This window comes from Amycolatopsis sp. lyj-346 (genome assembly GCF_046548975.1).
Lineage (GTDB): Bacteria > Actinomycetota > Actinomycetes > Mycobacteriales > Pseudonocardiaceae > Amycolatopsis.
The window spans coordinates 170,962-395,539 of record NZ_JAJPWT010000007.1 but is presented as its reverse complement, the minus strand read 5'-3'; the positions used below and the strand labels follow the sequence as shown (position 1 = coordinate 395,539).

214 protein-coding genes, 2 tRNA genes, 4 pseudogenes and 1 riboswitch (2 of these 221 running past the window's edge) are annotated in these 224,578 nt (G+C 71.3%); of the genes and pseudogenes, 99 read left to right on the top strand and 121 right to left on the bottom strand.

Features of this window, described 5'->3' with window-relative positions:
* Nucleotides 1-936 carry the 5' end (the start) of a translational GTPase TypA gene (typA, locus tag ACLJQE_RS23640; RefSeq protein WP_410641489.1) on the bottom strand. 990 nt of this gene lie to the left of the window's left edge, so the window shows 936 of its 1,926 coding nt (coding positions 1-936); its start codon is at nucleotides 934-936; its stop codon lies beyond the left edge, outside the window.
* Between the two features lie 193 nt (nucleotides 937-1,129).
* On the opposite strand from typA, the gene ACLJQE_RS23635 reads away from it, so the two are divergent.
* Complete coding sequence (locus tag ACLJQE_RS23635) at nucleotides 1,130-1,279, top strand: hypothetical protein (RefSeq protein ID WP_285458779.1); 150 nt, start codon at nucleotides 1,130-1,132, stop codon at nucleotides 1,277-1,279.
* Nucleotides 1,280-1,282: 3 nt separating this feature from the next.
* On the opposite strand, the gene ACLJQE_RS23630 is transcribed toward ACLJQE_RS23635, so the two are convergent.
* On the bottom strand, nucleotides 1,283-1,582 hold the full coding sequence (locus ACLJQE_RS23630) for a YciI family protein (RefSeq protein ID WP_410641488.1): 300 nt from the start codon (nucleotides 1,580-1,582) through the stop codon (nucleotides 1,283-1,285).
* Between the two features lie 213 nt (nucleotides 1,583-1,795).
* Here ACLJQE_RS23630 and trpS point away from each other — a divergent pair, with 213 nt between their 5' ends.
* Nucleotides 1,796-2,809, top strand: a complete 1,014-nt coding sequence (gene trpS / locus ACLJQE_RS23625; RefSeq protein ID WP_410641487.1) for a tryptophan--tRNA ligase — start codon at nucleotides 1,796-1,798, stop codon at nucleotides 2,807-2,809.
* Between the two features lie 30 nt (nucleotides 2,810-2,839).
* On the opposite strand, the gene ACLJQE_RS23620 is transcribed toward trpS, so the two are convergent.
* The 3 genes from ACLJQE_RS23620 to ACLJQE_RS23610 form a co-directional block, all read right to left on the bottom strand.
* Nucleotides 2,840-3,247, bottom strand: coding sequence for an NUDIX domain-containing protein (locus ACLJQE_RS23620; RefSeq protein ID WP_410641486.1), 408 nt, complete (start codon nucleotides 3,245-3,247; stop codon nucleotides 2,840-2,842).
* Between the two features lie 207 nt (nucleotides 3,248-3,454).
* Nucleotides 3,455-4,768, bottom strand: a complete 1,314-nt coding sequence (locus ACLJQE_RS23615; protein WP_410641485.1) for a sensor histidine kinase — start codon at nucleotides 4,766-4,768, stop codon at nucleotides 3,455-3,457.
* Complete coding sequence (locus ACLJQE_RS23610; protein ID WP_410641484.1) at nucleotides 4,765-5,481, bottom strand: response regulator transcription factor; 717 nt, start codon at nucleotides 5,479-5,481, stop codon at nucleotides 4,765-4,767. The genes ACLJQE_RS23615 and ACLJQE_RS23610 overlap by 4 nt, the downstream gene beginning before the upstream one ends.
* Before the next feature lie 148 nt (nucleotides 5,482-5,629).
* Between ACLJQE_RS23610 and ACLJQE_RS23605 the strand changes: the two genes are divergently transcribed.
* The 3 genes from ACLJQE_RS23605 to ACLJQE_RS23595 are packed head-to-tail and all read left to right on the top strand — an operon-like array spanning nucleotide 5,630 to nucleotide 8,582.
* Nucleotides 5,630-6,730: a LolA family protein gene (locus ACLJQE_RS23605; RefSeq protein WP_410641483.1), complete on the top strand. Its 1,101-nt coding sequence runs from the start codon at nucleotides 5,630-5,632 to the stop codon at nucleotides 6,728-6,730.
* On the top strand, nucleotides 6,727-7,704 hold the full coding sequence (locus tag ACLJQE_RS23600; RefSeq protein WP_410641482.1) for an ABC transporter ATP-binding protein: 978 nt from the start codon (nucleotides 6,727-6,729) through the stop codon (nucleotides 7,702-7,704). Before ACLJQE_RS23605 ends, ACLJQE_RS23600 begins: the two co-directional genes overlap by 4 nt.
* Complete coding sequence (locus tag ACLJQE_RS23595; RefSeq protein WP_410641481.1) at nucleotides 7,701-8,582, top strand: ABC transporter permease; 882 nt, start codon at nucleotides 7,701-7,703, stop codon at nucleotides 8,580-8,582. The genes ACLJQE_RS23600 and ACLJQE_RS23595 overlap by 4 nt, the downstream gene beginning before the upstream one ends.
* Before the next feature lie 132 nt (nucleotides 8,583-8,714).
* Here ACLJQE_RS23595 and ACLJQE_RS23590 read toward each other — a convergent pair whose 3' ends face one another.
* The 3 genes from ACLJQE_RS23590 to ACLJQE_RS23580 all read right to left on the bottom strand — a co-directional run bounded on the left by ACLJQE_RS23590 (nucleotide 8,715) and on the right by ACLJQE_RS23580 (nucleotide 12,414).
* The gene (locus ACLJQE_RS23590; protein WP_410641480.1) at nucleotides 8,715-9,722 is read right to left on the bottom strand and encodes an ABC transporter ATP-binding protein; all 1,008 of its coding nucleotides are present in this window, start codon (nucleotides 9,720-9,722) and stop codon (nucleotides 8,715-8,717) included.
* The gene (locus ACLJQE_RS23585; RefSeq protein ID WP_410641531.1) at nucleotides 9,722-11,278 is read right to left on the bottom strand and encodes an ABC transporter permease; all 1,557 of its coding nucleotides are present in this window, start codon (nucleotides 11,276-11,278) and stop codon (nucleotides 9,722-9,724) included. The genes ACLJQE_RS23590 and ACLJQE_RS23585 overlap by 1 nt, the downstream gene beginning before the upstream one ends.
* An 86-nt stretch (nucleotides 11,279-11,364) precedes the next feature.
* Nucleotides 11,365-12,414 carry a thiamine ABC transporter substrate binding subunit gene (locus ACLJQE_RS23580; protein ID WP_410641479.1) on the bottom strand — a complete coding sequence of 350 codons (1,050 nt, stop codon included), beginning with the start codon at nucleotides 12,412-12,414 and terminating at the stop codon, nucleotides 11,365-11,367.
* Between the two features lie 20 nt (nucleotides 12,415-12,434).
* Nucleotides 12,435-12,541, bottom strand: a riboswitch (TPP riboswitch).
* Between the two features lie 32 nt (nucleotides 12,542-12,573).
* On the opposite strand from ACLJQE_RS23580, the gene ACLJQE_RS23575 reads away from it, so the two are divergent.
* Nucleotides 12,574-12,858: a 4a-hydroxytetrahydrobiopterin dehydratase gene (locus tag ACLJQE_RS23575; protein ID WP_410641478.1), complete on the top strand. Its 285-nt coding sequence runs from the start codon at nucleotides 12,574-12,576 to the stop codon at nucleotides 12,856-12,858.
* Nucleotides 12,859-13,338: 480 nt separating this feature from the next.
* On the opposite strand, the gene ychF is transcribed toward ACLJQE_RS23575, so the two are convergent.
* On the bottom strand, nucleotides 13,339-14,421 hold the full coding sequence (gene ychF, locus ACLJQE_RS23570) for a redox-regulated ATPase YchF (RefSeq protein ID WP_410641477.1): 1,083 nt from the start codon (nucleotides 14,419-14,421) through the stop codon (nucleotides 13,339-13,341).
* Between the two features lie 102 nt (nucleotides 14,422-14,523).
* Between ychF and ACLJQE_RS23565 the strand changes: the two genes are divergently transcribed.
* Nucleotides 14,524-15,918 carry a DNA-3-methyladenine glycosylase 2 family protein gene (locus tag ACLJQE_RS23565; protein ID WP_410641476.1) on the top strand — a complete coding sequence of 465 codons (1,395 nt, stop codon included), beginning with the start codon at nucleotides 14,524-14,526 and terminating at the stop codon, nucleotides 15,916-15,918.
* 7 nt (nucleotides 15,919-15,925) lie between these two features.
* Here ACLJQE_RS23565 and ACLJQE_RS23560 read toward each other — a convergent pair whose 3' ends face one another.
* The 3 genes from ACLJQE_RS23560 to ACLJQE_RS23550 are packed head-to-tail and all read right to left on the bottom strand — an operon-like array spanning nucleotide 15,926 to nucleotide 20,238.
* Nucleotides 15,926-16,117 (bottom strand): DUF1737 domain-containing protein, encoded by a 192-nt coding sequence (locus ACLJQE_RS23560; RefSeq protein WP_410641475.1) that lies wholly within the window; start codon nucleotides 16,115-16,117, stop codon nucleotides 15,926-15,928.
* 21 nt (nucleotides 16,118-16,138) lie between these two features.
* Entirely contained in the window at nucleotides 16,139-19,090 is a 2,952-nt protein-coding gene (locus tag ACLJQE_RS23555) for an AAA family ATPase (protein WP_410641474.1), read from the bottom strand.
* Entirely contained in the window at nucleotides 19,087-20,238 is a 1,152-nt protein-coding gene (locus ACLJQE_RS23550) for an exonuclease SbcCD subunit D (protein ID WP_410641473.1), read from the bottom strand. The genes ACLJQE_RS23555 and ACLJQE_RS23550 overlap by 4 nt, the downstream gene beginning before the upstream one ends.
* Before the next feature lie 219 nt (nucleotides 20,239-20,457).
* Here ACLJQE_RS23550 and ACLJQE_RS23545 point away from each other — a divergent pair, with 219 nt between their 5' ends.
* Both ACLJQE_RS23545 and ACLJQE_RS23540 read left to right on the top strand, forming a co-directional pair.
* Nucleotides 20,458-21,372, top strand: a complete 915-nt coding sequence (locus tag ACLJQE_RS23545) for a DNA recombination protein RmuC (protein ID WP_410641472.1) — start codon at nucleotides 20,458-20,460, stop codon at nucleotides 21,370-21,372.
* A 704-nt stretch (nucleotides 21,373-22,076) separates the two neighbouring features.
* Complete coding sequence (locus ACLJQE_RS23540; RefSeq protein ID WP_410641471.1) at nucleotides 22,077-22,970, top strand: DUF6542 domain-containing protein; 894 nt, start codon at nucleotides 22,077-22,079, stop codon at nucleotides 22,968-22,970.
* Nucleotides 22,971-23,015: 45 nt separating this feature from the next.
* Here the strand turns inward: ACLJQE_RS23540 and ACLJQE_RS23535 are convergent, their stop codons facing one another.
* Complete coding sequence (locus tag ACLJQE_RS23535; RefSeq protein WP_410641470.1) at nucleotides 23,016-24,011, bottom strand: 4-hydroxy-3-methylbut-2-enyl diphosphate reductase; 996 nt, start codon at nucleotides 24,009-24,011, stop codon at nucleotides 23,016-23,018.
* A gap of 141 nt (nucleotides 24,012-24,152) precedes the next feature.
* Between ACLJQE_RS23535 and ACLJQE_RS23530 the strand changes: the two genes are divergently transcribed.
* From ACLJQE_RS23530 to ACLJQE_RS23505, 6 genes are all read left to right on the top strand, one after another.
* On the top strand, nucleotides 24,153-24,896 hold the full coding sequence (locus tag ACLJQE_RS23530) for a lipid droplet-associated protein (protein ID WP_410641469.1): 744 nt from the start codon (nucleotides 24,153-24,155) through the stop codon (nucleotides 24,894-24,896).
* The gene (gene xseA, locus ACLJQE_RS23525) at nucleotides 24,893-26,140 is read left to right on the top strand and encodes an exodeoxyribonuclease VII large subunit (RefSeq protein WP_410641468.1); all 1,248 of its coding nucleotides are present in this window, start codon (nucleotides 24,893-24,895) and stop codon (nucleotides 26,138-26,140) included. The genes ACLJQE_RS23530 and xseA overlap by 4 nt, the downstream gene beginning before the upstream one ends.
* Complete coding sequence (locus ACLJQE_RS23520) at nucleotides 26,137-26,535, top strand: hypothetical protein (RefSeq protein WP_410641467.1); 399 nt, start codon at nucleotides 26,137-26,139, stop codon at nucleotides 26,533-26,535. Before xseA ends, ACLJQE_RS23520 begins: the two co-directional genes overlap by 4 nt.
* Nucleotides 26,532-26,753: an exodeoxyribonuclease VII small subunit gene (locus ACLJQE_RS23515; protein ID WP_410641466.1), complete on the top strand. Its 222-nt coding sequence runs from the start codon at nucleotides 26,532-26,534 to the stop codon at nucleotides 26,751-26,753. Before ACLJQE_RS23520 ends, ACLJQE_RS23515 begins: the two co-directional genes overlap by 4 nt.
* An 85-nt stretch (nucleotides 26,754-26,838) precedes the next feature.
* Nucleotides 26,839-27,888: a class II fructose-bisphosphatase gene (glpX, locus tag ACLJQE_RS23510; protein WP_410641465.1), complete on the top strand. Its 1,050-nt coding sequence runs from the start codon at nucleotides 26,839-26,841 to the stop codon at nucleotides 27,886-27,888.
* A gap of 8 nt (nucleotides 27,889-27,896) precedes the next feature.
* Complete coding sequence (locus ACLJQE_RS23505; protein WP_410641464.1) at nucleotides 27,897-28,649, top strand: S1 family peptidase; 753 nt, start codon at nucleotides 27,897-27,899, stop codon at nucleotides 28,647-28,649.
* A 103-nt stretch (nucleotides 28,650-28,752) separates the two neighbouring features.
* Here the strand turns inward: ACLJQE_RS23505 and ACLJQE_RS23500 are convergent, their stop codons facing one another.
* Entirely contained in the window at nucleotides 28,753-29,742 is a 990-nt protein-coding gene (locus ACLJQE_RS23500; RefSeq protein WP_410641463.1) for an NAD(P)/FAD-dependent oxidoreductase, read from the bottom strand.
* Between the two features lie 122 nt (nucleotides 29,743-29,864).
* Between ACLJQE_RS23500 and ACLJQE_RS23495 the strand changes: the two genes are divergently transcribed.
* From ACLJQE_RS23495 to ACLJQE_RS23480, 4 genes are all read left to right on the top strand, one after another.
* On the top strand, nucleotides 29,865-31,262 hold the full coding sequence (locus tag ACLJQE_RS23495) for a class II fumarate hydratase (protein ID WP_410641462.1): 1,398 nt from the start codon (nucleotides 29,865-29,867) through the stop codon (nucleotides 31,260-31,262).
* A gap of 68 nt (nucleotides 31,263-31,330) precedes the next feature.
* The gene (locus ACLJQE_RS23490; RefSeq protein ID WP_410641461.1) at nucleotides 31,331-32,863 is read left to right on the top strand and encodes an ATP-dependent DNA ligase; all 1,533 of its coding nucleotides are present in this window, start codon (nucleotides 31,331-31,333) and stop codon (nucleotides 32,861-32,863) included.
* Between the two features lie 88 nt (nucleotides 32,864-32,951).
* Nucleotides 32,952-33,587 carry a Pr6Pr family membrane protein gene (locus ACLJQE_RS23485; protein ID WP_410641460.1) on the top strand — a complete coding sequence of 212 codons (636 nt, stop codon included), beginning with the start codon at nucleotides 32,952-32,954 and terminating at the stop codon, nucleotides 33,585-33,587.
* A gap of 40 nt (nucleotides 33,588-33,627) precedes the next feature.
* Nucleotides 33,628-34,251 (top strand): MBL fold metallo-hydrolase, encoded by a 624-nt coding sequence (locus ACLJQE_RS23480; RefSeq protein WP_410641459.1) that lies wholly within the window; start codon nucleotides 33,628-33,630, stop codon nucleotides 34,249-34,251.
* Nucleotides 34,252-34,284: 33 nt separating this feature from the next.
* On the opposite strand, the gene ACLJQE_RS23475 is transcribed toward ACLJQE_RS23480, so the two are convergent.
* Nucleotides 34,285-34,803, bottom strand: a complete 519-nt coding sequence (locus ACLJQE_RS23475) for a hypothetical protein (RefSeq protein WP_410641458.1) — start codon at nucleotides 34,801-34,803, stop codon at nucleotides 34,285-34,287.
* A complete protein-coding gene (locus ACLJQE_RS23470) occupies nucleotides 34,797-35,264 on the bottom strand; it encodes a DUF309 domain-containing protein (protein WP_410641457.1) in 468 nt (155 codons plus the stop codon). The genes ACLJQE_RS23475 and ACLJQE_RS23470 overlap by 7 nt, the downstream gene beginning before the upstream one ends.
* 44 nt (nucleotides 35,265-35,308) lie before the next feature.
* Here ACLJQE_RS23470 and ACLJQE_RS23465 point away from each other — a divergent pair, with 44 nt between their 5' ends.
* A complete protein-coding gene (locus ACLJQE_RS23465; RefSeq protein ID WP_410641456.1) occupies nucleotides 35,309-36,748 on the top strand; it encodes a GuaB1 family IMP dehydrogenase-related protein in 1,440 nt (479 codons plus the stop codon).
* Nucleotides 36,749-36,752: 4 nt separating this feature from the next.
* Here the strand turns inward: ACLJQE_RS23465 and ACLJQE_RS23460 are convergent, their stop codons facing one another.
* The 3 genes from ACLJQE_RS23460 to ACLJQE_RS23450 all read right to left on the bottom strand — a co-directional run bounded on the left by ACLJQE_RS23460 (nucleotide 36,753) and on the right by ACLJQE_RS23450 (nucleotide 42,477).
* On the bottom strand, nucleotides 36,753-39,836 hold the full coding sequence (locus ACLJQE_RS23460) for an amidohydrolase family protein (protein WP_410641455.1): 3,084 nt from the start codon (nucleotides 39,834-39,836) through the stop codon (nucleotides 36,753-36,755).
* Between the two features lie 122 nt (nucleotides 39,837-39,958).
* On the bottom strand, nucleotides 39,959-41,251 hold the full coding sequence (locus tag ACLJQE_RS23455; RefSeq protein WP_410641454.1) for a PhoH family protein: 1,293 nt from the start codon (nucleotides 41,249-41,251) through the stop codon (nucleotides 39,959-39,961).
* 449 nt (nucleotides 41,252-41,700) lie between these two features.
* On the bottom strand, nucleotides 41,701-42,477 hold the full coding sequence (locus tag ACLJQE_RS23450) for an isoprenyl transferase (RefSeq protein WP_410641453.1): 777 nt from the start codon (nucleotides 42,475-42,477) through the stop codon (nucleotides 41,701-41,703).
* 113 nt (nucleotides 42,478-42,590) lie between these two features.
* On the opposite strand from ACLJQE_RS23450, the gene trhA reads away from it, so the two are divergent.
* The gene (gene trhA, locus ACLJQE_RS23445; protein WP_410641530.1) at nucleotides 42,591-43,232 is read left to right on the top strand and encodes a PAQR family membrane homeostasis protein TrhA; all 642 of its coding nucleotides are present in this window, start codon (nucleotides 42,591-42,593) and stop codon (nucleotides 43,230-43,232) included.
* A 227-nt stretch (nucleotides 43,233-43,459) separates the two neighbouring features.
* Here trhA and ACLJQE_RS23440 read toward each other — a convergent pair whose 3' ends face one another.
* Together ACLJQE_RS23440 and ACLJQE_RS23435 are read right to left on the bottom strand one after the other, a co-directional pair.
* Nucleotides 43,460-43,852 carry a hypothetical protein gene (locus ACLJQE_RS23440; protein WP_410641452.1) on the bottom strand — a complete coding sequence of 131 codons (393 nt, stop codon included), beginning with the start codon at nucleotides 43,850-43,852 and terminating at the stop codon, nucleotides 43,460-43,462.
* A 152-nt stretch (nucleotides 43,853-44,004) separates the two neighbouring features.
* Nucleotides 44,005-44,478, bottom strand: coding sequence for a carboxymuconolactone decarboxylase family protein (locus ACLJQE_RS23435; protein ID WP_410641451.1), 474 nt, complete (start codon nucleotides 44,476-44,478; stop codon nucleotides 44,005-44,007).
* A 309-nt stretch (nucleotides 44,479-44,787) separates the two neighbouring features.
* Between ACLJQE_RS23435 and ACLJQE_RS23430 the strand changes: the two genes are divergently transcribed.
* Entirely contained in the window at nucleotides 44,788-45,546 is a 759-nt protein-coding gene (locus tag ACLJQE_RS23430) for a DUF2382 domain-containing protein (RefSeq protein ID WP_410641450.1), read from the top strand.
* Between the two features lie 69 nt (nucleotides 45,547-45,615).
* Here the strand turns inward: ACLJQE_RS23430 and ACLJQE_RS23425 are convergent, their stop codons facing one another.
* Nucleotides 45,616-47,505 (bottom strand): acyl-CoA dehydrogenase, encoded by a 1,890-nt coding sequence (locus ACLJQE_RS23425; protein ID WP_410641449.1) that lies wholly within the window; start codon nucleotides 47,503-47,505, stop codon nucleotides 45,616-45,618.
* A 282-nt stretch (nucleotides 47,506-47,787) separates the two neighbouring features.
* Here ACLJQE_RS23425 and ACLJQE_RS23420 point away from each other — a divergent pair, with 282 nt between their 5' ends.
* Both ACLJQE_RS23420 and ACLJQE_RS23415 read left to right on the top strand, forming a co-directional pair.
* Nucleotides 47,788-48,657 carry a DUF6745 domain-containing protein gene (locus ACLJQE_RS23420; protein WP_410641448.1) on the top strand — a complete coding sequence of 290 codons (870 nt, stop codon included), beginning with the start codon at nucleotides 47,788-47,790 and terminating at the stop codon, nucleotides 48,655-48,657.
* A 17-nt stretch (nucleotides 48,658-48,674) separates the two neighbouring features.
* Nucleotides 48,675-49,103, top strand: coding sequence for a hypothetical protein (locus tag ACLJQE_RS23415; protein ID WP_410641447.1), 429 nt, complete (start codon nucleotides 48,675-48,677; stop codon nucleotides 49,101-49,103).
* Between the two features lie 96 nt (nucleotides 49,104-49,199).
* Here ACLJQE_RS23415 and ACLJQE_RS23410 read toward each other — a convergent pair whose 3' ends face one another.
* Entirely contained in the window at nucleotides 49,200-49,757 is a 558-nt protein-coding gene (locus ACLJQE_RS23410) for a hypothetical protein (RefSeq protein WP_410641446.1), read from the bottom strand.
* 113 nt (nucleotides 49,758-49,870) lie between these two features.
* On the bottom strand, nucleotides 49,871-51,847 hold the full coding sequence (locus ACLJQE_RS23405; protein ID WP_410641445.1) for a thioredoxin domain-containing protein: 1,977 nt from the start codon (nucleotides 51,845-51,847) through the stop codon (nucleotides 49,871-49,873).
* Nucleotides 51,848-51,913: 66 nt separating this feature from the next.
* Here ACLJQE_RS23405 and ACLJQE_RS23400 point away from each other — a divergent pair, with 66 nt between their 5' ends.
* Together ACLJQE_RS23400 and ACLJQE_RS23395 are read left to right on the top strand one after the other, a co-directional pair.
* The gene (locus ACLJQE_RS23400) at nucleotides 51,914-53,281 is read left to right on the top strand and encodes a 3' terminal RNA ribose 2'-O-methyltransferase Hen1 (RefSeq protein WP_410641444.1); all 1,368 of its coding nucleotides are present in this window, start codon (nucleotides 51,914-51,916) and stop codon (nucleotides 53,279-53,281) included.
* The gene (locus tag ACLJQE_RS23395) at nucleotides 53,278-55,770 is read left to right on the top strand and encodes a polynucleotide kinase-phosphatase (RefSeq protein WP_410641443.1); all 2,493 of its coding nucleotides are present in this window, start codon (nucleotides 53,278-53,280) and stop codon (nucleotides 55,768-55,770) included. The genes ACLJQE_RS23400 and ACLJQE_RS23395 overlap by 4 nt, the downstream gene beginning before the upstream one ends.
* Nucleotides 55,771-55,897: 127 nt before the next feature.
* Here the strand turns inward: ACLJQE_RS23395 and ACLJQE_RS23390 are convergent, their stop codons facing one another.
* Together ACLJQE_RS23390 and mca are read right to left on the bottom strand one after the other, a co-directional pair.
* Nucleotides 55,898-56,233 (bottom strand): hypothetical protein, encoded by a 336-nt coding sequence (locus ACLJQE_RS23390; protein ID WP_410641442.1) that lies wholly within the window; start codon nucleotides 56,231-56,233, stop codon nucleotides 55,898-55,900.
* Complete coding sequence (gene mca, locus ACLJQE_RS23385; RefSeq protein WP_410641441.1) at nucleotides 56,230-57,150, bottom strand: mycothiol conjugate amidase Mca; 921 nt, start codon at nucleotides 57,148-57,150, stop codon at nucleotides 56,230-56,232. The genes ACLJQE_RS23390 and mca overlap by 4 nt, the downstream gene beginning before the upstream one ends.
* A gap of 135 nt (nucleotides 57,151-57,285) precedes the next feature.
* On the opposite strand from mca, the gene ACLJQE_RS23380 reads away from it, so the two are divergent.
* From ACLJQE_RS23380 to ACLJQE_RS23370, 3 genes are all read left to right on the top strand, one after another.
* Nucleotides 57,286-57,741, top strand: a complete 456-nt coding sequence (locus ACLJQE_RS23380) for a DUF4307 domain-containing protein (RefSeq protein WP_410641440.1) — start codon at nucleotides 57,286-57,288, stop codon at nucleotides 57,739-57,741.
* A 195-nt stretch (nucleotides 57,742-57,936) separates the two neighbouring features.
* The gene (greA, locus tag ACLJQE_RS23375) at nucleotides 57,937-58,440 is read left to right on the top strand and encodes a transcription elongation factor GreA (protein ID WP_206790023.1); all 504 of its coding nucleotides are present in this window, start codon (nucleotides 57,937-57,939) and stop codon (nucleotides 58,438-58,440) included.
* Between the two features lie 49 nt (nucleotides 58,441-58,489).
* Nucleotides 58,490-59,302 (top strand): MBL fold metallo-hydrolase, encoded by an 813-nt coding sequence (locus tag ACLJQE_RS23370; protein ID WP_410641439.1) that lies wholly within the window; start codon nucleotides 58,490-58,492, stop codon nucleotides 59,300-59,302.
* Nucleotides 59,303-59,318: 16 nt separating this feature from the next.
* On the opposite strand, the gene ACLJQE_RS23365 is transcribed toward ACLJQE_RS23370, so the two are convergent.
* Entirely contained in the window at nucleotides 59,319-59,792 is a 474-nt protein-coding gene (locus ACLJQE_RS23365; RefSeq protein WP_410641438.1) for an Lrp/AsnC family transcriptional regulator, read from the bottom strand.
* 109 nt (nucleotides 59,793-59,901) lie between these two features.
* Here ACLJQE_RS23365 and hppD point away from each other — a divergent pair, with 109 nt between their 5' ends.
* From hppD to ACLJQE_RS23335, 6 genes are all read left to right on the top strand, one after another.
* A complete protein-coding gene (hppD, locus tag ACLJQE_RS23360) occupies nucleotides 59,902-61,101 on the top strand; it encodes a 4-hydroxyphenylpyruvate dioxygenase (protein ID WP_410641437.1) in 1,200 nt (399 codons plus the stop codon).
* A 163-nt stretch (nucleotides 61,102-61,264) separates the two neighbouring features.
* Nucleotides 61,265-61,825, top strand: coding sequence for a YbaB/EbfC family nucleoid-associated protein (locus ACLJQE_RS23355; RefSeq protein WP_410641436.1), 561 nt, complete (start codon nucleotides 61,265-61,267; stop codon nucleotides 61,823-61,825).
* A gap of 10 nt (nucleotides 61,826-61,835) precedes the next feature.
* Nucleotides 61,836-62,144, top strand: a complete 309-nt coding sequence (locus ACLJQE_RS23350) for a type VII secretion target (RefSeq protein ID WP_410641435.1) — start codon at nucleotides 61,836-61,838, stop codon at nucleotides 62,142-62,144.
* Complete coding sequence (locus tag ACLJQE_RS23345) at nucleotides 62,144-65,821, top strand: hypothetical protein (protein WP_410641434.1); 3,678 nt, start codon at nucleotides 62,144-62,146, stop codon at nucleotides 65,819-65,821. The genes ACLJQE_RS23350 and ACLJQE_RS23345 overlap by 1 nt, the downstream gene beginning before the upstream one ends.
* Complete coding sequence (locus tag ACLJQE_RS23340) at nucleotides 65,818-66,372, top strand: hypothetical protein (protein ID WP_410641433.1); 555 nt, start codon at nucleotides 65,818-65,820, stop codon at nucleotides 66,370-66,372. Before ACLJQE_RS23345 ends, ACLJQE_RS23340 begins: the two co-directional genes overlap by 4 nt.
* Nucleotides 66,373-66,399: 27 nt before the next feature.
* Nucleotides 66,400-67,257 (top strand): ferredoxin, encoded by an 858-nt coding sequence (locus ACLJQE_RS23335; RefSeq protein ID WP_410641432.1) that lies wholly within the window; start codon nucleotides 66,400-66,402, stop codon nucleotides 67,255-67,257.
* On the opposite strand, the gene ilvA is transcribed toward ACLJQE_RS23335, so the two are convergent.
* Nucleotides 67,242-68,444 carry a threonine ammonia-lyase gene (ilvA, locus tag ACLJQE_RS23330; protein ID WP_410641431.1) on the bottom strand — a complete coding sequence of 401 codons (1,203 nt, stop codon included), beginning with the start codon at nucleotides 68,442-68,444 and terminating at the stop codon, nucleotides 67,242-67,244. The two genes, ACLJQE_RS23335 and ilvA, sit on opposite strands and share 16 nt — an antisense overlap.
* A 95-nt stretch (nucleotides 68,445-68,539) precedes the next feature.
* On the opposite strand from ilvA, the gene ACLJQE_RS23325 reads away from it, so the two are divergent.
* Nucleotides 68,540-68,812, top strand: a complete 273-nt coding sequence (locus tag ACLJQE_RS23325) for a hypothetical protein (RefSeq protein ID WP_410641430.1) — start codon at nucleotides 68,540-68,542, stop codon at nucleotides 68,810-68,812.
* 81 nt (nucleotides 68,813-68,893) lie between these two features.
* A complete protein-coding gene (locus tag ACLJQE_RS23320) occupies nucleotides 68,894-69,370 on the top strand; it encodes a TIGR03618 family F420-dependent PPOX class oxidoreductase (RefSeq protein ID WP_410641429.1) in 477 nt (158 codons plus the stop codon).
* Between the two features lie 98 nt (nucleotides 69,371-69,468).
* On the opposite strand, the gene ACLJQE_RS23315 is transcribed toward ACLJQE_RS23320, so the two are convergent.
* From ACLJQE_RS23315 to ACLJQE_RS23290, 6 genes are all read right to left on the bottom strand, one after another.
* Nucleotides 69,469-70,626 carry a cystathionine gamma-synthase gene (locus tag ACLJQE_RS23315; protein ID WP_410641428.1) on the bottom strand — a complete coding sequence of 386 codons (1,158 nt, stop codon included), beginning with the start codon at nucleotides 70,624-70,626 and terminating at the stop codon, nucleotides 69,469-69,471.
* A 119-nt stretch (nucleotides 70,627-70,745) separates the two neighbouring features.
* Nucleotides 70,746-71,138: a hypothetical protein gene (locus ACLJQE_RS23310; RefSeq protein WP_410641427.1), complete on the bottom strand. Its 393-nt coding sequence runs from the start codon at nucleotides 71,136-71,138 to the stop codon at nucleotides 70,746-70,748.
* Between the two features lie 402 nt (nucleotides 71,139-71,540).
* A complete protein-coding gene (locus ACLJQE_RS23305) occupies nucleotides 71,541-73,127 on the bottom strand; it encodes a hypothetical protein (RefSeq protein WP_410641426.1) in 1,587 nt (528 codons plus the stop codon).
* 126 nt (nucleotides 73,128-73,253) lie between these two features.
* Nucleotides 73,254-74,624 (bottom strand): cystathionine beta-synthase, encoded by a 1,371-nt coding sequence (locus ACLJQE_RS23300; protein ID WP_410641425.1) that lies wholly within the window; start codon nucleotides 74,622-74,624, stop codon nucleotides 73,254-73,256.
* Between the two features lie 331 nt (nucleotides 74,625-74,955).
* Nucleotides 74,956-75,726, bottom strand: coding sequence for an IclR family transcriptional regulator (locus ACLJQE_RS23295; protein ID WP_410641424.1), 771 nt, complete (start codon nucleotides 75,724-75,726; stop codon nucleotides 74,956-74,958).
* Nucleotides 75,727-75,740: 14 nt separating this feature from the next.
* Entirely contained in the window at nucleotides 75,741-77,066 is a 1,326-nt protein-coding gene (locus tag ACLJQE_RS23290; RefSeq protein WP_410641423.1) for an MFS transporter, read from the bottom strand.
* Nucleotides 77,067-77,289: 223 nt separating this feature from the next.
* On the opposite strand from ACLJQE_RS23290, the gene ACLJQE_RS23285 reads away from it, so the two are divergent.
* Nucleotides 77,290-78,510 carry an acetyl-CoA C-acetyltransferase gene (locus tag ACLJQE_RS23285; RefSeq protein ID WP_410641422.1) on the top strand — a complete coding sequence of 407 codons (1,221 nt, stop codon included), beginning with the start codon at nucleotides 77,290-77,292 and terminating at the stop codon, nucleotides 78,508-78,510.
* A 111-nt stretch (nucleotides 78,511-78,621) separates the two neighbouring features.
* Here the strand turns inward: ACLJQE_RS23285 and ACLJQE_RS23280 are convergent, their stop codons facing one another.
* The 3 genes from ACLJQE_RS23280 to ACLJQE_RS23270 form a co-directional block, all read right to left on the bottom strand.
* On the bottom strand, nucleotides 78,622-79,884 hold the full coding sequence (locus ACLJQE_RS23280) for a YeeE/YedE family protein (RefSeq protein WP_410641421.1): 1,263 nt from the start codon (nucleotides 79,882-79,884) through the stop codon (nucleotides 78,622-78,624).
* A 172-nt stretch (nucleotides 79,885-80,056) separates the two neighbouring features.
* Entirely contained in the window at nucleotides 80,057-80,752 is a 696-nt protein-coding gene (locus ACLJQE_RS23275) for a hypothetical protein (protein WP_410641529.1), read from the bottom strand.
* A gap of 194 nt (nucleotides 80,753-80,946) precedes the next feature.
* Entirely contained in the window at nucleotides 80,947-81,780 is an 834-nt protein-coding gene (locus ACLJQE_RS23270) for a Bax inhibitor-1/YccA family protein (protein ID WP_410641420.1), read from the bottom strand.
* A 316-nt stretch (nucleotides 81,781-82,096) separates the two neighbouring features.
* On the opposite strand from ACLJQE_RS23270, the gene ACLJQE_RS23265 reads away from it, so the two are divergent.
* From ACLJQE_RS23265 to ACLJQE_RS23250, 4 genes are all read left to right on the top strand, one after another.
* Nucleotides 82,097-83,557 carry a collagen binding domain-containing protein gene (locus ACLJQE_RS23265; protein WP_410641419.1) on the top strand — a complete coding sequence of 487 codons (1,461 nt, stop codon included), beginning with the start codon at nucleotides 82,097-82,099 and terminating at the stop codon, nucleotides 83,555-83,557.
* 4 nt (nucleotides 83,558-83,561) lie between these two features.
* A complete protein-coding gene (locus ACLJQE_RS23260; RefSeq protein WP_410641418.1) occupies nucleotides 83,562-84,374 on the top strand; it encodes a class F sortase in 813 nt (270 codons plus the stop codon).
* A 100-nt stretch (nucleotides 84,375-84,474) separates the two neighbouring features.
* Nucleotides 84,475-86,469, top strand: a complete 1,995-nt coding sequence (locus ACLJQE_RS23255) for an SDR family oxidoreductase (protein ID WP_410641417.1) — start codon at nucleotides 84,475-84,477, stop codon at nucleotides 86,467-86,469.
* Nucleotides 86,470-86,587: 118 nt separating this feature from the next.
* On the top strand, nucleotides 86,588-87,742 hold the full coding sequence (locus ACLJQE_RS23250; RefSeq protein WP_410641416.1) for a cell division protein DivIVA: 1,155 nt from the start codon (nucleotides 86,588-86,590) through the stop codon (nucleotides 87,740-87,742).
* A 215-nt stretch (nucleotides 87,743-87,957) separates the two neighbouring features.
* On the opposite strand, the gene ACLJQE_RS23245 is transcribed toward ACLJQE_RS23250, so the two are convergent.
* Genes ACLJQE_RS23245 through ACLJQE_RS23230 form a run of 4 tightly spaced genes read right to left on the bottom strand, consistent with a single transcriptional unit; the run spans nucleotide 87,958 to nucleotide 90,468 of the window.
* Complete coding sequence (locus ACLJQE_RS23245; protein ID WP_410641415.1) at nucleotides 87,958-89,283, bottom strand: amidase; 1,326 nt, start codon at nucleotides 89,281-89,283, stop codon at nucleotides 87,958-87,960.
* A gap of 48 nt (nucleotides 89,284-89,331) precedes the next feature.
* Nucleotides 89,332-89,934, bottom strand: coding sequence for a helix-turn-helix transcriptional regulator (locus tag ACLJQE_RS23240; protein ID WP_285986199.1), 603 nt, complete (start codon nucleotides 89,932-89,934; stop codon nucleotides 89,332-89,334).
* A 46-nt stretch (nucleotides 89,935-89,980) separates the two neighbouring features.
* Nucleotides 89,981-90,226 (bottom strand): WXG100 family type VII secretion target, encoded by a 246-nt coding sequence (locus ACLJQE_RS23235; protein ID WP_410641414.1) that lies wholly within the window; start codon nucleotides 90,224-90,226, stop codon nucleotides 89,981-89,983.
* Nucleotides 90,223-90,468: a WXG100 family type VII secretion target gene (locus ACLJQE_RS23230; RefSeq protein ID WP_410641413.1), complete on the bottom strand. Its 246-nt coding sequence runs from the start codon at nucleotides 90,466-90,468 to the stop codon at nucleotides 90,223-90,225. The genes ACLJQE_RS23235 and ACLJQE_RS23230 overlap by 4 nt, the downstream gene beginning before the upstream one ends.
* Before the next feature lie 172 nt (nucleotides 90,469-90,640).
* On the opposite strand from ACLJQE_RS23230, the gene ACLJQE_RS23225 reads away from it, so the two are divergent.
* Both ACLJQE_RS23225 and ACLJQE_RS23220 read left to right on the top strand, forming a co-directional pair.
* Nucleotides 90,641-93,886, top strand: coding sequence for a BTAD domain-containing putative transcriptional regulator (locus ACLJQE_RS23225; protein WP_410641412.1), 3,246 nt, complete (start codon nucleotides 90,641-90,643; stop codon nucleotides 93,884-93,886).
* 250 nt (nucleotides 93,887-94,136) lie between these two features.
* Nucleotides 94,137-97,772, top strand: a complete 3,636-nt coding sequence (locus tag ACLJQE_RS23220; RefSeq protein ID WP_410641411.1) for a BTAD domain-containing putative transcriptional regulator — start codon at nucleotides 94,137-94,139, stop codon at nucleotides 97,770-97,772.
* 90 nt (nucleotides 97,773-97,862) lie between these two features.
* Here the strand turns inward: ACLJQE_RS23220 and ACLJQE_RS23215 are convergent, their stop codons facing one another.
* The 6 genes from ACLJQE_RS23215 to ACLJQE_RS23190 form a co-directional block, all read right to left on the bottom strand.
* Nucleotides 97,863-98,312, bottom strand: a complete 450-nt coding sequence (locus ACLJQE_RS23215; protein WP_410641410.1) for a hypothetical protein — start codon at nucleotides 98,310-98,312, stop codon at nucleotides 97,863-97,865.
* Between the two features lie 99 nt (nucleotides 98,313-98,411).
* Nucleotides 98,412-99,761, bottom strand: coding sequence for a GH1 family beta-glucosidase (locus ACLJQE_RS23210; RefSeq protein ID WP_410641409.1), 1,350 nt, complete (start codon nucleotides 99,759-99,761; stop codon nucleotides 98,412-98,414).
* Complete coding sequence (locus tag ACLJQE_RS23205; protein ID WP_410641408.1) at nucleotides 99,758-100,582, bottom strand: carbohydrate ABC transporter permease; 825 nt, start codon at nucleotides 100,580-100,582, stop codon at nucleotides 99,758-99,760. The genes ACLJQE_RS23210 and ACLJQE_RS23205 overlap by 4 nt, the downstream gene beginning before the upstream one ends.
* Nucleotides 100,579-101,484: a carbohydrate ABC transporter permease gene (locus ACLJQE_RS23200; RefSeq protein WP_410641407.1), complete on the bottom strand. Its 906-nt coding sequence runs from the start codon at nucleotides 101,482-101,484 to the stop codon at nucleotides 100,579-100,581. The genes ACLJQE_RS23205 and ACLJQE_RS23200 overlap by 4 nt, the downstream gene beginning before the upstream one ends.
* 5 nt (nucleotides 101,485-101,489) lie before the next feature.
* Nucleotides 101,490-102,746, bottom strand: a complete 1,257-nt coding sequence (locus tag ACLJQE_RS23195; RefSeq protein WP_410641406.1) for an extracellular solute-binding protein — start codon at nucleotides 102,744-102,746, stop codon at nucleotides 101,490-101,492.
* A gap of 9 nt (nucleotides 102,747-102,755) precedes the next feature.
* Nucleotides 102,756-103,334: a response regulator transcription factor gene (locus ACLJQE_RS23190; protein ID WP_410641405.1), complete on the bottom strand. Its 579-nt coding sequence runs from the start codon at nucleotides 103,332-103,334 to the stop codon at nucleotides 102,756-102,758.
* Nucleotides 103,335-103,487: 153 nt separating this feature from the next.
* Here ACLJQE_RS23190 and ACLJQE_RS23185 point away from each other — a divergent pair, with 153 nt between their 5' ends.
* The 5 genes from ACLJQE_RS23185 to ACLJQE_RS23165 all read left to right on the top strand — a co-directional run bounded on the left by ACLJQE_RS23185 (nucleotide 103,488) and on the right by ACLJQE_RS23165 (nucleotide 108,463).
* Nucleotides 103,488-104,666, top strand: coding sequence for a glycoside hydrolase family 3 N-terminal domain-containing protein (locus ACLJQE_RS23185; RefSeq protein ID WP_410641404.1), 1,179 nt, complete (start codon nucleotides 103,488-103,490; stop codon nucleotides 104,664-104,666).
* Nucleotides 104,667-104,723: 57 nt separating this feature from the next.
* On the top strand, nucleotides 104,724-106,142 hold the full coding sequence (locus tag ACLJQE_RS23180) for a serine hydrolase domain-containing protein (protein WP_410641403.1): 1,419 nt from the start codon (nucleotides 104,724-104,726) through the stop codon (nucleotides 106,140-106,142).
* 24 nt (nucleotides 106,143-106,166) lie between these two features.
* Nucleotides 106,167-106,880: a MerR family transcriptional regulator gene (locus ACLJQE_RS23175; RefSeq protein ID WP_410641402.1), complete on the top strand. Its 714-nt coding sequence runs from the start codon at nucleotides 106,167-106,169 to the stop codon at nucleotides 106,878-106,880.
* 262 nt (nucleotides 106,881-107,142) lie between these two features.
* Complete coding sequence (locus tag ACLJQE_RS23170; protein ID WP_410641401.1) at nucleotides 107,143-108,012, top strand: oxidoreductase; 870 nt, start codon at nucleotides 107,143-107,145, stop codon at nucleotides 108,010-108,012.
* Nucleotides 108,013-108,055: 43 nt separating this feature from the next.
* A complete protein-coding gene (locus tag ACLJQE_RS23165; RefSeq protein ID WP_410641400.1) occupies nucleotides 108,056-108,463 on the top strand; it encodes a hypothetical protein in 408 nt (135 codons plus the stop codon).
* 50 nt (nucleotides 108,464-108,513) lie between these two features.
* On the opposite strand, the gene ACLJQE_RS23160 is transcribed toward ACLJQE_RS23165, so the two are convergent.
* The gene (locus ACLJQE_RS23160; protein WP_410641399.1) at nucleotides 108,514-109,869 is read right to left on the bottom strand and encodes an MFS transporter; all 1,356 of its coding nucleotides are present in this window, start codon (nucleotides 109,867-109,869) and stop codon (nucleotides 108,514-108,516) included.
* A gap of 108 nt (nucleotides 109,870-109,977) precedes the next feature.
* On the opposite strand from ACLJQE_RS23160, the pseudogene ACLJQE_RS23155 reads away from it, so the two are divergent.
* Nucleotides 109,978-110,924, top strand: a pseudogene (locus ACLJQE_RS23155) (Lrp/AsnC family transcriptional regulator).
* 69 nt (nucleotides 110,925-110,993) lie between these two features.
* On the opposite strand, the gene ACLJQE_RS23150 reads toward ACLJQE_RS23155, so the two are convergent.
* Nucleotides 110,994-111,170, bottom strand: a complete 177-nt coding sequence (locus ACLJQE_RS23150) for a zf-HC2 domain-containing protein (protein WP_410641398.1) — start codon at nucleotides 111,168-111,170, stop codon at nucleotides 110,994-110,996.
* Between the two features lie 312 nt (nucleotides 111,171-111,482).
* On the opposite strand from ACLJQE_RS23150, the gene ACLJQE_RS23145 reads away from it, so the two are divergent.
* Both ACLJQE_RS23145 and ACLJQE_RS23140 read left to right on the top strand, forming a co-directional pair.
* On the top strand, nucleotides 111,483-111,731 hold the full coding sequence (locus ACLJQE_RS23145; RefSeq protein ID WP_410641397.1) for a hypothetical protein: 249 nt from the start codon (nucleotides 111,483-111,485) through the stop codon (nucleotides 111,729-111,731).
* A gap of 230 nt (nucleotides 111,732-111,961) precedes the next feature.
* Nucleotides 111,962-112,864 (top strand): glycoside hydrolase family 19 protein, encoded by a 903-nt coding sequence (locus tag ACLJQE_RS23140; RefSeq protein ID WP_410641396.1) that lies wholly within the window; start codon nucleotides 111,962-111,964, stop codon nucleotides 112,862-112,864.
* Nucleotides 112,865-112,897: 33 nt separating this feature from the next.
* On the opposite strand, the gene ACLJQE_RS23135 is transcribed toward ACLJQE_RS23140, so the two are convergent.
* The 8 genes from ACLJQE_RS23135 to ACLJQE_RS23100 all read right to left on the bottom strand — a co-directional run bounded on the left by ACLJQE_RS23135 (nucleotide 112,898) and on the right by ACLJQE_RS23100 (nucleotide 121,878).
* Nucleotides 112,898-113,644: a thioesterase II family protein gene (locus ACLJQE_RS23135; protein WP_410641395.1), complete on the bottom strand. Its 747-nt coding sequence runs from the start codon at nucleotides 113,642-113,644 to the stop codon at nucleotides 112,898-112,900.
* Between the two features lie 77 nt (nucleotides 113,645-113,721).
* The gene (locus ACLJQE_RS23130) at nucleotides 113,722-114,540 is read right to left on the bottom strand and encodes a carbohydrate-binding protein (protein WP_410641394.1); all 819 of its coding nucleotides are present in this window, start codon (nucleotides 114,538-114,540) and stop codon (nucleotides 113,722-113,724) included.
* 80 nt (nucleotides 114,541-114,620) lie between these two features.
* Nucleotides 114,621-115,448 (bottom strand): AraC family transcriptional regulator, encoded by an 828-nt coding sequence (locus ACLJQE_RS23125; protein WP_410641528.1) that lies wholly within the window; start codon nucleotides 115,446-115,448, stop codon nucleotides 114,621-114,623.
* A gap of 201 nt (nucleotides 115,449-115,649) precedes the next feature.
* Entirely contained in the window at nucleotides 115,650-116,783 is a 1,134-nt protein-coding gene (locus ACLJQE_RS23120; protein ID WP_410641393.1) for a Cys-Gln thioester bond-forming surface protein, read from the bottom strand.
* Nucleotides 116,784-116,999: 216 nt separating this feature from the next.
* Entirely contained in the window at nucleotides 117,000-117,851 is an 852-nt protein-coding gene (locus ACLJQE_RS23115; RefSeq protein WP_410641392.1) for a serine hydrolase, read from the bottom strand.
* 302 nt (nucleotides 117,852-118,153) lie between these two features.
* Nucleotides 118,154-119,206 carry a cellulose binding domain-containing protein gene (locus ACLJQE_RS23110; RefSeq protein ID WP_410641391.1) on the bottom strand — a complete coding sequence of 351 codons (1,053 nt, stop codon included), beginning with the start codon at nucleotides 119,204-119,206 and terminating at the stop codon, nucleotides 118,154-118,156.
* Complete coding sequence (locus ACLJQE_RS23105) at nucleotides 119,206-120,708, bottom strand: cellulase family glycosylhydrolase (protein ID WP_410641390.1); 1,503 nt, start codon at nucleotides 120,706-120,708, stop codon at nucleotides 119,206-119,208. The genes ACLJQE_RS23110 and ACLJQE_RS23105 overlap by 1 nt, the downstream gene beginning before the upstream one ends.
* Nucleotides 120,709-120,969: 261 nt before the next feature.
* Nucleotides 120,970-121,878, bottom strand: coding sequence for an aminoglycoside phosphotransferase family protein (locus ACLJQE_RS23100; RefSeq protein ID WP_410641389.1), 909 nt, complete (start codon nucleotides 121,876-121,878; stop codon nucleotides 120,970-120,972).
* A 73-nt stretch (nucleotides 121,879-121,951) separates the two neighbouring features.
* Between ACLJQE_RS23100 and ACLJQE_RS23095 the strand changes: the two genes are divergently transcribed.
* Nucleotides 121,952-123,028 carry a sensor histidine kinase gene (locus ACLJQE_RS23095; protein ID WP_410641388.1) on the top strand — a complete coding sequence of 359 codons (1,077 nt, stop codon included), beginning with the start codon at nucleotides 121,952-121,954 and terminating at the stop codon, nucleotides 123,026-123,028.
* A gap of 118 nt (nucleotides 123,029-123,146) precedes the next feature.
* Nucleotides 123,147-124,280 (top strand): ABC transporter substrate-binding protein, encoded by a 1,134-nt coding sequence (locus ACLJQE_RS23090; RefSeq protein ID WP_410641387.1) that lies wholly within the window; start codon nucleotides 123,147-123,149, stop codon nucleotides 124,278-124,280.
* A 67-nt stretch (nucleotides 124,281-124,347) separates the two neighbouring features.
* On the opposite strand, the gene ACLJQE_RS23085 is transcribed toward ACLJQE_RS23090, so the two are convergent.
* The gene (locus ACLJQE_RS23085) at nucleotides 124,348-124,791 is read right to left on the bottom strand and encodes a S26 family signal peptidase (protein ID WP_410641386.1); all 444 of its coding nucleotides are present in this window, start codon (nucleotides 124,789-124,791) and stop codon (nucleotides 124,348-124,350) included.
* A gap of 177 nt (nucleotides 124,792-124,968) precedes the next feature.
* Entirely contained in the window at nucleotides 124,969-125,112 is a 144-nt protein-coding gene (locus ACLJQE_RS23080; RefSeq protein WP_410641385.1) for a hypothetical protein, read from the bottom strand.
* Here ACLJQE_RS23080 and ACLJQE_RS23075 point away from each other — a divergent pair.
* Nucleotides 125,060-125,452 carry a hypothetical protein gene (locus ACLJQE_RS23075; RefSeq protein WP_410641527.1) on the top strand — a complete coding sequence of 131 codons (393 nt, stop codon included), beginning with the start codon at nucleotides 125,060-125,062 and terminating at the stop codon, nucleotides 125,450-125,452. The two genes, ACLJQE_RS23080 and ACLJQE_RS23075, sit on opposite strands and share 53 nt — an antisense overlap.
* A gap of 21 nt (nucleotides 125,453-125,473) precedes the next feature.
* On the opposite strand, the gene ACLJQE_RS23070 is transcribed toward ACLJQE_RS23075, so the two are convergent.
* A complete protein-coding gene (locus ACLJQE_RS23070) occupies nucleotides 125,474-125,842 on the bottom strand; it encodes a VOC family protein (RefSeq protein WP_410641384.1) in 369 nt (122 codons plus the stop codon).
* 63 nt (nucleotides 125,843-125,905) lie between these two features.
* Between ACLJQE_RS23070 and ACLJQE_RS23065 the strand changes: the two genes are divergently transcribed.
* The gene (locus ACLJQE_RS23065) at nucleotides 125,906-126,370 is read left to right on the top strand and encodes a MarR family winged helix-turn-helix transcriptional regulator (RefSeq protein ID WP_410641383.1); all 465 of its coding nucleotides are present in this window, start codon (nucleotides 125,906-125,908) and stop codon (nucleotides 126,368-126,370) included.
* Between the two features lie 202 nt (nucleotides 126,371-126,572).
* Entirely contained in the window at nucleotides 126,573-128,012 is a 1,440-nt protein-coding gene (locus ACLJQE_RS23060) for a DUF1996 domain-containing protein (protein ID WP_410641382.1), read from the top strand.
* A gap of 119 nt (nucleotides 128,013-128,131) precedes the next feature.
* Here ACLJQE_RS23060 and ACLJQE_RS23055 read toward each other — a convergent pair whose 3' ends face one another.
* A complete protein-coding gene (locus tag ACLJQE_RS23055; protein WP_410641537.1) occupies nucleotides 128,132-128,434 on the bottom strand; it encodes a hypothetical protein in 303 nt (100 codons plus the stop codon).
* On the opposite strand from ACLJQE_RS23055, the gene ACLJQE_RS23050 reads away from it, so the two are divergent.
* The 5 genes from ACLJQE_RS23050 (at nucleotide 128,373) to ACLJQE_RS23030 (ending at nucleotide 131,927) form a co-directional block, all read left to right on the top strand.
* A complete protein-coding gene (locus ACLJQE_RS23050) occupies nucleotides 128,373-129,425 on the top strand; it encodes a C40 family peptidase (protein ID WP_410641381.1) in 1,053 nt (350 codons plus the stop codon). The two genes, ACLJQE_RS23055 and ACLJQE_RS23050, sit on opposite strands and share 62 nt — an antisense overlap.
* A gap of 96 nt (nucleotides 129,426-129,521) precedes the next feature.
* Complete coding sequence (locus ACLJQE_RS23045) at nucleotides 129,522-129,908, top strand: DUF6153 family protein (protein ID WP_410641380.1); 387 nt, start codon at nucleotides 129,522-129,524, stop codon at nucleotides 129,906-129,908.
* A 52-nt stretch (nucleotides 129,909-129,960) separates the two neighbouring features.
* Entirely contained in the window at nucleotides 129,961-130,572 is a 612-nt protein-coding gene (locus ACLJQE_RS23040; RefSeq protein ID WP_410641379.1) for a DUF305 domain-containing protein, read from the top strand.
* Nucleotides 130,573-130,635: 63 nt separating this feature from the next.
* Nucleotides 130,636-130,998 carry a BlaI/MecI/CopY family transcriptional regulator gene (locus ACLJQE_RS23035; protein ID WP_410641378.1) on the top strand — a complete coding sequence of 121 codons (363 nt, stop codon included), beginning with the start codon at nucleotides 130,636-130,638 and terminating at the stop codon, nucleotides 130,996-130,998.
* Nucleotides 130,995-131,927: a M56 family metallopeptidase gene (locus ACLJQE_RS23030; RefSeq protein ID WP_410641377.1), complete on the top strand. Its 933-nt coding sequence runs from the start codon at nucleotides 130,995-130,997 to the stop codon at nucleotides 131,925-131,927. The genes ACLJQE_RS23035 and ACLJQE_RS23030 overlap by 4 nt, the downstream gene beginning before the upstream one ends.
* Here the strand turns inward: ACLJQE_RS23030 and ACLJQE_RS23025 are convergent.
* Genes ACLJQE_RS23025 through ACLJQE_RS23015 form a run of 3 tightly spaced genes read right to left on the bottom strand, consistent with a single transcriptional unit; the run spans nucleotide 131,911 to nucleotide 135,360 of the window.
* Nucleotides 131,911-134,187: a heavy metal translocating P-type ATPase gene (locus tag ACLJQE_RS23025; RefSeq protein WP_410641376.1), complete on the bottom strand. Its 2,277-nt coding sequence runs from the start codon at nucleotides 134,185-134,187 to the stop codon at nucleotides 131,911-131,913. The two genes, ACLJQE_RS23030 and ACLJQE_RS23025, sit on opposite strands and share 17 nt — an antisense overlap.
* A gap of 19 nt (nucleotides 134,188-134,206) precedes the next feature.
* On the bottom strand, nucleotides 134,207-135,124 hold the full coding sequence (locus ACLJQE_RS23020; RefSeq protein WP_410641375.1) for a hypothetical protein: 918 nt from the start codon (nucleotides 135,122-135,124) through the stop codon (nucleotides 134,207-134,209).
* 29 nt (nucleotides 135,125-135,153) lie between these two features.
* A complete protein-coding gene (locus ACLJQE_RS23015; protein WP_410641374.1) occupies nucleotides 135,154-135,360 on the bottom strand; it encodes a heavy-metal-associated domain-containing protein in 207 nt (68 codons plus the stop codon).
* 196 nt (nucleotides 135,361-135,556) lie between these two features.
* On the opposite strand from ACLJQE_RS23015, the gene ACLJQE_RS23010 reads away from it, so the two are divergent.
* Entirely contained in the window at nucleotides 135,557-135,961 is a 405-nt protein-coding gene (locus ACLJQE_RS23010) for a four-helix bundle copper-binding protein (protein WP_410641373.1), read from the top strand.
* Between the two features lie 3 nt (nucleotides 135,962-135,964).
* Here ACLJQE_RS23010 and ACLJQE_RS23005 read toward each other — a convergent pair whose 3' ends face one another.
* Together ACLJQE_RS23005 and ACLJQE_RS23000 are read right to left on the bottom strand one after the other, a co-directional pair.
* A complete protein-coding gene (locus ACLJQE_RS23005) occupies nucleotides 135,965-136,114 on the bottom strand; it encodes a hypothetical protein (protein ID WP_410641372.1) in 150 nt (49 codons plus the stop codon).
* A gap of 68 nt (nucleotides 136,115-136,182) precedes the next feature.
* A pseudogene (locus ACLJQE_RS23000) lies at nucleotides 136,183-136,629 on the bottom strand (hypothetical protein); the annotation flags it as partial.
* A gap of 330 nt (nucleotides 136,630-136,959) precedes the next feature.
* Here ACLJQE_RS23000 and ACLJQE_RS22995 point away from each other — a divergent pair.
* The 3 genes and pseudogenes from ACLJQE_RS22995 to ACLJQE_RS22985 all read left to right on the top strand — a co-directional run.
* Nucleotides 136,960-137,124: a CsbD family protein gene (locus ACLJQE_RS22995; protein ID WP_410641371.1), complete on the top strand. Its 165-nt coding sequence runs from the start codon at nucleotides 136,960-136,962 to the stop codon at nucleotides 137,122-137,124.
* A 237-nt stretch (nucleotides 137,125-137,361) separates the two neighbouring features.
* Complete coding sequence (locus ACLJQE_RS22990) at nucleotides 137,362-138,195, top strand: GAF and ANTAR domain-containing protein (RefSeq protein ID WP_410641370.1); 834 nt, start codon at nucleotides 137,362-137,364, stop codon at nucleotides 138,193-138,195.
* A gap of 459 nt (nucleotides 138,196-138,654) precedes the next feature.
* Nucleotides 138,655-139,053: pseudogene (locus ACLJQE_RS22985) on the top strand (ANTAR domain-containing protein); the annotation flags it as partial.
* On the opposite strand, the gene ACLJQE_RS22980 reads toward ACLJQE_RS22985, so the two are convergent.
* On the bottom strand, nucleotides 139,011-139,202 hold the full coding sequence (locus ACLJQE_RS22980; protein WP_410641536.1) for a hypothetical protein: 192 nt from the start codon (nucleotides 139,200-139,202) through the stop codon (nucleotides 139,011-139,013). The pseudogene ACLJQE_RS22985 and the gene ACLJQE_RS22980 overlap by 43 nt on opposite strands.
* A gap of 188 nt (nucleotides 139,203-139,390) precedes the next feature.
* Here ACLJQE_RS22980 and ACLJQE_RS22975 point away from each other — a divergent pair, with 188 nt between their 5' ends.
* From ACLJQE_RS22975 to ACLJQE_RS22965, 3 genes are all read left to right on the top strand, one after another.
* Nucleotides 139,391-140,044 carry an ATP-binding protein gene (locus tag ACLJQE_RS22975; RefSeq protein WP_410641535.1) on the top strand — a complete coding sequence of 218 codons (654 nt, stop codon included), beginning with the start codon at nucleotides 139,391-139,393 and terminating at the stop codon, nucleotides 140,042-140,044.
* Between the two features lie 125 nt (nucleotides 140,045-140,169).
* Nucleotides 140,170-140,313 (top strand): hypothetical protein, encoded by a 144-nt coding sequence (locus ACLJQE_RS22970; RefSeq protein ID WP_410641369.1) that lies wholly within the window; start codon nucleotides 140,170-140,172, stop codon nucleotides 140,311-140,313.
* 5 nt (nucleotides 140,314-140,318) lie between these two features.
* A complete protein-coding gene (locus ACLJQE_RS22965; RefSeq protein ID WP_410641368.1) occupies nucleotides 140,319-140,495 on the top strand; it encodes a hypothetical protein in 177 nt (58 codons plus the stop codon).
* 78 nt (nucleotides 140,496-140,573) lie between these two features.
* Here the strand turns inward: ACLJQE_RS22965 and ACLJQE_RS22960 are convergent, their stop codons facing one another.
* Nucleotides 140,574-141,086 carry a YdcF family protein gene (locus tag ACLJQE_RS22960; RefSeq protein ID WP_410641526.1) on the bottom strand — a complete coding sequence of 171 codons (513 nt, stop codon included), beginning with the start codon at nucleotides 141,084-141,086 and terminating at the stop codon, nucleotides 140,574-140,576.
* 129 nt (nucleotides 141,087-141,215) lie between these two features.
* Between ACLJQE_RS22960 and ACLJQE_RS22955 the strand changes: the two genes are divergently transcribed.
* Nucleotides 141,216-142,355 (top strand): mechanosensitive ion channel family protein, encoded by a 1,140-nt coding sequence (locus tag ACLJQE_RS22955; protein WP_410641367.1) that lies wholly within the window; start codon nucleotides 141,216-141,218, stop codon nucleotides 142,353-142,355.
* Between the two features lie 49 nt (nucleotides 142,356-142,404).
* Here the strand turns inward: ACLJQE_RS22955 and ACLJQE_RS22950 are convergent, their stop codons facing one another.
* The 7 genes from ACLJQE_RS22950 to ACLJQE_RS22920 form a co-directional block, all read right to left on the bottom strand.
* Nucleotides 142,405-142,899, bottom strand: a complete 495-nt coding sequence (locus tag ACLJQE_RS22950) for a CAP family protein (protein ID WP_410641366.1) — start codon at nucleotides 142,897-142,899, stop codon at nucleotides 142,405-142,407.
* 19 nt (nucleotides 142,900-142,918) lie between these two features.
* Entirely contained in the window at nucleotides 142,919-143,593 is a 675-nt protein-coding gene (locus ACLJQE_RS22945; protein WP_410641365.1) for a hypothetical protein, read from the bottom strand.
* Nucleotides 143,594-143,624: 31 nt separating this feature from the next.
* On the bottom strand, nucleotides 143,625-145,166 hold the full coding sequence (locus ACLJQE_RS22940) for an adenosine deaminase family protein (RefSeq protein ID WP_410641364.1): 1,542 nt from the start codon (nucleotides 145,164-145,166) through the stop codon (nucleotides 143,625-143,627).
* A 177-nt stretch (nucleotides 145,167-145,343) separates the two neighbouring features.
* Complete coding sequence (locus tag ACLJQE_RS22935) at nucleotides 145,344-145,820, bottom strand: hypothetical protein (protein ID WP_410641363.1); 477 nt, start codon at nucleotides 145,818-145,820, stop codon at nucleotides 145,344-145,346.
* A 14-nt stretch (nucleotides 145,821-145,834) separates the two neighbouring features.
* Complete coding sequence (locus ACLJQE_RS22930) at nucleotides 145,835-147,562, bottom strand: hypothetical protein (RefSeq protein WP_410641362.1); 1,728 nt, start codon at nucleotides 147,560-147,562, stop codon at nucleotides 145,835-145,837.
* A 73-nt stretch (nucleotides 147,563-147,635) separates the two neighbouring features.
* Complete coding sequence (locus ACLJQE_RS22925; protein ID WP_410641361.1) at nucleotides 147,636-148,310, bottom strand: response regulator; 675 nt, start codon at nucleotides 148,308-148,310, stop codon at nucleotides 147,636-147,638.
* Nucleotides 148,307-149,857: an ATP-binding protein gene (locus tag ACLJQE_RS22920; RefSeq protein WP_410641360.1), complete on the bottom strand. Its 1,551-nt coding sequence runs from the start codon at nucleotides 149,855-149,857 to the stop codon at nucleotides 148,307-148,309. The genes ACLJQE_RS22925 and ACLJQE_RS22920 overlap by 4 nt, the downstream gene beginning before the upstream one ends.
* Before the next feature lie 131 nt (nucleotides 149,858-149,988).
* Here ACLJQE_RS22920 and ACLJQE_RS22915 point away from each other — a divergent pair, with 131 nt between their 5' ends.
* From ACLJQE_RS22915 to ACLJQE_RS22905, 3 genes are read left to right on the top strand one after another with little or no spacing between them, the layout of a single operon-like run.
* Complete coding sequence (locus ACLJQE_RS22915) at nucleotides 149,989-150,957, top strand: Bug family tripartite tricarboxylate transporter substrate binding protein (protein ID WP_410641525.1); 969 nt, start codon at nucleotides 149,989-149,991, stop codon at nucleotides 150,955-150,957.
* Entirely contained in the window at nucleotides 150,954-151,451 is a 498-nt protein-coding gene (locus ACLJQE_RS22910; RefSeq protein ID WP_410641359.1) for a tripartite tricarboxylate transporter TctB family protein, read from the top strand. The genes ACLJQE_RS22915 and ACLJQE_RS22910 overlap by 4 nt, the downstream gene beginning before the upstream one ends.
* Before the next feature lies 1 nt (nucleotide 151,452).
* Nucleotides 151,453-152,979 (top strand): tripartite tricarboxylate transporter permease, encoded by a 1,527-nt coding sequence (locus ACLJQE_RS22905; protein ID WP_410641358.1) that lies wholly within the window; start codon nucleotides 151,453-151,455, stop codon nucleotides 152,977-152,979.
* A 3-nt stretch (nucleotides 152,980-152,982) separates the two neighbouring features.
* Here the strand turns inward: ACLJQE_RS22905 and ACLJQE_RS22900 are convergent, their stop codons facing one another.
* Nucleotides 152,983-153,393 (bottom strand): hypothetical protein, encoded by a 411-nt coding sequence (locus ACLJQE_RS22900; RefSeq protein WP_410641357.1) that lies wholly within the window; start codon nucleotides 153,391-153,393, stop codon nucleotides 152,983-152,985.
* A 67-nt stretch (nucleotides 153,394-153,460) separates the two neighbouring features.
* A complete protein-coding gene (locus ACLJQE_RS22895) occupies nucleotides 153,461-157,414 on the bottom strand; it encodes a hypothetical protein (RefSeq protein WP_410641356.1) in 3,954 nt (1,317 codons plus the stop codon).
* A 255-nt stretch (nucleotides 157,415-157,669) separates the two neighbouring features.
* Here ACLJQE_RS22895 and ACLJQE_RS22890 point away from each other — a divergent pair, with 255 nt between their 5' ends.
* The gene (locus ACLJQE_RS22890; RefSeq protein WP_410641355.1) at nucleotides 157,670-157,819 is read left to right on the top strand and encodes a hypothetical protein; all 150 of its coding nucleotides are present in this window, start codon (nucleotides 157,670-157,672) and stop codon (nucleotides 157,817-157,819) included.
* Nucleotides 157,820-157,831: 12 nt separating this feature from the next.
* Here the strand turns inward: ACLJQE_RS22890 and ACLJQE_RS22885 are convergent.
* The 3 genes from ACLJQE_RS22885 to ACLJQE_RS22875 form a co-directional block, all read right to left on the bottom strand.
* Nucleotides 157,832-157,905, bottom strand: a tRNA-Leu gene (locus tag ACLJQE_RS22885).
* Nucleotides 157,906-157,953: 48 nt separating this feature from the next.
* Nucleotides 157,954-160,089, bottom strand: coding sequence for a hypothetical protein (locus tag ACLJQE_RS22880; protein WP_410641354.1), 2,136 nt, complete (start codon nucleotides 160,087-160,089; stop codon nucleotides 157,954-157,956).
* Nucleotides 160,086-160,949 (bottom strand): purine phosphorylase, encoded by an 864-nt coding sequence (locus ACLJQE_RS22875; protein ID WP_410641353.1) that lies wholly within the window; start codon nucleotides 160,947-160,949, stop codon nucleotides 160,086-160,088. Before ACLJQE_RS22875 ends, ACLJQE_RS22880 begins: the two co-directional genes overlap by 4 nt.
* Before the next feature lie 158 nt (nucleotides 160,950-161,107).
* Here ACLJQE_RS22875 and ACLJQE_RS22870 point away from each other — a divergent pair, with 158 nt between their 5' ends.
* Both ACLJQE_RS22870 and ACLJQE_RS22865 read left to right on the top strand, forming a co-directional pair.
* The gene (locus ACLJQE_RS22870) at nucleotides 161,108-161,818 is read left to right on the top strand and encodes an NUDIX hydrolase (protein ID WP_410641352.1); all 711 of its coding nucleotides are present in this window, start codon (nucleotides 161,108-161,110) and stop codon (nucleotides 161,816-161,818) included.
* 78 nt (nucleotides 161,819-161,896) lie between these two features.
* Nucleotides 161,897-162,079, top strand: coding sequence for a hypothetical protein (locus ACLJQE_RS22865; protein ID WP_410641351.1), 183 nt, complete (start codon nucleotides 161,897-161,899; stop codon nucleotides 162,077-162,079).
* A 50-nt stretch (nucleotides 162,080-162,129) separates the two neighbouring features.
* Here ACLJQE_RS22865 and ACLJQE_RS22860 read toward each other — a convergent pair whose 3' ends face one another.
* From ACLJQE_RS22860 to ACLJQE_RS22850, 3 genes are all read right to left on the bottom strand, one after another.
* The gene (locus tag ACLJQE_RS22860; protein ID WP_410641350.1) at nucleotides 162,130-163,464 is read right to left on the bottom strand and encodes an NAD(P)/FAD-dependent oxidoreductase; all 1,335 of its coding nucleotides are present in this window, start codon (nucleotides 163,462-163,464) and stop codon (nucleotides 162,130-162,132) included.
* An 84-nt stretch (nucleotides 163,465-163,548) separates the two neighbouring features.
* The gene (locus ACLJQE_RS22855) at nucleotides 163,549-164,232 is read right to left on the bottom strand and encodes a uracil-DNA glycosylase (RefSeq protein ID WP_410641349.1); all 684 of its coding nucleotides are present in this window, start codon (nucleotides 164,230-164,232) and stop codon (nucleotides 163,549-163,551) included.
* A complete protein-coding gene (locus ACLJQE_RS22850) occupies nucleotides 164,229-164,888 on the bottom strand; it encodes an endonuclease V (RefSeq protein WP_410641348.1) in 660 nt (219 codons plus the stop codon). Before ACLJQE_RS22850 ends, ACLJQE_RS22855 begins: the two co-directional genes overlap by 4 nt.
* A 31-nt stretch (nucleotides 164,889-164,919) precedes the next feature.
* Here ACLJQE_RS22850 and ACLJQE_RS22845 point away from each other — a divergent pair, with 31 nt between their 5' ends.
* Nucleotides 164,920-166,413 carry a S10 family peptidase gene (locus ACLJQE_RS22845; RefSeq protein ID WP_410641347.1) on the top strand — a complete coding sequence of 498 codons (1,494 nt, stop codon included), beginning with the start codon at nucleotides 164,920-164,922 and terminating at the stop codon, nucleotides 166,411-166,413.
* A 15-nt stretch (nucleotides 166,414-166,428) separates the two neighbouring features.
* Here the strand turns inward: ACLJQE_RS22845 and ACLJQE_RS22840 are convergent, their stop codons facing one another.
* The 14 genes from ACLJQE_RS22840 to ACLJQE_RS22775 all read right to left on the bottom strand — a co-directional run bounded on the left by ACLJQE_RS22840 (nucleotide 166,429) and on the right by ACLJQE_RS22775 (nucleotide 181,173).
* The gene (locus tag ACLJQE_RS22840; protein ID WP_410641346.1) at nucleotides 166,429-167,217 is read right to left on the bottom strand and encodes a hypothetical protein; all 789 of its coding nucleotides are present in this window, start codon (nucleotides 167,215-167,217) and stop codon (nucleotides 166,429-166,431) included.
* A 101-nt stretch (nucleotides 167,218-167,318) separates the two neighbouring features.
* Entirely contained in the window at nucleotides 167,319-168,155 is an 837-nt protein-coding gene (locus ACLJQE_RS22835) for a hypothetical protein (RefSeq protein WP_410641345.1), read from the bottom strand.
* 82 nt (nucleotides 168,156-168,237) lie between these two features.
* Nucleotides 168,238-169,932, bottom strand: a complete 1,695-nt coding sequence (locus ACLJQE_RS22830; protein ID WP_410641524.1) for a S8 family serine peptidase — start codon at nucleotides 169,930-169,932, stop codon at nucleotides 168,238-168,240.
* Between the two features lie 101 nt (nucleotides 169,933-170,033).
* Nucleotides 170,034-171,032 (bottom strand): ABC transporter ATP-binding protein, encoded by a 999-nt coding sequence (locus ACLJQE_RS22825; protein WP_410641344.1) that lies wholly within the window; start codon nucleotides 171,030-171,032, stop codon nucleotides 170,034-170,036.
* Entirely contained in the window at nucleotides 171,025-172,020 is a 996-nt protein-coding gene (locus ACLJQE_RS22820) for an ABC transporter ATP-binding protein (RefSeq protein ID WP_410641343.1), read from the bottom strand. Before ACLJQE_RS22820 ends, ACLJQE_RS22825 begins: the two co-directional genes overlap by 8 nt.
* A gap of 5 nt (nucleotides 172,021-172,025) precedes the next feature.
* Nucleotides 172,026-172,979 carry an ABC transporter permease gene (locus ACLJQE_RS22815; protein ID WP_410641342.1) on the bottom strand — a complete coding sequence of 318 codons (954 nt, stop codon included), beginning with the start codon at nucleotides 172,977-172,979 and terminating at the stop codon, nucleotides 172,026-172,028.
* A complete protein-coding gene (locus ACLJQE_RS22810; RefSeq protein WP_410641341.1) occupies nucleotides 172,972-173,901 on the bottom strand; it encodes an ABC transporter permease in 930 nt (309 codons plus the stop codon). Before ACLJQE_RS22810 ends, ACLJQE_RS22815 begins: the two co-directional genes overlap by 8 nt.
* A gap of 91 nt (nucleotides 173,902-173,992) precedes the next feature.
* Nucleotides 173,993-175,618, bottom strand: coding sequence for an ABC transporter substrate-binding protein (locus ACLJQE_RS22805; protein WP_410641340.1), 1,626 nt, complete (start codon nucleotides 175,616-175,618; stop codon nucleotides 173,993-173,995).
* 263 nt (nucleotides 175,619-175,881) lie between these two features.
* Nucleotides 175,882-176,835 carry an exopolyphosphatase gene (locus tag ACLJQE_RS22800; protein ID WP_410641339.1) on the bottom strand — a complete coding sequence of 318 codons (954 nt, stop codon included), beginning with the start codon at nucleotides 176,833-176,835 and terminating at the stop codon, nucleotides 175,882-175,884.
* 9 nt (nucleotides 176,836-176,844) lie between these two features.
* Entirely contained in the window at nucleotides 176,845-178,023 is a 1,179-nt protein-coding gene (locus ACLJQE_RS22795; protein ID WP_410641338.1) for a lytic transglycosylase domain-containing protein, read from the bottom strand.
* Between the two features lie 139 nt (nucleotides 178,024-178,162).
* The gene (locus ACLJQE_RS22790) at nucleotides 178,163-178,672 is read right to left on the bottom strand and encodes a DUF501 domain-containing protein (protein WP_410641337.1); all 510 of its coding nucleotides are present in this window, start codon (nucleotides 178,670-178,672) and stop codon (nucleotides 178,163-178,165) included.
* Between the two features lie 138 nt (nucleotides 178,673-178,810).
* Nucleotides 178,811-179,173 carry an FtsB family cell division protein gene (locus ACLJQE_RS22785; protein ID WP_410641336.1) on the bottom strand — a complete coding sequence of 121 codons (363 nt, stop codon included), beginning with the start codon at nucleotides 179,171-179,173 and terminating at the stop codon, nucleotides 178,811-178,813.
* Nucleotides 179,174-179,364: 191 nt separating this feature from the next.
* Nucleotides 179,365-180,651 (bottom strand): phosphopyruvate hydratase, encoded by a 1,287-nt coding sequence (gene eno, locus ACLJQE_RS22780; protein ID WP_086845187.1) that lies wholly within the window; start codon nucleotides 180,649-180,651, stop codon nucleotides 179,365-179,367.
* A gap of 60 nt (nucleotides 180,652-180,711) precedes the next feature.
* Nucleotides 180,712-181,173: a VOC family protein gene (locus tag ACLJQE_RS22775; RefSeq protein WP_410641335.1), complete on the bottom strand. Its 462-nt coding sequence runs from the start codon at nucleotides 181,171-181,173 to the stop codon at nucleotides 180,712-180,714.
* Nucleotides 181,174-181,245: 72 nt separating this feature from the next.
* On the opposite strand from ACLJQE_RS22775, the gene ACLJQE_RS22770 reads away from it, so the two are divergent.
* Nucleotides 181,246-181,650 carry a tetratricopeptide repeat protein gene (locus ACLJQE_RS22770; protein WP_410641334.1) on the top strand — a complete coding sequence of 135 codons (405 nt, stop codon included), beginning with the start codon at nucleotides 181,246-181,248 and terminating at the stop codon, nucleotides 181,648-181,650.
* 207 nt (nucleotides 181,651-181,857) lie between these two features.
* Here ACLJQE_RS22770 and ACLJQE_RS22765 read toward each other — a convergent pair whose 3' ends face one another.
* The gene (locus ACLJQE_RS22765; RefSeq protein ID WP_410641523.1) at nucleotides 181,858-182,604 is read right to left on the bottom strand and encodes a murein transglycosylase; all 747 of its coding nucleotides are present in this window, start codon (nucleotides 182,602-182,604) and stop codon (nucleotides 181,858-181,860) included.
* 369 nt (nucleotides 182,605-182,973) lie between these two features.
* Here ACLJQE_RS22765 and efeU point away from each other — a divergent pair, with 369 nt between their 5' ends.
* From efeU to ACLJQE_RS22735, 6 genes are all read left to right on the top strand, one after another.
* Nucleotides 182,974-183,819 (top strand): iron uptake transporter permease EfeU, encoded by an 846-nt coding sequence (gene efeU, locus ACLJQE_RS22760; protein ID WP_410641333.1) that lies wholly within the window; start codon nucleotides 182,974-182,976, stop codon nucleotides 183,817-183,819.
* Nucleotides 183,816-184,958, top strand: a complete 1,143-nt coding sequence (efeO, locus tag ACLJQE_RS22755; protein ID WP_410641332.1) for an iron uptake system protein EfeO — start codon at nucleotides 183,816-183,818, stop codon at nucleotides 184,956-184,958. Before efeU ends, efeO begins: the two co-directional genes overlap by 4 nt.
* Entirely contained in the window at nucleotides 184,955-186,214 is a 1,260-nt protein-coding gene (gene efeB / locus ACLJQE_RS22750; RefSeq protein ID WP_410641331.1) for an iron uptake transporter deferrochelatase/peroxidase subunit, read from the top strand. Before efeO ends, efeB begins: the two co-directional genes overlap by 4 nt.
* 62 nt (nucleotides 186,215-186,276) lie before the next feature.
* Nucleotides 186,277-186,846 (top strand): TetR/AcrR family transcriptional regulator, encoded by a 570-nt coding sequence (locus ACLJQE_RS22745; protein WP_410641330.1) that lies wholly within the window; start codon nucleotides 186,277-186,279, stop codon nucleotides 186,844-186,846.
* Nucleotides 186,843-187,985, top strand: a complete 1,143-nt coding sequence (locus ACLJQE_RS22740) for a GDSL-type esterase/lipase family protein (protein WP_410641329.1) — start codon at nucleotides 186,843-186,845, stop codon at nucleotides 187,983-187,985. Before ACLJQE_RS22745 ends, ACLJQE_RS22740 begins: the two co-directional genes overlap by 4 nt.
* Before the next feature lie 17 nt (nucleotides 187,986-188,002).
* On the top strand, nucleotides 188,003-188,413 hold the full coding sequence (locus ACLJQE_RS22735; RefSeq protein WP_410641328.1) for a PPOX class F420-dependent oxidoreductase: 411 nt from the start codon (nucleotides 188,003-188,005) through the stop codon (nucleotides 188,411-188,413).
* 189 nt (nucleotides 188,414-188,602) lie between these two features.
* Here ACLJQE_RS22735 and ACLJQE_RS22730 read toward each other — a convergent pair whose 3' ends face one another.
* From ACLJQE_RS22730 to ACLJQE_RS22680, 11 genes are all read right to left on the bottom strand, one after another.
* Entirely contained in the window at nucleotides 188,603-189,166 is a 564-nt protein-coding gene (locus tag ACLJQE_RS22730) for a hypothetical protein (protein WP_410641327.1), read from the bottom strand.
* Complete coding sequence (locus tag ACLJQE_RS22725) at nucleotides 189,163-190,521, bottom strand: hypothetical protein (protein WP_410641326.1); 1,359 nt, start codon at nucleotides 190,519-190,521, stop codon at nucleotides 189,163-189,165. The genes ACLJQE_RS22730 and ACLJQE_RS22725 overlap by 4 nt, the downstream gene beginning before the upstream one ends.
* Nucleotides 190,521-191,324 (bottom strand): ABC transporter ATP-binding protein, encoded by an 804-nt coding sequence (locus ACLJQE_RS22720; protein ID WP_410641325.1) that lies wholly within the window; start codon nucleotides 191,322-191,324, stop codon nucleotides 190,521-190,523. The genes ACLJQE_RS22725 and ACLJQE_RS22720 overlap by 1 nt, the downstream gene beginning before the upstream one ends.
* Nucleotides 191,325-191,336: 12 nt before the next feature.
* A complete protein-coding gene (locus tag ACLJQE_RS22715; protein WP_410641324.1) occupies nucleotides 191,337-192,137 on the bottom strand; it encodes a zf-HC2 domain-containing protein in 801 nt (266 codons plus the stop codon).
* Nucleotides 192,134-192,691 (bottom strand): RNA polymerase sigma factor, encoded by a 558-nt coding sequence (locus ACLJQE_RS22710; protein ID WP_410641323.1) that lies wholly within the window; start codon nucleotides 192,689-192,691, stop codon nucleotides 192,134-192,136. Before ACLJQE_RS22710 ends, ACLJQE_RS22715 begins: the two co-directional genes overlap by 4 nt.
* 54 nt (nucleotides 192,692-192,745) lie before the next feature.
* Nucleotides 192,746-193,678 (bottom strand): MazG family protein, encoded by a 933-nt coding sequence (locus ACLJQE_RS22705; protein WP_410641322.1) that lies wholly within the window; start codon nucleotides 193,676-193,678, stop codon nucleotides 192,746-192,748.
* Entirely contained in the window at nucleotides 193,675-194,736 is a 1,062-nt protein-coding gene (locus ACLJQE_RS22700) for a SurA N-terminal domain-containing protein (RefSeq protein WP_410641321.1), read from the bottom strand. The genes ACLJQE_RS22705 and ACLJQE_RS22700 overlap by 4 nt, the downstream gene beginning before the upstream one ends.
* Before the next feature lie 76 nt (nucleotides 194,737-194,812).
* The gene (locus ACLJQE_RS22695; RefSeq protein ID WP_410641320.1) at nucleotides 194,813-194,977 is read right to left on the bottom strand and encodes a DUF397 domain-containing protein; all 165 of its coding nucleotides are present in this window, start codon (nucleotides 194,975-194,977) and stop codon (nucleotides 194,813-194,815) included.
* Nucleotides 194,958-195,836 (bottom strand): helix-turn-helix domain-containing protein, encoded by an 879-nt coding sequence (locus ACLJQE_RS22690; RefSeq protein WP_410641319.1) that lies wholly within the window; start codon nucleotides 195,834-195,836, stop codon nucleotides 194,958-194,960. Before ACLJQE_RS22690 ends, ACLJQE_RS22695 begins: the two co-directional genes overlap by 20 nt.
* Nucleotides 195,837-195,920: 84 nt before the next feature.
* Nucleotides 195,921-199,475 (bottom strand): transcription-repair coupling factor, encoded by a 3,555-nt coding sequence (gene mfd, locus ACLJQE_RS22685; RefSeq protein WP_410641522.1) that lies wholly within the window; start codon nucleotides 199,473-199,475, stop codon nucleotides 195,921-195,923.
* Between the two features lie 227 nt (nucleotides 199,476-199,702).
* Nucleotides 199,703-200,620: an LLM class flavin-dependent oxidoreductase gene (locus tag ACLJQE_RS22680; RefSeq protein WP_410641318.1), complete on the bottom strand. Its 918-nt coding sequence runs from the start codon at nucleotides 200,618-200,620 to the stop codon at nucleotides 199,703-199,705.
* Nucleotides 200,621-200,695: 75 nt separating this feature from the next.
* Between ACLJQE_RS22680 and ACLJQE_RS22675 the strand changes: the two genes are divergently transcribed.
* A complete protein-coding gene (locus ACLJQE_RS22675; protein ID WP_410641317.1) occupies nucleotides 200,696-201,469 on the top strand; it encodes a helix-turn-helix domain-containing protein in 774 nt (257 codons plus the stop codon).
* Here the strand turns inward: ACLJQE_RS22675 and ACLJQE_RS22670 are convergent.
* A pseudogene (locus ACLJQE_RS22670) lies at nucleotides 201,445-201,965 on the bottom strand (class I SAM-dependent methyltransferase). The gene ACLJQE_RS22675 and the pseudogene ACLJQE_RS22670 sit on opposite strands and share 25 nt — an antisense overlap.
* 132 nt (nucleotides 201,966-202,097) lie before the next feature.
* Between ACLJQE_RS22670 and ACLJQE_RS22665 the strand changes: the two are divergent.
* The 4 genes from ACLJQE_RS22665 to ACLJQE_RS22650 are packed head-to-tail and all read left to right on the top strand — an operon-like array spanning nucleotide 202,098 to nucleotide 205,959.
* On the top strand, nucleotides 202,098-203,216 hold the full coding sequence (locus ACLJQE_RS22665) for a sensor histidine kinase (RefSeq protein WP_410641316.1): 1,119 nt from the start codon (nucleotides 202,098-202,100) through the stop codon (nucleotides 203,214-203,216).
* The gene (locus tag ACLJQE_RS22660; protein WP_410641315.1) at nucleotides 203,213-203,869 is read left to right on the top strand and encodes a response regulator; all 657 of its coding nucleotides are present in this window, start codon (nucleotides 203,213-203,215) and stop codon (nucleotides 203,867-203,869) included. The genes ACLJQE_RS22665 and ACLJQE_RS22660 overlap by 4 nt, the downstream gene beginning before the upstream one ends.
* Before the next feature lie 46 nt (nucleotides 203,870-203,915).
* Nucleotides 203,916-204,761: an alpha/beta fold hydrolase gene (locus ACLJQE_RS22655; RefSeq protein WP_410641314.1), complete on the top strand. Its 846-nt coding sequence runs from the start codon at nucleotides 203,916-203,918 to the stop codon at nucleotides 204,759-204,761.
* Between the two features lie 16 nt (nucleotides 204,762-204,777).
* Nucleotides 204,778-205,959, top strand: a complete 1,182-nt coding sequence (locus tag ACLJQE_RS22650; protein WP_410641313.1) for a PQQ-dependent sugar dehydrogenase — start codon at nucleotides 204,778-204,780, stop codon at nucleotides 205,957-205,959.
* A 202-nt stretch (nucleotides 205,960-206,161) separates the two neighbouring features.
* Here the strand turns inward: ACLJQE_RS22650 and ACLJQE_RS22645 are convergent, their stop codons facing one another.
* Together ACLJQE_RS22645 and ACLJQE_RS22640 are read right to left on the bottom strand one after the other, a co-directional pair.
* The gene (locus tag ACLJQE_RS22645) at nucleotides 206,162-207,046 is read right to left on the bottom strand and encodes a hypothetical protein (RefSeq protein WP_410641312.1); all 885 of its coding nucleotides are present in this window, start codon (nucleotides 207,044-207,046) and stop codon (nucleotides 206,162-206,164) included.
* 150 nt (nucleotides 207,047-207,196) lie between these two features.
* Nucleotides 207,197-207,925, bottom strand: a complete 729-nt coding sequence (locus ACLJQE_RS22640; protein WP_410641311.1) for an SDR family NAD(P)-dependent oxidoreductase — start codon at nucleotides 207,923-207,925, stop codon at nucleotides 207,197-207,199.
* Between the two features lie 30 nt (nucleotides 207,926-207,955).
* On the opposite strand from ACLJQE_RS22640, the gene ACLJQE_RS22635 reads away from it, so the two are divergent.
* Both ACLJQE_RS22635 and ACLJQE_RS22630 read left to right on the top strand, forming a co-directional pair.
* The gene (locus tag ACLJQE_RS22635) at nucleotides 207,956-208,459 is read left to right on the top strand and encodes an isochorismatase family protein (protein WP_410641310.1); all 504 of its coding nucleotides are present in this window, start codon (nucleotides 207,956-207,958) and stop codon (nucleotides 208,457-208,459) included.
* Entirely contained in the window at nucleotides 208,456-208,848 is a 393-nt protein-coding gene (locus tag ACLJQE_RS22630; RefSeq protein WP_410641309.1) for an NUDIX hydrolase, read from the top strand. The genes ACLJQE_RS22635 and ACLJQE_RS22630 overlap by 4 nt, the downstream gene beginning before the upstream one ends.
* On the opposite strand, the gene ACLJQE_RS22625 is transcribed toward ACLJQE_RS22630, so the two are convergent.
* The 3 genes from ACLJQE_RS22625 to ACLJQE_RS22615 form a co-directional block, all read right to left on the bottom strand.
* Complete coding sequence (locus tag ACLJQE_RS22625) at nucleotides 208,841-209,752, bottom strand: GNAT family N-acetyltransferase (protein ID WP_410641308.1); 912 nt, start codon at nucleotides 209,750-209,752, stop codon at nucleotides 208,841-208,843. The two genes, ACLJQE_RS22630 and ACLJQE_RS22625, sit on opposite strands and share 8 nt — an antisense overlap.
* On the bottom strand, nucleotides 209,749-210,345 hold the full coding sequence (locus ACLJQE_RS22620) for a TetR family transcriptional regulator (RefSeq protein ID WP_410641521.1): 597 nt from the start codon (nucleotides 210,343-210,345) through the stop codon (nucleotides 209,749-209,751). Before ACLJQE_RS22620 ends, ACLJQE_RS22625 begins: the two co-directional genes overlap by 4 nt.
* Nucleotides 210,346-210,440: 95 nt before the next feature.
* On the bottom strand, nucleotides 210,441-211,406 hold the full coding sequence (locus ACLJQE_RS22615) for an acyl-CoA desaturase (RefSeq protein WP_410641307.1): 966 nt from the start codon (nucleotides 211,404-211,406) through the stop codon (nucleotides 210,441-210,443).
* Between the two features lie 203 nt (nucleotides 211,407-211,609).
* On the opposite strand from ACLJQE_RS22615, the gene ACLJQE_RS22610 reads away from it, so the two are divergent.
* The 4 genes from ACLJQE_RS22610 to ACLJQE_RS22595 all read left to right on the top strand — a co-directional run bounded on the left by ACLJQE_RS22610 (nucleotide 211,610) and on the right by ACLJQE_RS22595 (nucleotide 216,026).
* A tRNA-Gln gene (locus ACLJQE_RS22610) sits at nucleotides 211,610-211,681 on the top strand.
* Between the two features lie 35 nt (nucleotides 211,682-211,716).
* Nucleotides 211,717-213,465, top strand: coding sequence for a diguanylate cyclase domain-containing protein (locus ACLJQE_RS22605; RefSeq protein WP_410641306.1), 1,749 nt, complete (start codon nucleotides 211,717-211,719; stop codon nucleotides 213,463-213,465).
* A 111-nt stretch (nucleotides 213,466-213,576) separates the two neighbouring features.
* Nucleotides 213,577-215,049: a bifunctional UDP-N-acetylglucosamine diphosphorylase/glucosamine-1-phosphate N-acetyltransferase GlmU gene (glmU, locus tag ACLJQE_RS22600; RefSeq protein WP_410641305.1), complete on the top strand. Its 1,473-nt coding sequence runs from the start codon at nucleotides 213,577-213,579 to the stop codon at nucleotides 215,047-215,049.
* Entirely contained in the window at nucleotides 215,046-216,026 is a 981-nt protein-coding gene (locus ACLJQE_RS22595; protein WP_410641304.1) for a ribose-phosphate diphosphokinase, read from the top strand. The genes glmU and ACLJQE_RS22595 overlap by 4 nt, the downstream gene beginning before the upstream one ends.
* Nucleotides 216,027-216,131: 105 nt before the next feature.
* Here ACLJQE_RS22595 and ACLJQE_RS22590 read toward each other — a convergent pair whose 3' ends face one another.
* Together ACLJQE_RS22590 and ACLJQE_RS22585 are read right to left on the bottom strand one after the other, a co-directional pair.
* Nucleotides 216,132-216,773, bottom strand: coding sequence for an NAD(P)-dependent oxidoreductase (locus tag ACLJQE_RS22590; RefSeq protein ID WP_410641303.1), 642 nt, complete (start codon nucleotides 216,771-216,773; stop codon nucleotides 216,132-216,134).
* A gap of 100 nt (nucleotides 216,774-216,873) precedes the next feature.
* The gene (locus ACLJQE_RS22585) at nucleotides 216,874-217,968 is read right to left on the bottom strand and encodes a hypothetical protein (RefSeq protein WP_410641302.1); all 1,095 of its coding nucleotides are present in this window, start codon (nucleotides 217,966-217,968) and stop codon (nucleotides 216,874-216,876) included.
* A 351-nt stretch (nucleotides 217,969-218,319) separates the two neighbouring features.
* Here ACLJQE_RS22585 and ACLJQE_RS22580 point away from each other — a divergent pair, with 351 nt between their 5' ends.
* The 4 genes from ACLJQE_RS22580 (at nucleotide 218,320) to ACLJQE_RS22565 (ending at nucleotide 220,413) form a co-directional block, all read left to right on the top strand.
* On the top strand, nucleotides 218,320-218,919 hold the full coding sequence (locus tag ACLJQE_RS22580; RefSeq protein WP_410641301.1) for a 50S ribosomal protein L25/general stress protein Ctc: 600 nt from the start codon (nucleotides 218,320-218,322) through the stop codon (nucleotides 218,917-218,919).
* Nucleotides 218,920-218,928: 9 nt separating this feature from the next.
* Nucleotides 218,929-219,522: an aminoacyl-tRNA hydrolase gene (gene pth, locus ACLJQE_RS22575; protein WP_410641300.1), complete on the top strand. Its 594-nt coding sequence runs from the start codon at nucleotides 218,929-218,931 to the stop codon at nucleotides 219,520-219,522.
* 21 nt (nucleotides 219,523-219,543) lie between these two features.
* Nucleotides 219,544-219,864 (top strand): DivIVA domain-containing protein, encoded by a 321-nt coding sequence (locus tag ACLJQE_RS22570; RefSeq protein WP_410641299.1) that lies wholly within the window; start codon nucleotides 219,544-219,546, stop codon nucleotides 219,862-219,864.
* 192 nt (nucleotides 219,865-220,056) lie between these two features.
* A complete protein-coding gene (locus tag ACLJQE_RS22565) occupies nucleotides 220,057-220,413 on the top strand; it encodes a DivIVA domain-containing protein (RefSeq protein WP_410641298.1) in 357 nt (118 codons plus the stop codon).
* A 100-nt stretch (nucleotides 220,414-220,513) separates the two neighbouring features.
* Here ACLJQE_RS22565 and ACLJQE_RS22560 read toward each other — a convergent pair whose 3' ends face one another.
* The 4 genes in view from ACLJQE_RS22560 to ACLJQE_RS22545 are tightly spaced (at most 54 nt apart) and all read right to left on the bottom strand, a layout consistent with a single transcriptional unit that may run on beyond the window.
* Nucleotides 220,514-222,202: a fatty acyl-AMP ligase gene (locus ACLJQE_RS22560; protein ID WP_410641297.1), complete on the bottom strand. Its 1,689-nt coding sequence runs from the start codon at nucleotides 222,200-222,202 to the stop codon at nucleotides 220,514-220,516.
* A 54-nt stretch (nucleotides 222,203-222,256) separates the two neighbouring features.
* Nucleotides 222,257-224,023 carry an ABC-F family ATP-binding cassette domain-containing protein gene (locus ACLJQE_RS22555; RefSeq protein ID WP_410641296.1) on the bottom strand — a complete coding sequence of 589 codons (1,767 nt, stop codon included), beginning with the start codon at nucleotides 224,021-224,023 and terminating at the stop codon, nucleotides 222,257-222,259.
* Nucleotides 224,024-224,027: 4 nt separating this feature from the next.
* Nucleotides 224,028-224,450, bottom strand: coding sequence for an ASCH domain-containing protein (locus ACLJQE_RS22550; protein WP_410641295.1), 423 nt, complete (start codon nucleotides 224,448-224,450; stop codon nucleotides 224,028-224,030).
* On the bottom strand, nucleotides 224,447-224,578 hold the 3' portion of the coding sequence (locus tag ACLJQE_RS22545; RefSeq protein WP_410641294.1) for a 4-(cytidine 5'-diphospho)-2-C-methyl-D-erythritol kinase. The gene runs 831 nt beyond the window's last position; 132 of the gene's 963 nt are visible here — the last part of the coding sequence; its start codon lies off the right edge, out of view — the gene reads right to left on this strand; its stop codon occupies nucleotides 224,447-224,449. The genes ACLJQE_RS22550 and ACLJQE_RS22545 overlap by 4 nt, the downstream gene beginning before the upstream one ends.

Genomic DNA, 224,578 nt, shown 5'->3' with positions numbered 1-224,578 from the left:
GTCCGGGATGCCGGCGATGGCGACGAGCTCGCCCGCGCTGGCCTCGGTCGCCGGGACGCGGGTCAGCGCCTCGGTGACCAGCAGCTCGGAGATGCGCACGTTCTGCACCGTGCCGTCTTCGCGCATCCACGCCACGGTCTGGCCCTTGCGGAGCTTGCCGGCGTGGATGCGGATCAGCGCGATGCGGCCGAGGAAGTTCGACGCGTCGAGGTTGGTGACCAGCGCCTGCAGCGGCGCGTCGAGGTCGGCGGCCGGCGGCGGCACGTGCCGGAGCAGCGTGTCGAACAGCGGGTCGAGGTTCTCGCTCTCGGGGATCTCACCGTCGGCGGGCTGCTCCAGGCTCGCCTTGCCGGCACGCGCGGAGGCGTAGACGACCGGGAGGTCGAGGATCGCGTCGTGGTCGGCGTCCTCGATGTCGCTGGCCAGCTCGAGCAGCAGGTCGTGGGTCTCCTCGACGACCTCGGCGATCCGGGCGTCCGGGCGGTCGGTCTTGTTGACCAGCAGGATCACCGGCAGGCCGGCCTCGAGGGTCTTGCGCAGCACGAAGCGGGTCTGCGGGAGCGGGCCCTCGCTGGCGTCGACCAGCAGGACGACGCCGTCGACCATGGCCAGGCCGCGCTCGACCTCGCCGCCGAAGTCGGCGTGGCCGGGGGTGTCGATGACGTTGATCGTCACCTGGCCCTCGGGCGTCTGGCGGTGGATCGAGGTGTTCTTCGCGAGGATCGTGATGCCCTTTTCGCGCTCCAGCTCCCCCGAGTCCATCACGCGGTCGACGAGCTCGGCGCGCTCGGCGAAGGCGCCGGACTGGCGCAGCATCGCGTCCACGAGCGTGGTCTTGCCGTGGTCGACGTGGGCGACGATCGCGACGTTGCGCAGGTCGGGCCGGGTCTTACCGGTCGGCCGGCCGGTTTCGACGGTAGCGCTGGCTGCGGGCACGCGAGAACTCCTGAACTTCAAGGGTTGGATGGCCGCGCAAGCCGTTCAGGCATCCGTGACCGGCTCTGGTCACACGCGGACCTCACCCAGGATACCTGCCACCCCATTGTGAGCGGCCCCACGCCCCCCTGTCGGTTAGGCTGACCTAACGTGGAAACCCGGTGAAGGTCGCCGATCCGGAAGGTGCGTGCGCGTGGGCAAGAAGGCGAAAGACCCGCGAAAGGTCGTGCGCAAGCTGATGAAGGCCGGCAAGGTCAAGAAGAAGTGCTGCCGGTCGAAGCCGCGCTGCAAGAAGTGCCCGGTATTGGCGCTGAAGAAGGCGAAGCTGGATCTGGCCGCGTAGGCCTCAGTGAGGTACGGCCTCGTTGAGCAGCCGCAGCTCGGGTGCGGTCTTGGTCGGCGAGAACTCGATCACCTCGTACTGGGCGAGGTGCTTCACGCAGAACGGGTCGGACGCCAGGATGGCGTCGAGCTTCCCCCGGTTCATCGGCCGCGTGATGATCACGCCGCCGGTGCGCGGGTTCCGCCGCCCGGACGCCAGGAAGTGGCCGTGTTCGTACTGCTTGTTCAGCCACTCGGCGTGGTCCGGGAGCGCGTAGTCGATTTCCTCGATCGGGGCCGTGTAGTTCAGCAGGACGACATACATGGACAAGACCGTAACTCCGCCGGTGCGCTTCCGCGCCGGTCGATGCGAAGTGGTGACGGATCGGGCTATAGTCGGTGCCATGCACGCGCAGACCAGCTGGTGGCCGCCCTCGGCGGCCGTCTAGTCCTGCGCTGATCACCAGCGGCCGCCCCGGACGGGCGGCCTTTTTTTCGTGCCTTCTCCGGGGTGGCCCCACCTCGGAAGGAACCCACGATGAGCAAGCTGTCCGGCATCACGCCCTCCGGTCACGTCCACCTCGGCAACCACCTGGGGGCGGTCCGCCGCTGGGCCGTCGAGGGCGGCGCGGACGACCTGTACTTCGTCGCCGACCTGCACGGCATGACGACCCCGCACAACCCGGCGAAACTCCGATCTCTGGCGCGCGAGCAGCTCGCCGTGCTGATCGCCGCCGGCATCGATCCCGAGCGGGTGTTCGTCCAGTCCGACCTGGCCCGCGAGCTGGGCGCGCTGACCTGGGTCCTGGAGTGCACCTGCAACTACGGCGAGGCCGCGCGGATGATCCAGTTCAAGGAGAAGTCGAAGGGCCAGGCGGGGGTGCGGCTGTCGCTGCTGACCTACCCGGCGCTGATGGCCGCGGACATCCTGCTCCAGGGCGCGGAGGAGGTACCGGTCGGCGAGGACCAGCGGCAGCACGTCGAGCTGACGCGGACCTTGGCCAAGCGGTTCAACAGCGCGTACGGCGAGGTCTTCACCATCCCGCGCGCGGTGCTGCCGCCGTCCGGTGCGCGGGTCAAGGACCTCACCGACCCGACGCGCAAGATGTCGAAGTCGGCGCGGGACGAAGCGGGTGTGGTGTTCGTGCTGGACGAGCCGGACCAGATCCGCCGCAAGATCCGCCGCGCGGTCACCGACGGCGGTTCGGTGCCCGTCCACGCCCCGGAGACCCGGCCGGGGATGGCGAACCTGCTGGAAATCCTGGCCGCCTGCCGGGGTGGATCGCCGTCGGACCTGGCTTCGGAGTTCTCCTCGTACGGAGCGGTGAAGGACGCCGTCGCCGACGCGGTGATCGAGGAGCTGCGGCCACTGCGCTCGCGGGCGATGGCCCTGCTCGACGACGTCGCCGAGCTGGACCGGGTGCGGAAGGCGGGCGCCGAGCGCGCCCGCGAACGCGGCTCGCACCGGCTCGACGCGGCGCTGCGGATGATCGGCGCTGCTGCGCCGATCGGTTACCAGTCCGGCCACAGTCACGGCCGCATGACTTCGTAGCAACGGTCACGTGCCGAGGCGCGGGGCGGCCTACTTTTGGCCGGACTGGTAACTGAGCAGCGCGCGGAAGGCCGGCAGCAGGATCCGGTCGGCGGGCAGCCAGTCGACGTCGTCGAGGTCGTCGGGCCCGAGCCACCGCACGGCTCGGTGCTCGACGGCCCGCGGCTCTTCACCGGGCGAGACCAGCTTCGCGGCGTAGATGCGCAGCACCCGCCGGCCGGGCAGCGGGATGTCGTCCCCGACCCGCCCGCCGACCTCGACGACGACGTCGAGTTCCTCGCTGCACTCACGAGCCAGCGCGAACGCCTCGGACTCCCCTTCCTCGACCCGGCCACCGGGCAGTTCCCACTGCCCCGCGTGCTTCGGTGGCCAGGCCCGCTGCTGGGCGAGCAGCTTCCCGTCCCGCACCAGGGCGGCTCCCACGATCACAGCGTTCACAGTCCCGGAACTTACCCGGAAGCCCCGCCCCCGGCCGCGCACCAAGCGCCCCAATGTGGCCTTGGGTGCGCTCAACGCACCGAAGGCCACATTGGGTGCGTCCAACGCACCGAAGGCCACATTGGGTGCGCTCAACGCACCGAAGGCCACATTGGGTGCGTTGAACGCACCGAAGGCCACATTGGGGCGCTTGGGCCGGGGCCGTCGTCAGCCGGCCGGGACCGCGCGCCAGGCGACCACGAAGCGGGCGCCGCCGTCCGGGGATTCGCCCACCTGGACCCGGCCACCTCGCCGCCGGACCGTCTCCGCCACCATGGCCAGCCCCAAGCCCGTGCCTCCCGAGGACCGGGCCCGGTCGTCGGCGATCCGGTAGAACCGGTCGAACACCTTTTCGCGGTGCTCCGCGGCGATCCCCGGGCCGTCGTCGTCGACCACCACCCGCACCGACGACCGCGACGCCAGCACCGACACGACGATCTGGCCGCGTGCGTAGCGGCACGCGTTGCGCAGCAGGTTGTCCAGCACGAGCTCCACCTCCGCGTGCGCCGCCGACGCCCACGCCTGGGCCACCGCGCTGCTCACCCGCGTCTCCGGCGCCCCGGCCGGCAGGCGCGCCACCGCCGCGCGGACCTCGCTCACCAGCTCGACCGGCGAAGCGGGCGGCACCTCCCCCGCGTCGGAGCGGGCCAGCGACAACAGCCCGTCCAGCAGCGACGACAGCCGCTCGGCCTCGGTGAGGATGTCCGACAGCGTCTCCTGCGCCAGCTCCGGATCGGGGTTGGTGACGGCCACCTCGGCCTGCACCCGGATCGACGCGACCGGCGAACGCAGTTCGTGCGCGGCGTCGCCGGTGAAGCGCCGGAGCCGGTCGCTGGCCTGCTCCTGCCGCTCCAGCAGCGCGTTGAACTCCTCCGCCAGCGCGCGCAGCTCGTCGTGCGAGTCCGGCAGCGCCAGCCGCGCCCCCGGGGGCAGCGACCGCACCGAGCCCCGCATGCGGGCGACCGGCCGCAGCGACAGGCGCACCACCAGCCACGTCGCGAAGCCCGCCACCAGCGCGCCGATCGCCGCGACGACCACCAGCCACACCCCGCCGTAGTGCACCGCGGCGGCGAACCCGACCAGGCCGGCCCCGGCGACGACCAGCCGTTGTGCCCCGTCCGGCGCGCTGACGACCGTGCCGAGGTACCGCGCGCCGTCGCGCTGCACCGGCTGTCCGGCCTTGAGCGTCGAGACGTCCGCGGGAGCGAGCCCGGCCGGGGTGCCGCCGTCCACCGGGGTGCCCGCGATGTCCAGCACCCGCAGCGTCACCGGCGCCGCGCCGGACAGCGCCCGTCCGGCGCTCACCTCGGCGCCCGCCGGGCCCAGCGCTCCGGAAAGCTCGCGGTCGACCGAACCGATGAGCAGCGGCGAGAGGTTCGACGCGGCCAGCGTGGCCAGCCCGAGCAGGCAGGCCAGGGTGATCGTCGCGGCCAGCAGGGTGATCCGGACCTGCAGGGACCGGCCCCGCCACCAGGAGATCACGGGGTGATGACCTCGTCGAGCTGCGCGTCGGACGCGAGGTAGCCGTGCCCGCGCACGGTCCGCAGCAGTGCGCCGGCGCCGACCGCGTCGAGCTTGCGGCGCACGTACCCGACGTAGACCTCGACGAGGTTGCGCGTCACCGCCTGCTCCTCGCCCCAGACCGCGCGCAGCAGCTCGTCCTTCGTGACGACCGTGCCCGCCCGGCCGACCAGGACCTCCAGCAGCGCGAACTCCCGCGGGCTCAGCGCGACTTCTTCGTCGTGCCAGTGCACCTGCCGCAGCCCGCGGTCGACGGCCAGCGCGCCGAGCCGCAGCGTGCCGCGGCCGGCCTCCGGTCCCGCCCGGCGCAGCACCGCGCGGACCTGCGCGACCAGCACCACGAACGAGAACGGCTTGACGAGGTAGCCGTCGGCACCGAGGTCGAGGCCGTCGGCCTGGTCGACCTCGCCGTCCTTGGCCGAGACGAGCAGCACCGGCGTGGTGACGCCGTCCTTGCGCAGCCGTTCCAGCACGCGGTAGCCGGACAGGCCCGGCAGCATGATGTCGAGCAGGACGACGTCGAACGTGCCCGTGCCCGCCAGCTGCAGGCCGGTGGGCCCGTCCGCGGCGGTGACCACGTCCATGCCCTCCGCGCGCAGCCCGCGCTGCAGGGCCTTGCGCACGCCCGGTTCGTCGTCGACCACCAGCACCCGAGGTTTCACGAGACTCATCATGGCCGGTTTGCGCAGGTCGTGCGTCGGTTCTCAGCGCGATCTCAGCGTGGGAGGGAGAACCTTCAGGGGTATCTCAGCCTCGAGAGGGAAGCGTCGGTGCCAGGGAGCCGGGCACACTCGAGTCCGGGAACACCACAGGGAGAGACGCATGAAACCGAAGACGAAGGGCATCACCGCCGCGGTCCTCGGCACCGCGCTCGGTGCCGGCGGCCTCGCGTTCGTCGCGATGCCGGCCAGTGCCGACGACAAGCCGGCGCTGCCGCAGGTGAGTGCCGAGGACCTGGTGCAGTCGGTGGTCAAGGCGAAGCCGGGTGCGTTCGACGGCACGCTGAAGGTGAGCAACGACCTGGGCCTGCCCGCGATCGGGAACGCGGTACCGGGCGCGTCGGCGCTGAACATGGACTCCGCGCACATCTTCACCGACGGCGCCGGCAAGAGCCGCCTGGCCGTCACGCAGGGCGCGAGCCAGGAGACCGTGGTCCACGACGGCACCACCGTCTGGGACTACAGCTCCAAGACGAACACCGCGACGAAGGTCACCATCCCGGCCGACGTGGCCCAGCAGAAGGGCGCGGGCAGCGAGAAGACGGCCGACCCGCTGGCGGCTTCGACGGAACTGCTCGCAAAGGTCCGCGAGAGCAGCACGGTGTCGGTCGACGGCACCGCGACCGTCGCCGGCCGCCCGGCCTACGAGCTGGTCCTGACGCCGAAGCCGACCGAGCGGACACTGCTGCGCGAGATCCGCGTCGCGGTCGACTCGCAGACGCGGCTGCCGCTGCGGGTCGCGGTGCTGAGCAACGGGACGGCGACGCCGGCGCTCGAGGTGGCGTTCACCGAGATCGAGTTCACCCAGCAGCCGGCCGACCTCTTCACCTTCACCCCGCCGAAGGGCGCCAAGGTGCAGGAGAAGACGCCGTCCATCGGCCAGGAACACAACGACCTGGCCGAGCAGGCCAAGCAGGACGTCAAGGTCGTCGGCGACGGCTGGGACACCGTCGTCACCGGCAAGGTCCCGGCGGACGCGCTGAACGCGGCGCCGAAGCAGCAGTCCGGGCGTGAAGGCCGTGAGGGCCGCAACGCCGACCCGAAGGCGCTGCTCGAGCGGTTCGCCGAGAAGGTCGACGGCGCCTGGGGCAGCGGCTACCTCGTCACCACGAAGGTCGGCAGCGCGGTGCTGACCGACGACGGCCGGTTCGCCGCCGGCGCGGTGCCGGAGCAGGTCCTGTACGAAGCGCTGGGACAGAAGTGACCAGCACCACCTCGGTCCAGTCCGGGGCGGAGGTTTCTTCGGAGACCTCCGCCCCGGCGGTCCCGCTGGCCGCGCGGACCCGGGGACTGCGCAAGGTCTACGGCAGCACCGTCGCGGTGGACCACGTCGACCTCGACATCCCGCAGGGCGCGGTCGTCGGGATGCTCGGGCCGAACGGCTCGGGCAAGACGACCACCATCCGGATGCTGCTCGGCCTGGTCCGGCCGACCGAGGGCGAGGTCGAGCTGCTCGGCCGTCCGATGCCCGACGCCGCCGCGCACGCGCTGCCGGACGTCGGCGCGCTGGTCGAGGGGCCGGGCTTCCACCCGTTCCTGTCCGGGCGCGACAACCTGCTGCGGTTCGCCGCGGCGGAACCGCGGCTTTCGTCGGCCGGGATCCCGTTCGCGGTGGACTCGGCGCTGGAGCGCGTCGGGCTGACGGGAGCGGCGCGACGGCGGTACAAGGGGTATTCGCTCGGCATGAAGCAGCGGCTCGGGCTCGCTTCGGCGTTGCTGGTGCCGCGGAAGATGGTCGTGCTCGACGAGCCGACCAACGGCCTCGACCCTGCTGGTACCAGGGAGATCCGCAGGATCGTCGCCGAGCTGCACGCCGAGGGCGTCACCGTGCTGGTGTCGTCGCACCTGCTGGCCGAGGTCGAAGCGACCTGCACGCACGTGGCCGTGCTGCAGTCCGGGAACGTCGTCGCGCAGGGCGAGCTGGCGGAGCTGCTGGAGTCCGGGAACGCGGCCCTGCTGGTCCGCACGCCGGACGCGGACCTGGCGGTGGAAGTGCTGCGGGAGCACCGGATCGGCGCGCGGCTCACGCCCGACGGCATCCGGGCCGACCTCACCGCGGCGGAGGCGCCGCGGGTGCTGCAGGTCCTGGTGGGCGCGGGGGTCGCGGTCCACGAGGCGACACGGGCCCGCACCGGGCTGGAAGACTTGTTCGCGCGGCTCACCGAGGGGGCGGAATGACCACGGCGGTTCTCGAAGCACCGGCGGCCCGCACGGGCCACGACACGGTGCCGTTGCCGCGGTTGCTGGCCGCGGAGCTGCGCTGGATCTTCCGCCGGCCGCGGACGCTGGCCGTGCTCGGGCTCCTGGCGCTGATCCCGGTGGTGATCGGCATCGGCCTGACCCTGGTGGACGAAAACCCGTCGAGCGGCGGCGGCCCGGACGACGGCGGCGAAGCACTGCTGTCGTCGGCGGTCAACAACGCGTTCGTCCTGCCGATCGCGGCGATCGTGCTGTCCTTGGCCCTGTTGCTGCCCTTGGCCTCGGCGATGGCGGGCGCGGACGCGATCGCGGGCGAGACGTCCCACGGCACGCTGCGCGGCTGGCTGATCGCCCCGGTCGGCCGGGGTCGCCTGCTGACGGTCAAGGCGTTCGGCGTCGCGACGGTGTCGGTGGTTTCGGTGCTGGCGATGTGCGTGACGGGCGTGGTGACGGGCCTGATCATCAACGGCACGGATTCCCTGTTCACACTCTCGGGCACGACGTTGTCCCTGGGCGGCGCCATGGCGCGGCTCCTGCTGGTGGCGGCCTGGGTGGTGCTGCAGCTGTGGGCGATCGGCGCGGTGGCGCTGGCGATCTCCAGCTGGACGGAGCACCCGATGCTGGTGGTGGCCTCGGTCCTGGCGGCGGACATCGTGTTCACCATCCTCGGCTTCTTGACGTCGCTGGACTGGCTGCACCCGTTCCTGCTGACGCAGAACTGGTCGATGGCCCCGGCCGAGGTCCTGCAGGACCCGATGGGCACCCAGATGCTGACCGAGGGCGCCCTGCGAGCGGCGTGCTACATCGTGATCGGGCTTTCACTGGCGTACGCAAGGCTTTCCACCCGCGACGGCTGAGGTTTGTCAAGTCAGCCATCCACAGGTGCCGGGTTGTCCACAGATCTGCGAGTGGTCGTTGTTCCCCGGGCCGGGTCGGTAGACTTGGCCTGGGGACGTCCCCCGGGAAGGGTGGGGGCTGCTTTCTGGCGGCTAGCCCACCAGGGCCACACCGTCCGGGTCGAGGACGAGGTGCACCGCGTCCCCCGCACGCAGGTCCGACGCCGCCGGGGCGACCGCGTCCACAGTGGACTCTGCCAGCTTCACCACCAGCCGCACGTGCTCGCGCCGGTGGACCGCCGCCACCACTTCGCCGTCCACTCCGGACTCTGCCACGCGCAGCGCGTGCGGCCGCAACCCCAGCCGGACCGGGCCGTCGGCGGCGTCCGGCAACGCGATTTCACCCAGCGACGTGTGGACGTGCCCGGCCGCGGCCACGCCGTCGACGAACGTCGTCACGCCGAGGAACCGGGCCACGTCGTCGTCCGCCGGGTTGCGCCAGACCCGCCGGACCGCGCCCTCCTGGCGGACCTCGCCCGCGTCGAGCACCGCCACCCGGTCGGCGAGGGTGAACGCCTCCTCTTGATCGTGCGTCACCAGCAGCGCGGTGATCTTGCTGCGCCGCAACAGGTCCGCCAGGTCGATCGCCAGCTGCTCGCGCAAGCCCGCGTCCAAACCGGACAGTGGCTCGTCGAGCAGCAGCAACCGCGGCTTCGGTGCCAGCGCCCTGGCCAGCGCCACCCGCTGCGCCTGCCCGCCGGACAGCTCCGTCACCCGCCGCCGCTCGAAGCCGGAGAGCCCCACCAGCTCCAGCAGCTCGGCGACCCGCGGCGCCCAGGCCGACCGCGGCACCCCGTGCATCCGCAGGCCGAACGCGATGTTCGCGGCGACGTCGCGGTGGGCGAACAGCTGGCCGTCCTGGAACACCAGGCCGAAGCCGCGCCGGTGGACCGGGACCGTGCCGAGGTCCTCGCCGTCCCAGCTCACCGAGCCGCGGGCCGACGGCTCGAGCCCGGTGATCGCGCGCAGCAGCGTCGACTTGCCCGAGCCCGACGGGCCCAGCAGCGCCAGCACCTCGCCGTCGGCGATGTCCAGCCGGGCGTCGCGCACCGCCGCGAACGTTCCGTAGTGGACAGTCAGGTCCCGCACCGACAACGCCATCAGAACTCTCCCACCCCGCCGCGCCCGAGCCGGTCGATCAGCGCGACCGCCAGCACCGTCACGAGCATCAGCAACGCGCACGCCGCGTACGCCATCTGGTTGTTCAGCTCCCCCGGGCGCCCCATCAGCGTCGCGACCGCGACCGGCAGCGTCGGCGCGGTCGGCCGGGCGAGGAAGCTCGTCGCGCCGAATTCGCCGAGTGCCACGACGAAGCCGAAGCCGGCCGCCGCGACCAGCGGCCGCAGCGTCAGCGGCAGGTCGATCTCCCGCCACACCCGCAGCGGGCTCGCCCCGAGCGTCGAGGCGGCCTGCCGCAGCCGGACGTCGACCGAGCGCAGCACCGGCAGCACCATCCGCACGACCAGCGGGATGATCACCAGCGCCTGGGCCAGCGGCACCAGGTACGGCGACGTCCGGAGGTCGCCGGGCAGCGCGTCGAGCGTCACCAGGTAGCCGAACCCGACGGTCACCGCGGACACCCCGAGCGGCAGCATCAGGACGGCGTCCATCGTCTCGCCCAGCCCGCGCGCGGCCTTGGCGGGTGACCGCCGCAGCGCCACCAGCACCACGGACGCGAGCACGCCGACGACCATCGCGAGCAGCGTCGCGTCGATGGCCACCTTGAGCGAGTTCAGCGCGGCGTCCCAGCCGGACACCTGGAGCGCGCCCTTCTCACCGGTGCTCGTCAGCGCCCGGTACCCGGCGAGGCTCCAGCCGTCCTCAGTGGACACCGATTCGGCGAGGAGCGCGGCGATCGGCGTCACCAGCAAGGCCAGCACGCCCGCCGCGGCGCCGACGACCCACCATTCGCCGCCGCGGGGGCGCCGCGCTTGGCCGGCCCCGATCCGGGCCCCTTCCTTGCGCCGCCGCGCCAGCCCGCCGAGCACCAGCGCCGCGACCACGGCCGTGAACTGAATCAGCGAAAGCGCCGCGGCGCCCGAGAGGTCGAGGAGGTCGACCGTCCGCAGGTAGATCTCGGTTTCCAGGGTCCGGTAGCGGGCGCCGCCGAGGATCAGCACCACGCCGAAGCTGGTGGCGCAGAACAGGAACACCACGGCCGCCGCGGACGCGATCGCCGGCGCCAGTGCGGGCAGCGTCACCGACCGGAAGGCCCGCCACGGCGACGCGCCGAGCGCCCGGGCCGCGTCGGTGGTCCGCGAGTCCAGCCGCGCCCACAGCCCGGCGACGGTCCGCGCGACGACGGCGACGTTGAAGAAGGCGTTGGCCAGCACGATCGGCAGCACGCCGCCGTCCGGCCACAGCGCCCGGAACGCCAGCCCGACGACCACGGTCGGGAGCACGAACGGCACCAGCACCAGCGTCCGCGCCAGGCCGACGCCGGGCAGCCGCACCCGGGCCAGCAGGAACGCCACCGGCAGCCCGGCCAGCACCGCGACCACCGTCGACGCGGCCGCGCTCGCGACCGTGAACCCGGCCAGCTGCCAGGTCCGCGGGTCGCCGAGCACGACGTCGAGGCCGCCCGCGGCGAACCCGCGGCCGACGATCGCCAGCACCGGCCAGGCGAAGAACACCACCAGGAACCCGATCGGGGCCAGCCCGAGCAGTGCCAGGCCGAGGCCGCGAGCGGTCCGCGGCGAGGCTGTTCGGGGATTCCGGGTGGCCGAGCCGCCGACCACGGAGGTCACTGCACGAGCGCGCGCCATTCGCCGATCCACTTCTCGCGTCCGGCCTGCACCTGGTCCGCGGGCAGGGCCTGCGGCCTCTGCGGCAGCGGCGCGACCTGTGCCCAGCCCGCGGGCAGGTCGACGCCCTGGCGCGCCGGGTAGACGTACATGTTGGCCGCGACCGTCGCCTGGAACTGCTGGGACAGCAGGAAGTCGACGACCTTGCGCGCGTTCTCGACCTGCTTGCCGTTCGCCAGCACGCCGGCGTACTCGACCTGCCGGTAGCAGGTGTCGAGCAGCGCCTTGGTGCGCGGCTTGCCGTCGTCGCCGATCTCGGCGGCCGGCGACGACGCGTACGAGACGACGATCGGCCGCGGTCCCTTGCCGGACGAGCCGGAGAACTGCTTGGTGTAGGCCTCTTCCCAGCCGCTGACCACCTTGAGGCCGTTGGCCTTCAGCTTCGCCCAGTAGTCCTTCCAGCCGGCCTCGCCGTACTTGGCGATGGTGCCGAGGAGGAACGCCAGCCCGGGGGACGCCGTCGCCGGGTCCTCGGCGACCAGCAGGTCCTTGTACTTCGGGTCGGCGAGGTCGTCGTAGGTCGACGGCGCCGGGATCCCCTTGGTGGTGAAGTAGCCGGTGTCGACGTTGACGCACACGTCGCCGACGTCGACCGCGGACAGCCGGTGCTCGGGGTCGACGGCGTAGCGCTGCGGCCCGCGGTCGGCCTCGGGGCTGGTGTAGGGCTCGAAGACGCCTTCGCTGAGCGCGCGCGAGGCGAAGGTGGAGTCGACGCCGAAGGCGACGTCGCCGATCGGGTTGGCCTTCGTCAGCACAAGCTTGTTGGTCAGCGATCCGGCGTCACCCTGCTTGAGCACGGAGACCTTGATGCCCGACTGCTTCTGGAAGGCGTCGAGCACTTCCTGCGGCGCGAGGAAGGAATCGTGCGTCACGAGGGTGACGGTGGGCGTCTGCTGCGTACCACCGTCACCGTCCGACAGCGAGCACGCCGCGGCGACGGCGCTGACGGCGGCAATGGCGGTCGCGGCGCGAACAGCCCTGCGTTTCATCTACCCTCCTGCACTTCGCCGGACGCGGAGGGAAGCCCTCCCGTCGCCGGCATGATCCGGTCAGGTGCGAACGGTCGCGGGTGACCCGCCTCTCAGCCCGGCTCACCGGACTCCCGTGGCAAGCGTGCAGCGTAGTCCAGGACGGACGACCATGGAGACATGACGGAAATCTTGAGCGACTCCGAGGCCGACGGACGGTTGGGCACGGGCTGGACGCGGTCCGGCGCGGTGATCTCGCGCGAGGTGGAGCTGGCGAGCTTCCCCCAGGCGATCGAGGTGGTGAACCGGGTGGCGGACCTCGCCGAGGCCGCCGACCACCACCCGGACATCGACATCCGCTGGCGCACGCTGACGTTCCGGCTCTCGACGCATTCGGCGGGCGGTCTGACGGCGAAGGACTTCGACCTGGCCGCGCAGATCGATTCGGTGCTGGCCGGGCTGTGATCTCGGTAACGCTGAGTGCACCTTGACCGCGGTTTGGCGTCTCTCGGTTACCGCAACCTTCGGGAGGGAGACGAGATGACCCAGGCAATCGTGGTCGGTACGGCAGCGTTCGCGACGATGGTGGCGGCGGCCGGTGGGGTGCTCTGGTTCACCGCCCGCAACCGCCGTCACCTCGACGGCTGAGAGTTCGATCACAGCTGTTAACGCAAGACATGATCGGCGCGCTGTTCGGAGCGGAAGCATCGGTTTTCGGCCCTAGGAAACGCCATGAACAGCACCGCCGCCCTCACCCCCGCCCAGCGCGCCTGGATCAACGCCCTCGCCCCCGCGGTGGTGCTGATCGCGATCGCACTGCTGGGCCTGCTCGGCTGATCGAGCCTGCCGGATCACCGGGTCCGGCAGGCCACCGGGTGATCTGCCCCGGCGGCGGGAACTCGGCCGGGGTCTCGTCCGCCGTCGTTGATGGTCGCGAACAGCGAGTCAGACGTTGAAGCGGAACTCGACCACGTCGCCGTCGGTCATGACGTAGTCCTTGCCCTCCATGCGAACCTTGCCCGCCGCCCTCGCGGCCGCCATCGAGCCCGCCTCCATCAGGTCGGCGTAGGAGACGATCTCCGCCTTGATGAAGCCGCGCTCGAAGTCCGTGTGGATGACGCCCGCCGCCTGGGGGGCCGTTGCGCCCTGGGGGATCGTCCAGGCGCGGGACTCCTTCGGGCCCGCCGTCAGGTACGTCTGCAGGCCGAGGGTGTGGAAGCCCGCGCGGGCCAGGGAGTACAGGCCCGGCTCCGGCTGGCCGACCGACTCGAGCAGCTCGCGCACGGACTCCTCGTCGTCCAGCTCCAGCAGCTCCGCCTCGACCTTCGCGTCGAGGAACACCGCGTCCGCGGGCGCGACCAGCTTGGTCAGCTCCTCGCGGCGGGCTTCGTCGGTCAGCACCGACTCGTCGGCGTTGAAGACGTACAGGAACGGCTTCGTCGTCAGCAGGCTCAGTTCGCGCAGGGCGTCGAAGTCGACTTCCTTCTGCGCCTGGAAGAGCGTGCGCCCGGCGTCGAGGATTTCCTTCGCCTTCTGGGCGTTGTCCAGCGCGGGCTTGTTCTCCTTCTTCGTCCGCGCTTCCTTCTCCAGCCGCGGCAGCGCCTTGTCGAGGGTCTGCAGGTCGGCGAGGATCAGCTCGGTGTTGATCGTCTCGATGTCGCTCGACGGGTCGATCCGGCCGTCGACGTGCACCACGTCGGGGTCGTCGAACACGCGGATGACCTGGCAGATCGCGTTGGCCTCACGGATGTTCGCCAGGAACTTATTGCCCAGCCCGGCACCCTCGGACGCGCCCTTCACGATGCCCGCGATGTCCACAAAGGACACGACGGCCGGGACGGTCTTCTCCGACTTGAACAGCTCGGCCAGCTTGTCCAGCCGGGGGTCCGGCAGCGGCACGACACCGACGTTCGGCTCGATCGTCGCGAACGGGTAGTTCGCGGCGAGCACGTCGTTGCGGGTCAGCGCGTTGAACAGGGTGGACTTGCCGACGTTGGGCAGGCCGACGATACCGAGGGTGAGGCTCACGACCCCGCAGTCTACGGGTCCGCCCCGGTCGCGCCCCACGCACCCAACGCCGTGGCGGATTTCCGCCAGCGACGGCGCTGACCTGCTGGCATGCTCGGATCCATGGCCACGATCACCGAATCGCCCGCGCTCTGGCGCGATGCCGAACGCTGCTACCGCGTGGTCACCGCCCGCGACTCGCGCTTCGACGGCCAGTTCATCATGGCGGTGCGCACCACCGGGATCTACTGCCGCCCGTCGTGCCCGGCGTCGACGCCGAAGGAGCAGAACGTCCGCTTCTTCCCGACGTCGGCGGCCGCGCAGGCCAACGGCTTCCGCGCCTGCCGCCGCTGCCTGCCCGACGCGGTGCCCGGCTCACCGGACTGGAACGTCCGCGCCGACCTGGCCGCGCGGGCGATGCGCCTGATCTCCGACGGGACCGTCGAGCGCGAAGGCGTCCCCGGCCTCGCCCGGCGGCTCGGCTACTCGGAACGCCAGCTCGGCCGGGTGCTCACCGCCGAACTGGGGGCCGGCCCGCTCGCGCTGGCCCGTGCCCACCGCGCGCACTCGGCGCGGCTGCTCATCGAGCTGTCCGAGCTGCCGCTGACGGACGTCGCGTTCGCGGCGGGCTTCTCCAGCGTGCGGCAGTTCAACGAGACGATCCGCGAGGTGTTCGCGACGACGCCTTCGCAGCTTCGCGCCTTCGCGGCTTCACGACGTGGGCGGCAGAGCGACGTGACCGGGACCCGGCTCAGCCTGCGGTTGCCGTTCCGGCCGCCTTTCGACGCTCCGGGATTGCTTCGCTTCTTCGCCGACCACGCCGTGCCGGGCGTGGAAGAACTGACTTCGGAGGCCTACGCACGCACGCTGCGGCTCGCCCACGGCACCGGCGTCGTGCGGCTGACGCCGTCGTCCGACCACGTGCGCTGCGAGCTGGTGCTCACCGACCTGCGCGACCTCGGGAGCGCGGTCAGCCGGGTGCGCCGGCTGCTCGACCTCGACGCCGACCCGGCGGCGGTCACCCGCGTCCTCGGCGCGGACCCGGCGCTGGCGCCGGTGGTCGCGGCCGTGCCGGGGATCCGGGTCCCCGGCACCGTCGACGGCGAGGAACTGCTGCTCCGCGCCCTGGTGAGCGAGGTGCCGCTCGGTGAGGAGGTGCCGGGCGAGTGGGGCGTGACGCGGTTGTTCCCGACGGCGGCCCGGATCGCGGCCACCACTGGCCACCCCGTCGCGGCCGCTCTGGCCGAGGGACGGCTGGACGTGCACGTCGGCCGGGACGCGGCGGAGCTGCGGGCGGAGCTGCTGACGTGCGTCGACCCGCCGACCGCGGACTACGTGGTGATGCGGGTCCTCGGCGCCCCGGACGTTCTGCTCGCCGACGACCCCGCCGTCGGCCGCGGCGCCGAGGTGCTGGGGATCTCACCGGATTCGCTCGGCGAGCGAGCCCGCGCGTGGACGCCGTGGTGTTCCTACGCCAGGATGTACCTCCGGCGTGCGGCGACGGGCCCGCTCGGCTGAGCCGGCGTCAGCCCTGTTCGCCCTGCCACAGCACCGCTTGGGCGACGATGACCTGCGCGCCGTCGAAAGTCATCGCCGGCGAGCCGTACAGGCGGTAGCCGAGTTCCAGCGCCTCGCTGACCCGGTGGCAGAACTTCGCGTCATCCGGGCCGGTGAGCATGCGGTAGCGGGGCAGGCCGTTCGGCGGCTGGTCGGTCATGCCTTCATCTTGGCCGGGTGATCAGCCCGCGCGCACCTCCAATGTCGAGCCCGTGCGGGACTTGCGGACGCGCAGCCGGGTCGGGATGCGCTGCCGCAGTTCCTCGACGTGCGACACGAGCCCGACCACCCGGCCGCCGGCCCGCAGCTCGTCGAGGATGTTCATCACGACGTCGAGGGTTTCGGCGTCCAGCGTGCCGAACCCCTCGTCGACGAACAGCGTGTCCAGGAGCGCGCCACCGGTCTCCCCCGCAACGACGTCGGCCAGCCCCAGTGCAAGGGCCAGCGACGCGAGGAACGACTCGCCGCCGGACAGCGTCTTCGCCGGGCGGATGGTGCCCGAGTAGTCGTCCAGCACGTCGATGCCGAGCCCGCCGCGGGTGCCGCGGGCCCCGGCCGCGTCCGAGTGCACGAACGAGTACCGGCCCTGGCTCATGGTGCGCAGCCGGTGCGTGGCGGCGACGGCGACTTCTTCGAGCCGCGCCGCCAGCACGTACGACCGCAGCGACATCTTGCGGCTGTTCTGCCCGCGCCCGTTGACGACCTCGGCGAGGGCCCGCAGCTCGGCGTACTCCGCTTCGGCCGGGCCGAGCCCGGCCAGTGCCTCACGCAGGAGCCCGGCCAGCCGGGTCAGCTGCTCGTGCTGCGCGGTGGCCACCCGCAGCGCCGCGTACGCGGAATCGGCGCGGGCCCGGGCCAGCTGGGCCGCGTCGGCCGCGCGGCCGACGTCCGCGACGTCGTCCGGTGAGATCCCGAACAAGTCCGGCTCGGCCAGCAGCGCCCGTGCCCCCGCCGCGGCCGCCTCGGCCTCGGCGATGCCCTGTTCCAGCTTCTCGATCTGCTCGTCCGGCAGCATCGCGGCCCGCGCCTTCTTCAGCGACGTGAAGCCCTTCGCCTTCACCGCCGCCTCGACCAGCGCACGCTGCTGGGTGACCCGTTCCCGGGCGCCGACGACGGCCGTACGCGCCTCCGCGACGGCCTCCAGGGCCTCGGCCAGGCCGAGGAGGTGGCGCCGCCGCGCGCCGACGTCCGCGAACTCGCCCCGCCCGGCGATCAGGCGGCGCTCCCGCTCGGCCAGCCGTTCCTCCAGGGCGCGGACGTCGGTCGTGGCTTCGGTCGCCGCCTGGTCGGCCCGGCGCAGGCGTTCGGCCCGGGCTTCCAGATCGCGCTCCAGCAGGACGACCTGCTGCCCCAGCTTGGCCTTGGCCGCGGCCTGCTCGGTCAGCGCGGTGACCGTGGCGCGCGCTTCGGCCAGCTCGGCGGTGATCGACTCGGCCGTGCGCCCGGCCAGCCGTTCGATCAGCCCGGCCAGCCGCGCCTTCGCCTCTTCCAGCGCGACGACGACCCGCTGCCGCATCGCGTCCGCCACCTGCTCGGCTTCCTCGGCCGCGCGTTCCTCGGCCGGGTCGACCAGCTCGACGTTCCGGTTCGCCTTCGCCGGGTGTTCGGCCGCCCCGCACACCGGGCAGGGCGCGCCGTCCGGCAGCGCGGCGGCCAGCTCGGCCGCCATCCCGTCGAGCCGTCGCTCGCGCAGGTCGAGCCGGCGCTGCCGGGCCGCCTGGTGCGTGTCGACGACTTCGCGCAGCTTCGCCTCGCCCCGTTGGACCTTCGCCTGCGCCTCGGGCAGTTCGGCGGCGTCGCGGGCGAAGGCCCTCAGCTCGTCGACCTTCGCCTTGGCGCCGTCGAGCTTCGCCTCGGCTTCGGCCGCGGTCAGGGCGTCCGCGCGGAGTTTCGCCAACTGGCCGGGAAGCACGGCCAGTTCGGCGGTCAGCTCTTCGACCTGCTGCCGGGCCGTGACGGCGGCCAGCTTCCGGTCGTCCCGCCGCATGACGTCGAGCTCCTGCTGCTCCGCCTCGGCGACCAGCTCCGCGACCGCACCCGCCTCTTCGCGCGCGACGGCCGCCCGCGCCTTCAGCTCGCCGGTCGCCCGGGTGCCGAACTCCCGCAGGCGGGCGCCGCGGGCCTTCTCCGCCTGCTCGGCTTCGGTCAGTTCGGCGGCCCGCCGGTCCAGCAGGTCGGCCTCCACGGCGACACCGGCCGCCCGCCGCGCGGCCGCGACCTCCTGCGCCCACTCGGCGCGCTGCGGCGCCTGCTCGGTGATCTCGAGGAGCCGCAGGTGCGCGTTGCGGACCCGGCGGATCTTCTCCGCGCCCGCGCGTTCTTCCTGCAGGTGGGCGTCCGCGCGCTGGGCGGCCGACCGGGCCTGTTCCTCCTCGGCGGTGGCCCGGGCGACGCGTCCGGCGGACTCCGTGAGCACGGTGCGGACCCACTCGGGCACGTCCGCCTCCGGCGGCTCCTGCTGTGCTTCCTGCGCGTACCGGGCCAGGAGTTCCCGCATGTTCTGCTGGCGTTCGGCCAGTTCCCGGCCGCGCTCGGCACGCAGGTCGGCGAACCAGCGTTCGACGTCGGCGAAGCGCTCGGTGCCGAACAGCCGCTCCAGCAGCTTCTCGCGCTCGGCGGTGTCCGAACGCAGGAAGCGGGCGAACTCGCCCTGGGGCAGCAGGACCACCTGGAAGAACTGGGCCGCGGTCATCCCGAGCAGCCGCTCGACGGTGCGCGCGACCTCTTCGATCCGGATCAGGCCCTCCGGCGCCAGGCCGGCGGGCGCGGTGCCGATCCAGCTCAGCGACACCCTCGCCTGCTGGGTGGTCGTGCCCGCGCCGCGCCGCTTCGGCCGCTGGTACTCCGGGTTGCGCACGATCTTCAGCCGGTGCCCCTGCACGGTGAGCTCCAGCGCGACCTCGGTGACCTGGTCGGGCTCGGCGAGGTCGCAGCGCAGCCGCTTGGCCTCGTTGCGGGCGCCGGGAACCACGCCGAACAGGGCGAACGCGATGGCGTCGAGCAGCGTTGTCTTGCCTGCGCCCGTTTCGCCGTGCAGGAGGAAGAGACCGTCGGCGCCGAGCACGTCGAAGTCGACCACCTCGCGTGCGCAGTACGGCCCGAAGGCTTCCACTTCCAGCCTGTGCAGCCTCATTTCGCGAGGGCCCCCCGGTCGGCCGCTTCCAGTGCCTGGAACAGGAGCTGTTCTTCGCTCTCGGTCGGCGGGGCACCGCGGCAGTCGTCGAGGAAGCTGCGCGAGACCTCGATGTCGGACCGGCCGCGGACGGCGTCGGAGTAGCGCAGCGGGCCGCCGGCGTGCCCGCCGGCGGGCTCCCACTCCAGGTGCACCGCGTACGGGAACCGCTCGCGCAGCCGCCGCATCGCGTCGACCGGGCGCACCCGGTCGGTGACCGTGACCGACAGGAAGTGGTCGAGGAAGGCATCGTGCGCCGGGTCTTGCAGGAGGTCTTCGAGCTCGCCGGTGAGCGTCGCGAGCGCCCTGGGCACGGGCAGTTCGTGGCGCCGGACTTCGGCGAGGCCGTTCCGGTCGACGTCGACCAGCCAGACCGATTTGCGTTGGCGCGCTTCGGAAAACGAGTACGCCAGCGGGCTGCCGGAGTAGCGCAGGTGCTCGGCGAGCGTCTGCGGGCCGTGGAGGTGGCCGAGCGCCACGTAGTCGACGCCGTCGAAGACCGAGCCGGGCACCTGCTCGACGCCGCCGACCGCGATCGTCCGCTCGGAGTCGGTGGGTTCGCCGCCGGTGACGAACGCGTGCGCGAGCACGACCGACCGGACGCCGGGCCGGGTGCCGAAATCCGCGCGGATCCGGCGCATGGCCTCGGTGAGCACGCCGGTGTGGCCGCGCGCGTCCGGCACGCCCAGCGCGTGGCGCGCCGGTTCCGGCTCCAGGTAAGGGATGCCGTAGACGGCGACCGGGCCGTCGGCGTCGCCCAGCAGCACCGGCTCGGCCAGCCCGGCGACGGTGGTGCGCAGGTGGAGGCCGCCGGCCGCGGCGAACTCCGCGAAGGCGCCGAGGCGGGGCGCCGAGTCGTGGTTTCCGGGCGTGACGACCAGTTGCGCGCCGGCCGCGCGGATCCGGGCGACGGCCGCGGTGGCCACCCGCACGGCCTCCGCCGAGGGGACCGCGCGGTCGTAGATGTCGCCTGCCACCAGGACGGCGTCGATCGCCTCGGCGGCCACGAGGTCGGCGAGGTGCCCGAGCACCGCTTCCTGTTCCGCGAGCAGGTCGGCGCCGTGGAACGTGCGGCCGATGTGCCAGTCGGAGGTGTGCAGGAATCTCACGGGGGCCAACGGTACGACCACCCTCCGACGAAATCGCGCAGGCACGCCGCCACCTCACTCGAACGTGTGTACTAACACGAGCGTGCAAGATCGGACACGCCCTGCGCGGAATTCATGTGTTCGCAGGTCAGCTACCCAGAGCGACGGTTCGGGTGCGGTTTTTGTCGGTGCGGTCCGCCATGATGTCTGCGAGCCCGGAGCCTGGACGGAGGAGACGAAGTGGCGACAGTGCTGACCACCGCGGCGATCGTGCTGGCGGTCCTGCTGCTGTTCGCCGTCGCGCTGCTGTGGCGGCTGTACCAGGACGGGATGCGCCGGGCGGACGCGGCGGCCCGGCTGGTGGCGGCCGAGCGGGCCAAGGCCGACCAGCAGCAGCTGGCGCTGCGGCGCTACGAGGTCGCGTTCGCTTCGATCAGCGGCCGCGGCGAGCTGGGCGAGCAGGTGCTGGTCGAGACGGCGCGGGCGCTGGGACTGCGCGAAGACCTGCACTTCACCCTGCAGACGGACCTGGGCGGCGGCGGCTCGGCCAAGCCGGACATGGTGCTGCGCGTGGGCGGCGACCGCACGGTCCCGGTGGACGCGAAGGCCAGCATGGCGACGTGGTCGGAGGCGGTGGAGACGGACGACCCGGACGAGCGGCTGGACGCGTTGCGCGCGCACGTGCGGCAGATCCGGTCCCGGGCGGCGGACCTGGCGGGCAAGGGCTACCAGCGCTGGGCGGACGCGATCTACGGCACGATCATGTTCGTGCCGTCGGACGCGGCGGTGGTCGCGGCGCTGGACACGGACCCGGAGCTGCTGCGCTGGCTGATCGACCGCCGCGTGTTCCTGTGCGGCCCGACGGGCTTCGGGGTGCTGGCCTCGGCGGCGTTGTTCGCGGCAAGCGACCGCACCCTGGAGGCGGACGTGGAGCAGGTCCGCACCGGAGCGGCGGCCGCCCACCGCGCGGCGGGCAGCGCGGTGGAGGCGCTGAACCTGTCGAGCACCCACTTGCAGCGGTTCCTGTCGGCGCGCCGACGGGAACTGGAGGCTCTGGAGACGTTCCGCGCGACGGTGGCACCACTCAGCGAGGCATCGGGCAGCCCGGCGGCCGTGCCAACGGTGCGGAAGGGAGACGAGCTGGCAGCCAGTTGAGCGGCTGAGACCGGGGTTCCCGGTCCGGCCAGGGCCGGGCATGCGGAGGGCTCGGCAGGAGCCGGCCGGAGGATCACCGGGCAGGTTCCGGCCAGGGGCAGGTTCGGCCGGAGTCCGAGGCAGGTTCCGGCCAGATGCTCCCGAAGCGGGATCCGGCCGGTGGCTCCGAGGTGGTCCGACCGGGTGAGCTGGACGCGTACCCAGCAGGTCGGGTCGCGTACCTGGATGGTCGGACCGTGTACCCAAGGAGTCGGTCGGCGTATCCGGGAGGCCAACTCACCTGGCACGCAAGCCGACCGCCCAGGCACGCAAGCCGACCTACTGGGTACGCAAGCCGACCATCCAGGTACACGGGCTGAGCGTGCGGGTGCCCGCGAGCCGCGGGAGGGAGCGGGGGTTGGCGGCGGCCGGGCGCGGGGCGAGTGCGTTGAGCCGTCTGACCAGCGGTGACTGGCTGCCGAGCCGCGTGACCGCCCGCAGTCGGGCCGCTTCCGCAGGAGCCTCCGCCGGCCGCCTGTGCCTGGCCTGTCCGACCTCGGGTTGTCCTCGGCGGCCCCTGCGGAGGACCCTTGCTTCAGCGGGCCAAAAACTCGGGGTGGTGGTCGCTACCCGGTGCCACCGGTTCGTGCCCGCGGGTGGCTGTCGGCGCACGTCGGCGGCGGTGCTGGCAAGATCTTCACAACCACGAGATACGGTGTTGCCCTGTGACCGCGATTCGCGATCGCCAGAGCGATCCAGATGCCGACGACGTCCCCGTTGCGTGGGATGAGCGTCCTGTCGTCGGTTCGAGGCGGGGACTGCCCTGGTGGGCGGCGGTCCTGATCGGCCTCGGCCTGGCGGTCGTTGGTGCCCTCCTCGGCAAGCCGAGCCAGACGAACATCCCGTTGGTCTTCACCGTCTGCTACATCGGCGGGGCCGTGATCGCGGTCTGCGCCGTGCGGCGGCGCGGCCTGTTCGGGCCCATGGTGATGCCGCCGCTCGTGCTGGCCGTGACCGTGCCCAGCGTGATCCTGCTGACCTCCGGGTCTCAGGGTGACGACACGCTGTCGAAGGCCCTCAACATCGGCAGCCCGCTGATCAACAGCTTCCCCATGATGGCCATCACCACCGGCGTCACGTTGCTGATCGGCATCGTCCGGATCGTGCGCGAGCGTGACCCGGACGCCCCGAAGAAGGCCAAAAAGGCCGACCGCCGGGCGGACGAACCCGACGAGAAGCCGGCGGCAGGCGGGCGTCCGCGGCCGGCCGGTTCGAACCGGACCGGGCAGACGCCCCTCCCTTCGGGCGCCCGGCGTGGCCGGGAAGGCGAACCGCCGCGGCGTCCGCGGCCGCCCGCCGATGGCGAACGTCGTGCGCCTCGTGCCGGCGCTCCCGCCGAACGCGACCCGGGCACTCGTGGCACGCGCAAGCCACCGCCGCCGAACCGCCGGACGCCACGTCCGGAAGACGCCGACCCGCGACGGCGCGGGGACGCGCCGCGGCGGCGTCCGCGGCCGCCCGAGGACGGCCGCGACAGCCCGCCTCCCCGCCGGCCGTCCGGTGGTGGGCGGAACGCCCCGCCGCCCCGGAACCGGCCCTGGGACGACGAAGAACGCTGACGAACGGGGAACGGCGGTCACCTCCGCGGAGGTGACCGCCGTTCGTCACACCTTCCGCAGTTCCTTCGGCGGCGCGAAAGTGATCTTCTCGTTGGCCGTCGTGACCTCGTCGACGTCGCCGTAGCCGCGCTCGGCCAGCCAGCCCAGCAGCTCCATGACCAGCTCGTCCGGCACCGACGCGCCCGAAGTCACCCCGACGGTCGTCACCCCGGAAAGCCACGCCTCGTCGACCTCGTGCGCGAAGTCGACCAAGTACGAAGCGCGAGCCCCCGCCTTCAGGGCCACCTCGACCAGGCGCTTCGAGTTCGACGAGTTCGTCGACCCGACCACCAGCACCAGGTCGCACTCGGCGGCCATCGCCTTGACCGCGACCTGGCGGTTCGTCGTCGCGTAACAGATGTCGTCGCTCGGCGGGTCCAGCAGGTTCGGGAACCGCTCGCGGAGCTGGTCGACGCGCTCCATCGTCTCGTCGACCGACAGCGTCGTCTGGGACAGCCAGATCACCTTCGACGGGTCGCGCACCTCGACCTTGTCGACGTCCTCGGCCTTGTCGACCAGCTGGACCTTGTCCGGCGCCTCGCCGGCCGTGCCCTCGACCTCTTCGTGGCCTTCGTGGCCGATCAGCAGGATGTCGTAGTCGTCGTTCGCGAAGCGGTTGACCTCCTTGTGCACCTTCGTCACCAGGGGGCAGGTCGCGTCGATCGTGCGCAGGTTCCGCTCGGCCGCCTCCGCGTGCACCATCGGCGAGACGCCGTGGGCGGAGAACACCACCAGCGCGCCCTCGGGCACCTCGGAGGTCTCGTCGACGAAGATCGCGCCGCGCTCGCGCAGCGTGTCGACCACGTGCCGGTTGTGCACGATCTCCTTGCGGACGTACACCGGGGCGCCGTAGACCTCGAGGGCCTTCTCGACGGCGATCACCGCGCGGTCGACGCCGGCGCAGTAACCACGGGGTTTGGCGAGCAGCACCCGCTTGCCGGAAGCGGTTCCGGTGATCGTGGGGGTACCCGCGGGCTCGATTCCGGGACTCGCTGAACTCATGCCCCCAGGGTACGGGCAGCCCCGAGACGGACTCGAAGTCCCTTTCGGGTGACCTTCGTCCCCCTGCCGTGCTGTGCTCGCCGTCACGCAACGCACCCTTTCGGTTGGGCAGGAGGGCCGGTCATGCGGCAGGCTGGACCCATGAAGCCATTCCCGCTCCCCCTCCGGGTCGCCGCGGGCCTCGCCGTCTCCACCGCCGAGCGGGTTCGCGAACTTCCCCGGCAGCTGGCCGGGCTCCCGGTCACCGTGGTCAGCCAGGTGCTGCAGGCCTCCATGCGGGTGCAGCAGCACGTCACCGAGCTGGCGATCAAGGGCGACAACGCCCTGTCGAGCCTGCGCCCGATCGAGGACACCCCGAGCTGGGCGACGTTCGACGAAGACACCGAGCCCGACGCCCCGTCCGCACGGCAGGCCCCCGCGCCGGTGGCCGACGTGCCCGAACCGCGTTCGGAGATCAACGGCCGCGTCCCGTCGGCGGCCGAGCTCGAAGCGGAGCTCGGCGATCCGTGGGCCGCCGAGGAGCGCGCGCTCGCCGAGGACCACCCCGACGGCGAGCACGACAGCGAAGCCGGCGAGGACGAAGCGCCGCGCAAGCCCAAGCCCGGCACGCCCAAGGTCGACAAGAAGACCAAGAGCGAGACGCCCCGGACCAGCGCCGCGGGGTACGAGGGTCCGGCCGGGCTGACCGGCTACGACCAGCTCACCCTCCCGCAGCTGCGGGCCCGGCTGCGCCAGCTCTCGATCGACCAGCTCGAGACCATCCTCGAGTACGAGCGCGCCCACGCCGACCGCTCGTCGTTCACCGGCATGCTGTCGCGCCGGATCGCCAACGCCCGCAAGGCCGAACGGGACCGCGAGAACGGCGACGGCGCGGAAGGCCGGTGAGCACCGAGTCCGCCCAAGCCTCCGCGAGCACCGCGGAATCGCCGTGGCCGGTCCGGACCGTCGCACGCAAGATCGGCGACTGGATCCACCGGCTCGGCACCGTCTGGGTCGAGGGCCAGGTCACCCAGGTCAGCTCGCGCCCGAACACACAGACCGCGTTCCTGACGCTGCGCGACCCGTCGGCGGACGTCTCGATGTCCGTCACCTGCCCGAACTGGCTGATCCGCGAGATGGAGCCGCCGCTGCGGGAGGGCGCGAGCGTCGTCGTGCACGCGAAGCCGTCGTACTTCTTCGGCCGCGGCACGATCAGCCTGCGCGCCGACCAGATCCGCGCCGTCGGCATCGGTGAGCTGCTGGCCCGGATCGAACGGCTGCGGAAGCTGCTGGCCGCCGAGGGCCTGTTCTCGCCGCAGCGCAAGCGGCCGATCCCGTTCCTGCCGAAGGGGGTCGGGCTGATCACCGGCCGCGCGTCGGCGGCCGAACGGGACGTGCTGGCCAACGCCCAGCGCCGGTGGCCGCACGTGCGGATCAAGGTGCTCAACACGGCCGTCCAGGGCTCGCAGGCCGTCCCGCAGGTGATGCGCGCGCTGCGGATCCTGGACGCCGATCCCGAGATCGACGTCATCGTCGTCGCCCGCGGCGGCGGCAGCGTCGAGGACCTGCTGCCGTTTTCCGACGAAGCGCTCTGCCGCGCGGTGTCGGCCGCCGGCACGCCGGTGGTCAGCGCGATCGGGCACGAGCCGGACACCCCGCTGCTCGACTACGTCGCGGACCTGCGCTGCTCGACGCCGACCGACGCCGGCAAGCGCATCGTCCCGGACGTCCGTGAAGAGTCCGAGCGGGTCCGCCAGATGCGCGACCGCGGGCGCCGGGCACTGCACGGCTGGGTCGACACCCAGGCGCGGCTGCTCACCCAGCTCCGCAGCCGCCCGTCGCTGGCCGACCCGCTGGGCCCGGTCCAGCGGCGGCAGGACGACGTCGACGTCCACCGCGAACGCGCCCGCCGCGCCATGCTGAGCCTGCTCGCCAAGGACCAGGCCGAGGTCGCGAACGCGCGGGCGCGGCTCACCGCGCTCGGTCCGGCGGCGACGCTGGCCCGCGGGTACGCGGTCGTGCAGTTCGTCGACGCCGAAGGCAACCTCCAGGTACTCCGCTCCGTCTCCGAAGTCGAGGCCGGTGCCCAGCTGCGCGTGCGCGTGGGTGACGGTGCGATCGGCGCGGTGGCGGAAGGAGAGCAGGGGTGAAGGCGACGTTCCTCCCGCTCACCATGGACGCGGCCAGGAGGCTCGGCGCGCGTCCGCTGCTGGACCAGGCGGTGCGCACCGACCGGGCGGCCGCCGAGTGCTGGACGGCCCTGCTCGCCGGCTGCGGCACCGCCGCCCGCCGCGACCTGGGGCCGCAGCTGCGACGGCTGTCCGAGGCGACGTCCATGCAGGTCGGCTCGCGCTGGTGGTTCGCCGAGGGCGCGGGACACCGGCGGCGGGTGGCCGGCGCGCAGGAGAACCTCGAAGAGGCGATCGCGGAGGGTGACGGGCAGGAGTTCGCGCTGGCGTTCGTCGGGTACGACCACGCGATGGCCAGCGCGGTAGTGTGCGCGAACAGCGTGCAGGCCCGGAAGGTCGGAGAACACCGAGCGTGAGTGAAACACCCAGCGAGGAACTCGGCTACGAGCAGGCTCGCGACCGCCTCGTCGAGGTCGTCCGCGAGCTCGAAGCCGGCGGACTCTCCCTCGAGCAGTCGCTCGCGTTGTGGGAGAAGGGCGAGAAGCTCGCGAAGGTCTGTGAGCGCCATCTCGAAGGCGCCCGCGAGCGGATCGAAGCCGCGCTGGCCTCGGTGGAGGACGACTCCGAGCAGTGAGGTAGGCCATGCCGACGGTATCTGGAAACACGGCGGGTATCTGACAAACTGACTACCCGCCAGTTCCACAATCCGGGAGGCAATGATGTCCACCGCAGAGAGTCGTCGTGAAGCGCCCGACCGCAACCTCGCGATGGAGCTGGTCCGGGTCACCGAAGCCGCCGCGATGGCGGCCGGCCGCTGGGTCGGCCGCGGCGACAAGATCGGCGGGGACGGCGCGGCCGTCGACGCGATGCGCCAGCTCGTCTCGACGGTGTCGATGCGCGGGGTCGTGGTGATCGGCGAGGGCGAGAAGGACGAAGCCCCGATGCTGTTCAACGGCGAAGAGGTCGGCAACGGCGACGGGCCGGACTGCGACGTCGCGGTCGACCCGGTCGACGGCACCACGCTGATGGCCAAGGGCATGCCGAACGCCCTCGCCGTGCTCGCGGTCGCCGAGCGCGGCGCGATGTTCGACCCCTCCGCGGTGTTCTACATGGAGAAGCTGGCCGTCGGGCCGGAGGCGGCGGGCAAGGTCGAGCTCGGCGCGCCGATCGCGGAGAACATCCGCCGGGTCGCCAAGGCGAAGCACAGCAGCGTCGGCGACGTCACCGTGTGCATCCTCGACCGCCCGCGCCACGAGCAGATCATCAAGGAGGTCCGCGAGGCGGGCGCGCGGATCCGGTTCATCTCCGACGGCGACGTCGCGGGCGCGATCGCCGCGGCCCGCCCGACCACCGGCGTCGACATGCTGATCGGCATCGGCGGCACCCCCGAGGGCATCATCGCGGCCTGCGCGATGAAGTGCCTCGGCGGCGAGCTGCAGGGCCGGCTGTGGCCGAAGGACGACGCCGAGCGCGAGAAGGCCATCGCCGCCGGGCACGACCTCGACCGCGTCCTGCTCAACGACGACCTCGTGCGCGGCGACAACGTCTTCTTCTGCGCCACCGGCGTCACCGACGGCGACCTGCTGCGCGGCGTCCACTACCGCGAGGGCGGGGCGACGACCCAGTCCATCGTGATGCGGTCCAAGTCCGGGACCGTCAGAATGATCGACGGCTACCACCGGCTGAACAAGCTGCGGGCGTACTCCTCGGTCAACTTCGACGGCCACCTGGACGCGCCCGACGACGACGTCGTGCCCCCGCTGCCGTAAGGAGATCCGTGACCAGGCGCCTGCTGCTGGTTCTGCTGGCCTTGCTGTCCGTCCTGGTCCCGGGCACCGCCGCGGCCGCCCCTGCCATCGTCGGGGGCGCGAACGCGGACCAGCCGTACCCGTTCGCGGTGTCCCTGCACTCCACGTCGGGGAAGCTGTTCTGCGCCGGTGCGCTGATCGCGCCCACCTGGGTGGTCACGGCCGCGCACTGCGTGTTCGACAAGACCCCGGCCACCGTGTCGGTGCGCGCGGGCACGAACGACGCCGGCCAGGGCGGCGAGGTCGCCCAGGTCGCCGGGGTCGTCGTGAACCCGGCGTTCAACACCCAGAGCCCGGCGGGCGACATCGCGCTGCTGCGGCTGACGGCACCCGCCGCGGCGGCGCCGATCGGGCTCGCGACGGCCGCGTCGCCGGGCACCGCGACCCGGATCCTCGGCTGGGGCCAGACGTGCCCGAAGGTGAACTGCGGCACGATCCCCACGACGCTGCAGCAGCTCGACACGCAGATCGTCGAAGGCACGAAGTGCACGTCGGTGTTCGACGGCACGGCCGAGCTGTGCACCGACAACCCGGGCGGCAAGTCCGGGGCGTGCTTCGGCGACTCCGGCGGCCCGCAGGTCGTGCGCGACGGCGATCATTGGCTGCTCGTCGGCGTCACCAGCCGTCCGGGCAACAACGACCCGGAATGCGCGACGGCGCCGTCGATCTACACGTCCGTCGTCGCCTACGCGCCGTGGATCGCCGAGAAGACGAAGGCCTGACCTACTGTGCTGATCGGTAGCAATCCGACCACAGTCACGGCCGAATGACTTCGTAGCAACGGTTACGTGCCGCGTGGGGGGCGGCCTGCTTTTGGCCGGATTACTACTCGGCGTTGCTGGAGTGGCCCGGGAACAGGTGGGCGTCCGGGTCGAGCGCGACGGCGATGTTGTTGACGGCCGTCGCGGCCTCGCCGAAGCCGGTCGCGATCAGCTTCACCTTCCCCGGGTACGCGGCGACGTCGCCCGCGGCGTAGACGCGCTCGCGCGCGGTCGCCATCGTCGAGTCGACCGCGATGGCGCGGTGGTGGATCTCCAGGCCCCAGCTCTCGATCGGGCCGAGGTCCGCGGTGAACCCCAGCGCCGCGACGACGGCGTTGGCCGGCAGCCGCTCTTCCCCGGCACCTTTGATCGAGACGTCGACGGCTTCCAGCGTGCCGTCCGGTGCTTCGACGAACCGCGTGACCTCGGCGTCGGTGATGATCCGGGTGCCGAGCTCGCGCGCCTGCCGGACGATCGACTCGGCGGCGCGGAACTTCGCGCGCCGGTGCACCAGCGTCACGCTCGCCGCCACCGGGTGCAGCGCGAGCACCCAGTCGAACGCCGAGTCGCCGCCACCGACGATCACGACGTGCTGGCCCGCGTGCGCCTGGAACGACGGGACGAAGTGGACCATGCCGCGGCCCAGCCAGCCGTCGCCGGCCGGCAGCGGGCGCGGGGTGAACTCGCCGATGCCCGCGGTGATCAGCACGGCACGGGCCCGCAGCGTCTCGCCGCCGTCGAGGGTCAGCTCGAGGCCGTCTCCGGCCGGCTCCAGCTTCTCGGCCTTGCGTCCCAGCAGGTACTTCGGCTTCCACGGCGCGGCCTGCTTCACCAGGCCGTCGACCAGATCGCGGCCCCGGACCTCGGCGAACCCGCCGACGTCGTAGATCATCTTCTCCGGGTACATCGCGGTCACCTGGCCGCCGGGCTCGGGCAGCGAGTCGACCACCGCCATCGAGAGGCCGCGGAATCCGGCGTAGTAGGCGGCGAACAGGCCCGTCGGGCCCGCGCCGATGATCACGAGGTCGTAGGAATCCCCAGCAACGTCAGTCATGCTCGCTCCAGCCAGTGGTGGATGGCGGTGATCGAGAACACACCCGATCCTAGCGTCGCGCGGCGCCGAGGGTGGGCGACGCCACCACGCGGGACGGCGCGAACAGGGCCAGAATCGGTGTCATGGCTGATCAGGAATACCGGATCGAACACGACACGATGGGCGAGGTCCGCGTGCCTGCCGACGCGCTCTACCGCGCGCAGACCCAGCGGGCCGTGGAGAACTTCCCCATCTCCGGCCGGGGCCTGGAGCGTGCCCAGATCCGCGCGCTCGGCCTGCTCAAGGCCGCCGCCGCGCGCGTCAACCACAAGCTGGGCGTGCTCGACGCCGACGTCGCCGAGGCCATCGCGGCCGCCGCCGACGAGGTCGCCGCCGGTGCCCACGACGCGCACTTCCCGATCGACGTCTTCCAGACCGGGTCGGGGACGTCGTCGAACATGAACGCCAACGAGGTCATCGCGACGCTCGCTTCGCGCGCCCTCGGGCGGGACGTCCACCCGAACGACCACGTCAACGCGTCGCAGTCGTCGAACGACACCTTCCCGACGACCATCCACGTCGCCGCCACCGAAGCCGTCACCAAGGACGTCATCCCGGCGCTGGAGTACCTGGCCGGCGCGATCGAGGTCCGCGCCGCGGAGTGGGCGGGCGTGGTGAAGTCCGGCCGCACGCACCTGATGGACGCGGTGCCGATCACGCTCGGCCAGGAAGCGGGCGCGTGGGCGTCGCAGATCCGCTTCGGCGTCGAACGGCTGAAGTCGGGCCTGCCGCGGCTGGGCGAGCTGCCGATCGGCGGCACGGCCGTCGGGTCGGGCCTGAACGCGCCGGACGGCTTCGGCTCGTCGGTCGCCACGGAACTCGCCACGGTGACCGGGCTGCCGCTGACCGAGGCCCGCGACCACTTCGAGGCGCAGGCGACGCAGGACAGCGTCGTCGAGACGTCCGGGCACCTGCGCACGGTCGCCGTGTCGCTCAACAAGATCGCCAATGACCTGCGCTGGCTGGGTTCCGGCCCGCGCACCGGCCTGGCCGAGCTGGCGCTGCCGGACCTGCAGCCGGGCTCGTCGATCATGCCGGGCAAGGTGAACCCGGTGATCCCGGAGGCCACGCTGCAGGTGGTCGCGCAGGTGATCGGCAACGACGCGGCCGTCGCTTTCGCGGGCGCGGCGGGCAACTTCCAGCTGAACGTCAACCTGCCGGTGATCGCCCGGAACGTCCTCGAGTCGGCGCGGTTGCTGGCGGCCGTTTCCCGGCTGCTGGCGGACAAGGTGTTCGCGGGCATCACCGTGAACACCGAACGCACGAGGACCTACGCCGAGGGTTCGCCGTCGATCGTGACGCCGCTGAACAAGTACATCGGCTATGAAGAAGCGGCCGCGGTCGCGAAGCAGGCGTTGAAGGAGCTGAAGACGATCCGCGAAGTCGTCATCGAGCGCGGGTACGTCAAGGACGGGAAGCTCACCGAGGAGCAGCTGGACGAAGCTCTCGACGTGCTTCGGATGGCGCGCGGCGGGAAGTGATGCGGCCCTGACCAGGACAAACGGGCCGCCGACCTGAAATTGTCGGTGGTCCGGGTCATGATGTCCGGGTGTTGCTGAGCGAGTTGGTCAACGCGTCCGCCGAGCTGGCGGCGACCAGGTCCAGGAAGGCGAAGATCGCCGTCCTGGCCGCGGTGCTGCGCGCGGCGGAGGTCGCCGAGCTGCCCGCGGTGGTCGCGTACCTGACCGGGCAGACGGCGCAGGACAGGCTGGGCGCGGGCTGGCGCACCCTGGCCGGGCTGGGCGCCGATCCCGCTCCGGAGCCGGCGGTCCCGGTGCTCGAGGTGGACGCGGCCCTCACCGCGGCCGCGGGCGTGGCGGCCGGCACGGGGTCGAACACGCGGCGGCAGGAGGTGCTGCGCGCGCTGTTCACCCGGCTGACGAAGGACGAGCAGCAGTTCCTCTTCCGGCTGGTCACCGGCGAGCTGCGGCAGGGCGCGCTGGAGGGGGTGATGGTCGACGCCATCGCGGCCGCGGCCGAGGTGCCCGCCGAGGACGTGCGGCGGGCCTTCATGCTGTCCGGGAAGCTCGGCGTCACCGCGGTCGCGGCGCTGACCGGCGGGCAGGCGGCGCTGGCGGAGTTCCGGCTCACGCTCGGCACGCCGATCAAGCCGATGCTGGCGTCACCGGCGGAGTCGCTGGACGAAGCCGTGGCCGAGCACGCCGAGGCGATCGTCGAGTACAAAATGGACGGTGCGCGGATCCAGGTGCACCGCCAGGGCGACGAAGTGCACGTCTGGACGCGGACGTTGCGCGAGATCACCGGGAGCGTGCACGAACTGGTGGAACTCGTGCGGGCAATGCCGTGCGAGTCGGTGGTGCTCGACGGCGAGACGCTGGCCCTGACCGACGCCGGGCGGCCACGGCCGTTCCAGGACACGATGAGCCGGTTCGGCAGCACCCGCGAGGAACAGGTCAAGGCACTGCTGCTGCGGCCGTACTTCTTCGACTGCCTGCACCTCGACGGCGTCGACCTGCTGGACGCACCGCTGTCGGAGCGCAACGCGGCGCTGCGCAAGGTCGCCGGGGCGCACGTGATCCCCGGCGAGGTGGGCACTTCGGGAGCAGCCGCCGTGCTGGAGGCGGCGATGGACGCGGGCCACGAAGGGGTGATGGTCAAGGACCTGGCGTCGCCGTACGCGGCCGGGCGGCGCGGGCGGGCGTGGCTGAAGGTCAAGCCGGTGCACACGATCGACCTGGTGGTCCTCGCGGCGGAGTGGGGCCACGGCCGGCGCACCGGCACGCTGTCGAACCTGCACCTGGGCGCCCGTGACCCGGACGGCGGCCCGCCGATCATGGTGGGCAAGACGTTCAAGGGCATGACCGACGAGCTGCTGGCGTGGCAGACGAGGACGTTCCAGGAGATCGAGACCCACCGCGACGACTGGACGGTGTACGTCCGGCCGGAGATCGTGGTGGAGATCGAACTGGACAGCGCCCAGGTGAGCACCCGCTATCCGGGCGGCCTGGCCCTGCGGTTCGCCCGGGTGGTCCGCTACCGGCCGGACAAGGACCCGGCCGAGGCGGACACGATCGACACGGTCCGCGGCCTGCTCCACGGCGACCGTTCGGAAGGGAGCTGACCAAGGACAGCCGAAAGCCGCTGGTGGTTGGCGGACGTCCACCGTTCGAGGGGTCCACTGTGGAGTTACCGGCGGGTACGCTCCGGGGATGCACGGCTCGAAGCTCACCCGCGCCTGGTTCGCGGTCACCGGTCTGGTCGCGCTGACCGGCCTCGTCGTCCAGGTGATCGCCACCGCGGGCGACACCGGCGGCCGCTTCACCACGGTCGCCGGCCGGGTGGCGAACCTGTTCTGCTTCTTCACGATCGACTCGAACCTGCTCGTCATCGTGACCTCGGCACTGGTGGCCTTCGGCGCGGCGCGCGGCACGGTGTTCCGCGTGCTCTGGCTCGACGCGCTGGCCGGCATCATCGTGACGGGCATCGTCTACCAGGTCGCCCTCGCCGGCCTGTACGACCAGCACGGTCTCGCGTTCTTCGCGGACACGATGCTGCACAAGGTGACACCGATCCTGTTCGTGTTCGGCTGGCTCCTGGCCGGCCCGCGCGGTGCCCTCACGTGGCGCCCGGTCTGGTGGTCGCTGCTCTACCCGCTGACCTGGCTCGCGTTCACGCTCCCCCGTGGCGCGCTCACCGGCTTCTACCCGTACCCGTTCGTCGACGCGGGCACCCTCGGCTACGGCCAGGTGGCGCTGAACTGCGTCTTCATCGGGCTCTTCTTCACCGCGCTCGCCGCGGGCGCGTTCCTCTACGACCGCCGGTTCACGCGGCTCCAACCCGCCTAGTCACGGACGCGGCGGAACGTTCACCACTAGGGTCGGGCTCATGACGGCGATTGTGCAGAACCTGGTGACTTCCGGTGTCTTCCGGCTCGACGGGGGCAGCTGGGACGTCGACAACAACGTGTGGCTCGTGGGCGACGACGCGGAAGTGATCGTGATCGACGCGGCGCACGACGCGAAGGCGATCGAAAACGTCGTGGGCGAGCGGAAGCTGGCCGCGATCGTCTGCACTCACGCGCACAACGACCACGTCAACGCCGCCCCGGAGCTCGCCGCCGCGACCGGCGCGCCGATCCTGCTGCACCCGGACGACCGGGTCGTCTGGGACCTCACGCACCCGGACCGCGCCCCGGACGGCGAACTGGCCGACGGCCAGGCGATCACCATCGCGGGCACCGAGCTCCGCGTCCTCCACACGCCGGGACACGCACCCGGCGCGGTCTGCCTGTACGCGGCGGAACTCGGCGTGCTCTTCACCGGTGACACCCTGTTCCACGGCGGCCCCGGCGCCACCGGACGGTCCTACTCGGACTACCCGACGATCGTGCGGTCCATCCGCGAGAAGCTCTTCGCGCTCCCGGAGGCGACGAAGGTGCACACCGGACACGGCGAAGGCACGACGATCGGCGCCGAGAAGGCAGCGGCGGACGGCTGGAACCAGCCTTAGGAGGAGGGGGCACTTTCACGTGAAAGTGCCCCCTCAGGAGGTGTGCTTCCGGGCGACGAGGGCGAACTCCTCGATCGCGCGGTCGAACGCGGCGCTCGCCGCACGCACCGGCCCGGGCAGGTTCATCCGTTCGAACCGGCGATCGGCATCGAGTTCGAACCGGGTGTGGTGGAGGTCCATCTCGGCTTTCCGGAGCACTTTCGCCTGCTCGATCAGCTCGTCCGGACCGCTCATCACCAGCAGCCCGTAGAACGCGCGCATGTCGGTGCGCGCGGTGTAGTACCCGTCTTCGAACTCGATTTCCCGCTGCGCGTCGGTCTCGACCGGCTCTTTCACGAGTGTCCGGCGGCGGTGGATCACATTGAGGTCGATGATGTGCTTCCGCGCCCGGGTGGCCGCCTCGATCAGCCCGGCACAGCGGTCGGCGCGGTCCTGCCGCAGTTTCGCCCGCCGGGCGGCGTTGAGCTTCAGCGGCTCGACCAGCGCGCCCAGCGTCACGCCGGCCAGTGAGGCCACCGCCGCGATGACCGCGGCACCGACCGCCGTCAGCACGTCAGCCGCGGTGCACTCGGCGACACCCGGACGCGCTGCTTCGCCTCTTCGGCCAGGCTTCGCGCCCACTCCTGCAGCCCGGCGACGTCGATCCCGTGCGGCGGCTCACGCCGGAACGGCTCGATGTTCGCCGCCCCGCGTTCCAGCAACGACACCGCGCCGACGTTGTTCCCGCGCGCCGCGTGCGTCAGCCCGACGGCGAGCTGGGCGAGGCCGCGCCAGAGCTCGCGGTCCGGCCCGTCAGTGGTCTTCCAGGCGTCCTCGAAGACCTCGTGCGCGTGGAACGGCTTGCCGTCGTCGAGCAGCTGCTGGGCCTCCGCAAGCGTTTGCGCCGGAGTGCGTTCGACGCCTTCCGGCTGGCGCTCGACCCCGTCCGCGCCGTACGGCAGCGGCCGGCCGAGGCCGTCGCGCGGCCGTGCGTTGCGTGCCCGTCCCTCGGTGTCCCGGTCGCGGCGGCTCATACCCTGAGATCCTGCCACGAGCCCGGCAGGTAGTCTGGTGACTCGTGCGTTTCCTCGACGGCCACCGGCCCGCCCACGACCTGACCTACGACGACGTGTTCCTGCTGCCGAACCGTTCGGACGTGGAGTCCCGCTTCGACGTCGACCTCGCCACCGCGGACGGCACCGGCGCGACCATCCCGATCGTGGTCGCGAACATGACCGCGGTCGCCGGCCGCCGGATGGCCGAGACCGTCGCCCGCCGCGGCGGCCTGGTGGTGCTGCCCCAGGATGTGGACAGCTCCGCCGTCGCCGAGATCGTCGGCTGGGTGAAGAGCCGCCACACGGTCTGGGACACGCCACTGGTGCTCACCGGCGGCGACGCGGTCGCCGACGCCCTCAACCTGGTGCACAAGCGCGCACACGGCGCTGTCGTCGTCGTGGACGGCGAAGGCCGCCCGGTCGGCATCGTCGACGAAGCGGCCTGCGCGGGCGTCGACCGCTTCGCGCGTCTCGCCGACGTCGCCCAGCCGCCGACCGTCACCGTCCCGCTCACCACGCCGCCACGGGAGGTCTTCGAGCAGCTCCACGGCAGCGGCGCCCACCTCGCCCTCGGCCTCGACGCCGAGGGACGGCTCGCGGGCGTCCTGACCGCCGTCGGCGCCCTGCGCGCGGAGATCTACACCCCGGCCGTCGACGACGCGGGCAAGCTGCGCGTCGCCGCCGCGGTCGGCGTCAACGGCGACGTCGCGGCGAAGGCCGAAGCCGTGCTCCGCTCGGGCGTCGACGTCCTGGTCGTCGACACCGCGCACGGGCACCAGGAGAAGATGATCGCCGCGCTGAAGGCCGTCCGGTCGGTGTCGCCGGAGGTCCCGGTGGTCGCCGGGAACGTGGTCACCGCCGAGGGCACGCGCGACCTGATCCAGGCCGGCGCCGACGTCGTCAAGGTCGGCGTCGGACCGGGCGCGATGTGCACGACCCGGATGATGACCGGCGTGGGCCGCCCGCAGTTCTCCGCGGTCGCCGACTGCGCGGCCGCCGCGCGCGAGCTGGGCAAGCACGTCTGGGCCGACGGCGGGGTCCGCCACCCGCGTGACGTCGCGCTGGCGCTGGCCGCCGGCGCGTCCGCGGCGATGGTCGGCTCGTGGTTCGCCGGCACCTACGAATCCCCCGGCGACCTGCGGTTCGACGAGCAGGGGCGGCCCTACAAGGAGTCCTTCGGGATGGCGTCGAAGCGCGCGGTCGGTGCGCGGACGCGGACGGACAACTCGTTCGACCGCGCACGGAAGGCGCTGTTCGAGGAGGGCATCTCGTCGTCGCGGATGTCCCTCGACCCGCAGCGCCCGGGTGTCGAGGACCTGCTGGACTCCATCGGCTCCGGCGTGCGCTCTTCCTGCACCTACGCGGGTGCGCGGACCCTCGAGGAGTTCCACGAGCGCGCGCTGCTGGGCGTCCAGTCGGCCGCCGGCTTCGCCGAAGGCCGCCCTCTCCCAGCCGGCTGGTAAAAGCTCAGCTCGCGCAGCACACGTGTTCAGACCACTCCGGGACGTGCCACCAGTGCTGTTTCTCCGCCGATCGGGCCGCGGGCACCACCTCGGTGGCCGCCCGCGGCTCCGGCTGGCTGCGGTAGGGCGCCAGCAACTCGCCGACCGCGTGCAGCACCCCGCCGACCAGCACGGTGCGGACGTTCGCGGCCGCCTTGATGTCCTGCAACGGGTTGCCGCTGACGAGCGACAGATCGGCGTAGGCGCCTCGCTTGAGCACGCCGATCCGGTCCTCGAGCCCCAGCCACCGCGCCGGATTGCGGGTGGCGGTGGTGAGCGCCTCGTACGGCGTGAACCCGAACGCGACCATGGCCCGCAGGTTCTGGTGGGTGGAGATGGCCACGTTGTCCAGCGGGGAGTCCGTGCCGGTGACCACGAACCCGCCCGCCCGGTGGATCCGCAGCAGCAGGTCGACGTTCCCGGCGAGGGTCCGGCGAAGGTAGGAGTTCTCCGGGTTGCCCGCGGTGTCCGCCGTGGTCTTGAGCTGCTGGTATTCCCACGGCGGGAACAGGACCTCGGTGCGCTCGTCGGTCACCAGCGACTTGTCGTCCGCGTACAACGCCCTGGAGGTGAACAACGTCGGCGTGATCGACATCCCCGAGCGGGTGAACAAGGCGACCGCGTCCTGGTACGACCGGCCGAGCCGGCTGACGGTGTGCGAGTACCCGAGCCGGTTGGTGGCACCGGTGTGCTCCATCGCGTCCATGCCGATGTTCGCCGCCGGGTACAGGTAGTGCGACGACAGCGGGATGCCCGCCCGGTGCGCGGCCCGGACGACGGCCTGCTGGTCGGCCACGGGAAGCCGGACGTAGGTCTTGATCAGGTCGTACTCCAGCTCGACCGCGCGGGACAGCTCCAGGTCCAGCTGCCCTGTCGAAAGGGTCGGCCGCATGAAGTTGTAGTAGATCCGGGAACCGTCGATGGCTTCCCCGGTGCCGAAGTACCTTGGCCCGACCCGGTTTCCGGACTCCAGCGCCTCGCGCGTCTCCAGCATCTGGTACACCGGATCACCGGGCGAGCGGGTCGTGGTGATGCCGTAGGACAGCCACAGCCTGCCCTGCCGGTCACCCCACTGCCTGCCGCGCAGGTGCCAGTGGTTGTGGAGGTCGACGAGCCCGGGCATCGCGGTCAGGTCGTGCGCGTCGACGGTGCCCGGTGCGTCCCGATGCGGCCGGACGTCGGCGATCCGGCCACCGTCGACGACGATGTCGACGTCCCGCCGCAGCGTCCGGGCGACGCCGTCCCACGCCGCGCCGACGTGGATGACGGTCGGCCGCGGCGGGCGCGGCCGGGCCCAGGTGAAGTCGAGCCGGATCGTGCGCGGCTCGCCACCGGTGATCTTCTGGGCCTTGAGCCGGCCCTTCGACAGGTACACGAGCGTGTCGTTCCCCTGCCAGGCCAGTGAGTCGGTGACCTCGTGGGTGACCTGCCTCGGCGCGCCGAGGAGCCGCCCGGTGCCGTCGACCGGGGCGATCCAGGCCACGCTTTCCACGGTGAACGCGAGATACCGGCCGTCGGGTGACCACAAGGGACCGTCGTCGCCGCGGGTGGCGAGCGAGCGGAACGGCATCGGCTCGGCGTAGCGGAGTTCGTGGGTCTTCAGGTCGACCGTGAGGATCTGGCTCGTGCCCTCGCGGAACCGCCGCGAGTACGGCTTGACCGCGGCCAGCGCGAGGACCGACCCGTCGGGCGACCAGGTGGGCCTGCCCGGCATGAACAGCGGCGGCGTCACCTGCTGGGCCCTGCCCAAGGCCACGTCGTGGATCCAGGTGGCGCCGTCCTGGTCGGCGTAGGCCACCCGGCCGCCGTCCGGCGACCACCGCGGCGCGACCTGGGCGCCCGCCAGCCGGGTGAGGACGGTGTCCTGGCCGGTGCCGAGGTCACGCAGCCACAGGTCGGCGGTGCCGAGCCGGTCGCTCGTGTAGAGCAGCTTCGTCCCGTCCGGGTGGAAGTCCGGGTCGGAGTTGAAGTAGCCGTCGCCGATCAGCCGCTGTGGCCTGCCCCCGCCCGCCGAGACGACGTAGATCGCGTTGAGGGCCCGGAACGCGATCCGCTTGCCGTCCCGGGACACCACCGGACCGGCGATGCCCCGGACGGGCTTCGGCGCGGCCGAGTCCAGGTCCCGGACGCGCCTTCGGTAGTCGCGCGTTGCCGTGGAGACGCTCGCTTCGAACGGGATGTCCTTGACGGCGCCGGACTCCTCGCGCCGCCGGATGCGCCCGTCGGCGGTGTAGAGCACGGCGGACCCGGACCAGTTCGCGGCGAAGCCGAAGACGTCCTCGCCCTTGGTCAGCTGCCGGTCGCCGAGCATGAGGTCCGCTTCGGCGCCACGCAGCCGCAGGTAGCTGGGCTGCCCGCCGGGACCGAACGCGGGGCCGTAGAACCTGTCGGTGCCGGTCGCGGTGACCAGGCGCGTGCGGGCGCCGGTCGCCGGGGTGATGACGTCGATGGCGGTGTCGTTCACGGTGAAGACGATCTTCGTGCCGTCGGCCGACCAGCGCGGCGACGCCTCTTCGTCGGTGGTGGACACCACCGTGCTGATCGCTCCGGTGGCGACGTCCAGCAGGTGGATGCCGTAGCTGCCGTCCCGGTCGCTGCTGCAGGCGATCTTGGTGCCGTCCGGCGAGAACACGGGCTCCCGGTGGTCGAACGGCCCGCTGGTGAGCTTGCGCGGCGTACCGCCTGCGACATCGATGACGTACAGGTGGAAGTTGCCGTCGCGGTACGACTGGAACGCGATCCGGCGGCCGTCCGGCGACCAGCTGGGGAGCGTCGCGTCCTGCAGGTCGTCGGTGAGCCGCCGGGCGCGACCGCCGCCGGCGGGCAGCACCCAGATCCCGGTGACCAGGTCGACCGCGATCCACCGGCCGTCCGGCGACAGCGCGGCGGACATGTTCGTGCCCTCTCGGAGCACCACGCCGTCCCGTCCGGCAGCCGGCCGGCCGTCCGGTTCGGCCTCGGCGACCCCCGGCCCGGCCACGGCCAGCGCGGCGGCGGCGGCGCCACCACGTACGAGAACTTCACGACGGGACAGGCTTTCCGGCGCCATCTGGCCAACTATGCCCATCCCCGGGCCCGGCCGTCCAGCGGCCGAGCGGGTTTTTCACCGGATCTCCGGCAAAGGCGGGAAGAGCTGCCGGGGGCGGCGCGAGCGCCGCCCCCGGCGCCTCCTCAGCCGTGGTCCTCCAGCATCTCGGTGACCAGGGCGGCGATCGGCGACCGCTCCGAGCGCGTCAGCGTGACGTGCGCGAACAGCGGGTGGCCCTTGAGCTTCTCGATCACCGCCGAGACGCCGTCGTGCCGTCCGACGCGCAGGTTGTCACGCTGGGCGACGTCGTGCGTGAGCACCACCCGTGACGCCGTGCCGAGCCGCGAGAGCACCGTGAGCAGGACGTTGCGCTCCAGCGACTGCGCCTCGTCGACGATGACGAACGTGTCGTGCAGCGAGCGGCCGCGGATGTGCGTCAGCGGGAGCACCTCGAGCATGCCGCGGTCGAAGACCTCGTCGAGGACGTCCTGGCTGACCAGCGCGCCGAGGGTGTCGAACACCGCCTGCGCCCACGGCTGCATCTTCTCGCTCTCGGACCCGGGCAGGTAGCCGAGGTCCTGGCCGCCGACCGCGTAGACCGGCCGGAACACCACGACCTTGCGGTGCTGGCGGCGTTCCATGACCGCCTCCAGGCCCGCGCACAGCGCGAGTGCCGACTTGCCGGTGCCGGCCCGGCCGCCCAGCGACACGATGCCGACGTCGGAGTCGAGCAGCAGGTCGAGCGCGACGCGCTGCTCGGCGCTGCGGCCGTGCAGGCCGAACGCCTCGCGATCGCCGCGCACCAGCCGGATGCGCTTGTCCGCCGTGATCCGCCCCAGCGCGCTGGAGCTGCCCGCGAGCAGCCGCAGCCCGGTGTGGCAGGGCAGCTCGGCGAGCTCGTCCATGCCCCATTCGACGGGATCGACGGTGCTGCCGCCGAACAGCGCGTCCAGCACTTCCTGCTGGACGTCGACGTCCGCCATGCCGGTCCAGCCCGACGGCGTCACTTCCTGCGCGCGGTATTCGTCCGCCTCGAGACCGACGGCCCCGGCCTTGACCCGCAGCGGGATGTCCTTCGTCACCAGCGTGACCGCCGCGTTCTCCGCCGCCAGGTTCAGCGCGCAGGCGAGGATGCGGTGGTCGTTGGAGTCGGTCCGGAACCCGGACGGGAGCACCGACGGGTCCGAGTGGTTCAGCTCCACCTGCAGCGTGCCGCCGTGGTCCCCGATGGGGAGCGGCGCGTCGAGCCTGCCGTACTGCCGGCGCAGGTCGTCGAGCATGCGCAGGGATTCCCGGGCGAACCAGCCCAGCTCCGGGTGGTGGCGCTTGGCCTCCAGTTCACTGATGACGACCAGCGGAAGCACGACGGCGTGCTCGGCGAACCGAGTGACGGCCCACGGGTCCGAAAGGAGGACCGACGTGTCGAGCACGTACATGTGCTGCTGGGGTACGGGCGCTTTCTCCGGGCCGGAAACGGCACCGGTCGAAGAGTGGCCAGAGGCCTTACGGGGCAAACGCTGCGCAGTCACGACGGCATCTCCCTCGAGGGCGTGTGCACCTCACGCCCGCACTCGCTGGGCCGGGCACCTCCCTGGCTGGACCACTCCTCCTGACCTGGGTCAGGTGACGCGGCCACGAGGGCCGGGTGCCGGCCCCCTCGAGCGTCTCGTGGGCGGCTGAGCCGCCCCCTCGATCACCGCCACGACCAGGGCCTCCCGCGAGGACCCGCACGGAACGCGCGCCCTCACTCCGGAAGGTACCCACGAATGGGGCGTCGCGCAGCGAGCCAACACGGTGATTCGCCAGATCGTCATCTCACCGTCGGTCGTCCGAAATCAACTCTGGGTGCGCTCCAGGGTCCGTGACCAGCGGTTTTTGCCGGGCGCTAGGAGCCGAACCGGCGGTGCCGCCAGGCGTAGTCGCGGATGGCGCGCAGGAAGTCGACACGACGGAAGGCGGGCCAGTAGGCCTCGGTGAACCAGAACTCCGAGTGCGCGGACTGCCACAGCAGGAACCCGGAAAGCCGTTGCTCGCCCGACGTGCGGATGATGAGGTCCGGGTCCGGCTGGCCCGAGGTGTAGAGGTGTTCGGAGATGTGGTCGACGTCGAGGATCTTCGCCAGCTCGTGAATGGACGTTCCCTCGTCGGCGTGCTGGCGCAGCAGCTTGCGCACGGCGTCCGCGATTTCCTGGCGCCCGCCGTAGCCGACCGCGACGTTGACCTCCATCCCGGTCCGCCCCTCGGTCCGGACGGCGGCCTCGCTGAGCCGCTTCGCGACATCGGCGGGCAGCAGGTCGAGCGCACCGACGATCCGCAGCCGCCACGGCGTCCCGGGCGCGGCGAGTTCGTCGGTGACGTCGGTGATGATCTTCAGCAGCGGCGTGAGCTCGTCCGGGTCGCGGTTGAGGTTGTCGGTGGACAGCAGCCACATGGTGACGACCTCGACGTCGGCCTCCTGGCACCAGCTCAGGAAGTCCGCGATCTTCTTCGCCCCGGCGCGATGACCGTCCGAAACGTCCGTAAAGCCCGCTTCCCTCGCCCAGCGGCGGTTGCCGTCGAGCATGATGGCGATGTGCCGGGGATGCCGCCCGGCGGCCTGCTGGATGAGGCGCCTGCCGTAGGCGCTGTACACGACGTCGGACAAGAAGGAGCGAACACTCACGTCGAGTCAGCGTACGCACCCGGTGTGAGGCGTGTGACTTGAGCACTACTGGAGAACCGACGCTGTCGTAACCTGGATGTGTGAGCCTGTCGACGGAACCACCCGAACCCGTAGTGGACCTCCGCCCCCGGCTGCGCGGGCACATCCACTTCTGGACGTTCTTCGGCGCCCTCGCGGCGGCGGCCACGCTGATCAGCCTGGCGGCGTCCACAGTGTCCCCGATCGCCACCCTGGCAACGTCGGTGTACGGCCTGACGGTGCTCGGCCTGTTCGGCGTGAGCGCGCTGTACCACCGCCGGTTCTGGAGCCCCCGCGCGTACAAGTGGATGAAGCGCGCGGACCACTCGATGATCTTCCTGTTCATCGCGGGTACGTACACCCCGTTCACGCTGTTGGCGATGTCAAAGCCGACGGGCTACGTGATCCTGTCGATCGTCTGGGGCGGCGCGATCGCCGGTGTGGCCCTGAAGATGCTGTGGCCGAACGCGCCTCGGTGGCTCGGGGTGCCGATCTACATCGCGTTGGGCTGGGTCGCGGTGTTCGTGTTCCCGGAGCTGGCAACCCACGCCGGAGTGGGCGCACTGGTACTGCTGTGCGTCGGCGGGCTGTTCTACACGCTGGGCGCGGTGTTTTACGCCGTGAAGTGGCCGAACCACTGGCCGGAGACGTTCGGGTACCACGAGTTCTTCCACGCGTGCACGGTGCTGGCGGCGGTGTCGCACTACATCGCGATCTGGCTGGCCATGTACGCCTGACGGCTGGCCATGTACGCCTGAGTCCCCGCGCCGGTCAGTGTCCGTGGTACCTGTTGCTGGCCTTCGTCGACACGCGCCAGCCCCAGCGGCGCGGATGAATCGCGCCGTCGAATCAATGCGTAAAAGCGCGACCACTCACTCAAGGATCGAGTGAATGGCCGCGCTTTGAAAGGGATGAGCCGGTGGGTGGTTGATGCACACTCAAGCAACCACCCCACGACTACCGATCAGCCTGCCGAGTTGCCGTTGCAGGCGACGTACGACGGGTTGTGGTTGACCGTCAGCAGCTCCAGCGGGCCGTTCCACTGCCAGGGCAGCAGGCACGCGTTGTTGAGGATGCTGATGCCACCGTGACCGGCACCGGTGGAGTTGTTGTTGCAAGCCGCGTACGAGGGCGCGTGGCCCGCGTGCAGCGCCTCGATGGGACCGTTCCACTGCCACGGAGCCGCGCACAGGTTGTCGCCGATGCTGATGCCGCCGCCGCCCGGGTGGTGACCCTCGCCGGCGGAAGCCGGCGCGGCAACAGCGAGCATGGCGCCACCGATCAGTGCGGCTGCGAAGAGCGTCTTTTTCATCATGATAAAATCATCGGACAGTCCGCCGCCGTCCTTTATCGACATCACTCGATGGTTTGGACAACATCACCCGTCCCGGCACTCAACCACCTTACGCCGGGCGGTGGGCGCGGAACTGTGCCACGGTTGGGGGTTCCACCGCCGTGCGGGTGTCACCGTCCCAGCTGGACAGACGCCGCACGGCGGGTGAAACGTCCTCAGCCGAACATCCCCGGCTGGTACTCCCCCGCGGGGTTGCGGACGATCACGTTCAGCCGGTTCCACGCGTTGATCGTCGCCACCAGCGCGATCAGCGCCCCGATCTGCTCGTCGTCGTAGTGCTTGCGCACCGCGTCCCACGTCTCGTCGCTGACGCCGGTGTGCGCGTCCGCCAGGCGCGTGCCCTCCTCCGCCAGCGCCAGGGCCGCGCGCTCCGCCTCGGTGAACACCACCGCTTCGCGCCACGCCGCCACCATCGCCAGGCGGACCGCCGTCTCGCCGGCGGCCGCCGCGTCCTTCGTGTGCATGTCGAGGCACATCCCGCAGCCGTTGATCTGGCTGGCGCGGATCTTCACCAGCTCCTGCGTCGCCTTCGGCAGGGACGACTCCTCGAACGGGCGGCTCGCGGCGATCAGGCGCTTGGCGAACTTGGCGGTGACCTCGTTCTCGAACATGTTGATCCGGGCTTCCATGGTCGTTCCCCTTCCATCGTCTGCTTCACCCCCTTGACGACCCGGGCGACGGCGTTGTGACAGCCCCGTGAGTGACGCCCGTCACGCCGAATTCAGGTCCACACCTTCGCGGCCCCGTGACGGCGGCCGGTCACGCCGGCGGCACCGCGCTCCACCTGCGGACGCCGCCGCACCTGGCCCGCCGGAGACGCTTCAAACGCTCACGTTCAGGGGTCACCCACGGGAACACCACGACGGTTGCCGTGCTCGCCGGCACGGCCGACGGTTGGCCCGTCCAAGGAAGCGAAGAGCGGAAGGAGCACGACCGCGATGGCCAGGACCCTGCAGCCCGAAGAACTCATCGACAGCGCCGTGGTCGACCCGGAGGGCAACAAGCTCGGGAAGGTCGGCAACGTCTACCTCGCCGACGCGACGCACCAGCCCGAGTGGATCACCGTCAAGACCGGCCTGTTCGGCACCAAGGAAAGCTTCGTCCCGCTTTCGGGCGCGCACACGGACAAGGACGGCGTCCACGTCCGGGTCGACAAGGACCGCGTCTCCGACGCGCCCCGCATCGACGCCGACGGGCACCTTTCGCCCGAAGAAAGCACGCAGCTCTACCAGCACTACGGCCTGCCGGTGCCGCGCACGTCGCCGGACGGGCGGATGGACCGCGGCACGGACCGTGGCAAGGCCGCCATGGGCGGGCGCGACAAGCGCGACGACCGGGCCATGACGCGCTCCGAGGAGCGGCTGAACGTCGGGACCGAGCAGGTCGAGACCGGGCACGTGCGGTTGCGCAAGTACGTCGTCACCGAAGAGCAGCAGGTCACGGTACCGGTGCGGCACGAAGAGGTGCGTGTCGAACGCGAGCCGGTCACCCGCGGCGACGGCACGGCGGAGATCGGCGAGGCCGAGCAGGACATGGTGCTGCACGCCGAGAAGCCCGTGGTGCGCAAGGAAACCGTGCCGGTCGAGCGGGCGCGGCTGCGTAAGGAGACGGTCAGCGACGAGCAGACCGTGTCCGGCAAGGTCCGCAAGGAACAGTTCGAGGTCACCGACGACGACCGCGGGCGCCGCCGGTCGTGAAAGGCTCCCGGGCGGGTGGCCGGGCCCCGATACCGGCCACCCGTCTGGGGCACCACTACGGGTGAACGGTCAGGACGTCAGCATCGGCGCCGCGAGGAACTGCTCCGGGATCGCGAACGCGTCCACCAGCGTGCGCGCGTGCGGACGCAGCTCCGAGCACAGCCGGTTCACCGCCGACGTGACGGCCTTCGCGCGCGACGCCGTCAGGCGGCCGTGGCCGAGGAACCACGCCAGGTCCTCTTCGATCGCCGACAACGCGTACAGGTCGCAGACGCGCTCCAGCAGTGAACGGGCGTCGGGGTCCGAGCAGCGCTCCACCGCCGCCGCGAACGCTTCCAGGACCAGCCGTTCGACGTGGACGCGGCCCGCGCGCAGCACGTGGTCCTGCGCCGAATTGAACACCCTGAACGGGTCGGACGCCGCTTTGCGCAGGCGCTTCGCCACGCCTTCGACGACGTGGTCTTCGCGGTCCTCGAACAGCCGCAGCTGCCACTCGCGGCGGAAGAAGACCTCCGAGTCGGAGCCCACCGTGAGCGACTCGACCGCCTTGCGGGCCGACGTCCGCTCCAGCACCGCGCTGACCACCTGCTCGGCGACGAACCGGGCCGTCGCCAGCGGTGAAAGATCCTCGAAATCCTGTTTGTAGCTGGTCAGCAGACCCTTCGCGACCAGCTGCAGCAGCACCGTGTTGTCGCCTTCGAACGTCGTGAAGACGTCGGTGTCGGCCTTCAGCCCGGGCAGCACGTTCTCCGCGAGGTAGCCCGCCCCGCCGCACGCCTCGCGTGCGGTCTGGATCGCCGACGTCGCGTGCCACGTCGCGAGGACCTTCAGCCCGGCGGCGCGCGACTCCAGCTCGCGCTGCTCCTCCTCCGGCGCCGACGCGTCGATGTCGTGCAGCTTCCAGACCAGCTCTTCCTGCGCGAAGTGCAGCGCGTACGTCCTCGCCAACGCCGGCAGCAGTTTCCGCTGGTGGGCCAGGTAGTCCAGGACGACGACCTCGTCGCCGTCCGGCTTCGCGAACTGGCGGCGGACCTCGCCGTAGCGGATGGCCAGCGTCAGGGCGCGTTTCGTGGCGCTGCCCGCGCTGCCCGCGACGCTCACCCGGCCGCGGATCAGCGTGCCCAGCATCGTGAAGAACCGGCGGCTGTCGCTTTCGATCGGGCTCGAGTACGTCCCGTCTTCGGCGACGTCACCGAAGCGGTTCAGCAGGGCTTCGCGCGGCACCCGCACGTTGTCGAAGCCCAATCGTCCGTTGTCGACGCCGTTGAGGCCGGCCTTCGGCCCGCAGTCCTCAATGGACACGCCCGGCAGCGGCGCGCCGTCGTCGTCGCGGATCGGCACGAGGAACGCGTGCACACCCCGTGATTCGCCGCCGGTCACCAGCTGGGCGAAGACCACCGCGAGCCGGCCGTCGCGGGCCGCGTTGCCGATGTATTCCTTGCGCGCCATGGCATCCGGCGTGTTGACGACGAAGCCGCCGTCCGCGAACGTCGCCGTGGTGCGCAGGTGCTGGACGTCGGAGCCGTGGCCGTGCTCGGTCATCGCGAAGCAGCCCAGCACGTCGAGGTCCATGATCGCGCGCAGGTACCGCTCGTGGTGGCGCTCGGTGCCGAGCAGCTGGACGGCGCCGCCGAACAGGCCCCATTGGACGCCGGCCTTCACCATCAGCGACAGGTCGCCGTAGCCGAGCATCTCGAACGACGTCACCGAGCCGCCGACGTCGCCACCGCCGCCGTACACCGGGTCGAAGCCCAGGCCGGGCCGGTCGGTGGCGGCGAGCGCACGCAGCTGGTCGAGCACCTGGGCGCGGTGCGCCTCGATGCCGAGGTCAACCGGGTCCCGGAACTCCGCATCGGCCATCTGCGCCCGCACCCCGCGGCGCAGTTCGGCCCAGCGCCCGTCGAGGACGGCGGTCAGTGCGTCCGGATCCACCTTCGAGGGCATTTCGGGAACGTCCACGGCTACCTCCGGAAAGGACGAACGGCCAGCTTTCCTACTCGTTGGTAGTAAGCCTGCCGCAGCGTCGGCGATCCCGCAGGTTCAGAAAACTCCAGGCGCGCGAGTGCCGTCAGGTCCAGGCTTGCGCGATCGACGAAAAGGCTGTCATGATCGCAGCATGTCGATTCGAAAGGGCGTGCGCGCCCTCGCGCGTTGAGCGCCTCGCGGCGGCCGGACCGCCGAATTTCCGATATCTCGCAATGGCTGAGCCACGCCTTCTGCACGTACTCCGCTGATCGGCCCGTGGCCGAAGACGCCATCACCCGGCTCTACGCGCTGCTCGGCGAACCACCGCCCGAGTTCGTCTGGGTGCTTTCCCCGAACGCGGCCGTGCCGCGGCTGCGACCGTCGGCGACGCCCGAGCCGGTGGAAGCCCGCATGGCGACGCGGGTGGCCGCGCTGCGGAAACGCCGGGGTGACGTCTCACCCGAGGCGCGGCAGCACGTCAAGGAATCCGTGGCCGGCCTGATCCGGGCCGCCATTCCGGATTCGCTGGGCCTGCACTGGTACGGGCAGCAGGACGCCTACTGGGTACCGCCCGGTTCGGCCGACCCGGAGCTGGAACCGTGGGCGGCCCTCGTGCGCTCGTGTGGCTGGTGGTGGCCGCGCGACGGCGTTTGCGTCGTCGCGGAACGACCCCTGGCGATCCACACCGACGACGAACACCGGCTGCACAGCGAGACCGGGCCCGCGGTGGTCTACCCCGACGGCTGGGGCGTACACGCCTGGCACGGCACGCGGGTGCCGTCCTGGGTGATCGAAGACCCCACCGCGGACCGGATCAACCGCGAGTTCAACGTCGAAGTGCGCCGCTGCGCCGTCGAACACCTCGGCTGGACGGCCTACATCGAGCAGGCCGGGCTGCGGATCCTGAGCCGGGCGCCCGATCCCGGCAACCCCGGCTGCGAACTGCAGCTCTACGACCTGCCGCCGCAGAAGTGGCACGCGCCTTCGCGGCTGCTCCTGGCGGTGAACGGCTCCGTGGAGCGCGACGGCACCCGCCGTCGCTACGGGCTGCGCGTGCCCGCCGAATTCGACCATCCCCTCGACGCGGCCGGCTGGTCGTACGGGCTCACCGGAGCCCAGTACGCGCGCCTGCAGCGCCGGACCTGACTTCCCGAGGTGATCACATGTTCCTTGCCGAACTGCTCGACCGGACCGGACTCGACGTCCTCGGCCACCTGGACCGCCAGGTCACCGTCCCGGTGATCGACGGGCTCCAGGCCCAGGGCGACCTGCTCGTGCTGCCGCTGGCGTTGCTGGGCTCGGTGCCCTCGCGCCGCGACTGGTGGCCACTGCCCGCGGAAGGCCGCGAACTCGTCCGCGGCGAAGCGGGCAACAACCCGCACACACTCGTCGCCGACCGTGGGACGTGCCGGCTGACGACCTGGCTCGGCGATCCCGAGCGGCTCGCGATCGCGGCGTTCGAGAACACCGCACCGGCGTGGTTGATCCACCCGGAGCACGGGGAGACCGGGATCGCACCCGGGGCGTGGTTCGTCCGGCGGCAGCGGGAGCTGGGGGCCGGGTTCCGGAAGCCGGTGCTGATCGCGGACTGAGGGCCAGGCCGGGCGCCACGCGAGGGGGGTGGCGCCCGGCCGTCGTGAACGACCCGTTCCGTACGCCGGACGTCATGAACGGGTCGTTCATGACGTTCAGCCCAGGTCGGGGCCCTTCGAGCGCAGGTCGTCGACCTTGGTCATCGCTTCCCGCAACTCGCCCAGCCAGCTGTCCGCGTGCTGGCCGACCAGGCGGACCGCCCACGCCAGCGCGTCCGAACGCGACCGGGCCACGCCCGCGTCCACCAGCGTGTCCAGCACCAGGCGTTCCGGCTGGCGCAGCCGCGTCATCACCGGCGCCGAGTGCGTTGTGAACAGCGCCGTCGTGCCACCCAGGCGGGCACCCCAGGACACCTTGCGCTGGTAACGGTGCTCCGCCTGGCGGGCGATCTCGATGCGCTCGTCGCGCGTCTCCTCGCGGTACCGGCTGATCCGGCCCTCTTCGGCCGCCGCGCGGGCCGCGTCGTCCGCGTGCTCCTCCGCCAGGGCCGGGAGCTCGCCGACCACGATGATCTCTTCGCGGTCGACCGTGACCTCCGGTGCGCCCGTGAACCAGCCGTCGGGCAGGCGGCCGCCGAACCAGGCCGCCGCGTCGTCCGCCGGCGGTACCTCGGCCTGCTGCCAGCCTCGGCCTCCACGCCATCCGCGTCCCATGTCGTACCTCCGATTACATGATTACATCGCTACCGAAGGTACGTCGAAAACACGGTGATCGGCACGGCGTTCACCCAGAGCGCAATGCGCCACTTTCCCGGTGAAAGTGATGCTCAGAGCCGGGCGGTCAGCTCCTCCACGGAGGTCACCGGGCGGTCGCAGACGTACCCCCGGCACACGTACGCCGCCGGGGCGCCGTCGACCAGGGGGCGGTCGGCCAGCAACGGCACGCCCGGCGCGTCCGGCTCGCCGGCCAGCACGATGCCGCCGCCGTGCACCCCGCGGGCCGCCGCCAGGCGCAGCGCGGCGTCCGCACCCACCACCGCGACCTGCACCGGGCCGGCCTGCAGGGCCTCGGCGACCGACAGCCAGTGCCCGGCGAACCGCGGCACCCGCCCGGCCAGCACTCCGGCCCGGCGCAGCGCCTGCTCGGCCGCCTCGCGGTACCGGGCCGAATCGGCGTGGCCCGCGAGTGCGGACGCCGTCAGCAGCGCCCCGGCCAGCGCGGACGCCCCAGACGGGCTCGCGTTGTCGCCCGGGTCGGCCGGGCGCTGGACCAGCGTCTCGGCGTCGTCGGCCGTGTCGAAGTACGCGCCGGGGACGTCCGGGGACGCGAAGCGGGCCAGCGCCACGTCGAGCAGCCGGGTGGCTTCGGTGAGCCACTTCGCCTCGCCCGTCGCCTGGTGCAGGGCCAGGAACCCGTCGGCGACACAGGCGTAGTCCTCCAGCACGCCGGCGGATTCGCCGGCGACGCCGTCGCGCGAGCTGCGCCGCAGCCGTCCGTCGACGACGTGCACCCGCAGCAGCAGCTCGGCCGCCTCCCGCGCCCGGTCGATCCACTGTGGACGATCCAGGGCGGCACCCGCCTCGGCCAGCGCCGTGATCGCCAGCCCGTTCCAGGACGCGATCACCTTGTCGTCGCGGCCCGGCTGCGGCCGCTTCGCCCGCGCCTCCAGCAGCTTGACGCGCATCGGCTCCGGCAGCTCGCCGAACAGGCGCAACGTCGACGCGCCGTCCTCGAACGTCCCCTCGTCGGTGACGCCGAACAGCTCGGCCGCCGACGCGCCATCTTCCTCGCCGAGGACGTCACGCAGCTGCGACGGCGTCCAGACGTACGTCAGGCCTTCGACGCCTTCGGTGTCCGCGTCCAGCGAAGACGCGAAGCCGCCTTCAGGCGTTCGCAAGCTCTCGAAGAGGAATTCCGCCGTTCCGGTGGCCACCCGCAACGCCGTGGCGGAGCCGGTGCGCCGCCAGAGGTGAGCGTAGAACCGAAGGAGCAACGCGTTGTCGTACAACATCTTTTCGAAGTGCGGCACGATCCACTCGGCGTCGACGGAGTAGCGGGCGAAGCCGCCGGCCAGCTGGTCGTACAGGCCACCGCGGGCCATCGCCTCGGCCGTCGAGTCCACAAGGGACAACGCGACCGCCGATCCGGTGCGCTCGTGGTGGCGCAGCAGGAACTCCAGGACCATCGACGGCGGGAACTTCGGAGCGCGGCCGAACCCGCCGTTGACGCTGTCGGCCTCCTGCTGGAGCTTCCCGACCGCGCCGGCGAGCACCGCTTCGTCCACGACGGACTCCTGGAGCGGCCCGGTCTGCTCGGCGAGGTGGGCGACGATCTGCTTGGCGCCGTCGAGCAGCTCGTCCGGCCGCTCCTGCCACGCCTCGGTGACGGCGGCGAGCAGCTGCCGGAACGACGGCATGCCCGGCCGCGGCGACGGCGGGTAGTAGGTGCCGCAGTGGAACGGCTCGCCGTCCGGGGTGAGGAAGCAGGTCATCGGCCAGCCGCCCTGGCCGGTCATCGCCTGGGTGGCAGCCATGTACACCGCGTCGATGTCGGGCCGCTCCTCGCGGTCGACCTTGATGTTGACGAAGTTGCCGTTCATCAGGGCCGCGGTGCCGGCGTCCTCGAACGACTCGTGCGCCATGACGTGGCACCAGTGGCAGGCGGCGTACCCGACCGAAAGCAGGATCGGCACGTTCCGCCGTTTCGCTTCGGCGAGCGCGTCGGGCCCCCACGGCCACCAGCCGACCGGGTTGTCCGCGTGCTGGAGCAGGTACGGGCTGGTCGCGCTGGCGAGGCGGTTCATGTGTCCAGGGTGGCACCCGGGGAAAACCGGGCGCGCGGTCACCGGCTCCTCGGCCACACTGTGCCGGTGCTGCTGACCATCACGACAACCCGGAACCCCGCCACCGACCTGGGCTTTCTCCTGCACAAGCATCCGGAGAAGGCGCAATCGGTCGCGCTGTCCGCCGGCACCGCGCACGTCTTCTACCCGGAGGCGGCGCCCGGACGCTGCACCGCCGCGTTGTTCGTCGAGATCGACCCGGTCGGGCTCGTCCGCGGGGGCGGGACGTCGCTGACCCAGTACGTCAACGACCGGCCGTACGCCGGGGGCTCGTACCTCGCGGTCGCGCTGCGGGCCGCGTTCACGACGGCGCTCGCGGGCCGGTGCACCGCGCGTCCGGAACTGGTCGACGAGGCCTTCGACCTGGAGATCCACCTGCCGTCGCTGTCCGCCCGCGGTGGGGCCGAGGTCGTGCACAAGCTGTTCGAGCCGCTCGGCTGGCGTGTTTCGGCCCGGCCGATCCCGCTCGACCCGCAGTTCCCGCAGTGGGGCGAGAGTCACTATGTCGACTTGCGGCTCACCGGTACCCAGCGGGTCGTCGACGCGCTGCGCCACCTCTACGTGCTGCTGCCGGCGCTCGACGGCGACAAGCACTACTGGGTCGGCCAGGACGAGGCCGACAAGCTGCTGCGCGCCGGCGACGGCTGGCTCGCCGGGCACCCCGAGCGGACGCTCATCACGAACCGCTACCTCGAGCGGCGCCGCCCGGTCGTCACGTACGCGCTTTCGCGGCTGGCGGAGGCGGACGACGTCCCGGCGGAAGCCGAAGCGCTGGTCACGGAGGTCCCGGACAAGCCGGAAAGCCTCGCGTCGCAGCGCCACGGCAGCGTGCTCGCCGCGCTGCGGGCCGCGGGCGCCCGGCGCGTGCTGGACCTCGGCTGCGGCTCCGGCGCGCTGCTGCGCGTCCTCGAAAAGGAGCGGTCGTTCACCGAGATCGTCGGCGTCGACGTCTCGAGCGGCGCGTTGAACATCGCGGAGAAGCGGCTGAAGGACGGTTCCCGCGTCACGCTGCGGCAGTCCGCGCTGACCTACGCCGACCCGGCGCTGGCCGGGTTCGACGCCGCCGTGCTGATGGAGGTCGTCGAGCACGTCGACGAGGAGCGGCTGCCGGCGCTGGAGCACGCGGTGTTCGGCGTCGCGGCGCCGCGCACCGTGCTCGTCACGACACCCAACGCGGAGTACAACCGGCTGTTCGAGTTCCTGCCGATGGGGCATTTCCGGCACGCCGACCACCGGTTCGAATGGACCCGAGCCGAGTTCCGCGCCTGGGCGGACGGCGTCGCGACCCGGCGCGGCTACGACGTCCGGTACCTGCCGATCGGACCGGAGGACCAGGAATCGGGACCGCCGACCCAAATGGCGGTCTTCACCACCCACGAGGAGGTGGCCGCGTGAAGCTGACCGTTCCCGACATGTCGCTCGTCGTGCTCGTCGGCGCTTCCGGCTCCGGCAAGTCGACGTTCGCGCGCACGCACTTCGCACCGACGCAGGTGCTCTCCAGCGACTTCTTCCGCGGGCTCGTCGCCGACGACGAGAACGACCAGTCGGCCTCGGCCGACGCCTTCGACGCGCTGCACTACGTCGCGGCGAAGCGGCTGGCGGCCGGGCGGACGACCGTCATCGACGCGACGAACGTCCAACGTGCTTCGCGGGCGAGCCTGGTGAAGCTCGCGAAGGAGCACGACGTGCTGCCGACGGCGATCGTGCTGGACCTGCCGGTCGCCGTCTGCGCCGCGCGCAACGCCGCACGGCCCGACCGCGACTTCGGCGACCACGTGATCCGGCGGCAGCGCGGTGAGCTGCAGCGATCGCTGAAGTCGCTGGAGCGCGAGGGTTTCCGGCGCGTGCACGTGCTGCGGTCCGAAGCCGAGGTGGCCGAGGCGGAGATCGTCGTCGAGCCGCTGCGCAACGACAAGCGTGACCTGACCGGGCCGTTCGACGTGATCGGCGACGTCCACGGCTGCGCGGCCGAACTCGAGGAACTGCTGGCCGAGCTGGGGTACGCCGACGGCGTGCACCCGGACGGGCGGACCGCGGTGTTCGTCGGCGACCTCGTCGACCGCGGCCCGGACACCCCGGGCGTGCTGCGGCGCGTGATGGGGATGGCTTCGACCGGGAACGCGCTCGTCGTGTGCGGGAACCACGAGCAGAAGCTGGTGCGCGCGCTGCACGGGCGGAAGGTCAACGTCGCGCACGGGCTCGCCGAGTCGCTGGAGCAGCTCGGCGCGGAGAGCGAGGAGTTCCGCCGTCGCGTCCACGAGTTCTGCGACGGGCTCATCGCGCACTACGTCCTCGACGGCGGGAAGCTCGTCGTCGCGCACGCCGGGCTGCCCGAGCGGTACCACGGACGCGCGTCCGGGCGGGTGCGCAGCATGGCGCTCTACGGCGACACGACCGGCGAGACCGACGAGTACGGCCTGCCGGTGCGGCTGCCGTGGGCGCGCGACTACCGCGGAGCCGCGATGGTCCTCTACGGGCACACGCCGACGCTGGAGCCGGAGTGGGTCAACAACACCATGTGCCTCGACACCGGCGCCGTGTTCGGCGGGAAGCTGACCGCGCTGCGCTACCCGGAGCGCGAAGTCGTCTCGGTGCAGGCGCACAAGGTCTGGTACGAGCCGTCCCGCCCGCTCGACGCGTCCCGGCCGCTCGCCGGGCGCGAGCCGGCGGTGCTGGAGCTGGGCGACGTCACCGGGAAGCGGATCGTGCAGACCGCGCACCACGGCCGGGTCGGCGTCTCGGCGGAGCAGTCGGCGGCGGCGCTGGAGGTGATGAGCCGGTTCGCGGTCGACCCGCGGTGGCTGGCGTACCTGCCGCCGACGATGGCGCCGTGTTCGACGTCGGCTCGCTCGGACTACCTGGAGCACCCCGAGGAGGCGTTCGCCGAGTACCGGGCGGCCGGGGTCGAAGCCGTGCTGTGCGAAGAGAAGCACATGGGCTCACGGGCCGTCGTGCTGGTCTGCCGGGACGACGAGGTGGCGTACCGCCGCTTCGGGATCCGCGGCGGCGGCGCGGTGTACACGCGGACCGGACGCCCGTTCTTCCCGGCCGCGCAGAACGCTGAGCTGCTGGCAGACGTGCGCACGGCGGCGGCCGGGCTGTTCGAGGAGCTCGGCTCGGGCTGGCTGCTGCTCGACGCCGAGCTGCTGCCGTGGAGCGCGAAGGCCGGTTCGCTGATCGCTTCTCAATATGCGTCGGTGGGCGCGGCCGCCCAGGCGGTGCTGCCTTCGGCGGTCTCGGCGATGGCGACCGCGGCCGCGCGGGGCATCGACGTCGGCGACCTGATGGCCCGGACCGCATCACGATCCTCCACAGTGGACTCCTACCGGACGGCGTACCGGCGCTACTGCTGGCCGACGTCGGGCCTGGACGGCGTCCGGCTGGCGCCGTTCCAGCTGCTGGCGTCCGAGGGGAAGGCCTACCACGACCGGCCGCACGCCTGGCACCTCTCGCGGCTGGACCTGCTGACCGGGCCGCGGTTCCAGCGCACCCGGACGCTCGAGGTCGACCTGCTGGACGACGCATCGGTCGCCCGGGGCGTCTCGTGGTGGGAGGAACTGACGACGGCGGGCGGCGAGGGCATGGTCGTCAAGCCGGCGGCGAACCTGACCCGCGGGACGCGCGGGCTGGTCCAGCCCGGGGTGAAGGTGCGCGGCCGCGAGTACCTGCGGATCATCTACGGGCCGGATTACACGCTGCCGGAGAACCTGGAGCGGCTGCGCAAGCGGGGGCTGAACCGCAAGCGCATGCTGGCGCTGCGCGAATACGCCCTGGGCCTGGAGTCGCTGGAGCGCGTGGCGCGGGGCGAGCCGCTGTGGCGGGTGCACGAGTGCGTGTTCGCGGTGCTCGCGCTGGAATCGGACCCGGTGGACCCGCGGCTCTGACTGCGCCCCAATGTGGCCTTGGGTGCGCTCAACGCACCGAAGGCCACCTTGGGTGCGTCCAACGCACCGAAGGCCACCTTGGGTGCGTCCAACGCACCGAAGGCCACATTGGGGCGCTTGGGGCCGGCTAGTCGGACTTGGCCGAGGAGGAGGCGCCGTTCGGCTGCTTCTTCTCCGGCTCGGCCGAAGCCGGGGCCTCGGACGGCGGCTCGACGGAGGAGGCCGGGTCCTCGGCCGGGGGGTCGTCGAAGCTGGCCGGGACGCGCTTGAGGTGCTTGGTCATCGAACGGACCAGGAAGGCCACCGCGATGAGGAAGAGGATCAGCACCAGGAAGCCGACCGGGGAGGACTTGCCGAAGTCCTCCCCCTGCCCGCCGTTGTCGCCGTTGCCCGGCTGCTGCGTCAGCACCAGGGCCGACGCGGTCACCGGAAGCGCCACGCCGGCCGGCAGCGTCAGACTCATGTGTTCACCTTCTCCTCGGCGCCGGCGATGCCGGCGAACAGGTCGTCCTCCGGCAACGTGCTGTCGACCAGCGACTTCACCAGCTCGTACTCCTCGGTCGGCCAGACCTCGCGCTGCATCTCCCGCGGCACGGCGAACCAGCGGCTGGTCGGGTCGATCTGCGTGGCGTGCGCCTTGAGCGCCTCGTCCCGCACCTCGAAGTATTCACTGCACTCGACGCGGGTCGTCACCCGCTCCATCACATCGCCGCGGTTCGGGTCCCAGTTCGCCAGCCACTCGGTGTACGGCGACTCGAGCCCGGCCTTCTTCAGCGCCTCGTCGAACAGCACCATCCGGGCGCGAGAGAAGCCGTGCATGTAGTACAGCTTCAGCGGCTGCCACGGCTCGCCGGCGTCGGGGAAGCGATCCGGGTCCGGCGCCGCGTCCCACGCCGCCATCGACACCTCGTGGGTGCGGATGTGGTCGGGGTGCGGGTAGCCGCCGTTTTCGTCGTAGGTCGTGATCACGTGCGGGCGGAACTCCCGGATCACGCGCACCAGCGCCTCGGTGGCCTCCTCCAGCGGCACGACGGCGAACGAGCCCTCCGGCACCGGCGGCAGCGGGTCGCCCTCCGGCAGGCCGGAGTCGACGAAGCCCAGCCAGCGCTGGCTCACGCCGAGGATCTTGGCCGCGCGGGCCATCTCCTCCCGGCGGATCTCGGTCATGTTGGCCAGCACCTCGGGCCGGTCCATGGCCGGGTTCAGGATGCTGCCGGCCTCGCCCCCGGTGCACGTGACGACCAGCACCTCGTGCCCCTCGGCGGCGTAGCGCGCCATCGTGGCCGCACCCTTGCTCGACTCGTCGTCCGGGTGCGCGTGCACGGCCATCATGCGCAGGCGCGGGTTGGCGGTGTTCCTCAGCTCGTCGGCGTCCACCATGCTCCGAACGACTCCCCTTCTACCCTTATTCCGCGACCCACGTGCGGGCCGCCCACCCAGCGGGCGGATACTCGAACTCGTACCCGCGTCACCATTGTCCCCACGGGTACGACAAGAACGAGCAGGAGGCCCGGGTTGGCAGGCGGACCGGCGGAAACGGCCGTCGGCAGCAGCGCGGCCGCGCTGCCCGAGGGCCGGTACGGCACCGGGCGCGCGAAGACGTCCCGGCGCTGGCGCCGCTGGCTCTTCCTGGCCATCGCCCTGCTGGTCAGCGGCCTGATCGCCTGGGTCGCGTACGTCAACCTCGGCTCGGCGCCGATCGACGCCGAGCGCATCGCGTTCAGCGCGAAACCGGGCAACGCGATGGAAATCACCATCAACGTCACCCGGGACGACAACAACCGGCCGGGCGTGTGCGTCGTCCGCGTCCGCGACAAGACCGGCGCCGAGAGCGGCCGCAAAGAGCTCCTGATCCCCGCCGGCGTGAAGTACAGCAGGATGACCACGACGATCAAGAGCATCGGGGAACCGGTGACCGCCGACGTGTTCGGCTGCTCGTACGACATACCACGCTACCTGTCAACCCCATAGCGGCCAACGGGGTGAACCGCGCGCTCAACGCCCAGGGTGCGGGGAAATAACGGGCGTCGACCTCTCGCGCCGTGATACTCTGACCCCTCAGCACGGTCCGCGACGGGCCGTGTTTTTCCTTTATCTCAGCCACGCGGGCAACTGCGCCCGCGTGGGCCGGCTTGAACACGCAAGCCTGGCAGGCCCGACGAGGAGATGGTGACCGTGAGCGACACCAAGGTGACCTGGCTCACCCAGGATGCCTACGACCGGCTCAAGCACGAGCTCGACGAAATGATCGAGAATCGGCCGGTCATCGCCGCGCGCATCAACGACAGCCGTGAAGAAGGTGACCTCAAGGAAAACGGCGGTTACCACGCGGCTCGCGAGGAGCAGGGCCAGGCCGAAGCGCGCATCCGGCACCTGCAGGAGCTGCTGCGCTCGGCCAAGGTCGGTGAAGCGCCCGCGAACGACGGCACCGCCGGCCCCGGCAAGGTGCTCACCGTCCGGTACGAGGGCGACGACGAGGACGAGAAGTTCCTGCTCGCCACCCGCGAGGAGGGCGCCGAGGGCGAACTCGACGTGTACTCCCCGGAGTCGCCGCTGGGCAAGGCCCTGCTCGGCGCCAAGGAGGGCGAGTCCCGCGAGTACGAGCTGCCCAACGGCAAGGTGCAGAAGGTGACGCTCGTCAAGGCGGTTCCGTACACCGACGCCAAATAGGCACCGCTAGCGTGTCCTCCCAGGATCCACATTCTGGGAGGACACGGCTGTGAGCACCGAACCGATGTGCCAGGCGTGTGGCATGCAGTACGCCACGGCCCGCGACGACTGCCCGATCTGCGAGGACGAACGCCAGTACGTCCCGCAGTCCGGGCAGCAGTGGACGAACCTGGCCACGCTGCGCTCGAGTGGCACGTACACCGCGAGGATCGAGGAACAGGGCCCCGGCATCATCGGCGTCGGCTCGAACCCCGGGTTCGCGATCGGCCAGCGCGCGCTGCTGGTGCGGGCCGGCTCGGGGAACTTCCTCTGGGACTGCGCGGCGTACCTGGACGACGCGCTGGTGGCGCGGATCCGCGAGCTGGGCGGGATCACCGGCATCGCGATCAGCCACCCGCACTACTACACGACGATGGTGGAGTGGGCGCGGGCCTTCGACGTGCCGGTTTACGTCCACGAAGCGGACCAGCGGTGGATCGGCCGCCCCGACCCGGCGGTGAAGCTGTGGTCCGGCACCACCCTCGACGTCGCTCCGGACCTGCGGCTGATCAATCTGGGCGTGCACTTCGACGGCGGCACGGTGCTGCACTGGCCGGGCGGCGAGGACGGCCGCGGCGCGCTGCTGTCCGGCGACATCGTGCAGGTGATCGGCGACCGCACCCACGTCGGCTTCATGTACAGCTACCCGAACCTGATCCCGGAGCGCCCGCAGGTCGTCCGCCGGGCCGCGGAACTGCTGGCGGGTTACCGCTTCGAGGCGATCTACGGCGCCTGGTGGGACGCGATCGTCCGCACCGACGGCTTCGAGGTCGTCCAGCGCTCCGCGAAGCGCTACCTGGCCCAGGTGGCCGACGAGGCCTAACACGAGCTCCGCTTGGTCAGGTCCGCGCGGTCCGCTCCAGCAAGGGGCGGACCCGCGGGCGCACCGGAGTCGACAGCGCGATCGACGTCGAGGTCCGCAGCACGTCCGGGACGCCGACCACCTCGTCGATCACCCGCTGCAGGTCGTCGTTGCCCCGGGCCACCATGCGGACGAACAGGTCGCCCTGGCCGGTCGTCGCGTGGACCTCGCAGACCTCGTCGATGGCCGCCAGGGCCTTCGCGACCTCCGCCCGGCGGCCCTGCGCGATCTCCAGCACAGCGAACGCCGTCAGGCCGTAGCCCATCGCCGCCAGGTCGAGCTCCGGGGGGAAGCCCCCGAGGATGCCGCGCTCGGTGAGGCGGTCGAGGCGGGCCTGGACCGTTCCGCGCGCCACCCCGAGGCGGCGGGCGCACTCCAGCACGCCCAGGCGCGGCGAGTCGGTGAGCAACAGCAGCAGTCGCGCATCCAGCGCATCCAGGTTCTCCGGCATGCACAGATTGTCCATGATGACGATCAGACTCGGGCGATCACCAGGCAGATTGCCCACTGAAAACTGAGACCATTGCTCATTTTGCCTCGCAGGGCTGATCCTTCGGGGTATGACCCAGACTGCCGACCCCCAGGGTGCCCTCGACGACGTCAGCTACGACCAGCTGCGTCAGCTGGTCGGGCTCGTCGACCACGACGCCTCGACCGACCCGTTCCCGGTCAAGGCCATGGACGCGGTGGTGTTCATCGCCGGCAACGCCACCCAGACCGCCTGGTACTACCAGATCGCGTTCGGGATGCAGCTCGTCGCGTACTCCGGTCCGGAGACCGGGAACTACGAGCGCAAGTCCTACGTGCTGAAGTCCGGCTCGGCCCGGTTCGTCATCACCGGCGGGGTGAAGCCGGACTCGCCGCTGCTCGACCACCACCGCAAGCACGGCGACGGCGTCATCGACCTGGCGCTGGAGACCACCGACGTCGACAAGTGCATCGAGCACGCCCGCGCGCAGGGCGCGACCGTCCTCGAAGAGCCGCACGACGTTTCCGACGAACACGGCACCGTGCGCGTCGCCGCGATCGCGACCTACGGCGAGACCCGCCATTCGCTGGTCGACCGGTCGCGCTACAACGGCGTCTACCTGCCCGGCTACGAGCCGCGCGAGAGCACGATCAAGCGACCCGCGGGCGCGCCGAAGCGGCTTTTCCAGGCCGTCGACCACTGCGTCGGCAACGTCGAGCTCGGCAAGATGGACTACTGGGTCGACTGGTACCACCGCGTCATGGGCTTCGTGAACATGGCGGAGTTCGTCGGCGACGACATCGCGACCGAGTACTCGGCGCTGATGAGCAAGGTCGTCTCGAACGGCAACCACCGGGTCAAGTTCCCGCTGAACGAGCCCGCGGTGGCGAAGAAGAAGTCGCAGATCGACGAGTACCTCGAGTTCTACGGCGGCGCCGGCTGCCAGCACATCGCGCTGGCCACCAACGACATCATCGCCACGGTGACGGCGATGCGCGCCGCCGGCGTCGAGTTCCTCGACACACCGGACTCCTACTACGACGACCCCGAGCTGCGCGTCCGGATCGGCAACGTCCGCGTGCCGATCGAGGTGCTCAAGGAACACCGCATCCTGGTCGACCGCGACGAGGACGGCTACCTGCTGCAGATCTTCACCAAGCCGATCGGGGACCGCCCGACCGTGTTCTACGAGTTGATCGAGCGCCACGGCTCGCTGGGCTTCGGCAAGGGCAACTTCAAGGCGCTGTTCGAGGCGATCGAGCGTGAACAGGAGCGCCGAGGCAATCTTTGACGCCGAGGCGCCATCAGGCGCAGCCGAGGCAACCTCTGACAGATAACCCTCAGAAGGCCACCGTAAGGGACTCCCGGGTCCCCTATGGTGGCTTTCTGCGTGTTTCGGGAACCGGCCGGACCCGGGATCCGTCAGTGTGGAGACGCAGAGAGAAGGGGCCGTGATGCCGGACAGCATCGACGCCAGCGACGCGATGATCGACAACTGGACCAAGCGGCTCGAGGAGAACGCCGCCCGGTACCAGGCGCTGGCCGATCGCATGCAGGGCCAGACGGTCACCGAGCGGTCGAAGGACGGCACCGTCCAGGTGACGATCGATTCACGCGGGTTGCTGAAGAACCTGGTCATCGCGGAAACCGCGGCCGGCAAGCGGATGGCCGAGGTGTCGGCGCAGGTGATGCAGCTGGTGCAGCGGGCGCAGGCGCGGATCCCGGAACTGCTGCAGCAGGCCATGTCCGAGACCACCGGCACCGGCGACCAGGCCGCGGCCGAGATCGTCCGCGAGGCGCAGAGCACCTTCCCGGCGCCGCCACCCGAGGCCGAGCCGGCGTTCCCGGAACCCGACCGCGTCCGCCGGTTCCTGCCGGAGGACACCGAGGAGCCGCCACCCGCGGCGCCGCGGACCCCGCCGCCACCGGCTTCGCCACCGCCGCAGCCGCCGCGTCGACGCCGAGCGGCCGGCAACGACGATGAAGACGACTTCGGCGGACCGATTCTTTCCTGAGGGGGATCCGATGGCGGATGTGGAACTCAGCACCGATCTCACGGCGCACGCGAAGCAGCTCGACGCCATCGGTGACGGGCTGCAGCAGGCCGTCGACGCGGCGAACCAGGTGAGCATGCCGACCGACGCGTACGGCATCCTCTGCCAGCCGTTCCGGATGCTGCTCGACCCGGTCGAGCGGTACGGGATCGAGGCGCTCAAGGACGCCGTGCAGGCGACGACCGCCGTCTCCGGCAAGGTGCGCGAGGCCGCGGCGGCCTACCGCCGGTACGAAACCGGCGTCGCCGACGATCTGGGCAAATCCGCGGGCGGTGCGTGATGCCGGAAGGCAACCCGCTCGTCGCGGACGCCAAGCAGGACCCGGACGGGCCGGGCGCGTTCACGGCGGGCAACGGCGACTACGGCTGGGCCGGCGGCATCGGCATCGCCGAGTCGTCGATGGACGCGTTCAACGGGATCAAGGACGGCGACTGGGTTTCCGGCGGGCTGGGCATGCTCTCGCTGGCCGGGGAGGTCGCCGGGGCGGCCATCGACCCGTTCGGGTACCTGATGTCGTCGGTGGCGTCGTTCCTGATGGAGCACGTGCAGCCGTTGAAGGACATGCTGGACTCCGTCGCGGGCAACCCGCCGGTGATCCAGTCCTATGCGGACACCTGGGGCAACGTCTCGAAGGCGCTCGGCGAGCGCAAGACCGACTTCGACAACGCGGTCAAGAACGGGACGACGGGCTGGACCGGCGCGGGTGCGGACGCGTACCGGAAGTTCGCGGCCGAACACAGCGACGCACTGTCGGGCGCGGCGACGGTGGCGGGCGCGATCGGCACGGTGACGATGATCATGGGCCAGGTCGTCTCGTTCGTGCGGGAGATGGTGCGGCAGCTGATCGCCGACCTGGTCGGCAAGCTGATCGCGTGGGTGATGGAGACGGTCTTCAGCCTCGGCTTCGGCACCCCGGTGGTGGTGGCGCAGGCTTCGGTGGCCATTGCCAAGTGGGGCAAGAAGATCGGTGAGCTGCTCAAGAAGCTGACCGACACGATCCGGAAAGTGTCGCCGCTGCTGTCGAAGCTGGTGGACCTGTTCGAGAAGATCGCGAAGGTCTTCGGGAAGGTACTGGGCAAGGTCAGCGGGCTGGACGGGCTGAAGGTCAAGGAAGGCGGCTTCGTCCGGAAGATCCCGAAGGAGGGCGGGGCCGGCCCCCGGGCTCACGGCGGCGGTTCGGCCGACGGCGACGGTCCCCACGGGGATTCCAGCCGCGCGGATGGGGATTCGCCGAGTTCCGATCCGGTGAACACGGACCCGGGCTCCCGCCGGAGTTCGAGCCGGGACGGATCCGGATCGCCCGACGGGGAGAGTCCGCCACCACGCACCGGCGACGGTTCGCCGGACGGGGACGGTACCCCGCGCTCGGCTTCCCACACCGGGGACGGTTCTCCCGCACGCACCGGCGACGGCTCGCCATCGCGCGCGGGCGACTCGAGCGCTTCGCCGACTCGCTCGCCTTCGGGCGACAGCAGCCCATCGCCGACGCGAGGCAGCGACGGCACGCCCTCGCACGCCGGGGACAACACACCGTCGCGGGCAAGCGACAGCAGCCCCTCGCCGACGCGGGGCAGTGACAGCACGCCGTCGCACACCGGCGACAGCAGCCCGTCGCCCACCCGGGGAGCCGACGGCACGCCGTCGCACACCGGCGACACCAGCCCCTCGCCCACCCGAGGCAGCGACAGCACGCCCCCGCACACCGGAGACAACACACCGTCGCGCACAAGCGACAACAACCCCTCATCTACCCGGGGAGCCGACAGCACGCCGTCGCACACCGGCGACACCAGCCCCTCGCCCACCCGAGGCAGCGACAGCACGCCCCCGCACACCGCGGACAACACACCGTCGCGGACGAGCGACAGCAACCCGTCCCCGGGCCGGGGAGGCGACAGCACGCCGTCGCAGGGTGGGGGCTCGGCGGGTCGGGGTGGGGACAGCAGCCCGTCCGGTTCGCATTCCGGGGGCGATTCGCCGAGTAGTGCCGCGCCGCCGCGGGTTGAGGGGAACACTTCCGCCAGCGGGACCGCTCCCGCCGCTCCGCGGACCGGTGAACCCGGTGCCGTCCCGGCGCCTCGGGGTGGAGACGGCTCCGCTGTCCCGCCGCAAGGTGGCGCGCCGATGATGGGCGGCGGTGGCATGCCGCCCGGTGGCGGGCCCGGCTCTCCCGGCCTCGGCGGGGGCTCCCCGCGGACCGGTGGTGGTGGCTGGACCGGCACCCCGGGCTCGCACAGCCCGCACGTCGACGCCCCCGGCAGGCCCCGCGCCGGCGGGGATCTGCCCGGCAGCGGCCGTCCGCGCACTCCGGACGCGCCCGCCGCCCGCGGCTCCGGCCCCGGCACGCACGCCCCCGACACCCGGCCCGGCGGGCACGCGCCGGGCACCCGGCCACACGAAACCGGGCCTGGCGCCCACCAAAACGGCCCGCACCAAAGCAGCCCCCACCAGAACGGCCCACACCAAAAGGGGCCCCATCAGAACGGCCCACACGAAAACGGCCCGCACCAGAACGGCCCGCACGAAAACGGCCCACACGAAAACGCACCCCACGAGAACGGGCACCACGACCCGGACGGCGGCACCCCGCACCACAACGATCCGCTCACCCCGGACGAGGTCAACGCGCGGCACGCGGAAAGCACGCCGTCGGGCACCTCGTACCACGCCGGCGACCCGGACATGGGCGATCTGCCGCACCGCGTGCGGCCCGATCCGGACGGCCGCTACACCGTCGACGTGCACGTCACGCCGGATGGCCACGCCCGCATCGGCGACCGGCTCTACACGCCGGAGGAGTTCGCGGACGTCCTGCGCCGCAACGGCGACTACGACGGACGTCCGATCCGGCTGATCGGCTGCGACGCCGGTTCGAACGACTTCGCGCACCGGCTGTCGCGCGAACTCGACACCGAGGTCATGGCCCCGACGAGGCCGGCGTGGACCGACTCGCAGGGGCGGGTCTTCTCGTCCGACTACGAAATCGGCCCGGACGGCCGGATGCGCCCCCGCATCCCGCCGGACGGCGAGTGGAACACCCACCACCCGGACGGTTCGACGCACCGGGCGGGCGACGACGGCTTCGCGCCCGACACCCACCGCGGCGACCAGCACGACGTCGACGCCGACAGCGCGATCGACCGCGGACAGCGGCCGTACGACCCGGCGGAACGCGACCAGGACATGCGTGATCTCCGCCGGGAGAACCGGGACCTGCGCGAAGAAGGGCTCGAGTCGGTCCGGCACCACGACGGCCGGAACGTCAACCCGACGACGGACGACCTGCGGCGGCCGCAGGACCGCGCCCTGACCACCTCGAGGTACCGCAGCCTCGAAGGCGGGGTGGAGGACATCCACAGCTTCAGCGGGAAGACCCACGACTGGGCACCCGCGAGCGAGGGTCCGAGCTACCCGAAGCACGAGCGCCTGTTCGAGACCAAGGAAGCCGGCACCTACCGGCCCGAACTCGGGGAGCCGGACCCGAACAACAAGTTCGGGCGGACGCACGACTCCGAGCCCAAGCTCATGGAGGAACTGGTCCGCCGCGACTTCGCCGAGCGGTCCGGGCTTCCCCGCGAAGAGGTCGACGACATCGTCAAGAAGCAGATCGAACGCATGCGGCGTGAAGAAGCGGCCGGTGCCCGGACCTACGACAACGGGCTCAAGGGCGACATCGCACGCGCACAGGACCGGATGGACGGCGCGCTCGACGAGATCAACCGGCGGGCCGCCGAACGGGCGGCCGCGCGCGGCGAAACCCACACGCCGATCACGCGGGAAGGCATGGACGGCGACCTGCGGATGGTCGTCGACCTGCCTTCCACGAAACGCGACAACATCCCGGTGGACTACCAGATCTGCGACTCGTGCCAGGATGTCATCATGCAGTTCGAGAAACTGTTCCCGAATGTCCGCGTCGAGGTCGTCAACCTCAAGGGTGAGGAGCTGATCTGGTGACCGCGCCGAATACCGGCCCCGCCGAGCGGGTCCGGGAAATCTTCGCCGGGGCCGTGTCGGACGGCCTGCGCGCGGATTCCGTGCGAGGAGCGTCCGACGCGGAAATCGACGGCTGGGCCGCCGGGCAGGGTGCACGCGCCGTCCCGGCCGCCGTTCGCGAGGTCCTCAGGCTGATCGGTCAGGATCACGGGTTGTGGCTGGCCGGGAGCTCACTCGGGGTCGGCGCGGTAAAGCGGGAGGCCAAGAACCACCTCCTGGCCACCCTGACGACGATGAACGTTCCGCTGGAAGACGCCGAGGGCGCGCTGGTGCTGGTGGAGCACCAGTCGTACACCTTCCACGTCGTCGACGGCGCGAAAATCGACCTCCCCGACCCGCCGGTCTGGCTCGTCACCGAAGGCGAAGGAGCCGAAGAACAATGGGAAACCGTTTCTTTGTGGTTCCGCGCCATAACGCCCGATGTCGCGCGTTACCGCGAACGGCTGGAAGTGATGCAGGAAATCGGTCGCCGTCGAATCCCGGATTGGGCGCAGTACATTGAACCCCGGTGAAGCGGCGACGAAGCGGAGTTCCGCGCCATGAGCCGCCCACCGGGGCCGCTGCGCCCCGAGCAGCAGCAGCAGGAGCTCGTCCGCCAGATCGGGGCGGTGCTGACCGCGCAGGCGCCGCCCGGGTGGCGGCAGCTGCGCGTGGAGTACCGCGCCGCCGGGCGGCACGTCGAAACCGACCTGCTGGTGACCGGGCCGGACGGCGTGCCCCGGCCCGGACAGCCGCACCCGGAAGCCGTGCGGCTGCTCGGGGTGCTGCGATCGGGCATGTACCGGCCCGGCTTCGGCACCTGGCTGGGCGCGATCTTCGTGTTCGAGCCGGCGCAGCCGCCCGACGTCGACTTCGTGCGGCCCGACCTCGAACCGCCGTTCCGGCAGCAGCCGCCGCCGATCGGGTTCCAGGACGAGCTGCGGTTCTTCCCGCGCGCGGACGAGCACGTCCCGGCGTGGCTGCGGGAGCGCGCCGGGCTGACCCCGCCCGCCGCCGGCGGCGAGGTGCGCACGCCCCGGATCCACGACGGCGTCGACGCGTCGGGCAAGCCGCTGGTGCGGCGCCGTCCGCTCGTCCCGGCGGAGGCCGAGCGGGTGCTCGCGTACCTCGACGCGGCGCCGGTCATCCTGGCTTCGCGCAGCAACGGCCCGGACGTCTTCGCGCCGGACCGCACGGACGCGGTGCCGATGAACTTCCGCACCGACGGAGCCTGGGCCTGGCCCGGCGCGGTCGCGTACTACCTGCGCGAGCACGGGGTACCGCCGGACCCGGACCTGGTCGCCCACATCCGGGCCCGCGGCTTCACCGCGCCGTCGGAAGTCCCCGAGCCCGCCAAGAACCTGGCCCTGGCGGCCATCACCGGGGAAACCCCCGAACAGGTTCAGACGACGGTGTAGCCCGCGTTCGTCAGCGCGACCTCGACCTCCTTGCAGTGCTCCGGGCCGCGGGTTTCCAGTGCGAGCACGACGTCGGCCTCGCCGAGGTCGAGGCTGCCGGAGATGCGTGAATGCTCGACGTCGAGCACGTTCGCGCCCAGTTCGCTGACGCACGACAGCACGCCGACCAGCGAGCCGGGGCGGTCCGGGACGCGCAGCCGCAGCCGCAGGTAGCGGCCGCCGCCGGTCATGCCGTGCTGGATGATCTGCAGCAGGAGCACCGGATCGACGTTGCCGCCGGAGAGGATGGCCACGACCGGGGGCTCGAACACGCCGGGGTGCTGCAGCAGCGCGGCGACCGTCGCCGCGCCGGCCGGCTCGACCACCAGCTTCCGGCGCTCCAGGCACAGCAGCACGGCGCGGGACAGGAACTGCTCGGACACCGTCACGACGTCGTCGACCAGCGACTGGACGTGGGCGAAGCTGACCAGGCCGGGTTCGCCGACGGCGATCCCGTCGGCCATGGTCGAAGTCGTGCTCAGCCGCACCGGCGCGCCCGCGGCCAGTGACGGCGGGTAAGCCGCGGCTTCCTCGGCCTGGACGCCGACGACGCGGACGTCCGGGCGCAGCGCCTTCACCGCCGACGCCACCCCGCCGGCCAGCCCGCCGCCGCCGGTGGCGACCAGGATGGTCTTCACGCCCGGCACCTGCTCGAGGATCTCCAGGCCGACGGTGCCCTGGCCGGCGATGACGTCCGGGTGGTCGAAGGGGTGGATGAACACCGCCCCGGTCCGCTCGCCGAACTCGATCGCAGCCCTGAGCGTCTCTTCCAGGAGCGCGCCGTGCAGGTGGACGTCGGCGCCGTAGCCGCGGGTGGCGGCGAGCTTCGGCAGCGGGGCCCGCAGCGGCATGAAGACGGTGGACGTGGCGCCGAGCAGCGACGACGCCAGCGCGACGCCCTGCGCGTGGTTGCCGGCACTGGCCGCGACGACGCCCCGTTCGCGTTCGGCCCCGGTCAGGCCGTGGATCCGGGTGTAGGCGCCGCGGATCTTGAACGACCCCGTCCGCTGCAGGTTTTCGCACTTCAGGTACACCGGACCGCCGTGGAGCCGGCGCAGGTCGCGCGCGTGCTCCATCGGCGTCACCCGGGTCACTCCTTTGAGGAGTTCCCGGGCGGCCTGGATCCGCTCGAGGGTGACGAGTTCCATGGGCCGGACTATGCCACTCAGGAACTCCACAGGTTGACCGGACCGTGAGCCGGGTACCCTGGGACCCGTCAACACGCGGTAAACAAGGAGCAAGCATGGCAGCGGGGAACGACGCGGACACGGCCCGACGGGCACGCGCCACCCGCTCCGCCGGCCTGCTGCCGCTCGTGATCGGGCTGGCTTCGGCCGCCGCGCTCACCGGCGCCGCGTACATCACGGTGGACCACGCCTCGTGCGGCTCCCCGGCCCAGTACATCCGCCACGACAGCCACGTCGAGCTGGTCGGCGGCTGCGTCGACGGCGCCAAGCTGCCGTCCACCGGCACGCCGGCCACCGGCGGCGTCGCGCACGGCAACTACAACCCCTGACCTGCCGGGTTACCCCGATGTGCCCGGGGAACACGAAAGTGCCTTCTTCCGCGAGGTGCACCCGTCCCCGATGATCATCGGGTGACCACCACTGTTTACGAGCCGGGCCGCGGTCCCGGACCCGCCAAGCCCACCGAAGAAGCTTCGAGCCGGCTGCTGGGGGCCCACAGCCTGGGCGCGCTGGCCACGGTCAACCGCGGCGGCTTCCCGCACCTGTCCACGGTCGCCTACGCCTGGGATCCGGACGAGCGCGTGGTGCGGATCGGGTCCACGGCGGGCCGCGCGAAGGTCCGCCAGCTCACCCGTGACCCGCACGCGTCGCTCTACGTCAGCAGCGACGACCACCTGGCCTTCGCCGTCGCGGAGGGCGTGGCCGAGGTGTCGCCGGTGAGCGCGGTGCCGGGGGACGAGACCGGCCGGGAGCTGCTCGCGATGCAGGCGCCGTTCGGCGACCCCGAGGACGAGGCCGCGTTCCTGCGGAACATGGTCGAGGACCGCCGCGTGGTCATCCGGCTGCGGGTGGACCGCCTCTACGGCGGCGGCCTCGACGTGGGCTGACCCCGAGCGCCCCAATGTGGCCTTGGGTGCGCTCAACGCACCGAAGGCCACATTGGGTGCGTTCAACGCACCGAAGGCCACATTGGGGCGCTGGAGACTCAGCCGAGGGCGGTCAGCAGGTCGGCGACCAGGTCGCGGCCGTCCTCGATGCCGACCGACAGGCGGAGCAGGTCGGCCGGGACCTGGAGGGTCGAGCCCGCGGTGCTCGCGTGGGTCATCTTGCCCGGGTGCTCGATCAGCGACTCGATGCCGCCGAGCGACTCGGCGAGGATGAACAGCTTCGTGCGCGAAGCCACCTCGAGCGCGGCCTGTTCGCCGTCCACGTGACTGAAGGACACCATGCCGCCGAAGCGGCGCATCTGCTTCGCCGCCGTCTCGTGGCCAGGGTGCTCCGGCAGGCCCGGGTAGTAGACCTTCGCCACCTTCGGGTGCCTGACCAGCGCCTGGACGATCTTCTCGGCGTTGTCGCTGTGCCGCTCCATGCGCAGGGCGAGGGTCTTGATGCCGCGCAGGGTCAGCCACGCGTCGAACGGGCCCGGCACCGCGCCCGCGGCGTTGCGCAGGTAGAAGAACTGCTCGCGCAGCTCGTCCTCGTTCGTGATGATCGCGCCGCCGACGACGTCGGAGTGCCCGCCGAGGTACTTCGTCGTCGAGTGCAGGACGATGTCCGCGCCCAGCGACAGCGGGTTCTGCAGGTACGGCGTCGCGAAGGTGTTGTCGACCACCAGGCGGGCGCCGGCATCGTGCGCGACCCCGGCCAGCGCGGCGATGTCGGCGATGCCGAGCATCGGGTTGGTCGGCGACTCGCACCAGATCAGCTTGGTCTCGGGCCGGATGGCCGCGCGCACCTCGTCGAGGTTCCCCAGGTCGGCGACGGTGTGCTCGACGCCCCACAGGCTGAGCACCTTGTCGATCAGGCGGAACGTGCCGCCGTAGGCGTCGTTGCCGAGCACGAGGTGGTCACCGGGGCGGAGGGTACTGCGCAGCACCACGTCGGAGGCGGCCATGCCGGACGCGAAGGCCAGCGCGTGCCGGCCGTCTTCCAGCGAGGCCAGCGCCTCCTCCAGCGCCGAACGGGTCGGGTTCGCGGTGCGCGAGTACTCGTAGTCGCCCTCGCGGGTCCCGCCCACGCCGTCCTGCGCGTAGGTCGAGGTCTGGTAGATCGGCACGATCACCGCGCCGGTGCGGGGGTCGGGCTTCTGACCGGCGTGGATCGCGCGTGTCTCGAAGCCCAGTACGGAGTAGTCGTCCACCATTGGTTCAGCGTACGGGCCACCGCTGACATTCCCGCCAGGTGGGATGGATCTCATCCCGGTGAGTTCTCCGCGCCGCCACTTTCCCCATGAAAGTGCACCGGAGGCTCCGCGACCTCCACTCACCAGCTCCGGGACGAATAGGCGCCCTGGCCGGACAGCACCGGGACCACCGATGCGCGGTAGCGCAGGTAGCGGAACGTCGGCGGCAGGAACGCCAGCACCAGCACGAGCACCGCCAGCACGGCGAGACCGACCCGGTCGACCATGGCAAACCCGCCGTGGGTGAACATCGCGTCGGCGAAGCGGGCCGGGGGGACGCCCACCGACATCGGCTCCATCAGCAGCGCGCCGATGGCCAGCAACGCGCCGAGGCCGAGGAGGACCGCGCCCGCCGTCGCGCGGAACAGCGTCGACAGGGAACCGAGGAGCAGCACCAGTCCCGCCACGAGGTAGGCGGCGAGGTCCACCAGCACCCAGCCCGGCAGCGCGCCGAGGCTGAATTCGGCAGGCATGTCGAGGAAGGTCTTCACCGGCACGAATCCCGCGGCCACCGCGGCCGGAAAACCGAGGACGCCGGCAAGAACCGCCGTTACTCCGGATGGCCGAGTCGATGAATACGAATGCGAATGCGACACCGGGTATCCGTGCGGACCGGTCACAACTCCCCCATCAGCCGAACGCGAGACGACGGCGCTCACCCTAGTCGGAAACGGGGGAATCAGTCCGGAATGAGAACGGAATTCGGCCGGACGGCGGAACCCAAGATCATTTCTGTGCGGTAGTGGCAGAAATGTGTCACGCGATCACTGGCAGTGGCACTGCCCGGCACAATTGTCCTCTTCGGACAATTGTGCCGGTAAATGCAGCGTGCCCCGGAGCCGAATCGGCTCCGGGGCACGAAGAGGTGCGCTAGCTCACCATTGCTGCTGCTGCGGGGGCTGACCCGGCTGGCCGAACCCGCCGCTCGGCGGGCCCTGCTGCCCCGGCTGCTGGCCCCAGCCCTGCGGCGGCTGACCAGGCTGACCCGGCTGACCAGGGTGTCCGTGCTGACCAGGCTGCCCCTGCTGGCCGTACCCACCGGGCTGGCCGTACCCGCCCGGCTGGCCCGGCTGCGGGAAACCGCCGCTCGACGGCTGCGGGAACCCGCCGCTGGCCGGGTTGGGCCCGCCCGGCTGGCCGTAACCACCCGGCTGGCCGTAACCCTGCGGCGGCTGACCCGGCTGGCCGTAGCCACCCGGCTGCTGCCCACCGAACCCGCCCGGCTGACCGTGTTGGCCCGGCTGACCGAACCCACCCGGCTGGCCGGGCTGGCCGAACCCGCCCTGCTGCTGGGGGCCACCGAAGCCCGGCGGCGGCCCGCCGAAGCCCTGCGGCCCGCCCGGCGCGGCACCGCCGTCGCCGAGGCCGACGAACTGCCGCGTTGCCGGGATGAGCCCGAGAACGCCGACGATGAGGATGAGGACGCCGAAGATCAGCGGCGGCAGCCCGAGGCCGAACGTGTCCCGCTCGGACGCCGACGCCTGCGCGAGCGTCTCGGCGTTCGGCGTCATCCCGATCTTGAGCAGCAGGGCGAAGAGCGTGAGCACCGCGCCACCCGCGACGATCGCGATCGGGACGAACTTCCGGAGCCCGCCCAGCTTGCCCACCAGCGCCAGCCCGACACCGCCGGCCAGCGAGATCAGCGAGCCCAGCAGGATCATGATCACGTAGAACCAGACCAGGCCCGGCCCGATGAGCCCGGCCGCGTCCAGCACCTTTTCGATCGCCGCCTGGTCGGGCGCGCGGTCGAAAATCGCCGAATAGTCGCTCGCGTCGCCCATGTAGGCGAACGAGATGACCAGCGCGACCAGCGCGAACAGGGCGACCAGGCCGCCGGCGATGTAGCCGAACAGGCCGTTGCCGCCCGCGGACGGCCCGCCGAACTGCGGCGGCTGACCACCGAAGCCGGGCTGCTGACCGAAACCGGGAGCACCGAAGCCCTGCGGCGGCTGACCAGGCTGACCGTGCTGGCCGGGCTGCCCCGGCTGGCCGAAGCCCGGCTGCTGCCCGTACCCACCTTGCTGCTGCCCGAACCCACCCGGCTGCTGGCCGTAACCGCCGGGCTGCTGACCGAAGGCCGCGGCCGGGTTGTCGGCCGCGCTCGGCGGCGGGGTGTACGGGATCGCCGGCGGCTGGGAGCCCGGGGGCACCAGCTGCGTCGAGTCCGCGACCGGGGCGTCGCCGCCGCCGACCGGGTTCACCATCTGGGTCGCGTTCGCGTCGACCGGCGACATCGCCTGGGTCGCGCCCGCCCCGCCGTCACCCGGCTGGACCGGCTGGACGACCTGGGTCGGCTCCGGCGTCTCCCCGAACGGGGAACCGCCCTGGTGCTGGGCGGGCTGGACGACCTGGGTCGGTTCCGGGCTGCCGAACGGGTCCTGCTGCGGCTGGGGGCCACTCGGCGGGCCCTGAGGTGGCTGGCCGCCACCCCACGGCTGGTTCGGTGGCTGCGGTGCACTCATGTGGGTCTTGAACCCCCTTGACGAGGACGCGAAAGTGTTCTATTCACGCCCACGCTATCGGATCGCCCGGCAGGGCGCTCGTAACGCCCCTGCCGGGTCCGCCGATCAATACTCTTCGGCCTCCGGTCAGCGACCGGCCAGGAAGCCGAGGAGGTCGTGCCGGGTAACGACCCCGGCCGGCTTGCCGTCGACCAGCACGAGCGCGCCGTCGGCACCTTCGAGCGCGGTCATCGCCGCACCCACCTGCTCGCCGCCGCCGATCGTCGGCAGCGGCGGGGACATGTGCTGCTCGAGCCGGTCGGCCAGCTGCGCCTTGCCGGTGAACAGCGCGTCGAGCAGGTCACGCTCGTTGACCGCGCCGACGACCTCGGCGGCCATCACCGGCGGCTCCGCGCTGACCACGGGCATCTGGCTGACGCCGAATTCGGACAGGATCGCGATGGCCTCGGCGACGGTCTCGTTCGGGTGCGAGTGCACCAGGTCGGGCAGCGAGCCGCTCTTCTTCGTGAGCACGTCGGCGACCGTCGCGCCCGAGGAGTCCGGCGGCAGGAAGCCGTAGGAGGACATCCAGGTGTCGTTGAACACCTTCGTCAGGTAGCCGCGGCCGCCGTCGGGCAGCAGCACGACCACGACGTCGTCCTCGGTGAGCCGCTCGGCGAGCTTCAGCGCGGCGGCGACGGCCATCCCGCAGGAGCCGCCGACCAGCAGGCCCTCCTCCAGCGCGAGGCGCCGGGTGACCTGGAAGGAGTCGGCGTCGGAGACCGGGATGATCTCGTCGGCGATGTTCCGGTCGTAGGTGTCCGGCCAGAAGTCCTCGCCGACGCCCTCCACCAGGTACGGGCGCCCGCTGCCGCCGGAGTAGACCGAGCCCTCCGGGTCGGCGCCGACCACCTGCACGTGGCCGTCGCTGACCTCCTTGAGGTACCTGCCGGTGCCGGAGATCGTGCCGCCGGTGCCGACACCCGCGACGAAGTGGGTGATCTTCCCGTCGGTCTGCTTCCACAGCTCCGGGCCGGTGGAGAGGTAGTGGCTCTCCGGGTTCTGCGGGTTGGCGTACTGGTTGGGCTTCCAGGCGCCGTCGATCTCGCGGACCAGGCGGTCGGAGACGTTGTAGTAGGAGTCCGGGTGCTCGGGCGCGACCGCCGTCGGGCAGACCACGACGCGGGCGCCGTACGCCTTGAGCACGTTGCGCTTGTCTTCGCTGACCTTGTCAGGGCAGACGAACACGCACTGGTAGCCCTTGCGCTGGGCGACCATGGCCAGCCCGACGCCGGTGTTGCCGGACGTCGGCTCCACGATCGTGCCGCCCGGGCGCAGCTCGCCGGATGCTTCGGCGGCTTCGACCATGCGCAGCGCGATCCGGTCCTTGACCGAGCCACCCGGGTTCAGGTACTCGACCTTGGCCAGCACGAGCGGCTTGAGCCCCTTGGTCAACGAGTTCAGCTTGACCAGCGGGGTGTTGCCCACGAGGTCTGCGATGTGCTCTGCGTACTCCACGACCGCCAGCCTAAACGGCCGCCCCATGGCGTTGTCCACTCAGCGCGCCCAGCCCGGGTGCGCGCCGGGGGTGCTGGGCGGCGAGTGGGGCGATCCTACCGAGCCACCGGTGGCCCCCGGCTCGTCCTTTCGTGTCAATTCCGCCCGGCGGAGGACTTCGTGCCGAAATCGGCCGGGCCTGCGAAAACGGCGCCGTTGAACTTCGCGTTCGCCACCGAAGGCGGTTCCGCGAAAATCGGCGCGATCCGCGAAGTGGGCTTGGTGCGGAATTCGGTGTCGCGGAAGGAGGCCGGTTCGAGAAACTTCGCTTCGTAGCCGACGATCGAACGGATCAGAAAACCGCCGGGGTGCTGCCGAACGCGGCGCGCTCGACGGCCTCGCGGGCCCCCGCCAGCGCGCCGACGATCCGGCGTTCGGCCTCCGGCGTCAGCCGCGCGACGGGGACCGAGCAGCTGATCGCGTCGGTCACCGGCGAGCCGTAGCGCAGCGCCACGCCGAAACACCGCACGCCGAGCGTGCCTTCTTCGTCGTCGACGGCGTAGCCGCGCGCCCGCACGAGCGCGAGGTCGGCGAGCAGGCCCGGCCGGTCGAGGGTGTGCTCGGTCAGCCGCGGAACGTCGGCGGGGACCAGCTTTTCCACTTCGGCGTCCGGCCGCTCGGCCAGGATCGCTTTGCCGAGCGAGGTCGCGTACGCCGGCAGCCGACGGCCGACCCGGCTGAACGGGCGCAGGTAGTGCTGGGACTCGCAGGTGGCCAGGTACACCACGTCCGCGCCGTCGAGCCGGGCGAAGTGGACCGTCTCGCCGAGTTCGGCCGCCAGCGCGTCCAGGTGGGGCTTGGCGAGGCCCAGCCGGGGATCACCGTCGATGTAGGCGGTCCCGACGAGCAGCGCGCGCACTCCGATCGCGTAGCGGGAGCCGGTCGCGTCCGTGCGCACCCAGCCGCGGTTGACCAGCGTCTGCAGCAGGGCGTAGAGACTGCTGCGCGGCACGTCCGTCCGCTCGGCGAGCTCGCGCAGGCTGATCGCCTGCCCCTCGAGGGCGCCGAGCACCTCCAGCACGTCGACCGTGCGCGCCGCCGACTTCACATCCCGCACGCCCATGCCGCCATTGTGGCTCACCGGACCGCGGGATCGGTGATCGGCGACCCGGCTGTCGCGTGCCGGGCGCGGACCAGCAGGACGGTGACCGCGCCGAGGAGCGAGGCGGCGGAAAGGCCGTAGAGCCCGCCGGTCGTGCTGCCGGTGGCGTCCTGGAAGTAGCCCAGCACCGTAGGGCCGACGAACCCGCCGAGGTTGCCCAGCGAGTTGACCAGCGCGATCCCGGCCGCGGCGATCTTGAGGTCCAGCGTGTGCTGGGCCATCGGCCAGAACGCGGAGGCCGCGCACTTGAACCCGGTCGCCCCGATGCACATCGCGACCAGGCCGAACCACGGCGTGCCGAGCGTGGCCAGGAACGTGCCGAGCGCGCCGACGACCAGGCCGGCCGCCACCCACGGCCGCCGCACCTGCGTCCGGTCGGTGTGCCAGGCGAGCGTGTACATCGCGGCGATCGCGCAGACCCACGGGATCGCCGACAGCAGGCCGACCTCGAACTCGGAGAGCCCGCCGATCTTCTTGACCGTGCTGGGCAGCCAGAAGGTGATGGCGTAGCCGGTCATCGACATCGCGAAGAACAGCCAGCACAGGAGCAGGACCTGCGGGTTGGCCAGCAGCTTCCAGCGCGAGACCTGCTGCTTGGCGGCTTCCTTGCGGGCGAGTTCGTCCCGTTCGACGGCCGCGCTCAGCGCCGCCTTTTCCTCCTCGGACAACCACTTCGCGTCGCCGATCCGCGACACCAGGAAGAACCCGGCGAGGATCCCGACGAGCACCGAGAAGCCGCCCTCCAGCAGGAACATCCACTTCCAGCCCGCGATCCCGGCCAGGCCGTGCATCTCCAGCAGCGCGCCGCTGATCGGGCCGGTGACGATGTAGGCCGACGCCGACCCGCCGAGGAAGATCGCCGTCGCCCGGCCACGCTCGGAGTTCGGGAGCCACTTCGTGAAGTAGTAGAGGACACCGGGGAAGAAGCCGGCTTCGGCCACGCCGAGCAGGAACCGGAAGAGGTAGAACGTCGTGGTGTTCGTCGTGAAGGCGGTCGCGGCGACCACCACGCCCCAGCTGATCATGATCCGGGTGAGCCAAACCCGGGCCCCGACGCGCTCCAGCAGCATGTTGCTGGGCACCTCGAAGATGGCGTAGCCGACGAAGAACAGGCCCGCGCCGAGGCCGTAGGCGGCCGCCCCGATCCCGAGGTCGGTCTTGAGGTGCGACTGCACGAACCCGATGTTCGTGCGGTCCATCTGGTTGATCACCAGCATGAACACGACCAGCGGCAGCATCCGCCGGAAGAACTTGCCGACCGCGCTGCGGTAGGCGGGAGTTTCGGAAGCCACGGTTGACATCGTTGTCTCCGTCCGGCGAAGGGACCGTTGTCTTCATATGTAGACGACAACTCAGGATGGAGACACAGTAGGAACCGGCCACGAACGCTGTCAACGGTTGGTTCGTTATTTGCCACCCGCCCGCACCCGGAGAACCTCACAGCCACTTCGGCTTTCCCCCACGTGCGGCAGACGGCAGTATGTGAGCAACCGCTTAGTTCGCGATACGAGGATGTGTCCCGTCATGCCTGAAGCCGTCATCGTCTCCACCGCGCGCTCCCCGATCGGGCGCGCCAACAAGGGCTCGCTGGTCAGCATGCGGCCCGACGACCTGACCGTGCAGATGGTCCGGGCGGCGCTGGCCAAGGTGCCGCAGCTCGACCCCGCCGACATCGACGACCTGATGCTGGGCTGCGGCCTGCCGGGCGGCGAGTCCGGGTTCAACATGGGCCGCGCGGTCGCCGTCGAACTGGGCTACGACCACCTGCCCGGCTGCACGGTCACGCGGTACTGCTCCTCCAGCCTGCAGACCACCCGGATGGCGTTCCACGCGATCAAGGCCGGCGAGGGCGACGTCTTCATCTCGGCCGGCGTCGAGACCGTGTCACGGTTCGGCAAGGGCAGCTCCGACTCCTGGCCCGACACGCACAACCCGCTGTTCGCCGACGCCGAGGCCCGCACCAAGGCGACCGCCGAGTCCGGTGCGGACAGCTGGACCGACCCGCGCACCGAGGGGAACGTCCCCGACGTCTACATCGCGATGGGCCAGACCGCGGAGAACCTGGCCCGGCTGAAGGGCGTCACCCGCGAAGAGATGGACGAATTCGGCGTCCGCTCGCAGAACCTGGCCGAGAAGGCCATCGCGGACGGCTTCTGGGCCAAGGACATCACCCCGGTGACGCTGCCGGACGGCACCGTCGTCTCGAAGGACGACGGCCCGCGCGCCGGCGTCACCGTCGAAGGCGTCTCCGGCTTGAAGCCGGTGTTCCGCCCGGACGGCCGCGTCACGGCGGGCAACTGCTGCGCGCTCAACGACGGCGCGGCGGCGCTGGTGATCATGTCCGACACGAAGGCGCGTGAGCTGGGCCTGACGCCGCTGGCGCGGATCGTGTCCACCGGCGTCACCGGGCTTTCGCCCGAGATCATGGGCTACGGCCCGGTCGAGGCGTCCAAGCAGGCGCTTTCGCGCGCGGGGCTGTCGATCGGCGACATCGACCTGGTCGAGATCAACGAGGCGTTCGCGGCGCAGGTCATCCCGTCGTACCGCGACCTGGGCATCGACCTGGACCGCCTGAACGTCAACGGCGGCGCGATCGCGGTCGGCCACCCGTTCGGCATGACCGGCGCCCGGATCACCTCGACGCTGATCAACTCCCTGCAGCACCACGACAAGCAGTTCGGCCTCGAGACGATGTGCGTCGGCGGCGGCCAGGGCATGGCACTGATCATCGAGCGCCTTTCCTGACCCTTCCGCTCCAAGCGCCCCAAGGTGGCCTTGGTTGCGTTGAACGCACCGAAGGCCACCTTGGGTGCGTTCAACGCACCGAAGGCCACATTGGGGCGCTTGGGGCCGGGGTCAGCAGACGCTGTCGGCCGGTTCGGGGTTCGGCAGGCCGAACAGCGGCCGCAGCTTCAGGCCGATCCACGTGCCGCCGAGGGCGAAGATGCCCCACAGCCAGCCGTGCAGGCTGCCGACCGAAATGCCACCCAGGTACGCGCCGATGTTGCAGCCGCCTGCCATGCGGGCGCCGATGCCCATCAGGACGCCGCCGAGGAGCGCGGCGACGGCCGTGCGCCACGGGATCGAGCTGTGGATCTTCCACGCGCCCGCGGCCGCGGCGGCCACCGCGGCGCCGAGCATGATGCCGATGTCGGTGAGGCTGGTCTTGTCCCGCCAGATCGGGGCGGCCAGCGAAGCCGCGTTGGCCTTCTGGCGCCAGAACTCCCACGTCTCCGGGTGCAGGCCGAACACCTGCAGGACCTTCGCGCCCCACAGCGCGAACGCGCTGGTGATGCCCCAGATCCCGCCGGAGACGAGGAACACCGCGGCGGCCAGGACGCCGAGCACGACGGCGCCGGCGAGCATCGGCCAGGAGCCGCGGAAGATGCGGGCGATGCCGCGGGCGGTCGGGACGACGTCCGCCGGTGGCGGCGTGCGGCGGCGCTGCACCGCGCGGGTCGCGAGCACGATCCCGGCGAGGACGGCGATCGTGATCGCCCACGAGCCGAACCAGCCGACGTGGTCGGCCAGCAGCACGCCGGTCAGCTCCGGCCAGCCGGACAACACCGGGTACGCCCAGGTGTAGAGCACCGAGCCGGCGATGAACCCGCCCAGGGTCAGCACGATCGTCGACTGGCCGGAGCCGACCGCGAACAGCGTCCCGGACGCGCACGCGCCGCCGAGCTGCATGCCGACCGCGAAGAGCGTCGCCCCGACGAAGAGGGCGAGGCCGAGGGCGCCCGCGGCCGGGGCCGGCTGGCTGCCGAAGAGGCCGCTGCCGGTGCCCGCGATGAGCGCGATGAGCGTCGCGGCCGTGCCGAGCAGGACGGTGTGGGCGCGCAGGCCCTGTCCGTTGCCAACCGCGATCAGTTGCCGCCACGCCGAGGTGAAGCCGAACCGCGAGTGGAACAGCGCGAGCCCGAGGCCGAGGCCGAGCAGCAGCAGGACGCCGAACTTCGCGCCTTGACTCGCCCAGACGTACCAGGTCAGGCCGGCCGCGAGCACGCCGGCGACGGCCAGCGGGACCACGCGGACGGGGTCCTCCGGCCGCGGCACGGGCGCGGCGCAGGAAGTGGGGAATTCGAGGAACTTCTTGTCACCGGATTCGATCGTCGCCACCGGTACTCCAGGCTCGGGCGGGCAGGACGATCAAAGTTAGGTCGGGTGACCGGCCCGTCGCAGCCCGTCGCACTGTGTGGGATGAACACGGGTGGGACGAACGGAGCAATTCCAATTCACCTGAACGCGGAGAAGGCCCCCTCGGCGCGAGGGGGCCTTCGTGAAGCCACAGCTATTCGTTCGTCTTGACGCACATCGTCGTCGCCGGCTCCGGGTAGACCGCGACGCGCGTGGCGTCGGTGCCCTCGCAGACGTTCTTGTCCGCCTGGCCCGTCGCGACCTTGACGAGCTCGCCGTCCTTGGTCGGGTCGGTGCACGGGACCTTCAGGTAGCCCTTGGTCTGGGACGTGAAGTTCGCCAGGCAGTCGCCCTGCTTCGCGTTGATCATCAGGCACAGCTTGTACGAGCTGCGACCGCTGACCGAGTAGGTGTCGTAGCCCGCGTTCGAGCCGCCGGGGCAGTCCTCGGTGGAGGTCTCCAGCTTCTTGGCGATCTTGACGTTCGCCTTCGGGTCGTTGCAGTCGGCCTTCGCCGGGTCGTCGCCGCCCTGGGTGAACTCGGTGATCGTGAGGCAGTCACCGGCGTTCGAGGTGGCCGGCGACTTCGCGAAGGAGACGATGCCGATGATGACGATCGCGACCACCACGATGGCGCCGATGCCGCCCAGGATCAGCCGGGGCGCCTTCGAGCGCTTCGGCGGGGTCGGCAGCGGAGGCGGGAACCCCTGCTGGCCGGGCGGGAACTGGCCGGGCGGCGGACCGTACTGGCCGGGCTGGCCCTGCGGCGCCTGACCGTACTGGCCGGGCTGGCCGTACGGCTGCTGCGGCTGGCCGCCGGGAGGCGGTCCATAAGGATCGGGCTGACCCACCGGCTGCTGGCCCCCGGGGGCCGGAGGGGGAACGCTCACTGTGAACCTCACACATGTGAAATTGAGAACTGACCGGCTCATCAAACACGCAGGGTGAGGGGCGGCCGCAGCGGGGTCCACAAAAGCACTAATCGCCCACAGAAAAGGCGCCCCGTCGATTACGGAGCGCCTTCACTGCGGAACTGTGAGCCAGATTACTCACGGAAGTACGAAAGCAACCGCAGGATCTCGAGGTACAGCCAGACGAGCGTCGTCATCAGGCCGAACGCGGTGTACCAGGCCCACTTCGACGGCATGCCCTCGCGGATCATCCGGTCGGCCTGGTCGAAGTCGAGCAGGAAGCTGAAGGCCGCGATACCGATGCAGACCAGGCTGAAGATGATGGCCAGCGGCCCGCCGTCGCGCAGCGGGTTGAAGCCGAAGACCAGCGAGCTGATCAGGTTGAACAGCATCAGGATCGCGACACCGACGACGGCGCCGACGATCCACTTGGTCAGCTTGGGCGTGACCTTGACGGCGCCGGTCTTGTAGACGACCAGCATGCCGATGAAGACACCCGCGGTGCCGATGATCGCCTGCAGCGCGATGCCGGGGTAGATCGCCTCGAACACGCCGCTCAGCGCACCGAGGAACAGCCCTTCGGCCGCCGAGTAAGTCAGCGTCAGCGCGCCGCTGGGCTTCTGGCGGAAGATGATCACCAGCGAGATGATCAGCCCGACGATCAGGCCGCCGACCATCGCGCCGATGAGCGCGCCGGACAGCCGGCCGGTCTCGGCCAGCTGGGCCTGCGCCCAGATCGCCGTGACCACCCCGACGAGCAGCGCGACGCCGAGGGACATCCCCGTCTTGACGACGACGTCGTCGACGGTCATCGGGCGATCGCCCTCGCCGGAAGTCGTCCGGCCGGGGCCGTACCCGGGCACACCGCCCTGGGGTTGGTTGAAGCCCGCCGGGGGCCCGTACTGCCCATAAGTCTGGGTTCCGCCACCGGGCAGGTTGCGGAACGCCGGGTTGCTACTGGAACGCACCTGATCCTCCTGGATCTGCTGCTTCGTGGATCATCGCTGCATCGGGTTCAACGACCGCGGCGGGCGCGGGGTTCCCTCGAGTAAAGACAACTTTACTCGACGGCGGCGCGCCTGCCTCGGACGACACGGTCGGCGACGGACATCACGACCGTTCGCCGACAGCCACCCGAAGAGCGGTACACAGTTTCCGCCCTTGGCGCAACGCTCACTTCGCGTGCTCGGATCTTCACCGAATGCGCGTCGGGGACTTGATCAGTCGTGTGACCTGCAGAGACGCCGGGCGCTGCCGCGCGTCGAACGAAGGAGCATTGACACCATGGGGTGGTCAACACGCCCGCGCGCGGGTGTTCGCGCGCTCACCGGTCTCGTCGCCGCGGCCCTGCTCGGCACCCTGTCCGTGACGGTCGGCGCCGCACCCGCCTCGGCCGCCAGCCAGGAAGGCATCGGCTACGAGGTCAAGCCGGGCCAGGACATGGACCCGCGGCCGAGCCGCAACTGGCTCGGCTCGTACGTCGTCGGCGGGGAGCAGGTCTTCTGCGTGAGCTTCCAGCTCAAGGCCCCGGACACCGACGAGCAGTACCGGCCGGGCGACGAGCTGCTCACGAAGTGGGGCACGAAGCTGCCCGCCGACCAGGCGGCGAACATCTCCTACCTGCTGCTGCGCTACGGCGACACGAAGAAGCCGGACGAAGCCGCGGCGCTCGCCCACCTGCTGCACTCGTGGACCGCCGCCCCGCGCACGCCGGCCGACCTGGCCGCGTCGCTCACCTACGACAAGATCGGTTACGACGCGCAGTACCACCTCGACCGGCTGCCCGCGGACGCCAAGGCGGCCGTCGAGCGGTTGCGCACCGAGGCCGAGACCGATCGCGGCCCGTGGACGGCGTCGGTGACCACGCCGAAGGGCGACCAGCACCCCGGCGAGGCCGCCGAGTGGACGGTCACCGTGAAGAACGCCAAGGACAAGGGCGTCCCGGACGTCCCGGTGAAGCTGACCGCGACCGACGCCACCCTTGACGGGAAGGCCGACACTGAGACACGAGGCAACTCGAGCCCGCAGGCCGCCGCGAAGGACGTCACGCTCAAGACGGGCGCCGACGGCACCGTGCGCGTGAAGCTGACCCCGGCCGGGGACCGGCCGAAGCTGGTGGCCGCGCTGTCCGCCCCGGCCGACCGGCCGTACGTGCGGGTGCCGGTCGACACCAAGACGCAGCGCGTGGTCTCCACCGGCGGCGAGCAGGAGCTGACGGCGCAGGGCGTGGTCGAGGTCGCCAAGCCCGGCAAGGTCCAGGTGACCAAGACGGACGCGAACACGGGCCAGGGCGTCGGCGGCGCCGTGCTGCGGATCACCGGCAAGGACCGGACGTCGGCCGCGCTCGGGCAGGACGGCAAGCCGCTCCTCGGCGCCGACGGCAAACCCGCGGTGGTCACCACGGACGGCAAGACCGGCGGCGTGACGGTCGAGAACCTCCGCGCCCCGCAGGAGATCTGCGTCGTCGAGGCGAGCCCGCCCCCGGGCTACACGAACGCCTACGACCCGCGGAACCCGCCGTCGGCGTGCGGCACGGTGAAGCCGGGCGACACGCTCGCCCTGACCGTGACGAACAAGCCGAACGAGGTCCCCCGCGCGATCCCGGCCGGCGACCAGCCGGTCGCGCAGGCGCGCGGTGTCGTCGAGACGAGCTACTCCGTGCCGGGCCTGGCCGGGCTCGGCCTGCTCGTGCTGCTGGCGGCCGGGCTGGCCGGCTTCGCCGCGCGGCGGGCGTCCCGGCGGTAACGGCGTGGCGGACCACAGCGGCGAGGACTGGTTCGTCGACGAATGGCACCGGAGCACCGGCTGGGCGGCCGTCGACGACGAGCAGGGCGACGGCCACCGGGATCCGCCCGCGCCGAAGCCCGGCCGGGGACGGCTGCTCACCGGCTTCGCACTCGGCGCGGCGACGGTGCTCGCGGTGCAGTTCGGCGCCACCGTGCTCAGCGCGCCGCCGGTGGCCGTCGTGACCGGCACGGCACTGCCCGCCGCGGGCGCGGCGGGAGCCGCGGCCTCGGTGCCGTCCCCGTCCCCGACGGCCACCGTTCCCGCGGCTCCGGCCGCGCCGGCCGCGCAGACGCCGTCGTCGACTACGCCATCGCCGTCCCCGCCGCCTCCGCCGCCGCAGCGGCCGGGCACCGTCCGGCTGCCTGCCGGCGGGACGGCGACGCTCGTGCGCCAGGACCTCGGCCCCGGCGGCGAGCTGCCGGTGCCCGCGGACCTCGGGCAGGCGACGTGGTGGGGAGCGTCACTCGAGGCGGCGGGCGGGGCGACCGTGTTCGCCGGCCACGTGAACTGGCGGGGCGCGACCGGGCCGTTCGCCGAGCTGTGGAGCGCCCGGATCGGCACCGAAGTGACCATTGTGGACAGTGCGGGCAAGACGTGGCGGTACCGGATCTCGCAGCTGGTCACGGTGCACAAGAACGACCTGCCGGCCCGCGCCGACGCCCTGTTCGGCCCGTCCGGCCCGCACCGCCTGGTGCTGGTGACGTGCGGCGGCCGCTGGGTCGGCGGATCGGACGGCTACGAGGAGAACCGCGTCGTCATCGCGGACCCCAGCTAAGTTACTCGTGGGTAACATCACGTTTCGACACGGTGGTCGTCGACGTCGGCATGCAGCAGAATGCCCAGGGTCAGGGCGGTGCGGCGAGAGGTGAAAGACCATGGCGACGTTCTTGGTGACCGGGGCGACCGGATTGATCGGGCGTCACTTCACCCGGCTGCTGCTCTCCCGCCCCGACGACGACCGCGTCGCCCTCGTGGTGCGCGCGTCCTCGCGGGCCAAGCTGGCCGCGCTGGTCGACCAGTGGCCGCACTCCGACCGCGTCACGCTCGTCACCGGCGACCTCGGCGAGCCGCTGCTCGGCGTGTCCGAAGCCGACCGGGAACAGCTGCGCGGGAGCGTCGACCACATCGTCCACCTCGCCGCGCTCTACGACCTCACCGCCGACGACGAAGCCAGCATCAAGGCCAACGTGGACGGCACCCAGGCCGTCGTCGACCTCGCGGCGGACCTGCGCGCGGGCTGCCTGCACCACGTGTCGTCGGTGGCCGTCGCGGGCGACCACGAAGGCGTGTTCACCGAGGAGATGTTCGACGCCGGGCAGCGGCTCGTCACGCCGTACCACCGGACCAAGTTCGAAGCCGAGAAGATCGTCCGCGAACAGGACCGGGTGCCGTGGCGGGTGTACCGGCCGGCCGTCGTCGTCGGGCACTCCGAAACCGGCGAAATGGACAAGATCGACGGCCCGTACTACCTCTTCCCCGCGATCAACCGGCTCTCCGGGCTGCCCGACGTGCTGCCGGTCGTCGGCCCCGACCTCGGCGACACCAACATCGTGCCGGTCGACTACGTCGCCAAGGCGCTGCTGGAACTGGTGGTCAAGCCGGGTCTCGACGGCCACGCCTTCCACCTGGTCAACCCCGAGCCGCAGCCGGTCGTCTCGGTGTACAACGCCTTCGCGCGGGCCGCGGGCGCGCCGACGATCACGGTGCAGCTGGGTGAAGGCCTCTCGAAGCGGATCGTCGGGCTGGTCAAGCTGACCGAGCACATCCCCGGCGTCACCATCGCGCGTGACGCCGTGCTCGAGCGGTTCGGCATCCCGCCGGTGCTGCTGGACACGATGGCGTTCCCGTCGGTGTTCTCCTCGGCCGAGACGCGCAAGGCGCTGGCCGGCACCGTCGAGGTCCCGCGGCTGGAGGAGTACGCGCCGACGTTGTGGCGCTACTGGCGCGAGCACCTCGACCCGTTCCGCGCGCGGAAGCACGGCCCGCGCGGCGAGCTGGACGGCCGCCGCGTGGTGATCACCGGCGCGTCCTCGGGCATCGGCCGCGCGACCGCGTTGAAGGTCGCCGCCGCGGGCGGGGTCCCGCTGCTCGTCGCGCGCCGCCAGCACGAGCTGGAAGAGGTGCGCGACGAGATCGTCGCCGCCGGCGGCACGGCGTCGGTGTACCCGGCGGACCTGACCGACGAGGACTCGGTGCGCAAGGCCGTCGACGCGATGCTGGCCGAGCACGGCCGGATCGACATGCTGGTGAACAACGCCGGCCGGTCGATCCGCCGGTCGATCAGGCTGTCGTACGACCGGATGCACGACTACGAGCGCGCGATGGCGATCAACTACTTCGGCGCCGTGCGGCTGATCCTCGCGGTGCTGCCGCACATGTCGGAGCGGAAGTTCGGGCACATCGTGAACGTGTCGTCGATCGGCGTCCAGGGCATCGCGCCGCGCTTCTCGGCGTACGCGGCGTCGAAGGCGGCGCTGGACTACTTCTCGCGGATCGCGGCGACCGAGACGCACGGCGACGGGATCACGTTCACCACCATCCACATGCCGCTCGTGCGCACCCCGATGATCCGGCCGACGAAGATCTACGACGCGTTCCCGACGAAGTCGCCGGAGCAGGCCGCGGACATGGTGATGAAGGCACTCGTCGAGCGGCCGAAGCACATCGGGACCCCGGCCGGGCAAGCGATCGGGCTCGCGTACACGCTCACACCGGGGCTCACCGACGCGATCGCGTACCAGGGTTTCCGGATCTTCCCGGATTCGACCGCGGCGGGCGGTTCGGGCGAACTGAAGATCGGACGTGGCGAGAAACACCTCTCGCGCGCGGCGATGGCGCTGGCCCGGCTTTCGCGCGGCTTCCACTGGTGACTTTCACTGGTGACGCAGGGTTTCCCGGGTGAGGCCATTCCGGCGACACGGCGACACGTGTTGGTGATTCGTTAAGCCGGACGGCGGAGGCGGCGGGTGCCCGGGTACGGTCGGGCGCATGGTTCCTGAGCGCGACCCCGCCGCAACCGCCCTCAACGGCCTCCTCCCCCTCCGTCGTGAATACACCCAGGCTTGGCACGGCTTCGACCGCAACGAAGTCCGGCAGTACCTCGACCACGTCGAGGCCCAGCTGCGCCGGGTGCTCAGCGAACGCGACGCCGCCGCCGCGCAGGCCGCCGCCGCGACCCGCGAGGTCGAGTCCGTCCGGCAGCAGGTCGCGGCGCTGGAAGCACGCGTCGAGGAGCTGAAGAAGCCGCCGGAGCGGCTCGAGGACCTCGACGAGCGGATGCAGCGCACGGTGACGCTCGCGCAGGCCCGCGCGGACGAGATCATCAAGCGCGCCGAGGTGGCCGCGGAGAAGACGTGGGCGTCCTCGACGGAGGCGTCGACGAAGCTGCGTGAGCGGTACACGAAACTGGTGGCGGAGCTGGACAAGCAGGCCGACCTGCTGCACTCCGAGCACGAGGCCGCGCTGGCGGAGACGCGCGCCGAGGTGCAGCGGCTGACGGTCGAGGCCGCCCAGCGGCGGGAACTGCTGGACAACGAGGCGGAGCGGAAGCGCCGGAAGCTGGAGCGCGAGTTCGAGGCGTCCCAGGCGGCCCAGAAGGCGGCGCTGGAGAAGCACGTCGCCGACCAGCGCACGGCGAGCAAGAACCAGGCGGAACGCCGGCTCGCGGAGGCGACGGCGGAGGCGAAGCGGCGCCTGGACGAGGCGACGGCGGAAGCCAAGCGGCGGCTCGACGAGGCGACCACCCAGGCGGCCCAGCGCACGACGGCGGCCAACCGCAAGGTCGAGCGGCTGGCGGAGATCCGCGAGCAGGCGCGCAAGAGCCTGGCGATGGCGGAGGACATCCTCAACCGGAGCGAGACGCAGCTGGCGACGTTGCCGGAGGAAGCGGTGATCCCGCAGGCGTCGAAGCTGGTCGGCGGTGATTCGGAGTCGGCGACCACGCCGTCCGCGCCGGTCGTTCCGGTGGTGCAGCCGTCGATCCCGAAGTCGGCGGCCCCGAAGCCGGCGCCGAAGCCGGCCGCGGCCCCGAAGCCGGCGCCGCAGGCGGCGAAGCCGGCGAACTCGAACGGCCCGGCAACCAAGCCGGCGAACGGCAATGGCGCGAAGCCGCTGTCGCCGACGGGCAGCAAGCCGGGCAACTGAGCCTTTGCGCCGAAGGCCGCCTCGAGTGCTTCGAGGCGGCCTTCGGCGTGTCCCGGGCCTGAGCAGCCCCCGTTTTCCACGCTACCGGCGAGCACCGACAGTTCCGCACCCGCTGACAGCGGCACTCAAGCGCCCCAATGTGGCCTTCGGTGCGTTGAACGCACCGAAGGCCACCTTGGGTGCGTTCAACGCAACCAAGGCCACCTTGGGGCGCTTCAGTTGCGGGCCGTGCGGGGCCAGGGGTTGGCCGCCTCCAGCTGGGCCGCCAAGCCCAGCAGCAGCGGCTCCCCGCCCGGGCGGGCCACCAGCTGCACCGACGTCGGCAGCCCGGAGACCGCCGACCGGCCGGTCGGGACCGTGATCGCCGGGTAGCCCGCGAAGTTCCACTGGCCCGTGAAACCCGCCAGGCGCGTCGACGGGAGGACGTTCGCCAGCCACCGCTTCTCGTGCCAGCGGCCCGCCTTGACCGGCCAGTGCGACAGCGTCGGCGTCAGCAGCACCTCGTGCGACGCGAAGAACTCCTCCGCACGGGCCACCCACCGGTCACGCGTGCGGGCGCGGACCAGGCCCGCCCGCTCGACCAGCCGTCCCGCACGGACGTGGGCTCGTGTCCGGGGCTGCAACCGTGAAACGTCGAAGCCGCGGGCCTGCTCCGCCGGGCCCGCCAGCCAGCGGGCCGTCATGCCCAGGACCATCGACGCCGGGTAGCGCGGGGCCTCCGGCGCGATCGTGTGACCGGCCGCGGCCAGCAGCCCCGCCGCCGTCGAGACCGCCGCCACCAGCTCCTTCGGGACCGGTGAGTGCAGCAGCGGCACCGTCGTCGACATGCCGATGCGGACCGGAGACGGCGAAACCACCGAAGCCAGCGAAGGCGAGTCGGCCAGCACCGACAGCAGCAACGCCGTGTCGGCGACCGTCGTGGCCAGGGGGCCGTGGACCGACATGCCGAACCAGCCGCCCTCGGCCAGCAGGTCCGCGCCCGGCTTCAACCCCACCAGGCCGCACATCGCCGCCGGGAGGCGGACCGAGCCCATGCCGTCCGACCCGTGGGCCAGCGGGACCATCCCGGCCGCCACCGCCGCCGCGCTGCCGCCCGACGAGCCGCCCGCGGCGTACGTCGGGTCCCAGGGGTTGCGGGCGATGCCGTCCGGGGTGTCGCTCATGGGCCAGATGCACAGCTCCGGCACCCGCGTCAGCCCGACGATCACCGCGCCCGCCGCGCGCAGCCGCGTCACGATCACGCCGTCCGCGTCGACCCGCGCGGACGAGCCCGCCAGCGAACCGTGTGACGCGTACTCGCCGGTCATCTCGGTGACGTCCTTGACCGCGACGGGCACCCCGGCCAGCGGCAGCGACGCGAGATCCGGCCGCGCGGCGACCTCCGCGGCTTCCTTCAGCGCCTCCTCGGCACGCACCCGCCGGAAGGCACCGACGACGCCGTCCGCCGCGGCGATCCGGTCGAGGGCCTCCTCGGTGACCTGCACTGGGTCGAGCTTCCCGGCCCGGACGGAGTCCGCGATCTCCACTGCCGTGCGCACCATGATCGCGACCCTAGCCCACGAAAAGGTGACAGCGGCAAAGAAAATGTCTCAGATCGCCCCGGCCCGCAGCGCGTAGGCGACGGCGTGGGCGCGGTTGTTCAGGCCGCAGCGCGTCATCAGGCCGTAGAGGACGTTCTTCACGGTCCGCTCGGAGTAGCACAGCTTCGCCGCGATCTCCTCGGTCCCGAAGCCCTCGGCGACCAGGCGCAGCACGTCGCACTCGCGGGCCGCGAGCCCCGACAGCGTCAGCCCGTTCGGCTCCAGGACGTCCTTGCGCATCCGCTGCACCTGCGCGAGCAGCGCGCCCTGCAGCCGCGGCGGCAGGTTGGCCGTGCCGTCGCCCGCGGCGAGCACCGCCGTCACCAGCTCGGCGCCGCCGGTCTCGCGGCGCGGCAGGATCGCCACCACGCCGCACTCCAGCGCCGCCATCAGGTCGCTTTCGCGGAAGTGCTCGACGACCAGCACGACGTGGGACGCCTTGGCCGCCCGGATCTCGCCGAGGACGGTCTCGGTGACGTGGTCCTCCATCACCAGCAGCACGTCCGGCACGAGGTCGGTCAGCCGGACGTCGGGGTGGTTGTCCAGGAGGCTCACCGCGCCGGCGTGCGTGATCGGGTCCGAGGCGAGGACGCTCACTTCGACGGGCTTCATGGGGGCAGTGTGGACGGCGTGTCTTCACGCCTTCCCTATTCCGTCTTCACGCCCGTGAAGACAGCTCCCCGAACGCCGCCCGCGCCCGCTCCAGGCACCCGGGCATCCGCCCGGCCGCGCCGGCCCACTCGCGCTTGGCGTGCAGGTATTCCTCGCGTGCCTCGGGAGTCCAGCCCGCCAGCCCCGGTTCCACCCGGGCCTCCAGGTCGGCCAGCAGCTCGCCGAGCTCCCCGGTGATCGCGCCCATCCGGTCCAGCACCAGATCGGCGAAGCTGAAGTCGAGCCGCGTCACGGCAGGCGCGGCCGCGGCATCGGGCCGCCGGTCGCCTCCAGCAGCTGCGCCAGCCGCGACAGGATCACGTCGAACTCCTGCTCCCAGTCGCTCATCGCCTGGCCGAACCGCACCGACGCCTCACCGCGCCACGACGCCTGGACCATCGCCATCTCGCTGTTGACGTCGCGCAGGCGTGACCGTGCGCCGTCCAGCGCGTGCGCGAAGCAAGCGGCGGCCCGCTGCATGTCTTCGGTCGGCATCCGCGGCTCCTCTCGGGCACCCCGAGCGTGGCGCACGCCGTGGCGGCGCGGAACCCCGCCCGGCTGCCGTTGCCCGAATGTCCGCCATCCTTGCCTGCCGGTTCACGACGTCCGCGTATGCTCACGGCAGGCATCCGGCGCGTGACGATTCGTCGCGCACGAAGGGAGACCGATGTCGGCCGCGGACGGCTCCGCACCGAGACTCCAGCTGCTGGGCCCCCTGAAGGCCTGGCAGGGCGAAACGGAGCTCGACCTCGGCTCCGCACACCGCCGGACGGTCCTCGCCGCGCTGGCGATGCACCCGAACCGCACGGTTTCACGCGAAGAGCTGATCGACGCCGTCTGGGGCGACGCGCCGCCGCAGAGCGCGCAGGGCTCCATCTACACCTACGTTTCCGGGCTGCGACGCGCACTCGAACCCGGCCGGGCCAAGGGCGAGGGCCCGCAGCTGCTCGCGTCGATCGGTTCCGGCTACTCCCTGCGCCTGCCCGCCGAAGCGATCGACGTCCACCGGTTCGAAGCCCGGCGCGAGCAGGCGCAACGCCGGCACGCCGCCGGTGATCTGCGCGGGGCCCGCGAGGCCTTCGACGACGCGCTGGCGCTGTGGCACGGCGTTCCGCTGTCCGGCCTGCCCGGGCCGTTCGCCGCCGCGCAACGCGCCCGGCTCACCGAAGTGCGGCTCGCGACCATCGAGCGGCGCGCCGAGGTCGTGCTGGATTCGGGCGGGCACACCGAACTCGTCGCCGAACTGACCGCGCTGACCCGGGAACACCCGTTCCGCGAGACGTTGCGCGGGTTGCTCATGCGGGCACTGGTCCGGGCCGGGCGGCGGACCGAGGCGATCGCGGTCTACGCCGACGTCCGCGACCGGCTCGTCGAGTCCGCGGGCACCGAACCCGGCCCGGCCCTGCGGCGGCTGCACGACGAACTGCTGGCGGCACCGGCCGCGGAGCCCAAGCCGCCGCCCGTTGCGGTCGTGCCGCGGGTGCCGGCCGCGGCGCTGCCGGAGCGGACGGAGATCTTCGTCGGCCGGGAGGCCGAGCTCGACCGGCTGCACGAAGCCGTCGCCGATCTGGGGGCCGGCGTGGGGCGGTCGGTGTGGCTGGAAGGCGAACCGGGCAGCGGCCGGACCGCGCTGCTCGCCGAAGTCCTCGCCGCGGCCCGGGATTTCGGGCCGGCCTTCGCCGCCGCGGACGCGCTGGACCAGCGGTTCGCCCTGCGGCCGTTGCTCGACGCGCTGGGCGTGCACCCGCGCGCCACCGACGCACGCCGGGCCGCGCTGGCCACGCGGCTGGCCGAACAGCCCGGCGAGGACGCCGTCGACGACGTGCTCGCGCTGGTCCGCGAGCTGTGCGCGGAAGCGCCGCTCGTGCTCGTGGTCGACGACCTGCAGTGGGCCGACGACGCCACGCTGCACGTCTGGCGCTACCTGAGCCGGGAGACGCGGCAGCTGCCGTTGCTGCTCGTCGGCGCCTGCCGCCCGGTACCGCGGCCGGCCGCGCTCGAAGACCTGCTTGACAACGATGACATCACCGTCCTGACCCTGCCGCCGCTGGCCGAGGACGCCACGCGCGAGCTGGCCACCGAGCTGGCCGGCGCGCCACCCGGGCCCGGGCTGCAGCTGCTCGTCTCCTACGCGGCCGGAAACCCGCGCTACGTCAGGGAAATCGTCGAGACGCTGCTCGCGCAGTCGGTGATCGTGCTCGACGGCGTCCACGCGCACCTGGACGGCCATTCGTCGCTGCCGATCCCGTCGCCGCTGGCCTCGCGGATCACGCTGTACCTGAACTTCCTCTCCAGCGGGACTCGCGACACGCTGCGCTGGGCCGCGCTGCTGGGCCGCGAGTTCTCGCTGGCGGACATCGCCGTCGCCACCGAGCGGCCGCCGACGGCGCTGGTCGGCGCGGTCGACGAGGCGATCACGTCCGGGGTGCTCGTCGAATCGGGCGACCGGCTGGCGTTCCGGCACCCGCTCGTGCGCCGCGTGCTCTACGAAAAGACGCCCGCCGCGATGCGGGTCGCGTTGCACCGGCAGCTGGCCGAGGCCTTCGCCGCCGCGGGCGCACCGGCCGAACGCGTCGCCGAGCAGCTCGCCGCCGCGCCCGCGCCGGTGGACCCGTGGGTGACCGGGTGGCTGCTGGAGCACATCGGGGCGGTCGCCACCGGGACCCCGCGGGTCGCGGTGGACCTGCTGCGCCACGCCGTCACCCAGGGCACGTTGCCGCCGGACGCGCGGGAGACGCTGACCGCGACCCTGGCCCGGCTGCTGTTCTGGCTCGGCCGGGAACCCGAAGCCGAGGCGCGCTCGGTCGTCGCCCGGACGTCCGACAGCAGGCGCGCGGCCGAGATGCGCTGGATCCTGGCGTACGTCTACTACCGCCGTGGCGACTTTTCGGAGGCGACCGCCGAGCTCAAGCGGACCCTCGACGACGCCGACGTCCCGGAGATGTGGCGCGGGCGGCACGAGGCACTGCTGGCCACGCTGGAGAAACTGGGCGAGGAGACGGCGCTGGCACCGGCCGGGCTGCACCCGCTGGACGACGCGGCGCTGACCGTGCCGAAGCTCGACAGCCTCGACGACGCCGCCGAGCCGCTGGACGCCGCCCGGCGGATCGCCGCGACCCGCGCGGTGCCGGGCGAGATGCACCTGGCCGGCGCGGTGCACTACTACTGGCTGGGCCGCTGGCCGGAGGCACTGGCCGAGCTGGACGCGGTGATCCGCGACGGTGCGGAAACGGCGTCGTACGTCCTGCGCAGCCCGGGTTCGGCCCTGCTGGTGCACGGCGTCGGCGCGCTGATCGCCGGCCACCGCGGCGAACCGGGCCAGGCGAGAACCCACCTCGACGCGGCCGACCGGCGGCAGTGGCCACCGGGCCTGGAGCCCGACGGCGGCGACTTCCTGCTCGCGGCGCGGGCACTGCTGGCCGAGCAGGAGGGCCGTCCGGAGGCGGCGCTGGCGGCGTTGTCGCCACTGCTGGCGGAAAACCACCCGCCGGCGGCCCGCCACCAGTGGCTCCCCGACCTGGTCCGGCTCGCCTTGTCGCTCGGCGACCGGCCGCGCGTGCAGGAGGCGTTGCGCCTGCTCGAACCCGAGGGAGAGGTCCCACCCGCCCACGCGGCGGCGGCCGCACACTGCCGCGGCTTGGCCACCGGCGACCCCCAGCCGGTCCTGACGGCGGCCGGGCACTACCGGACGGCCGGCCGGCTGCTCAAGCACGCCAAGGCCACCGAGGACGCGGCGATCCTGCTGGCGGAGTCCGGTGAGCTGGCGGAAGCACGCACGGCGTTCCGCGGCGCGTTGACGGCGTACACGACGATGGGCGCGGTGTGGGACGTGCGACGCGCGGAGACCCGGATGGGGCCGTTCGGCATCCGGCGGGCGCCTTCGGCCCGCCCGCAAGCCACCGTGGGCGAGTGACCACGCGCTCAGCGCCCCAATGTGGCCTTCGGTGCGCTCAACGCACCCAATGTGGCCTTCGGTGCGCTCAACGCACCCAATGTGGCCTTCGGTGCGTTGGACGCAACCAAGGCCACATTGGGGCGCTGGGGAGGGTGCGCGCAACCTTGTCGGGGGTTGCCACGTCGGTAAGGTCACCGGAGTAGTCGGTACCGAGATGTCCCTGGGGGAAGGGGTCTGGGGCGCGAGTCCCAGAGGGGACGGCAACGACATGCCAGGGGATGCGGACACCGGCCTGCGGGTGGGCGTGCTCGGCCCGCTGCGGGCCTGGCTCGGGGCGGCCGAAATCGGCCTCGGCCCCGCGCGTCAGCGTGCCATCTTCGCGGTGCTCGCGGTCAACGCCGGCCGTCCGGTGCCCCGTGCCGAGCTGATTGCCGGGGTCTGGGGTGACTCCGCGCCCGCGAGTGTCGAAGGCAGCGTCCACACCTACGTCTCCGGGCTGCGGCGGGCCCTCGAACCGGACCGGTCGCGCTGGTCGGCGGCCAGCGTCCTCGTGTCGGATCCGGCGGGCTACTCCCTCGTCCTCGGCGAAGACGCACTCGACGCCGCCCTGTTCGAACGGCACCGCGAACGCGCGCAGCGGCACCTCGAGCGGGGCGACCCGCGGGCGGCGGTCGCCGAGCTCGACGACGCTCTCGCGCTCTGGCAGGGCGAGGCCCTCTCCGGCGTGCCCGGCGGGTTCGCCGAGCGGCACCGCGAATACCTCGCCGAGCTGCGGCTGAACACCCTCGAACGACGTGCCGAGGCCGTGCTCGCCCTGGGCGGGCACCTCGATCTCGCGCCCGAGCTGGCGGTGCTGGCCGGCGACCACCCGCTGCGGGAATCGCTGCGGGAATCGCTCATGCTCGCCCTCTACCGCAGCGGACGGCCCGCCGACGCCCTCGACGTCTTCCGCGACGCCCGCGCCACGCTCGTCGCGGAACTCGGCGTCGAACCCGGTCCCGCGCTGCAGCAGCTGCAGCGGCAGATCCTCGCCCAGGACCCGGCCCTCGACGCGCCCGCCGCGCCCGTCGTCGTCACCGGGCCCCGGCTGTTCGGCCGGGAAGCCGAAATGACGAAACTCGCCGAGCTCGTCGCCGGCGTCCGGGCCGGCCGGGGACGCGCCGTCTGGATCGAAGGGGACGCGGGCATCGGCAAGTCCTCGCTGCTCGCCGGCTCGCTGCCGGACGGCGCCGGTTTCCAGCGGCTCTGGGCGGCCGCCGACGAGCTGAGCACCCGGTTCCCGCTGCAGGTCGTGCTGGAGTGCCTGGCGATCGACGCGCATTCACCCGACCCGCGGCGCGCGCGGGTGGCGAAGGAGCTCGCGGGCGAAGGCCCGGCGCGGCGCAGCTGGGGCCCGGCCGACCCGGTGCTCGGCGCCGTCGACCGGCTGCTGGCGCTGGTCGACGAGCTGTGCGCGCAGTCGCCGCAGGTGCTGGTGATCGACGACCTGCAGTGGGCCGACGAAGCTTCCGTGCTGGTCTGGCACCGGCTCTGCGCGGCGACCCGGCAGCTGCCGCTGCTGCTGGTGGCCGCGACCCGCCCGGCGCCGGACCGCGCCGAGCTCGCCCAGCTGCGCCGCGGCGTCCAGGCACGGGACGGGGTCGTCCTCGACCTCGCGCCGCTGACCGGCGAAGACGTCGGCAGGCTGATCGAGGACCAGCTCGGGGCGCCACCCGGGCCGGGGCTGCGCGAGCTGGCCGCCCGTGGTGCCGGAAACCCGTTGTACGTCAAGGAAATGGTCGACGTCCTGCGGCGGGCCGGCGCGGTGGCGGTGAGCGGCGGCCAGGCCGACGTCGACGACCCGGCGGAGTTCGAGGCACCGCGGTCGCTGGTCGCCGCGGTCGACCGGCGGCTGGACTTCCTGACCGCGCGGACGCAGGAAGTGCTGCGCTGGGGCGCCCTGCTGGGCATGGAGTTCGCCGTCGGCGACATCGCCGCGGTGCTCGGCAGCCGGCCGTCCGACCTGCTGGCGCCGCTCGAAGAAGCCGTCGCGGCGAACGTCCTCATCGACACCGGGACGCAGCTGGCGTTCCGCCACCCCCTGCTGCGCCAGGCGCTGTACGACCGGCTGCTGGCCGGGACGCGGGCGGCGCTGCACCGGCAGGCCGCCGAAGCGCTCGCCCGCATCGGCGCGCCGGTGAAGCGCGTCGCCGAGCAGCTGGTGGCGGCACCGGCCACAGTGGACGAATGGGTGCTGGACTGGCTCGCCGCCCACCACCCGGTCGTCTCGACCCGGGCCCCGCTGATCGCGGTGGAGCTGCTGGAACGCGCGCTGGCCGCGTGCTCCGGCACCGACCAGCGCCGCGAGACGCTGCTCGTGGCGCTGGTCAAGGTGCTGTTCCGGCTGGAACGCAGCCCGGAAGCCCTGACGCGGCAGGCGCTCGAGGTCGCCACCGACCCGGACGCCGTCGAGGAGATGCGGCACGTGCTCGCGGCGCTGCGGCACCGCCGTGGGGACACCGAAGGCGCCGTCGCGACGCTCGCCGCGTGGGTCGACGACCCGGCCGTGCCGGAGCTCTGGCGGGTCAAGCACCGGCAGCTGCTGGCGAACTTCCGGCGCGGCAGTCTGTCCGATTTGGACGCTGCGGAGAAGACGGCGCGCGAGACGAAATCGCTCGCCGGCGGCGACCGCTACCTGACCGCGCACGCACTGCAGTCGTTGTGGCTGGTCGACTCGGTGCGCCGCGAGCACGACCGCGCGCTCGCCCACGTCGACGCGGCGATCGAAGCCGTCGGCGACGAGCACGAGCTGGCCGACCTGCACCTCGACCTGCTCGACAACCGCGTGTTCACGCTGCAGAACCTCGACCGGCTGGCCGAAGCGGACGAAGCCCTGCGCGCGGCGGGCGAAGTCGCCGCCCGGCACGCGCTGCCGGTCGGGCTGCAGGTGTCCGTCGCGGTGCACCGGTACTGGGAAGGCCGCTGGGATGAGGCGCTGGTCGAGCTGGACACGGTCATCGAGGACGGCCCGGCGATCACGTTCTACGGCCTGCGCGAGCCCGGCCCGGCGGCGCTGCTGCTGCACGGCGTCGCGGCGCTGATCGCGGGCCGCCGCGACGACCGGGCGCAGGCCGCGGCCCACCTCGACGCGGCCGAGGAGTACGCCCCGGCGACCGGCGCCGAACGCGAGAGCTTCGACTTCCTGCTGGTCGCCGACGCACTGGCGGCCGAGCAGAACGGCGACCGGGTCCGCGCGCTGGCCGTCCTCGAACCGGTCCTGAACCCGACGTACGCGCAGATGATGCTGCGGCACCAGTGGCTGCCGGCGTTCGTGCGGCTGGCGATGGAGCAGGACGACGTCGGCCGCGCGCGCCGGGCGCTGGCGGTGTGCGAGGAAGAGGCGGCGAAGGAACGGCGCCCGGCCCGGGCCCACGCGGCGGCGTCGTGGTGCCGCGGGCTGATCGAGGAGGACCCGGCGCCCGTGCTGGCCACGGCCGAACACTTCCGCGCGGTCGGCCGCCGCCCCGAGCTGGCCTCGGCGCTGGAGGACGCGGCGGTGCTGCTGGCCCGCGCGGGCCACCTGGACGCGGCGCAGGCGGCGTTCGAGGAGGCCGCCGAGCTGTACACGGCACTGGCCGCGCGCTGGGACCTGCGGCGCGCGGAAACGCGGCTGCGCCGCCTCGGTGTCCGCCGCGGCGCGTTGTTCTCCCCGATCCGCCCGGGCCACGGCTGGGAGTCGCTGACGCCGATCGAGATCCGCATCGCCGGCCTGGTCGCGGAGGGCCGGTCGAACCCGGACATCGCCGCCGAGCTGGCCCTGCCGCGGCGGACGGTCCAGGCGCACGTCGCGCGCCTGCTGGGCAAGCTGGAGACGCAGTCCCGTTCGGGCGTCGCCGACGCCGTCCGCCGGCGCGCGCCGGGCTGATCGTGGGTTGCGCTGCCGGAAAAGACGGTGAGCACCGACCCGGCCGGGTCGGTGCTCACCGAACTGCTGCGAGGAGCCGTGGGCCCCGTGTCAGCAGGGCGTGGACGACAAGGTGATGTAATAGACCGGATCCCAGTTGACGTAGTCGGCTGTCCCCGCCCACTGGCAACGGATCACCCTGCCGTTCTGGTCGAGGATCCGCATGCCCGCGTTTCCGGTTTGGCTGTTGCTGATGGAGCCCGAGTCGCCGTAGAAGTTGCTCAGCGAATACGTGCCGTAGTTGTAGAACTGGAACTCCCAGCCACCGTTGGGCCCCCAGCTCGGAGTGGCACAGGCGTAGCCGGTCGGGCAGTCGTGCACCTCGCCGACCGAGACCCAGACGCGCCGGGCCGGAGCCGGCGACGTCGACGGCTCGGCGGCCGCGACCGACGCCGATTCGGCGGTGCCGGCGGGCGCTGCCTGCGCAGGCAGGACACCGGCGGTCATGAAGCCCACCACGATGCCGATGACCGCCACGATCCGGCGCTGTCGAATCCTCACTATTTCCCCCTAGGTCCGTTTGAGCCGGACCGTACCGGCATTCCGGGCGAAGATCAAGTTCCTGGAGCAACCCGGCGAGGGTCGATCGAAACCACGAATTCACAGTGCGTTGGCCTTGGCGACCCGGCCGAGGAAGCGACCCGAATCCTTGACCGTCCGGCGTTGCGTCTCGAAGTCGACGTGGATCAAGCCGAACCGCTGCGTGTACCCCATGGCCCACTCGAAGTTGTCCAGCAACGACCAGGCGAAATACCCGCGGACGTCGACGCCGAGACGAAGAGCGTCGTGGACCGCGCGCAGGTGCTCCATGAAGTAGTTCACCCGGGCCGCGTCGTACACACGGCCGTCCACGACCGTGTCCACAAAGGACGCTCCGTTCTCCGCCACCACCAGGGGGAGGCCACCGGACCGGGCGGAAACCCACTCCAGCAGCGAGGTGAGCGTCGAAGGCGACTGCTCCCAGCCGAACGCCGTCAACGGCGGACGGGCCGGCAGCACATCCATCCCTCGCAATGTCGGCAGCGGGCAGTTGCTCGGCGCCTGCGGGTCCTCGAGCGGCGTCACGCGGGCCGGGGCGTAGTAGTTCACGCCCAGCCAGTCGATCGGGGCCGCGATGACGTCCGTGTCGCCATCGCGGACACACTCGACGAACCGGCCCGCGGCCGCCACCACGTCCGCCGGGTAGCCGCGGCCCAGCACCGGGTCCAGGAAGAACCGGTTGTGGATGCCGTCGAACTTCCGCGCTGCCTCGGCGTGCGCCGGCGACGAGCCGTCCGGGATCGCCGGGGCGAAGTTCAGGGCCAGCGAGAACTCGTGACCCGGCCGGGCCTGCGCCGTCAGCGCCCGCGTCGCCAGGCCGTGCGCCAGCAGGAGGTGGTGGGCCGCGACCAGTGCCGTGTCGTGGTCCTGGACACCGGGAGCGTGCACCCCGCTGCCGTAGCCGAGGAACGCCGCGCAGAACGGCTCGTTGACCGTCGTCCACTGGCGCACGCGGTCGCCGAGCGCGGCGTGCACGACCGCGGCGTAGTCGGCGAACCGCGAAGCCGTGTCGCGCTCCGGCCAGCCTCCGGCGTCTTCGAGCGCCTGCGGCAGGTCCCAGTGGTAGAGCGTCAGCACCGGCACGACGGCACGGCTCAGCAGTTCGTCGACCAGCCGGTCGTAGAAGGCGAGGCCGGCCGCGGACGTCGTCCGGCCGTCCGGCATCACGCGCGGCCACGCGACCGAGAACCGGTAGGCGTTCAGGCCGAGCCCGGCCAGCAGGCCGATGTCCTCGGGGTAGCGGTGGTAGTGGTCGCAGGCGACGGCGCCGGTCGCACCGCCGAGCACCTTGCCGTCGGTGGCCGCGAAGGTGTCCCAGACGGACGGCCCGCGGCCGCCTTCGGTGACACCGCCTTCGACCTGGTAGGACGCGGTCGCCGCGCCCCACAGGAAGCCGGTCGGGAAGGTCATACCGGTGCCCCTTTCAGAATGCCCCGCACGATGTGGCGGCCCAGCAGCAGGAACAACGCGATGACCGGCACGACGGCGACGGTCGCGCCGGTGAGCATCAGCGCGTAGTCGGTGTAGTAGCCGCTGGCCAGCTGCGACAGGGCGACCTGCACGGTCGGCGTCTCGTTGGGGTCGAGGACGACCAGCGGCCAGAAGTAGTCGTTCCACGTGGCCATGAACGTCAGCATCGCGAGCACCGCGGCCGGCGCGCGCAAGGCGGGCACGGCCACGTGCCAGTAGGTGCGCAGGATCGAACAGCCGTCGACGGTCGCGGCGTCGACGAGGTCCGGGCTGATCGCGTTTTCGCAGGCCTGGCGCATCCAGAACACGCTGAAGGCGCTGACCAGCGCCGGCACGATCACCGCTTCGAGCCGCCCGTACCAGCCGAGGTCGCCGATGACGAGGTAGAGCGGGATGACGCCGAGCTGCGCCGGCACCATCGCCGAGCCGACGACCAGCAGGAACAACGTGTTGCGGCCGGGGAACCGCAGCCGCGCGAAGGCGAATCCGGCGAGGCTCGCCAGCACGACGTTGGCCGCCATCACCGTGCCCGCGACGATCAGCGAGTTCCCGATGGCCAGCCAGAAGTCGACGGTGTCGAAGACGCGCCGCACGTTCCCGGCCAGGTTCCCGCCCGGCAGCAGCAACGGCGACGTCTCCCCGATCGCGGCGTTGTCGCGCGTGGCCACGACGAACGACCAGTACAGCGGGAACACCGACGCGCCGAGCACCCCGGTCAGCACCGCGTACACCCAGCCGCCGGGACGGCGCCGCGCCGTCACGCCGACCTCACGAACCGGCGCACCAGCCGGTAGTTCACCAGCGCGAACAGCGCGCAGATCACGAACATCACCCAGGTCAACGCGGCCGCGTAGCCCGCGTCCAGGCGCGTGAACCCCTTTTCGTACAGGTACATGACCAGCGTCTGGAACTGGCGGTCGTTGCCGCCGGTCCCGGCCGAGCCGCCGGCGTCGAACAGCTGCGGCTCGGCGAACAGCTGCAGGCCGTTGACCGTGCCCGCGATGGCGGTGAAGGCCAGCGCGGGCCGGATGCCCGGCACGGTGATCGACCAGAACGTCCGCCACCGCGAAGCGCCGTCGAGTTCCGCGGCCTCGTACAGGTCGCCGGGGACGGCCTGCATCGCGGCCAGGTAGATCAGGGCGTTGTAGCCGGTCCAGCGCCAGAGCACCATGCTCGCCACGGCGAAGTGCGAAGACCAGGTTGTCGCCCGCCAGTTGACCGGCCCTGCGCCGAACCAGCCGAGGACTTCGTTGACCACGCCGTAGTCGCGGCTGAACAGCTGCCCGAACACCAGCCCGACGGCGACGACCGACACGACGTTCGGCAGCAGGACCCCGGTGCGCCACCAGGTCGCGGCGCGCAGCGGCCGGTCGAGCAGCGCCGCGATGCCCAGGGCCAGCAGGAATTCCGGGACCGCGGCGAGCAGGAAGATCGAGACCGTGTTGGCGAGCGCGTTGTAGAAGTGCGGATCCGAGAGCAGGTCGCCGTAGTTGGCGAGGCCGAAGCCGCCCTGGTCGCCTTCGAGCAGGTTCCAGTCGTGCAGTGAAACCCACGCCGTGTACAGCAGCGGGAAGGCGCCGAAAACCACGAACAGGGCGAAGAAGGGCGCGACGAACAGCAGCGGCGTGACCGTGCGGTCCCAACGGGCGAGCCGGTGCTGCACGCGCGCTACTTCAGGGCGGCTTGAGCCTGCTGGACGGCTTTCGTCCAGGCCTGCTCGACGGTGTCGGTGCGTTCTTCGATCCGGCCGAGAGCGCGGCCGAACTCCGGCCGGACGTCGGCGTCGCGCAGGCCGCGGTAGTTCGGGTGCAGCTGATCGGCCGAAGCGGCGAAGATCCGGCCGATCGGCGCGTCCCCGAAATACGCGTCCGTGTGCGCGACGACCTGCGGATCCTCGTACACCGCCGGCTCGCTGGGCAGGATTCCGTCGGAGAGGAAGAGCTTCTTCTGCTGTTCCGGGGCGGTCAGCCAGCGGGCGAGCTCGTACGCCTCCTTCTGGTGTTCACCCTGCTTCGGCACGGTCAGGAACGACCCGCCCTGGTTGCCGCTCTTGCCGGGCACGGTCGTGACGTCCCACTTGCCGCGGTTGGCGTCGCCGCCGGCTTCCTTGATCTGGCTGAGCATCCACGCGGGACAGGCGACGGTGGCGAAGGAGCCCTGCTTGATCGCCACGTTCCACGCCTGGGTGAACGTGGTCGCCGCCGCGGTCTGTCCCTTCGCGGCGAGGCCGCCGGAGAGGAAGAAAGCTGCGCGCACGCTCGGGTTGCGGTCGGCGATGAAGGAGTCGTCGCGCTGGGAGAAGTAGTTCTCCGGCGACTGGTTGAGCATCGCCGTGTAGACGGTGCCCGCGGAGTCGGCGAACTTGACGTTCGGCGTCTTGCTCGTGAACCGTTCGGCGGTGGCGGCGTAGGCCTCCCAGTCGGGCATCAGCTTCGCGACCTCGTCGCGGTCGGCAGGCAGGCCCGCGGCCTGGAACAGGTCACGCCGGTAGCAGAGGGCGAGGCTGCCCATGTCCGTGCCGAGGCCCAGCACGAAGGCACCGTCGGTGCCCTGCGCCCACTTCCACGGCACCCACTGCTTCTCGAGCTCACGGGCCCCGTAGCCGGCGAGGTCGGCGAACTTGTCCTTCGCCTTCCGGTACTGCGGTATGTACTGCTCTTCGATCGCGACGACGTCGGCGGCGCCGTGGCCGGTGGCCAGCTGCGTCGCGAGCCCCTTGTGGTGGGTGTCGAAGTCGGTGACGCGGTTCTGCACCGTGATGTCCGGGTGCAGCTTCTCGTACTCCGCGATCAGGGGCGCGTAGCCGAACTCACCGAAGGTCGCGATGGTGAGCTTGGTCTTGTCCCCGGCGTCACCCGGACTGCAGGCGGCGAGCGGGATCAGCGCGGCGACCACGATGGCGGTGCGGCGGACGATCGTTCGCAACAGGCTTCCTCAGATCACACCGGCCCGCACGGCGTAGGCGACCGCGTGCGGCCGGTTGCGCAGGTTGAGCCGGTTGGTCATGGCGTAGATGACGTTTTTCACGGTCCGCTCCGAGTAGCAGAGCTTGCCCGCGATCTCGGCAGTGTCCCAGCCTTCGGCCATCAGGCGAAGCACATCCACCTCGCGCGGCGTGAGTGCCGCCCCGCCGCGCTCGTCGGCCAGCGCCGCCACCTGCGCACGCAGGGACGACGAGCGGCCCCGCGCCGCGGCGAGCACGTTCGCGGTGAGCCGGTCGAGTGCGGTCCGCGGCAGCACGGCGGAAACGTGGCAGTCGGCGAGCAGGCCGACGTGCGCGGGGTCGACGTGCCCGGCCACCAGCACGATCGCGGCCGGCGACTCGGCGGACGCGGCCCGCAGCGCGGCGACGGCCTCGCGGTCGACCTCCCCGACGGCGAACACCAGCACCGCCGCCTCGCCCCGGCGGGCACGCGGCAGGACCAGCAGCTCCGGGCGGGACTTCAGGTGGTTGATCAGCCCGGTCAACGCAATCGGGTCGGACGCCCACGCCGCCACTCGCACCTGGTCCATCGAACCCTCCTCCGCCCACGACGATCCCTGACTCACCCCAGTCTGCTGAGGACGCCTTCACGAATTCTCTAACGATGGCGGGCCATTCTTCACGGCGTGAAGTTTGGCCGTCGACTACGGTCAAGGGGCACACACTAACGAGTGAAGGGACCGATGAACCGCCGTCGTCTTGCCGCCCTCGGGGTGGCGTTCTCCATCGTGACCGGGTGCCTGCTGGTCGCGGGCCTGCAACCGAGGACCGTGTCCGGATTGGCGGTGCCCCGGACGTCCGATCGGCCGGTTGCCCCGCCGTCGGTTCCGCCGCCCGCCCCCTCCGTGCCCACGTCGAGTCTCACGCGGCCGGGCGACTGCGCGTCGCTGGTGGCCGGACTCGACGTCCGCGCCCAGATCGCGCAGCTGGTGGTCGTGGGCGTCTCCGGCGACAACCCGGCGGCCACGGTGGCCCTGGTGCGTGATCACCAGGTCGGCGGCATCTTCATCGGGGGTAACGCAACAGCGTTGTTGAAAAACCGCTCGCTGGCCGCGGTCCAGGCGGTGGCACGGGTGCCGGTGGCGGTGTCGGTCGACGAGGAAGGCGGCCGCGTCCAGCGCATCGACGACCTCGACGGCGACCTGCCCTCGGCCCGGACGATGGCCAAGACGAAATCCCCGGACGAGGTCCGCGCGCTGGCCGCCGAGCGTGGCCGCCAGCTGCACGCCCGCGGGGTGACGGTGGACTTCGCCCCGGACACCGACGTCACGGACGCCCCGGACGACGACGTCATCGGCGACCGGTCGTTCAGCCCGGACCCGGCCCGGGTGAAGACGTACGCGAAAGCGTTTGCGGCGGGCCTGCGCGACGCGGGTGTGCAGCCGGTGCTGAAGCACTTCCCCGGCCACGGCCACGGCTCGGGCGACTCCCACAAGGGCACGGTCGTCACGCCGCCGCTTTCCCGGCTGCGCGCGCTCGACCTGGTGCCGTACCAGGGCTTGGCCGACTACGGCCCGGTCGCGGTGATGATCGGCCACCTCGACGTGCCGGACCTGACCGGCGGCGTCCCGGCCTCCTTGTCGCCGGCTGCGTACCAGCTGCTGCGCGGCGAGTTCGCGTTCACCGGACCGGTGGTGACCGACGACCTCGGGGCGATGAAGGCGATCACCGCGCAGTACCCGCTGCCGGAAGCGGTGCTGAAGGCCCTGCAGGCCGGCGCGGACCAGGCGTTGTGGTCGTCCGGGGGCCGGGTGGACCAGGTGCTGGACCGGCTGGTGAAGGCCGTGCAGAGCGGCGAGCTGCCGATGCCGCGGGTGCAGGAGTCGGTCACGCGGGTGCTGCGGGGCAAGGGGCTTTGCTGAATTCCCTCGGCGTCCGGCTTGACCCCGCCCCTGGGGGAGGGTTCGACGATGGTTCGCATGACCGAGAACGCACTGCACACCATCGAAGCCCGGATCCGCGACGAGATCGCCACTCACTGCGAAGCCGACCACATTCCCGGGTTCGTCGCCGGCGTCCACCACGCGGGTGAACAGGTCGTCTTCGCCCACGGCACCGCGAACGTCACCACCGCGGCCCCGATGCGCAATGACACCGGGTTCCTCTTCGGCTCGGTGACCAAGGTGCTGACCACCACGCTGGTCCTCCAGCAGGTCGAACGGGAGTGCCTGGACCTGGACGCACCGGTCGCGAAGTACCTCCCGGGATTCGCCCTGCGCACACCCGGCGCGGCGGACCGGATCCTCGTCCGGCACCTCATCTCGCACACCAACGGCATCGACGCGGACCTCTGCTTCCCCGACGCCTCGGGCCGCGACGCCCTCAAGGTGTACGTCGAGGGCCTGGCCGACGGATGCGGCACCCTGTTCGAGCCCGGCGAGCAGCTCAGCTACTCCAACGGCGGCATGATCGTCGCGGGCCGGTTGCTGGAAGTGGTGACCGGCGTGAGCTTCCCGGAGCTGCTGGCCCGTGACGTCTACTCGCCCGCCGGCATGCACGACTCCGGTACGTCGGCGGCCCAGGCCATCCTGCGCAGTACCGCGATCGGCCACTTCCCGGATCCCGCCACGGCGACGGCCCGGCCGACGGACATGTTCATGCTGCCCGATACCTGGGGACCGGCCGGCGGCACGCCGATCGGCACCGTCGCCGACCTGCTCGCGTTCGGGCGCACCCACCTCGCGGGCGGGGTGTCGCCCGACGGCACCCGTGTTCTCTCGGCCGAGTCGGTCGCGCTGATGCAGCGGGTCTCGCACGACATGGCCACACCGAACGTTCCGCCGATGGGCCTGGGCTGGGTCCGGTACCCCTTCGGCGACACAACCGTGCTGGCCATGTCGGGCGCGTCGCCCGGCGGGGTGGCCATCCTGTGCGTCCTGCCTGAGCACGATCTGGTCTTCACCGCCTACGGCAACAGTCCCGGGGCGATCGTGCTGCAGGACCGGATCCTGCTCCTGCGCGAACACCTCGGGGTTCCGGTGCCGGCCGTGCTCACCGAACCGGAGCCGGACGTCGACCTCGCCCCCTACGTCGGCACCTACCGCTCCGACCAGCTCCGCATCGACGTCAGCGTCGTCGACGGCCGGCTTGAAGAGCGCACGACCTACGAGCCGGCGGACGAGTCTCAGGAACGGATTTTCACGGCGTTCGCCGGCGGTGCGACGTCGGCTCCGCCGCAGCGCTACGTGCCGATCCGGCCTGGCCTCTTCGCGCCCGAGGGATATCCGCCGGAGACGTTCGACGGCTACCTCCGCCTCCTGCTCGTCTCCTACCACGACGTCCGCGACGGCCGGGCCCGCTTCCGCAACGGCGGCGGCCGCCTGACCCGGCGGGCCTGACCGGTTCCTCGGAAGGGTGCCACCGTGATCACGATCGGCCGGCTCGCGGACTACGCCGGAGTGACCGTCAAAACCGTGCGGCACTACCACGAGCGCGGCCTGCTCGCCGAGCCCGGTCGCGACTCGTCCGGCTACCGGCGCTACACCGCCCAGCACGCGATCGACCTGGTCAAGATCCGGACGCTGGCCGCCGCGGGAGTGCCGCTGGCCCGCATCAAGGACCTGCTCGAAGCCGATGAGGACACGCTGGCGGCCGCCATCGCCGAAATCGACGACGGCATCGAGGCACGCATCGCGCAGCTGCGGCGGGCCCGCGACCAGCTCGCCCAGCTGCGCGGCGGCGACCGGCTCTTCGTTTCGCCGGAAGTCGCCGCCTACCTGGACGATCTGCGCGAGCTCGACGTCAGCGAACGCCACCTGCGCCTGGAACGCGACGGCTGGGTCCTCATGCAGACGGCCTCGCCCGAGGACGCCGCCCGGTGGATCACCGAGAAGCGGGATCTGTTGGCGGAGACCGAATTTCGCACCCTCGTCCTCGAGCATGACGCCGCTTACGACTGGCCGCCGGATGATCCGCGCCTTCCCGGGCTCGCGGAGCGGACCAGGGACTGGTTCGCCGAGCGGCCGGAATCCGGTGCGGTCGGCAACCCGGCCATCGCGCGGCTGGCCGCACAGTCCTTGCCCTGCGGGTCTTCGCCGGCCTGGGATCGTCTTGCCCGGCTGATGGAAGAGCGGTGAAGCTTCGGACGTTTTCGGTGGCATGGAAGGAATCGTCGTAGTCACACCAACGACGGTACCGAACACGAGTTCGAATGGCACCACTGAATCGGGTGAACATCGGCGAGTAATTCGTGGCTGGTTTTCCTTGCAGGACAAGGGAAGCAGCAGCGAGGCTACATGAGAAGCCCCCGATTTCCACGCTACCGGTTGCCACCGACAAAAACGGGAAACCGAACGTGGCTAGACTTCCCGGCGACGGCACCCGGAACCAAGGAGCGGCATGGCGGACTTAGGCGGCACCTTCACCCTCGGCGGCGAACTTTCCGTGACGCGCATGGGTTACGGCGCCATGCAGCTGGCCGGGCCCGGGGTCTGGGGGCCGCCGAAGGATCGCGGCACCGCCGTCGCCGTTCTGCGGGAGGCCGTCGAGCGGGGGGTCACCCACCTCGACACCAGTGACTACTACGGCCCCCACACCGTGAACGCCCTGATCAAGGAAGCCCTGCACCCCTACCCGGAATCACTCGTCATCGTGACGAAGGTGGGGGCGCGGCGGAGCGCGGACAAGGGCTGGCCGCCCGCGCTGTCGGCCGCGGACCTCACCGAGGCCGTGCACGACAACCTGCGGAACCTCGGGGTCGACGCGCTCGACGTCGTCAACCTGCGGCTCAGCAACGCCGCCGGTGACTACCCGGTGCCGATGTCGCTCGCCGAACCCTTCGGGGTGCTCGCCGAGCTGCGGGAGCAGGGGCTGATCCGGCACCTCGGCGTCAGTCACGTCAGCGCCGAGCAGCTCGACGAAGCGAAGGCGATCGCGCCCGTCGTCTGCGTGCAGAACCAGTACAACCTGGCCCACCGCGAAAACGACGCCCTCGTCGACAAGTGCGCCGCCGAGGGGGTCGCCTTCGTGCCCTACTTCCCGCTCGGCGGGTTCAGCCCGCTGCAGTCGGGGCTGCTCGACGACTGCGCCGCGCGGGTCGGCGCCACGCCGATGCAGGTCGCGCTCGCCTGGCTGCTGCAGCGGTCGCCGTCGATGCTGCTGATCCCCGGGACGTCGTCGCCCGCGCACCTGCGGGAGAACCTCGCCGCCGCCGACCTCGAACTGCCCGGCGACGTTCTCGCCGATCTGGACCGGATCGGCGCCCGCTGATCGCTACGCTGAGCGCTCGACAGGCACGAGGACGGAGAAGCACGTGGCGGAGTGGGCCGATCTGGTCGCTTACATCAGGCACTCGTACCGGGTGGTGCGCGACGAGCCCGACGAGATCCGCATCCGCCTCGTGTTCGGCGACGACCCCGACACCGAACACCGCGCCCAGATCGTCGTGATCGCCCGCGAGATCCTCGACCAGCGCGAGGACTGGGTGCAGATCGCCACGCCGTTCGCCCGGCACGACGAGGTCGACCTCCTCGCGGTGCTGACCGAGATCGGCGACGCGATCGTGGTGGGCGGCCTCGCGGTGATGGGCGAACACGTCGTGCTCCGCCACTCGCTGCCGCTGGTCAACCTCGACATCAACGAGTTCACCGACCCCCTCGAACTGGTCGCCGGCGCGGCGGAACTGCTCGAGCAGCAGTTCACCGGCCGCGACGACTACTGAGCAGCCGGAGCTCCACCACCCGGCTCCCCCAAGGACCGAAAGCGGCGCCTTCACGTGATGCGAACTGGAGGTCCCTCCTCCGGATCACTTTCCCTATGAAAGTGATGACTGAGCGGAACCACGGCCACCGCGGCGGCCACGGTCAGCGCGGCTCCCAGGCCGAGCGCCGCGGCCGCCGTGCCGGTGCCGAGGTAGGCCCCGCCGAGGAGGGCGACGCCGAGGGTGCCGCCGAGCGGCTGCACGGCGTTGAGCAGCCCGGCGGCCGAGCCCGTCTCGTGCGGCCGGACCCGGTGCAGGGCGGCGGTGAAGAACGGCACCGTGAACGTCCCCATCCCGAGCCCGCACAGCGCCAGCGCCCACGGGTACGCGCCCACCCCGCCCGCCGTCATGGCGAGGACCCCCGTCAGGAGGAGGGCCGGCCCGGCGAACATCACGCGAGGGCCGAACCTCGGGACCAGCCAGGCGCCGGCGCAGTACGACGACACCGCGAGTCCCGCCGAGAGGGGCAGCAACGTCAGGCCCGCGGTGCGGACGTCGGCACCCAGCCCGAGCTGCAGCTGCATCGGGACCACCTGCATCAGGCCCGTCATCACCGCGAAGAACAGCAGCGACCCGCCGAGGGCCGCCGGGAACCCGCGGTGGGCGAACAGGCTCGGCTCGACCAGCGGTGCGGCCGCGCGGCGCTGCTGCATGCCGAACACGACCAGCAGCGCGGCCCCGGCCGCGAGCAGCCACCAGTTCGTCCCGGCGGGATCGATCAGCGGGTAGACGAGCAGCCCGGCGCCCGCGACGACGAGCGCGGTGCCGGCGAGGTCGAGCCGGGGCCGGGTGGTGGCCCGGTCTTCCCGCAGCAGCCGCGCGGCGAAGAGCACCGCGAGCCCGAGCGGGACGTTCACGAGGAACGCCGCCCGCCACGAGATCGCCTGCGTCAGCAGCCCGCCGAGCAGCGGCCCGGTGACCGCGGACAGCCCCATCACCGGGCCGATGCTGCCCAGTGCCTTCGCGAGTTCGCCGTCGTCGAAGAGAGCGCGGATCAGGCCGATGGTCTGCGGGATGATCAGCGCGGCCGCCGCGCCCTGAACCGCGCGGGCCCCGATCAGCAGCCCGGCGTCCGGGGCGGCCGCGCAGGCCAGCGACGCGAGCACGAAGCCCGCCACGCCGAGCTTGAACACCTTGGCCCGGCCGAGGATGTCGCCGAGCCGTCCGCCGGTGACGAGGAAGGCGGCGAACGGCAGCGTGTAGGCCGCGCTGAACCACGGGATGGCGGCGGCCGGACCGGGGAGTTCGGCGTGGATGGCGGGGCCGGCGACCTGCACGATCGTGGCGTCGAGCAGGTTCATCGCCTCGGCGACGAGCAGTACGGCCAGTGCGGCCCAGCGCCGCCGGTAACGCGTCAGGGTGGGCAACGGGGTGTCCTTTCGTCCGGCGCCCACCCTCGCTTCTGCGCTCTCGTTGTTCCAGCCACCCTCGTTTCTTGGCGGATTTTTTCCGTTTCTTCGGTTTGAATGAGGGATATGACCACTCTGGACGCCGTCGACCGCGCGTTGATCCATGCGCTGCACATCGACGCGCGGGCGCCGTTCACGAAGATCGGGGACGTCCTCGGCGTCTCGACGCAGACGGTGGCGCGGCGCTACCGCCGTCTCCGCGCCGAAGCGTCGCTTCGCGTCGTCGGCCTGCCGGACCCCCAGCGGGCCGGGCAGGCCGAGTGGATGGTCCGCCTGACGGCGACCCCGCACACGGCACAGGACCTCGCCCAGGCGCTGGCGCGCCGCGCGGACACGGCGTGGATCAAGCTGATGTCGGGCGGCACGGAGATCTGCGTGAACGTGCACACGCCGGCCGCGAGCGACCACGCGTTGCTGCTGCGGGACATCCCGCGCACGGCGAGCATCACGGCGGTCTCGGCGCACCAGCTCCTGCACCGCTACTTCGGCGGCCCGACGGCGTGGCTCGGCCGGGCCAACGCCCTCGACGCGGCGCAGATCGCGGCGCTGACCCCGGAGCACACCGGCCAGGCAAGCCTCTGACCAGCGAAGACGACGCCCTGATGACCGCTCTCCAGCGCGACGGCCGCGCGGGCCTTGCCGAGCTGGCCGCGGCCACCGGCTGGTCCGCGGCGACCGTCGCCCGGCGCTTGGCCGACCTCCAGGCGGGCGGAACGGTGTTCTTCGACCTGGAGATCGACCCGGCCCCGCTCGGCGCGACCACGCAGGCGCTGCTGTGGATGGCGGTGGCGCCGGCCCGGCTGGACCGGGTGGCCCGGACGCTGGCGACCCACCCGGAGCTGGCGCTGGTCGCGGCGACGACGGGCCCGGCGAACCTGGTGGCCCAGGCGCTGTGCCCGGACGCGGCCGCGCTGCACCACTACCTGACGCACCGGCTGGGCGCACTGGACGCCATCCGCACCCTGGAGACGGCGCCCGTGCTGCGGACCGTCAAGGCGGCTGCCTCGCGCTGACAGGCCGCCGGCGGCTCCCGCGCACGTCAGGCCGGGACCGAGCCCCGTCCGGCCGGTTCCGGAATCGTCCTAATTGGACTTCACCTCGACCAGGTGGTCGAGCATGCCGCGGACGGCTTCGAACTCACGGACCTCCTGGCGGCAGTCCGGGCACGCCGAGAGGTGCCGCTCCACCCGTGCCGCCTCGGCGGCGTCGAGCAACCCCAGGCTGTACGCCCCGAGGTCGGTCCGGTCGTACCGGCCCATGGATCGCATCTCCGTTCCGCGTCCCCGAGGAACGCCCGCACTATCCGATGCCTCCAGAGTCCTGAGATGGACGCGTCACTGGCGAAGTTCCGCGAATTTCTACCCGAACGGCCGACAACTTCGGAGGGCGAACAGCCCATGTGAGTGAAAGCGGTGGTTACACAGTTCACCCGTCCGAACACGGAAAGCTTTTGTGGCACGAACTTCGGCGATTCGGCGTCATGGCTACCCGGCTCACTCGTCGGACTGGCGTCGGACCGGGATTTCCCGGGTCCGGCCTTGGCGAGAAGGCAATCCGAAACGAGGAGAGCGATGACCGTACGGAGCCACCGGGCGGACGACGTCGTGGACGAGGTCGGGGTGTGGCTGGCCGGGGAGTTCGCGGGGCGGCTCCCCGCCTCGGAGATCGATCGCGTCGTCCGGACGACGCGGATCGACCTCGAAGAGAGCATCGCGCCGGAGGAGCTCGGGGAGATGCTCCACCGGCTGGGCCGGGCCCGGCTGCAGCGCATCCTGCACCTGGCCCCGGCGGCGCAGGTGAGGATCCCGCAAGCGCGGTGACGTGCCCGGCGGGCCACGCGGCTTCGGCACCGCGTCGCCCGCCCCGCGGCGGGATGGCAGGGACGTTCGCGCACAACCCTTGCCCGTCACCCCCGGCAATCTTGACTGGACTAGACCAATCTGGTCTAGTGACCGGTGTCACGTTCGTCTCGGCCGGATGAGCACACCCACCTTCGACGCCGGGCGCCTGCGCGCCCGGGTTCTGTCGTGGCCGAAGGAGTGAGCGAGTCTTGAGAAGACGCCTTGTCGCGGTCCTGCCCGCTGTCGCCGCCGTTGCCGGGCTCGTGTTCGGCGTCCCCGCCGTCACCGGGAACGCCTCGCAGGCCGCCGCCGCCGCGTGCAGTGCGCCGAACTGGGTGGCGGGCCAGTGGTACGACGTCGGCGCCATCGTGCGCTACACCAACGGCGGCTACTACCGGGCCAAGAACGCCAACCCGGGCTACGACCCCGTCATCAGCACCTGGTACTGGGAGCCCTACGGCTGCGGTGGCGGCACCGATCCCGGCAACCCGGGTGCGTTCGTGGTGAGCGAAGCCCAGTTCAACCAGATCTTCCCGGGGCGGAACCCCTTCTACACCTACAGCGGCCTCACCGCGGCGCTGTCGGCCTACCCCGGCTTCGCGAACACCGGCAGCGACACCGTGAAGAAGCAGGAAGCCGCCGCGTTCCTCGCGAACGTCAACCACGAAACCGGCGGGCTCGTCCACATCGTCGAGCAGAACACCGCCAACTACCCGCACTACTGCGACTGGAGCCGGCCCTACGGCTGCCCGGCCGGCCAGTCCGCGTACTACGGCCGCGGGCCGATCCAGCTGAGCTGGAACTTCAACTACAAGGCCGCCGGTGACGCGCTCGGCATCGACCTGCTCGGCAACCCCTGGCAGGTCGAACTGAACTCGGCCGTCGCCTGGAAGACCGGGCTCTGGTACTGGAACACCCAGAGCGGCCCCGGCACCACGACCCCGCACAACGCGATGGTCAACGGCCGCGGTTTCGGGGAGACCATCCGCAGCATCAACGGCTCGATCGAATGCAACGGCGGCAACCCCGCCCAGGTCGAGAGCCGGGTCTCGAAATACCGCCAGATCACGTCGATCCTCGGCGTCGACCCCGGCGCGAACCTGTACTGCTGAGCCGGGCGGGCGGGGTACGCCCCGCCCGCTCCCTCAGCCGGCCAGCCGGTCCGCGAGCAGCCGGATGACCGCCGCGGCGTGGTCGTTCAGGTAGAAGTGGCCGCCCGGGTACGTCTTCAGCTCGAAGCCCGCCGACGTCCGCTCGGCCCACTGCCGGGCTTCGGCGTCGGTGACCTTCGGGTCCTGGTCGCCGATCAACGCCACGATCGGGCAGCCGACGTCGGGGCCGGGCCGGTAGTGGTAGAGCTCCGCGGCCTTGTAGTCGCTGCGCAGCGCGGGCAGCACCAGGCTGCGGATGTCCTCGTCGTCCAGCACCGCCGTGCCGGTGCCGCCGAGCCCCTTGACCTCGGCCAGCAGTCCTTCGTCGTCCCGTTCGTGGATCCGCTCGTCGCGGCGCGCCGACGGCGCGCGGCGGCCCGAGACGAACAGGGTGAGCAGCCGCGTGCCCCGCGCTTCGAGCCGCCGCGCGACCTCGAAGGCCAGGCTGGCGCCCATGCTGTGGCCGAAGAACGCCACCGGCCCGGTGATCTCCGGGGCCAGCACGTCCGCCAGCCGGTCGGCGAGCACGAACAGGTCGTCGACCGGGGCTTCGGCGTGCCGGTCCTGCCGGCCCGGGTACTGCACGGCGAGCACCTCCACCGCGGGCGCCAGCGCGGCCGAGACCGGGTGGAAGTAGCTCGCCGATCCCCCGGCGTGCGGGAAGCACACGAGCCGCGCCGCGGCGGACGGCGCCGGGTGGAAGCGCCGGACCCACTCCGCGGCGCCGAGCGAAATCGTCATGGCCCCCAATCTGGCAGGCCGCCGGGCCGCCGTCGACCCCTAACGTGCGCAGACTTGGGCTGGAAGCGACCCCGGGATCACCCCGCCCGCCACAGCGCCGGGACGGCCGGGGGTTCCCAGCCGGGCTGGGCGGTGTGGGCCTGCAGGCAGCCGTAACCACGGCCGTCGTAGGTGACCCGGGCACCCGCCGGGTACGCGGTGCCCACCGCCCAGGACGTGCCACCCGGCGGTGTGGACGAGGTCGGCGTCGGCCGCGTCGACGGCGGCGTCTGCGGGACGTCGAGCACGAAGTCGAAGGCACCTTCCTTCGCGGAGCCGTTGTCCCGCACGGTCATCAGCAGCCGCGCGTCGAAGATCGTGTCGGTGTTGTTGCGCGGCTCGCCCGGGAAGTAGAGCTGCGTGGTCAGGACCGGCCTGCCGGGCGCCTGCACCTTCACGTGGATGTGCCGGGTCCGGCCCGGGTAGAGGCCCGGCACGATCGTGGACAGCGTGAACGCGCCCTGGGCGTTGGTGTACTGGTGCCCGCGGAAGGTGTAGCCGGTGTTGTCGTAGGCGCCGTTGACGTCCGCCTGCCAGAAGTCCAGCAGCGCGCGGTTCACCGGCAGGCAGGCGCGGCCGAAGACGTACCCGGTCACGGTCAGCCGGGTACCCGGCTGACCGGGCGTGACGAGGTTGGTCCGTTCCGGTGAGTTCGGCTTGAAGTAGGGCCCTTCGGTCTGCTGCGGCGTCGGATCGTCGTCGTCGTGGCAGGCCGGGGTCAGCTCCGGTGCCGGGCCGCCGACGGCGTTCGCGCGGGCGAGCGCCGGGCCGCCGATCAGCGCGACCGGCGCGGCGACACCCGCGGCGAGCGCGGCCTTGAGCACGGTCTTGCGGCTGAGCTTGTTCTCTTCGTCCATGCCTGGCTCCTCGTGGGGGCGGTTCGGGGATCCCCTCGAACGTAGGCACGCACCGGGCGGGCGGCGATGGACTGGACCGGTCAGTCGTGGTGCTTCTCCCCGGAACGCCGGAAGTCACCGGGGCTCAGCCCGGTTTCACGGCGGAAGAACCGGCAGAAGTAGGCCGGGTCGGCGAACCCGACGCGGCCGGCGACCTGCCGCACGGTGAGGTCCGTCCGGAGCAGGAACCGTTGTGCCTCCCGGGTCCTGGCCTCGCGCAGCAGCTGCGCGGCGGTGCGGCCGGTCGCGGCCTTCACCGCCTCGGTGAGGTGGCCGGGGGTGACGCCGAGGCGTTCGGCGTGCGCGCGCACCGACCACGGCCCCGGTCCGGGGCGGCCGGCGAGCCGGACGAACTCCGCCGCCACCGCACCGGCGGGCGCGGGCGACGGCGTGCCCAGCAGCCGCCCCGCCCGCACGACCAGGACGTGGACCAGCGCCCGCAGCACCGACTCCGTGCCCGCACCGCCGCGGCGGTGCTCCTCCTCCAGGTCGGCGATCAGCCGGGTGACGCCCGCGTCGGCGTGCTCGTCCAGGTGCAGCCACGGCCGTTCGCTCAGCCGCCGCAGCAGCTCGCCATCGGCCGGGTGGTCGAGGAGGAAGTCGTCGGTGAACAGCACGACGTGCCCGGCGAGGCCCCGGACGCCCGCCCACTGGTGCACCTGCCCGGGCGCGATCACGCCGAAGTGCGGCGGCCGCAGCGGCCAGCGCGCGGTGTCGACGACGTGCGCGCCGGTACCGCCGGTGACGTGGACCAGCTCGTGGAAGGTGTGCCGGTGCGGGAAATCCGCGCGGGACAGCGGCCCGATCGCGTCGAAGGTGCCGACGGCGAACGGGAGCGCGTGCGGCGCGGGCACCTCCAAGCGGTGCATCGGCAGCTCGCCGGGGCGGGGCGGCGGGCAGGGCGTCCCCGGCGGAACGGTCGTACCACGCATGGCCGAAAAGCCTAGACCAACCCGGCGGCGATTCGCCGGTTTTGCCCCGATGATCGCAATCCGATCGTCGGGTACCGGACGACGAACGGGGCCGGTCCACTGTGGACCGGCCCCGTTCGGTGGTACTGCGTTACCGCGTCACGCGCGGCTGCGGCGCCGGTTCAGCAGCAGCATCAGCGCGCCGCCGCCGAGCAGCAGGCCGCCGATGGCGAACGGAACCGCGGCGTCGACACCGGTGTTGGCCAGGTCGCCGCCACCGGAGGGCGCACCACCCGGGGTGGTGGTCGGCGCCGGGCTGGTGGCCGGGGCACCCGCCTCGGTCCAGCTCGCGGCCGCGTTCGCCGTCACCTGGGTCTTCTCCGAGTCGGCGACGATCAGCGACTGCGCCGGCTGCCGCGCGTAGTTCTCCGCGACGAACAGGCGACCGGTTTCCAGCTCGCCGGTGACCTTCAGCGCGAACGAGCCCTTGCCCGGCTTGGTGCCGGCCGGGACGTCGACGAACAGCTTGCTGCCGTCCTTGACGTCGGCGGTCTTCAGCTCCTTGCCGTCGGCGTCGGTGACCTTGACCCCCTCGGGCAGCTCGGTGGTCAGCGACGTGACGTCACCGGAGGTGGCGACCTCGAACGGGCCGATCTTGTCGCCGGCCTTGCCCTCGGTCTTCGGCCCCGCGATGTTCAGGGTCGGCTTCGGCTGCGCGCCGATGCCCTTGTTCTGGTCGCCGATCAGGTAGCTGTACAGCGCGGCGACGTCGGCGTTGACTTCGGCCGGGTTGGCCTCGGCCAGCGGCTTCTTGAGGTCGAGGTTCACGCCGTCGCTGAAGTGCCACACCGCGGCCTGCGTCGCGGCGATCGCCTCCTGCTCGGAGACGCCGTCGTGGACCTTGACACCCTGCTTGCCGAGGGCGGCTTCCAGCGCGTCGAGCTTGATGCCCGGGTAGCCGTGGTGCAGCACCCAGTTGAGCTTGTCGCTGTTCTTCGTGAACGGCGAGTCGGCGACCGGGTACTTGTTCCACGGCCGCTCGATCATGTCGACGTCGGTGCGCATGTCGACGGTGATCTGCACGCAGTAGAGCTTGAGCGACTTGCCGTCCGAGAGCTTGAACCCGAACAGCTTGGCGATGGGGTCACCGCCGCCTTCGAGGTTGATCCGGTAGCCGACCGTGGACGCGTCCTCGATGACCCGGCCGCGCGCGGCGCCGTCGTCCGCGAGGGCCGCGGGGGCGCCGGCCATGACCGCGGCGGCCGCGGCGAGCACCGCGATCCCGCCACGCACGAAAGCTGACCTGACCTGCATAAATCTCCTATCCGAGCCCGAACCACGCCGTTAGGGCCGCGTGAGATCACAATCCCCGACCACGGCGGCCACTGATTCGGGTGAGTGATCACCCGGTCAAGCGATATCGGAGCATACACAGACCTCACAAGCGCTACGCACGGTGCCCCCATAACCACGATTCCGCTCGAAAAGCCCCTGAATGGGCCGCAGATATCAGTCGCCGAAATACCCGCCGAACAGGATTTCGGCGATCTTCGTGGTGGTCTCTTTGCCGGTCGCTTCACCGCCGGAGATCACCCGGGTGTCGTTCATCAGGGCCAGGGTGTACCGCTCGTCCGGGCCGGCGAAGCCGACGGAGTTCATGATCCAGGAACCGTCGTCGTTGTCGTCGGACCAGCCGTTCTTGTTACCGGGCCGCGCGGCGGGCCCGGCACCCCACACGCCCCACTGCTGGTTGACGTCGACGGCACGCAGCTCGCGGACGAGGTGATCGCGGTGCCGCGCGGGCAGGCGGGTCAGGACGTACCCGATCAGCCGGTCCAGGTCGTTCGCGGTGGTGCGGATCCAGCCCCAGTGGTGCGGGTGCCGGTCGCTGAACCGCATGTCGGTCAGCCCGTACGCGGGGAAGCGCCGGGCGAATTCGGCCTCGCCGCCGTAGCGGTTCCACAGCGCGTGGGCGGCATCGTTGTCGCTGGAGTGGAGCATCCGGTGCAGGAGGTCGCGGTCCTCGGCGGTCAGCTTGACGGCGCCGGAGTCCTCCCGCAGCAGCAGGTCGACGGCCATGGCGAGCTTCGGGGTGGAGCACGCCCAGATCAGGGTGCCGGCGGCCGGGCTGCGGTGGACGGCGCCGGTCCGGCGGTCCCGGAGCACGATCCCGGTGACCCCGGGCCGGCTGCCGGCGTAGGCCTGCGCCCGGGTGATCCGCGCCCGCAGGTCCGGGCCGAAGGGATCGCCACCTCGCAGCTCACCGCCTCGCGGATCACCGCCTCGCGGCTCGCCCCGGCCGCCGGCACCCGGCGCCAAGGCGAAGGCGGCCAGCAGCGCGACGAGCAGGAGCTTGCCCATGGAGGTCCCCCGGGTGACGGCGAGCGGGTGCTTGCACCCTGCAGACTCGCACGGCCGGCGGGGGTGCGGCGACCACCGTCGCTCACCGCACCCCGCCGCTCACCGCATCTCGCCTGGGCGGCGCCTCGCGGGGAGCACCACAAGCGCCCCAATGTGGCCTTCGGTGCGTTGAACGCACCCAAGGCCACATTGGGTGCGTTCAACGCAACCAAGGCCACATTGGGTGCGTTCAACGCAACCAAGGCCACATTGGGGCGCTTGGTCCGGAGCCGGGAACCGCCGGTGCTCACCGCACCCGGCGCTTACCGCACCGCGCAACTCACCGCCGGGATCGCTCCCGTGCCGCTTCCGCTCGCCAGGAACCCGAACGTCGCCGACGCACCCGTGCCGAGCGTTCCGTTCCAGTCCGCGTTACGGGCGGTCACCGCCGCTCCGTCCTGGGTCACCGTGGCGTTCCAGGCCTGGCTGATGCGCTGGTCCGCCGCGAGACCGAACGTTGCCGTCCACGCCGAGGCCGTCGCCGACGCGTCGTTGCGGATGCTGACCTCGGCCTGGAAGCCGCCGGTCCACTGGCCCGTCACCCGGTAGGTTGCCGTGCACGTGCCCGTCGGCGGCGACGTGGTCGTGGTCGTCGTCGATGACGGCGGGACCGGGGTGCCGAGGGCCGCCGCGAGGGCCGGGTACCAGCGGTCGGCCATCTTGCGGAAGCCCGGATCGATCGGGTGCACCCCGTCCGAGGTATCCGCCGCCGCCGAGAAGCCCGTCCACTGGTCCACCACGGTGATCGGGGACCGCGTGGTCGTCTTCGCCGCCGCCCAGCCCGGGATCGCGGTGTTCAGCGCGACCACCCGCTGGGCGCAGGCCGCACACCCGCCGGGCTCCATCGGGATGAGCTGCGCGACGAGGATCTTCATGTCCGGGTTGCTCGCCCGCATCTGGTCGACCAGCTTCGAGTACGCGGCGAGGATCGCGTCGGTGCCGATCGTGCCGCCCCAGAGGTCGTTGGTGCCCAGGTGCATCAGCACGACGTCGGGGCGGGACGCGGCCAGCCACGCCGGCAGCTGGTTCTGGTCCGCGATCCCGGTCGCCGCGTAGCCGCCGTGGCCCTCGTGGTCCCCGTCGAACGGCACCGAGCACCCACCGCCGGGCTGGGAGCCCACGAAGTCGATGTTCGGGTACCCGGTCCGCTGCAGGCGGTCCCACAGCAGTGCCCGCCAGCAGCCCGGGCCGGCGGTGATCGAGTCGCCCAGCGGCATGATCCGCACCGGCGCGGCCGCCGAGACCGCCGGCTGGGCCAGTGCGAGGCCCAGCACGGCGACGACGACCGCGATCAGCGCGTACACCCGCTTCGGCATCACGGGTTGACCGTCAGGAGGTGGGCCCGGAAGCCCTCGCCGTAGGTCTTGGTCGGCGTGCCGTTGTAGTCCTCGATCAGCACGTTGCCGCCGCTGCAGCCCCACGGGTTCCACGTCCAGGCCGTGTACCCGAGATTGTGCGCGTCCAGCCAGGCCATCACCTGGTCGATGTAGTCGTGGGCGCAGCTGTTCTGGCCGATTTCCCCGGCGTGCACCGGGACCTGGGCCGCGACCGCCCCGATCTGACTGTCCCAGCAGGACACCGTGACGCAGGCGTTGAAGTTGTAGCTGTGCCACGACGCGACCAGGTTGCCCGCCGGGTCCGTCGGCCGGTGGGCCAGCCACTGCGTGAGGTCGTTCGTCCACGTCAGGCCGGCGGTCATCACGACGTTCTCGGCGCCGGTCGCGCGGACGGCGTCGAGGAGTTCCTGCATCCCGGCGACGGGGTAATCGATCCCCGTGCAGGTGCCGCCGTCACGCAGGCACCGCCACGCCGCGGCCGCGTCGGACCAGTTGGCGGCCGCGTCCGGGTAGGGCTCGTTGAACAGGTCGAACACCACGGCGTTGTCGCCCTTGAACGCGGCGGCGACCTGGCTCCAGAACGTCGGCGTGTACTGACGGCTGGGCATCGGCTTCTGGCAGGTGGCGTTGACGTCGGTGCAGGCGGAAGAGGTTCCGGTGTACAGGCCGTGGGTCCAGTGCAGGTCCAGGATCGGGTTGATCCCGTTGGCTTTCAGGAGCTTCGCGTAGTCCTTGACGGCCTGCTGGTAGGGAGCGCCGCTGGGCGAGCCGGACAGGCCGAGCCAGCAGTCCTCGTTCAGCGGGATCCGCACCGCGTGGATGTTCCAGGCCTTCATCGCGTCGACCGACGCCTGGTCGACCGGGCCGCTGTCCCACATGCCCTTGCCCTGCACGCACGCGAACTCGCCGCTGGCCCGGTTGACGCCGAGCAGCCGGTAGGGCTTCCCCTCGGCGGTGAGCAGCTTGTTGCCCGAGACGTGCAACGCGGGCGCCGCACCGGGCGGCGGTGGCGTCGTCGTGGTGGTCGTCGGGGTCGTGGTCGTCGGCTTGGTGATGGGGGTGGTCGCCGTGGTCGGCGGCGTTCCGGTGCAGGTGGCGCCGTTGACCGCGAAGTCGGTGGGCGTGGTGTTGGTGCCGCTGTAGGAGAAGTTCGCGCCGGTGCTGACGGAACCGCCGACCGGGATGGTGCCGTTCCAGCTCGCGTTGGTCACGGTGACCTGCTTGCCGGACTGCGTCCACGTGCCCATCCAGCCCTGCTGGAGGGTCTGGTTCCCGGCGTAGGAGTAGGTCAGCGTCCAGCCGTCGACCGCCGCGGAGCCGAGGTTGGCGATCCCGACGTTGAGGCTGAAACCGCTTCCCCAGTCGTTGGCCGAGTAGGTGACGCGGCAGGCGAACGCGGCGCTCGTCTCACGCGCGGACGACACCGCCGTCGTCGAGGTGACGACCCCGGCGGCGACCGCGAGCCCCGCGACCGCAAGCACGGCAGGACGTTTTCCGGCTCTTCCCCACATCGGCACTCCCTTGTGCACACTGGCGGCGGAAGCGTCTGGGAGCGTTCCCAGAAGCTTTCACACCGTCGCTTCCCGGACCCGCGGTTGTCAATCACCAACGCCCGTAAAGCGGCTGATTCAGGCGAACAGCGTCCGCCGGATTCCACCAACGAACGCAGCCGCCTCCCCCGGCCGGAGTCCGGCCCCGCCACGACTCAAGCAGCGAGCCACGTTCGGCGGCGGAACAACGGATCAACGGCCGGTCGGGTATTCGGCAAGGATTTCGCCGAGAACGCGATGGGCTTCCTCGGCCTCCTCGCCCGTCCGGGCCGCGGAAACGAGCGTCTTCCAAAGGGCCCAGCCGCGGCCGCGCGCCCAGGTTTCGTCGTCGACGGACAGGCGCTCGCGGAACGCCCGCCGCCCCTCGGCGGTCAGCAGCGTCCAGGCGATGGCCGTGTCACAGGCCGGGTCGCCGACCCCGCAGGTCCCGAAGTCGATGACGGCGGTCAGTGCCCCGCCGTCGAGCAGGAGGTTGCCGGCCGCGACGTCACCGTGGAACCAGACGTCCCGGCCGTCCCAGCGTGCGGCCAGCGCGGTCGTCCAGATCTCGCGGGCCAGGCCGGCGTCGATCCGGCCGTCCAGCGCCGCGAGCGCACGCTCGGCCGACGGCTCGTAGGTGCGCAGGGTGGCACCCCGGAACCAGTTGTGCTTGCCCGGCCGCGGCCCGCCGGCCGCCTCGACGTCCTGCAGGGCGGCCAGGAACCCGGCCAGGTCGACGGCGAAGCGAACGGGGTCGGCGATCCGGTCCGGGCTCGCGGTTTCGCCGTCGAGCCAGGAGTGGATCGACCACGGGAAGGGATAGCCCGCGCCGGGTTTCCCCTGCGCCAGCGGGACCGGGACGGGCAACGGCAACCGGGAGGCGAGCACCGGAAGCCACCGCTGTTCCTTCTCGACCGCCAAGGCGTATTCGGCCGCGCTGGGCAGCCGCGCCACCATTCCGTCGCCGACGTGGAAGGTGAAGTTGTCCCACCCGCCGTGGGACACGGGCCGGACCGGGAGGCCGGCCCACCGCGGGAACTGCTCGCCGATCAGCCGGCGCACCAGTGCCACGCCGACGGTGCGTCGCCGGGGCACGGGACCGAGGTCCGGGACGTCGTCCAAGGCGGCTTCCTCCACTTGATCAGGGGAAACGAGCATATGCCCGCGATATCCCACCCTGCCTACGCTTCGGCTGGTGACCAGGCGCCCCGGGCTCAGCGCCCGGCTGAAACTGACCATCAGCTACGCCGCGTTCCTCATGCTCGCCGGCGCGGTCATGCTCGCCGTCGTGCGGGTGTCGCTGCTGCGTTACGTTCCCGACAACGACCAGGGCCTGCTCGGGATCGCCCCGAACCGGTACCTCCTCGTGCGCGTGTTCGCGCCCTCCGCGGCCACCGCACTCGGCTTCCTGCTGGTGTTCGGCGTCCTCGGCGGCTGGCTCCTGGCCGGCCGGATGCTCGCCCCGCTCACCAAGATCGCGGACGCCGCCCGGCTGGCCGCGCACGGGTCGCTGACCCACCGCATCCGCCTGACCGGCCCCTCCGACGAATTCCGCGAGCTCGCCGACGTCTTCGACACGATGCTCGAACGACTCGAATCGCAGGTCGGCGAGCAGCAGCGGTTCGCCGCGAACGCCTCTCACGAGCTGCGCACCCCGCTGGCCATTTCGCAGGCCATCCTCGACGTCGCGGGCAAGGACCCGACCTACCCCAGGGACGAGCTCGTCGAGCGGCTCCGCACGGTCAACACGCGGGCGATCGACCTCACCGAAGCCCTCCTGCTGCTCAGCCGCAGCGACCGGCGGCACTTCACCCGCGAGCCCGTCGACCTCTCCCTCATCGCCGAGGAAGCCGCCGAAACGCTGCTGCCGCTCGCCGAGCGGCGCCGGATCACCCTCGACGTCACCGGGGAGCCGGTCCACGCGACCGGCTCCGCGGCCCTGCTCCTGCGCATGGTGACGAACCTCGTCCAGAACGCGATCGTCCACAACGTCCCGGGCGGCACGGTCACCGTCCACACCGAACGACGGCGCTACACGAGCGCGTTGCGGGTCGAGAACACCGGCCGGCCGCTGCCGCCGGAGCTGGTCCCGACCCTGACCGAGCCCTTCCAGCGCGGGACCGGCCGCACCCGCACCGACGAGCACGACGGCGTCGGCCTCGGACTGGCGATCGTGCACAGCATCGTCCGCGCCCACGACGGGATGCTCGAACTTCAGCCCCGCCCGGCCGGCGGCCTCCTCGTCACGGTCCGGCTCCCCACCCGCCGGTAGGGGCTCGCCGCCCGCATCGACGGCCGTGATCCAGCTCTCCCCCGGAACATCTGACGCGTCAGGCGTGTTCGGCTAAGGTAGTTGAAAAATCAACTAATACTCCTCGAAGGAGCTTGTCGTGCGATCTCCCCGCAAGGCGGTCCTCGCGGTCCTCACCGCGAGCGTGCTGGCGGCCAGTGGCGCCACCGCGGCCGCCGCCCCCGCCGCGAACGACACCGGCAACCGCGAAGAAACGCAGCTGCAGAAGCTCTACCAGCAGGCTGTCGCCGAAGGCGGTGACCTGGTCGTCTACGCCGGTGGTGACAAGCCCGGCCAGGCCGACTACCTGCGGGACGCCTTCGTCGAGAAGTTCCCGAAGATCAAGGCGAACGTCATCGTGGACTTCAGCAAGAACCACGACGCCCGCGTCGACGACCAGGTCGCCGAGGGCAAGGTCGTCGCCGACGTCGTGCACCTGCAGACCATCGACGACTTCCCGCGCTGGAAGCGCGAAGGCGTTCTCGAGCCGTACAAGCCGGCCGGCTGGGACAAGGTCTACAACCAGGTCAAGGACCGCGACGGCTACTACACCGGCGTCTTCTTCTTCGCCTTCTCGAACGTCACGGCGACGTCGCTCGGCAGCAACGCCCCGGTGGAGGCCGCGGACTTCCTCAAGCCGGAGTTCAAGGACAAGCTCGTCTTCACCTACCCGAACGACGACGACGCCGTCCTCTACTACTTCAAGCAGCTCACCGACAAGTACGGCTTCGGCTACCTGCAGAAGCTGCTCGCGCAGCACCCGAAGTTCGTCCGCGGCACCCAGGACTCCGCGGACCTCGTGGGCACCGCCCCGTACGTCGCGAGCTTCGGCACGTCAGGCGGACGCCCGGGCCTGGCGCAGCAGACCTACCCGGCGCAGAGCCCGTGGGTGGCCTGGCCGCAGACAGCGGGGATCCTCAAGCAGGCACCGCACAAGGCCGCGGCGAAGCTGTACCTGAGCTGGCTGCTGTCCCGCGACACGCAGCAGAACGACATCGGCACCTGGAGCGCCCGCACCGACGTCGCCCCGCCCGCCGGCGCCAAGAACATCTTCGGCTACCCGAACATGAACCCGCTCGGTCTCGGCACCTTCATGAGCGACCGCACCGCCCTCGACCGCTACAAGGCACGCATCACGCTGTACGTCGGTGACGTCCAGGGCGTCAACCCCGCCGACCCCGACGGCAAGCTCGGCCGTTACCCCGTCGACGAGAACGGCACCCAGGGAGCCTGACGATCCGGCCGGCGGGAGGAGCTGCCGGCGGATCAGGTCCGGCGATCTGGTGCTTTCGCCGCCACGGCTAGGACCCCGGCGAGCCGCGGGAGACGAGCCGCACCATCACGCCGATGATGCGCTCCCGGGGCACGAACCCGTAGTGCCGGGAATCCCAGCTGGCCGGCCGGTTGTCGCCCAGCACGACGGCGCAGCCGCGCGGCACCACCTCGCCGCCGAGGCCGTGCACGTCCGGTTCGGCCCAGCCGGCCGGGATGCGGTCGCCCGCCACCGCCACCACGCGTTTGAGCAGGAGCTGGTCGCCCGTCGGCGCGCCGCTGGGCAGCTGCGGGAACCGCAGCAAAGCCACCTGGCCGCGTCGCGGGCGGCGGGTCCTGCGCACCAGGACCCGGTCGCCCGGCAGCAGCGCCGGGGCCATGCCCGGACCGTCCACTGTGGTCAAAATCAGCCTGCGGCGGGCGACGAAGACGCCGCCGGCGGCCAGCAACCCGAGGACAACCGGCCCTTTCACGACACGCCTGCTAGCCGTCGGCCTGCACGCGGAACAGGCGCGCGTAGCCGCCGTCGACGGCGAGCAGGCTGTCGTGCGTGCCCGGGGCCGGGTGGTTCGGTGAACGCCATCCCGCCATGGTGGCCGCGATGCCGCGATCGGCGTCCCGGTTTTCCGGAGAAGGCCGCCGCTTCGGGCTCAGCCGAATAGTGACAAATCGACGGAGTCCGCCAGCGCCCGGTAACCCGCGTCGCTGCCGTGCAACCAGTCGCCGGAGTGGAAGTCCTCCCTGATCCGGCTCGGGTGGGCCGGGTCGCGCCAGACGGCGTCGAAGTCCAGCACCGCGTCGAACGCCTCGCTCCGCTACGAGCTGGGTGGCGAGCCGCCGTCCGGGCACAACGCCCCGGATTTCCGGCTGGCCGGCGGAACCCGCCTCGGCGACCTGCTGCGCGACGGCCGCGGCGTCGCGCTCGACTTCAGCGCGGACGCACACCTGCACGAGGTGGCCCGGCGGTACGGCGACCGGATCCGCTACGCGGCCGGCCCGGCCCGCGACGACCTGGGCTTCGGCGCGGTGCTCGTCCGGCCGGACGGGATCATCGCCTGGGCGGGCAGCCACGTTCCGGACCGCAGCTCGTTCGAGCAGGCCTCGCGCCGCTGGTTCCGTCCGGGAAACCGGTGACCGGGCCGGACGTCCGGTTCATCAGGTGCGGTCGTGGAGCGTGACGTGGTAGCCGTCGGGGTCGGCGAAGGTGAAGGTCCGGCCGAAGGGGCCGTCGATCGGGGCGGAGACGATGGGGTGGCCGTCGGCGGCCAGTGCGTCGTGAATGGCCTGGACGTCGGTGGCGTGGAGCCAGATCGCGGCCCCGATCCCCGGCTGGGCCACGGCGGCGAGATCGGTGCCGGGAAGGACGTCGCGGAGGGCGAACGCGATCGGCTTCGTCTCGAAGACGACCGCGTGCGGCGGTCCGGCCGGCGAGCGGACGAGACCGAGGTAGTGCTCGTAGAACGCCTGCGACGCGTCGAGGTCGCGCGCTTGGAGCGAGATGAAGTCGGGGCCGGTGGCGGGCATGGTGCGGTTCCTTTCCTGCGTGTCAGTTTTCTGACACGGCCGAACCTATGTCAGTATGCTGACATGAGTCAAGCCGGTGTCGACCTGACGACGTCATTGGGCTACCTGCTGAAGGAGGCGTCGAGCGCGCTCCGCGCGGCCATGGAGGAGGTGCTGCGACCGCTCGGGATGAGCGTGACGCACTACTCCTGTCTGGAGCTGCTGGCCCAGCGACCGGGCTTGTCGAACTCCGAGCTGGCACGGGGCGCGTTCGTGACCCGGCAGACGATGAACGTGCTGCTCCAAGCCCTGGAGCGGGACGGATACGTGACCAGGCCCGCGGAGGCACCCGTCGGGAAGGCCCTTCCCACGCGGCTCACGCCCCGCGGACGCCGGAGCCTGGAGAAGGCGACCGCGGCAGTCCGGTCCGTCGAGGTCAGAATGCTGGCCGGCCTGACCGAGGCCGAGCAGTCGGACGCGTTCCGGATCCTGCGGGGCATGGTCCACTCCCTGCGCGACGGCACCCAGCGACCCACGGCCGCAAGGTAACGAAACGATAACGCCGCAGTGTCGACTTGAACCGCCGGTCGGGATTGCCCGTTTCAGCCTACGTCGGGACCAGCGGCCGGATGTCCGGACTCCGGCCGCTCCCCCGGGTCCCGCACGTCCGGACCGGACGTGTCGCTGGTTGCTGCCTGGGCCGCGCTTTGTCTTGCCGCGCCCGGGAAAACCGAACGAGGTGAACAACTCCATGCCCCGAAACCCCGCCACGGGCCGACACCGCATCACCCGGCGCACCAAGATCGCCACCCTCGGACTGGGTCTGGCACTGGCCGCCGGTGCCCTGGTCGTCGCCACCACCACCGGTGGCACCGGCACCGCCGGTGCGTCCGAAGTGGACAAGTCGTTCTTCATCGACATCACGAAGGTCCCCAAGGGCACGAACGTCAACCAGGCGCTGCAACGCCAGGGCGCCCGCGGAACCTTCACCGTGGACTGCGGCCGCAACGAGAACGGCCACTTCAACCCCGACAACTTCATCGCCCAGCCCGGCGTCCGCAACGGCGCCGAACACCTGCACGACTACGTCGGCAACCTCTCCACCAACGCCGACTCCACCAACGAGAGCCTCGCCAAGGCCGGCACCACCTGCAAGAACGGCGACAAATCGACGTACTTCTGGCCGGTCGTCCGCATCGACACCGAGGAAGACGAAGAGAACCCGCCGGCCAAGGACGTCGCCCAAGACCGCGAGCAGGCAAAACAGGAGAAGGCGGCGACGCAGGTCGACTGCCCCGACGTCGCCAGCAAGCTCGCCGACGTCCCCGACCCGGCGACCGCCGAGGTCGAGCGCAACCTCGACCTGCTCGACAACCAGGTCAAGGAAGCCAACACCCGGATCGCGGGCGGGGACCTCAAGTCGGAGCAGGACATCCGCAACGCCGTGCTGAACCCGCTCGGCGACAAGCGGAAAGCCACCCTCGACCGGATCGCCATCGCCATCGGCCGGACCGGGACGAAGCCGGCGGACCTCGGCGGCCTGGCGGCCTGCGCCCTGAAGAAGAACGGCCAGGGCGGGGTCGACAACGGCGGCGGCAACAGCGCCGGCAAGCCCGCCGAGCTGCCGGGCGTCAACGAAGACAACGAGATCGGCAGCAACGAAGGCGAGATCCAGCGCGTCGAACGAGCCGACCTGACCTTCACCAGCGGCGGCGCCCGCCGGGTCGTGGCGATGCCGCAGTTCCTGCGGATCCTCTACGGCGACGCCAAGCAGAGCACCAACGGGCCGGCCAACGCCCGGCCGAGCTGGACCTGCAGCGGGTTCGAGGACCGGCTCATCGACAAGTACCCGATCTGCCCCGAAGGCAGCAAGGTCAAGCGCGTCCACGCGTTCCCCAACTGCTGGGACGGCAAGAACATCGACAGCGCCAACCACCGGACGCACATCGTGTTCTCCGACCAGCAGGGCAAGTGCCCGCAAGGCTTCAAGAACGTCCCGCAGCTGCGGATCACGCTGACTTACAACATCCCCCGCGACGTGCAGGTCAACGGCCAATACAAAGTGGACGCCTTCGAACAGGAAGAGCACAACCCCCGCTCGGACCACGACGACTTCGCCAACGTCATGGGCCAGCGACTGATGAACCAGGTCGTCAAGTGCATCAACAGCGGCAAACGCTGCTCGCAGTGACCGTTGCCGGGTGGGCCCGCGGACCACGGGCCCACCCGGGACACAAGTACTATTGCTCTTAGTTGTTCGGTCACGACGTATCGTGAGGAACGCAATTTTCTTTGCGGCGTTTGACCAGGTCACGCGACGGCGGCCGGTTTTTCTTGCCCCGGAAGGTGGACGCCGACGCGATCCGTTCGTAATCTGACCGAGATCTCGCGGCCGATGCCGTCCACCCGGCGGCAACGCGAGATCCCGCCGGGATACCGGACCCACCGAAATGCGCGCTTCACCAGTTGCGGTGCAGCGCGGCCCGATTCCGGTTCAAGGGCTCCCCTCCCCACCCCCGGCGGCCCGACGGCAAAGGAGAATTCCGCGACCGTGCAGTCGCAACCGATCAGGCGCGTGGCAGCAGGCATCCTCGCCGCGGCCTCGGTGATCACCCTCGTCACCGTGGCCCAGTCCCCGGCCACCGCCGCCCCCGTCCCCGTTCTCCAAGCCCCGCCCACCGGCTCCGAAGCCCTCGCGAAGTACCGCGAACTGGCCGCGCAGGCGGAAAAGCTCAACGAAGACCTCCTCAAGGCCCAAGCCGACCTGGACGCCAGGCAAGGTGAGCTCGACAAGGCCACCAACGACGTCAAGGCGGCGAAGGACCAGGGCGTCAAGGCCGCCGAGAACCAGCAGAAGTACCAGACCGAGGTCAACAAGTTCGCCGGTGCCTCGTTCACCAGCGGCGTGCAGCTCAACAAGCTGTCCGCGCTGCTGTCCGGCACGTCCACCCAGGACTTCCTGGACCGCTCCTCGGCGCTGGAAGTCCTCGCCACGGACAAGACCGCCGCACTGGGCAACCTCACCGGCGCCGTCCGGCAGGCCACCGACGCGGCCGCCAAGGCCACGGACGCCGCCAAACGCGCGCAGGACGCGCGAGACGCCGCGGCCAAGCTGACCGAGGACATCAAGGCCAAGCAGAAGACGCTCGACGACCAGATCGACCAGATCGAGGCCGCCGACCGGAACCTGACCGCCGCGGACAAGGCCGCCCAGCGCGACACCGGCGGCAAGGCGCCCAACATCAAGGCCCCGACCGCGGCCGCGCAGACCGCGCTGAACGCTGCGCTGAGCAAGCTCGGCAGGTCGTACGTCTGGGGCGCGACCGGACCCGAGACGTTCGACTGCTCCGGCTTGATGCTGTGGGCCTACAACAAAGCCGGCATCAGCCTGCCCCGCAACAGCGCGGCCCAGGCCCAGTTCGGCACGCCGGTGCCGCGCGATCAGCTGCAGCCCGGCGATCTCGTCGCCTACTACTCCCCGGTGTCCCACATCGGGATGTACATCGGCGACGGCAAGATGGTGCACGCGCCGACCAGCGGTGACGTCGTGAAGATCTCGCCGCTGCAGAGCCAGTACGCCGGGGCGACCAGGCCCACCGCCTGACCACCCCCGCCGAAGCGATCGGGGCGGCACCGTTCTCCACGGTGCCGCCCCGTATCCCGTGCGCCGTGCTACTAACCTGAGTAGTACGGTGGGGCCGTGGCGAAGCGCATCGGCCGAGTGCAGCAGGTCATCCTGCTGTGCCTGCTCGCGCTGGGCGTGACGGCGATGCACCACGTCTCGGCCTCGGGCGACGCCGGGGCCGGCCCGATGGCCGCTGTTTCCGCGAGCATGCCCGTGATGGACACCGACCTGGGCTCGGGTGAACACCACGGCCCCGATGGCGCACACGACCTGCTCCACCTGTGCCTCGCCGTCTTGACCGCGATCGGTGCACTCCTGCTGGCCTGCGCCCGGCTCGGGTGGCGCCCGGAACCCGCGATCCCGGCCCGGAGGAAGTGCCCGCGCGGCTCACCGGCCCCGGAGCGACCACCCGACCGATCCGGGCGGACCGTCTTGAACTCTCTCTGCGTGCTGCGGGTGTGACCGGCCGGAACACACCGGCCCACCACCCCAACACCCAGAGAAAGGTTTTGTCATGCGGAAAACACTGTTCTTCGGCACGCTCGCCGTCGCCTCCGCCGTCGTCCTCGGCGCGTGCAGCAGCAGCGATTCGCCGTCCGGCATGTCCGCGCATCCGACGGCGCCGGCTCCGGCTCCGGCGCCGGCTTCCGGGCAGCAGGGCGGCGACCACAACGCCGACGACGTCATGTTCGCGCAGCAGATGATCCCGCACCACAGCCAAGCGCTCGACATGGCGAAGCTGGTGCCTTCGCGCAGCACCGACCCGAAGGTCGTCGACCTCGCCGGGCGGATCGAGAAGGCGCAGGACCCCGAAATCCGGCAGCTGCAGGGCTGGCTGTCCACCTGGGGCGCGAGCTCGACGTCGGAGATGCCGGGGATGAACCACGGTTCGATGCCCGGGCTGATGCCCGCCGAGGACATGACGAAGCTCGAGGCCGCCAAGGGCACCGAGTTCGACGAGATGTGGCTGGACATGATGATCCGGCACCACCAGGGCGCGGTCGACATGGCCGGAACCGAGCTGAGCAAGGGCGGCAGCTCCGACGCGAAGGCGCTCGCCCGCAAGATCATCGACGCGCAGCGGGCGGAGATCACCGAGATGCAGGGCCTGCTGCGGCAGCGCTGATCCGGACGGCGGTACCGGGCACGGGTATGGCCCGTGCCCGGTACGCTCGGCCGCGGAGGTCCCATGCGGCAGTTCGGCGAACTCGAAGCGGCGATCATGGACGTGCTCTGGACCGCGGCGGAGCCCATGCGGGTCCGTGACGTCCTCGACGAGCTGAACCGTGACCGCGACCTGGCCTACACCACGGTGATGACCGTCCTGACCAACCTGCACCGGAAGGGCTGGGTGGCCCGCGAGCTGGAAGAGCGCGCGTACCGCTACCGGACGGTGACCACCCGCGAGGAGGCCACCGCGCAGACGCTGCGTGAGCTCCTCGATTCGGCCGGCGACCGGGAGTCCGTCCTCCTGCACTTCGTCAGCTCGGCTTCGGACGAGGAGTCGGACATCCTGCGCCGGGCGCTGCGCCGGAAGGCGCGCAAACGATGATCCCGGCCGCGGCGCTGCTCGTCGGTGCCGTGGTGATCGGCTGGTGGTCACCGCGGGCGCTGAGCCGGCTCGCCGCGACCGGCACCGGCCCGGGCACGGTCATCGCGTGGTGGCTGCTCGCCGCGGCCGGCGTCGTCGCCGGGGCTTTCGGCAGCGTCCTCCTGCTGGTGCTGCCCGGCCACGGCCCGGCAGGCGCGGTGCTGCGCGTCCTCCACGACTGCTGGTCGACGGCCGGCCACGACGGCTTCCCGGCACTCGACCCGATCGCCGGTCTCGGCTCGGCGGCGGTGCTGGGCGCGGCCGCCGTGCGGCTGGCCCGCCATTCCCTGGCCCGCCGACGGCGCCGGAACGTCCTGCACCGGCGGCACCTGACGGCCCTGCGGCTGTCCGGCGACCAGCGCCCGCTACCCACGCTGTGGCTGCCCGACGACGAGCCGATCGCCTACAGCCTTGGCGGGCGCCGCCCGCTCGTGGTCGCCAGCACCGGGCTCGCGGACCGGCTCACCGAGCAGGAGCTGCGTGCGGTGCTGGAGCACGAACGCGCGCACGTGCGCGGCCACCACCACCTGCTGACCGGCTGCGCCGAGGTGCTCGGCCGCACGCTGCGGTTCGTCCCGCTCATGCGCGAACTACCGGCGGCGATGCGGCTGCTGGTCGAGCTGGCCGCCGACCGCACGGCCGCTGCACGCTGCGGAACCGCACCTCTGCGATCGGCACTGCTGCGCGTCCGCGCGGCCGACGGCCCCCGACGAGCACTCGCCATGGCCGGCGGCGACACCGCGATCCGCCTGCACCACCTCGACGCCACGGCCGAGCCGCGCTTCACCGCCGGCGTCAAGGCAGTCGCCGGCGGGATCGCGGCTTTGCTCGCCCCGCCGGCGGTGGCGGTCGCCCTCGTCGTCGGCAGCGGCCTCATCGCCTGCCCGTAACCCCCGCCGCCCCACCACCACGTGCCCGGCCGAAGCTGCGCAACCGCAAGCTGTTGCCGACCACGAACACCGAACTGAACGCCATCGCCGCGCCCGCGATCATCGGGTTCAGCAGGCCCGCCGCGGCCAGGGGCAGTGCCGCCAGGTTGTAGGCGAACGCCCAGAACAAGTTGCCCTTGATCGTCCGCAACGTCCGCCGGGACAGGCGGATCGCGTCGGCCACCGCGCGCAGGTCGCCGCGGACCAGGGTGATGTCGCTCGCCTCGATCGCGACGTCCGTTCCCGTGCCCATCGCCAGTCCGAGGTCGGCCTGGGCCAGTGCCGGTGCGTCGTTGACGCCGTCGCCGACCATCGCGACGACCTTGCCCTCGTCCTGCAGCCGCTTGACCACGTCCAGCTTGTCCGCGGGCAGCACCTCGGCGATCACGTCATCGATCCCGACCTCCGCCGCCACCGTCCGCGCGACCGCCGTGTTGTCACCCGTCAGCAGCACCGGCGTCAACCCGAGCGCCCGCAGCTGCGCGATCGCCTCGGCCGACGTGGGCTTGATCGTGTCGGCGACCACCAGGACGCCACGGGCCGCGCCGTCCCAGGCCACCCCGACCGCGGTGTGCCCGCGCTCCTCGGCCGCCGCCTTCGCCGCCGCGAGGTCGTCCGGCAGCGGCTGGCTCCAGTCCGCCAGCAGCGCGGCGCGGCCGGCCAGGACCGCGTGCCCGTCGACGATCCCTTGCACGCCAAGGCCTTCCACGTTCGCGAAGCCTTCGACGGCCGGCAGCTCGACGCGCTCCCGGGCGCCGCGGGCGATGGCCGCCGCGATCGGGTGCTCGGACGCGTCCTCGAGCGCGCCGGCCAGCCGCAGCAGCTCGGTCTCGTCGACGCCCTCGGCCGGGTGCACCGCCACCAGCGTCATCCGCCCGGCGGTGACCGTGCCGGTCTTGTCCAGCACCACGGTGTCGACGCGGCGGGTGGATTCCAGCACCTCCGGGCCCTTGATCAGCACCCCGAGCTGGGCGCCGCGGCCGGTGCCGACGAGCAACGCCGTCGGCGTCGCCAGCCCGAGCGCGCACGGGCAGGCGATGATCAGCACCGCGACCGCGGCGGTGAACGCGGCCGCCGCGCCGACGCCACTGCCGAGCCAGAAGCCCAGCGTCGCCACGGCCAGCCCGATCACGATCGGCACGAACACCCCGGACACGCGGTCGGCCAGCCGCTGGACGTCGGCCTTGCCGCTCTGGGCGGCCTCGACCAGCTTGGCCATCTGCGCCAGCCGGGTGTCCGCGCCGACGCGGGTGGCCCGCACGACCAGCCGCCCGCCCGCGTTGACCGTCGCGCCCGTGACGGCGTCGCCTTCGCCGACCTCCACGGGCACCGACTCACCGGTGAGCATGGACGCGTCGACCGCGGACTTGCCTTCCTCGACCACGCCGTCGGTGGCGATCTTCTCGCCGGGCCGCACGACGAACCGGTCCCCCACCGCCAGCGCGGCCGTCGGGATCCGGACTTCGAGACCGCCCCGCAGCACGGCGACTTCCTTCGCACCCAGCTCCAGCAGGGCCCGCAGCGCGGCACCGGCACGGCGCTTCGACCGCGCCTCGAAGTAGCGGCCGGCCAGGATGAACGTCGTGACGCCCGCGGCGACCTCGAGGTAGATGTTGCCCGCGCCGTCCGACGGCGCGATCGTCAGCTCGAAGGGGTGCACCATCCCCGGCGTCCCGGCCGTGCCGAACAGCAGTGCCCACACCGACCAGGCGAACGCGGCCAGTACGCCCATCGACACGAGCGTGTCCATGGTGGCGGCGCCGTGGCGGAGGTTCGTCCACGCCGCCCGGTGGAACGGCCACGCGCCCCAGGTGACCACCGGAGCCGCCAGCGTCAGCGAAATCCACTGCCAGTACGTGAACTGCAGCGCGGGCACCATGGCCAGGAGGATCACCGGGACCGCGAGCACCACGCTGGTGATCAGCCGCTGCCGCAACGGCCTGGTGTGGTCGTCTTCGGCTTCCTCACGCCCGGGCTTCTCCGGCCGGGGCAGCGTCGCGTGGTACCCGGCGGCTTCGACCGTGGCCACCAGCGTGGCCGGGTCGACGCCTCCGGGGGCCTGCACGCGCGCCTTTTCCGTCGCGTAGTTGACCGAAGCGGTGACGCCGTCGAGCTTGTTGAGCTTGCGCTCGATGCGGTTGGCGCAGGACGCGCAGGTCATGCCACCGATCGCGAGTTCGATCTCGGTCACCGGGCCGGCCTCGGCCGTGGTGCTGGTCATGATCGTCTCCTTTCGCGGTTCAGTGGCCGTGGCCGTCGGCCGGAGCCGGAGCCGGGACGGGCACGGGTGCCGCGGGCGTTCCGGCGGTCGTGACGGTGAACTCGGCCGTCCGCACGACGCCGCCGTGCCGGAAGTCGAGGAACAGCCGGTAGGTTCCCGCGCTGGGCACCTCGGCGGCGAACTTCACCTCGGGCCCGGCGGCCGTCTTCCCGTCACCGGGTTCGCCATCGGGGTGGACGTGCAGGTAGGCGAGGTCGCCTCCGCGCAGCGCGACCAGGTGCCCGTACGCGCCGAGGTAGGGCTGCAGGTCGGTGACCGGAACGCCGCCGCGGCTGACCTTCAGCGTCACCGGCGACGTCTTCCCCGCCGTCAGGTCCCCGGCGAGTTCGACGGTGTAGCCGTCGACCTGCGCCGTGCGGCTGGGCGGGTAGGTCGCGGGCTGGTAGTTCCCGGCGACGGAGAAGTCGACGCCGAGGGTCATCGGTTTCCCGCCGGTGGGCGCGAAATCGGCGAACGCGCGGTACGAGCCCGCGGCGGGCACGGTCAGCGGGACGCGCCACGTGCCGTCCGGCGCCATTTCGGGGTGGACGTGCTGGAACCCGGCGGTGTCGCGGCGGACCACGATGAGGTGCAGCTTCTTTTCGTGCTCGACGTCGAACGCGGTGACGGGCTTGCCGTCCGGCCCGGTGATGCGGAACGAAAACCGTCCGGGTTCCGCGGTCGGGTCGGCGAAGGTGTACCCGTCCTTGCCGGCGGCGAGCCCATCCGGCAGCAGGTCCGCGGCGGCCGTCTCGGCGTGGCCGGGCATGGTCCCTTCGCCGCTGCTCTCACTGGTCGCGGCGGCAACCGGGCCCGCCGTCTTGCCGACGGCGAAGCCGCCGGCCGCCAGCAGCGCGAGCGCACCGCCGAACAGGGCGAGGCGTGCGGTGTTCTTCATGGTCGGCTTCCTCGGTCGATGGCCGGCGATCAGCCGGCGAGCTGGTAACCGGCCTCCTCGACGGCGGCGCGGACACGCGCGTCGTCGAGCGGCTCGGCACTGGTGACGGTGACGGCTCCGCGGGGCAGGTCGACGACGACGTCGCTGACGCCCTGGATGGCGCCGACCTCCTCGCTGACGGAGGTGACGCAGTGCGAGCAGGTCATGCCGGAGACGGTGTAGGTGCGCTGGCCCATGACTTTCCCCTTGTGCGGTCAGGATTCGGCGGCAGTCCCGTGGTCGCCGACATCCTCACCATACCCCTAGGGGGTAGGTGTATCAAGTTCGGTGGCGGGCCGGAGCCGGCCCGCCGGGCGATTAGTGCCGCGAAAGCCGGGTATGCCCGCCGTTGCCGGTCGTTCACCTGCCCGCCGCCCGGACGGAGAGGACCCCATGACGCTGCCCCTCATCGAAAGCCACCCCGACGCCCTCGGCGGCCTGGATCCGGCCGCCATCGCGAACTGCATCGACGAATGCCTCGCCTGCATCCGCGCCTGCACGGTCTGCGCCGACGCCTGCCTGTCCGAACCGGACCCCGGCGAGCTGGCGCACTGCATCCGCACCGACCTCGACTGCGCGGCCATCTGCACCGCCACCGCACAGATCCTGTCCCGGCGGACCGGGACGACCGGCGTGCTCGACAAACTGCTGCAAGCGTGCGAAGAGGCGTGCCGCGCCTGTGCCGGCGAATGCGAACGGCACGCCACCCACCACCGGCACTGCGCACTCTGCGCGGAAGCCTGCCGCAGCTGCGAAGACGCCTGCCGGCAGCTGCGCGAACACCTGGTCGGCCGCTGACCTTCACGCGCCCTTCCGGTCACGAGCCGCCGCGGGGGCGCGCTTGGCGAGCACGGCGATCCCGGCCACGGTGAGGCAGAGCGCCAGCGCGCCGCCCACGTCGGCGGACACGCGCTCGCCCAGCCAAAGCACCCCGAACCCGATGCCGGCCAACGGGTCAGCACCACCATCACCGCCAGCGCGGGCGCCACCGCGACGCCCGCGCGGAAAGCGTGCTGGCTCAGCACGAACCCGGCGGCCGCGCACGCGAGCGCCGCATAACCCGGCCAGTCCCGCAGTATCTCGCCGATCCCGCGGGGCAAGTCGTTCACCGCGACCTTGGCCAGTCCCGCCGTGACGCCGAACAGCACACCGGTCGCCGCGGCCAGGCTCAGTGCGCGGCGGGTCCCGTGGCCCCGCATCGCCGCCGCCACGCAGCCACCCACGATGGCCACCACCCCACCGCCCAGCAGGAGTGCCTCACCCGGCCGGGGCACGGCGGTCCCGGGCGTCGGGGCGGCGAGCAGCAGGAACACCGCCAAACCGCCGGCGCACAACAGCGCGCCCAGCACGACGACCCGGTCGGGCCGGCTCCGCCGGAGCACGCTCGCCCCCAGAACGGCGAAGAGCAGGTCGAGCACGAGAACGGGCTGGACCAGCGCGACCGGCGCGTGGCTCAGCGCGACCACCTGCAGGACGACCCCGGCCCGCGTTCACGAACAGGGACGCCAGCCAGACCGGCTCCCGCGTCAGCGACCGCACCACCCCGAACCGGCCGCCACCGTCCGTCCGGCGGGCCACGTGGTGCTGCAGTGCCCCGCTCGTGCCGAACGCGAGCGCCGCGCACACGGCCGCAGCCAGCGCCGGCCACGGGACCGGTCCGGTCAGCACGGCCGTGTGCGGGAGTCCGGCATCCGGCCCTCCTTCTCCTCACCCGGTCGGTACCCGCGGTGCCGCGGAGAAAACTCGGTGTTCCCCGGCACCGGGTTTCCCCGGATCGGCAGGGGGAATCCGCGACCATGGCCGACCGGATCGGGGACAAGACCGACGAGCTCGAGGGCAAGATCGAAGAGGTGGCCGGGCAGGTGGCCGGGAACGAGCGCTGGGTCGCCGAGGGGAAGCGGCGGCAGGCGCAGGCCCACGAACCGTCCGGCGAGCCCCCCGCCCGGGAAGACGAACGGTAGGCCCGCCGGGCAACCGGGCCGAATCCCCAGCCGTCGGTCCTGCGCTGCAGCCGGTCCGCCGAAGCGTGTTGCGGTGCGCGAAGCAGCCGATCAGGCCGCAGGAACAGGGACCGATCGGTGCGGCCGTTCACCCGCGCGGCCAGGACGGCTCACCGAAGTGGCCGGCGGTACAGTCGGGCGGCGCGATGGTTGAGCACACAGCCGTCTTCCCCGATCACGACGGCAGGGAGGCCGGCCATGGCCAGCGAGCAGGAATGGCAGCAGGACAAGGCGGAGTTCATCGCCGCGGAGTTCATCGCCGGAAGCACCCGGGACGGCCCGCGGACCGGCCCGCTCGCCCGGCAGTTCGCCGAGCTGACCCCCGCCCTGCTGGCCGCGCCCACCGTCGAGGACGTGCTCCGGCGGGTGCTGGAGGCCACCACCGTCATGGTGCCCGCCGCCGACCTGGCCAGTTTCACCCTCATCGACGCCGACGGCGGCCTGCACACCCCGGTCGAGACCGGCGAAGTGGCGATCGAACTGGACCGGCTCCAGTACCGGCTGCGGGAGGGCCCCTGCGTCGAAGCCGCCGACCCGGCGGGTCCGGGCGTCGCGGCGGCACCCGACCTGGCCCGTGAGCCGCGCTGGCCGCAGTGGGCGCCGGGCGCCGTGGAACTCGGCGTCGGTGCGGTGGTCTCCACCTCGCTGCTCCCCGGCGCGCCGTCCGGCCGGTCGGCCGGCGCGCTCAACGTCTACGCACGGTCACCGAACGGCCTGGACGACGCCGACCGCGACGTCCTGCTCCTGCTGGCCACCCACGCTTCGCTGGCCCTCGCGGTCACCGACGCCGTGACGCGTGGCGAGCTGCGGGCCACGCACCTGCGCAGGGCCCTCGACAGCCGGGACGTGATCGGCCAGGCGAAGGGGATCGTCATGGCCCGCCGGGGCGTTTCCGCGGACGAGGCGTTCGACCTGCTCCGGCGCGCCTCCCAGGACCTCAACGTCAAGCTGGCCGACCTGGCCCGGGCCCTGGCCGCCCGCCACGCGGAGATCAACCTGCCCGCCGACGAGCAAGATCGACGGCAGTACTGACGCGTCGCCGCGACGGCACGGGTGAGGGCGCACAGCGAGCCGACCAAGCCCAGTACGTCCCGTGACCGGGAACCGGGGCGGCCCCGCCGGCCGTTGACTGGACCGGCGGGACCTCGGCTCCGGTTTCCTGCGCGCCGAAAACCGGCCCTGACGACAGGGGTACCCCACATCGCAGGCCTCACACCCGTTCGGGGCATATGGATGCACCGAACGGCGCACCCGCGGCTGCCCGGTCCGGTTCACCCGGTCGGCGCAAGCCCGTGGAGACCTCGTGAGGTTGGGACCCAGCCGAGTAATGCGTAACTCGGTCAGTGGTCGTAGGCGGTCAGTGATCGGGCGGTGGGTTGGCTGGTGGCGCGGTTGTGCCAGATGGCTGTGGCTGTTCCAGGTTGAGTTGGCCTTTGAGGGTGCCGTAGACCGATTCGATGAGCTGGCGGATGGACCCGGCCGGTGACGCGCATGCTCCGGCTGTTTCCCGTGGCCGGCCTGCCGGTCCACCCCGGTTGGCCGACGCCGTGCGCGAGCCACCGCGTGGTGACGCTGCTGCCCGGCGCCGACGCCGCGAGCGTGACCCTGTTCGACGAAGGCGTTCCGGCGACCGTCGCGGCCACCGAAGAAAGCGTGCGCTCCCTCGACAAGGTCCAGTATTCCTCCGGCGACGGCCCCTGCATCCAAGCGGCCCGCACCGAGACCGCCGTGCGCACCGATGTGGCGGCCGCGCGGCGCGCCTGGCCCCGGTTCGGCGGCGCCGGCATCGAGACGGTGCTGTCCTGCCCGCTGTTCGTCCGGTCCGGCAACCCCTGCGGCCAGGAGACTCACGGGTTGTCCGGGGCACTCAACGTCTGGAGCCGCCGCCCGGACGCCTTCGCCCCGGTGGACACCGCCCTGGTCGCGTTGTTCACCACGGCGATGGCCGGCGTGATCCTGACCGCGGCGCGGTGGGCCGACGCGCAGGCCGAAGCCCGGCAGCTGCTCACCGCGCTGGAATCCCGGGACGTGATCGCCACGGCCAAGATGGGGCGAAGTCACCCCGCCGGGCCCATCATCGCGCACGCACCGATCCGCCGCCTCACCGTCGGCGGCTCGGCCCGCACGTTTCGATTCCGCGCCCGGAGGTATCCGAAGGAATCACCGCCCGGAGGTATCCGAAGGAATCACGAGGTCTACCGTGGAGCGGGTGAGGAGGTGACCCGTTGTGGCCCTCCAGCGCAGCTTGCAGGTGGCACCGCGGTACCGCGCGGAGTCGACCGTCGCGACCTTGACCGGCACGTTGACCCCGGCCACCTACCCGAAGCTGCGCGACAGCGTGCTCAAGATGGCCACGGACGCACCGGAAAGCGTCATCGCCGACATCCAGGGTCTCGAAATCGGCGACGACGCCTTGCTGTCCGTGTTCCCGGCCATCGCCTCGCGGATCTCGGAGTGGCCGTCGATCCCGTTCGCGGTGGTTACCGACCGCGTGGACCACCTCGCCGGGCTGGCGGCTCAGACCGCAGGCCGGCCGGTCGCGGTCCACGCCGACGTCCCCGCCGCCGAGCAGGCACGCGATCGCCCGTCCCGCCGCCGCGCGGTCCAGCTGCTGGCCGCGTCCCCGCGCTCCTCGGCGCTCGCCCGGGCGTTCGTCGAGCGAACCTGCCTGCAGTGGGACGTGACGGCGCACGTCGAAAACGCTCTCCTGATCGCCACCGAACTGGTCGAGAACGCGATCCGGCACACGACGTCCCACCCGCGGCTGCTGCTCGAACTGCGCCGCAGCGTCTTCACCATCGCAGTGGCCGACGACGACCCCCGGCCGCCGTGCTGCTGGAGCAACCGGTGCTGCACGGACGCGGCCTCGGGCTCCGGATGATCACCAAGACCGTCGGGCTGTGGGGCTGCAACCGGTCCTGGGCCGGCGGCAAGGTCGTCTGGGCCACTCTTCCGAGTCCCCACGGCAGCTGAAAACGCGGCCGGGCGCTCGGGCAAAATGGCCACGTGACCCTTCGTGATCCCGATCCCGGAGACCTGTCGGTATCCGTGCACAGCCTCGACGGAACGCAGGTGGTGGCCGCGTCGGGAACGCTGGACCTGCACACCGCGGCCCAGCTGGCCACCCGGCCACGCTGGTCATCGACCTGACCGAGGTGGGTTTCCTGGCCTCGGCGGGCCTGCACGTACTGCTCGACGCCCAGCAAAACGCCGCCGGCCAAACGCGGCTGCGGGTGGTGGCAACGGGAGCGGCCCTGCGCTCGATCACCCTCACGGCATTGGACGAGGTCCTGACGGTCCACCCGACCTTGAGCGACGCGACCGGTCGCTGAACGGGCCGTCCGGGTCAGGTCACGGCGACCGGCAGCGAACGGAGCCCGCGCAACGTCACCGTGGCCGCCCACTCCGGCTCACCGGCGAGCCACAGGCCGGGGAGGCGGCGGCCGAGTTCCCGCAGCACCGATCGTCTTGACGTACTCCTCCAGCGTCAGCGGCGCCGACGTGCACGTCACCTCGACTTCAGGCCACAGGCGCCGGCAGGTCGCGAACGCCCGCCGCTCCATGTACGGCATCGAGATGAGAAGCACCGAGCCGGGTGCAAGCCCGGCCGCGGTGAGCACGTCGCGAGAGAGCGTGATGTTGGCGCCGGTGTTCGCGGCCTCAGGCTCGACCAGGATCGCGGCGTCCGGCACGCCCAGCTCCAGGGCGCGCTCGCGGAAGTGGACAGCTGACCCCCCAGGGGCGATGGCAACTTCGCAGGCAGAAATCCCGTGGTGGACTTGGTGGAAGTCCCATACGAGCTCGGCATCGTGCCACTGCGCATCGGTAAGTTGCCGCTTCACGGCGCTCTCGTACTCCTCAGGGTCGCGCGGGACGTACGCCAGGTGGGTGCCGCCGTGGCCGCCGTCCCACACCGCGACCATCTTGTCCACAATGGATAGAACGTGCCGTGCCCGTCCGGACGCTCCGCGACGCACTGTGAGAACAACCACCGTGTCAACACGTGGCCGCGGTGGGTACGCCTCACAAAATGCCCGAAAGGAGGATGGCGAGTGTCCGACGGATGGGGCCGGTTGGTGTCCGCGGTGGTTGTCGCGGCGGCGGCGTTCGGGCTTTTCCTCATCGCCGAACACCTCTTCCGACGTGTGGTGCGGCGGCTGGGGCGGCGGTCCGCGGTCTTGGCCGAGTTGACGGTGCACGCGCACCGGCCGTTCCTGTGGTTCGCCGCGGTGGTCGCGTTGCGCAGCGCTTGCACCTTCGGGCTTCCGGAGGGGCCGTGGCGGGGGCCGGTGAACCACGGGCTGGGGCTGGCGTTGATCGGGGTCGGGGCGTGGCTGGTCGCCGGGATCCTGACGTCGGTCGAGCGGGCCGCCTTGTCGCGGCTGCGGGTCGACGTACCGGACAACCGGCACGCCCGGCGGCTGCAGACGCAGGTCACCCTGGTCCGCCGGATCACCGTGGCCGGTGTCGCGCTGATCGCGTTCGGCGCGATGTTGATGACCTTCCCGATGGCGCGGGCCGCGGGCACCAGCCTGCTCGCCTCGGCCGGGGTCGTCGGCGCGGTGGCGGCGCTGGCCGCGCAGTCCCTGCTCGGCAACGTGTTCGCCGGGATGCAGATCGCGTTCAGCGATGCGATCCGGCTCGACGACGTGGTGATCGTGGAGAACGAGTGGGGCCGCATCGAGGACATCACGTTGACCTACCTGGTGATCCACCTGTGGGACGACCGACGGCTGGTGATGCCCACCTCCTACTTCATGTCCCAGCCGTTCGAGAACTGGACCCGCCGGGAAGCGGCGCTGCTGGGCACGGTGGAGCTGGATCTGGACTGGTCGGTGCCGGTGGAGGAGATGCGCGAGGAACTGCGCCGGATCCTGGGTGACACCGACCTCTGGGACGGCCGGGTGAGCGTGCTGCAGGTGACCGACGCGGTGAACACCCTGGTCCGGGTGCGTGCCCTGGTGAGCGCGGCCGACGCGCCGACGTTGTTCGACCTGCGCTGCCTGGTCCGCGAACAGCTCGTGCAGTGGGTCCGGCGGACCCATCCGTACGCGTTGCCCCACGTGCGCACGGAACAGCTGCAAGCGACTCCCGCTCCGAAGTCCGCGGAGCACGTGCCCGACCACGACGCCCGCCTCTTCGGCGACAGCCCCGACGGCCGGACCCGGGAACGCGCCTTCAACGGCCGGTGACGGGCACGTCGGGCGGCCCGCCGTCGGTTCCGGCGGCGGGCCGCTCCGGTCACTTGGCCGTGGGGAGGACGTTCTCCTTGTACGCGCCCGTCATGTTCCCGGCCGGGGAGAAGCTCACGGCGATGTAGGTGTCGTGCCAGGTGTTGTCGGCGCTGCCGCACACGCGGCCCGCGCCGATTCTGGTGCTGTCCTTCCAGACGAGCTGGGTGAAGTGCCCGATCGCCTTCTTCGGGTCGGTGCTGGCGAACGTCTCGTAGTTGTAGTACTGGATTTCGGCGTACCAGGCGTCGCTCGCCGCCGTGGCCGGTCCCTGGACCGGTTCGGACGAGCTCGACGAGTAGAGGTTCTCCCCGTACCCCCCGGTCCCGTCGTGGACGAGAGCGCCCTTGTCCGCGACGTGCTCGGCGCGGGACTTGGCGTAGTCGACGAGCTGCTGGTCGAGGACCACGGGTGGGACTCCGTGCTTCGCCCGGTGCTGGTTGATGCTGTCCACCATGCCGGTCAGGAATTCCTGGTCGGTGCGATCGGAGTAGCCGGCTTTCATGACGTCCCTTTCTTCGTGTTCATCGATGGCGCCTGGTGATGTCGGCCGGGAAACGCGGGTCGATTTCGTAGTGGGTGTCGTATTGGCTGCTGAACCCGGTCACGCGGACGGTCTCGCCGACGGCGAGCCCGGTGAGGTCGATGCCGGTCTGGGTGTTGACGAAGACGGTGAGCTCGCCCGAGCCGTCGTCGACGAAGAACTTGAACCCGTAGGGCAGATCCGGCGCCGGCGCCCGGGTGATCGTGGCGACCACGCGCACCAGCCGGCCCTCGGAGCTTTCGCCGACGGCACCGGTGGCGAGCAGCAGCGGACGGACGGCGGGGCCGTTGCCGTGCACGACGACGGCGGCCGGGCCGACGGGAACGAGGACGAGCAACCCGGAGCTGTCGCGCAGCGTGCCGGTCACCCGGACCCGCGTGCGCGGCGCGATACCCAGGTCGGCCGCGACGCTGACGTAGATGCCCGCGGTGCGGTCCTGCAGCCCGAAACCCCGGTCGAAGAAGCTGGACTCGAACGCCCCCGAGGGGGTGGTCGCCACCCCGTCGACGGTGACCACCGCGCCCGGCGGCAGGGTGCGCGCCTGCGCGATGGACACCACGCGGTGGGCGGCCTCCACCGCCTGGACGGGCGGTGCGAAGCCGACGGTACCCAAGATCAGGAACAGAACCGAAATGCGGCGCTGCCACGAAGACATCCGGACTTCCTTTCCCCGCATCGCGCCGGGCTCAGCGGTAGCGGCGTTCGAACGCGGTGAACTTGGCTTCCTGCTGCCACTGCAGGCTCGCTTTCGGGCTGCCGTCGAGGAACGTCCGGCAGGCCGGGCCGGGGTGGGGTGCGCCCAGCCGGTCGCGGGCGCACGGTGCGGCCGGCACGAAGGTGTCCGGGCTGCGCCACAGTGACGCGCCGTCGAGGAAGGCGTGCTCCAGGCTGGTGCGGGCCAGGGTTTTCAGGTCGCGGTAGCGCAGGCGGTAGTCGGTGGCCGCGCGCTGGTACTCGTGGGTGAGGTCGATCCGGGAGACGCCCTCGTCGTCGGTGGAGAGGGTGACCGGCACCCGGAACGCGCGGTAGGCCGGGAAGGGGTGGTCCCGGCCGGAGAGCCCGAGGATCTGCTCGTTGCTGCTGAGGTTGATCTCCACCATCACGTGCCGGTCGGCCATCGTGCGCATCAGCTGCGGCCAGTCGTCCTCGCCGAGCACGTCCGCGCCGTGCCCGATCCGCTCCGCCCGGCCGGTGAGCACGGCTTCCCGGATGTGGTAGGTCAGCTCCTCCGGCTTGACCAGGCCGGGCACGAGTTCGCCGGCGTGCAGGGTGATGTGCCCGGTGCGGTAGACGCCACGCAGGTAGTCCAGCATCCGCATGTGCAGCCGGTAGTCGCGGACGGAGACCTCGCCTTCCTCCGGCGAAACCAGGTTCACCGCCACCGTGCGGTGGTCGGCCGCCGCCAGCTCGAAGGCCGACACCATGTACGTGAACACCACGTTGGGCGGGTTGTTCCGGTTGACCTGCTGGATGTACCGCGGGGTCACCCCGCACCCCGGCGACGCCGCCGGCGTGGCGCAGCGCAGCAGTGACCGCAGCCGCGTGGTGTCGGCGTCCACCTCCGTGGTCGCGGCGGCCGTGACGCCCGCCATGGTGCCGCCGGCCAGGACCTGCGCCCGCATCGCGGCGAAGTCGCCGGTGAAGGTGACGCGCTGCGACAGCTCGTACAGCGGCCCGCCCTGCCGGGTCAGCATCGTCTCCAGGTACTGCTCGTTCTGCCGGCCGGCCCGGTCCAGCACGTCGGCCAGCATCTCGACCCGGTGCGCGCCGGTGACCGCGCCGAACTTGCCGAAGGTGGCGAAGAAGTGGTCGTGCCCCGATTCACCCTGTCCCGCCTGGAAACCCTCCATCGACCACGCCATCAGCACGGCCCGGTGGAAAGCCGGGTCCGACGAGGTGTCGGCGGCGGGACGCTGACCCGCACCACACGGCCCGGCCGCCGCGACGAACGTGGTGGTGTGGATGCACAGCCCGTCCTGGGCGGCCAGGGAGATCAGCAGCTCGGTCGACGCCGCCCCGGACAGGTGACTGTGCAGGTCGCCACCCTTGGGCAGGCCCAGCAGGAAGGCCCGCAACCGGGCCGGGTCGTGCCGGACGGAGTCGAGGTAGCGCTCAACGCCCACCTCGGCACCCGGATCCGCCTGCGCGGGCGAGACGACCACCCCCGAAGCCACCAGGCTCAGGAGCCCGGCGGTGACGAGCGACAACCCGAACCGCAGTTTGCGCATGACGATCCTTCCCGGTTACGACGATCCACCCCCACGATGGGCATCCAGGGTCGAAGGTCGCCGAAGCAGGCCCATCCGTTTCGAAATTCAGGGAAACTAGCAGGAAATTGCGCCATTCAGACCATGGAGTTCAATCTGTCGTTGTCATTGATTTGACCATTCAGCGGCCGATGGCTTTCAGAGCCGGGCAGCGTGCTCCGGCCAGACGACCGTGACGTCCAGCCCTCGATTCCTTGCCGCCTCAACGACATCCGCGGTACCGCCGTGTCCGCCGGATGGACCGCCGTCCCAGACCGCGATCATCTTGTCCACAATGGACAGAACGTGTTCGCTGGCGGCCATGTAGGCGTCGCGGTTCGACTCGGTGAACGGCATCGTGCGGACGCTCGCCTCCGCGATCAAGCTGTCGAATTCGGTCGCGTTGCCGGGCTTGACCTTGCGCTCGCGATAGTCTTCCGCGGGCAGCACGACTTCGAGTGACCCCCCCAGCTCCAGAATGACCCTGGCGAAAACCTGGTCGGCGCCTCGGGCCAGGCAGGTAACGCCGACGAGGTCATCGCGCTGTCCTTCCAGGAGCTCGCGGAGCTCGCCGGCCACGAGTCCGGCGGTGGCGTCGGTCAGGTTGGTGTGGCCGGTGATTCCGATGCGCACCACGGAACGTCCTTTTCCTAGACTGCCAGCTTCGCAGCGACGACATCACGGATGTCGCGTACGGCAGGAACCGTAGCGAACGCCCCCGCTTCCCGATGGAAGTCCCGCAGCTTGACCCCGACCCGGCCGGACGTCCACGGCGCAGCGTCAGGCAGGGCCATGCCGATCAGCTCGGCGGCGCGTTCCGGCTCGCCGGTGATCAGGTGGCAGCGGGCCAGCCCGACGAGGTCGAAGACGCGATTGCGGACCCGATCGGGATCGCGCAGGGCGATCGCGCGGCCGATGTAGTCCTGAGCTTGGGCCGCGTGCCGGGCGTCGTGCCGCGACAGGTCGCGGTAGCGGGCGCCGATGACACCCACCAGTTCGGCTTCGTCCAAGCTCCGGACCGAAGGGGTTGCCGCGTCGCCGTCCCGAAGCCCCTCGCCGAAGTAGTCCTCGGCGAGCCGGACGGATCGTCGGAACGCGGGCGCGTCACCGAGCTGGGCGTGCGCCCAGGCCTCGCGGGTGGCCAGGACAGCGCGCAGCCGCGGGCTGGCCGTCCGGCGGGTGGCGTACTGCGCCAGCTGCACGACCTCCAGGCCGTCGGCCGGCCGGTCGAGGTCGAAGCACTGCCTGGCCAGCGACGCGAGGGCGACCGCGGCAAGCGCGTCATCACCGGCGACGTGGGCCAGCTGAGCCGCCAGCTTGAAGTAACGCTGCGCCGCGCCGTGCGCAGCTTCGTCCCAGGCCATCGTTGCGACGATGTCGGCGAGCTCGGCGCCGACGCGGAAGGCGCGACGCGTCTCCGCCGTACCGGACGGAGCCTCCTTCAGGCGGCGAAGGTGGGAGTCGAGCTGCGCCACGGCGGCCGAGCGTGCGACGGAGCCGCTGGCCGAACGCCAGCGACGAACGAACTGGACGAATTCTTCTGCCGAGGTCAGCTCGGCCACGGTAAACGCGGTCGACGTCCACCGCGGCCCAGCCGCAGCGGCCGGCCAGAGGAACGGAGTCAGCTCGGCGGCCAGCGCCGAACCGGCCAGGACAGCGGCAGTCGCGAGCAGGCTCCGGCGGGAGGTCGGCATGAGGTCCTGCTCGGTCGCGGTGACCGCCCTGTCGACGACGGCGTCGGCCTGCCACGCGGTGAACGACGACGGTACGGCCGGGCCGGCGGAACTCGCAGGCGCGGCGAAGCCGAGCGCGGCGTCGTCCGCCGCGCCCAAGACGTGCCGGAGGGCGGCTCGGTAGGCCGCGCTCGGCCATCGGACGACGCCACGTTCGAGCTTTGCCACGTAGTGCGCGTCGAAGGGATACCGGATACGGGTCGTCTCCCACAACCAGCGGGTCACCCCGTCGGCGACATCGGCTCGGGATGCGCGTTCACCAGGCACGCGCGGTGAGGGCAGTCGTTCCCGCGCTGCCCGCAAACGGCGATTCGGCTCTGGCATGCACCCTCCCCGGGTCACGCCGATTGTAGCCAGGCCTGCGCATTGAGTCACCGCGTGAGCTGATCTGCCCCGAGCTGCCCCGTGCGTCCCCGCGACGCCCCGCGGCTTGGCCTCCCTCTCGATGTCAGAGCCGCCGACGCTGAGTTCGTCCAGCGCTTCAAACCGAAGGAGAGATCGATGCCGATCACCACCAGCTCGCACCGGACCGGGCGCGACCTCGCCGAGCGCATCCTGGACCAGGCGTTGGCCTTCCTCGTCGCCTGCAGCTTCAACCTCGGCGTCCCGCTCGCCCCGGGCGAGCTCGTCGACATCGACCGGCACACTTCATCCTCGACACCTACGAGTACGCCGCCTTCTGCGACCTCTGAGGTTCATCCGACGAGGTGACAGTGGTCTAGCTGCCGAGCCAGACATACCGTCGTTTCGGTCGGCCGGCGCCGCCGTATTCCAGGTGGACGTCGGCTTTCCCCGCAGTGACGAAGTGTTCGAGGTAGCGCCTCGCGCTCACCCTCGCGAGCTGTGTCAGCTCAGCGCATTCGCCTGCGGACACACCGTCCGGGCGCTCTCGGAGGATGCGCTCCACGAGTTTGGCGGTTTGGGTGGTCAGCCCTTTGGGAAGGGTGGGTGTCCTGGATGGCCGAGCCCCGAAAACCTGGTCGACATCCGCTTGGCCGGCGTTGGCGAGCTGGCCGAGTTTCTTCTGCAGCGCGGCGAAGTGCGCCAACTGGTCACGCAGCGCGTCATAGGTGAACGGCTTGATCAGGTAGTGCAGGACGCCCCCGCGCATGGCGCTGCGGACGGTGTCCACGTCGGTCGCGGCGGTGATGACGATGATGTCGACCGCCTCGTCGCCGCGGGCCCGCAGTTCTCTGAGGACGCCGATCCCGTCCAGATCCGGGAGGTAGATGTCCAGGAGCACGAGATCGGGCCGCAAGTCGCGCACGGCCCGCAGTGCGTCCATGCCGGTGTGGGCGACGCCGACCACTTCGAAACCGGGGGTGCGCGCGACATACCCACTGTGCACCCGGGCAACCATGAAGTCGTCGTCGACGACCAGCACCTTGATCACACCGGCACCCCGATCGGCAGTGACGCCGTGAACACGGCGCCGTTCTCGTTGTGCACCCGCACCGATCCTCCGCGACGCAGACACGTCTGCCGCGTCAGCGCGAGCCCGAGACCTCGTGATCCGTGTTCGGCAGCCTTGGTGGTGAAGCCGTGCTGGAACACTTCCTCGGCGATTTCCGGAGCCACCCCCGGCCCGGAGTCGCGCACCACGACGATCACCTCGCTCTGCTGCTGCCGCACCTGGACTTCAACCCAGCCGTCCTGGGCTCCCAACGCGTCCAGCGCGTTGTCGATCAAGTTGCCCAGCACTGTCACGAGGTCCGTCGACAGGACCTCGTCGATATCGGCCAAGGTGCTGTCAGCGGCCATCTTGAGACCGATGTTGCGCTCGGCGGCGAGGCTGGCTTTGGCGATCAGCAGCGCCGCCACGGCGGGGTCGCCGATCCGCTCGCTCACCTCGCGTCGCCAGTGGGCTTGGGTCGAGCTGATCCGGTGAACGAAGCCGCGAACTTCGTCGTACTCGCCGAGTTCGATCAAACCGGCGATCGTGTGAAGCCGGTTGCTGAACTCGTGTGCCTGCGCTCGGAGCGTGTCCGTGGCGTGCCGGCTGGCCGCCAGTTCGTCGTGGAGAGTCATCAGCTCGGTGCGATCGCGCACGGTGACGACCGCGCCGTGCACCTCGATCGGCATCCGGTTCAGCGTCAGCACCCGGCCTTCACCCAGCACAAGTTGATCGACACCGATGGTGGCGCCGCTCAGCACGTCGCGCAGGCGGTCGTCGAGGTCCAGCTCCGACACGGACCGGCCGACGCAGCCGGGCGGGAGGGCGAGCAGTTCTCGTGCGTGGTCGTTGGCCAGGGTGATCCGGTTGGCCGGATCGAGACCGATGACACCCTCCTTGATCCCGTGCAGCAAGGCCTCGCGGTACTCCACGAGCGCGGTGATTTCTCTTGGTTCGAGCCCGAGCGTCTGGGTTTTCACCCGGCGGGCCAGCAGGAGCGAGCCGACCACCCCGATGATCAGGGCGACGCCGAGCAGTCGCAGCGCGTTGTCCGGCGCGTCGAGCACTCCGGCGAAGACGCCGGGCTGCTCCTGGCCGGCGGCGATCACGCCGATCACGCGACCGTGATCACCGATGACCGGCACGTGGGCCACGATCGCTCCGGCGATCTCGCCCACCCACGACCGTCCGCTCAGCGCGGTGCTGGCCCCGACCTCGAGCGGCTCGCCGACCTGGCTGGGGTCCGGTGAGGTCAGCACCTTCCGCGTCGTATCGGCAATGATCACGTAGGTCGCACCGGACAGGCTGCGGGCGTTCTCGGCGAACGGGGCGAGCGTGTAGTGCCGCAACGGGTCTGCGAGCGCGGCTCGGACACCCGCGGTTGCGGCGACGTCTTCGGCTACCGAGAGCATCCGCCGCCCCTCGGTCGTGCGAAAGTTCGCGCTCGCTTGGATGACCGACAGAGTTCCCACTGCGCAAAGCAGTGCAACCACTACGACGAGTTGCCATGCGAGGAGCTGGCGGGCCAGTGATGCTCGTCCGCCCATGACACCTCCCGTGACCACAAAGACCAAAAGAACCGCTACGCCCGTAAGCGGGACATCTCTGTCTACACGAGTGCACCATGTCCAACCACCTGGCAAAGAGGACGGGGAAGACAGTGTCGTCGAAGAACTGGCTGGCGGTCGCAGCGGCGTTGGCCGCTGTCGTCCTGCTGCCGCCACTGCTCACCTCAGGCTCGGAAAGCAGCGCCTCCGGGCAGCTGCGTGCGCTCCGGGTCCTGGTTCCCAATGCCCCTGGTGGGGGCTATGACATCACCGCGCGCACCGCGGCGAAGGCGATGAAGGACGCGGACCTGCTCCGCAACGCCGAAGTCTTCAACCTCCCGGGAGCCGGCGGCACGGTCGGGCTCGGCCGGACGGTCGCCGAACGCGGCAACGGCAAGCTCGTCATGTCGATGGGCCTGGGCGTGGTCGGCAGCGTGTTCACGAACAAAGCACCATCGTCGCTGCTGGACACCACCGCGATCGCGAAACTCATCGAGGAACCGGACATCGTCGTGGTCGGCAAGGACTCGCCGTTCCGGACCCTCGAGCAGCTGGTGGCGGCCTGGAAGGCGAACCCCGGCGCGGTGCCGGTCGGCGGTGGGTCGTCGCCGGGCGGCCCGGACCACCTGGCGCCGATGCTGATGGCCAAGGCCGTGGGCCTGCCGCCCAAGCAGGTCAACTACATCCCCTTCGACGGCGGCGGCGAGCTGCTCGCGTCGGTGCTCGGCGGCAAGGTGGCGTTCGGCGTCTCCGGCATCGGCGAGTACCGCGACCAGATCCAGGCCGGAACCCTCCGGGTTCTGGCCGTGACCAGCGCGAAGCGCATCCCGGGCGTCGACGCGCCCACGCTGGTCGAAGCGGGCGTCGACGTCAAGTTCAGCAACTGGCGCGGGATCGTCGCCCCGCCGGGAATTCCCGATGTCGACCGCACGCGGCTGGTCGAGCTCTTCTCCCAGCTGCACCAGACCCCACAGTGGCGCGAAGCCCTGCAGCGCAACGGCTGGACCGACGCGTTCGCCCCGGGAGACGAGTTCGGCGCATTCCTGAAAGAGGAGAACACGCGAGTGGCGACGGTGTTGCACGACTTGGGGCTGGCATGAACAAGACCTGGCTGAAGGAGCGGTCCGAGCTCGGTGTCTCCGCCGTGCTCGTCGGGCTCGGCGTGCTGGTCCTGGTGGATGCGCTGACCATCCACACCGACTTCGCCCAGCGCGGTCCGGTCGGCCCCAAGGCCGTACCCGTCCTGGTTGGTTCGCTGCTCATCGTGGTGGCGCTGCTCCTGGCCAGGGATGTGCTGCGCGGTGGGCGAGGGGAGGCCGAGGGCGGTGAGGACGTGGACCTCAGCGCGCCCGCCGACTGGCGGACGGTGCTGCTGCTGTGTGCGGCGTTCCTGGCCAACGCCGCGTTGATCGGCGTGGCCGGGTTCCCGATCTCCGGTGCCGTCCTGTTCTGGGGCGCGGCCTACGCCCTGGGCAGCAGGCACTTCGTCCGCGACCCCCTCATCGCCGCGGGTCTGTCGGTGGCGACGTTCCTGATCTTCAACAACCTGCTCGGCGTGCCGCTGCCCGGTGGCCCCTTGATGGAGGTGCTCTGACGTGGACTCCTTCGACCAGCTCCTGACCGGCTTCGGCACGGCGCTGACTCCGACCCACCTGGCGTTCGCCGCGATCGGGGTCCTGCTCGGCACCGCCATCGGCGTCCTGCCGGGCATCGGACCGGCGATGGCGGTCGCGCTGCTGCTGCCCGTCACCTACGGGCTCGAGCCGACCGGCGCGTTCATCATGTTCGCGGGCATCTACTACGGCGGGATGTTCGGCGGCTCCACCACCTCGATCCTGCTCAACACGCCGGGGGAAAGCGCGGCCGTGGTCGCCGCCATCGACGGCAATCCCATGGCACGCCGAGGGCGCGGTTCACAGGCACTGGCGGCCGCCGCCATCGGTCACTTCGTCGGCGGCATCATCGGCACAATGCTCCTCGTGCTGCTCGCCCCCACGGTGGCGAAGTACGCCGTCAACATCGGGGCGCCGGACTTCTTCGCGATCATGGTGCTCGCCTTCGTCGCCGTCACGTCGGTGCTGGGTGCGTCGCGCATCCGCGGCTTCGCGTCGTTGCTGATCGGGCTCACCCTCGGCCTGGTCGGACTGGACGAGATGACCGGCCAGCAGCGGCTGACCTTCGGGTCGTTGGACCTTTCCGACGGCATCGACGTGGTGATCGTCGCCGTCGCCCTCTTCGCGGTCGGCGAGTCCCTCTGGGTGGCTGCCCACCTTCGGCGCACCACGAGCGAGCCCATCCCGGTCGGGCGGCCGTGGCTGAGCAAGGCCGACCTGCGGCGGACCTGGAAGCCCTGGCTGCGTGGCCCGCTCATCGGCTTTCCCTTCGGGGCGATTCCCGCCGGTGGTGCCGAGATCCCCACGTTCCTGTCCTACGTGACGGAGAAGAGGCTGTCGAAGCATCGCGACGAGTTCGGCAAGGGCGCGATCGAGGGCGTCGCCGGCCCGGAAGCCACGGCATCGGCGTCCGCGGCGGGCACGCTCGTGTCGATGCTGACCCTGGGGCTGCCGACCACCGCGGTGGCCGCGGTGATGCTCGCCGCCTTCCAGCAGTACGGGATCCAGCCGGGGCCGCTGCTGTTCGAGCGGGAGTCGTCGCTGGTGTGGGGGCTGATCGCGTCGCTGTTCATCGGCCTGACGTTGTTGCTCGTCCTCAACCTGCCGCTGGCGCCGCTGTGGGCCAAACTGCTGCGGATTCCCCGGCCGTACCTGTACGCCGGCATCCTGTTCTTCGCCAGCGTCGGCGCCTACGCGGTGAACGCCGACGTGTTCGACCTGCTGGTCATGTTCGCCATCGGCGCCATCGGGTTCGTCATGCGCCGTTATGGTTTGCCGGTGCTCCCGGCGATCATCGGCGTCATCCTCGGGCCGGCCGCCGAACAGCAGATGCGGCGAGCGCTGCAGCTCAGCGACGGCGCACTCTCCGGGTTGGTGAACACCTGGCTGTCGGTCGCCATCTACGTGGTCGTCCTCGCCCTGCTGGTGTTGCCGTTGATCCGCAAGGCCATCGTGTCGGCCAAGTCCGGTTCAACTTCAGGTTCTGATCGGGAGCACGTCGACAGTTAGGTTCTACCTCGACGAGCCATCGGGATCACCCCGCCAATGCCACCATTCCCAAACCGGATCGCCGAGATCAACGCGTGCCACAAATTCACTGCCAGAAACTACTTCACCAAAATTAGTGTCCACCACAGCGGGCGCATTGGCAGAAATGAGTCTGACAATTGACTCCGCAAGGGCAGGGTCTCGATAATCCACCGAGAATGCCGTGAACGAAGTCCTGGGTATCAACTCTTCGGGCCACTCCTCAAAAATTAACTCCTCATCCGGGTCAACAACACAAACGTAAGCGCTCGAGGTCGCCTGCGAAACCTCGAGGCACCTATCCGTCAAGGAAACCCGGTGAGAGGACTTCAGGGAGTCCGCGACCACATCGAGGTTCCAGCCCTCCGCAGAAACAACAATTACCAGCGTCTCCATTGGCTACAACTCTCCTTAATCGTACGCCGGCCGACACTTCCTCCCATTGCGACCGACACACGATGGGCTATCCGCCGGCCGCCCAGGCTATGAGCTCATCCATATTCTTGAATACTGGCACGCCCAGCTGTTCAATCCCTCGGGTAACGTGGGGACCCATATTGGGACCATAAACCGCAACGCGAGCCCCACCGGACGTGGGCAGGACACGGTCCCGAATCTGCGAAGTCTTGCCACTTCCGTTCCCAGCGGTCACCTCGATGACAAAATTGTCTCCATAGACATCATGATCCGACCAAGTCGTCCCGTCCGCACGAGACACCTTTCGCCCCATGCCTTTTACCAGATCCGGGTGAGCAGCCTCAATAGCATTCGCTACGACGTCTTCAAGAGGATGCTCGCCCATCCCTGTCCATTTCCCACAGTTGTGGGCAGGGACCGAAGTGGCGCCCGCGGGGACATAGTACGTGTGAGCACCGTCGACGGAGAGGTTGCCGCGGATGCAGCCGGCGGCCGCCTCCGCCAGGATTTTCGCTTCTGCCGTCAGTGCCGCCTTCACCTCGGGGGCAAGGTGGGCCGACTGGAGGGCGGCCAGAGCCGGCGTGAGATCCCGGCCGGCGGCGATCGACAGCCTGAGGTCGCGGATGGTCAGTGCGGCAGCCCGGAGTTCCTCGGCCCCGACGAACAGCGATGCCGTCCACAAGCAGCCGGACAGCTGGAGGTTGCCGCAGTCCCGCATGTCGGACAGGATCTGGAACACCAGGTTGGGGATGAAGTTCTCGATGAACTCCCTGGCGCTGGTGAACAGGTACCTGGCGACGTCCGCACGGGTGATGTGGATCGTGCGCTCGACCGGGAAGTCGGCGATCTCCCGGCGGTCGAGCTGGTCCTCGTCGACGTTCCCCGCGCAGTCCCGCACCGCGACACCGGGCAGCTTGCAGGTGACCGCCCAGTAGAAGACGACACCGGAGAAGTGCACCCGCATCCGCACGTCACACGACGCGTTCGGATCGCTCAGGTCCATCGCGCACTCGTTGAGCTGCTCGTAGGACGTCCGGGACAGCCCGCTGAGGTCGACCCGGACGTTGGCGCCGTCGATCCCACCCGGACCGGCCTCGCCGAGCGCGGCGGCCTCGTCCCGATCCCGCTGCTCCTGCTCGGCGCGCTTGGCCGCGTCTTCGGCCTCCTGCGCGAGGTTCCGGGCGTTGGCGGCGGCCGCCTCGGCGGCGGCCGCGTCCCGCTCGGCCCGGTCCGCAGCGTTCTTCGCGGCATCGGCGTCGGCCGCGGCGGCATCGGCGGCCTTGCGGGCCGACACCGCGTCCTTCTCGGCCTCCGTCGCGGCCTGGGCCGCCGCGTCCGCGTCGGCACGGGCGTCGCGCGCGGCCACGCCCGCCATGAAGGCGTCGTCCTGGGCCTGCTGGTCGATCGCCGTGGTGGCGTCGGCGGCCCGTTGCGTCGCCTGGGCGTCCGCGGCCGCGGCGGCGGCGGACGCCTGCGCGGCCGCGACCGACCGCTGTGCCGATTCGGAGTCGGCGGCGGCCGTGGCTGCGGACTGCGCCGCCGCCTTGGCCGACACGTCGGCGTGCAGAGCGGCTTCGGCGGCGGCACGCGCCGCGCGGGCGGCTTCGTCCGAACGCGCCTTGGCCGCGTTCGCTTGTTGCTGCGCAAGGGTTTCCGCGGTCTGGCCGACCAGCACCGCCATGCCGGCGGAGGAGTCGGTCAGCTGGAACGGCCTGCCCAGGCGGATCGAGGCGTTGGACGCCGTCGCGGTCGCGGCGGCGGAGTCCCGGGCGGCGGCGGCCGCCTCGGCCGCGGCGAAGGCGTGCCCGGCCGTCGTGGCCGCGTCCGCCTTGGCCTGGTCGGCTTCGGCGCGCGCGGTGGCGGCGTCGGCCTTGGCCTGCGCCGACGCGGCGTCGGCCTTGGCCGCCTCCGCCTTGGCCGCCTCCACATTGCGAGCAGCCTGATCCGCGGCCACGATCGCGTCGGCCGCCGCGGCGTGCGCGGCCATCATGGCGGCCCGGCTGGTCCCGGCCGACGACGCGGCGGAATCCGCGGCCGCCTGGGACCGTGACGCTGCCGCGTCGGCCTCCGTGGCCGCGGCCCGTGCCGCCACCGCCGCGGCACCGGCCTGGTCCGCGGCCGCCTGTGCGCTCGTCGCCGCACCGGCCGCCTGGCCGGCCGCCGACCTGGCCTGGTCGGCCGCGGTCCGCGCACCTTGTGCCGCGTCGGTGCCTTCGGCCGCCGCGGCCCACGCCTCGCACGCGTCGGCGCGGGCGTTCGCGGTGTCCCTCGCGGCGGCCGCGGCCACCGCGTTGTTGCGCGCCAGCGTGGCCCGGGACTCGGCGTTTTCCGCCGCCTGCCGCTTCTGCGCCGCGGTCCCGGCGGCCGCTTCGGCATCGGCCCGCCTGGCGGCCGCCGTCTGGGCCTGGGCCTGGGCGTCGGCATCGGCCTGCCGTGCCTTGGCGCGCTGGTTCTCGGCCTCGGTCTTGGCCGCGCCGGCCTTGGCCCGCTCGGCTTCCGCGATCCCGCGCTGGGTGTGCGCGTCGCCCGCGGCGACCTGGGCCGTCTGCTGCGCGCGCTCGGCGGTCTCCCGGTCCTGGTGCGCCCGTGCCGCCGCGGCGGCGGCCTCCGCGGCCTGGGTGGCGGCGGCCTCGGCCGCGGCGTGAGCCTGGTCGGCGGCCTGCTTCGCCGCGGCCTGCCGGAAGGCCGCCTGGGTGGCGTGCGCCTGCGCGGAGGCGCTGGACCACAACGCACCGGCGTCACTGGCCGCGGCGTTGCTGGCGTGGAGCGCGGTCTGCACCGCCGACGCCGACGCCTGCGCGGCGGCCGCGGACGCCGCGGCCACCTGGGCGGACTGCTGCGCGTAGGTCAGGCCCCGGCCGTACGGCGTGCCGTTGGCGGCCGCGATGGCCGCCGCCTGGGACTGTGCGGTGAGGGCGTTGTCCGACTGCGCCTTCGCCGAGTCCGCCGCCCGCTGCGCCACCGGGACCTGCGCGGCGACCCGCCGCTTGGCGGTCGCCAGGTCGTTGGCCGCCCGGGTGCGCAGGGCCTGCGAGGGGTAGCGCGGGTCGGTGGGCGCCGGCCAGCTCCGCTGCCAGTCCAGCAGCTTGCTCACGATCGCGGCCTGGCCGACCGCCTCGATCATCGCGTTCGTGGCCGACTCGAGGTCCTTGGACGCCTGCAGCTCGGCGGCGACCAGGGCGGCCCGCTGCGGCGCCTGCGCGGCAAGCTCGGCATTCCACTCGGTGTCGGCGGCGGTGACGACGGCGCCGAGCACCTGGTTCGGGTCCGCCGGGTTCTCGCTGTCACAGCCGGCGTACCGGATCTTGAGCGCCTCGACCTCCATCCGGAACTCAGCGGACGCGGGTACCGGGGCGGTCGTGGCGAAGCCGCCGTACTGGAGGAACTGCCGGATGTCGTCGGCGGAACGGCCGTTGACCACCATGTCGCCGAAGTAGAAGACGGCCGGGTCGCCGGCTTCCTTCTTCCGGTCGAGGACCACCGTGGCCGCGTCGACCGCCGGCTGGGCCGCCCTCGCCACGAGGTCGGCGTGGACGGCGGCGTCGGCCATGTCCTGACGCTTGTTCTTGTAGTCGAGGAGGTCCGCTTCGAACCAGGGGATGAGGGCGCCCGAATAGGGTTTCAGCACCGCTTCCCACGCCGCGTGCTGGTGGGCCGACACCTCGTTCTCCGCGACGATGGCCTCGCCGTCCCGGCGGTACGCGTCACCGATCGTGCCGAGCTCGAACTCCAGGCCGTAGGCCGCCGCGCGGAGGTCGGCGTCCGAACCGGCCAGCGCCGCGCCGGCGGTGGCCTTGAACTGCGGGCCGCCGGCGTGCATCACCAGCCCGACCCGGCACCGGTCGGTCCTCGCCTGCGTGCCCAGCGGGGAGCGCAGGCCGGGGGTGTCGTCCTGCTGCGCGGCCGGCGCGGGGCTGTTCGCCACCGACGCCGCGTTCGACTCCGAGGCCACGCACAGGGCCGTCAACGTCACGGCAAGAGCGGCCAGCGAGCGGGACACCCCGCTTCTCTTTTTGCGCGCACGAAACAGGCCAGCTCTTGGCACCACGAACCCCCCAGGACGAACCAGACACCGCGTCTGATCAAGACTGATCGGGAACACTAGCCACAAAGGACACAAGGCGGCAATAGCCGCTCCGGGGTTACGCCATCCGACGCACGCCGTTCGATTCCCCGGACGCCGTTCGGCTCAGCGGGGGCCGGAGAACCGGGCCCGGCACCTCGATCGTGCACTGCTGCCGGGTCGCCGAGCGGCTTGCTCGACGATCGGCTGACTCACTGGGACGCGGTCGAGGCGTGCCGGCACGCCAGTCAGCTGGTGTTCATCGCCGACGACGTCTTCGACCGCATCAACGACCACGGCTACCTCTTGCCGGCGCAGCTCACGAGGGATGCCGTCTGGTGAGGATGCTGTACGTGCCCCCGACGGGACTCGAACCCGCACTGAATCGATTTTAAGTCGACTGCCTCTGCCGGTTGGGCTACGGGGGCACCGCACACTCTAGGTGATCAGGCCGGACGGTTGTCCAGTGCGCCGTGCTATTCCGCCGGGAGCTGGGGCTCTTCGCCGTCCAAGAGGCCGGGGCCGGGCTCTCCTCGGCGCCAGTCCTCCGATCTGCGGCGGCGGCGTTCCTGCTCCCTCGCTATCCAATCGCGGCCCTCCGCCGAGACCGCTTCCAGCACGTGCAGTGCGCCCGCGATGCCCGATGACTCCAGGGCCAGGCGCTGCAGCATGGCCTCGTTCTCCAGGCTCTCGTCCGTCAGGCCTTCGAAACCCTCGGCGACGACCGAAATCTGCTCGCCGCTGACCAATGTCAGCCGGAATGCGCGCTTTCGGACCGACTGGGTCTGCTGGAGCACCGCGTTGTCGCCGTTGAGGATCTGGTAGTGCCACCCGTCCGCGTAACGGACGCCGACTTCGGCGACGCGGGCCGCGGAGAGGGCGTCGTAGCGGAACGATGTCCGGCGCTCGTCGTGGACGTCGGCCTTGAGGAAGTCCAAGTCCACCTCGATTTCGCGGACGCCGCTGTGCGTCAGGAGGAACACGAGGATCACGTAGCGCGAGTAGCGCATCGGACCGCCGAGAACGCGGGCGCGCCTTGCGTTGGCCGCTCCCTCCGTCAGCACCACGTGCGCCACCAGGTCGCGGTTGGTCAGCGCGCACCGGCGCAGGGCTTCGGTTTTGAGGTGTGACTTGTCCAGGTCGAGCCACCAAGCCATCTCGGCGTCGTCGGGGCGGTCCGCGAGCACCTGGGACCACTCCGCGAACGCCTGCTCCTCCTCTTTCAGCAGCCGGCTGCCGCGTTCGTTCTCCTCGGCCTGGAACTGGTGGGCCACCATGATCCGGAGGCCGTGCTTCATCGCGAAAAAGCCGCCTATGCCGAGGAAGAACGCCGCTCCGGTGAAGCTGCCCGAGCCACTGAGCATGATCAGCGCGCCGACGATCGCGACGGCGATCCCGGCGCGGTGGACGAAGAGACTGATCGCGGACGGGCGGACCTCGTCGCGGTAGGCGTACAGGGTGCCGTTGCGCCACTGCGCGGCCACCCGGCGGGCGTGCCACCGGATCAGCCAGTTGACCGCGTCCGCTTCGACCTGCGCGTTGCCGAACAGGGTCACGAACCGCCACTTGTAGTACTCGCAGATGCCACGGGTGTCGTTCACCCAGCTGCCCGGTGTGTGCGGCCGCGCGTCCCAGAAGCGCGCCTCCACCAGTTTGTGGATCTGCTCGACGAACCGGGACGACACCCAGTGGCCGGGCGAGACGGCGGGCTGGAACTGCAGCGGGACGCCGTGCTCGCGGTCGCGGGCGACCAGCCGCATCGTGCCCAGTTCCTGCTCGCGGCCCGCCCAGATCGCGCCGGCGAACCCGGCCGCCATGACGAGCAGGGCGGCGATGCCGACCGCGGGACGGCCGTCGCCGAACCCGCTCAGGAACGCGATGGTCCCGAAGAGCACACCCGCTCCGCCGAGGCCCGCCTTCACCCACTCCGCCGACGGGACGGCCGCGCGCGCGGGCACGAAGTACCGCGGCACCGCGGGATCCGGCTCGAAGAACTTCCACGCCCGGCCGGCCCGGTCGTGCGCCAGCCGCTCCGTCCGGACGCGCTCGGCGTCCACCGCGTCCACGCTGTCCTGGAGCGCACCGCCGAGGGCGAGCGCGAGGTGCCGCGTGATCTCGTTCTGCCTCTCCCGGGGCAGGTCCTGCAGGTTCGCCATGGCCTTCGCCAGGTCGGCGGCGTCCAGTGCGCTGCCCATCTCCTGCCGCCACACGAAGGACATCAGCTCCCACACCACGCCCAGCGCGCCACGCCACTCGTCGTGGCCGAATCGCCGGGCCGTCAGGTCCGCCATCCGGAACCGCGCGTACACGTCGTCGCTGATCTCGTTGAGCGACCGGTCACTGAGGACGGACAAGGCGTAGTAGTAGGCGAGCTCGGTGGACGCGTGTCCGTGCTGCAGCAGCTCCTGGAGGAGCGTCTCGGCCATGCGCGGGGTGCCACCGCGCAGGTGGTTCAGCGCGACCTGGAACCGCCGCTCCGGCGGATCCGAGGGATTGATGTGGTAGGTCGTCTCGTGGCGGTGGAACGTGCCGCCGTAGATCGCGCCGATCTGCTGCTCGACGTGGGATTCGCCGGACGCCTGGTTCTGGAAGCCGGGGTGCGGGACGCTCATGCCTGCCTCCGGGGAGATCGCTGGGTCACGTGGAAGTCCCCGTAGACGGCGCCCACCTGCTGCCCGACGTACGCGTTGTCCTTGGCCACGTTGGTGAAGCTCGCCGCCGGCACGTCGGCGGGCTCGTCCTGACGGGCACCGCCGGCGTCCCCGATCCCGGCGGCGAGCGCACGGACGAAGTCCGCCGCGTTGCCGGCGGCGACCGCCTGCCAGTCCGACTCGTCCGCCAGGTCCTTGGCGCCGTCCGCGCGGTCGCTGATCCCGCGGACGGTCAGCGCCGGGACGTCGTCGTTGAGGTGCCCGGTCAGCGCGAACCCGGCGCTCTCCATTTCGACCGCCACCGCGTCGTTGTAGTTGTCCCACAGGTACCGCGCGACCGCGGAGTTCCGCCCGTCGACCACCACCTCGCCCGCCGCGACCGGCTCGAAGTGGACTTCCGGCACGCTCTCCGCGCCGCCCCGGTTCCCGGCCCTGGCCAACGCCCGCGCAAGTTCCAGCAACCGGTACGAAGGTTCCCAGGCCTCCGGCCGGCTGCGGAAGCCTTCGTCGTCGCTGCGGCCACCGTGGTAGGCGTAGACCTTCCGGGCGACGACGACGTCGCCGAGCCGGAGCCAGTCGCGCAGCCCGCCGGCGACGCCGGTGAACAGGACCGCGGACGGCGAGAACTCCGCGACCGCGCGTTCCGCGATCGCGGCGGCGCGGGCGTTGCCCATACCCACCATGCCGAGCGCGGCCGGGCGACCGGCCAGCTCGCCGACGTCGAACACCGTGCCCGCCCGGTGCACGTGCCGCCGCACCCCGGTCATCCGGGCGCGCACCGCGGCGCGCTCCACTTCCATCGCGGTCAGGATCACCAGCACGGGACGGCCGTCCCTTCTTTCCGCTCTGCCATGACGATCTCCCTCTGTTCGCCGGTAGCCGCACTGGACTGTTTTCGTCAACAAGACGAATATTGGGCCGCTGCGTACACTGTGCAATATGGACACTTCACCGACCACGAGCGGCCGGGTGACCGGACGTGCCTGAGCCCGCCGAGTGGACGATTCCCGAGGTCGCGGTCGCCGTCGACCTGGCCATCCTCACCGTGCACGACGGCTCGCTGCAGATCATGCTGGTGAAGCGGGGAATTCCGCCGTTCGAGGGCATGCCGGCCCTGCCCGGCGGCTTCCTCGCGTCGACGTCGGAAGACCTCGACCACGCCGCGGCCCGCGAACTACACGAAGAGACGGGCCTCGACGCGCAGGCGTTACACCTGGAGCAGCTGCGCACGTACGGGACACCGGGCCGGGACCCGCGGCGGCGCGTGATCACGATCTGCTACGTCGCCTTCTCGCCCCAGCTCCCGGTTCCCGTGGCCGGCGGTGATGCCCGCGAAGCGGTCCTCATGCCCGTGGCGAAGGTGCTGAAACCACGCACCCGGATCGCGTTCGACCACAAGAGGATCATCGCCGACGCGGTCGAACGAGCCCGCAGCAAGCTCGAGTACACCACGCTCGCGGCGGCCTTCTGCGCACCGGAGTTCACGATGACCGATCTGCGCGAGGTCTACGAAATCGTCTGGGGCGAACAGCTCGACCCGCGGAACTTCCACCGCAAGATCATCGGCGTCGAGGGATTCCTGATCCCGACCGGGAAGCGGGTTTCGCGACAGCCCGGCCGGCCGGCCGCGCTCTACCGCCGCGGTCCCGCCACCGCGCTCCACCCGGCCATGCTCCGGTCCCGCCCGTAATCGTCACCTTGACGTTAACCAGCCGGGCGGGCTACCGTCGTACCGACCTTAATCGTCACTCTGACGGGAAGTGCCGGCATGGAGATCCACTGCAAGGCGCGGTTCGCGGTCCGGACGGTGGCACTGGCCTTCACCGCGGGCGCGGTGCTGGGCGCGAGCGTGACCGGATACGCCGCATCGTCCGGGCCGAGCGAGCCCGCGCCGCACAGCGCCGTCGCCCCGCCCGCCGCGGGATCGGCCACCGAACCGCACGACGGCTGAGACGCCGAGAGCCCCCGGTCACGGGACCAGGGGCTCTCGAAAGCGGGCGCTCAGGACTTCGAGACGCGCGCGAACTCGTCCTTCGGGTTGTTGATCTGCCCGAGCGAGATCACCTCGCGCCGGAACAGGCCACCCAGGATCCAGTCGAACAGGATGCGGATGCGGCGGTTCCAGGTCGGCATCGCCTTGAGGTGGTAGGCGCGGTGGAACAGCCACGCCGGGAAGCCCTTGATCTTCAGGTTCAGCGCGTCGGCGACGCCCTTGTGGAGGCCGAGGCTGGCCACCGCGCCGAGGTTCTTGTGGTAGTAGTCCTTCGGCTTGCCGCCGCGCAGGACCTTGATGATGTTCTTCGCCAGCAGCCGGGCCTGGCGGACCGCGTGCTGCGCGTTCGGCGGGCAGGTCGCCGTCGGGTCCTCTTCGGTGCGCGAGAGGTCCGGGATGGCCGCGTTGTCGCCCGCGGTCCACACGTCCGGGTGCCCGACGACCTGCATCGCGGCGGTCGCTTCGAGGCGGCCGCGCTTGTCGACCGGCAGGTCCGACTGGCCCACCACCGGGTTGGCCTTCACGCCCGCGGTCCAGATGATCGTGTCGGTGTCGAACTCGGTGCCGTCCGAAAGCACGACGTGGCCGTTCTCGAACGACTTCGCCGCCGTCGACAGGTAGACCTCGATGCCGCGCTTCTCCAGCTGCTCGACCGTGTAGACGCCCAGCGTCTCGCGGACCTCGGGCAGGATCCGGCCGGCCGCCTCGACGAGCACCCAGCGGATGTCGGAGACCTGGATGTTCGGGTAGTAGTTCTCCACCGCGAACCGGGTCATGTCCTCGAGCTCGGCCAGCGCCTCGATGCCGGCGAAGCCGCCGCCGACCACCGTGAACGTCAGCAGGCGCTTGCGCAGCTCGGGGTCGAGCGTGCTGGCCGCCTCGTCGAGCTTGGTCATGATGTGGTTGCGCAGGTAGATCGCCTCGCCGATGGTCTTGAAGGCGATGCCCTCCTCGACCAGGCCCGGGATCGGCAGGATGCGCGCGACGGCGCCGAGGGCGACGACCAGGATGTCGTAGCCCAGCTGCTCGATGTGGCCGTCGGCCGCCTCGACCGTGACGGACTTCTTCTCGTTCTCGATCTTGGTGACGCGCGCGGTCAGCACGTGGCAGCGCTTGAGCACCCGCCGCAGCGGCACGACCACGTGCCGGGGCTCGATCGCGCCGGCCGCGGCCTCCGGGAGGAACGGCGCGTAGGTCATGTGGGGCTGCGGGTCAACGACGGTCACGGAGGCCTCGTTGGCCCGGAGCATCTTCTGGAGGCCGTACGCCGTGTAGAGCCCGACGTACCCACCACCGAGGACGAGGATCCGAGTCGGTTCCGACTTCGACTTCGCAGCAGCCATGTCCTCATGGTGACACCTTCGCCACGACCTCGCTCGGGGGCCCCATCCCGCTGTGACCAGGGTCGCTGCGGTTTCCGTAACGATTCAGTCGTGCGCTGTCACCGAGGTCGCGGCGCGGAAGACGTCCGCCACCATGGCGTGGGTCACCCGGCGCGTCTGGACATTGCGTGGTGAGACGTGATAACAGCCGAAAAGCCGCAGGTCGCCCAGCTCCACGACGGCCCCGTGCGCGAACGCCGGACGCGGCTGCGGGACCGGCCAGCCGGCCGCGGACAGCACGGGCAGTGACGCCTGCCAGCCGAACGCGCCGAGCACCACGACCGCCCGCAGTGTCGGACGTAACAGCGCCAGCTCCTCCGCCAGCCACGGGCGGCAGGTGTCGCGCTCGGCCGGCGTCGGCTTGTTCTCCGGCGGCGCGCACCGCACGGGCGAAACGAGGCGCGTGCCGTACAGCTCGAGGCCGTCGCCGATGGCCGTCGCCGTCGGCTGCGAGGCGAGCCCGACCTCGTGCAGGACCCGGAACAGGAAATCACCCGATGGGTCGCCGGTGAACATCCGGCCGGTGCGGTTCGCGCCGTGCGCCGAGGGCGCCAGGCCGACGACGGCGAGCGACGCGTCCGGCGGCCCGAAGCCCGGCACCGGGCGCGCCCAGTACTCCTCGCCGCGGAACGCGGCCTTGGTGCCCGCGACGCCCTCGCGCCAGGCCACCAGCCGCGGACAGGCGCGGCAGCCCGCCACTGCCGCGTCCAGCTCGGGCAGCGACCTCATCGCAGCGCCACCCGGGACAGCCGGTCGGCGTGCCGCGTGGTCTCGGGCAGCCGGTAGCGCGGGGTCAGTGCCAGCGTCAGCCGGCAGGCGTGGGCCAGGTCGATCCGGTGACCGGCCGAGACGTACACCGGTTTGACGCCGTCCTGCGTCCGCAGCACGGCACCGACTTCTTCCCCCGCGTCGATCAGCGGCTCCGCCGACCCGCGCGTGAACGCCGGGGCGGCGTGCGTGCCGACGAAGCGCGTCTTGCCGACGCCGAACGCGGGCAGCCCGGTCAGCACGCCGAGGTGGCAGGCCAGGCCGAAGCGCCGCGGGTGGGCGAGACCGTGGCCGTCGCAGACCAGGACGTCGGGGACGCGGTCCAGGAGGTCGAGCGCGGCCAGCAGCGGCGGCAGCTCACGGAAGGCGAACAGGCCCGGCTCGTACGGGAAGACGGCCTTCGCGCGGTGGGTCCGTTCCTCGACCACGGTGAGCCCGGCGGTTTCGAGGGTGACGACCGCCGCGGCGATGCCGCCGGCGTCGTCGTAGGCGACGTCGAGGCCGGTGACGGTCGGCGGCAGCTCGGGACAGTCGTCGGCGAGCCGGACCCGGCCGCGAAGCCGGTCCTGCTCGGCGAGCGCCGCCTCGACCGTGGTGGGCCAGTCCCCGGTGTGCACGAGCTCACCCTTCCACAACTAAGTTGGGTCCATGGCGGACAGCACCCCCGAAGAGGCCCCCGAGCCGAAGGCCGCGGAGCCGACCGAGATCCCGGCCGACCCGACCGACGACATCGTCACGACCCAGCACACGCTGACCGTGAAGCGGAAGAAACTCGCATACACGGCGAAAGCGGGCCGGGTCGTCCTCCGCAAGGAGATCGTCAAGGACGGCAAGTCCGAGGGCTTCAAGGCGAAGGCCGAGGTGTTCATCACCTCCTACACCCTCGACGACGCCGATCCGGGGTCGCGGCCGGTGACGTTCGCCTTCAACGGCGGCCCCGGCTCGTCGAGCATCTGGCTGCACATGGGCCTGCTGGGGCCGCGCCGGGTGCTCTCGGGCGACGTCGACGACCTGGTGCCGCCGCCGTACGGGCTGGCCGACAACCCCGAGACGCTGCTGGTGCACAGCGATCTCGTGTTCATCGACCCGGTCTCGACCGGCTACTCGCGCGCGTCCGAAGGCGGCGAGACGAAGGACTTCCACGGGTTCAAGGGCGACATCGAATCGGTCGGCGAGATCATCCGGCTGTGGGTGTCGCGCCACCAGCGCTGGCTGTCGCCGAAGTTCCTGGCCGGCGAGTCCTACGGCACGCTGCGCGCCGCCGGGCTGGCCGCGCACCTGCAGGACCGGCACGGGCTCTACCTGAACGGCCTGCTGCTCATCTCGTCGGTCCTCGACCTGGGCACGCTGCAGTTCACGGAGGGCAACGACCTCCCGTACTCGCTGTACGTGCCGACGTACGCGGCGATCGCGCACTACCACGGCCTGCACGGCGACCGCCCGCTCGACGACGTCCTCGCCGACGCCGAGGACTTCGCGGCGAAGGACCTGCCGTGGGCGCTGTCCCGCGGCGCCCGGCTGTCCACTCAGGACCGGACGGAGGCGGTGGCCACGCTGGCGTCGCTGACCGGTCTCAGCGAGTCCTATGTGGACCGGGTGAACCTGCGGATCGAGCACGTCCGGTTCTTCACGGAGCTGCTGCGCGACCGCGGCCTGACGGTCGGCCGCATGGACGGCCGGTTCACCACCTGGGAGCCCGACGGCGGCCGCGAGCACATGAGCGACGACCCGTCGATCTCCCGCGTGATCGGCGCGTACTCGGCGGCGTTCAACCACTACGTGCGGGCCGAGCTCGGGTATTCCAGCGATCTGCCGTACGAGCTGATCAACGAAGACACGTTCAAGGCGTGGTCGTACTCGGACTTCGAGGGCCGGTCGGTCTCGGTGGTGAACTCGCTGAGCGGGGCGATGCGCGCGAACCCGCACCTGAAGGTCCACGTGGCCTTCGGCCACTACGACGGCGCGACGGCGTACTACGCGGCCGAGCACGTGCTGGCCCACCTGCAGATCCCGGAGGAACTGCACGAAAACATCGACACGGCGTACTACCCGGCGGGCCACATGATGTACATCCACGAGCCGACGCGGGTGCAGCAGTCGAAGGACCTGGCGAAGTTCGTCAAGAAGGCGTCGAACCGCTGAGTTCCGCGGTGGTGGTCAGCCCTCCCCGTAGTGGCCGTCCGCGGGGAGGGCGGGAAGCCGGCGCGCCTGGGCGAACCACCCGGCGACGTGCGTGGCCACCGCGAGCACGACGTAGCCGATGAGCCACGGCGCGCCCGGCAGGTCGCCGAACACGAGGTCGGCGAGCACCGGGACCGCGAAAGCCGACGGCATCAGGAGGTGGACGTCGTGGAGCCGCGTCACGACGTCGACCGCCAGTGAGCCCTCGTCCTCGTCTTCGGCCAGGACCGGACGGCGGAGGATGCCGGTCAGGATCACGGCGTCCACCACCGCGCCGAGGGCGAGCAGGCCCAGCCAGAACACCGCCCAGAGCGAGCCGCCGGCCGCCATCGTGACGGCGAGCGCGGCGCCCCCGCCGAACGTGACCAGCAGGGACGTCAGGTACCAGCCGTTCAGCACGTCGCGCCCGGACGGAGGCGGCCGGTGCGGCCGCCGGTCTCCGAGCCAGGCCGCCGCCCGCCGGTCGCCCGCGCGGACGTGCAGCCACGTCGTGAGGAGAGTCGCGGCGACGACGAAGAAGATGTAGCCGCCGTCCGGCAGGTCGTCACCGTCCACGCCGGGCAGGAGCCGCAGGAGCCCGAAGCCGAGTAGGCCGGCGAAGAGCACCGCGTTCAGGGCGAAGACCGCGCCGAAGGCGTCCGGCGACCGCCGCCCGGCGCGGACGCTCAACCGGTAGGTCAGCAGCGTGGCGGGCTCGGCGACCCGGACACCGCGCTTTTCGAGCCACTTGACCGCCGTCTGCTCGGCCTTCGTCAACACGATCATCGGGCGTCCTCCGGCGACGGCCTGCACTCGCCGCGGCCCGGTACCTGTTCGCTCATGGCCCTCCCCTGTCCTGCCCTACACGCCCGACGAGGTGGAAGGGTTTACCGGCCGTAGAACCCGGGCGGCAGCCTTCGGTACCGGCGGCGGGCCAGCAGCCAGCCGATGAGCTGCGTCGTCGTCACGACCACCAGGTACGCCAGGCCGATCCACTCCAGCGGGCCGGGCACCTCCCAGTCGACGACGAAGATCGGCAGGGCCAGCACGGCGTACACGACGCTCGAGGCGAACCGGTACGGGTCCTCGGCCCGCAGCACCTCGTCGACCAGCCGCGACGTCTCGTCCTCGGCGATGACCGGCGCGCGGAGCACCCGGCCCAGCACCAGCGCGGTCGCGCCCGCACCGACCGCCAGCGCGCACGTGTGCACCCCGATCGCCACCGACGGCGAGTACCAGTGGTTCCCGGTTGACCGGGGCTCGGTCAGCAAGGCCGCTGCGCACAGCACCGCCCCGCCGACGAACGTGACGGCCGTCGAAACCAGGTACCACCAGCCGACCTGCCGCACCGCGCTCCGGAGCGGAGGCGGTGCGTCGGCGCCGGTCAAGCGCTCGGCGAGCTGTTCCCGGCGTTGCGCGACCCGCCAGCGCAACACCTGGAACACGGCGAAGAGCACGGGGTAGACCGCGGTCTGCCCCGGCAGGTCCACCGCCTTGAACAAGGCGCCGGCGGAAAACCACAGGACCGCGATGACGATCGCGTAGCCGGCTATCCCCCGCCAGCCGATGGCGCGCCCGCCGATGCGCAGCGCCAGCAACCGCGTCGGCAGCCTCACCCGCACCCCTCGGCGGCCCAGCCACAGCTGTGTGCGGCCGACTTCGAGCACCGTCGGCTCGCCGGGCAACCTCGGGTCCACCGGCAGCGCCGGCTCATGCACGATCAACGAAATCTCCCCCCAGGTCCTGCCATACACGCGGAATGCCCCGGACAGGTTGCCCTGTCCGGGGCATTCCGTTCGAATCTTTTTACTTCAGGTACTGCGACCCGCGCGTCACCGCCGCGTAGGCGTCGACCGCGCCGTGGCCGTAGAAGCCGTTGAACGACGGGTCACCCTCACACGTGGCCGTGAATTCGGCCGTGCGGCCTTCCTTCAGGTAGTCCACCGTGCGCGGCACCGGGCAGGCGATGTCCGCCGCCGTGCCCTCGAGGACGCGCTGGACCTTGGCCGGGTCCAGGCCGAACTCGCCGTGCGACTTCTTGCCGTACTGGGACACGATCAGCGCCGCGACACCGCTGGCGTGCGGGGTGGCCATCGACGTCCCCTGCAGCCACTGGTAGTAGCCGACCCGGCCGTCGGCCGCGGTCGCCTTCTTGATGCCCGCGGTGACGCCGTCCGGCGTGATGTTGCCCGCCTCGTCGATGTTGCCCTCGGCGATCCCGACGTTCTTCGGGTACGTCGAGAGGATCTGGTTCTCCAGCGTGCGGTGCCACGGGGTGCCGAAGTAGTCGCGGAAGTAGCCGCCAGGGGCCGAGACCGAGATCTGCTCGACGCCGTAGTTCGAGTAGTCCGCCTTCTTCTGGGACGGCCCGAACGAGCTCACACCGATCGTGTGGTTGCCCTCGACCGGCAGGTTGAGGCAGGTCGAGTTGTCCACTGTGCGCGGGTGCGTGCTGTTCGCCGGGTAGTCGGGGCTCGTGGTGTCCGGCAGCGGCGCGCCCAGGTCGGTGTGCTGGTTGCCCAGCGCGACCAGCATCGTGACGCCCTTGCGGTGCGCGTAGTTCAGCGCACGCTGCGTCGCCTCGATGATCGTGCGCTGCTCGGCCTGCTCGGCGGCCGAATCCGCCGGGTTCGCCGTGCAGTTGTACAGCCAGGGGTCGGTGTAGAACGACATGTTGACCACGTCGATGCCCGCGTCGCCGGCGTAGGTGATCGCGTCGACGGTCGGCTGCAGGAAGAAGTACCCCGAGTCCTGGCCGGCCCGGATGTTCACCAGCGTCACGTTGGGTGCGACACCGGAGACGCCGAAGCCGTTCGCGGCGGCGGCGATGGTGCCGGCGACGTGCGTGCCGTGGCCGCCGTCGTCGTGGTTGGCCGGGTCGATGCAGCTGCGGAACTCGCACGGGCCGTCGACCTCGACGCCGTTGACGTCGGTCGGGATGTCGCGGGTGAAGTTGCGCGAGGCTGCCAGGTCGAAGTTCGGCGCGATGTCCGGGTGCGTGCCGTCGATGCCGGTGTCGATGACGCCGACCTTGACCTGCTTGCTGCCCGCCTGCTTGGTGCGCGACAGGTCGGAGCGGACGGACTTGAGGCCCCAGAGCTGGTCGTCCAGCGGGTCCATCCCGACCGCCTTGTTCGCGGCGGCCTGCTTCTTAGCGGCGGCGCCGCGGCCTTCCTTCTCGACGTTGTCGCTCTTGACCTTCTTGCCCGACTTCGGCACCGAGCCGATGGCCTGGGCCTTGGCCGCGCCGAACACGGCGCGGTTCGTGGTCACGCGCTCGGTGAACCCGGTGGCGGGTGCGCTGGCCTTGATCAGGCCGACCGCGCTGTTGGTCGCCAGGACCGTGCCACCCGCGTCGCGGATCGCCTTCTGCGCGCTCGCGACGCTCTGGGCGTCCTTGGCGAGCACGGTGAACTCGGTCGCCGGGCCGGCCAGCGCGGGCTGCGCGGACGCGGCCGGGACCGCGACCGCCGAGAGCGCCCCGAACAGCGGGACGGCCATGGCCGCGGCCAAAAGCCTGGGTCTCTTCACGATTCTCCTCCTCGAAAGCGGTTCCTGCACCGTATAGACCGGACAATGCGTAAACAACGGCCAAACGTACGTTATGGAACAACCGACTTCTGCTCCGCGAAGTGACAAGCTGACAAGTGCCCGTCCGTCCTGGGCACCAGCTCCGGCACCTCCGTCGCGCACCGGTCCTCGGCCTTCCAGCACCGCGTGCGGAACCGGCACCCGGACGGGGGATCCAGGGGACTCGGCACGTCGCCGGTCAGCCGGATCACCTGGCGGCGCCCGCGCACGGCCGGATCCGCCACCGGAACCGCGGACAGCAGCGCCTGGGTGTACGGGTGGGACGGCCGTTCGTAGATCTCCTCCTCGGTGCCGAGTTCGACGATCTTGCCGAGGTACATCACCGCGACGCGGTTCGACAGGTGCCGCACCACCGAAAGGTCGTGCGCGATGAAGACGTAGGACAGGCCGAACTCGCCCTGCAGGTCGCCGAGCAGGTTCATCACCTGCGCCTGGATCGAGACGTCCAAAGCGGACACCGGCTCGTCGCAGATGATCACCTTCGGCCGCAGCGCGAGCGCCCGCGCGATGCCGATGCGCTGGCGCTGCCCGCCGGAGAACTGGTGGGGGTAGCGGTTGAGGTGCTCGGGGTTGAGCCCGACCACGTCGAGGAGTTCCCGCACCTTGCCCGCCCGCGAGCCCTTGGGGGCGACCTCGGCGTGGATCTCGAACGGCTCGCCGACGATGTCGCCGACCGTCATGCGCGGGTTGAGCGAGGTGTACGGGTCCTGCAGCACGATCTGGATCTCGCGCCGCAGCTTCCGCAGCTCGGCTCCGCGCATGGCGAAGATGTCGCGGCCCTCGAACCTGGCGGTGCCGCCGGTCGGTTCCTCCAGGCGCATCAGGACCTGGGCGAGCGTCGACTTCCCGCAACCGGACTCGCCGACGACGCCGAGCGTCTCACCCGGCATCAGGTCGAACGAGACACCGTCGACCGCCTTGACCTGGCCGATCGTGCGCTTGAACAGGATGCCGGTGCGGACCGGGAAGTACTTCCGCAGGTCCTGGACGGACAGGATTGGATCAGGCACGGGAGCTCACCACCTCTTCGGCGAAGTGGCACGCGCTCGTGCGGCCGAAGCCGATCGCGTGCTGGGGCGGGACGTCGGCGCTGCACCGATCCTCGGCTCGCTTGCACCGCGGGTGGAACGGACAGCCCGGCGGGATGTCCAGCAGGCTGGGCGGCAGGCCCTTGATGGTTTCCAGCGTCTGTCCTTTGAGGTCGAGCCGGGGCAGGGAATCCATCAGTGCGGCGGTGTACGGGTGGGCCGGCGCGCGGAACAGCTCGACGGCGCCGGCCTGCTCGACGATCCGGCCCGCGTACATCACCGCGATCCGGTCGGCGACCTCGGCGACCACGCCCAGGTCGTGGGTGATGAGGACGAGCCCCATCTTGCGCTCGGCCTGGATCTCGCCGAGCAGGTCCATGATCTGGGCCTGCACGGTGACGTCGAGGGCGGTGGTCGGCTCGTCGGCGATGAGCAGGTCCGGGTCGAGGGCCAGCGACATCGCGATCATCGCGCGCTGGCGCATGCCGCCGGAGAACTGGTGCGGGTAGTCCTTGATCCGGCGCTCGGCGGCCGGGATGCGGACGGTGTCGAGCAGTTCGATCGCCCGCTTCCGCGCGTCCTTTTTGGACATGCCGAGCCGGACGCGCAGCTGCTCCTCGATCTGGAAGCCCACGGTGAACACCGGGTTCAGCGCGGACAGCGCGTCCTGGAAGATCATCGCGATCTCGCTGCCGCGCACCTCGCGGCGGCGGTCCTCGGACGCCGTCAGCAGGTCCTCGCCGCGCCAGCGCACGGCACCGGCGGTGATCGCGCCGGGCGGCGAGTCCAGAATACCCATCACCGTCTGCGCCGTGACGCTCTTGCCGGAGCCGGATTCTCCGAGCACGGCCAGCGTTTCGCCCGCGTGCACCGCGTAGCCGACGCCGTTGAGCACGTTCGCCACGCCGTCGGACGTCCGGAACTCGACGTGCAGGTTCTCGACCTCGAGCAGCAGTTCGTTGTCGGACAAGGCAGCTACCTCGACTTCGGATCGAGCGCGTCGCGGATGCCGTCACCCAGCATCACGAAGGCCAGCACGGTCAGGGTGACGAAGGCACCGGGGAACAGCAGCATGTGCGGGTCGTTCCGGAAGTAGTCCCGCGAGTCGGCGATCAGCACGCCCCACGAGATCACCGGCGCGCGCACGCCGATGCCGAGGTAGGCCAGGGTCGCCTCGGCGCCGATGAACGCGCCGAGCGCGATGGTGGCGTACACCAGCACGGGCGCGATCGTGTTCGGCAGCAGGTGCCGGAAGATGATCCGCGGGGTGCTCGCGCCGAGCCCGCGTGCGGCCTTGACGTAGTCGAGCTGCTTGGCCACCAGGGTCGCCGAGCGCATGATGCGCATGCCGACCGGCCAGCTCAGCACCGCGATGGAGCAGACCACCTGGACGATGATCGTGACCGCGCCGGGGTTGGCGCCGGGTGCGTTGAACGTCGTCAGGATGACGATCGCGCCGAGCACGAACGGCAGGCCGGCGAAGATGTCGCCGAAGCGCGACAGCAGGCTGTCCACGAGCCGGCCGTAGTAGCCGGCGACGATGCCGATGACCGAGCCCAGCAGCACGGTCACCAGCGTGGAGAACAGCCCGACCAGCACCGACGCCCGGGTGCCGTAGATGGTGCGGGCGTAAACGTCCTGGCCCTGGTTGTCGTAGCCGAACCAGGCGTCCGCGGACGGGCCCTCGTTCGCGTGCGTGAGGTCGCTGAAACCCGCCTCGCGCGAGCTGAACAGCCCGGGCGCGATCGCGATCAGCACGATGACCAGGATGATCACCGCCGAGACGATGACCGCCGGCTTGCGCCTCAGCTGGCGCCACGCGTCACTCCACAGGCTGCGGGGTTTCTGCGGGCCGGTGGCGGAGTCGTCCACCCGGGACAGCTCCGCGGCGTCGGCCCCGCCGCCGCCCACCAGGTTCGGGTCAGTCATAGCGGATCCTCGGGTCGAGAACGGCGTAGAGCAGGTCGACGATCAGGCTCATCAGCAGGTACACCAGCACCAGCAGGACGACCACGCCGACGACCGTCGCGCTCTCCCGGTTCTGGATGCCGCGGAAGATCAGCCCGCCCAGCCCGTTGATGTTGAACACGCCTTCGGTGACGATCGCGCCGCCCATCAGGGCCCCGAGGTCGGTGCCGAGGAAGGTCAGCACCGGGATCACCGAGTTGCGCAGCAGGTGGACGAGGACGACCCGGTGCTCCGGCTGGCCCTTCGCGATCGCCGTCCGGACGTAGTCGGCGCGGCGGTTTTCGGCGATGCTCGTCCGCGCCAGCCGGGCCACGTAGGCCATGGACAGGCTGCCGAGCGCGATGCCCGGCACGATCAGCTCGCCGACGCCCGGGTCGTCCGACACACTCGCTTCGATCCAGCCGAGGCCGTTGGCGCCCAGGGCGAGCTGCAGCACGATCGCGGTGACGAACACCGGCAGCGAGATCAGGAACGTGGTCGAAACCAGCACGAGGTTGTCGAGGAAACCCTTGCCGCGCAAGCCCGTCAGCACGCCGGCGGTGAGCCCGATGACCGCCTCGATGATCACCGCGATCACGGCCAGGCGCAGCGTGATCGGGTACGACGTGGCGATCAGCTCGCCGACGGACGTGCCGTTGAAGGTTTCGCCCCAGTCGCCGGTGAACAGGCTTCCGAGGTACTTGAAGTACTGGACGAAGAGGTTGTCGTCCAGGTGGAACTTCTCGGTCATCGCGGCGATGTAGGCCGGCGGGCAGGCGACCTGGCCGCACTTGCCGGAGAAGGGGTCGCCGGGCACGGCCCAGACCAGGACGTAGATGAGGAACGTGGTGCCGAAGAACACCGGGATCAGCTGCAGCAGCCGTCGCAGGACATAGCGGATCATGACGAGTTCCTAGTGCGCGCCGGGCGTCGTGGGCGGGAGTGCGTTCCCGCCCACGACGCCGTGGTGGTGGGTGCGGCTTCTCAGCGCGTCACTACTTCTTCAGGACCTCGATGGAGGGGTAGTCCGGCATGCGCCGGAAGTCCAGGCCCGCGGACTTGAGGTTCTTCGACTTCGCCGCGGTGCCCTTCTCGTCCCACACCGGGATCGTCGGCAGGTCCTGCGCGACCAGGTCCTCGGCCTGCTGGTACAGCTTGACCGCGGTGTCCTTGTCGACGGTCGAGTCCGCTTGGGCGAGGAGGGCGTCCACCTGCGGGTTGGAGTACGTCGAGTCGTTCGAGGACCCGCCGGTCTTGTAAAGGGGGTTCAGGAAGTTCTCGATGGACGGGTAGTCCGCCGACCAGTCCGACCGGCCCATGCCGGTGAGCTTGTGGCCGGTCACGATGCTGCGCCACTGGCCGAAGTCGGTGGCCGGCACGAAGTCGCACTCGACGCCGAGGGTGTTCTTGATGCTGTTGCACGCCGCGACCAGCGGTTCCTTGCGGCCACCGTCCGCATTGGACGCGATGGTCAGCTTGCCCTGGAAGCCGGACTTCGCGAAGGCTTCCTTGGCCGCCGCCGGATCGAACTTGCAGAACTTGCAGACACCCGGACGCGCGCCGGGGATGCCCTGCGAGATGTAGCCGTCGGCCGGCACGTAGGTGTCGTTCATGACGGTCTTGGTGATCTGCGCGCGATCGATCGCCATCGAGATGGCCTTGCGCAGCTCGAGGTTGTTGTAGCCGGGCACGTAGTACGGGATGTTGATGGTGCTGATCCCGAGCAGGTGGCCGGTCACCAGCCGGTCGCCGAGGTCGTTCTTGTACTTGCCACCCGCGACCGCCGACGGCGGCAGCGCCTCCATGAAGTCGAGCCGCCCGCTCAGCAGGTCCTGGTAGGCGGTCTCCTGGCTGGCGTAGATCTTGATGTCGAGGTTCTTGAACTTGACCTTGTCGTCACCCTTGTAGTCGTCGAACCGGGTGAGCTTGATGTCCTGGTTGGGCGTCCGCGAGACGAACTTGAGCGGGCCGTTGCCGATCGGGTGCTGCTCGAAGGCCGGGCGGTCCTTGAAGAACGCGTCGGGCAGCGGCGCGAAGGCCTGGTAGCCGATCTTGATGTCGAAGACGGAGAACGGCGCGTTGAGCGTCACCTGGAACGCGTAGTCGCCCTTCGCGACCAGCCCGGACATCTTGTCGGTGGCCGGCTTGGCGTTCTCGTCCGCGGGGTGGACGTCCTGGTAGCCCTGGATGTTCGAGAAGAAGTCGGTGTTGAGCTGGCCGTTCGGCGCGTAGGCGCCGTAGTTCCAGGCGTCGATGAAGTTGTGCGCCTTCACCTCGGTGCCGTCGTGGAACTTCCAGCCCTGCTTGATCTTGATGTCGAAGACCTTGGAATCGGCCGTGGTGATCGAGTCCGCCATCAGGTTGAAGGGCTTCGCGTCCGCGCCCTTGAACCCGACCAGGGTGGCGAACATCGGCTGGACCGCCTTGGTGCCGCCGAGGTCGTTGATGTTGGTCGGGACCAGCGCGTTCTGCGGTTCGGTGCCGTAGACGCTGACCGTGCCGTCGGGGTCCGTCTCGCCGGCGCCCGTGGAGCTGCCCGAGCCGCCGCCGCACGCGGTGAGCGCGAGCGCCAGCGAGGTCATCACCACCGTGGGTCCCCAGAGCCTGCGCGAAAGACGCATGATCCCCTCCATATCCGGTGTGTCCGAAAGGTGAGACGCACGCTATCGGGGCCGGTGAAGCCGATCACAGGACTGCGGTGTTGCAAATGTGTGACGACCGTCCGGACCACCTGGTTGGAGCACAACAAACGTAGGAATCCGGGTACTCCGGACGGGCTAGCGCGGACAGCAGGTCATCACCCGCTCACCCACGGTCTGCGTTGCGCCGCAAGCCCTTTCGGGCGGCCGAACGGTCGGTCAGCCAAGGCGCGCCCGGCGGCGGGTCAGGCGAGGGAGAGGGCGATGCCGTCGAGGATGTCGTGTTCGCTGACGACCAGCTCGGTCGGGCCGCCGCGGGCCGCGAGCTGCTCGGCGAGGGTCTGGACCACTACCGCGCCGCCACCGATCACGTCGACGCGGCCCGGGTGGATCACCGGGTTGGCGGCGCGGGTGGCGTGGTCGCTCTGCAGCAGTTCCGCCGCGAGGCGGTCGATGTCCGCCGCGCTCAATGTGGACAGGTGCACCCGCTCGCTGTCGTACTCCGGCAGTCCCAGCGCGATCGCCGACAGCGTCGTCACCGTGCCCGCGACCCCCATCCACGTGCGGGCGCGGGAGACGTCGACGACGTCGAACGCGTCGGTGAGGACCTTGCCCGCCAGGTCGCGGGCGGTCGCGATCTCACTCGCCGTCGGCGGGTCGCTCTTCAGCGCGCGCTCGGTGATCCGGACGCAGCCGATGTCGACGGACTTCGCGGCGAGCACCTCGGCCCGCTTGCCGTCCCAGGTGCCGAGGACCAGCTCGGTCGAGCCGCCGCCGACGTCGACCACCACGAAGGGGCCGTCGTCCGGGTCCTGCTCACCCACCGCGCCGGTGAAGCTGAGCCGCGCCTCTTCGTCGCCGCTGATCACTTCGGCCTCGACGCCGAGGGTTTCGCGGGTCATGCGGAAGAACTCGTCGCGGTTCTTCGCGTCGCGGGTCGCGGACGTGGCGACCATGCGCACCTTTTCCACGCCCTTGCGCCGGGCGGCGACCGTGTAGTCGGCGAGCGCGGCGCGGGTGCGTTCGAGCGCCTCGGGGGCCAGCTCGCCGGTGGCGTCGACGCCTTGGCCGAGCCGGACGATCCGCATCTCGCGGTGCAGGTCGCGCAGGTCGACCGTGCCGTCGTGGCGCGGCGTCAGCTCGGCGACGAGCAGGCGGATGGAGTTGGTCCCACAGTCGATCGCGGCAACACGAGGCATGCGATCACCCTAGCTGGCGGGTGTCGTCGTCCCGACGGTCGTGGTCGTGGTGGTCGTCGAGATCGAGGTGACCGTTTGCCCGCACGTGGGTGATGGGGTCGGGGTCGGTGAGGAGCTGGTGGTGCTCGTGGTCGGCGGGGTGGTCTCCGGCGGCGGCGTGGTCGAAGTGCTGACCTCCGTCGTCGGGATGACGGTGGTGGTCGGCGGCTTCGTGCACGAGTCCGGCGTGGTGGTCGTGGTCGGCGGCTTCGAGGTGCCCGGCGTGGTCGGCGGCGCCGAGGAGACCGTGGCCGGCGGCACCGGGGGTGGCGGCACGGACGGCGGGGCCGGGGCCAGCGCCGCGTTCGGGGCGCCGATCGGCACCGTGCTGTCCGGCACCTGCATGATCCCGTTGCGGTAGGCGTCCGCCCACAGGATCACCGTGTTCACGTACGTGTCGGAGTTGTTGTACCGGTAGATCGCTCCGCGCAGCTGGTCCGGCTTCGCCAGGTCGAACCCGCCGGAGCACAGGTACCGGCCGGTGGCCAGGGCCGCGTCGAAGATGTTGTTGGGGTCGGACTTGCCGTCGCCGTTGCCGTCGGAGGCGTAGCCCTTCCAGGTGCCCGGGATGAACTGGGTCGGGCCGACCGCGCGGTCCCACACCGGGTCGGTGTCGAGCAGGCCCTGGTCGGTGTCCGGGATCGCGGCGAAATTGCCCTGGCCGTTGAGCTGCGGGCCGAGGATCGGCTCGCGGGTGTTCCCGGCCGCGTCGACGTAGCCACCGCGGGCGTGGTTGGACTCGATCCGGCCGATGCTGGCGATCAGCGCCCAGTCGATGTGGCACGCGGGCAGCTCGCGGCCGAGGATGCCGGCGGCGTCCTGGTACGCCTTGAGCGCGGTGGCCGGGATGCCGAGCGGGCCGTCGGGGAGCTCGTACGCCGGCAGGGGCAGCGGGGTGGGCGCGCCGGGGAGGGTGCCGTCGACGGCGATCTGCTGAAGGGCGGCGTTCCCGGGGTCGTAGCCCTGGGCGAGCGCGGCGTCGCGGGTGTGGTCGCCGCTGCCGCCGAGCCAGCCGAGGGTGCCGCCGCCGGCGACCAGCGCCGGGACCACGGCCAGGATGCCGGTGATCAGCGGGTACGCGGTGCGGTGGCGGATTCCGAATCTTCGGGCGTAGCTTCCGACTGCGTCTGGCAGCCGCCGCACACGCATGCTCAGAGCCCTCCCGGCCGGATCGTCACCACTCCAGGGGGACAGCCTGCCGCACCCGCGGCAAACTTTCAGCCCATCGAGAGACGCGATCGAGGTTTTCGCTCACCCAGACCAGTTATCTGTTCACGCGGCGCGAGCGTTACGCGGCGCAGTCGCCCGAAGGCCACCCATTGGCCGTAAGCAGGGCCAACGTCTCGTCACCGAACGGATTCACGCCCGGGCCGACGGCCAGTGCGTGCGCGACGTGCACGTGCAGGCACTTGACCCGGCCGGGCATGCCCCCGGCGGTGACCTGGTGGCCGAGCGGCTCGATGGCGTCCCGCTCGGCGAGGTAGGCCTCGTGGGTGCGCTGGTACTGCGCGGCGAGCTCGGGATCGGTGGTCAGCCGCTCCGTCATCTCCTTCATGATCCCGGACGCCTCGATGGTGCCGATCATGGAGTTCAGCTTCGGGCAGGTGAGGTAGTAGAGCGTCGGGAACGGCGTGCCGTTCTCCAGCCGCGGGCTGGTCTGCACCACGGAGGGGTGCCCACCCGGGCACCGCGCGGCGATCGCCCGCAACGCCCGCGGCGGCCGCCCGAGCTGCTCCGCGATGATCTCGCGGTCGGCGTCGGTGACGGGCTCGAACCGGTGCTGCTGCGTGCTGTCCACGCGGACCAGGTTAGAGCGTGCCCCCCACCACCCGGCCCGCGCCCCAAGCGCCCCAATGTGGCATTGGGTGCGCTCAACGCACCGAAGGCCACCTTGGGTGCGTTGAACGCACCGAAGGCCACCTTGGGGCGCTCGGGCTCAGCCGCCCGAGACCTGGTTCCAGAGGTTGTCGTACCAGGAACTGCCCGGGAGCTGCTGCTGTCCGGCCGGCGGGGCCGCGTCGGGGGCCTTGTCCTCCGGCAGCTGGACGATGTACGGCGTCTCGCCCGGCTTGACGTACCGCAGCCGGCGCCGGGCTTCGGCCTCGATCTGCGCGGGGTCGCTCAGCTCCGCCTTGCGGCCTTGGAGCTGAGCGACCTCCTGCTGCAGCTGAGCCTGCTGGGCCTGCTGTTCGCGGACCTCGGTCCGCTGGGAGAGGTACGTGCGCAGGGGCACGGCGATGGTGAACGCCAGCGCGCACACCACGATCGCCACCACCGCCGCGCGGCGGGTGGTGGACATGCCGAGCACCTTCGCCGCACCCGACGCCCGCTTCGCCGCCAAGCCCCGGCGCAGCCGGGCCCTGGTGGTCTCCGCGTCGCCGGTGCGGCGGCGCGCCGCTTCGGGGCGGCGGGCCGGCGCGGGCCGACCCGTCCTCGAAGAGCCGCCACCGCCGCGGCGGCCGCGTGTCCTCCCCCGATCCGCCATCGGCGTCAGGCCTCGGCGCTGAACCGCGGGAAGGCCAGCTCGCCGGCGTACCGGGCGGCGTCACCGAGGGTCTCCTCGATGCGCAGCAGCTGGTTGTACTTGGCGATCCGCTCGCCGCGGGCCGGGGCGCCGGTCTTGATCTGGCCGACGCCGGTGGCGACCGCCAGGTCCGCGATGAACGTGTCCTCGGTCTCGCCGGACCGGTGGCTCATCATCGACTTGTAGCCGAACGACGTGGCCAGCGAGATCGCGTCGAGCGTCTCGGACAGGGTGCCGATCTGGTTGACCTTCACCAGCAGCGCGTTGGCGGCGCGGCGGGTGATGCCCTCCTCCAGGCGGTCCGGGTTGGTGACGAACAGGTCGTCGCCGACGATCTGGACCTTCTCGCCGACCTCGGCGGTCAGGGTGACCCAGCCGTCCCAGTCGTCCTCGCTCAGCGGGTCCTCGATGGAGACCAGCGGGTAGTCGCGCAGCAGTTCGGCGTAGTAGGCCGACATCTGCTCCGCGCTCTTCTTGCTGCCCTCGAACGTGTACGCGCCGTCGGCGAAGAACTCCGTCGCGGCGACGTCGAGCGCGAGCGCGACGTCACGGCCCGGGGTGTAGCCGGCCTTCTCGATGGCCTGCAGGATCAGGTCGAGCGCCTCGCGGTTGTTCGCCAGGTTCGGCGCGAAGCCGCCTTCGTCGCCGAGACCGGTCGACAGGCCGCGGCCCTTCAGCACCGACTTCAGCGAGTGGTAGACCTCCGCGCCCCAGCGCAGGGCCTCGCGGAAGGTCTCCGCGCCGATCGGCGCGATCATGAACTCCTGGACGTCGACGTTGCTGTCCGCGTGCGAACCACCGTTGAGGATGTTCAGCATCGGCACGGGCAGCACGTGCGCGTTCGGCCCGCCCAGGTAGCGGAACAGCTCCAGCTCGGCCGACTCGGCGGCGGCCTTCGCGACGGCCAGCGAGACGCCGAGGATGGCGTTCGCGCCGAGCCGGGACTTCGCCGGGGTGCCGTCGAGGTCGACCAGCTTCTGGTCGACGATCCGCTGGTCGACGGCTTCGATGCCGACCATCTCCGGGCCGATCTCGTCGAGCACCGCGGCGACCGCGCGCTCGACGCCCTTGCCGTTGTACCGGCCGGTGTCGCCGTCACGCAGCTCGACCGCCTCGTGTTCGCCGGTCGACGCCCCCGACGGGACCGCGGCCCGCGCCAGGGTGCCGTCGTCGAGAGCCACCTCCACCTCGACCGTCGGGTTGCCGCGCGAGTCCAGAATCTCGCGCGCGCCTACCTGCTCGATGAGAGCCACGCCATGCTCCTCGGTGCGTCGTGCCTGCGGTTTCGCGCCCAGCCTAGCCGTCACCGCAGTTCACCCGTTGGAGGACTCACCGCCCGAGCGCACGGCCTGCCATCCCGGCGGCAGCTCGACGGTCTCCGACGTCTGCTGCCAGAACGTCCAGCTGTTGCCCCCGAGATCGGCGACGGTGAACACCCGGGCGCCGTAGGGCTGGTCCTGCGGCGGCTCCAGCTCGCACTCGTCGCCCAGCGCGGCTTCGATCCGCTCGTAGGCCTCGTCGACGTCGTCGACGTAGAGGATGTTGAGCTGGCCGACCGGCCCGTCGACCCCCTTGGCCTGCCAGTAGTCCGGCCCGACACCGGCGATCTGGATCCGCGCGCCGCCCGCCCGCAGCGTCGCCTGGAAGACCTCGCCCGCCGCGTCGCAGAACCGGACCTCCTCGGTGAAGCCGAAGACCCTGGTCAGCCAGGCGAGCGCCGCCGTGGCGTCGGAGTAGTAGAGGTAGGGCGCCAGGCCCCGGTACCCGCTGCTCATGGCGGCACAGTCCATCACGTCCCGATCGGAGGCGTGTGCAACCCCCTCTCTCGCGGTAACGTGGGAGTGACCATGACGGACGCCGCAGCTGCTTCGCAGCCTCCCGAAGAGTCGCGGTTTCATGCCTTCCGCCAGGCCGAAGACCTGGTCGGCCGCCGTCGTCCGCTCGACGCGCTGAAGGCCCTCGAGCCCCTGCTGGAATCCGAAACGGACAAACCGTCGGTGCACCTGCTGGCCGGGCGCGCGTACTTCCACTCCGCTCAGTTGCGGCGCGCCGAAGAGGCGTTCACCCGGGTGCTGGAGCTGGACCCGACGGACCACTACGCGCGGTTCATCCTGGGCCGCACCCTGCAGCGCCTCGGCCGCTTCGTCGAGGCGCTGGCCCAGATGCGGATGGCGTCGGCGATGAACCCGGTGCCGGAATACCTCGAGGCGATCAACGAGGTCAAGGCCCGCATCGCGCTGCGCGACCACTGAGCAGGCCAGGGCCGAACGCCCTCGCAGGAGCCGAACGCGACGCCGCCGCACCTGCTGCAGTCCCGTTCTCCGCCAGGAACCTCCCGCGGAAACTCCCCCGCCCGTCCCTGGGGGGGCGTCCCCGAGTCCAGTCTATCGGCGCCCACCGACGAAACCGGCCGTGAGAGGGAGTTGTCCACCGTCCCATCGACTTGTGGACAACCGGCGTCAGGGCGCGACGCTCGCCTCCGCGTAGGCGTCCGCCGCGCTGAAGACGTCCTGGCCGTACGCCAGGGCCTGGTTGTAGAACAGGACCGCCCGCCACCAGCCGGCCGGGGTGCCGAGGTCGTCGCCGCCCGAGCAGAGGAACCGGGCCGCCGTGAAGGCCGCGTCGTCGATGTTCTGCGGGTCCGGCACGCCGCCGTCGCCGTTCGCGCGCTCCTGGTACTTCTTCCACGTCGACGGCAGGAACTGCATCGGGCCGATCAGGTGGTCCCACGACTTGTCGCCGTCGAGCTTGCCGCCGTCGCTGTCGTGCACCGCCGGGACGCCCGGCGAGCCGTCCAGCGGCGGGCCGACCACCGGCTTCGCCACCCGGCCGTCCGCGCCGATCGCCGCGAGGTCGAACTCGCCGCGCTCGTTCTCGACCCGGCCGATCCCCGCGAGCGTCGCCCACGAGAGGTGGCACGTCGGCTTCTGGCGCTGCATCCACATCTCCGCCCGGCCGTACGCCGCCAGCACCCGCGGCGGGACGTGCGTCTTGTCCGCGACGCGGGCCGCCCACGCGTCCAGTTCGACGCGGTCGGACACCTGCGGCCGGTCGACCGGCGCGGCGAGCCCGGCCCGCGGCGCTTCGGCACCGGGCTGTGGCCGCTGTTCGGGGATGGCGAGCGCCGGCTGAACCGGTGGTGACGCCGCGGGCGCGTCCGGGTTCCGGACACCGATGGTGACGACGAGGATCACGCCGGTGAGCACGAGGCCCACCGCGAGCGCCGCCCGCCCGACGTACCGCCTGGGCGGGCCGCCCGGAGGCGACGACGGAGGCGTGACGGTCGGCTGAGCGGTATCGGCCACCCGAACAGGTTACGGACGCACTCAAGAGGGACCGCCAAACAGCTGACCAGGCAAGCGGAGGGTAAAAACCCTCCCCCGGCCAGCGATGTCACAGATTTCGTTATCGAGTCGACGCGCAAGCGCCTGACCTGCGGTTACCCTAACCTAACTTCGAACCATAGTCCTTTTTGCCGGATTCTGCCGTCCCCCGCGGGCGTACGCTCGCTGGACTTACAGGTGAGCCTTACCTAAAACCTTCACGGACCCCGAAGAACGCAGGGAGGCGGACCGGTGTTGTTTTCGAGCGCGCTGATCGGGCTGCGCGAAGGCCTGGAAGCCGCGCTGGTCGTCAGCATCCTGGTGGCCTTCCTCGTCAAGACCGAGCGGCGGCACGCGCTGCGCTGGGTGTGGCCGGGTGTCGGCGCCGCGGTGCTGCTGTCGGTCGCGGTCGGCGCGATCCTGACCTACACGACCGCCCAGCTCTCCTTCGAACACCAGGAACTGCTCGGCGGCAGCCTCTCGATCGTCGCCGTCGTGTTCGTCACCGCGATGATCTTCTGGATGCGCAAGGCTTCCAAGAGCATCGCCGCCGAACTGCGCGGGAAGATGGACGACGCGCTGAACGTCGGCCCCGCGGCCGTGCTGCTGCTGTCGTTCCTCGCCGTCGGGCGCGAGGGGCTGGAGACCGCGGTGTTCTTCTACTCCGCCGTCCAGACCGCGCAGTCGGACACCGCGCAGCCGCTGATCGGCTTCGCCGTCGGCATCGCGGCCGCGGTGGTGCTCGCCTGGCTGCTCTACAAGGGCGCGGTGCGGTTCAACCTGAGCAAGTTCTTCACGATCACCGGCGTCCTGCTGGTGTTCGTCGCCGCGGGCGTGCTCGGCTACGGCCTGCACGACCTGCAGGAGGCCGCCTTCCTGCCCGGGATCGGCAACCTGGCGTTCGACGCTTCGGCGACGCTGCCCGAGACGTCCTGGTACGGCGCGCTGCTCAAGGGCATCTTCAACTACTCGCAGCAGACCACCGTGCTGCAGGCCGTCGCCTGGGTCGCCTACGTCGCCGTCGTGCTGCCCCTTTTCCTCAAGCCCAGCAAGAAGACCGCGCCGGCACCCGCCGCCGCGGCCGCCTCGAAGGAGTGACCGTGCGCAAGACCCCCTCGCTGGCCGTAGTGGCCGGCGCCGCCGCCCTGGTGGCGCTGTCCGCCTGCGACAGCAAGAGCGACACCGCCGGTGCCGTGGCGGACGGCCCGATCAAGGTCTCGGCGTCCGACACCGCGTGCGAGGTCTCCGCGACCACGGCCAAGGCGGGCAACGTGACCTTCGAGATCACCAACAAGGGCACGAAGGTCACCGAGTTCTACCTCTACGCCGAGGGCGACCGGATCATGGGCGAGGTCGAGAACATCGCGCCCGGGCTCAACCGGCGGCTGATCGTCGAGGTCGCCGACGCCGGCAAGTACCAGACCGCGTGCAAGCCGGGCATGGCGGGCAACGGCATCCGCGGCGACTTCACCGTCACCGGCGGCGTCGCGAAGCAGAACGACACCAACGCGCAGAAGGCGCAGGCCACCAAGAGCTACGCCGAGTACGTCGCGAACAACACCGCCGCCCTGCAGGACGAGACGGTGAAGTTCGCCGACCTCGTGAAGGCGGGCAAGGCCGACGAGGCGAAGGCCACGTACGCGCGCACCCGCGTCTACTACGAGCGGATCGAGCCGGTGGCCGAGAAGTTCGGCGACCTCGACCCGGCCATCGACGTCCGCGAGGCCGACCTCGAGCCGAACCAGCAGTTCACCGGCTTCCACCGGCTGGAGAAGGACCTGTTCAAGACGGGCCTGCAGCCCGACAGCGGCCAGATCGCCGACAAGCTGGTGGCCGACGTCAAGGACCTGGTCGCCAAGACGAAGACGCTCGAACTGTCCGCTTTGGACCTCGCGAACGGCGCGAAGGGCCTGCTCGACGAGGTCGCGACCGGCAAGATCACCGGCGAGGAAGAGGCCTTCTCGCACACCGACCTCTGGGACTTCCAGGCCAATGTGGACGGTTCCAAGGGCGCGATCACCTCGCTGCGGCCGATCCTGCAGGCCAAGGACCCCGCGCTCGTGTCCACTCTGGACAAGGAGTTCGCGAACGTGCAGAGCCTGCTCGACAAGCAGCGCGCCGGTGACGGCTTCAAGCTCTACACCGAGCTGTCCCAGGACCAGGTCAAGGAGTTCGCCTCGGCCGTCGACGCGCTGAGCGAACCGCTGAGCAAGGTTGCGGAGGTCGTCTCCAAGTGACGTCGACAGAGGGCACGCCCGTCTCGCGGCGGAAGCTCTTCGGCCTGGCGGGCGCGGGTGTCGCGCTCGCCGGGGCCGGGGCCGCCGCCGGCATCGGGATCGACAAGGCGACGAGCGGCAACGCCGAGGCATCGACGAACATCGTCGACTTCCACGGTGCGCACCAGGCCGGGATCGTCACGCCGGCGCAGGCCAACCTGCACTTCGCGGCCCTCGACGTCACCACGAAGGACCGCGAGAAACTGCGGCAGCTGCTCAAGACGTGGACCGAGGCGGCCCGCCGGATGACGGCGGGCCAGGAGGTCGTCGCGAACGGCGCGGTGGGCAGCGGCGCGTACGCCCCGCCCGGCGACACCGGCGAGGCGCTCGACCTGCCGCCGTCGAACCTGACGCTGACCATCGGGTTCGGGCCGTCGCTGTTCGACGGCCGGTTCGGCCTGGCGGGCAAGCGCCCGCCGCAGCTGATCGACCTGCCGCTGTTCCCGAAGGACAAGCTCGACCCGGCCCGCAGCGGCGGCGACCTGTGCATCCAGGCCTGCGCGGACGACCCGCAGGTGGCGGTGCACGCCGTCCGCAACCTGGTGCGGCTCGGCTTCGGCGTCACCGAGGTCCGCTGGTCGCAGCTCGGTTTCGGCCGCAGCTCGTCGACTTCGCGGGAGCAGCCGACCCCGCGGAACCTGTTCGGGTTCAAGGACGGCACGAACAACATCAAGGCCCAGGACACCGACTTCCTCCGCGACCAGGTCTGGGCCGAGCCCGGCGACGGGCAGGCGTGGATGGCGGGCGGCACGTACCTGGTGGCCCGCCGGATCCGGATGCACATCGAGACGTGGGACCGCGAAACCCTCGACGGCCAGGAGAAGATCGTCGGCCGCACGAAGGGCGTCGGCGCCCCGCTGGGCCAGACCGCGGAGTTCGACGAGCTGGACCTGGACGTCGGCGGCGCGGACGGCGAGAAGGTGATCCCGGAGGACGCGCACGTCCGGCTGGCCTCGCACCAGGCCCTCAACGGCGTCCGGCTCCTGCGGCGGGGCTACAACTTCGTCGACGGTTCCGACGGCGTCGGGCACCTCGAAGCGGGGCTGTTCTTCCTGGCGTTCAACCGCGACACCCGGAAGCAGTACGTGCCGATGCAGCAGGCGCTGTCGTCGAAGGACGCGATGATGGAGTACGTCCAGCACAACGGCTCCGCGCACTTCGCGGTCCCGCCGGGCTTGACCCGCGAGTCGAGCTGGGCCGACGCTCTGTTCTCCTGAACCCGGTTGCCTAAAGTCTTTAGGTTGATCTACTCTGACTTTAGGCAACTGGGAGAAGGCTGATGGTTCGAGCAGGACTGACCACGGAACGCGTGGTGCGCGCCGGAGCGGAGCTGGCCGACGAGGCCGGCTTCGACCGGGTGACGCCGTCGGAGCTGGCGCGGCGGCTCGGCGTCCAGGTCGCCAGCCTGTATTCGCACGTCAAGAACGCGCACGACCTGCGGACGAAGATCGCCTTGCTGGCGCTGGACGAGCTCGCCGGCCGGGCCGCCGCCGCGCTCGCGGGCCGATCCGGGCGAGACGCCCTCACCGCCTTCGCCGACGTCTACCGCGACTACGCCCACGAGCACCCCGGCCGGTACGCCGCGGCGCAGCTGCGGCTCGACCCGGAGACCGCCGCCGCGAGCGCCGGTCCCCGGCACGCCGAGCTGATGCGCGCGATCCTCCGCGGCTACGCCCTGGCGGAACCGGACGAGACGCACGCCGTGCGGCTGCTGGGCAGCGTCTTCCACGGGTTCGTCAGCCTCGAAACCCAGGGCGGGTTCGACCACAGCTCGCCCGCCGCGGCCGAGAGCTGGGTCCGCGTCCTCGCCGTCCTCGATTCCCTCCTGCGCGATTGGCCACGGTCTTGATCGACATTCCCCTGACCGCGGACCTCGTCCGCGGTGCCCTCGAACTCGAACGCACCGGGCGCGGCCTGGTGCCCCACCGGCTCCCGGCTCGCGCGCGGGCGCAGAACAGCGATCCGCGGCTCGCCATGGCCGAGGCGCAGCCCGCGGGCGTCCGGCTGCGGTTCCGGACCACGGCCGACGTCGTCGAGCTGGAGACGCTGCCGACCAAGCAGGTGTACGCCGGCGCCCCGCCGCGGCCGGACGGCGTGTACGACCTGCTCGTCGACGGCGAACTCACCGCGCAGGCGAGCGTGGCCGGCGGCCACACCCTGAACGTCGACATGGCGACCGGGGCGTCCTCGCTCACCACGGGCTCCTCCGGGGTGGTCCGGTTCGCCGGGCTGGGCGGGCAGCCCAAGGACGTCGAACTCTGGTTGCCGCACAACGAGCTCACCGAGCTCGTCGCCCTGCGCACCGACGCGCCGGTCGAGGCGGTTCCCGGACGCCGGGTGTGGCTGCACCACGGCAGCTCGATCAGCCACGGTTCGAACGCGGCGAGCCCCGCGACGACGTGGCCCGCGCTCGCCGCCACCGCGGCCGGCGTCGACCTGGTGAACCTCGGCTTCAGCGGCAACGCGCTGCTCGACCCGTTCACCGCGCGGGCGTTGCGCGACACGCCCGCCGACCTGATCAGCGTCAAGCTGGGCATCAACGTGGTCAACGCGGACCTGATGCGCCTGCGGGCGTTCGGGCCCGCCGTGCACGGCTTCCTCGACACGATCCGCGACGGCCACCCGGACACCCCGCTCGTGGTCGTCTCGCCGCTGTACTGCCCGATCCACGAGCAGACGCCCGGCCCTGGCGACTTCGACCACGCGGCACTGGCGGCGGGCGAGCTCCGGTTCCGCGCGACCGGCGACCCGGCCGAGCGGGCGGCGGGCAAGCTGACGCTGGAGGTGATCCGGGCCGAGCTGGCCCGGATCGTGACGCAGCGGCAAGCCGAGGACCCGAACCTGAGCTACCTCGACGGCCGTTCGCTGTACGGTGAAGCCGACTTCGCGGACCTCCCGCTACCGGACGACCTCCACCCTTGTCCGGCCGCCCACCGCCGGATCGGGGCGCGGTTCGCCTCGCGGGTGCTTGACTTCAAGGGAGCTTGAAGTTGGAGGCTTCGGGCATGTTCACCGAAGCAGAGCTCGCTTACCTCGCCGCCCAGCCGCTGGGCCGGCTGGCGACCCAGCAGCCGGACGGAACCCTCCAGAACAGCCCGGTCGGCTTCCGCTACAACCCGGACGAGAAGACCATCGACGTCACGGGGCACAACCTGCGCGCCAGCAAGAAGTTCCGCAACATCGCGACGCACGATCGCGTGGCGTTCGTCGTCGACGACCTCCCGTCGACGAACCCGTGGCGGGTGCGGTGCCTGGAGGTCCGGGGCCGGGCCGAGGCGCTGGTCGGGGTGAACGTGCCGGACGGCCACCTGGACGACGCCGTGATCCGGATCCACCCGGAACGCATCGTGGCCTTCGGCGTCGAGGACTGGGACCGGGAGCCCCTGGAACTGGAGATGAACATCCGCAGCGTCTGAAGCCCACCCGGCCCAGCGCCCCAATGTGGCCTTCGGTGCGCTCAACGCACCCAATGTGGCCTTCGGTGCGCCCAACGCACCCAATGTGGCCTTCGGTGCGCCCAACGCACCCAAGGTGGCCTTCGGTGCGCCCAACGCACCCAAGGTGGCCTTCGGTGCGCCCAACGCACCGAAGGCCACATTGGGGCGCTAGCGGCGGCCGCCCCAAGCCGTGTACGTCACCGCTCCGGTGAGGGCCAGGATCGCCGCCGTCCAGGTGGCCGCCGGGGTTTCCGGGGGCTGGAGCAGCCACGCCGCGATCTGGCCGGCGGTCGAGGAGTCGCGCGGGACGAACGGGCCGATCGCGCACCAGGCCAGCGGCAGCGTCCAGCCGAACTGGCCGCCGGCGATCGTGGCCGACAGGCCGGCCAGGCCCGCCAGACCGGCCGCGTCGCGCACGATGATCGACGTGTCGACCGCGGACGTTCCCAGTTCCTGCACCGCCAGCACCGCGGCGGCGGCCACGAGGCCGGTCAGCGCCAGGTGCGCGAACCGCCGCACCGGCCACGGCAGGGCCGCGGACCGGTCGAGGTCGGCGTCCTGGCCGCTCAGCCCGATCGCCGCCACCGCGATCGCCGAGGTCAGCGTCAGCACGGCCAGGATCACGTCCCACGAGCCGCGGCCGAGGAACCAGATCCCGAGCGTCGCCGACAGCAGTGCGGCGGCCGCCGCCGGAAGCTGCCGCGACCGGGCGTAGAGCGTCGCCCACCTCATCGCAGGGCTCCCGGCACCAGCGTGTCGAGCGGGTCGCCCTGGCAGGTCAGGAGCACCTGGCGCATGGCGACGATCCGGCCGAACCGGACCTCCTCGGGCAACGCACGGAACTTCGCCCAGGCCTGCTCCAGCACGCCGGACTGCACGAGGAACCATTTCCCGGCGTACTCGGGCAACGGCTTCAGCTCGCCGGTGAAGTGCGCCGCCGCGATCATCCGGGCGCCCAGGTCGGCCAAGCTGCCGACGTACGGCGGGTCGCACGAGGGCACCCCGGCACCGGACAGCACCGCGAGCCGCAGGTCGTCCGCGTTCGCCGTGAGCAAGGCGTCGTTGCGCTGGAAGTCCAGGTAGACGACGCCGGGATCGCGGGGAACCGGGCCGGTGACGGGGTTCGGCGCGATCTGCTCCTCGATCCGGGTGGGCGCGCCGGGCAGCTTCGCCAGCATCGCCAGCGCTTCCCGGCCCGGCCCGGCCAGTGCGGCCAGCCTGTCCTCGTGCACCCGGCTGACGCAGATCGGGCCGTCGCAGAGCTTCCGGGCGGCGACGCTGTCCGGGACCAGCAGCCCGTCGGCGGAAGCCGGGAAGACCGGCAGGGCGATCGCCGCCCCGGCCACCACCGGCAGCAGGCCGAGGACCTTGGCCCGCGCGGACTTCGCCGCCAGCAGCAGGAGGCCGGTCGCGGCGAGACCGGCGAACCACGCCGCCTGCCCGAGGTCCGTCGGAGCCGACGTCGTCACGAGCACGCCCCGCGGCTGCCCGAGGGCCGGCGCCAGCAACGCGAACCGGTGGTAGGGCACCGACAGCACGTTCGCTTCGACCGACGTCCAAGCCAGCACGGACGCCACCAGGGTCAGCACGGCCAGCGCGGGCGCGGTCAGCGGGTGCGGCAGCAGCCGCCCGGCCGCGAGGCCGATCCAGCTGCCCGCCACGACGGCGAGCAGGCCGACGAGCACGACCGGCAGGAAGCTCGCGGACACGAACCCGCCGTGCCCGAGCACCTCGGCCACCCCGACGCCGAACACCAGCAGGAAACCGAGCGCGCTCAACGCGCCCACCGCGCCGGCCAGCCGGATCGCCCGGTGCCAGCCCGGGCGGGACGTCGTGGACAGCAGTTCGACCATGCCGGAGCGGCTGTCCCGCATGCCCTGGATCGCCCCGGCACCGACCGCGATCGGCCACAGGAACACCAGCAGGAACCGCAGCCACAGGGCGGTGGTCGTCGTGTTCCCCGTCCACGGCGCGGGCACCTTCCACCACGGCCCGGACAGCAGGAACAGGAAGCCGAGCGCGACGACGAGCAACGCCAGCCCGGCCCAGGGCGCGATCGAGCGCCGCAGTTCGGTGCGCAGGATCATCACCACGCCCCCTTGCCGTGCTCGTGGTTCAGCAGCGCCGAATAGCCGCGCTCGATCGGGCTGTCCCCGGTGTGCTCGGGGGTGCCCGCGGCCGCCAGCTCGTCCGGGGTGCCCTGGAACACCAGCTTGCCGTCGGCGAACAGGATGACGTCGGAGCACGCCGTGCCCACGTCCTCGACCAGGTGCGTCGAGATCAGCACGCACGAGTCCTGGCCGAGTTGCTGCACCAGCTCGCGGAACCGCACGCGCTGCGCCGGGTCGAGCCCGGCGGTCGGCTCGTCGAGCAGCAGGATGTCCGGGTCGTTGACGATCGCCTGTGCGATGCCGACCCGGCGCACCATCCCGCCCGACAGGGTTTTCATCCGGTCGTCCGCGCGGTCGGCGAGCCCCACCCGCTCGATCGCGCGCTGCACCGCACCCGGGATGTCCTCTTTGGACATCTCCTTGAGCCAGGCGATGTACTCGACGAACTCCCGGACGGTGAACCGCTTGTAGAACCCGAAGTTCTGCGGCAGGTACCCGATCCGCCGTCGCAGGCCGCGCTGCCCGGTGTGCCCCCCGGCAGGCACACCGAGCAGCGACAGCCTCCCCTCCGCCGGCCGGAGCACCGTCGCCAGTGCCCGGATCAGCGTCGTCTTGCCCGCGCCGTTGGGCCCGAGCAAGCCGTGCACCCCCTTGCCGAGCGACAGGTCCAGCCCGTTCACGGCCAGTTTCCGGCGGCCCACCCGCACCTTCAGCCCCTCGGCCTGGATTTCCCAGGCGTAGGCCGTCGGTGCGACCTCCGCCGCTCCCACTGCACGCATGTTCCGTCCTCCCTAGTTGCGCGCGCCGAGCCGGGTGAACGCGCCCTTGTGCAGGGCGGCCACCACCGTCGTCAGCGCGAAGATCCCCACCCACACCGGCCACGCGCCGGTGCTGAGCGCAAACGTTTGCCGCTGGGCCGCGACGGTGGGCAGCACCAGTGCCGCCATCCACACCGCGACCAGCACGTACGCCGCCCGCGTGACGCCGATCAGCCCGCCCAGCGCGAGCGTGCCCGTCGTGAAGGCCAGGCTCGGCAGCAGCCAGAGCGCCGGCGCCGTGCCGGTCAGCCACCCGGCGACGCCCAGCACCGGCAGGACGACGAGCAGCACGGCCAGCGTCCGCCGCGCGACCAGGTACAGCCCGGCGCGCGGCGTCGCGACGACGACTTCGTACGCCGGATCCAGCCCCCGCGCCCACGACACGGCGACCCCGAGCACCGGCAGCACCGGCGCGAAGAGCTGCACCGCCGTGACGTCCAGCACCGAGTGCCCGACGCGGTCCAGCACCACCGCCAGCAGGACGACCAGCACGATCATCGCCAGCCACGGCACCATCACCGGGGTGGCCCAGGTGGTGAGCCACCGGCCGAAGCGGCGTCGCGCCGGGTGCGCGGGCACGCCCGGCACCCCGGTGCCCGCCGCCAGCCGGGCCCAGACCAGGTCCACCACCGGCTGGACCGGCGCGGCCTCGGCGAGCCGCGCCCGGCAGACCGGGCACGCCTCGAGGTGGGCTTCGAGGCCCCACAGCTGGTCACCCGGGAGGTCCTCGCCCGCCACGTACGCGGCGATGAGCCGCTCCGGCGCATGGTTCATGACAGTGCCTCCCGCAATGCGATCCGCGCCCGGCGCGCCCGGGTCTTGACCGTCCCCTCCGGCAACCCCAGCAGGACGGCGGTCTCCCGGACGGTCAGCCCGTCCAGCACCATGGCCTGCAGCACCGCCCGCAGCTCCGGCGCGAGGTCGCGCAGCGCGGAGCCGACCTCGTCGCCCATCGTCGCCGCCAGGAGCTCGTCCTCGGCGCCCGCCACCGGGGCGGCGTCGAGGGCCATCGCCGGTGGCGGCTGGGCGTGGTGCGCCCGGCGCCGGAACGCGTCGACCAGCCGGCGGGCGGCGATCGTCCAGAGCCAGCCGACCGCGCTCCCGCCGGTGGCCGCGCCCGCGAACGAACCCGCCGCCCGCCAGACGGCCAGGAACGTCTCCTGCATGACCTCCGCGACGATCTGCTCGTCCGCGCACCGGCGGCGCAGGCGCACGGCGAGCCATGGCGCCGTGCGGCGGTAGAGCTCCTCGAACGCCGCGCGGTCGCCCTTGGCCGTGCGCCGGACGAGGTGCTCCTCGTCGGCGTTCTCCACTGGCTTGTGTCTCACACCGGGCAAGACGCCGGATGAGCCGATACGGTTCTCATCCGAATGTGTGCTGCGTCACACCGAGCGCGAGGGCCAGAACTTCCGCCAGCCGTCGGCCTCCAGGGTCGTCGGCTCCAGCCCGGCGTCGCGGGCGGCCTGCTCGGCGGCCTGGATGTCCTTCGCGAACTGCTTCGCCAACGCCCTCAGCTCGCCCTCGGCGTCGACGCCCGCCCGGCGGGCGGTGGCGGCGATGCGGAACAGCTGGGCGGCCGCACCGGTGCCTTCGGGAAAGAGGTCGAGCGGGATGCCCGCGCGCCCGGAGCGCTGCCCGAGCTTGCCCGCCAGCGCGACGGCGGGCTGGCCGAGCGCCACGCCGTCCACAATGGATCGACGTTGCTTCTCGCGCTGCTTCAGCTCTTCCCACTTGACGTTCTGGTGCTCGACGGTGTGCACCGCGTCGGCGCCGGCGAAGACGTGCGGGTGCCGTCCGACCAGCTTCGCGACGAGCGCCGCGGCGACGTCGTCGATGCCGAACGGGTCTTCCGGGTCCTCGGCCGCCACCCGCGCGTGGAAGAGCACCTGCAGCAGGACGTCGCCGAGCTCTTCGCGCAGCGCCTCGCGGTCGCCTTCCTCGATGGCGTCGAGCAGCTCGTAGGTCTCCTCGACCAGGTACTGCCGCAGCGAATCGTGCGTCTGCACCGCGTCCCACGGGCAGCCGCCCGGCGAGCGGAGCCGGTCCATCACGTCGGCGGCCTCGACCAGCGGCGGCACCGGCGTCTCGATGACGTCCGCGCCGGTCGCGATGAGCAGCGACGCCGCCGGCTCGTCCCGGGACCCCGCGAGCAGCACGACGTCCTTCAGCGAAGGCGCCTCGGTGACGGCCGGGACCCCGAACGCAGCCGGGTCGACGTCCGTGGCCGCGTAGACGGCAGGTGATTCACGCAGGATCTTGAGCGCCGCACCGGGCAGCGTCGTCCCGCGGACGACCACGACGACACCCGTGCTCACTGCTGGGTACGACCGGACCCGCCCGGGGGCAGCACGAGGCCCTGCGTGGCGTCCTGGTTCGGCACGACGGTCAGGCCCACGGCGTCCCACACGCCGTACCGCTTGTTGACCCGCGCGCCGAGTTCGTCGAACAGCGGCTGCAGCTGCCGCATGCCGACCGCGGTCTTGGTGCCGGCGTCGAGCGCCGGCGCCTGCTCCGTGGCGACGGTCCGGTCGTCCGTGCGCTGCCGGATCACAGCGACGAGCCAGGTGCCGGCCAGATCCTGGCTCGGGTAGGGGACGGCCGTGACGGTCCCGGCCGGCGAACCGAAGATCGGCGTGGAAGCGAGGGCACCGGCCTGCGCGGCGGGCACCGCGTCCCCGAGGCCGGTGAGCGGCGGGATGGCATCGACGTTGTTGCCCTGCTGCTTCGCCTGCTGCCGCAGCTGGGCCTCGTACTGGACGTCGGCGCCGATGCGCTGCTGCGCGGCCGCCGGGTCGGCGGCGAACTGCCGGGCGAGGTCGAGGGCTGCCTTCTTCGCTTCGGCTCCTTGGAGCGCGGAGCCGGTGTTGGGATCCGGCATCGAGCCGATCGTCGTGAAGTCGAAGGTGACCGACAGGTTCGGGACGGCCTTCTCGGCCAGCGCCTGGGCGAGGTAGGTGTCGGTCAGCGACTCGCGGTGGTCACGCGAGCGGGCAACGACCTGGCTGACGGCCTGAGCCTCGTTGCTCGCGTCGGCGGGGACCGGACCGTTGAGGGGATCCTTCGCCAGCTGGGCGTCGATCTGCCCGTGGTTGGGCGTAATGCCCTGCTTCGCGGCGGCCTGGAGGAGCAGCTCGTGCAGGACGAGCTGGGTGACGGCGGCCCGGCCGAGCGTTTCGAGCTTGTGCTCGCCGGCGAGCTTCTGTGCATAAGGCTGCTCGCGGACGGCCTTGTCGATCAGCTCCTGCACCTGGTCGATGGAGACGGTGTGGTCACCGACGACCGCGGCGGCACCGACCTGGCTGGGGCCCGAGCCACACCCGGCGAGCAGAAAAGCACCGGCAACGACCGCGACCAGCGCGCGAGGGCGCCCCATGATCCGCATCACAGGCCATACCCTCTCACACCACCGCCCCCGAACCGCAACACCCACGCCCTGCCGACGGCAGTGTTCAGCGAAGTTGGCTGAGCAACTCACGCCAGGTGGGGGTGGAGGCGGTGAGGATGCCGCCTTCGCGGTCCTTGGTATCCCGGATCAGGACCTTGGGGCCGGTGGCGACCTCGACGCACTCATCACCGTTGGTGCTGTAGCTGCTCTTACGCCAGGTGACCATCATCCCGCCGCGCTCCCGATGAGTAGAGGTTCTTCGCCAGGTCGGCGATGAATTCCCTCGATTGTGCCTGATCGAGAGCGACCCGATCGAGCCCTTTGAGCACTTGGCGGTAGGCCACCACCTCCGCGGGCTCCTCGAGGAACAGCGAAGACACCTCACTGTCGATGAAGATGACGGGTTTGAACTCTGCCGACTCGATCAATTTGAAATGCCCCGCCATTGCCGGATGACCACCGCACCGGGCGGGAACGATCCGGATCGAGATGTTGCTGCGATCGGCGAGCCGGCCGAGCTGCCGAAGCTGGTCGCGCATGACATCGGGCGCTCCGCGCCCGATGGGCAGCCGGAGCACGAATTCGTGCAGGTAGAAGTCGAAGGTGACGGAGGGCTTCTTGTCGAGGATCACCTGGCGGGCCATTCGGGCGAACACCAGCTCATCGATGTGGTCCGGATCGGTCGCGTTGCCGATCTCCGCGATCAAGCTCCGGGCGTAGTCGGCGGTCTGCAGCAGTCCCGGCACCGAGCAGCCGTGAAACTGCGACATGGCGGTGGCCCGCTTCTCGTGCCAGATCAACGTGCGCAGCTGCAGCGGCTTCTCAAGGAGGCCGGGAGTGCGCATTTCGTCGCCCATGGCCATCAGCTCGCGGTATTCCTCGCCCCGGAACCCGAGCGTCGTGAGGAAGCGGGCCAGGTGGACCGGCGACGGGCGGGCGCGGCCGCGGGTCACCGCCGATACCCACTGCGCGCTCATCTCCAGGCGTCGGGACATTTCCCGGACGCCCCAGCCCTTCTCCGCCATCCGCTGGAGCAGCCGGTCGCCGAGCTGCCGGGCCCGGATGTTCGGCTCGCGATATTCCGCCATGGACCGAACGTAAGGGCAGACCCAAGAGAAACCCAGGCGCCACAACGGAAAGTCCCCCGATGTGGCGCCGGTGTCCACTCCCCCTTACACAGCAGCCGGTTTCTTCGTCAGCTGGAGCAGCAGTTTCGTGCACCACTCCAGCAGCTCTTCGTCCCGCAGCGTCGGCGCGCCGATCCGGCCGCCCGCCGGGCCCTCCGTGGGCTTCGGCACCGACACCGTGTTCGTCACCGCCTTGTACGCCGCCTTCGGGTACAGCCGCTTCAGGCGCACCATCTGCGAGTCCAGCAACGGCAGCGGCGCGAACCTGATCGTGTTGCCCTGGACCGCCACCTCCGTCACGCCCGCCTCGCGGCACGTGTGCCGGAACTTCGCCACCGCCAGCAACCGGTTGACCGGCGCCGGCGGCTGGCCGTAGCGGTCGATGAGCTCTTCGCGGACCGCGTCGAGGCCCTCGGTGTCCGGCGCCGCCGCGATCTTGCGGTACGCCTCCAGGCGCAGCCGCTCGCCAGGGACGTAGTCGTGCGGGATGTGGGCGTCGATCGGGAGGTCGACGCGGACGTCGGCCATCTCCTCGTCCTCCGCCGGCTCCGCGCCCGCGTGCCGCCTGAACGCGTCGACCGCTTCGCCGACCAGCCGCACGTACAGGTCGAACCCGACGCCCGCGATGTGCCCCGACTGCTCCGCACCGAGGATGTTGCCCGCGCCGCGGATCTCGAGGTCCTTCATCGCGACCGCCATGCCCGCGCCGAGCTCGGTGTTCTGGGCGATCGTCGCCAGGCGGTCGTGGGCGGTCTCCGTCAGCGGCGCCTCCGGCGGGTACAGGAAGTACGCGTACCCGCGCTCGCGCCCACGCCCGACCCGGCCGCGCAGCTGGTGCAGCTGGGCCAGCCCCAGCAGGTCGCCGCGCTCGACCAGGAGCGTGTTGGCGTTCGAGATGTCCAGCCCGGTCTCGACGATCGTCGTGCAGACCAGGACGTCGTACTCGTTCTCCCAGAAGCCCTGGATGATCTTTTCGAGCTTGTCCTCGTTCATCTGGCCGTGCGCGGTGACGACCCGCGCCTCCGGCACCAGCTCCCGGATCCGCCGCGCCGCCTTCTCGATCGAGGAGACGCGGTTGTGGACGTAGAAGACCTGGCCGTCGCGCAGCAGCTCGCGCCGGATGGCCGCGCCGACCTGCTTGTCGTCGTACGCGCCGACGTAGGTCAGGATCGGGTGGCGGTCTTCCGGCGGGGTCAGGATCGTCGACATCTCGCGGATGCCGGCCAGCGACATCTCCAGGGTGCGCGGGATCGGTGTCGCCGACATGGTGAGCACGTCGACGTGCGTGCGCAGCGCCTTGATGTGCTCCTTGTGCTCGACGCCGAACCGCTGCTCCTCGTCGACGATGATCAGGCCCAGGTCCTTCCAGCGGACGCCGGTCTGCAGCAGGCGGTGCGTGCCGATGACGATGTCGATCTCACCGCTGGCCAGCTGCTCCAGGGTCGCGTCGGTCTCGCTCTTGGCGGAGAACCGCGACAGGCCGCGGATCTTCACCGGGAACGAGCGCATCCGCTCGGTGAACGTGTTCAGGTGCTGCTGGGCGAGCAGCGTGGTCGGGACGAGGACCGCGACCTGCTTGCCGTCCTGGACCGCCTTGAACGCGGCGCGGACCGCGATCTCGGTCTTGCCGTAGCCGACGTCGCCGCAGATCACGCGGTCCATCGGGACGCCGCGTTCCATGTCGCCCTTGACCTCGTCGATCGCGGCGAGCTGGTCGTTCGTCTCCGTGAACGGGAAGGCGTCTTCCAGCTCGTGCTGCCACGGCGTGTCCGGGCCGAACGCGTGCCCGGGCGCGGACTGGCGCGCCGCGTACAGCTGGACGAGCTCCGCGGCGATCTCCTTGACCGCCTTCTTGGCCCTGGCCTTGGTGTTCTTCCAGTCGGAGCCGCCGAGCTTGTTGAGCGTGGGCAGCTCGCCGCCGACGTACCGGGAGACCTCGTCGAGCTGGTCGGTGGGCACGAACAGCCTGTCACCCGGGTGGCCGCGCTTGGACGACGCGTACTCCAGCAGGAGGTACTCGCGGGTGGCGCCGGCGACCGTCCGCTGGACCATCTCGACGAACCGGCCGATGCCGTGCTGCTCGTGCACGACGTAGTCGCCGGCCTTGAGCGCGAGCGGGTCGACCGCGTTGCGCCGCCGGGACGGCATCTTGGTGTTCAGGTCCTTTGTGGACGTTCCGGCGCCCGCGCCGCGGCCGGTGAGGTCCGCTTCGCTGAGCACGACCAGGGCGCGCTCCGGCGAGACGAACCCGTCGGTGAGGCCGCCGCAGGTGACCGTGACCATGCCGGGTGCCGGTGCGCCGGTGAGGCCGTCACCGGCCTGGGTCGCCGGGACGTCGGCGGCCGTGAGCTGCTCCACCGCGCGCGCCGCGGTGCCCTGGCCGGCGACGACGAGCACCGCCGTGCCACCCGCCGCGGTGTGCGCGCGCAGGTCCGCCGTCGCACGCTCGAGCTCGCCGCGGTAGGCGGGCGCGGCCTCGACCGAGACGCGGTAGACGTCCGGGTCTTCGCTGGTCAGCTGGGTGATCGTCCACCAGGCGCGCTTGGTGTCCTGCGCGTGGGACGCGATCTCGTCGAGCCCGCGGTAAGCCGACGCGCCGAGGTCGATCGGGGCCTGGCCGCCCGCCGCGGCCGTCGTCCAGGACGCTTCGAGGAACTCCTGGCCGGTGCGGACCAGGTCGGCGGCGCGGGCGCGGATCTTCTCTGGGTCGGTGAGCAGCACGTGGGTGCCTGCCGGCATCGCGTCGGTGAGCAGCTCGAGCTCGCCTTCGCAGAGGACCGGGATGAGCGCTTCCATGCCCTCGACCGGGATGCCGTCGGCGAGCTTGGTGAGCATCTCGGCCAGGTGCGCGTCGGCTTCGTACGTCTTCGCCAGCTCCGCGGCCTTCTCCCGGACCGGCTGGGTCAGCAGCAGTTCGCGGCACGGCGGCGCGGTGACCCGCTGGATCTCGCCGGGCAGCGACCGCTGGTCGGAGACGGCGAACGCGCGGATCTCGCTGACCTCGTCGCCCCAGAACTCCACCCGGACGGGGTGCTGCGCGGTGGGCCCGAACAGGTCGAGGATGCCGCCGCGGACGGCGAACTCGCCGCGCTTCTCGACCATGTCGACGCGGGTGTACGCCAGCTCGACCAGCCGCTCGAGAAGGCCTTCGAAGCTCTGTTCTTCGCCGACGACGAGGTCGACCGGGGCGAGGGACCCGAGACCGGGCGCCATGGGCTGGATCAGGCTGCGGACGGTGGCGACGACCACGCGCAGGTCGTCGTCCCCGGTCTTCAGCCGGTGCAGCACTTCCAGCCGCCGGCCGACGGTGTCCGCACGCGGGGACAGGCGCTCGTGCGGCAGGGTTTCCCAGCTCGGGAAGTCGGCGATTCTGTGCTTGCCCAGTAGCGCGCCGAGGGACGCGGTCAGCTCGTCGGCCTCGCGGCCGGTGGCGGTGACGGCGAGCACGGGCTTGCCGGCACCCGCATCGGCGGCGAGCACGGCGGCGACGAGCTGCCGGGCGGCGATCGGGCCCTGCAGCTCGAGCAGCGGCGCGCCGGCGCGCTCGACCACGCCGCGCAGAGCCGGGTCGGGAAGGACGGCGGTGAGGAGTCCGGACAGTGGAGCGTCGGTCACGGTCCCAGACTACGTGCCACCCCCGACAGTTCCGATCACGGCTGGTCGCGGCCCAGAGCGCCCCAAGGTGGCCTTGGTTGCGTTGAACGCACCGAAGGCCACATTGGGTGCGTCCAACGCACCGAAGGCCACATTGGGTGCGCTCAACGCACCGAAGGCCACATTGGGTGCGTTGGACGCACCGAAGGCCACATTGGGGCGCTGGCAAGGTGTCAAGAGCGCAGCAGGTTCGCCACCTCGGCGACGCGGGGCAGCTGCTCGTCAAACACCTTCGGGTCCGTGCTCGCGATGCGCAGCAGGAAGTGCTCCACGCCTTCGTACTTCCGCAGCTGCGCCGCCACCTCCGCGGCACTGCCGCTCACCTGCATCTGGATCCCCTGGACGAACGCCGCCGGCCGGCCGTAGTTGCGCTGGCAGTAGTCCTCCAGCAACGTGAGCCCGCGGTCGGTGTCGTCCTCCACCAGGACCGTCGCGAACAGCGCCGCGGTCACCGGGCGTGCCGCCGTCGCGCGGATCCGGGCCAGGCCGGAGCCGTAGTCCGCCGGGTCCGGCGGGTAGGGCAGCCAGCCGTCGTACAGCCGGCCGGCCCGCTCCAGCGCGCCCGGCGTGTACGCCGCCAGCCACACCGGCGGGCCACCCGGGCGGGCCGGGGCGGGGAACTCCGGCAGCGAGTCGTAGTGCAGCAGAGCGCCGTGGAAGGAGCGAGCGCCGCTCCACGCCGCGCGCCAGAGCGCCACGATGTCGTCCAGCCGGGCCCGGCGGCGCTCCCACGGCACGCCCGCGAACGCGAACTCCGGCTCGCTGCGCCCGGCGAACCCGGCGCCGACGGCCACCGTGAGCCGGCCGGAGCTCAGCAGGTCGAGCGAAAGCAGCTGGTTCGCCGTCAGAACCGGGTTCCGCAGGGCCGGGAGCAGCGCGGAGGTCCCCAGTGTCACCCGCGAAGTGCGGGCGGCGAAGGCGGCCAGGACGGTGAGCGCGTCCAGCGGAGCCCGCGCGAGAGTGTCGCCGACCCAGACCGAGTCGAGGCCGAGCCGCTCGGCGGCCACGGCGACGTCGACCAGCTCGGGTGCGGTCCGCCCGGCGTCGAGGATGGGCTGGTAGGTCGGGATGACCAGGCCGAAGTTCGTCATGGCCGAAGCGTCGCCGAAGCCGGGGTATGCCCTCAATTCCCCGCAGGGAATGGACGCACCGACCAGGATGGACCCGTGAACTTCGGAACGGCGCTCAAGGACTGGCGCACCCGGCGGCGGATCAGCCAGCTCGACCTGGCCCTGCGCGCGGGCACGACGCAGCGGCACGTCAGCTTCATGGAGAGCGGGCGCTCGCTGCCCGGCCGCAGCATGGTCGTGCGCGTCGCCGAATCCCTCGAACTCCCCCTGCGCGAGCGCAACGGCCTCCTGCTCGCCGCGGGCTACGCGCCGACGTACCCCGAAACGCGGCTCGACGACCCGGCGATCCGGCCGGTGCTCGACGGCCTGCGGCGGCTGCTCGACGGCCACCGGCCCTACCCCGCGATCGTCGTCGACCGCTACGGCGTGCTGGTCGCGGCGAACGACGGGTTCGGGCTGCTCACCGAGGGGGTGGACCCGGAACTGCTGCGCGAACCGGTGGACACGCTGCGGCTGGCGCTGCACCCGAAGGGGATGGCACCGCGCGTGGCCAACCTCGACGACTGGGCCCGGCACATCCTCGAACGCCTCCGCAGCGACCTGGCCCGCGCCCCGGACGAACGGCTGGCCGCGCAGCTCGACGAGCTGGCGGGGTACCTGCCGCCGCCGTCCCCGCCCGGCCCGGAGCACCTGGGGTTCGCGGTCCCGGTCCGCCTGGCCACCTCGATCGGCGAGCTGCGGCTGATCACCGCGATCACGACGTTCGCGACGGCGGCGGACGTGACCGTGTCGGAGCTGAAGCTGGAGACGTTCCTGCCCGCGGACGCCGAGACCGCGGAACGCCTTCACACCACCAGCGCCGTCGGGTGACCGATGGCCGCGGCAGGCTGTCCACGCCGGGCCCTCCCCACCGCCACCGGCAGCGCCGCGCGGTAGACGAACGCGGGCGGCAGGTTGCCCCAGACGACCTGCGTGCGCTCCACCACCGCGAACCGGCTTCGCAGCGACGCGGCGAAGCGGCGGGCAGGTGGCGTCCAGGCCGTGTGGCGTACGCGAACGTCGTGAACCTGCCGCTCGGAGCCAGTGCCGCGGTGACCGCGTCGAGGATGCGCTGCTGCCGGGCCGCGGTCATGGCCGTCCACGGCAGACCGGAGACGACGACGTCGACGCCGGCCAAGCGCGCTTCGGGGCGAAGCAGCGCGAGGACCGCTTCGGTGAACACGCCGGTGCCCGGCCCGAGTTCCGCGACGCACGACGCGCGTTCCAGGCCGAGGCCCGCCGTCATCTCTTCGGCCAGCCGCGGCGAACTCGGCGCGATCGCGCCCGTCAGGACGGGGTGGCGGAGGAATTCCCTGGTGATCGACATGTTCCCGACGCTAGGAACGGCCGGGGTGGCCACGAATCGGCCGGACCGGCCCGTTCAGTCCTCCCCGGGGAGGACCCGATCGGGCCGGAGGGATGACGCCCCGGCCCCTTCCCTGGCGCTACGTTCGGCGGCATGGAACAACTCGTCGTGTGGATGCGCAGGCACCGGTGGACCGTGGACCTGCCGCTGTACGCGGTGTTCGCCCTCCTCTCGCCGAACTGGGTGGGCGAGGGTTCGTGGGGCGTGCGGGCGATCCCGATGCTGTTCCTGCTCCCGCTGCTGGTGCGCCGCAGGTTCCCGCGCACGGTCGCGGTGCTGATCATCGCCGGGGCGGCGGCCGTGTACTTCAACGACGTCTGGGCGTACGACCGCGGCCGCACCGAACTGGCCATGGCGGTCGTGCTGTTCAACCTGGTGAAGCTGCGGCACCGGTGGTTCGCCGCGGTGATCGCCGCGGCGATCGTCGTGCTCGGCGTCCAGTGGGTTTCGCTCTACGCGCCGGAAACCGCGAACCCGACCTTCACGATGATCAGCATCCTGCCGCTGCACATCGCGGCCTGGGCGCTCGGGGAGTTCTTCCGCACCAAGGAACAGCTCACCGCGGAAGAGGAGAAGCGCGACGACGCCCAGACCCGCGCGGCGGTCGCGGAAGAGCGCACCCGGATCGCGCGCGAGCTCCACGACGTCGTGGCGCACAGCATGAGCGTGATCGTGCTGAACGCCGAAGGCGCGAAGCTCGCCCGCCACCGCGACCCGGCCGTCGTCGACCGCACGCTCGACACGATCGTCCACACGGGCCGGGACGCACTGGCCGAGCTGCGCCGGCTCCTCGAAGTCCTGCACGCCGGCCAGGCGGCGCGCAGCCCCCAGCCGACGCTCGCCGAACTGCGCGAGCTCGTCGGGCAGTCCGGGCGGGACGTCACGCTCGACGTCACCGGCGACCCGGGCGCTCTGCCCGCGAGCGCCGCGCTGCAGGCGTACCGGATCGTCCAGGAGGCACTGACCAACATGATCAAGCACGCCCCAGCCGACGCTACCGGCCGGGTCAGCGTCGCCTTCGAGCCCCCCGAGGTCCGCATCGAGGTGACGAACACGGGCGGCCACGCCCCACCGGCGCGGGCCCTGCCATCCTCCGGGCGCGGCCTGGCGGGAATGCACCAGCGCGTCGAGATGTACCACGGCAAGCTGACCACCGGCCCCCTCCCCGACGGCGGGTACCGCGTGTCCGCGAGCCTGGTGGTGGGCTCGTGACCACCCGCATCCTCCTCTGCGACGACCAGCAGCTCGTCCGCGTCGGCCTGCGCATGATCGTCGAAAGCCAAGACGATCTCTCCGTCGTGGGCGAAGCGGGCAACGGCGAAGAAGCCGTCGCCCTCGCGCAGGAACTCCGGCCCGACCTGGTGCTGATGGACGTGCGGATGCCGGTGCTCGACGGTGTCGCGGCGACCGCGCGGATCTGCGGCGAGCTGCCGGACGTGCGCGTCCTCGTCATCACGACCTTCGACCTCGACGAGTACGCCTACGCCGCGTTGCGGGGCGGGGCCAGCGGGTTCCTGGTCAAGGACGCGCCCGCGGACGAGATGCTCGTCGCGATCCGGGGTGTGCTGCGGGGTGACTCGATGGTGTCGCCGTCGGTCACGCGGCGGCTGCTCGACCGGTACCTCGCCGACGAGCGCGATCCCGTGGACGTCGCGAAGCTCGAAGCGCTGACCGAACGGGAGAAGGACGTGCTGGGCCTTATCGCGCGCGGGCTCTCCAACAGTGAGATCGCCGCGAAGCTGTACATCGGCGAGACGACGGTGAAAACGCACGTCGGGCGGGTCCTCGGCAAGCTGCGGCTGCGCGACCGGGTGCACGCCGTGGTCTTCGCCTACGAGTCCGGGCTGGTCCGACCGGGTTCCTGATCACTCCCTATTTAACCTCTTGATACGGAGGTTTAGAGTACTTTGCATGACGATATACAAGTCCGAAGCAGGGGCTGCCCTCCTCCGTCGGCGGTACCTCGACGCCCTGCAGGCCTGGCCTGTTCCCCGTGAGGACGTGCGCGTCCCGACACCCGAAGGCGAGACGTTCGTGCTGGTCTCGGGGCCGGCCGGCGCGCCGGCCCTGGTGCTGCTGCACGGGTCCGGCAGCAACTCCGCGGAGTGGGCCGCCCGGATGCCGGCGCTGGCCGGGCGGTTCCGGGTGTACGCCGTCGACGTCATCGGCGAACCCGGGCTGAGCGCCGAGGCGCGCCCGCCGCTCGACAGCGACCGCTACGCGCGGTGGCTGGACGCGGTGCTGGACCACTTCGGCGTCGAGCAGGCCGCCTTCCTGACGTCGTCGTTCGGTGGCTGGCTCGCGCTCGACTTCGCGATCCGGCGGCCCGGGCGCGTCGCCGCACTGGCGTTGCGGTGCCCGGTCGGCCTCGGCCCGATGAAGAAGGGGTTCGTCGTCAAAGCCGTCCTGCTGGCGCTGCTCGGCGAGAAGGGGCGGCGGAAGTCCGTCGCCGGCGCGGTGGGCGAGCCGGAGTCGTCGCCGATCGTGGCGCAGCAGCTGCTGGTGTCCGCGAACTACCGGTACCGCACCGGGCCGTTCCCCGTCTTCGGCGACGCGGCCCTGGAACGGCTGAGCATGCCGGTGTACGCCGTCGCCGGGGCAGACGACGCCATGGTCGATTCCGCGACGACGAAACGGCGGCTCGAAGCGGCGGGCGCCGTCGTGGACCTGGTTCCCGGCGCCGGGCACTACCTCCCCGGCGAGGCGGACCTGGAGTTCCTCACGCGCCGCGCGGCGAACGGCGATTTCACCGGTTGATGGGAGGATGGGCCTCATGCGGCGTTCGCTGGGTCTCATCGGTGCGGTGTCCCTGCTGGTCCTGGGCTGTTCGGGCGCGGCGAGCGAGCCCGTGCAGAGCGTCCCGCCCGCGGCCACGCCGGCCGCCGCGAGCGGGGCGTTCAAGGTCGAGACGGTGACCGCCGGGCTGGAGCACGGCTGGGACATCGGCTTCCTGCCCGACGGCGGCATCCTCGTGCCCCAGCGGCCCGGCAAGCTCGCGCTCGTCCGGGGCGGACAGGCCACCGAGGTGCGCGCCGACTTCTCCGACGTCCTGGTCAAGGGCGAAGGCGGGCTGCTCGGCATGGCCGTCAGCCCGGACTTCGCCACCAGCCGCGAGTTCATCACCTGCCAGAACCACCAGGAAGGCGGCCGGGCCGTCGACGTCCGGCTGGTCACCTGGACACTGGCCGCCGACGGCGCGAGCGCGACGAAGGTGAAGGACCTGCTCACCGGGCTGCCGGTGAACCCGAGCGGGCGGCACTCCGGCTGCCGTCCGACGTTCGCGCCGGACGGCGCGCTGCTCGTCGGCACCGGCGACACCGCGCGCGCGTCGATCGCGCAGGACCGCCGCTCCCTCGGCGGCAAGGTGCTGCGGCTGGACGCGAAGACCGGGAACCCGTTGCCGGACAACCCGTTCATCTCTTCGAGCGACCCGCGCGAACGGCTGGTCTACACCTACGGTCACCGCAACGTCCAGGGCGTGGCGATCCGCCCGGGCAGCGGCCAGGTGATCACTACCGAGCACGGGCCGTCGTTCGACGACGAGGTCAACCTGCTGAAGCCGGGCGGCAACTACGGCTGGGACCCGTCGCAGGGTGGCACGGAATCGAGCTACGACGAGAGCGTGCCGATGACCGACCTCCAGCGCTTCCCGGACGCCGTGAGTCCGATGTGGACCTCCGGCCGGACCACCGAGGCGATCTGCGGCAACGCCTTCCTGACCGGCGCGCAGTGGGGCGCGAACGACGGCGCGCTGGTCGTGACGGCGCTCAAGGGCCAGAAACTGCTGCTGTACCGCCTGGACGCGGCGGGCAAGGTCCTCGAAGTCACGCTGCCCCCGGAGTTCGACGACAAGTTCGGCCGCCTGCGCGCGGCCCGCAGCGGCCCGGACGGCGCCCTGTACGTGACCACGTCGGGCGGAAGCGACGACAAGCTGCTGAAGGTCACGCCCGCCTGACCATGAGAAAAGCACGGCCACCGGATGCCGTGGACACTTCCGCCGGGGCCGCGGATCGCGGAACATGGTGTGTACCAGAAGTTTTCGCCCGCCCCCGACGCGTGTTGGACGCGGTCCGAAGCAAGCGTTCCCGCGGCAGCACCGCGCCGGTCCCCGGGCGCCATCGCCGACCTGGCGACCGGGGACCGGCATCCAACTCCGGTCAGGCCTTCGCGGCCCTGAGCGAGCCCTTCACCGCGCTGACCGCCGTGGTCAGTGCCGCGGTCGCGGTGGGCCAGTCGACGGTCTCGTTCCAGGAAGCCAGCACCGCGACGGCGTAGGTGCGCGACGCGGTCCGGACCAGCCCCGTGGTGTTGAGCACCCGCCGGCCCTCGGAGCTGCCCCAGCCCTGCTTCACCGCCCAGGCCGCGCCCGGGAACGCCCGCGGGATCCCGAAGTGCTGGTCGAAGCCGTCCGCCGCGGCGCGGGGCGGCTCTTCCAGCGCGGCGGTGAGGAACTCGCGGCCTTCTTCGGACAGCTTTGCGGTGATGTGCCGGTACACCGTGACGACGTCGGTGGGCGACATCCGGGTGGAGCCCCACTTCCCCGGGTCGGCCGGGGGCGCGGTGTGCGTCAGCCCCAGCTTCCCGGCCTGCCGCCGGACGATGTCCGGACCGCCGTTCTGCTGCCACAGGCGGCTGGCGACGCGATCGTCGCTGGCCGAGAGCATGGTGTGGACGGCCGTCGCTTCGCTGTCCGAAGGCACTCCGGAGCGGTCGATCAGGTCGAGGGCGATGAGCAGCTTCACCACGGACGCGGTGGGCTGCGGCTGGTCGGCTTTCCACCGCGTTTCGACGGCGCAGGCGTCCAGGTCGACGATCTCGATCCCGAGACGCGGGTCGTTTCCCGTGCTCAGCAGGGCTTTTCTGGCTTCGGCGACGATGCTCGCCTGCTTGCCCGTGGGATCGGCGGGCGGCGCGGCGCACCCGGCGCGCCAGCTGTCGCTTCCGGAGCCGCTGTTGACGGCGATTGCGGTGAGCAAGCCACCCGTCACGAGAACCGCGGCGATTCCCGCACGCACCTTCACGTCGTCGAGTCGTATCCGCAACGCCCACCTCCGCCGGCTCCGTCAGGAATCCGAAGCTATGGCGAAGGCGGACCGCGGGTATCGCCCGAAGAGCCGGTCTGTTTTGGCCATTCGGCGGGCAACCAAGTCCCGGGAAGCGCACACACCGGCCGAACGGCCGATGCGCCGGCCCTATTTGCCCAGGTAGGCCCCGCCGTTGACGTGCACGACCTGCCCGGTGACGTGCCCGGCGGCGGGGCTCGCCAAGAACGTCACCACGGCGGCGACGTCGTCCGGCGTTCCCGGGCGCTTGTTCATCGTGTTGCCGATCAGCCAGTCGCGACGCTCGTCGCTCAGCTGCCCGTGGAAGAACTCGGTGTCCCCGATCAGGCCCGGCGCGACGACGTTCGCGGTGATCCCGCGCGGCCCGAGCTCCCTGGCCACACTCGCGTTCCAGGCTTCGACGGCCGCCTTCGCGGCCCCGTAGGACCCGGCGCCGGTGTGCGCGGCGATCGAGCCGACGGTGACGATCCGCGCGCCCTCGGCGAGGCGGTCACGCAGCGCGTGCGTCACCAGCGCGGCACTGACCACATTGGACCGCAGGTTCCGCTCGAACGCGGCCGCGAAGCCGGCCAGACCCGCTTCGCTTCCGCCGTCGAGGAAATCCGTGTTGCCGCCGGCGTTGTTGACGAGGACGTCGACGCGGTCCGGCAACTCGTCCAGTGCGGCTTCGACGGCCGCGGGATCGGCGGCGTCGAACACGACGGGCCGCGCGCCCGCGAGCGTCGCGGCTTCGGTGAGCACCTGCTCCCGGCGCCCGGTGATCGTGACGCGCTCGCCGGCCTCGGCGAAGGCCGCCGCCACGGCGTAGCCGATGCCCGTGCCGCCGCCCGTCACCACGATTTCCCTGTTGTTCGCCATGAACCCGACCATAGTGCTTAGGATCGGGGCATGAGCAAGATCGACCCGGCCACCTCCGCGCTCGTGCTGATCGACCTGCAGGAGCGGATCGTGGCGTTGCCCACCACGCCGTACCGCGGCGAAGAAGTCGTCGCCAACGCACTGCGGCTGCGGGACGCGTTCCACCGCGTGGGCGCGCCGGTGGTGCTCGTGAAGGTGTCCCGGCCGGACAACCCGCCGGGCAGCGAGCTGGTCTTCGAGCCCGGCGACGACAAGATCGTCACGAAGTACACGATCGGCGGCTTCGCGGGCACGGACCTCGACGAGTTCCTGCGCGGGGCGGGCGTCCGCACGGTCTTCTTCGGCGGCATCGCCACGGAGTTCGGCGTCGAATCGACCCTGCGCGCCGCCTCCGACCACGGCTACGACACGGTCGCGGTGTCGGACGCGATGACAGCGCTTTCCGACATCTCGCACGAAAACGCCATCACGAAGATCTTCCCGCGCCTGGGCACGGTCGTGACGACCGGCGAGGCACTGGCAGCGCTGGCGTGATCGACAAGATCGCCTGGATCCACCTGGCGGACGGCCGGATCCTCAGCACGCGCTCGCGCGGCAAGCAGGTCTACTACCTCCCCGGCGGCAAGCGCGAGCCCGGCGAAACCGACCGCGACACGCTGGTCCGCGAAATCCGCGAGGAACTCGACGTGGCGATCACGCCGGAATCGATCGCCGCGGCGGGGACGTTCGAAGCACAGGCGGACGGCCACGCCGCCGGCACGCTGGTGCGGATGACCTGCTACACCGCGGAATACCGCGGCGTCCTCAAGGCAAGCAGCGAGATCGAAGAGGTCACCTGGCTCGGCTACGCCGACCGCGACCGGGTTTCCGCGGTGGATCGGCTCATCTTCGACCACCTGCACGAAACCGGGCAGCTCAGCTGACCTTCACGAGCGGCACGTCCCGCGACAGCTCCCGGAACCCGACGCCGTAGTACAGATCCCGCGCCTGCGTCGGCGATCCCATGCAGGCGACCGTCGCATGCCTGGCGCCCGCCGCGCGCGCCAGGTGCATCCCGTGCAGCAGCAGCGCCCTCGCCAGGCCGCGGCGCCGGTAGCCCGGGTGCGTGCCGACCGGCTCGAACTCGACCGTCGCGTTCGGCTCGTCGAGCCACATGATCGCCGAACACGCCATCGTCCCGTCTGGTGCTTCCACCAGGACGTGCAGGTCGCCGCGGTAGCCCGGCGCGCGCCGCAACCCCTCGTACGACGAGTCCGTGTACGACGTCGGCGCCCACGCGTCCACGTGGGCCTGGACCGCCGCCGACGGCCCGGCCTCGGAAGCCGCGCGGAAGCGGAACCCGGCCGGCAGTTCCGGGCGGTCGACGTCGGCGAGGTCGCGCTCGTTGAGCTGGGACCACGACTCGGCCGGGTCGGCCTCGTAACCGTGCGCCGCCCAGCTTCGCAACCCGGGCGAGTCGGCGGCGCCCGGCAACACCGTGCGCTCGAGGCCGTCCGCCGTCGTGTCGTACCAGGCGATCACCTCGTCGGTCAGCGCGGCGTGGTCCGGGTGCACCTGGTAGGCCAGGTAGGCGCCGGTGACGTCCTTGACCGATCCGTCGGTCCGGTGCAGCCGGCGCGGCAGCTGGGCCCAGCCCCAGGCCACGAGTTCCGCGCCGGAGAACCACAGCCGGTGCCGCCAGCTCGCGCCCTCGGCGGTGTGGCCCTTGCCCCAGTTCCAGGCCAGCTCGCCGAACGACGCGTCGCTGTTCACCAGATCCGGGCGGGCCGCGGTGACGCGCTGCGCCAAGCCCTGCATGAGCCGCAAATCCCCGACGGTCAACGTCATCGCGCCAGCCGCAGCTTCGGCTTGTGCTCCAGGTGCGACAACCCGTTCCACGCCAGGTTGACCAGGTGCGCCGCCACCTCGTCGCGCTTCGGCTTGCGCGCGTCCAGCCACCACTGGCCGGTCAGCGCCACCATGCCAACCAGGGCCTGCGCGTACAGCGCGGCCAGCTTCTCGTCGTAGCCGAGGGCGCCGAACTGCTGGGCCAGGATGTGCTCCACCTGGCTCGCGATGTCGTTCAGCACCGTGGAAAACGTCCCCGTCGAACTCGCCACCGGGGAATCGCGGACCAGGATGCGGAAGCCGTCGTGGGAATCCTCGACGTAGGACAGCAGCGTCGTCGCCGCCTGCTCCAGCATCGCCCGCGGGTGACCGCCGTGCAGCGTCGAAACCATCCGGTCGAGCAGCAGCTGCGTTTCGCGGTCGACGACCACCGCGTAAATCCCCTCTTTGCCGCCGAAGTGCTCGTACACCACCGGTTTCGACACGTTGGCGCGGTGGGCGATCTCTTCGACCGACGTGCCGTCGAAGCCCTTCTCGGCGAACAGGGCCCGCGCCACGTTCAGCAGCTGCTGCCGCCGCTCGGTCCCGGTCATCCGCACGCGGGTCACCGGGGCGGCCGGACGGGCCCCGGTGACCTGCTGCTCACGCTTCGAACGTCGTCTCCCCGCCATCGGGGCAGCCTAGTTGACTAGCCCTTTTCCGCGGCGATTCGGGCCAATCGCTGCGGCGTCGGCCAACGCACGTCGTGCACCCAGCCGAACTTCTCGAAGATCCAGATCAGCCGCGCGGAGATGTCGATCTGGCCGCGCTTGACGCCGTGGCGGGCGGACGTCGGGTCGGCGTGGTGCAGGTTGTGCCACGACTCGCCGAAGGAGAAGATCGCCAGCGGCCAGAAGTTCGCGGACTTGTCGCGGGCGGCGAACGGGCGCTCGCCGATCATGTGGCAGATCGAGTTGACCGACCACGTCACGTGGTGCAGCACGCAGATGCGGACCAGCCCGGCCCAGAAGAACGCCGTCACGGCGCCCCACAGCGACCACGAGATGAGCCCGCCCAGCAGTGCCGGCAGCGTCAGGCTGACCAGTGCCCACAGCCAGAACAGCTCGTCGACCTTCTTGATCGCCGGGTCCTTCACCAGGTCCGGCGCGAAGCGCTCGGCGTTGGTCTGGTCGCGCTCGAACAGCCAGCCCATGTGCGCGTGCCAGAAGCCCTTGGCGATGGCCCACGGCGAGGTGCCGAACGCCCACGGCGAGTGCGGGTCGCCGTCGCGGTCGGAGAACGCGTGGTGGCGGCGGTGGTCGGCGACCCAGGTGATCACCGGGCCCTGCAGGGCGATGCTGCCCGCGATGGCCATGACCACGCGCAGCCACTGCTTGGCTTTGAACGAACCATGCGTGAAGTAGCGGTGGTACGACACGGTGATGCCGAGCCCGCTGATCGCGTAGAACACCACGAAGATGCCGACGTCGACCCAGCTCAGTCCCCAGCCCCACGCGAACGGCACCGCGACCAGCAGGGCGACCAGCGGTGCGATCACGCCGAAGTAGACCGACAGCTGCACGCCGATGCCGCGCTTGCCGTCGATGACAGGTTTGGGCCCCTTGGGCGCCGAAGGTTCTCCCGTGGGCTGAGAACGGTCGAGCGTGGCCGTCATACGCTTCACTTCTTCCTACACAGGCACGCCTACCAAGGGCGCCCTTACCTACGATGCCGTAAGTTACGGTACAGGAGGTTCGGGCGCCTGGGGAGAGCCCGAACTCACACCCCTGTCCGGAACCCGGGTACCCGGCGGACCGGCGCAAAAACCCATCCCCCGCGCGAACGACACCCGATCGTCGCTATCCTGACCAGGATCGATCCGCCGTAGTGTAATCGGCAGCACTTCAGATTTTGGTTCTGACAGTTCAGGTTCGAATCCTGGCGGCGGAGCACAGCAGGAACCGGAAACCCACGACACCGGGAGGTTGGCGCTGACCGACGAGGCGACCGACCCGGTGACGGCCAGGCGGCCCGCGCTGGCCGAAATGTCCGACGCGTGGCTGGTCGGGCGCGCGCGGGAGCTGGGCGCCGCCGTCCAGCGGCACGAGTACACCCAGCAGCTCGAGATCGTCGCGATGATGGACGAGCTGCTCGACGAGACCCAGCGGCGCGGCGAGCCCCTCCTCGTGGCCCAGCTGCTGCGCTCGTCCGCCCTCGCCCGGCTGGCCACCAAGGGCCTGGCCGCGGAGGCCGAACCCCGGCTCGACGAGATGCTCGCGCACACCCGGCGCCACGGCATCGCCCTGCTCCGGGCCGACGCGCACGCCCTGCGCGGGCGCCGGCTCGTGATCGCCGCGCAGGAGGACGCCGCGCTCACCGAGATCGCCAGGGCGCTGGCCATCCTCGACGACTCGACCATCCCGGACCGGCAGGTCGGGCTGCGCAACTGGAACCGGCTGCTCTCCTCGACGCTGATCGACTGCTGGCTGGTGCTCAACCAGCTCGGCGTCTACGAAGCGGCCGAGGAGGTGATCGGCCGGGCCGCGGCGGCGATCCGCGAGAGCGCGAGCCCGCACGACATCGCCCTGCAGCTGATCAACCGCATCAAGATGCTGCTCGGCTGGGGCCTGCGGCTGGAGCGCATCGACGAGTACGACGAGAGCGCCGAGAAGTTCCGCACCGCGGCGTCGATGGGAGCGGCCGCGGAAGGCCCGTTCGCCGAGTCGCTGTTCCCGCGCAGGGCGAACGTCGCGGCGATCGACCAGGTGGGCGTGCTGGCCGCGGCGCCGGCGCTGAACCAGCCGGGCGCCGAGCACATCGAGCGGCTGCAGACCCTCTACACCGAGCGCGCGTTCGGGCACGACCGGGAGATCGTCGCGATCGCGCTGGCGCGCTGCCTGGACAAGGAGGGCCGCCGCGAGGAAGCCCTGTCGGTCCTGCGCGAGACCCGCCAGTCCATCTCGGACGACACCTCGCAGCCGTCGATGCGGCTGAACATCGCCCGCGAGCTGGCCCGGCTCGACACGAGCCCGGACTCCGGCGCCGGCGAGTCGCTGATCGACTACGCCAGGCGCCTGGAGTCGGAGATGTGGAGCCTGCGCGAGTCGCAGATCGCCACGCTGAACGCCCGCCGCGAGCACGAACGGCTCTCCGCCGAGCACGGCGCGATCACCCAGCAGGCCCTGCAGGACCCGCTCACGGGCCTGCCGAACCGGCGTGCGCTCGACGAGAAGCTGCGTCAGCTCGCGTCGTCGGCCGACGCACAGCCGCTCGCCGTCGCGCTGGTCGACCTCGACGGGTTCAAGGGCGTCAACGACAAGCAGTCCCACGCCGAAGGCGACAACGTGCTGCGTGTCGTCGCGAGCACGCTTCGTGACGCCCTGCGCGGCGACGACCTCGTGGCGCGCTACGGCGGCGACGAGTTCATCGTGCTGCTGCCGGGCACGCCGGCGTCCGCGGCGAAGATGGCGCTCGGGCGCGCGGTGAAGTCCGTCTCGAACCTGCCGCACCACCTCTCGCACGGCGTCACGCTGTCGATCGGGCTGGTCTCGCTGCGGCCGCAGGAGCGCGGCGAGCAGGTCCTCGCGCGCGCGGACGCGGCCATGTACCAGGCGAAACGCGGCGGCGGCAACCAGGTCGCGTCGGCGAACTCGATGGCCGCGGACCCGGCCGCCGCGTGGGCGAGCGAGGCCCCTCCCACCGACCCCGCGTGGGACGCCGAAGACCACGGTTAGGATCTGAGCCCGACCAAAGCGTCACTTTCACCATGAAAGTGTTCCGGAGGCGAGCCCTCCGGAACACTTTCATGGTGAAAGTGACGACCGGAGCCATCGTTGGGAGCGTCGTTGACCGGCCCGCTGAGCACGTTGATCCTGGCCGCGGGTGAAGGCACCCGCATGCGTTCCTCGACGCCGAAGGTGCTGCACCCGATCGCCGGGCGGCCCCTGGTCGAGCACGCCGTCCGGGCCGCTGCCGGCCTGAACCCCGAACACCTCGTGGTGGTCATCGGGCACGGCCGCGAAGCGGTCGGCGAACGGCTGGCCGCGGTCGGGGACGCGCTCGGGCGCACCGTCGGCACCGCGGTGCAGGCCGAGCAGAAGGGCACCGGCCACGCCGTGTCCTGCGCGCTCGCCACCCTGCCCGCCGACGTCACCGGCACGGTGATCGTCAGCTACGGCGACGTCCCGCTGCTCGACACCGCGACCCTGGGTGCGCTGCTCGACGAGCACACCGAGGCGAAGAACGCGGTCACCGTGCTCACGTCGGTGGTCGCCGACCCGACCGGCTACGGCCGGATCGTGCGCGACCCGGCGGGCAAGGTCACCGGGATCGTCGAGCACAAGGACGCCACCCCGGAACAGGCCCAGATCACCGAGATCAACTCGGGCGTCTACGCCTTCGACGCCGCAGTGCTGCGCGACGGCCTTTCGCGGCTGTCGACCGACAACGCGCAGGGCGAGCTCTACCTCACCGACGTGCTGGGCATCGCGAACGGCGACGGGCTGCACGTCGGCGCGCTGGTCGTCGACGACCCGTGGCTGACCGAGGGCGTCAACGACCGCGTGCAGCTGTCGGTGCTCGGCGCCGAGCTCAACCGCCGGATCGTGCAGCGCTGGCAGCGCGAGGGCGTCACGGTCGTCGACCCGGCCACCACCTGGATCGACGCCGGCGTGACCCTCTCCCGCGACGTCGTCATCGAGCCCGGCGTGCAGCTCAAGGGCACGACGTCGGTCGGCGAGGGCAGCACGGTCGGGCCGGACAGCACGCTGACGAACGTCACCATCGGCGCGGGCGCCTCGGTGGTCCGCGTGCACGGCTCGGACTCGGAACTCGGCGACGGCGTCAACGTCGGCCCGTTCACCTACCTGCGGCCGGGCACGAAGCTGGGCGTGAAGGCGAAGCTGGGCGCGTTCGTCGAGACGAAGGCCGCCGACATCGGCGCCGGCACGAAGGTGCCGCACCTGACCTACGTGGGTGACGCCACGATCGGCGAGCACAGCAACATCGGCTGCTCCAGCGTGTTCGTGAACTACGACGGCGTCAACAAGCACCGGACCGTAATCGGTTCGTATGTCCGGTTGGGCGCGGACAACACCTTCGTCGCCCCGGTGCACATCGGTGACGGCGCTTACAGTGGTGCGGGTGCCGTGATCCGCGAAGACGTCCCGCCGGGCACACTCGCGGTGTCGGCGCCGCCGCAGCGCAACATCGAAGGCTGGGCGATCCGGCGCCGGCCGGGTACGCCCGCGGCGGAGGCGGCCCAGGCCGCCCTCGACGCCGATTCAGCAGCAGGAACCGACGGGGAGTCACCAGCATGAGTCCGAAGCAAGGGACGCCGAAGAAGAACCTGATGCTCTTCTCCGGACGCGCGCACAAGGAGCTCGCCGAAGAGGTGGCCCAGCACCTCAACGTGACGATCACCCCGCAGACGGCGCACACGTTCGCCAACGGCGAGCTGTTCGTCCGGTTCGAAGAGTCCGTCCGCGGCACCGACGCCTTCGTCATCCAGGCGCACACCACGCCCATCAACGAGTTCGTGATGGAGCAGCTGATCATGGTGGACGCTCTCAAGCGGGCGAGCGCGAAGCGGATCACCGTGGTGATGCCGTTCTACCCGTACGCGCGCCAGGACAAGAAGCACAAGGGCCGCGAGCCGATTTCGGCGCGGCTGATCGCGGACCTGTTCAAGACCGCGGGTGCCGACCGGATCATGACGGTCGACCTGCACACCGCCCAGATCCAGGGCTTCTTCGACGGCCCGGTCGACCACCTGATGGCGCAGACCGTGCTGGCCGACCACATCAAGGCCACCTACGGCAACGCCGACATCACCGTCGTCTCGCCGGACTCGGGCCGCGTGCGGCTGGCCGAGAAGTGGGCCGCCCAGCTGGGCGACCGCCCGATCGCGTTCATCCACAAGACGCGCGACCCGGACAAGCCCAACCAGGCGGTGGCCAACCGCGTGGTCGGCAAGGTCGAGGGCAAGCTCTGCGTGCTGATCGACGACATGATCGACACGGGCGGCACGATCGTGAAGGCCACCGAGGCCCTGATCGAAGAGGGCGCGGCCGACGTCGTCATCGCGACGACCCACGGCATCCTGTCCGACCCGGCCACCCAGCGGCTCTCGTCGTGCAAGGCCCGCGAGGTCATCGTGACGAACTCGCTGCCGATCCCGGAGGAGAAGCGGTTCCCGGGCCTGACGGTGCTGTCGATCGCCCCGATGCTGGCGGAGGCCATCCAGCAGGTCTTCGAGGACGGCTCGGTGACGTCCCTCTTCGACGGCAACGCCTGAGGTTTCCCGGGAAAGCCCGCTCTCCAGTGCTCCGGAGGGCGGGCTTTCCCCGTGAAAGTGTTGCGGAGGCGGGCCCTCCACATCACTTTCCTAGAGAAAGTGACGTCAGTAGGCGACGGTGAAGCGCGCGCGGCGGTGCTTCGGCTGCTCGATCTCGTCGACGTAGGCGATCGCGAAGTCGTCGCCGCCGATGTGGGACTTGCCGTTCTCGTCGGTCAGCAGGACGTCGCCGCCGATGCGGAACCCGCCCTTGCGCTCGCCCGGGGTCCAGGCACCGAACTCGGCGGCCGGGCTGACGTAGAACCAGTCGAGGCTCTCGGGCTGCTCGCGCAGCAGGCCGAGGACCTCGGCGTGGCTGCCGGCCTCGTCCTTGTACTCGGCCGGGAACTCCGGGGTGTCGAACAGCCGCGGGCCGCCCTCGGCCACGTGCAGGCTCGCCGCGCCGCCGACGAACGACAGCCGGACGCCGTTCTCGCCGGCGATCCGGGCCAGGGCCGGCACCGCGTCGATGAGCTTCTTGCCGTCGATCTCGCGGGCCGGGGTGGCGACCACGAAGACGTCGGCGTCCTTCGCCAAGCCCGCCACGAACTCCTCGTCGTGCAGCGAACCCTGCCGCTCGTCGGCCCCTTCGGGCACCGAGCCGGGGTTGCGGGCGACGCCGACCACTTCGTGCCCGCGCCGCAGCGCCTCGGCGCCGATCCTGCCCCCGGCGTACCCCGTCGCACCGAAAACCACCAGCTTGGCCATGGATCTCCTCCTCGTTCACCGTCGGTCTGCCCGGCCGATGCTAGGAACGGGAGATCACCTACTTCAACGGGAGCAACACACCTGGGGGTAGGTGTCCAGGTCAGCCACCCAGACCGGCGAACTCCGCCGCCACCTTCTGCTTGACGGCGTTGACGTCCAGAGCGGCCCGGACCTCCGCCGTCGCGTTCGGCTTGGAGAGCACCTGGTAGCTGGCCGTGCGGTTGGGCAGCTTGAACTTCACCGCGCAGGACAGCTGGATCGTCTTGTACGGCTCCGCGTCCCCGGCCGCCGTGCACGTCTGCGCCCCGAGCGACTCGGCGCTGACCTCGACCGACAGGGTGATGTGCACGACGCTCTTCTCACCCGACGCCGGCGTGCCGACGACGCTGTTGGAGACGTCGACCGTCGTCGTGCAGGAGCCGACGAAGTCCTTGCAGTCGAGGCGGTCGTTGGTGACGACGGCGCTGGCCTGCACCAGCCCTTCGAACGGCTGCCCCAGCCCGCCGACGGCCGCGTCGAGGTCGGCGCGGAACGTCTTGACCGCGTCCCCGGTGAGCGCGGCGACCTGGAACTCGGCGCCGTACTTCGGGCCGGCCTGCGGGTCGAGCAGCGCCGGGGCGAAGCTGACGACGCGGTTCGGCTTGGCCGTCGTGACGCGCAGGACGCTCGGCGCGGCACCGAGCTGGTAGACCTCGGTGCCGTCGGGCAGCTTCGCCTTGACCGGCTCGGTCAGCCGGTCGAGCCCGGACAGCGCCTTGCGCAGCCCTTCGGCGAGCGCCGGCGGCGCGAACCGGGCCGCCGGGTCGAAGGGCAGTTCCGAGCCGAGCGAGCGCACCCAGCTCGTGCCGAACTGGGTGCTCTCGTCGATGGCGTGCGCCTTCCAGTAGTCGGCGTCGGCCTGCAGGTAGAACTGGGCGGCCGCGGCCGTCACCTGGACGAAGCGGCCTTCCAGCGGCAGCCCTCCGACGGCGTAGCCGCCGCGGGTGATCCGGAACTGCTGCTCGGCGCCCTTCACCGTGGACTTCAGCGCGATCGCGGGCGCCTTGCCCAGCTCGGTGAGGGCCGCGTCCACGGCGGCGCGTTGTTCCGCGCGCCGGTCGGCCGTCGCCTGGTCGGCCGCAGAGACGCCGGCGGTGCCGGCCACCGCCACCTGGCAGCCGGCCAGCACCCCACCCAGCAGCAGCACCGCTGCCACCCTGCTCCACCGAGCACGCATTTCCCGCCCCCTGCTCTCCCGCTACCGAGCACACCTCGGCCGGCGTCGGCCCGCCACCGGATTTGTGTCGTCACGTACCGGGGTTCCAGGAGGGTTCTAGCCTGGGCCGGGCACCCGCCGCAACCCACCGTGATGAGGTTGGTTTACACTCTTGAGGTTGTCTCGGCGAGGTGGGGCCCTTCTGGGGTGCCCGGCGTGATCGACGCGGCGGCTCGAGTAGCCCCCGTCGTCGTGCACGCCCGGAAACTCGCCGCCGAAACTTCCTTGAACAAAGCAAACGGCTCCCCCCGCCGCAGCATGCTGTCTTCGATTTTGAAGGAGTGCCACACCGTGTCCGAGGTACGTCTGTCCGTCGAGCCGCGCACCGAGTTCGGCAAGGGCGCCGCGCGCCGCACGCGTCGCGCCGGCAAGATCCCCGCCGTCCTCTACGGCCACGGGTCGGACCCGCGGCACTTCGCGCTGCCGGCGATCGAGTTCGCCCGCGTCGTCCGCGAGAACGGCTCGAACGCCGTCATCACCCTCGACCTCGAGGGCTCCGACGAGCTGGCGCTGACGAAGACCATCGTCGTGCACCCGCTCAAGAACTACATCGAGCACGTCGACCTGCTGGTCGTGAAGCGCGGCGAGAAGATCGTCGTCGACGTCCCGGTCGTCGTCACCGGCAACCCCGGCCCCGGCGGCCTGGTCAACCAGGACGTCGACACCCTGCAGGTCGAGGTCGAGGCGCTGCACATCCCGGAGCAGTTCGAGGTCTCGATCGAGGGCCTCGAGATCGGTTCCCAGGTGCTGGCCGGCCAGGTCGAGCTGCCCCAGGGCGCCACCCTGGTCACCGACCCGGAGTCGCTGGTCGTGGCCGTCAACGAGCCGCAGCGTGAAGAGTCCGGCGACGACGCCGAAGCGGGCGACGAGTCGGCCGAAACCACCGAATAACATCACCGCATGACCGAAGACCTGCCAGGGGCCGGCGAGCTGATTCTGCTCGCCGGCCTCGGCAATCCCGGACCCCAGTACGCCGGCAACCGGCACAATGTCGGGTTCATGGTGCTGGACGAGCTCGCCGCCCGCATCGGCGGCAAGTTCAAGACGCACAAGACCGGCGGCGAAGTGCTCGAGGGCCGGCTCGCCGGGCGCCGCGTGGTGCTGGTGAAGCCGCGCTCGTTCATGAACCTCTCCGGCGGGCCGGTGGCCGGTGCGGCGCGGTTCTACAAGGTGCCGCCGTCCGGCCTGGTCGTGGTGCACGACGAGCTGGACGTCGACTTCGGCGCGCTCAAGCTCAAGTTCGGCGGCGGCGACAACGGCCACAACGGACTCCGCTCGATCACGAAGTCGCTCGGCACCCGCGACTACTACCGGGTGCGGTTCGGCATCGGCCGTCCGCCCGGCCGCCAGGACCCGGCGGACTTCGTGCTGAAGGACTTTTCGACGGCCGAGCGCAAGGAACTCCCGCTGGAGGTGGATCGGTGCGCGGACGCGACCGAAGCGCTGATCGGCACCGGCCTCGCGGCCGCGCAGAACTCCTTCCACGCGGGCTGACATGGGTGGCAAGGTGAAGCCATGACCCCCGACGAAGTCCGGGCGATCGCTTTCGGCAAACCCCGGTTCGGCCGTCGCGGCTACAACGAGGACGAGGTGGACGCCTTCCTCGACCTCATCGCCGAGGCGCTGGCCGGGCGGAACATCCTGACGCCGGACGACATCCACTACGTCGAGTTCACGATCATGCCGGTCGGCATGCGCAGCTACGACCAGGCCCAGGTCGACCTGTTCCTCGACGAGGCCGAGGCGGCGCTGGTGGAGCTGCGCAACCCGCGGCCGGTGGTGGCCGAGGAGCCGGAGCGGCCGCAGGGGCCGCGGAAGTGGTTCGGGCGCAGCTGACGACCCTTCCTCCAAGGGGTTCCGGGTGTGAACCCGGCCACACAGCGCTCGGTAGCGCGAACTCACCCGAAGGCGGGCCCGAGGCCGCTCGTCGGAGTGAGGTTGGGACCAGCCTCTTTCGGGCAGCCTGTTCACGGGTTAGGACGGTGTACGGGAGTTTCGCCCCGCCCAACCCCGGAATCGGAGAGTTCCATGTCGTTCACCGCCGAAGACCTCGCCGAGGTCACCTTCGGTAACGCCCCGATCGGCCGCCGTGGTTACGCGAAGCACGAGGTCGACGCGTTCGTCCGGCGGATCGCCAAGACACTCGCCGATGAGGACGACCTCACCGCCGCCGAAGTGCACCACGTGATGTTCGCGAAGCCGCTGATCGGCAAGCGCGGCTACGACGAGCGCGAAGTCGACGAGTTCCTCGACGCGGTGGAGGACCAGCTCGCCGCCCGCACCGGCCAGGCCCCGGACCTCCCCGGCGCCCGCACCGCCCCGGAAGCCACCGCCGAGCGCGCCACCCCGCCCACCCTCCGCGCAGTCCGCGTCCAGCAACGCTGACCCGCCTCAAGCGCCCCAATGTGGCCTTCGGTGCGTTGAACGCACCCAATGTGGCCTTCGGTGCGTTCAACGCAACCAAGGCCACATTGGGGCGCTCGGGTCAGGCGTCGGCGTTCTTCTTGATCCGGTCCGCGAACTGCTGGGCTGTTGCCGCGCGCTTGACCTTGCCCGAGGGTGTCTTCGGGAGGCTGCCCGCCGGGAGCACCACGACCGCGTACGGCCGCATGTCGACGGCGTCGCGGACCCGGGCCGACACCTGCTTCATCAGGTTCTTCTCGGCCTCGGCGTCGCCCGCCAGCTTCGATTCGACGACCACCGCGAAGCGCTCGCGGCGGCTGCCCGCGTCCAGCCGCACCGCCACCGCGTTGCCCGCGCGGACGCCCTCGACCGAGGTCGCCGCGCGCTCGATGTCCGTCGGGTACAGGTTGCGGCCGCCCATGATGATGACGTCCTTGCGGCGGCCGCAGATGACGATCTGGCCGCCGACCAGGTACCCGAGGTCGCCGGTGTTCAGCCACCCGGATTCGTCCTGCGTCGCGAGCGCGCCGTCCATGGTCAGGTAGCCGGGCGTCACGGCCTCACCGCGCAGCCGGATCTCGCCGACCTGACGCTCGCCCAGCCGCGAACCCGACTCGTCGACGATCTCCGCCTCGAGCCCGTCGAGGGGACGGCCGAGCAGCGCGAACGACCGGACGCTGTCGGTGCCGCGCCGCGGGTCGCCCTCGGGGACCGGCACGGCGCGGTTCTCCGCCTCCAGCGCGTCGGCTTCGACGACGTCGAGGGTGAGGCCGGTGAACAGCGGCGCGAACGACACCGCGAGCGTCGCTTCGGCCATGCCGTAGGCCGGGAAGACGCACTCGGCGGGCATCTTGAACCGGGCGCCGGCGTCCACAAAGGTCTGGACGGCGGTCTCGTCGACGGGCTCGGCGCCGTTCAGCGCGATCCGCAGCTTCGAGAGGTCATACGCCCCGTCGTCGTCGACGCGGGCCATCCGGCGCCCGACGATGGCGTACGCGAAGTTCGGCGCCGCCGTCGTGGTGCCGTGGTACTTGGTGATCAGCTCCGGCCAGATCAGCGGGCCCGAGAGAAACTCGACCGGCGTGATCTTGACCAGCTCGACGCCGAAGGTCATCGGCACGGTCAGGAAGCCGACCATCCCCATGTCGTGGAACGTCGGCAGCCAGGAGACCATCACGTCGACGTCGAAGTCGAACTCGGCGCGCTCGACCATGGCCTTGACGTTGGAGTACAGGTTCCCGTAGGTGATCCGCACGGCCTTGGGGTCGGCGGTCGAGCCGCTGGTCAGCTGCAGCAGCGCGGTGTCGCCCTCGTCCGTGACGACGACGTCCGCGAGCGGTTCGGCTTCGGCCAGCTCGGTGATGAGCTTGAACCCGATGCCCTTCTGCTCCAGGACGGGCGCCAGCTGGTCGAACGGCTCGCCCAGCAGCACCAGGTCCGAGCCGATCATGCCCAGCACCCGCACGGTGTCCTCGGCCCATTCGGCGAGGTCGGTGCGCTGGGTCGGCTGGTGCAGCATGGTGACGCTGCCGCCGGCCAGCCACACGGCCTGCACGGTCGGCGCGATCAGCACCGGCGCGGCGGCGAGCACCGCGACGGCGCCCCCGCGCTCGAACCCGCCCGCGACGAGCCCGCCGGCGATCCGCCGGGCCTCCTCGTGCACCTCGGCCCAGGTCCGGCGGACCGGCTCCTTCGGCTCCCCGGTGACCATGCCCCGCTGCTGACCCCGCTTCGTCGCGGTGGCGACCAGCGTGTCCACGAACCTGCTCATGGCGCAAACATTACTGTCTCGGCGTCAACGCCCGCCGGGCAAAGCAGAAACAGCTCACTCCAGCAGCTCGGACGTCTCCAGCCAGCGGCCCTCGACGTCCTCGATCTCGCCCCGGACGCCCTTCAGCTCCGCGTTCAGCTCCATCAGCTTCGCCGGGTCCGTCGCCGCCGCCAGCAGCGACGCGTGGAGCTTCTCCTCCTTCGCGTGCAGCTGGTCGAGCTTGCGCTCCAGCCGGCCCAGCTCCTTCTGCGCTGCCCGCAGGTCCGCCGCCGACTTCTTCGCCTCGGTCTTGGCCGCCGTCGTGGCCGTCGCGGCGGCCGGCTCCTTGTCGAGTGCGCGGCGGTTCAGGTACTCCTCGATGCCGCCCGGGAGGTGGGTGATGCGGCCGTCGCCGAACAGGGCGACGATCGTGTCGCACACCCGCTCCACCAGGTAGCGGTCGTGCGACACCACGACCATCGTGCCCGGCCAGCCGTCGAGGAGGTCCTCCAGCTGCTGCAGCGTGTCGATGTCCAGGTCGTTCGTCGGCTCGTCGAGGAGCAGGACGTTCGGCTCGGCCATCAGCAGCCGGCACAGCTGCAGCCGACGGCGCTCGCCGCCCGACAGGTCCCCGACCGGGGTCCACTGGCGGGCTGCCGGGAAGCCGAGCTTCTCGCCCAGCTGCGACGCCGTCATCTCCTGCTTGCCGAACACCACGCGCCCGGCCACCTGCTCGATCGCCTGCAGCACGCGCAGGTCGCCGGGCAGGTCGTCGAGCTCCTGGCGCAGGTGCGCGAGCGCGACCGTCTTGCCCTCGATCCGGCGGCCGGTCGAGGCCTCGATGTCGCCGCCGAGCAGCTTCAGCAGCGACGTCTTGCCCGAGCCGTTCACGCCGACCAGTCCGATCCGGTCACCCGGGCCGATCCGCCAGGTGACGTGGTCGAGCAGCGTCCGCTCGCCCACCGCGTACGTCGTGTCTTCCAGCTCCAGCACGGTCTTCCCGAGCCGCCGCTTCGCGAACGCCTGCAGCTCGACCGAATCCCGCGGCGGCGGGACGTCGGCGATCAGCGCTTCGGCCGCCTCGATGCGGTAACGCGGCTTCGACGAGCGGGCCTGCGGGCCGCGGCGCAGCCACGCCAGTTCCTTGCGGGCCAGGTTCTGCCGCTTCTCCTCGGCCGTGGCCGCCAGCCGCGCGCGCTCGGCGCGCGCGAAGATCCAGTCGGCGTAGCCACCTTCGTACTGCTCGACGCGGCCGTTCGCGACCTCCCACGTCAGGGTGGCGACGGTGTCGAGGAACCACCGGTCGTGCGTGACGACCACGACCGCGATCCGCCGGGTCAGCAGGTGGTCGGCGAGCCACTGGACACCTTCGACGTCCAGGTGGTTGGTCGGCTCGTCGAGGACGACGAGGTCGAGTTCACCGGTCAGCGCGGCGGCCAGGGACACCCGGCGCCGCTCACCGCCGGAGAGGTTCGCGGTGGGCGTTTCGAGCCCGATCGCGGTGATGCCCAATCCGTCCACAATGGATCGAACGCGCGCGTCGGCGGCCCATTCGTGCTCGGCGCCGTAGCGTTCGAGCACCACTTCGCCGACCGTGCTGCCGTCCGGGAGCTCGGTCCGCTGGGTGACCACGGCCATCCGCAGACCGCCGACGTGGCTCACCCGCCCGGAATCCGGCTCGGCGAGTCCGGAAAGGACTTCCAGCAGGGTGGTCTTGCCGCCACCGTTGAGGCCGACGACGCCGATGCGCTGCCCGGCCGCGACGCCGAGGGAGACGCCGTCCAGCAGCGGCTTCACCCCGTAGGACTTGCTCACCGACTCGAGATTGACCAGGTTGGCCATCCGTTCAGCCGATCCTCTCTGTGGGAGACACTGCCACGATCATGAACCGCGTCGCCACGACCTGAGTCGTGTCGTCCACGGTGAATTCGGGATCTTCCATGGCCGCGCGCATTTCGGCGCTCTGCCAGTAGTCCGTGTGATCGGCGCGCCACTCGGCGACGCTCGTGAAGCCCTCGCCCTCGTCCAGGGCGTGCTGAAGGTCCACTTCGGACAATGGCAGGACGCGGACCTCGGTGGTTTCGAGCACCGCGACCCCGTTGCCCGCCGAGTCGATCATCAGCTCGCGCTCGCCGACGGACGGCAGCTCTTCGCCGTACTTCTCGTACTCGGCGACCAGGCCGGTGGTCGATGTCTTCTCGCCGCGCAGGATCGCCGCGATCAGCTTGTCGCGCAGGGGGCCGGGGAACGCGAACTCCGCGTGCTTCATGCGTGCACCCGCGGCGGTGCCGGGCGGGGCGCGTCGTCGCCGCCGACGACGCGGGCGCCGGGGACCGGGCCGTGGGCCACGCGGACCGTCCGGCACACGCCGGCGCCCGACAGCTCGGCCGCGACTTC

Coding starts and splice junctions, on each gene's coding strand:
- ACLJQE_RS23470 (WP_410641457.1), bottom strand. CDS start 35,264: ATGAGCCGCCGCGACCGGGACACCGAGGGACGGGCACGCAACGCACGG.
- ACLJQE_RS22775 (WP_410641335.1), bottom strand. CDS start 181,173: ATGAGCAGCGGGTACCGGGGCCTGGCGCCCTACCTCTACTACTCCGAC.
- ACLJQE_RS22785 (WP_410641336.1), bottom strand. CDS start 179,173: ATGTCCACCACCCGCCGCGCGGCGGTGGTGGCGATCGTGGTGTGCGCG.
- ACLJQE_RS22910 (WP_410641359.1), top strand. CDS start 150,954: ATGAACAAGACCTGGCTGAAGGAGCGGTCCGAGCTCGGTGTCTCCGCC.
- ACLJQE_RS23365 (WP_410641438.1), bottom strand. CDS start 59,792: ATGCCGGAGAACCTGGATGCGCTGGATGCGCGACTGCTGCTGTTGCTC.
- ACLJQE_RS23630 (WP_410641488.1), bottom strand. CDS start 1,582: ATGTATGTCGTCCTGCTGAACTACACGGCCCCGATCGAGGAAATCGAC.
- ACLJQE_RS23010 (WP_410641373.1), top strand. CDS start 135,557: ATGACGCTGCCCCTCATCGAAAGCCACCCCGACGCCCTCGGCGGCCTG.
- ACLJQE_RS23335 (WP_410641432.1), top strand. CDS start 66,400: ATGAGCCGCCCACCGGGGCCGCTGCGCCCCGAGCAGCAGCAGCAGGAG.
- ACLJQE_RS23345 (WP_410641434.1), top strand. CDS start 62,144: ATGCCGGAAGGCAACCCGCTCGTCGCGGACGCCAAGCAGGACCCGGAC.
- ACLJQE_RS22565 (WP_410641298.1), top strand. CDS start 220,057: ATGTCGTTCACCGCCGAAGACCTCGCCGAGGTCACCTTCGGTAACGCC.
- ACLJQE_RS23310 (WP_410641427.1), bottom strand. CDS start 71,138: ATGCCTGCCGAATTCAGCCTCGGCGCGCTGCCGGGCTGGGTGCTGGTG.
- ACLJQE_RS23220 (WP_410641411.1), top strand. CDS start 94,137: ATGCCAGGGGATGCGGACACCGGCCTGCGGGTGGGCGTGCTCGGCCCG.
- ACLJQE_RS23390 (WP_410641442.1), bottom strand. CDS start 56,233: ATGAGTCTGACGCTGCCGGCCGGCGTGGCGCTTCCGGTGACCGCGTCG.
- ACLJQE_RS22595 (WP_410641304.1), top strand. CDS start 215,046: ATGAGTCCGAAGCAAGGGACGCCGAAGAAGAACCTGATGCTCTTCTCC.
- ACLJQE_RS22960 (WP_410641526.1), bottom strand. CDS start 141,086: ATGGTCGCGGTGTGGGACGGCGGCCACGGCGGCACCCACCTGGCGTAC.
- ACLJQE_RS22865 (WP_410641351.1), top strand. CDS start 161,897: ATGGAGATCCACTGCAAGGCGCGGTTCGCGGTCCGGACGGTGGCACTG.
- ACLJQE_RS22840 (WP_410641346.1), bottom strand. CDS start 167,217: ATGATCGTGTTGACGAAGGCCGAGCAGACGGCGGTCAAGTGGCTCGAA.
- ACLJQE_RS23250 (WP_410641416.1), top strand. CDS start 86,588: ATGGTTCCTGAGCGCGACCCCGCCGCAACCGCCCTCAACGGCCTCCTC.
- ACLJQE_RS22680 (WP_410641318.1), bottom strand. CDS start 200,620: ATGACGAACTTCGGCCTGGTCATCCCGACCTACCAGCCCATCCTCGAC.
- ACLJQE_RS22810 (WP_410641341.1), bottom strand. CDS start 173,901: ATGATCCGCTATGTCCTGCGACGGCTGCTGCAGCTGATCCCGGTGTTC.
- ACLJQE_RS23460 (WP_410641455.1), bottom strand. CDS start 39,836: ATGGCGCCGGAAAGCCTGTCCCGTCGTGAAGTTCTCGTACGTGGTGGC.
- ACLJQE_RS23060 (WP_410641382.1), top strand. CDS start 126,573: ATGCCCCGAAACCCCGCCACGGGCCGACACCGCATCACCCGGCGCACC.
- ACLJQE_RS23030 (WP_410641377.1), top strand. CDS start 130,995: ATGATCCCGGCCGCGGCGCTGCTCGTCGGTGCCGTGGTGATCGGCTGG.
- ACLJQE_RS23350 (WP_410641435.1), top strand. CDS start 61,836: ATGGCGGATGTGGAACTCAGCACCGATCTCACGGCGCACGCGAAGCAG.
- ACLJQE_RS22640 (WP_410641311.1), bottom strand. CDS start 207,925: ATGGCGAACAACAGGGAAATCGTGGTGACGGGCGGCGGCACGGGCATC.
- ACLJQE_RS23210 (WP_410641409.1), bottom strand. CDS start 99,761: ATGACCTTCCCGACCGGCTTCCTGTGGGGCGCGGCGACCGCGTCCTAC.
- ACLJQE_RS23565 (WP_410641476.1), top strand. CDS start 14,524: ATGGCCACGATCACCGAATCGCCCGCGCTCTGGCGCGATGCCGAACGC.
- ACLJQE_RS22995 (WP_410641371.1), top strand. CDS start 136,960: ATGGCCGACCGGATCGGGGACAAGACCGACGAGCTCGAGGGCAAGATC.
- ACLJQE_RS22715 (WP_410641324.1), bottom strand. CDS start 192,137: ATGAACCATGCGCCGGAGCGGCTCATCGCCGCGTACGTGGCGGGCGAG.
- ACLJQE_RS22570 (WP_410641299.1), top strand. CDS start 219,544: ATGACCCCCGACGAAGTCCGGGCGATCGCTTTCGGCAAACCCCGGTTC.
- ACLJQE_RS23130 (WP_410641394.1), bottom strand. CDS start 114,540: ATGGACGAAGAGAACAAGCTCAGCCGCAAGACCGTGCTCAAGGCCGCG.
- ACLJQE_RS22555 (WP_410641296.1), bottom strand. CDS start 224,023: ATGGCCAACCTGGTCAATCTCGAGTCGGTGAGCAAGTCCTACGGGGTG.
- ACLJQE_RS22730 (WP_410641327.1), bottom strand. CDS start 189,166: ATGAGGTGGGCGACGCTCTACGCCCGGTCGCGGCAGCTTCCGGCGGCG.
- ACLJQE_RS22770 (WP_410641334.1), top strand. CDS start 181,246: ATGACGGACGCCGCAGCTGCTTCGCAGCCTCCCGAAGAGTCGCGGTTT.
- ACLJQE_RS22725 (WP_410641326.1), bottom strand. CDS start 190,521: ATGATCCTGCGCACCGAACTGCGGCGCTCGATCGCGCCCTGGGCCGGG.
- ACLJQE_RS22560 (WP_410641297.1), bottom strand. CDS start 222,202: ATGAGCAGGTTCGTGGACACGCTGGTCGCCACCGCGACGAAGCGGGGT.
- ACLJQE_RS23440 (WP_410641452.1), bottom strand. CDS start 43,852: ATGTCGATAAAGGACGGCGGCGGACTGTCCGATGATTTTATCATGATG.
- ACLJQE_RS23070 (WP_410641384.1), bottom strand. CDS start 125,842: ATGCCCGCCACCGGCCCCGACTTCATCTCGCTCCAAGCGCGCGACCTC.
- ACLJQE_RS23430 (WP_410641450.1), top strand. CDS start 44,788: ATGGCCAGGACCCTGCAGCCCGAAGAACTCATCGACAGCGCCGTGGTC.
- ACLJQE_RS23025 (WP_410641376.1), bottom strand. CDS start 134,187: ATGACCAGCACCACGGCCGAGGCCGGCCCGGTGACCGAGATCGAACTC.
- ACLJQE_RS22700 (WP_410641321.1), bottom strand. CDS start 194,736: ATGGGGCGCCCTCGCGCGCTGGTCGCGGTCGTTGCCGGTGCTTTTCTG.
- ACLJQE_RS22745 (WP_410641330.1), top strand. CDS start 186,277: ATGGTTCGAGCAGGACTGACCACGGAACGCGTGGTGCGCGCCGGAGCG.
- ACLJQE_RS23590 (WP_410641480.1), bottom strand. CDS start 9,722: ATGGCGTTGTCGGTGCGGGACCTGACTGTCCACTACGGAACGTTCGCG.
- ACLJQE_RS22800 (WP_410641339.1), bottom strand. CDS start 176,835: ATGCCTCGTGTTGCCGCGATCGACTGTGGGACCAACTCCATCCGCCTG.
- ACLJQE_RS23110 (WP_410641391.1), bottom strand. CDS start 119,206: ATGCCGAAGCGGGTGTACGCGCTGATCGCGGTCGTCGTCGCCGTGCTG.
- ACLJQE_RS23610 (WP_410641484.1), bottom strand. CDS start 5,481: ATGATGAGTCTCGTGAAACCTCGGGTGCTGGTGGTCGACGACGAACCG.
- ACLJQE_RS22655 (WP_410641314.1), top strand. CDS start 203,916: ATGACGATATACAAGTCCGAAGCAGGGGCTGCCCTCCTCCGTCGGCGG.
- ACLJQE_RS23555 (WP_410641474.1), bottom strand. CDS start 19,090: ATGAGGCTGCACAGGCTGGAAGTGGAAGCCTTCGGGCCGTACTGCGCA.
- ACLJQE_RS23410 (WP_410641446.1), bottom strand. CDS start 49,757: ATGGGACGCGGATGGCGTGGAGGCCGAGGCTGGCAGCAGGCCGAGGTA.
- ACLJQE_RS23180 (WP_410641403.1), top strand. CDS start 104,724: ATGACCGAGAACGCACTGCACACCATCGAAGCCCGGATCCGCGACGAG.
- ACLJQE_RS23125 (WP_410641528.1), bottom strand. CDS start 115,448: ATGCACCGCTTGGAGGTGCCCGCGCCGCACGCGCTCCCGTTCGCCGTC.
- ACLJQE_RS22860 (WP_410641350.1), bottom strand. CDS start 163,464: ATGGCTGCTGCGAAGTCGAAGTCGGAACCGACTCGGATCCTCGTCCTC.
- ACLJQE_RS22590 (WP_410641303.1), bottom strand. CDS start 216,773: ATGGCCAAGCTGGTGGTTTTCGGTGCGACGGGGTACGCCGGGGGCAGG.
- ACLJQE_RS23290 (WP_410641423.1), bottom strand. CDS start 77,066: ATGTCAACCGTGGCTTCCGAAACTCCCGCCTACCGCAGCGCGGTCGGC.
- ACLJQE_RS23500 (WP_410641463.1), bottom strand. CDS start 29,742: ATGACTGACGTTGCTGGGGATTCCTACGACCTCGTGATCATCGGCGCG.
- ACLJQE_RS23065 (WP_410641383.1), top strand. CDS start 125,906: ATGAGTCAAGCCGGTGTCGACCTGACGACGTCATTGGGCTACCTGCTG.
- ACLJQE_RS23485 (WP_410641460.1), top strand. CDS start 32,952: ATGCACGGCTCGAAGCTCACCCGCGCCTGGTTCGCGGTCACCGGTCTG.
- ACLJQE_RS23035 (WP_410641378.1), top strand. CDS start 130,636: ATGCGGCAGTTCGGCGAACTCGAAGCGGCGATCATGGACGTGCTCTGG.
- ACLJQE_RS22845 (WP_410641347.1), top strand. CDS start 164,920: ATGGCGGACAGCACCCCCGAAGAGGCCCCCGAGCCGAAGGCCGCGGAG.
- ACLJQE_RS23580 (WP_410641479.1), bottom strand. CDS start 12,414: ATGAAACGCAGGGCTGTTCGCGCCGCGACCGCCATTGCCGCCGTCAGC.
- ACLJQE_RS22950 (WP_410641366.1), bottom strand. CDS start 142,899: ATGAAAGCCGGCTACTCCGATCGCACCGACCAGGAATTCCTGACCGGC.
- ACLJQE_RS22695 (WP_410641320.1), bottom strand. CDS start 194,977: ATGATGGTCACCTGGCGTAAGAGCAGCTACAGCACCAACGGTGATGAG.
- ACLJQE_RS22990 (WP_410641370.1), top strand. CDS start 137,362: ATGGCCAGCGAGCAGGAATGGCAGCAGGACAAGGCGGAGTTCATCGCC.
- ACLJQE_RS22735 (WP_410641328.1), top strand. CDS start 188,003: ATGTTCACCGAAGCAGAGCTCGCTTACCTCGCCGCCCAGCCGCTGGGC.
- ACLJQE_RS22815 (WP_410641342.1), bottom strand. CDS start 172,979: ATGACTGACCCGAACCTGGTGGGCGGCGGCGGGGCCGACGCCGCGGAG.
- ACLJQE_RS22650 (WP_410641313.1), top strand. CDS start 204,778: ATGCGGCGTTCGCTGGGTCTCATCGGTGCGGTGTCCCTGCTGGTCCTG.
- ACLJQE_RS23305 (WP_410641426.1), bottom strand. CDS start 73,127: ATGAGTGCACCGCAGCCACCGAACCAGCCGTGGGGTGGCGGCCAGCCA.
- ACLJQE_RS23605 (WP_410641483.1), top strand. CDS start 5,630: ATGAAACCGAAGACGAAGGGCATCACCGCCGCGGTCCTCGGCACCGCG.
- ACLJQE_RS23535 (WP_410641470.1), bottom strand. CDS start 24,011: ATGAGTTCAGCGAGTCCCGGAATCGAGCCCGCGGGTACCCCCACGATC.
- ACLJQE_RS23240 (WP_285986199.1), bottom strand. CDS start 89,934: ATGAAGCCCGTCGAAGTGAGCGTCCTCGCCTCGGACCCGATCACGCAC.
- ACLJQE_RS22665 (WP_410641316.1), top strand. CDS start 202,098: ATGGAACAACTCGTCGTGTGGATGCGCAGGCACCGGTGGACCGTGGAC.
- ACLJQE_RS22855 (WP_410641349.1), bottom strand. CDS start 164,232: ATGAGGTCGCTGCCCGAGCTGGACGCGGCAGTGGCGGGCTGCCGCGCC.
- glpX (WP_410641465.1), top strand. CDS start 26,839: ATGTCCACCGCAGAGAGTCGTCGTGAAGCGCCCGACCGCAACCTCGCG.
- ACLJQE_RS23255 (WP_410641417.1), top strand. CDS start 84,475: ATGGCGACGTTCTTGGTGACCGGGGCGACCGGATTGATCGGGCGTCAC.
- ACLJQE_RS22635 (WP_410641310.1), top strand. CDS start 207,956: ATGAGCAAGATCGACCCGGCCACCTCCGCGCTCGTGCTGATCGACCTG.
- ACLJQE_RS23415 (WP_410641447.1), top strand. CDS start 48,675: ATGTTCCTTGCCGAACTGCTCGACCGGACCGGACTCGACGTCCTCGGC.
- ACLJQE_RS23145 (WP_410641397.1), top strand. CDS start 111,483: ATGACCGTACGGAGCCACCGGGCGGACGACGTCGTGGACGAGGTCGGG.
- ACLJQE_RS23560 (WP_410641475.1), bottom strand. CDS start 16,117: ATGACCGACCAGCCGCCGAACGGCCTGCCCCGCTACCGCATGCTCACC.
- ACLJQE_RS23185 (WP_410641404.1), top strand. CDS start 103,488: ATGAACCGCCGTCGTCTTGCCGCCCTCGGGGTGGCGTTCTCCATCGTG.
- ACLJQE_RS23405 (WP_410641445.1), bottom strand. CDS start 51,847: ATGAACCGCCTCGCCAGCGCGACCAGCCCGTACCTGCTCCAGCACGCG.
- ACLJQE_RS23225 (WP_410641412.1), top strand. CDS start 90,641: ATGTCGGCCGCGGACGGCTCCGCACCGAGACTCCAGCTGCTGGGCCCC.
- ACLJQE_RS22945 (WP_410641365.1), bottom strand. CDS start 143,593: ATGTCTTCGTGGCAGCGCCGCATTTCGGTTCTGTTCCTGATCTTGGGT.
- ACLJQE_RS22620 (WP_410641521.1), bottom strand. CDS start 210,345: ATGACCGGGACCGAGCGGCGGCAGCAGCTGCTGAACGTGGCGCGGGCC.
- ACLJQE_RS23595 (WP_410641481.1), top strand. CDS start 7,701: ATGACCACGGCGGTTCTCGAAGCACCGGCGGCCCGCACGGGCCACGAC.
- ACLJQE_RS23530 (WP_410641469.1), top strand. CDS start 24,153: ATGAAGCCATTCCCGCTCCCCCTCCGGGTCGCCGCGGGCCTCGCCGTC.
- ACLJQE_RS23355 (WP_410641436.1), top strand. CDS start 61,265: ATGCCGGACAGCATCGACGCCAGCGACGCGATGATCGACAACTGGACC.
- ACLJQE_RS22920 (WP_410641360.1), bottom strand. CDS start 149,857: ATGGGCGGACGAGCATCACTGGCCCGCCAGCTCCTCGCATGGCAACTC.
- ACLJQE_RS22940 (WP_410641364.1), bottom strand. CDS start 145,166: ATGCGCAAACTGCGGTTCGGGTTGTCGCTCGTCACCGCCGGGCTCCTG.
- trpS (WP_410641487.1), top strand. CDS start 1,796: ATGAGCAAGCTGTCCGGCATCACGCCCTCCGGTCACGTCCACCTCGGC.
- ACLJQE_RS23135 (WP_410641395.1), bottom strand. CDS start 113,644: ATGACGATTTCGCTCGGCGCCGCGGAGTGGGTCCGGCGCTTCCACCCG.
- ACLJQE_RS23245 (WP_410641415.1), bottom strand. CDS start 89,283: ATGGTGCGCACGGCAGTGGAGATCGCGGACTCCGTCCGGGCCGGGAAG.
- ACLJQE_RS23435 (WP_410641451.1), bottom strand. CDS start 44,478: ATGGAAGCCCGGATCAACATGTTCGAGAACGAGGTCACCGCCAAGTTC.
- ACLJQE_RS23315 (WP_410641428.1), bottom strand. CDS start 70,626: ATGGTGGACGACTACTCCGTACTGGGCTTCGAGACACGCGCGATCCAC.
- ACLJQE_RS23285 (WP_410641422.1), top strand. CDS start 77,290: ATGCCTGAAGCCGTCATCGTCTCCACCGCGCGCTCCCCGATCGGGCGC.
- ACLJQE_RS22615 (WP_410641307.1), bottom strand. CDS start 211,406: ATGACGGCCACGCTCGACCGTTCTCAGCCCACGGGAGAACCTTCGGCG.
- ACLJQE_RS23015 (WP_410641374.1), bottom strand. CDS start 135,360: ATGGGCCAGCGCACCTACACCGTCTCCGGCATGACCTGCTCGCACTGC.
- ACLJQE_RS23040 (WP_410641379.1), top strand. CDS start 129,961: ATGCGGAAAACACTGTTCTTCGGCACGCTCGCCGTCGCCTCCGCCGTC.
- ACLJQE_RS22690 (WP_410641319.1), bottom strand. CDS start 195,836: ATGGCGGAATATCGCGAGCCGAACATCCGGGCCCGGCAGCTCGGCGAC.
- ACLJQE_RS23295 (WP_410641424.1), bottom strand. CDS start 75,726: ATGGGCGTGCGGGATGTGAAGTCGGCGGCGCGCACGGTCGACGTGCTG.
- ACLJQE_RS22795 (WP_410641338.1), bottom strand. CDS start 178,023: ATGCGTGTGCGGCGGCTGCCAGACGCAGTCGGAAGCTACGCCCGAAGA.
- ACLJQE_RS22880 (WP_410641354.1), bottom strand. CDS start 160,089: ATGAGCGTCCCGCACCCCGGCTTCCAGAACCAGGCGTCCGGCGAATCC.
- ACLJQE_RS23265 (WP_410641419.1), top strand. CDS start 82,097: ATGGGGTGGTCAACACGCCCGCGCGCGGGTGTTCGCGCGCTCACCGGT.
- ACLJQE_RS22720 (WP_410641325.1), bottom strand. CDS start 191,324: ATGCGTGCAGTGGGAGCGGCGGAGGTCGCACCGACGGCCTACGCCTGG.
- ilvA (WP_410641431.1), bottom strand. CDS start 68,444: ATGGAACTCGTCACCCTCGAGCGGATCCAGGCCGCCCGGGAACTCCTC.
- ACLJQE_RS23190 (WP_410641405.1), bottom strand. CDS start 103,334: ATGGACCAGGTGCGAGTGGCGGCGTGGGCGTCCGACCCGATTGCGTTG.
- ACLJQE_RS23150 (WP_410641398.1), bottom strand. CDS start 111,170: ATGGGCCGGTACGACCGGACCGACCTCGGGGCGTACAGCCTGGGGTTG.
- ACLJQE_RS23170 (WP_410641401.1), top strand. CDS start 107,143: ATGGCGGACTTAGGCGGCACCTTCACCCTCGGCGGCGAACTTTCCGTG.
- ACLJQE_RS23575 (WP_410641478.1), top strand. CDS start 12,574: ATGACGGAAATCTTGAGCGACTCCGAGGCCGACGGACGGTTGGGCACG.
- ACLJQE_RS22900 (WP_410641357.1), bottom strand. CDS start 153,393: ATGGAGACGCTGGTAATTGTTGTTTCTGCGGAGGGCTGGAACCTCGAT.
- ACLJQE_RS22625 (WP_410641308.1), bottom strand. CDS start 209,752: ATGACGTTGACCGTCGGGGATTTGCGGCTCATGCAGGGCTTGGCGCAG.
- ACLJQE_RS23020 (WP_410641375.1), bottom strand. CDS start 135,124: ATGAAGAACACCGCACGCCTCGCCCTGTTCGGCGGTGCGCTCGCGCTG.
- pth (WP_410641300.1), top strand. CDS start 218,929: ATGACCGAAGACCTGCCAGGGGCCGGCGAGCTGATTCTGCTCGCCGGC.
- ACLJQE_RS23325 (WP_410641430.1), top strand. CDS start 68,540: ATGGCAGCGGGGAACGACGCGGACACGGCCCGACGGGCACGCGCCACC.
- ACLJQE_RS22805 (WP_410641340.1), bottom strand. CDS start 175,618: ATGCGTCTTTCGCGCAGGCTCTGGGGACCCACGGTGGTGATGACCTCG.
- hppD (WP_410641437.1), top strand. CDS start 59,902: ATGACCCAGACTGCCGACCCCCAGGGTGCCCTCGACGACGTCAGCTAC.
- ACLJQE_RS23115 (WP_410641392.1), bottom strand. CDS start 117,851: ATGGGCAAGCTCCTGCTCGTCGCGCTGCTGGCCGCCTTCGCCTTGGCG.
- mca (WP_410641441.1), bottom strand. CDS start 57,150: ATGGTGGACGCCGACGAGCTGAGGAACACCGCCAACCCGCGCCTGCGC.
- ACLJQE_RS23495 (WP_410641462.1), top strand. CDS start 29,865: ATGGCTGATCAGGAATACCGGATCGAACACGACACGATGGGCGAGGTC.
- ACLJQE_RS23455 (WP_410641454.1), bottom strand. CDS start 41,251: ATGTACGTGCTCGACACGTCGGTCCTCCTTTCGGACCCGTGGGCCGTC.
- ACLJQE_RS22830 (WP_410641524.1), bottom strand. CDS start 169,932: ATGGCCGTCCCGCTGTTCGGGGCGCTCTCGGCGGTCGCGGTCCCGGCC.
- ACLJQE_RS23230 (WP_410641413.1), bottom strand. CDS start 90,468: ATGCCGACCGAAGACATGCAGCGGGCCGCCGCTTGCTTCGCGCACGCG.
- ACLJQE_RS23480 (WP_410641459.1), top strand. CDS start 33,628: ATGACGGCGATTGTGCAGAACCTGGTGACTTCCGGTGTCTTCCGGCTC.
- greA (WP_206790023.1), top strand. CDS start 57,937: ATGGTGACCGTGAGCGACACCAAGGTGACCTGGCTCACCCAGGATGCC.
- ACLJQE_RS22550 (WP_410641295.1), bottom strand. CDS start 224,450: ATGAAGCACGCGGAGTTCGCGTTCCCCGGCCCCCTGCGCGACAAGCTG.